Source organism: Pelagibaculum spongiae (assembly GCF_003097315.1).
GTDB classification, from domain to species: Bacteria; Pseudomonadota; Gammaproteobacteria; order Enterobacterales; family Pelagibaculaceae; genus Pelagibaculum; species Pelagibaculum spongiae.
Genome location: NZ_QDDL01000004.1, coordinates 57,672 through 288,357, shown reverse-complemented (window position 1 = coordinate 288,357; position 230,686 = coordinate 57,672). Strand labels below are relative to the sequence as shown.

The 230,686-nt window shown below is 43.6% G+C and carries 143 protein-coding genes and 2 pseudogenes (2 of these 145 only partly in view); 51 read left to right on the top strand and 94 right to left on the bottom strand.

Annotated elements, in window-relative coordinates; translation table 11 throughout:
* From DC094_RS11760 to DC094_RS11740, 5 genes are all read left to right on the top strand, one after another.
* Window positions 1-400: the end of a lysylphosphatidylglycerol synthase transmembrane domain-containing protein gene (locus DC094_RS11760; RefSeq protein WP_158527306.1), read on the top strand. The gene continues 560 nt to the left of window position 1, outside the view; only the last 400 of its 960 coding nucleotides appear in the window; the start codon falls outside the window, past its left edge; the stop codon is at window positions 398-400.
* Window positions 393-1,877, top strand: a complete 1,485-nt coding sequence (locus tag DC094_RS11755; RefSeq protein ID WP_116687309.1) for a UbiA family prenyltransferase — start codon at window positions 393-395, stop codon at window positions 1,875-1,877. The genes DC094_RS11760 and DC094_RS11755 overlap by 8 nt, the downstream gene beginning before the upstream one ends.
* A 225-nt stretch (window positions 1,878-2,102) precedes the next feature.
* On the top strand, window positions 2,103-3,389 hold the full coding sequence (locus tag DC094_RS11750; protein ID WP_116687308.1) for an FAD-binding oxidoreductase: 1,287 nt from the start codon (window positions 2,103-2,105) through the stop codon (window positions 3,387-3,389).
* A 134-nt stretch (window positions 3,390-3,523) separates the two neighbouring features.
* Window positions 3,524-4,270 carry an SDR family oxidoreductase gene (locus DC094_RS11745; RefSeq protein WP_116687432.1) on the top strand — a complete coding sequence of 249 codons (747 nt, stop codon included), beginning with the start codon at window positions 3,524-3,526 and terminating at the stop codon, window positions 4,268-4,270.
* A gap of 200 nt (window positions 4,271-4,470) precedes the next feature.
* Window positions 4,471-5,196 (top strand): DNA/RNA non-specific endonuclease, encoded by a 726-nt coding sequence (locus DC094_RS11740; RefSeq protein WP_116687307.1) that lies wholly within the window; start codon window positions 4,471-4,473, stop codon window positions 5,194-5,196.
* Window positions 5,197-5,303: 107 nt separating this feature from the next.
* On the opposite strand, the gene DC094_RS11735 is transcribed toward DC094_RS11740, so the two are convergent.
* The 34 genes and pseudogenes from DC094_RS11735 to DC094_RS11575 all read right to left on the bottom strand — a co-directional run bounded on the left by DC094_RS11735 (window position 5,304) and on the right by DC094_RS11575 (window position 103,419).
* Window positions 5,304-6,326, bottom strand: coding sequence for a hypothetical protein (locus tag DC094_RS11735; RefSeq protein ID WP_116687306.1), 1,023 nt, complete (start codon window positions 6,324-6,326; stop codon window positions 5,304-5,306).
* Window positions 6,327-6,473: 147 nt separating this feature from the next.
* On the bottom strand, window positions 6,474-8,111 hold the full coding sequence (locus tag DC094_RS11730; RefSeq protein WP_116687305.1) for an esterase/lipase family protein: 1,638 nt from the start codon (window positions 8,109-8,111) through the stop codon (window positions 6,474-6,476).
* A 198-nt stretch (window positions 8,112-8,309) separates the two neighbouring features.
* Window positions 8,310-10,016, bottom strand: coding sequence for an endonuclease/exonuclease/phosphatase family protein (locus tag DC094_RS11725; protein WP_158527305.1), 1,707 nt, complete (start codon window positions 10,014-10,016; stop codon window positions 8,310-8,312).
* 344 nt (window positions 10,017-10,360) lie between these two features.
* Complete coding sequence (locus tag DC094_RS11720; protein ID WP_133245530.1) at window positions 10,361-10,756, bottom strand: hypothetical protein; 396 nt, start codon at window positions 10,754-10,756, stop codon at window positions 10,361-10,363.
* Between the two features lie 36 nt (window positions 10,757-10,792).
* A pseudogene (locus DC094_RS23005) lies at window positions 10,793-10,870 on the bottom strand (SEC-C metal-binding domain-containing protein); the annotation flags it as partial.
* 138 nt (window positions 10,871-11,008) lie between these two features.
* A pseudogene (locus DC094_RS22615) lies at window positions 11,009-11,734 on the bottom strand (DUF1186 domain-containing protein); the annotation flags it as partial.
* Between the two features lie 296 nt (window positions 11,735-12,030).
* Complete coding sequence (locus DC094_RS11710; RefSeq protein WP_178030898.1) at window positions 12,031-12,402, bottom strand: nucleotidyltransferase domain-containing protein; 372 nt, start codon at window positions 12,400-12,402, stop codon at window positions 12,031-12,033.
* On the bottom strand, window positions 12,395-12,823 hold the full coding sequence (locus DC094_RS11705; protein ID WP_116687302.1) for a nucleotidyltransferase substrate binding protein: 429 nt from the start codon (window positions 12,821-12,823) through the stop codon (window positions 12,395-12,397). The genes DC094_RS11710 and DC094_RS11705 overlap by 8 nt, the downstream gene beginning before the upstream one ends.
* 800 nt (window positions 12,824-13,623) lie before the next feature.
* Complete coding sequence (locus tag DC094_RS11700) at window positions 13,624-14,202, bottom strand: 4Fe-4S single cluster domain-containing protein (protein WP_116687301.1); 579 nt, start codon at window positions 14,200-14,202, stop codon at window positions 13,624-13,626.
* Window positions 14,202-14,666: a hypothetical protein gene (locus DC094_RS11695; protein ID WP_116687300.1), complete on the bottom strand. Its 465-nt coding sequence runs from the start codon at window positions 14,664-14,666 to the stop codon at window positions 14,202-14,204. Before DC094_RS11695 ends, DC094_RS11700 begins: the two co-directional genes overlap by 1 nt.
* Window positions 14,667-14,670: 4 nt before the next feature.
* On the bottom strand, window positions 14,671-14,871 hold the full coding sequence (locus DC094_RS11690) for a DUF2997 domain-containing protein (RefSeq protein WP_116687299.1): 201 nt from the start codon (window positions 14,869-14,871) through the stop codon (window positions 14,671-14,673).
* On the bottom strand, window positions 14,871-17,360 hold the full coding sequence (locus DC094_RS11685; protein ID WP_116687298.1) for a hypothetical protein: 2,490 nt from the start codon (window positions 17,358-17,360) through the stop codon (window positions 14,871-14,873). Before DC094_RS11685 ends, DC094_RS11690 begins: the two co-directional genes overlap by 1 nt.
* Window positions 17,357-18,910 (bottom strand): hypothetical protein, encoded by a 1,554-nt coding sequence (locus DC094_RS11680; protein WP_116687297.1) that lies wholly within the window; start codon window positions 18,908-18,910, stop codon window positions 17,357-17,359. The genes DC094_RS11685 and DC094_RS11680 overlap by 4 nt, the downstream gene beginning before the upstream one ends.
* 2 nt (window positions 18,911-18,912) lie before the next feature.
* Complete coding sequence (locus DC094_RS11675) at window positions 18,913-22,284, bottom strand: AAA domain-containing protein (RefSeq protein WP_116687296.1); 3,372 nt, start codon at window positions 22,282-22,284, stop codon at window positions 18,913-18,915.
* A 10-nt stretch (window positions 22,285-22,294) separates the two neighbouring features.
* The gene (locus DC094_RS11670) at window positions 22,295-23,944 is read right to left on the bottom strand and encodes an AAA family ATPase (protein ID WP_116687295.1); all 1,650 of its coding nucleotides are present in this window, start codon (window positions 23,942-23,944) and stop codon (window positions 22,295-22,297) included.
* Between the two features lie 101 nt (window positions 23,945-24,045).
* Complete coding sequence (locus DC094_RS11665; RefSeq protein ID WP_116687294.1) at window positions 24,046-25,458, bottom strand: acyltransferase family protein; 1,413 nt, start codon at window positions 25,456-25,458, stop codon at window positions 24,046-24,048.
* Between the two features lies 1 nt (window position 25,459).
* Window positions 25,460-27,397 (bottom strand): hypothetical protein, encoded by a 1,938-nt coding sequence (locus DC094_RS11660; RefSeq protein WP_116687293.1) that lies wholly within the window; start codon window positions 27,395-27,397, stop codon window positions 25,460-25,462.
* Between the two features lie 166 nt (window positions 27,398-27,563).
* Window positions 27,564-30,914 (bottom strand): efflux RND transporter permease subunit, encoded by a 3,351-nt coding sequence (locus DC094_RS11655; RefSeq protein ID WP_116687292.1) that lies wholly within the window; start codon window positions 30,912-30,914, stop codon window positions 27,564-27,566.
* Window positions 30,911-32,311: an efflux RND transporter periplasmic adaptor subunit gene (locus DC094_RS11650; protein WP_116687291.1), complete on the bottom strand. Its 1,401-nt coding sequence runs from the start codon at window positions 32,309-32,311 to the stop codon at window positions 30,911-30,913. The genes DC094_RS11655 and DC094_RS11650 overlap by 4 nt, the downstream gene beginning before the upstream one ends.
* A gap of 36 nt (window positions 32,312-32,347) precedes the next feature.
* The gene (locus tag DC094_RS11645) at window positions 32,348-33,232 is read right to left on the bottom strand and encodes a thioesterase II family protein (protein ID WP_116687290.1); all 885 of its coding nucleotides are present in this window, start codon (window positions 33,230-33,232) and stop codon (window positions 32,348-32,350) included.
* A gap of 53 nt (window positions 33,233-33,285) precedes the next feature.
* A complete protein-coding gene (locus DC094_RS11640) occupies window positions 33,286-34,695 on the bottom strand; it encodes an MFS transporter (protein ID WP_158527303.1) in 1,410 nt (469 codons plus the stop codon).
* 123 nt (window positions 34,696-34,818) lie between these two features.
* A complete protein-coding gene (locus tag DC094_RS11635) occupies window positions 34,819-42,138 on the bottom strand; it encodes a non-ribosomal peptide synthetase (RefSeq protein WP_116687288.1) in 7,320 nt (2,439 codons plus the stop codon).
* Window positions 42,138-62,675: a non-ribosomal peptide synthetase gene (locus DC094_RS11630; RefSeq protein ID WP_116687287.1), complete on the bottom strand. Its 20,538-nt coding sequence runs from the start codon at window positions 62,673-62,675 to the stop codon at window positions 42,138-42,140. Before DC094_RS11630 ends, DC094_RS11635 begins: the two co-directional genes overlap by 1 nt.
* A 79-nt stretch (window positions 62,676-62,754) precedes the next feature.
* The gene (locus DC094_RS11625; RefSeq protein WP_116687286.1) at window positions 62,755-73,182 is read right to left on the bottom strand and encodes a non-ribosomal peptide synthetase; all 10,428 of its coding nucleotides are present in this window, start codon (window positions 73,180-73,182) and stop codon (window positions 62,755-62,757) included.
* Window positions 73,179-85,391 carry a non-ribosomal peptide synthetase gene (locus DC094_RS11620; RefSeq protein ID WP_116687285.1) on the bottom strand — a complete coding sequence of 4,071 codons (12,213 nt, stop codon included), beginning with the start codon at window positions 85,389-85,391 and terminating at the stop codon, window positions 73,179-73,181. Before DC094_RS11620 ends, DC094_RS11625 begins: the two co-directional genes overlap by 4 nt.
* A 22-nt stretch (window positions 85,392-85,413) precedes the next feature.
* Window positions 85,414-92,202, bottom strand: coding sequence for a non-ribosomal peptide synthetase (locus DC094_RS11615; protein ID WP_116687284.1), 6,789 nt, complete (start codon window positions 92,200-92,202; stop codon window positions 85,414-85,416).
* Complete coding sequence (locus DC094_RS11610) at window positions 92,199-95,699, bottom strand: non-ribosomal peptide synthetase (protein ID WP_116687283.1); 3,501 nt, start codon at window positions 95,697-95,699, stop codon at window positions 92,199-92,201. Before DC094_RS11610 ends, DC094_RS11615 begins: the two co-directional genes overlap by 4 nt.
* A gap of 1,121 nt (window positions 95,700-96,820) precedes the next feature.
* Window positions 96,821-97,849 carry a transposase gene (locus tag DC094_RS11605; protein ID WP_133245529.1) on the bottom strand — a complete coding sequence of 343 codons (1,029 nt, stop codon included), beginning with the start codon at window positions 97,847-97,849 and terminating at the stop codon, window positions 96,821-96,823.
* A gap of 211 nt (window positions 97,850-98,060) precedes the next feature.
* Entirely contained in the window at window positions 98,061-98,816 is a 756-nt protein-coding gene (gene kdsB / locus DC094_RS11600) for a 3-deoxy-manno-octulosonate cytidylyltransferase (protein WP_116687281.1), read from the bottom strand.
* Complete coding sequence (locus tag DC094_RS11595) at window positions 98,813-98,992, bottom strand: Trm112 family protein (RefSeq protein WP_116687280.1); 180 nt, start codon at window positions 98,990-98,992, stop codon at window positions 98,813-98,815. Before DC094_RS11595 ends, kdsB begins: the two co-directional genes overlap by 4 nt.
* Window positions 98,985-100,001: a tetraacyldisaccharide 4'-kinase gene (gene lpxK / locus DC094_RS11590; RefSeq protein ID WP_116687279.1), complete on the bottom strand. Its 1,017-nt coding sequence runs from the start codon at window positions 99,999-100,001 to the stop codon at window positions 98,985-98,987. Before lpxK ends, DC094_RS11595 begins: the two co-directional genes overlap by 8 nt.
* Window positions 99,994-100,419: an ExbD/TolR family protein gene (locus DC094_RS11585; RefSeq protein WP_116687278.1), complete on the bottom strand. Its 426-nt coding sequence runs from the start codon at window positions 100,417-100,419 to the stop codon at window positions 99,994-99,996. Before DC094_RS11585 ends, lpxK begins: the two co-directional genes overlap by 8 nt.
* Window positions 100,416-101,072 (bottom strand): MotA/TolQ/ExbB proton channel family protein, encoded by a 657-nt coding sequence (locus tag DC094_RS11580; protein WP_116687277.1) that lies wholly within the window; start codon window positions 101,070-101,072, stop codon window positions 100,416-100,418. Before DC094_RS11580 ends, DC094_RS11585 begins: the two co-directional genes overlap by 4 nt.
* Window positions 101,073-101,148: 76 nt before the next feature.
* Window positions 101,149-103,419 carry a DNA internalization-related competence protein ComEC/Rec2 gene (locus tag DC094_RS11575; protein ID WP_255420897.1) on the bottom strand — a complete coding sequence of 757 codons (2,271 nt, stop codon included), beginning with the start codon at window positions 103,417-103,419 and terminating at the stop codon, window positions 101,149-101,151.
* 32 nt (window positions 103,420-103,451) lie between these two features.
* Between DC094_RS11575 and DC094_RS11570 the strand changes: the two genes are divergently transcribed.
* Together DC094_RS11570 and DC094_RS11565 are read left to right on the top strand one after the other, a co-directional pair.
* A complete protein-coding gene (locus DC094_RS11570; protein ID WP_116687275.1) occupies window positions 103,452-103,964 on the top strand; it encodes a DUF2062 domain-containing protein in 513 nt (170 codons plus the stop codon).
* Between the two features lie 47 nt (window positions 103,965-104,011).
* Window positions 104,012-105,319 carry a hypothetical protein gene (locus DC094_RS11565; RefSeq protein ID WP_116687274.1) on the top strand — a complete coding sequence of 436 codons (1,308 nt, stop codon included), beginning with the start codon at window positions 104,012-104,014 and terminating at the stop codon, window positions 105,317-105,319.
* 28 nt (window positions 105,320-105,347) lie between these two features.
* Here DC094_RS11565 and lolD read toward each other — a convergent pair whose 3' ends face one another.
* Together lolD and DC094_RS11555 are read right to left on the bottom strand one after the other, a co-directional pair.
* Window positions 105,348-106,088: a lipoprotein-releasing ABC transporter ATP-binding protein LolD gene (gene lolD, locus DC094_RS11560; protein WP_241504037.1), complete on the bottom strand. Its 741-nt coding sequence runs from the start codon at window positions 106,086-106,088 to the stop codon at window positions 105,348-105,350.
* The gene (locus tag DC094_RS11555) at window positions 106,081-107,325 is read right to left on the bottom strand and encodes a lipoprotein-releasing ABC transporter permease subunit (RefSeq protein WP_116687273.1); all 1,245 of its coding nucleotides are present in this window, start codon (window positions 107,323-107,325) and stop codon (window positions 106,081-106,083) included. The genes lolD and DC094_RS11555 overlap by 8 nt, the downstream gene beginning before the upstream one ends.
* A 167-nt stretch (window positions 107,326-107,492) precedes the next feature.
* Here DC094_RS11555 and DC094_RS11550 point away from each other — a divergent pair, with 167 nt between their 5' ends.
* Both DC094_RS11550 and DC094_RS11545 read left to right on the top strand, forming a co-directional pair.
* On the top strand, window positions 107,493-108,182 hold the full coding sequence (locus DC094_RS11550; protein ID WP_116687272.1) for a PilZ domain-containing protein: 690 nt from the start codon (window positions 107,493-107,495) through the stop codon (window positions 108,180-108,182).
* Window positions 108,182-108,511 (top strand): hypothetical protein, encoded by a 330-nt coding sequence (locus DC094_RS11545; RefSeq protein WP_116687271.1) that lies wholly within the window; start codon window positions 108,182-108,184, stop codon window positions 108,509-108,511. The genes DC094_RS11550 and DC094_RS11545 overlap by 1 nt, the downstream gene beginning before the upstream one ends.
* Before the next feature lie 98 nt (window positions 108,512-108,609).
* Here the strand turns inward: DC094_RS11545 and DC094_RS11540 are convergent, their stop codons facing one another.
* Window positions 108,610-109,662: a hypothetical protein gene (locus DC094_RS11540; protein ID WP_116687270.1), complete on the bottom strand. Its 1,053-nt coding sequence runs from the start codon at window positions 109,660-109,662 to the stop codon at window positions 108,610-108,612.
* 139 nt (window positions 109,663-109,801) lie between these two features.
* Between DC094_RS11540 and DC094_RS11535 the strand changes: the two genes are divergently transcribed.
* The 4 genes from DC094_RS11535 (at window position 109,802) to DC094_RS11520 (ending at window position 117,265) form a co-directional block, all read left to right on the top strand.
* The gene (locus DC094_RS11535; protein WP_158527301.1) at window positions 109,802-110,863 is read left to right on the top strand and encodes an agmatine deiminase family protein; all 1,062 of its coding nucleotides are present in this window, start codon (window positions 109,802-109,804) and stop codon (window positions 110,861-110,863) included.
* Between the two features lie 132 nt (window positions 110,864-110,995).
* Window positions 110,996-111,889, top strand: a complete 894-nt coding sequence (locus DC094_RS11530; protein ID WP_116687268.1) for a carbon-nitrogen hydrolase — start codon at window positions 110,996-110,998, stop codon at window positions 111,887-111,889.
* 740 nt (window positions 111,890-112,629) lie between these two features.
* The gene (gene mfd, locus DC094_RS11525; protein ID WP_116687267.1) at window positions 112,630-116,091 is read left to right on the top strand and encodes a transcription-repair coupling factor; all 3,462 of its coding nucleotides are present in this window, start codon (window positions 112,630-112,632) and stop codon (window positions 116,089-116,091) included.
* A 7-nt stretch (window positions 116,092-116,098) separates the two neighbouring features.
* Window positions 116,099-117,265, top strand: coding sequence for a CsiV family protein (locus DC094_RS11520; RefSeq protein ID WP_116687266.1), 1,167 nt, complete (start codon window positions 116,099-116,101; stop codon window positions 117,263-117,265).
* Window positions 117,266-117,378: 113 nt separating this feature from the next.
* Here DC094_RS11520 and DC094_RS11515 read toward each other — a convergent pair whose 3' ends face one another.
* The 10 genes from DC094_RS11515 to leuC all read right to left on the bottom strand — a co-directional run bounded on the left by DC094_RS11515 (window position 117,379) and on the right by leuC (window position 129,924).
* Window positions 117,379-118,125, bottom strand: coding sequence for an S-methyl-5'-thioinosine phosphorylase (locus tag DC094_RS11515; protein WP_206605637.1), 747 nt, complete (start codon window positions 118,123-118,125; stop codon window positions 117,379-117,381).
* A 29-nt stretch (window positions 118,126-118,154) separates the two neighbouring features.
* Window positions 118,155-119,246 (bottom strand): mechanosensitive ion channel family protein, encoded by a 1,092-nt coding sequence (locus DC094_RS11510; RefSeq protein ID WP_116687264.1) that lies wholly within the window; start codon window positions 119,244-119,246, stop codon window positions 118,155-118,157.
* A gap of 12 nt (window positions 119,247-119,258) precedes the next feature.
* Window positions 119,259-120,266 carry a beta-N-acetylhexosaminidase gene (gene nagZ / locus DC094_RS11505; protein WP_116687263.1) on the bottom strand — a complete coding sequence of 336 codons (1,008 nt, stop codon included), beginning with the start codon at window positions 120,264-120,266 and terminating at the stop codon, window positions 119,259-119,261.
* Window positions 120,266-120,754 (bottom strand): L,D-transpeptidase, encoded by a 489-nt coding sequence (locus tag DC094_RS11500; protein ID WP_116687429.1) that lies wholly within the window; start codon window positions 120,752-120,754, stop codon window positions 120,266-120,268. The genes nagZ and DC094_RS11500 overlap by 1 nt, the downstream gene beginning before the upstream one ends.
* Window positions 120,755-120,840: 86 nt before the next feature.
* Window positions 120,841-122,262 carry an OmpP1/FadL family transporter gene (locus DC094_RS11495; protein ID WP_116687262.1) on the bottom strand — a complete coding sequence of 474 codons (1,422 nt, stop codon included), beginning with the start codon at window positions 122,260-122,262 and terminating at the stop codon, window positions 120,841-120,843.
* Window positions 122,263-122,536: 274 nt separating this feature from the next.
* On the bottom strand, window positions 122,537-125,131 hold the full coding sequence (locus tag DC094_RS11490) for a motility hub landmark protein FimV (protein ID WP_116687261.1): 2,595 nt from the start codon (window positions 125,129-125,131) through the stop codon (window positions 122,537-122,539).
* Between the two features lie 314 nt (window positions 125,132-125,445).
* Entirely contained in the window at window positions 125,446-126,558 is a 1,113-nt protein-coding gene (gene asd, locus DC094_RS11485) for an aspartate-semialdehyde dehydrogenase (protein ID WP_116687260.1), read from the bottom strand.
* Between the two features lie 57 nt (window positions 126,559-126,615).
* Window positions 126,616-127,689 (bottom strand): 3-isopropylmalate dehydrogenase, encoded by a 1,074-nt coding sequence (gene leuB, locus DC094_RS11480; RefSeq protein WP_422615584.1) that lies wholly within the window; start codon window positions 127,687-127,689, stop codon window positions 126,616-126,618.
* Between the two features lie 154 nt (window positions 127,690-127,843).
* The gene (leuD, locus tag DC094_RS11475; RefSeq protein ID WP_116687258.1) at window positions 127,844-128,482 is read right to left on the bottom strand and encodes a 3-isopropylmalate dehydratase small subunit; all 639 of its coding nucleotides are present in this window, start codon (window positions 128,480-128,482) and stop codon (window positions 127,844-127,846) included.
* Between the two features lie 23 nt (window positions 128,483-128,505).
* The gene (gene leuC / locus DC094_RS11470) at window positions 128,506-129,924 is read right to left on the bottom strand and encodes a 3-isopropylmalate dehydratase large subunit (RefSeq protein WP_116687257.1); all 1,419 of its coding nucleotides are present in this window, start codon (window positions 129,922-129,924) and stop codon (window positions 128,506-128,508) included.
* A gap of 118 nt (window positions 129,925-130,042) precedes the next feature.
* Between leuC and DC094_RS11465 the strand changes: the two genes are divergently transcribed.
* Entirely contained in the window at window positions 130,043-130,912 is an 870-nt protein-coding gene (locus DC094_RS11465; protein WP_116687256.1) for a LysR family transcriptional regulator, read from the top strand.
* 239 nt (window positions 130,913-131,151) lie between these two features.
* Here the strand turns inward: DC094_RS11465 and argR are convergent, their stop codons facing one another.
* On the bottom strand, window positions 131,152-131,613 hold the full coding sequence (gene argR, locus DC094_RS11460) for a transcriptional regulator ArgR (RefSeq protein WP_116687255.1): 462 nt from the start codon (window positions 131,611-131,613) through the stop codon (window positions 131,152-131,154).
* A gap of 107 nt (window positions 131,614-131,720) precedes the next feature.
* Here argR and DC094_RS11455 point away from each other — a divergent pair, with 107 nt between their 5' ends.
* The 4 genes from DC094_RS11455 (at window position 131,721) to artM (ending at window position 135,008) form a co-directional block, all read left to right on the top strand.
* On the top strand, window positions 131,721-132,455 hold the full coding sequence (locus tag DC094_RS11455) for an ATP-binding cassette domain-containing protein (RefSeq protein WP_116687254.1): 735 nt from the start codon (window positions 131,721-131,723) through the stop codon (window positions 132,453-132,455).
* 193 nt (window positions 132,456-132,648) lie between these two features.
* Window positions 132,649-133,455 (top strand): transporter substrate-binding domain-containing protein, encoded by an 807-nt coding sequence (locus DC094_RS11450; protein WP_116687253.1) that lies wholly within the window; start codon window positions 132,649-132,651, stop codon window positions 133,453-133,455.
* 216 nt (window positions 133,456-133,671) lie between these two features.
* The gene (locus tag DC094_RS11445) at window positions 133,672-134,340 is read left to right on the top strand and encodes an ABC transporter permease subunit (protein WP_116687252.1); all 669 of its coding nucleotides are present in this window, start codon (window positions 133,672-133,674) and stop codon (window positions 134,338-134,340) included.
* Window positions 134,337-135,008, top strand: coding sequence for an arginine ABC transporter permease ArtM (gene artM / locus DC094_RS11440; RefSeq protein ID WP_116687251.1), 672 nt, complete (start codon window positions 134,337-134,339; stop codon window positions 135,006-135,008). Before DC094_RS11445 ends, artM begins: the two co-directional genes overlap by 4 nt.
* Window positions 135,009-135,247: 239 nt before the next feature.
* Here the strand turns inward: artM and DC094_RS22865 are convergent, their stop codons facing one another.
* Window positions 135,248-135,355 (bottom strand): hypothetical protein, encoded by a 108-nt coding sequence (locus tag DC094_RS22865; RefSeq protein WP_369406201.1) that lies wholly within the window; start codon window positions 135,353-135,355, stop codon window positions 135,248-135,250.
* Window positions 135,356-135,358: 3 nt separating this feature from the next.
* Window positions 135,359-135,526 (bottom strand): hypothetical protein, encoded by a 168-nt coding sequence (locus DC094_RS22130; RefSeq protein WP_158527300.1) that lies wholly within the window; start codon window positions 135,524-135,526, stop codon window positions 135,359-135,361.
* 405 nt (window positions 135,527-135,931) lie between these two features.
* Between DC094_RS22130 and DC094_RS11435 the strand changes: the two genes are divergently transcribed.
* From DC094_RS11435 to DC094_RS11405, 6 genes are all read left to right on the top strand, one after another.
* The gene (locus DC094_RS11435) at window positions 135,932-136,291 is read left to right on the top strand and encodes a hypothetical protein (protein ID WP_116687250.1); all 360 of its coding nucleotides are present in this window, start codon (window positions 135,932-135,934) and stop codon (window positions 136,289-136,291) included.
* 638 nt (window positions 136,292-136,929) lie between these two features.
* Window positions 136,930-137,151 (top strand): hypothetical protein, encoded by a 222-nt coding sequence (locus DC094_RS21960; protein WP_145959852.1) that lies wholly within the window; start codon window positions 136,930-136,932, stop codon window positions 137,149-137,151.
* A gap of 102 nt (window positions 137,152-137,253) precedes the next feature.
* Window positions 137,254-138,843: a DUF4435 domain-containing protein gene (locus DC094_RS11420; RefSeq protein ID WP_116687247.1), complete on the top strand. Its 1,590-nt coding sequence runs from the start codon at window positions 137,254-137,256 to the stop codon at window positions 138,841-138,843.
* Window positions 138,844-138,961: 118 nt separating this feature from the next.
* Window positions 138,962-139,369: a DUF2513 domain-containing protein gene (locus DC094_RS11415; protein ID WP_116687246.1), complete on the top strand. Its 408-nt coding sequence runs from the start codon at window positions 138,962-138,964 to the stop codon at window positions 139,367-139,369.
* 75 nt (window positions 139,370-139,444) lie between these two features.
* Complete coding sequence (locus DC094_RS11410) at window positions 139,445-139,693, top strand: hypothetical protein (protein WP_116687245.1); 249 nt, start codon at window positions 139,445-139,447, stop codon at window positions 139,691-139,693.
* Window positions 139,694-139,813: 120 nt separating this feature from the next.
* Window positions 139,814-140,515 carry a C40 family peptidase gene (locus tag DC094_RS11405; RefSeq protein WP_116687244.1) on the top strand — a complete coding sequence of 234 codons (702 nt, stop codon included), beginning with the start codon at window positions 139,814-139,816 and terminating at the stop codon, window positions 140,513-140,515.
* A gap of 317 nt (window positions 140,516-140,832) precedes the next feature.
* Here DC094_RS11405 and ltrA read toward each other — a convergent pair whose 3' ends face one another.
* Entirely contained in the window at window positions 140,833-141,996 is a 1,164-nt protein-coding gene (gene ltrA / locus DC094_RS11400) for a group II intron reverse transcriptase/maturase (RefSeq protein ID WP_241504035.1), read from the bottom strand.
* Window positions 141,997-142,741: 745 nt separating this feature from the next.
* Here ltrA and DC094_RS11390 point away from each other — a divergent pair.
* The gene (locus tag DC094_RS11390; protein WP_116687242.1) at window positions 142,742-143,173 is read left to right on the top strand and encodes an SMI1/KNR4 family protein; all 432 of its coding nucleotides are present in this window, start codon (window positions 142,742-142,744) and stop codon (window positions 143,171-143,173) included.
* Window positions 143,174-143,241: 68 nt separating this feature from the next.
* On the opposite strand, the gene DC094_RS11385 is transcribed toward DC094_RS11390, so the two are convergent.
* Entirely contained in the window at window positions 143,242-143,814 is a 573-nt protein-coding gene (locus DC094_RS11385) for a group II intron maturase-specific domain-containing protein (RefSeq protein ID WP_241504033.1), read from the bottom strand.
* 154 nt (window positions 143,815-143,968) lie between these two features.
* Here DC094_RS11385 and DC094_RS11380 point away from each other — a divergent pair, with 154 nt between their 5' ends.
* The 4 genes from DC094_RS11380 to DC094_RS11365 all read left to right on the top strand — a co-directional run bounded on the left by DC094_RS11380 (window position 143,969) and on the right by DC094_RS11365 (window position 147,906).
* Window positions 143,969-144,526 carry a hypothetical protein gene (locus DC094_RS11380; RefSeq protein WP_133245528.1) on the top strand — a complete coding sequence of 186 codons (558 nt, stop codon included), beginning with the start codon at window positions 143,969-143,971 and terminating at the stop codon, window positions 144,524-144,526.
* A gap of 5 nt (window positions 144,527-144,531) precedes the next feature.
* The gene (locus DC094_RS11375; RefSeq protein ID WP_116687239.1) at window positions 144,532-145,071 is read left to right on the top strand and encodes a hypothetical protein; all 540 of its coding nucleotides are present in this window, start codon (window positions 144,532-144,534) and stop codon (window positions 145,069-145,071) included.
* Between the two features lie 351 nt (window positions 145,072-145,422).
* Window positions 145,423-146,862: a YopT-type cysteine protease domain-containing protein gene (locus DC094_RS11370; protein ID WP_158527299.1), complete on the top strand. Its 1,440-nt coding sequence runs from the start codon at window positions 145,423-145,425 to the stop codon at window positions 146,860-146,862.
* Between the two features lie 279 nt (window positions 146,863-147,141).
* A complete protein-coding gene (locus DC094_RS11365) occupies window positions 147,142-147,906 on the top strand; it encodes a DUF1223 domain-containing protein (protein WP_158527298.1) in 765 nt (254 codons plus the stop codon).
* Between the two features lie 174 nt (window positions 147,907-148,080).
* Here DC094_RS11365 and DC094_RS11360 read toward each other — a convergent pair whose 3' ends face one another.
* From DC094_RS11360 to DC094_RS11350, 3 genes are all read right to left on the bottom strand, one after another.
* On the bottom strand, window positions 148,081-148,533 hold the full coding sequence (locus DC094_RS11360; protein WP_116687236.1) for a hypothetical protein: 453 nt from the start codon (window positions 148,531-148,533) through the stop codon (window positions 148,081-148,083).
* Window positions 148,534-148,668: 135 nt separating this feature from the next.
* Entirely contained in the window at window positions 148,669-149,229 is a 561-nt protein-coding gene (locus DC094_RS11355) for an 8-oxo-dGTP diphosphatase (protein ID WP_241504032.1), read from the bottom strand.
* A gap of 201 nt (window positions 149,230-149,430) precedes the next feature.
* Window positions 149,431-150,366, bottom strand: coding sequence for a LysR family transcriptional regulator (locus tag DC094_RS11350; RefSeq protein WP_116687235.1), 936 nt, complete (start codon window positions 150,364-150,366; stop codon window positions 149,431-149,433).
* Between the two features lie 226 nt (window positions 150,367-150,592).
* Here DC094_RS11350 and DC094_RS11345 point away from each other — a divergent pair, with 226 nt between their 5' ends.
* Window positions 150,593-151,840, top strand: coding sequence for a multidrug effflux MFS transporter (locus DC094_RS11345; protein WP_116687234.1), 1,248 nt, complete (start codon window positions 150,593-150,595; stop codon window positions 151,838-151,840).
* Between the two features lie 244 nt (window positions 151,841-152,084).
* Here DC094_RS11345 and DC094_RS11340 read toward each other — a convergent pair whose 3' ends face one another.
* The 6 genes from DC094_RS11340 to purL all read right to left on the bottom strand — a co-directional run bounded on the left by DC094_RS11340 (window position 152,085) and on the right by purL (window position 160,986).
* Window positions 152,085-152,441 (bottom strand): YggL 50S ribosome-binding family protein, encoded by a 357-nt coding sequence (locus DC094_RS11340; protein ID WP_116687233.1) that lies wholly within the window; start codon window positions 152,439-152,441, stop codon window positions 152,085-152,087.
* A 463-nt stretch (window positions 152,442-152,904) separates the two neighbouring features.
* Window positions 152,905-153,483, bottom strand: coding sequence for a GNAT family N-acetyltransferase (locus DC094_RS11335; RefSeq protein WP_158527297.1), 579 nt, complete (start codon window positions 153,481-153,483; stop codon window positions 152,905-152,907).
* Between the two features lie 4 nt (window positions 153,484-153,487).
* Entirely contained in the window at window positions 153,488-153,994 is a 507-nt protein-coding gene (locus tag DC094_RS11330; RefSeq protein WP_116687231.1) for a GNAT family N-acetyltransferase, read from the bottom strand.
* 175 nt (window positions 153,995-154,169) lie between these two features.
* Window positions 154,170-154,742 carry an NUDIX hydrolase gene (locus DC094_RS11325; protein ID WP_116687230.1) on the bottom strand — a complete coding sequence of 191 codons (573 nt, stop codon included), beginning with the start codon at window positions 154,740-154,742 and terminating at the stop codon, window positions 154,170-154,172.
* Between the two features lie 244 nt (window positions 154,743-154,986).
* Window positions 154,987-156,591 carry a methyltransferase regulatory domain-containing protein gene (locus DC094_RS11320; RefSeq protein ID WP_116687229.1) on the bottom strand — a complete coding sequence of 535 codons (1,605 nt, stop codon included), beginning with the start codon at window positions 156,589-156,591 and terminating at the stop codon, window positions 154,987-154,989.
* Window positions 156,592-157,086: 495 nt separating this feature from the next.
* Window positions 157,087-160,986, bottom strand: coding sequence for a phosphoribosylformylglycinamidine synthase (purL, locus tag DC094_RS11315; protein WP_116687228.1), 3,900 nt, complete (start codon window positions 160,984-160,986; stop codon window positions 157,087-157,089).
* 122 nt (window positions 160,987-161,108) lie between these two features.
* Between purL and mltF the strand changes: the two genes are divergently transcribed.
* A complete protein-coding gene (mltF, locus tag DC094_RS11310; RefSeq protein ID WP_255420892.1) occupies window positions 161,109-162,569 on the top strand; it encodes a membrane-bound lytic murein transglycosylase MltF in 1,461 nt (486 codons plus the stop codon).
* Window positions 162,570-162,581: 12 nt separating this feature from the next.
* Here mltF and DC094_RS11305 read toward each other — a convergent pair whose 3' ends face one another.
* Both DC094_RS11305 and DC094_RS11300 read right to left on the bottom strand, forming a co-directional pair.
* Window positions 162,582-163,175: a YhgN family NAAT transporter gene (locus DC094_RS11305; protein ID WP_116687226.1), complete on the bottom strand. Its 594-nt coding sequence runs from the start codon at window positions 163,173-163,175 to the stop codon at window positions 162,582-162,584.
* Between the two features lie 177 nt (window positions 163,176-163,352).
* Window positions 163,353-163,604, bottom strand: coding sequence for a hypothetical protein (locus DC094_RS11300; protein WP_133245527.1), 252 nt, complete (start codon window positions 163,602-163,604; stop codon window positions 163,353-163,355).
* Between the two features lie 680 nt (window positions 163,605-164,284).
* On the opposite strand from DC094_RS11300, the gene DC094_RS11295 reads away from it, so the two are divergent.
* Entirely contained in the window at window positions 164,285-164,683 is a 399-nt protein-coding gene (locus DC094_RS11295) for a DUF302 domain-containing protein (RefSeq protein ID WP_158527296.1), read from the top strand.
* Between the two features lie 160 nt (window positions 164,684-164,843).
* On the opposite strand, the gene DC094_RS11290 is transcribed toward DC094_RS11295, so the two are convergent.
* Together DC094_RS11290 and tsaA are read right to left on the bottom strand one after the other, a co-directional pair.
* Window positions 164,844-167,090 (bottom strand): patatin-like phospholipase family protein, encoded by a 2,247-nt coding sequence (locus tag DC094_RS11290; RefSeq protein ID WP_116687223.1) that lies wholly within the window; start codon window positions 167,088-167,090, stop codon window positions 164,844-164,846.
* A 426-nt stretch (window positions 167,091-167,516) separates the two neighbouring features.
* Entirely contained in the window at window positions 167,517-167,993 is a 477-nt protein-coding gene (tsaA, locus tag DC094_RS11285; protein WP_116687222.1) for a tRNA (N6-threonylcarbamoyladenosine(37)-N6)-methyltransferase TrmO, read from the bottom strand.
* Window positions 167,994-168,220: 227 nt separating this feature from the next.
* Between tsaA and DC094_RS11280 the strand changes: the two genes are divergently transcribed.
* Window positions 168,221-169,825, top strand: coding sequence for an NAD(P)/FAD-dependent oxidoreductase (locus tag DC094_RS11280; RefSeq protein WP_116687221.1), 1,605 nt, complete (start codon window positions 168,221-168,223; stop codon window positions 169,823-169,825).
* Window positions 169,826-169,882: 57 nt separating this feature from the next.
* Here the strand turns inward: DC094_RS11280 and DC094_RS11275 are convergent, their stop codons facing one another.
* The 3 genes from DC094_RS11275 to DC094_RS11265 all read right to left on the bottom strand — a co-directional run bounded on the left by DC094_RS11275 (window position 169,883) and on the right by DC094_RS11265 (window position 174,042).
* Window positions 169,883-171,868 carry an MtrB/PioB family outer membrane beta-barrel protein gene (locus DC094_RS11275; RefSeq protein WP_116687220.1) on the bottom strand — a complete coding sequence of 662 codons (1,986 nt, stop codon included), beginning with the start codon at window positions 171,866-171,868 and terminating at the stop codon, window positions 169,883-169,885.
* Window positions 171,869-172,005: 137 nt separating this feature from the next.
* The gene (locus tag DC094_RS11270; protein ID WP_116687219.1) at window positions 172,006-172,983 is read right to left on the bottom strand and encodes a DmsE family decaheme c-type cytochrome; all 978 of its coding nucleotides are present in this window, start codon (window positions 172,981-172,983) and stop codon (window positions 172,006-172,008) included.
* A gap of 546 nt (window positions 172,984-173,529) precedes the next feature.
* A complete protein-coding gene (locus tag DC094_RS11265) occupies window positions 173,530-174,042 on the bottom strand; it encodes a DUF2301 domain-containing membrane protein (RefSeq protein WP_116687218.1) in 513 nt (170 codons plus the stop codon).
* Between the two features lie 267 nt (window positions 174,043-174,309).
* On the opposite strand from DC094_RS11265, the gene DC094_RS11260 reads away from it, so the two are divergent.
* Entirely contained in the window at window positions 174,310-176,559 is a 2,250-nt protein-coding gene (locus DC094_RS11260; protein WP_133245526.1) for a hypothetical protein, read from the top strand.
* A gap of 135 nt (window positions 176,560-176,694) precedes the next feature.
* Here the strand turns inward: DC094_RS11260 and DC094_RS11255 are convergent, their stop codons facing one another.
* The 7 genes from DC094_RS11255 to DC094_RS11225 all read right to left on the bottom strand — a co-directional run bounded on the left by DC094_RS11255 (window position 176,695) and on the right by DC094_RS11225 (window position 184,471).
* Window positions 176,695-177,699 (bottom strand): SLAC1 anion channel family protein, encoded by a 1,005-nt coding sequence (locus DC094_RS11255; RefSeq protein WP_116687216.1) that lies wholly within the window; start codon window positions 177,697-177,699, stop codon window positions 176,695-176,697.
* 135 nt (window positions 177,700-177,834) lie between these two features.
* The gene (locus DC094_RS11250; RefSeq protein WP_116687215.1) at window positions 177,835-178,347 is read right to left on the bottom strand and encodes a hypothetical protein; all 513 of its coding nucleotides are present in this window, start codon (window positions 178,345-178,347) and stop codon (window positions 177,835-177,837) included.
* Between the two features lie 330 nt (window positions 178,348-178,677).
* A complete protein-coding gene (locus DC094_RS11245) occupies window positions 178,678-179,688 on the bottom strand; it encodes an ABC transporter ATP-binding protein (RefSeq protein WP_116687214.1) in 1,011 nt (336 codons plus the stop codon).
* Window positions 179,688-180,740, bottom strand: coding sequence for an ABC transporter ATP-binding protein (locus DC094_RS11240; RefSeq protein WP_116687213.1), 1,053 nt, complete (start codon window positions 180,738-180,740; stop codon window positions 179,688-179,690). The genes DC094_RS11245 and DC094_RS11240 overlap by 1 nt, the downstream gene beginning before the upstream one ends.
* 54 nt (window positions 180,741-180,794) lie before the next feature.
* Window positions 180,795-181,727 (bottom strand): ABC transporter permease, encoded by a 933-nt coding sequence (locus tag DC094_RS11235; RefSeq protein WP_116687212.1) that lies wholly within the window; start codon window positions 181,725-181,727, stop codon window positions 180,795-180,797.
* Window positions 181,724-182,701, bottom strand: coding sequence for an ABC transporter permease (locus tag DC094_RS11230; protein ID WP_116687211.1), 978 nt, complete (start codon window positions 182,699-182,701; stop codon window positions 181,724-181,726). The genes DC094_RS11235 and DC094_RS11230 overlap by 4 nt, the downstream gene beginning before the upstream one ends.
* Window positions 182,702-182,899: 198 nt before the next feature.
* A complete protein-coding gene (locus DC094_RS11225) occupies window positions 182,900-184,471 on the bottom strand; it encodes an ABC transporter substrate-binding protein (RefSeq protein WP_116687210.1) in 1,572 nt (523 codons plus the stop codon).
* 342 nt (window positions 184,472-184,813) lie between these two features.
* On the opposite strand from DC094_RS11225, the gene ilvD reads away from it, so the two are divergent.
* On the top strand, window positions 184,814-186,658 hold the full coding sequence (ilvD, locus tag DC094_RS11220; RefSeq protein ID WP_116687209.1) for a dihydroxy-acid dehydratase: 1,845 nt from the start codon (window positions 184,814-184,816) through the stop codon (window positions 186,656-186,658).
* Window positions 186,659-186,837: 179 nt separating this feature from the next.
* Here the strand turns inward: ilvD and darG are convergent, their stop codons facing one another.
* Window positions 186,838-187,872, bottom strand: coding sequence for a type II toxin-antitoxin system antitoxin DNA ADP-ribosyl glycohydrolase DarG (darG, locus tag DC094_RS11215; protein ID WP_116687208.1), 1,035 nt, complete (start codon window positions 187,870-187,872; stop codon window positions 186,838-186,840).
* Here darG and DC094_RS11210 point away from each other — a divergent pair.
* Window positions 187,837-188,232: a hypothetical protein gene (locus DC094_RS11210; RefSeq protein WP_116687207.1), complete on the top strand. Its 396-nt coding sequence runs from the start codon at window positions 187,837-187,839 to the stop codon at window positions 188,230-188,232. The genes darG and DC094_RS11210 overlap by 36 nt on opposite strands.
* 57 nt (window positions 188,233-188,289) lie before the next feature.
* Here DC094_RS11210 and DC094_RS11205 read toward each other — a convergent pair whose 3' ends face one another.
* From DC094_RS11205 to DC094_RS11170, 8 genes are all read right to left on the bottom strand, one after another.
* A complete protein-coding gene (locus DC094_RS11205; RefSeq protein WP_206605636.1) occupies window positions 188,290-188,781 on the bottom strand; it encodes a hypothetical protein in 492 nt (163 codons plus the stop codon).
* The gene (locus DC094_RS11200; RefSeq protein WP_206605635.1) at window positions 188,781-189,476 is read right to left on the bottom strand and encodes a DUF3800 domain-containing protein; all 696 of its coding nucleotides are present in this window, start codon (window positions 189,474-189,476) and stop codon (window positions 188,781-188,783) included. The genes DC094_RS11205 and DC094_RS11200 overlap by 1 nt, the downstream gene beginning before the upstream one ends.
* Before the next feature lie 77 nt (window positions 189,477-189,553).
* Entirely contained in the window at window positions 189,554-191,170 is a 1,617-nt protein-coding gene (locus DC094_RS11195; RefSeq protein WP_206605634.1) for a restriction endonuclease subunit S, read from the bottom strand.
* Window positions 191,171-191,328: 158 nt separating this feature from the next.
* A complete protein-coding gene (locus tag DC094_RS11190) occupies window positions 191,329-192,903 on the bottom strand; it encodes an N-6 DNA methylase (RefSeq protein WP_241504030.1) in 1,575 nt (524 codons plus the stop codon).
* Window positions 192,904-193,070: 167 nt separating this feature from the next.
* Window positions 193,071-195,506: an EcoAI/FtnUII family type I restriction enzme subunit R gene (gene hsdR, locus DC094_RS11185; RefSeq protein WP_116687425.1), complete on the bottom strand. Its 2,436-nt coding sequence runs from the start codon at window positions 195,504-195,506 to the stop codon at window positions 193,071-193,073.
* A gap of 224 nt (window positions 195,507-195,730) precedes the next feature.
* Window positions 195,731-196,756: a hypothetical protein gene (locus DC094_RS11180; protein WP_116687204.1), complete on the bottom strand. Its 1,026-nt coding sequence runs from the start codon at window positions 196,754-196,756 to the stop codon at window positions 195,731-195,733.
* Window positions 196,753-198,531, bottom strand: coding sequence for an esterase/lipase family protein (locus DC094_RS11175; protein WP_158527295.1), 1,779 nt, complete (start codon window positions 198,529-198,531; stop codon window positions 196,753-196,755). Before DC094_RS11175 ends, DC094_RS11180 begins: the two co-directional genes overlap by 4 nt.
* A gap of 303 nt (window positions 198,532-198,834) precedes the next feature.
* Complete coding sequence (locus DC094_RS11170; RefSeq protein WP_116687202.1) at window positions 198,835-199,551, bottom strand: YebC/PmpR family DNA-binding transcriptional regulator; 717 nt, start codon at window positions 199,549-199,551, stop codon at window positions 198,835-198,837.
* Window positions 199,552-199,872: 321 nt separating this feature from the next.
* Between DC094_RS11170 and DC094_RS11165 the strand changes: the two genes are divergently transcribed.
* Window positions 199,873-200,352, top strand: a complete 480-nt coding sequence (locus DC094_RS11165; protein WP_116687201.1) for a universal stress protein — start codon at window positions 199,873-199,875, stop codon at window positions 200,350-200,352.
* 471 nt (window positions 200,353-200,823) lie between these two features.
* On the opposite strand, the gene DC094_RS11160 is transcribed toward DC094_RS11165, so the two are convergent.
* The 4 genes from DC094_RS11160 to DC094_RS11145 all read right to left on the bottom strand — a co-directional run bounded on the left by DC094_RS11160 (window position 200,824) and on the right by DC094_RS11145 (window position 205,636).
* Window positions 200,824-202,206, bottom strand: a complete 1,383-nt coding sequence (locus DC094_RS11160) for an alanine/glycine:cation symporter family protein (RefSeq protein WP_206605633.1) — start codon at window positions 202,204-202,206, stop codon at window positions 200,824-200,826.
* A gap of 1,093 nt (window positions 202,207-203,299) precedes the next feature.
* A complete protein-coding gene (gene ttcA / locus DC094_RS11155) occupies window positions 203,300-204,232 on the bottom strand; it encodes a tRNA 2-thiocytidine(32) synthetase TtcA (protein ID WP_116687199.1) in 933 nt (310 codons plus the stop codon).
* Window positions 204,233-204,322: 90 nt separating this feature from the next.
* Entirely contained in the window at window positions 204,323-204,811 is a 489-nt protein-coding gene (locus tag DC094_RS11150) for a YchJ family protein (RefSeq protein WP_116687198.1), read from the bottom strand.
* A 369-nt stretch (window positions 204,812-205,180) separates the two neighbouring features.
* Window positions 205,181-205,636: a prepilin-type N-terminal cleavage/methylation domain-containing protein gene (locus DC094_RS11145; RefSeq protein ID WP_116687197.1), complete on the bottom strand. Its 456-nt coding sequence runs from the start codon at window positions 205,634-205,636 to the stop codon at window positions 205,181-205,183.
* 508 nt (window positions 205,637-206,144) lie between these two features.
* Here DC094_RS11145 and DC094_RS21865 point away from each other — a divergent pair.
* Window positions 206,145-206,423 (top strand): hypothetical protein, encoded by a 279-nt coding sequence (locus tag DC094_RS21865; protein ID WP_133245525.1) that lies wholly within the window; start codon window positions 206,145-206,147, stop codon window positions 206,421-206,423.
* 104 nt (window positions 206,424-206,527) lie between these two features.
* Here the strand turns inward: DC094_RS21865 and DC094_RS11140 are convergent, their stop codons facing one another.
* The gene (locus DC094_RS11140; protein ID WP_116687196.1) at window positions 206,528-206,971 is read right to left on the bottom strand and encodes a nuclear transport factor 2 family protein; all 444 of its coding nucleotides are present in this window, start codon (window positions 206,969-206,971) and stop codon (window positions 206,528-206,530) included.
* Between the two features lie 198 nt (window positions 206,972-207,169).
* Between DC094_RS11140 and phaR the strand changes: the two genes are divergently transcribed.
* The 10 genes from phaR to DC094_RS11085 all read left to right on the top strand — a co-directional run bounded on the left by phaR (window position 207,170) and on the right by DC094_RS11085 (window position 219,572).
* Complete coding sequence (gene phaR, locus DC094_RS11135; RefSeq protein ID WP_116687195.1) at window positions 207,170-207,655, top strand: polyhydroxyalkanoate synthesis repressor PhaR; 486 nt, start codon at window positions 207,170-207,172, stop codon at window positions 207,653-207,655.
* Window positions 207,656-207,854: 199 nt separating this feature from the next.
* Complete coding sequence (locus tag DC094_RS11130; protein ID WP_116687194.1) at window positions 207,855-208,217, top strand: phasin family protein; 363 nt, start codon at window positions 207,855-207,857, stop codon at window positions 208,215-208,217.
* A gap of 211 nt (window positions 208,218-208,428) precedes the next feature.
* On the top strand, window positions 208,429-210,003 hold the full coding sequence (locus tag DC094_RS11125) for an OmpP1/FadL family transporter (protein WP_116687193.1): 1,575 nt from the start codon (window positions 208,429-208,431) through the stop codon (window positions 210,001-210,003).
* Window positions 210,004-210,798: 795 nt separating this feature from the next.
* Complete coding sequence (locus tag DC094_RS11115) at window positions 210,799-211,140, top strand: hydrogenase maturation nickel metallochaperone HypA/HybF (protein WP_116687191.1); 342 nt, start codon at window positions 210,799-210,801, stop codon at window positions 211,138-211,140.
* A gap of 50 nt (window positions 211,141-211,190) precedes the next feature.
* Window positions 211,191-212,057, top strand: coding sequence for a hydrogenase nickel incorporation protein HypB (gene hypB / locus DC094_RS11110; protein ID WP_116687190.1), 867 nt, complete (start codon window positions 211,191-211,193; stop codon window positions 212,055-212,057).
* 123 nt (window positions 212,058-212,180) lie between these two features.
* A complete protein-coding gene (hypF, locus tag DC094_RS11105; RefSeq protein WP_116687189.1) occupies window positions 212,181-214,691 on the top strand; it encodes a carbamoyltransferase HypF in 2,511 nt (836 codons plus the stop codon).
* A gap of 1 nt (window position 214,692) precedes the next feature.
* A complete protein-coding gene (locus DC094_RS11100; protein WP_116687188.1) occupies window positions 214,693-214,926 on the top strand; it encodes a HypC/HybG/HupF family hydrogenase formation chaperone in 234 nt (77 codons plus the stop codon).
* Window positions 214,927-215,078: 152 nt separating this feature from the next.
* Window positions 215,079-216,200 carry a hydrogenase formation protein HypD gene (gene hypD / locus DC094_RS11095; protein ID WP_116687187.1) on the top strand — a complete coding sequence of 374 codons (1,122 nt, stop codon included), beginning with the start codon at window positions 215,079-215,081 and terminating at the stop codon, window positions 216,198-216,200.
* 238 nt (window positions 216,201-216,438) lie between these two features.
* The gene (gene hypE / locus DC094_RS11090; RefSeq protein ID WP_116687186.1) at window positions 216,439-217,521 is read left to right on the top strand and encodes a hydrogenase expression/formation protein HypE; all 1,083 of its coding nucleotides are present in this window, start codon (window positions 216,439-216,441) and stop codon (window positions 217,519-217,521) included.
* Window positions 217,522-217,745: 224 nt separating this feature from the next.
* Window positions 217,746-219,572 (top strand): enoyl-CoA hydratase-related protein, encoded by a 1,827-nt coding sequence (locus DC094_RS11085; protein WP_116687185.1) that lies wholly within the window; start codon window positions 217,746-217,748, stop codon window positions 219,570-219,572.
* Between the two features lie 52 nt (window positions 219,573-219,624).
* On the opposite strand, the gene DC094_RS22610 is transcribed toward DC094_RS11085, so the two are convergent.
* Entirely contained in the window at window positions 219,625-220,593 is a 969-nt protein-coding gene (locus DC094_RS22610; RefSeq protein WP_116687184.1) for an HNH endonuclease, read from the bottom strand.
* 298 nt (window positions 220,594-220,891) lie between these two features.
* Here DC094_RS22610 and DC094_RS11075 point away from each other — a divergent pair, with 298 nt between their 5' ends.
* The 3 genes from DC094_RS11075 to DC094_RS11065 all read left to right on the top strand — a co-directional run bounded on the left by DC094_RS11075 (window position 220,892) and on the right by DC094_RS11065 (window position 225,252).
* Window positions 220,892-221,257, top strand: a complete 366-nt coding sequence (locus DC094_RS11075; RefSeq protein ID WP_116687183.1) for an Mpo1-like protein — start codon at window positions 220,892-220,894, stop codon at window positions 221,255-221,257.
* Between the two features lie 159 nt (window positions 221,258-221,416).
* Window positions 221,417-224,260, top strand: coding sequence for a hypothetical protein (locus DC094_RS11070; protein WP_116687182.1), 2,844 nt, complete (start codon window positions 221,417-221,419; stop codon window positions 224,258-224,260).
* A gap of 527 nt (window positions 224,261-224,787) precedes the next feature.
* Complete coding sequence (locus DC094_RS11065) at window positions 224,788-225,252, top strand: bacteriohemerythrin (protein ID WP_116687181.1); 465 nt, start codon at window positions 224,788-224,790, stop codon at window positions 225,250-225,252.
* 60 nt (window positions 225,253-225,312) lie between these two features.
* Here DC094_RS11065 and DC094_RS11060 read toward each other — a convergent pair whose 3' ends face one another.
* The 4 genes from DC094_RS11060 to DC094_RS11045 all read right to left on the bottom strand — a co-directional run.
* On the bottom strand, window positions 225,313-226,443 hold the full coding sequence (locus tag DC094_RS11060) for a CobW family GTP-binding protein (RefSeq protein ID WP_116687180.1): 1,131 nt from the start codon (window positions 226,441-226,443) through the stop codon (window positions 225,313-225,315).
* A 490-nt stretch (window positions 226,444-226,933) separates the two neighbouring features.
* On the bottom strand, window positions 226,934-227,488 hold the full coding sequence (locus DC094_RS11055) for an SPOR domain-containing protein (protein WP_116687179.1): 555 nt from the start codon (window positions 227,486-227,488) through the stop codon (window positions 226,934-226,936).
* Entirely contained in the window at window positions 227,469-228,788 is a 1,320-nt protein-coding gene (locus tag DC094_RS11050) for an HlyD family type I secretion periplasmic adaptor subunit (protein WP_116687178.1), read from the bottom strand. Before DC094_RS11050 ends, DC094_RS11055 begins: the two co-directional genes overlap by 20 nt.
* Window positions 228,785-230,686: the 3' portion of a type I secretion system permease/ATPase gene (locus tag DC094_RS11045; RefSeq protein WP_116687177.1), read on the bottom strand. It continues 357 nt past the right edge of the window; 1,902 of the gene's 2,259 nt are visible here — the last part of the coding sequence; its start codon lies off the right edge, out of view; it ends in the stop codon at window positions 228,785-228,787. Before DC094_RS11045 ends, DC094_RS11050 begins: the two co-directional genes overlap by 4 nt.

Genomic DNA, 230,686 nt, shown 5'->3' with positions numbered 1-230,686 from the left:
TGTGCTAGATATTTTAAAACAAAGCAATCAATTGCTTGGCCCCGTCCGGCTATTACAAGGACTATTAATTGGAATAATTGCCTGGGGACTAGAAGCTTTAGCACTCGGCATTATTGTTGAAGCAACCGGCAACACCATCGATTATTCCCTAGCAGCTGGCATTTATGCATTAGCCATGTTGGCAGGTGCCCTGTCCTTTCTGCCTGGCGGCTTAGGTAGCGCAGAGGCAGTTATGTATGGATTGCTACTGGCTAGCGGCGTTGATTCGGCCAATGCAACCGCCGCAACACTGATTTCTCGCTTGACCACTTTATGGCTAGCGGTTGTCATAGGATTAATCACCTTGCTGATTATTCATGGCAAACTGCCCCAAATAATAAGAAGAAAAAGCTATGAATAAGCAGTATCTCAGCTCAGCTTGTGCCCGTTCAGTTGATCACCCGGTGTGTGTCGACTTGGATGGCACACTCATTCATTCCGATATGCTGTTAGAAAGTCTGGTTCGGGCGTTAAAACAAAAGCCCTGGCTGGTTTTCTTTTTGCCGATGTGGCTAGCTCGCGGCAAGGCATATTTAAAGTCACAGCTTGCAAGCATCGGCAAACCCGATCCATCGGTGCTGCCCTATGACCAAAGAATAATTGGTTATCTCAAGCAGCAAAAAGCCCAAGGTAGAAAGCTGGTGTTGGCCAGTGGCAGTCACCATTCGTTGGTGCAACCAGTGGCGGATCATTTGCAGCTGTTTGATGAAGTGCTGGCCAGTGATGATAAAACCAATCTGACCGGCACCAATAAAGTCACTCTGTTAAAAGAGAAGTACGGCGACCAGCAGTTTGATTACATCGGCAATGACCGAGCTGACTTAAAAGTTTGGCCCCATGCGGCCGGTGCATTAATTGCCAACGCCAGCCAAAGTGTTAAATCTGCCGCGGCTGATCTGCAGTTTGTTGAAGAATTTCCGGCACCCGACAAACAAGCAGCCAAAACTTTTTTTAAAGGCATCCGAATTCATCAATGGGTAAAAAACCTGCTGGTGTTTGTTCCTTTAATGACTTCCCATCAACTCAACCTGCTGACATTTAGCCAATCTGTGTTGGCATTTATTGCTTTTGGATTTTGTGCTTCCGCAGTTTATCTCATTAATGATCTGATGGATCTAGACTCAGATCGCCATCACCACAGCAAATGTAATCGGCCACTCGCCTCGGGCAAAATGTCAATTATGCAGGGCGTATTACTCACCCCTGTGTTTATGCTGATCTCGGCATTAATCTGCATTTCTTTGCCAATGCAGTTTGCTTGGGTACTCGGTGCTTATTTCGTTGTCACCATGGCCTACTCATTACGGCTGAAAAAAACCGAGCTGATTGATGTGCTGCTATTAGCAGGCTTGTACACTGTGCGAGTAGTTGCTGGCGCTGCGGCTATATCAGTTGAGTTGTCTTTCTGGCTACTGGCATTTTCAATCTTTCTGTTTTTCTCTCTGGCGATGATCAAACGTTTATCTGAACTAGATAAATTGCAGCAAGATCAGGGCGAACAAACAGAAAGCCCAATCAAAGAAAAAGCCCGTGGCCGGGGTTATGTGATTGCAGATATTCAAATTTTACAGATTATGGCGGCCACTAGCGGTTATTCGGCGGTGGTGGTATTGGCGATGTATATCAACAACAAAGATATTATGTCGCTCTACCCTTCTCCGCAGCTGTTATGGGCGCTTTGCCCAATCGTTTTATTGTGGATCAGCCGAATGCTATTACTCACCAGTCGCGGTGAAATGAATGAAGATCCAGTGGTATTTGCCATCCGAGATCGAATTAGCTGGGTGCTAGGCGGCATTGCCGGCGTTGCCTTGATTGCTGCAACCTTAGGGCTGTAAATGAATTCCTGGTGAGAATGATAGCGCTTGCTTTGAAATCTCAGAGCGAGCAATTTGCTCCGGCTCTGTCATCCCGAGCAAAGATGCCGGAATCCATGCGCCATGGATGGTAACTACAGAATTAGAACAGAATCATGCGTATTTTCTGAACACGTTAGTAAAACTAAAAAAATGGCTGATAAAAAATTCAGCTAAATAAGAATAATTTAACAGGAGCTGTCCCTGATGCAGGATCTGAGTTGGGGTCGATTATTTGACCAACAAACGCAAGATTTTCAGGAATTGCCGTGGCGCTTTTCAAAAGTGCCACCAGATATCGACTGCTGGTTGCCTTGGGGGAATGGTCGTAGTTATGGCGATTTACCGTTAAATCCACAAGGCAGTCTGATCAGCACCCAACAGCTGAACCACTTAATCAGTTTTGACCCAATCTCCGGCCGATTAAAGTGTGAATCGGGCGTTACCCTAGAGCAAATTATTCAGCTGGTCTTGCCCTGGGGCTGGTTTTTACCGGTCACACCCGGCACAGCAAAAGTGACCCTTGGCGGTGCGATTGCTAATGATGTTCATGGCAAGAACCATCACCATCAAGGCTGTTTTGGTAACCACATTTTGCAATTTGAACTGGTTCGCAGCGATCGGCGCTTAGTTTGTTCCCCTGAAAAAAATAGCGATTTTTTTTCAGCGACTATTGCTGGCATGGGTTTAACTGGCTTAATTAGTTGGGCTGAAATTCAGCTCATGCGAGTGCCCGGCTCTTGGTTATCGACTGAAACCATTCGCTATCAATCACTTGATGACTTTTTAACCATTAATCAACAATCAAAAGATTGGCCCTATACCGTTGCTTGGGTTGATAGCATGGCAACAGGAAAACAGCTGGGCCGTGGCGTTTATATGCGTGGCCGCCATATTGCCCATCAGGCAGATGCTGCCAACAAAAAAGACAAATTAGATATTCCGTTAAATTTCCCTAACTTTGCTTTGAATAAATTTTCAGTCGCGGCATTCAACCAGCTTTATTACTACGGCCACCCGAGCAAATCTGAAATCAGCCATTACCGACCTTTTTTCTACCCGTTAGATGCGATTAATCGCTGGAACCGAATTTACGGCAAACGTGGTTTTTACCAATACCAATGCGTCGTTCCTAAGCAAAGCCCGCAGGCAGTGGTAGAGATTTTAAAAACCATCGCAAAATCTGGCCAAGGATCATTCCTGACCGTATTAAAAGAATTTGGCGATATTGCATCACCGGGCATGTTGTCCTTTCCCATGCCGGGCATTACCTACGCACTAGATTTTGCCAATCGCGGTAGCGAAACCAAGAAATTATTTAAACGATTAGATGCCATAGTCGCCGAAGCCGGTGGCCGGTTATATCCGGCAAAAGATGCAGCGATGAGTGCTGAGTTTTACCAGCAAAGCTATCCGAACTGGCAACAATTTGAAAAATTTATCGACCCTAAAATAAGCTCGGCCTTCTGGCAACGAGTCATGGGCAACAAATAATTCACGTAGGTTTGATAAGCCGCAGGCGCAATCAGACAACAATTAACTTTGAGTTTTAAATGTCTGATCGTCAAACCTACTATCGAATTTGAATATAAAAACAAAAGAGCGCAGCTCTTTCGATGGATATAACAATGAAAACCAATTTAATATTTGGTGCTACTTCGGCGATTGCACAAAAGGTCGCACAAAAACTAGCACAAAGAAATGAAAGGCTATTACTGATCGGTCGCAATGAAGAAAAACTACAAGTGATTGCCGATGATTTAACCGCGCGTGGCGCTAACCAAGTTGATTTCGCTTTAATCGATTTAGCAGAAGTAGATCAAATTCCTCAGCAAATAGAAGCATTTTTGCAATTCAAAAAAATCGAGCATATTGACCGAGTGTTAATTGCCCATGGCACCCTTCCGGATCAAGCCGACATTGCAGATAGTTGGCAGAAAACCGATCAAGCGCTGCGGGAAAATGGCACCAGTGTCATTGCCATATTAGCAACCTTGGCGGAAAAATTAGAACAACAAAAGAGTGGCCAAATTGCGGTTATCTCCTCAGTTGCGGGTGACCGAGGTCGTCAAAGTAATTACGTTTACGGTAGCGCAAAGGCGCTGGTCACGGCTTATTGCCAAGGCTTGCGCAACCGGTTGGCAAAATCCAATGTTCAGCTGTTAACCATCAAACCCGGTTTTGTTGATACGCCAATGACTGCAGCTATAGCTAAAGGCGGGCCGCTTTGGGCAAAGCCTGAGCAAGTTGCCGATGACATTTTAAATGGTCTAGATAAAGGCAAAAATGAAATCTACACCCTGTGGTTTTGGCGCTTCATTATGATGATTATTAAATATATTCCCGAGCCAATTTTCAAACGATTGAGTTTGTAGCTGGTAAATTTTCATTATTGCCTCCCAAGGTTGCACGGAGCGCTATGCGCGACCTGCAACTTTCGGGGGTGGCCGTGAATACCAGACGGAAATTTAATAGTTAAATATCGGCCAATAAAAAAACCAAATATTCACAAAAGGTTAACCGGCATCCCTAGTCAAAGCGGTACTATTAAATAGTCACTTTTAAGGGAGCAACGATGATGGATATTTTCACTACCCGACCAGAAACCCGCTATGGCTGTCCGGCTGCTGACCAGATTCTGATCAATCGTTGCTACACCGTCGGCTATTCGTATTATTTCCGGCAAGCCAAATGGGCAATTGAAATTGTTGATCCGGATAAAAAAGATCTCGAAGAAGTAGACCGTACCGATAATTTCCGTCCGGATTTTCGAGTACCTAAAAACTTCCGCGCCGATTTATCTGATTATCGGCGTAGTGGCTTTGATCGTGGCCATTTGGTAGCCAGTGCCAACCAAAACGACGAACAATTACAAAATAGCGAAACCTTCCTGCTCTCGAATATGTCGCCCCAAGCACCTGGCTTTAACCGACGAATTTGGCGTGAACTAGAATCTGCGGTTCGCCAGCTAGATTCACAGCCAGATGTGCTGGAAACCTATGTCATTTCAGGGCCCATTTTTGATTTTGAAACGCCTATTCAAATGATTGGCCGAGCAGATGACGCTGGCTATAGCGTTCCGGTACCTAGTCATTTCTTTAAATGTGTTTTGGCAGAACGCACTAGCGGCAAGTTACATATGTGGGCATTTGAGATGGAAAATGACCAGCTGCAAGGCAGTCTGGCTGACTATAGAAAACCTACTAGCTACATTGAAATGCGAGCCGGTATTTTGCTTTGGGATCGGTTGACCGGGCCTGAAGTTGATCGAGAAAAGCATAAGGTTCGGGGAGTATGGTAGGTGTGATTAGTCTCTTTTCTTGCCCTTGACTCCTGTTTCGATTGTCATTGATTCAATTAAGAAAGGTAATGCTATGCTCAGCATTACCTTTCTTAAACTAACGATTTTTACTGGGTTCCCAGCATGCCATTTTCTCGCACTCGCATACTCCTCAGTAAAATAACCAGTAAATCCTCATTGGTTATACCGACCGCTACCAATTCTGGGAAATCCGCCACATTAACGCTGCCGCTTATTCGCATGTAAGGTAATCGCGTTGAACCGGCTTTAGCATCGCTAGCCACCCATTTGTATTCTAGAATTGAATCGTCGTAGCGACCGGGGCTAACAAATAATCGCCCTGCTCTGCCGCCAACCGTCAAGTGTTCACTAGCAAACAAGCTGACCAGACCGGCGCTGTAGCCCATTTTTTTATCCAAACTTTGCCAATGCTGCTTGGGGAAAGCAATAAACTCAAAAGTAAATTTGGTTTCTTTACCATTGGTATAGGTAATTTGAAAATATTCATCGTCTAATGCTTTTTCGGTATTTAACAACAACTGGTTGTTCAGGCAAATCCCTAGTTGATTGTGGGGCCAGGGTTGATATGCCATTTGATTGGCGCGTTGTTTGTAACGTTCAAGATGCTCTGCATATTTTTCTCGATAGCGTTGGTCTGAGTAATCAAACTCTACTGTTTTAGCATCAATCTCTACCGCCATATTTAAGAAATTTTTAAGACCAAAAGTTTTGAAAATGTACCCATCGCCCGGCTTTCCTGGATGAAAGCGTATGAAATAAGAAAGTATGCTCAAATCATCAGAAAAAAGTTTATTAAAATACTTAGGCTCATTAAATCTTTCAGATCGTTTCTTTTCAATGCGATTAGCCCAATCTTTTTTTCGCTCAATTCCATCATAGAAACCTATCTTTTTGGCTTTCTTTAATGATGGGTCACTAATGACAACCTTTACCAAGCTATCTTTATATCTTGCAACGGTATAATAACTATCTGATGGTAAGTCCATTTGATACCGGCTAATACAAGTAGATTGAAAAAGGTGTTTGAATTCCATTTTGTTGATTCCCTTGGCCGTACATCCTATTGAAATAAAAAATATTGTAATTAAACCTAAAAATGTTTTTTTCATAGGCCTTTGCTCTGCTGATCAAATAAATGTACTTGCTTCCATAGCAACTCAGTTAGTTTAACCATCACATTTTCGCTATCAAAAAATAGCTGGTGCTCTTGGTCAAGATCCAACGGGAACTTGCGACTGCTTAATACATCAGGGTATTTACCGGCACCTACATGTACCGTGCCGTCGCCCGGGGCATTGGCAGGTTGTAGTTGAAAATGAATATTGGGAGGTGGGAGGTGGGAGAACACGATTTAGCAGAACATTTTCATGACCATCACTAAAACGTGACTGTCGCCATGCTTGGCGATAACGAACCACATAATCAGTCATTGATTGCCGATCGGTCAGCTGTAAGTTGCCTTCACCTAAAGAGTAACGATCATTTTGCTGCTCAAAAATTTGCCAATTATGCGGCAAACCTTCAGGGGCTTGTGCTGCGTACCAAATACATTGGTCATATGAAGGAAATTCTTCATTATTTCCATACAGAAGTTTTGTATTAAAATGAAATTTATTAGATAGCCGACTATGAAACTGATATACCTTGAATATTCTTTGCTCATAATCATCAGATGTTTCTTTATTAAAAACGAAACCACTTGCTGGCATCAGTAATTTTGGCTGAATCAAGCTATACCAAGTTGAAGTATCCTTATAAAAATCAAATATCTTCTCACCTGGATACTGCTGACTGATTGATATAGCGTCCTGCTCTTCAATTTGAATTTTAAACCAGTCATGGTTGCCGTTTTTATCTTTGTAATACTGATTAGGCAATAACTCTAAGGCGCCCTGACAATAACCAACCACTGCGGTTACTTCTGCTGCATTTATTCCCAGCGCCAGCCCCGAAGGAAAACCATAACCGCAACGAGTATTTATATAAGTTGCCGGGCTGCCATGGGTTGGCATTGCACCGTGAATCACCGCATCAAAATCAGCACCTTCAAGAATGGCCGCAGCACGGCTCGCATACCCCCCCATAGAATGACTGACCACAATAATTTTTACATTATCTTGTTCAACTGAATATTCTTCGACGAGCTCTTTTTTGATTGCTTCTATTCGGCTTTTAAGTCGCTCTCCCGACTTTTGGTTGCTCAACATCCAGTTGTAGCCCACAGCGTAAGTTTCAAAATTCCAATTATGAAATTGAGAGCCTAGCTCGGACGAAACCCAACTATTTAACCAGCTAAGAAAGCGTCCATAACTTCCCCAAAGCACTTCACCCCATCCTTGTTGGCGCCGCCGTTCAATGTCTCGAGGTTGTATCGATGTGAATGTTGTAAAGTAACTCTCGGTTCCTCGATCCACTTGTAACAGCGCATTATTTCGATCGGTTGCACCAGGTTCGGCATTCACTAACATCTGTTTTCGATCATCAGGACCTGACAATAACAAGCTGCCTAAATGCCAAATAGCACGGACTTTTCGCCAATTTTGTTTACCACCCTCCAGCTTTCTAATTTCTTCATTATCTTCATATTGCAATTGAGGCTGAAGCTTCAAATGATGGCTCGCCCGTTTTGCAATATTTCCCGCTGAATCTGCTGATTGAACGCCTGAACTTTTGCCTATCGCATTACGCAACTTAAGTTGCATATAGCGATTTTGCTGCTCTCGCTGTGCCATTAGCCAACCGGTTGGGTTGCTGCCCGTTCCCACTGCTGGGTCCCAAACAACGGTTTCTTTTTCGGTATTAAATAGCCGTGACCCCATAATGCCCGGCACAAAAACCAGTCCGACCACGCTCTTTCGCTTGCAGCTACAAGGTATTCCGTAATGTTGATGCATATAACCGTCCTTGGTTCCAATGCATAATCAATGAATTTAATACTTTAGCGAATTCGAAAATGGTTTGTCTGTAGGAGATTTACCTGAAGTGACGTGAGACATTGGCTATTGATGGACTTTCAATATGTGCCGATTATTTTCACTGGGAGCGCGGGCCGGCCGCCTAAGCTCCCAGTAGAGCTGCTAGTTGAACTATACCTAACGGCGAATCAACTTGAAGGTCTGATTCTTGCCAATGCTATTTGAACCCGCACTTAGCCCAGCACTGCCACCAAAATCAGCACGCAAATACTTACCATTATCGGCTTTCAATGCCAGCGAGTTATTTCCAAGATCAACCAATGTGAATGACCCAGCAGAGCTAATGTTGTCGCTTGATGCTTTTAATGTACCGAGTAAATATGAATCAAGCGCTACATAGTGGCCGTCGAATGCTTGAATTGCATACTGACCATTTTCAAGTGCTTTAAGGGTGTAGCTTTCCCAAGTACCCATTTGATCAGAACCGGCAGAAATAAAGCTATTGCCGCCACTCATGCTGCGCATGTAATAACCATTGGCGGTTTTAAAATGTACAATATCGCCCACAAAAGGAAATGCAGCGCGTAGTGGCTGACTTTCAGTTGGGTAACTAAAAACGCCTCGTGCTGCGTAATGGTCAGATAAATCCCATTCGCCCCAAAGTGCGTCGGTCATTGTACGTGGCGCAAAAATCTCTTGGTAAGCACTGTTTGGCTGCAAGTGATTATTCGAAGTTAATGTGTAATCAAGGAATTGCACATAAGGCTGTTTGGCCCAAAAGTTAGTATCTGCATCATAAGAGAAACCATGGCCGCGGTTTGCGGGTTCAGTTGCACCAAGAACCGCTTCTAAATAATCTCGGTCTTCAGCCAGGTCAATTTTATTTACATTAAAGTCACCCGCCATAATCACAGGCTCATCGGCAGGAATGTTCAAACTGCGAATGTACTCGCCCATTTGTTGTAATTGAGCTAAGCGCATATTGCGATTGGCATCATCGTCTTCTGACTGGGTATGCGTTGCAAAAACGTGGTACGGATTACCTTGCTTGTTGATTTTTAAATAAATCACACCGCGGGTTGCTGCACATTGAATGCCGTTACAAACGGTGTATTTAAAGCTGTCTTCAACAGAAATAGGCCAGCGCGATAAAATCCGAGTACCCGAGCCCATCAGTTTTCCAACGGTAAATACATCAGAAGATTGGTAAGGATATTCCGTGCGCAGCTCATTCAACAGTTGCGTGGTTTGAATATGATCAAAAACCTCGGTCAATACCAGCGCATCATAACCTGCCATTACGGCAGGCATTTGGTTTAAACGGCTATCGACTTTTTTAGAGCCAAAGATAGTAGTAGCCCAAATATTGTAACTTAAAACATTAAACTGATTGGCCTTGCCAAGCGCCGGTTTTTTATCCTGTTCATGCAGCACATACGTCAGCTTGCCGCCTTTACCGAGGTTCTCTGCATTAAACGCCAAGGTGTTTTTATCGCCGGCCAATATCGTGTTAAAACGTTGAATATTAGCGTTGGTTTGTGGCGCTACCAATAAGTCAGATGTATTGGCACCAAAACTTAAATTGGTTCCTTGAGTTTGCTGAGTCAGATTAATCTGATAATTGTTGCTGGATAGCTGAATATTCAAGCGGCTATCGGCACTCGCGTTGCGAGTAACTTTAGCCAGGGTAGCGCTGGCCAGCGGGCCTAGTTCAGTGATCTTTTGCTGAACTTGAGCGTTGCCAGAAACAACTACCTGCAAGGTATCTGGCGTGCTATTAGTGAAAACAATCTCGGTATCAAGGGTTTTGGGTGTTGCGGACATCGCCAGAACTGAACTGCTAACCAACGCTAGTGCGATGGAACTAAATGCTTTCCTAATCATTATTAGATCTCTTTGCTACAGAGCGAAACTGCGTTCTCGCTCTTTTATGCGCCTTATTCTATTTAACATTTAACTTTTGTGACAGTTTATTCTGAATGGTGTTCTGGTTGATTTGATAAGAAGCTGTAGGCACGAACTGAAGCCATAAAAATCTGGCGAACAGAAAAAGCGGCTAGGATGCAGTGCTCTTATGAGTAAACCAATTGGTTTTCATTAATAAAACTCTGATATTTCTATTGATACCGAATTAAAGCAGGCTGATTAAGCCTTAAGGCGCACCCAACAACCACCCGAAAATACAGCTGTCTCGGGGGCATCATCTTATGCAAACATTTACGCAGTGATTAATATTTACACTGACTCGTCAGTTCAATACCTTGCTGGCAAGCGATATTGAAAACATGCTCAACATAGCGCTCACGATTGTCGCAATTATTTTCAAGCTGTTGCGATATTAGCCATTGTTGCAAAGGGATTGGGCGAATTATCACCTTGATGAATTGATGCTTTTCATTGCTGTACTCTGCTTCGGCAGCCTTGGCTCGGTGCTGCCACTCTTCCCAACTTTTCAGATTTTTTAGTTCTTCAGTGGTTGAATTTGCGATGATCGCGTCATACTCTTTTTTGTTTCGATAACAGGTATACAATATGTTGATAGGTGCCTGTATTTTGTTGGCATAAAGAAATCGCAAAGGAATATAAAGCGGCAGCATTATTAGCTGTAAAAGTGCTCGGATCATTACGGTGCTTTTCTCATGTTTATTTGTTGTGTTTATTTAACCACAGCACTTTTTGTATTTCTTTCCACTGCCACAAGTACAGGGGTCATTGCGCCCTACTTTTGGCATTTCACGAACAAAAGTGCGCTCTAATGGATCCTGTAAGGCTTGAAGCTGAGGAAGTAATGACTCAAGATCATAATCTTCATCCTCAAAGCCGTATTCACTCAAATTACCATCGTCATATTTTGCTGCTGGCTTAAAACAGTGCCATGTTTCGAGGCTGGCAATCGTATCGGTGATCAGGTCTTTATGAAAAGTAACTTCAAGTGTATCCGGCTCACTAGATTTCAGCTTATTTTCAACGTGTTTCAGCTGGCTATAGCGCTTCATTTCTGGCCAGCGCTGATAGGCTTTTCGGATATCCGGCAGCAAATCGGCAAACCCATGCATTTCACAAAGACTCACCAGCGCAATGGGAAGATAACCCTCTTTGGGATCATACTGGAGTTTCCCTGCCAGCATTGAGTGACAATAATCTTTCAATGTATCCACTGAAAGCACATTTTGAAAAGTGAGTGTACCCAGGGCATAGAAAGCCGCAGAGCGAACATACGGATCAACCTCAGGGTTTTCTGCCAAAGCTCTAATCGGATTAATGTCGCCATCGCACACTGAAGCAATAATACGCGGCAGGCTCTCGGTTACTAAATCTCCCAGCAAGTCCTCACTGTCTTCTAGCCGCCCTAGCATTCTTATCAATGGTTGGTAAGCAGCGGTTTCTCTAAATTGCCCGAGCAAAAATAAGGCAAACAGCATCAACTCGGCCTGCTCATTCTCCAATGCTTTTTCAACATCTTCTGCAACTGTTTCCAGATATTGCAGCAGCAGAGGTGCAGATATTTCCTGCTGATCAATCAGTGTCTGCAAAGCATCACGAGGAAAAACACCCGGCTGAAAAACAGACAATTGTTTGATCGCTTTTTGTACGTCATTCATGAAACGGGTTTCCTATCGGCATAACATTTGTTTTTAAGTCAGTGTCGAAAAAGCAGACGGTAGACCAGTATCGATGATGACTGGTCTACTCATAAGGAAAGTTTTAGTAGGTATTGTTATTGCTTTGGGTGGCAATGGTTTTCTATGGATAAAACATCGCATTCGTTGGGAGTTGGCAAGGTCTGGCGTGACTTGGAACACACTGAAAATAAGATAGCAACCAGTGTTGAACCATCCAGCGATGTAGTGAAGGTAGAAATATCTAGCTTCGGTATATGGCCGCCTAAAGCTAGCGGCTATGATATTTCAACCGAGTTTTTAGAGATTTTCTGATAGAAAACAACCCCTACTCGCTGGATATGTTGTACAAGATTTGAGTTATCAATTTCGGATAGAATCGACAAATCAAAACTGTAAGGCAGAAACAGTGCATCCAGCTGTTCATCAAGCTGATAAATTGAATCAAGAATAAGCGATGCTTCATTATCAGCAATCAGGGTCAGGTCGATATCCGAGCCATTGCGATAATTACCTTTGGCACGAGAGCCATACAAGATCGCCTTTCCAATCTCAGGATTTTCCGCCATAACCTGCTGTATTTGCCTGATCACCCTCTCATTCAAGCCACAATCGATATCTTGCAATGTGCGAGTAAAACACTCAGTCATCTGCTTGATCTACCCATTGCTGCAAAGTAGTTTTCAGTGCAATAAATGCTGGATGGTAGCGATGGAGGATTTTGCCAGCAATATCTCGAACAACCTCCTCACGGTAGGTATGGGTAGTCAAATTACGACTTTTAATCATCTCCATCCAATCTTCACCACTTTCTAACAAATCAGCTTTGAAAGCAGCCCGCGTCGCATCACGTGAGCCGATAATCTGGCCAACACCCCGATAGGTTAGAAAATCTTTCAGAGTATTCCAGGCCAGTTCATGAGTAAATTCAAAGGCCTGAATCAGTCCTTGCTGCTCCAGTTCACTTAACGGACGAGTCGCGGCCAACTCAGCGGCATCAGTTAACCGTCCCAATGCCCGCTGATAGTTATCAAACCGCTGAATCCAACGGATATCCGCAGGTTGTGTCATGGAAACATTCTCCTCTAACAAGCAACAGCATGCTCATTAATAATTTAAATTCATTGGTTTTTTTGGATTCAATGCGAGTGAAACATACGCTAAAAGTAGCAAAGGGGTTCCATCTTAGACCTTCATTAATAGCGCATACCTACTTAACACCGACCAAGCCCCCCTTGCTTCTCGACCATTATAACGGCATTTGCCACATATCAATAGTTGCAGGCATATGATGAAACCAGCTTCCGTAGGTCATCCCTGAGCCAAAGTGACAAGGCATGGAGCCTGCATTAGAGCGACGCAGGATGCCAAAGCCGGAGCGTAAAACTACAAAAAGAAAAATCGGAAAAACCCGGTTGATTCGTTTATAAATCAACCGGAATATGCGTTTACCCATAAATTATTTGGTGGTGGGAATAAATAAAGCTATGGGTGGCATCGTTTTTTGCATCGTTTTTTCCTGTCTCTTTTGAACTGCTCGAACAGGGTTGCCTGCTCGTTTCGCGCCCTATTCTATTTAATATTTCATTTCTATGACAGTCTATTTGGAATAGCGTTCTGATTGATTTGGTGGGCGCGATAGCGTGGTTAATTGGGCGCTTACAGTGCATCAATCAGAATTACCGTTTAAAAGCCAATCCATTTTGTGCAAGCTAGCCTTCTTTGAAGGCTAGCCCATAGCACCCTTCTAGGGAGCGTCAGGCAATCCCGCATTCTACGAATGAGGATTTTTATTTGGCAGTGCCTGGATGAATAGTTCAGAATAATTTAAAGGTTCTTCGGCGCTTACATTTGAAATGGAGAATGACCGATTAAATAATTTGATCTAACAATAACTGATCTGGATAACCATATATTTTCAAAGCACCATCTTCTTCAATGGTAATCTCAACCTGATTTACCTCTTTAAGCTTTAGGCTGCTGTATTTATTAGATATAAAGTTAACAATCTGATTGTCCGAACCTCTCCACAGAAGATTGGTATTTCTTTCATTTTGTAAAAACCTACCTGTGATTAATATATCTGTCGAATTACATACATCTAAATGATTTTGGTTTGCCTTAATTTCTGACCACTCGTAGCCCGTATAAAGCATTGCAGAGAGGTTATGCATTTTTATTTTTGATATGAGCCACCTTACGTTTTCGCATTGCTGTAAAGGCTCTCCCCCCAGAAAAGTAATACCCTCAATGTTTTTCTCTTTAATTATTTGTTTTAATAAAAAAGATCTTTCTATTAACCTATTTTCTTTATGTGGCCACATGGCAGTATTCCAACAGCCCTTGCAAGCCAGCGTGCAACCCTGAAGCCATATCACAAACCGGTTGCCCGGGCCGTAGATATGGCTTGAAGACTCTACATGAGCAATGTTAAAATGAGTGTCAAACATTAATAAACAGTTCTCGTTAAAACCAACTGGATTTTTCCATTATTGCGCTGTTCTTTAACTCGATAGCCTTGTGACTTGGCTTTTTCTATCGCTTTATTTCGTGCCGCTTCTACACGAGTCAATCGTTCTCGCTCCAAGCGCTGACGATCTTCTTCAGCTATATGTGCCAGCTTGCGCTGAAATGCATTCCTGTACTCTGTTTCTGTAGCAGTTAAGAACTGACTAACTCTAACATATCCTTTGGTCATTGAGTTTCTTATGATTTGGCCACCTAGTTCATCAGAGTCATAGCTAAACTGGTATACATTACCATTCCAGATAAACTTCTGCGCTCCTTGATAATCGTTTCTATCGGTGACAATTGTTGTTCCCATAATGGTGGTCGATACGCCCAGATTCCTCAGCGCATCTAGTAATACATCTTGCTCTGTGAAAGGTGTCAATGTTTTTATGACAGCACTCATAACATCACCTTCCCTGCTTAACTGTCGTACAATTATTGATGGAGACTTTTTGAGAATACTCACTCGTCGTCCGAACATTTACCACTGCTTGGTTCTCGAGAATTTTATCCAGAGCCTCAAGGCAAGCTTCACCATTAAACCCTTCAGCTTTAGCACTGATACAGCCTTCCTCATCAATGATAAGAGTTATTTTTTGCTCAGCCATTATTCACTACCTCGAAATACCACTAGATCAGCCTTTAAACGTTCAGCGCACTCTTTTCCTTGATCAATATTTTCATCTGGTTTTATTGCAAGATAACGTCGCTTATTGAGCTGATACAATTGGCCAACCTTCGGAAGGTCTTCATTAGGGAAGTTGATATGAACATAACTATTATTCACTTCTGCCCTTTTACCAAAAAGCTTGGACAAAATGCTTGCAGAATTTTTAGGACTAATACCGGATTTGGCTAATTCGTGCTCATCTAATTTTTCTTTCGAGATTTTATAGCTACGCTCTGCGGTGCCATATTGTTGCTCAAGCTGGCTTTCTTCTCTGCTTAAGCCTTTATTTTTTTGCAGAAAATCTTCACAGCTCTTTCGTAACGCAGCTTTAAATTTATCGATATGCTGTGAATGTTGATTCTCTATATCTTTAATATGCTTTTCATCATTGGTTTTTAACTTCTGAACGCTTTTCTTGAGGGTATTCTTAAGACTAATTGATGGCTTATCAAGCCAAGTTCTAACTGCTTCAGCCGTTAATTCCTTGTCTGTTATAGCTTCAATAAAAGCTGCATGATCCTTATGTTGTTCAAGAAGATTCCTCCACTGAATCAGTAGATTTTGATCAGACGGAGAGAAGTCTGGAGCAGAGAAAAACTGATCGATTGATGATTTATTTAGCTCATGCCAATCTGTAACATTCGAGCTGTTGAAATCAACTAATTTATCTCTATTTTCCAACCCATTCGCTGCAGCGACTAAGCCTTCCCACTGACTCACGAGCTCCTGCTGGCAGGTTCGTATTTTCAGTTGTTTTGAGGAGTTAAAGCTATTTCTTTTATTGTCTGTAGTTTCTAGTTGTTGATATTTATTTCCACACTCTTTCTCTAATTTCGTCTTAATTTCTTCCCACTTTTTTAATTGCTCGGCTTTATCTGTCTCTTCAGCTAATTTCTCTTCAGTACCAGATAGTTTCTCTACAAACTCATTAATGACATGAACTTGCTCCTGCCTATGTGAAGGCGATAAGTCTGAAAGTGATATAGATTCAAGATCCTGAAGCTGCTTTATTAGCTTTCTATGGTTGGTTAATTGCCCTGTTAAAAAGCCTCCCATGTAACGCTTAATGTTTTCAGCAAGACCTGCTTTACTCTCTTCAATCCTCCCCAGCCTGGCTCTTAACCTTTCAAGCTCAATGGACCATTTAGCTTGAGTATCTTGCCAGTGTTTGTGCAAACTATCGTCTTTAGATCGGCTATCTAGATATGGAGGATGTATCGTAATTTCGTACTCTATAGTTTTGGCAAGATTGGTGCGCTTAAATTCAGTCAAACCCTTTGCTTCAGCGAGTGACTCTGCTGTCATATTTTCGAACTGGTAGAAATTTTTGCAAACAAGGTCATCCAGATTAATTTTGAGTTCCTGAGCACACTCAATTTCTGTTTCAATAGCATCAGAGAATCTCAGTGGAGCTCCCAACTCATCCACTGTTAAGTCTCGGTTCAGTTGCCAACTGGGGGAATTGTGTAAATCAAATAAATAATTTTCAACAGACTGTTTTTGATCTTCAGTCAGCTTCAAGGACCAGGAAACACTATCAATTTTATTGTTCAGTGGTAAAAACCAGCTATCATTTTCTGAGTTCAATATTTGAGGAAGCTCTGCCTGCTCAAGTAATCGAATACTGTCAATTTTGGAAATAAATTGTTTCAACTTAGTGGAGTCGATTTGCTCCAGACTCAGCAACAACTGATGCTGTGACAGGTCGAGATGAGCAATATCAAGAAGTTGCCATAAAGCATTTTCTGCCAAGCGATTTATGTTACTCAGATAGAAACCTTTGCTTTCCATTGATCTTGCCAGATGCCCTGGAAGGGATTCAGCCATAACATGCTGATGCCCCATATCAACCATATCTATGGGAGCATTTTTACAAGGAAACGGTTTCCCGGAAGCCAAATATTCATATTGGGCTTTATGCCAGAAGAGATGACAAAACAGACGATAGTAATCATCAACCTGTTTTGCCTCTAACTCCACGTCATAACCGAAAGTATGCTCACTATTAAATTCTGATGAGTATATTTTTCCCCACTCTCGTTGATCCATTTGATGATCAGCGATGACTAACATCCCGCTTTGATTGACGCCTGTTCGGATACAGCAACGACCGGCCAGTGCTTCTAGGCAAGGCTGATTTTCATCCGAATCACCCAGCAATATAAACACTCGAATATCTCTAGCAGCAAGATCTTGTATTGTAGAAATAGCTTGCTCATCAGTGAGAGTATTCGTAGCTATCAGTAGGCTATCTTCAACCTCTATAGCTTCCAGTGCACTAACCCAGTGTTCTGTATTTCCTATCTGTAAGGCATCATCACTGAAAATATAACGTTCATCTTCACCACTGTTTTCCAGAGTAAATACATTGGATAAAGGCTGATCAAGATAACTGATTGAAAAGTCCGTGCTATAAGGCTTAATCATGCGATAGCTCCCCTGAATTCATGATTAGGCAAGGCTTCCTGCAAATATTCCGGAAGATCATTCTGCTTAATTTGTGTGAAGGTCACTGGCGACAGCACTTTTGATTCATCCACTGAAAAATCAATAAAATCCAAGCTTGTCGTCGTAGTCCAAATGAAGTGTCTGCTTGTCGTCGTTAAAATCCAATACCGGTCGTGATTATCTTTACCACTTTTTATAACCGTACGCTGCCAGTCAGAGGGCAGTTTCACCGACGTATCAGTTGTAAATATCCTTCCAAAACTAGCTCCACTCAATCGAGCTAGTTCAGACATATTTCTTCTATGCTTTGATGATTTATAATGACGGTCAGAATAGATGATACTTTCTACTGGTTCGCTTAGAGTGAGATAACGCAGCAAGTCGCTCACTTCCAAAATATCGTCTTTATTAAGTCTGATACTCGGAAGTGCTGATTTAGCGCCTTGTGGAATCAAATAGTTCGCTGCTGACGCATGCCAGAAACTAACAGGGTTTAACTGTCTATCCAGACAATCAAGCAGTTCTTTTCCACTCTTTACTAATAATTCATAGTGTTTAACCGCAGGGTGACTAAGCCAGATTTGTTGACGATACTGGGCTTGTACTGATGAGAAGTAGTCTTCTCTATAAAGCTCATTCAACCACTTTTTCTGCCACTCTTCTGCCTCGTGTCTGTCCTCTGGCATCAGCGGCAGCTGCCATACCTCACCACTGTCAAAGCCTCCGTACGGAGTGTCGATCTCTTCCAACTTCAACTTGGGATGAGTAAAAGAACTCAGTGATCTTTTATTATCAGGGGCACCTGATAACATTCTCTGATGTTGCTCATCCCACTCAGTTTCAAGATAACTTGATACTTCATTCATAAAGTCACAGTGGAGATCTACCGCATACTCTTCACTAATGGCTACAGATCTCTGCTTGTTATTTATAAATAGAGGTAGATCTCCTCCAAGTTTGAAACCCGCGGTGTATGTACGATCTTTACGAAGGGATACTTCAAACTCCAAATCAAGAGTTACTTTTTTTGTTCTTTCTCCAGAATTTATAACTTCAATATTTAAATTCTTAATGTTTTTTTTATATTCTTTATCTCCAGCAATCACAAAGATCTCATCACTCTCTGTATGCCGTGAGTCATCACTACTTACTCTTTCCGTTTCAGGCCAATGATAGAAGTTACTTCTCTGTTGATATGATCCCTTAACTGGCTCTGCTTCTCTTTGAAGCATGAGAGGGCGCGTGCCTAAAGCTTCGTCATTATCCAGGTACCATATACGATAAATGCCACGTTCTCTTGAAGCTAATCTCCCTGTTTGGTAAGTTTCTTCTCCTTCGGCGGTTAATTGCTGATTTTCAATTAAATGCTCTTTTTCTAAATAACTTACTAACCTAAGTGGCAAGCGTTTAAAGTCGGACTTAACCTGTTCAAGCGCTTTCTGAACATCAAGCCTTTCTTGTTCGACATCTACACTAGCTACAGCCTGATAACATATGGCGGTTACTTGTCGTTTTAATTTAATGCGCATGGTCACTCCTTGATCACAGGTAATGCCTGTGCCAATGCGTTTAATTCGTTTGAACGGGATTCTCGAGCAAAGTATTGCTTCTTACCAACAACCACTAGTTGGAATCGTGCCCGTGTAACTGAAACATTTAACCGGTTGGGGCTATCAAGAAAACCATCACGACTGGTATTCACCATGGATAGAAAGACGAGGTCAGCTTCTTGCCCTTGAAAGTAATCTACAGTGTTCAGTTTGATGTTAACCCCTTGATACTCAAAGCGTGCAAATGATCTTTTCTGTTTAGTAAGACTCTGCAGCTTATCCCTTAACAGCTTTTCCTGTTTTACGTAAAAGGTCAGGATTGCGATATCAAATTTCTTGTCTTGAGCTGCAGCCCAATCACAGAATATTTTGAGTTCATCAAGAATGCTTTTTGCTTCGTTTTCATTCGAGTTACCAAAATTTTTCCCGTTCACATCCAGCCATACTGCATGTTCCTTATAACGTCTATATTCCCACTCTCTGGCAACTGGAGCCTGCTTTCCATCAAGCAAAGAGTGGGAATTCTGGCCCACGCTGTAAAACTGCTCTCTTGGATATTTTGAGATGTCAGGGTGCATCCGATGTTGGAAGGTCAACGTTGTGTGGCGAGACTGTTTTTCAGATTCAGTGAACCCTTGGTTCAATGTATTGGGTGTATCGTTACGCTGCTTAAGCGTACCAGACCCTGATAGTGCCTCCAGAATCGAAGGGAAGGCCATATTTCGAATCCCATATACCTTCCCATCAGCTTTAACTGATTTTGGAAGTAACTGACTCAATTGCCTCTCAATACCTTTTGATTTCGAATTTCCACGTCCCGAACTGTCAGTCAGAAATCTCAGCCAGTATTCGCGTTCCAACCTCCAAACAACTTCATCAGCCCAACATGTTTTTTTATCGTGGTTCAACCATTGCTCATGAATATCGTATGATTTTGAAAAGTGATTACGACCTTTCAAACTAAAATTATGGATGCCATCAAAACGTGCCATATGCCGGAAATTATGAGCCGATACTCGCCAGTCATCTGAGAGTACAGCAGCGTCTGCAGGCATCCATTCCTTATATCGATCGAACAAGTTTTTATCACAAAATACGAGATTGTAGTCGTATAGCCTCCATGGACTTTCTTGTAATTCTGCCGCAGTCAGGCTGTTTGTGTACTTTTTAATGCCTTGTATACCCACAAGACAAACATCTTCAGATAGGTTGCTTTTATCGTCCAATCTAGCCATGACTTCATTCTGAAGAGCAGAAAGAACACCACTAGAAACAGGCATTACCAATTTGTCGTGGTACCCCCATGTTCCTTCTTTATTAGAACGTAGTTCATTCAAAAGAAAACATGCTCTTTGGATGTCAGGTGATAACTGCTCTTCAGCCCGGCTCTTACCTTTATGTTGTAAAATAAGCTGTTTTAGATTTGCCGTAATTTGTTCACGGTCAGTGAAAGGAGATAACTGCTTTACATCACCTACCAGAATCCACTTTTCTGTATACCTAGCTGGTACTAGGAATTCGGCAAACGTTGTTTTACTGCACTCATCAATAATCATGACATCAAATGGAGCTAAGTCAGCATCAAGATTAAGATCTCGATTATTGAGCAGCCGAAGAATTCCCATGGTTGTTCCGCACACAAGATTAGAGGCATCGACCATCAACTGCTCAAAGTCCGTTATATCAACAGCTCTTCCAAAACCTTCTTTAAAGTTATCGTATTGATGTTGTTCGACACCCACTGCACGATTCTCATCACCAATTCTTAAAGGAAAAACCTCATTGATCAGATTATTCTCATCGACCCTCTCCAACACATTATTTATTGCTGCATGGGTCGAAGCGGTCAGAAGAATCCGCTTTCCTTGCCTGACCAGCTGAATAATCAGCTCAAGAATAGTGGTGGTTTTCCCAGTACCTGGCGGACCATCCAAAATTGCAAAGTCAGGTGTATTCAGCGCCTTAGCTACAAACTCTCTTTGTTTATCACATCCATCAAAGTTGGTATCTTTGAGAATACACCATTCAAGCTCATGTTCATTGGCTGGCTGGAAGTCTGGCCATACTTGCTGAGAGCGATTTTTTAACAAGTCCAGTAGTGGTTTCTGTGAAAGTGCGGGTGCTAATTTGAGATTGGTTATTGCTTCTTTTTGGCGCCAAAGAGTCTGAGTATTAACTTTAACTTTTATCTGATTACCATTGGGATAAACCGGCTTTCTCTCCTTATCTTTTTTACGACAAAGTAGCAATTGACGCTCTTCAGGTTTAGATCTCAAAATTCGATAGCCGGCATTACTTCCTGGTCTTTCATTCTGATCCAGAATATCCACTTGATCCTCAAAGAAATACTCGAGAGGATCCTGTCCAGTACCACTGTCATCGACTTGATCAAGATTGACTAACTGAATCCATTGAGAATCGTGATCATTTTTCTTACAGAGTATTTCTAGACTTTCAAATTCACGATGGCGTAACGACTTAGGACATTTGTCTCCTTGAGTATCTAAAGATATTTTGCTACTTCCGCGGCTCAAAGACCACTGATTTGGGAGAGATTGACTTTTTATATCTTGCAGATCTGTAATCGACAATTCATTCAAAAAACTCTTACTGATGTCTTGCACATCTGCATGGTCAATTTTTGGTTTCTTCTGGCTTACAACTAAATAACTGCCACTAGATCTATCACTACTATCGTTGGGCGAATTATCAGGAACTATTCGAAATGAAAATTTTTGATCGTCAAATAAGAGAGGGCGATTTTCATCTGGCATGTCATTCAGTTTATACATGTGCTCTTTATGCTTTGTAGCTTTGAACTTGCGCCCCTGTTGGATAAGTTCGAAGCTATTTGGCAGCCTTGATACGGTTGCTTTTACTGCCAAAAGGTACCCGTCCCAAGATATCTTTTCTACGTCATCGTCAACCTCATGATCCCCGAGGTTGATGAAAAATCGAGAATTTTCGTTTTTGAACTGTTCAGGACTGAGTGTTATTTTTCTACCTTGCTTACCGCGCCCAATTTTGATGGATTCATTAAGATCTGGCTCAAAGTCATCGCCAACAGGAACTTCGTCTTCTAAGTCTTCTGTAATCTCAAACCACCCTGAATCCAAAACTTCGAACTCAATTATCGTATGAGGTTTGATCTCAAAAATACGCTGCTTTATTTCCAGAACCGCATCAGGTTCCGGCAGCTCTTTCCACTCACAGCTAACTTCTTTTTTTTCTAATGCTTTTTGCGCATTATCTAGATAACGTCTGAATGGTTCAAACGATTCATCAACAACACGTGCGCCAGCATGACCTGTATAAGCAGGATCATCCAGAGCAGTTAAGTACGGATTAGGCACTGCAATATCCTTATCGTTTTACAAATGGATTTCTGCTTTCCTGCTGAAGCCTCGGGCTTTGTGAAATTTTGTCACCTATCAATGGTTCCGGCTTTGCATCACTAGCAGAAACTGCTCTGCCATCAATCCACTTACGAGTATCACTGATGGTTTCATGCATAGTGACAGACAATGGAGAAGTTGATTTTATAGCTTCAGAAATTTGCAAATATGTCACTTCAGAATGTTCACTGAATGCCATAAAAAGAGCTTCCTTTACTGCTTCTTCAAGCTCAGCACCAGTGAACCCTCGACTTAGCGCTCCTAATTTTTGTAGTTCGCTATCAGTGAATAACTCATGGCGATCATCGCGTTTTTTTAAGTGAATGGTCAGTATTTCTATACGTTCTTCTAAAACAGGGAGGTCGACAAAAAATATTTCGTCGACACGGCCTTTTCTGAGTAATTCAGGAGGAAGCATTTCTATATTATTGGCAGTAGCAAGTACAAAAACAGGACTGGTTTTTTCTTGCATCCAAGTAAGGAAAGTTCCAAGTACCCGCGCCGTGGTTCCGCCATCACTACTGCCTGAACTTTGCATTCCGGATAGTCCTTTTTCAATTTCGTCTATCCATAAAATACATGGAGCTATGGTTTCTGCCATCTGCAGTGCATTTCGTATATTCTCTTCTGACTGTCCAACAACACCCCCAAATACCTTCCCCATATCAAGGCGTAAAAGCGGTAACTGCCAATTACTTGATACCGCTTTTGCTGCAAGACTTTTTCCTGTTCCAGGAAGTCCTAACATCAGAACCCCTTTGGGGTACTCGAGACCAAACTCACGAGCATCTTCTGTGTAAGCATTTTTTCGGCGTTCCAACCAATTCTTTAGGTTTTTTAATCCGCCAACATCGTCCAATCCGACTTGAGGATGAAAATACTCAAGTAAACCGGATTTTTTGATTACTTGCTCTTTCTCTGCAACAACCAAATCGATCTCAGACTCAGTTAATCTTCTTTTCATCACAGCTGCTTTAGCAAAAGCCAACTGAGCTTCAGATGTAGATAAGCCTAATGCAGCATCTATAAGTCTGGAGCTAGCCTGAAAGTCACGTTCATCTATATGATATTGATCTTTGGTTGCATTCAGTAAGACCATTAAGGCGTTTCTATCCGGCAGCGATAAATGAAAAACTTGCGTATCTTTTTCAAGCTCTACTGGAAGCTGAGGTATCGGCTGGGAAAATATCAGAGATCTATCAGAATACAGGCCTTGTCCTTTCCTTAAAGCATAAAGCCTTAATTTACTGAAAAGATTAGGATTTTGCCCCTCTAGTTCATAATGAGGATCTTCTAACAGTAATATACTATCGGTTGGAGTGTTGCTACTCGCGTTATCATCTTCAATTGAAAAACCATCATCTTGAATACCTAAAAACCAGTCTAAAACTTCATCAAGAGAGTTCATATTAGATTTTACGACTTTTTCTAAGCTACCTGAGTAATACCTTAAGCCTTCAACTCGGTTCCAAAGATATAGTGTTCGGTTGATCTCATTATTTTGAGATAATTCAATGCATTCAGCATGAATGCGTAATGAATCATGGCTGATTATTTGAATGATTGGAGCGCCTGCTTTAACATTACAAGCTAGAATTTCTGATAGATTGATATTCATGTCGTTACGCAACGGCCGGATTTTCGAGATACTTTACCACATGAGAGTGAAATCACCGTTACAGCCGTCAATATGACTTGATAAAGTGCAAAACCAGCAGCCTAAGCTGCTGGTTTATGCGTCTTTTTCCATTCTTTCTCTGCACCGACTTCCAAGGTGTGCTGTGGTTTCTTCTTCTCCTGCGGGCGCAAATTCATTAATGGTTTTTCAATCAGCAGATAACAGACCATGCCCAGTGCAAATGAAACCAACACCGTTACGGCAAATACCCAACCGATATCCGCCATGGTCAATCGATTTAAAATGCCAGCGGACATAATTCCTGGCATTCCAGATTCTTTGAATATTGCCAGTAGTTCTGGGTGGCGGTTGATGGCAACCAGTTGATAGGCACCAATAATAATGGGCACATGCAATAGGTAGGTGGAGTATGACAATTGCGCTACCGGGTACCAGATCTTCCAAGAAAGGAACCAGTTAAAGATTCTTGCCAAGCCGACCGGAAACATAAACGCTAGCATTGAATAACCAATCGCCATTGCCCATAAATTGTGGTGGCTGGTTTCATAAGCAATTTTCAGCCAACCGGTTAATTCAAAATCACTTTTGAATAATGGGAACCAGCAGATAGCGACTAAAAATGCCGTACTGAGCAGAAATAGCGACGATGAAAGCACCCAGCGTTGTTTGAAGAAATGTTCTAGCTGTTGCGGTTTTTGAATATACAACCAAGCAGCAAGTACCCCGACGCAGAATGGTCCATAGCGACTGTAAATATTGTCGTAGATGACTTCAAAGTAGCGAGGGCTGTAGCCAGGCTGACCGTGAAATAGCTGGTTGGTAAAGCTGATCGATGCAACATCTGGGTTGGCCAGTAAAATGCCTAACCGGATGATAAAAGACAGCACAAACATGCCAACGATTAAAGAAATCTTGTGTTTGCTCTTAAAGAAAAATCCAATCAACAGCAAAGGCAACAACAGGTAGAACTGTTCTTCTACTGCTAGTGACCAGGTCCAGTTCATAAACATCTGTTTGTATTCAAGGAAGTTGTTTACATAAAAGATGTTGGCCCAAATATAAGGTTGCGTCGGTTCTTCAATACCCAGCCAAACGAATAGCAAAATTACAAAGCCGTAAACCGGCATCAGCCGTAGATATCGCCGCCAGTAGAAGCGTTTGAGGTTAATTGAACCTTTCTTTTTCTCTTCAAAAAACAGCAAAGAACCAATTAGAAAGCCGCTGAGTACGAAAAAGGTATCGAGCACTTTAAAACCGTGCCAAACAAACCACAGCGATACCGGCATATTATCAATCCAACTCATTGCATCGCTGGCTTGGCAAAAACCGTTTTTACATAGAATGTCCACGCCCATCAAAACATGGGCGAACACCACCCAGAACATTGAAATGGCGCGAATGCCATCTAACGACTGATAAGTCGCATGGGGTCGAACAAAAATGCTTTTCAGATTTCGCCTGAGTGACCAGGCGCTCAAAATTCTCCTGAACATTTTAAACGCCCTCTTCTATTGTATTGGCTGCATCTGCTGCACCGGGTTTAGTTGGTGGTTTAACGGGGCTTTCCACTTTAGTTTTGCTAGAAAAAGGCCCGTTAATTAAAAGGGTTTGTCCGATTTCAGGCAGCTTCAATGTAAGGTATTTCTTGCTTTGCCAATCCCAATAAACCCAGCTGAACTCAGACTGGTCTCGCAGTAGCTTAACTTCGATACCATCAAGCTGCTGGCCGTTTAATCCACTGGATAATGCTTTTTGATAGGTGATTTTCAAATCACTTAACTCGCGGGTAAAACCATCGGGTATTGGTGAATCGCGGAAAGTGTCGGTAAACATTTTCTTTCCGTGCAAAGGGTGCAAATTACTGTTGGTAGGTAATTTATCGCCGTGATACATCACCAAAGGCTGGTTATCGCCAGTAATGGTTAGCTGATTTTCCGCCTTGCGCTGCAGCTTGAGGTTTTGGTGACCTGGCAGCAAACTGCGCAAACTCAAAGGCGCATAGCTTTTGAAATATTCTGAATGCAGTGGAACAAACAAAAATTGATACGGCGAGCTGGGGTTTAGCAGTATGACTCTTTGGTTATTTTTCAGTTGATTGCCAACTTCGCTACCCAGTTGCGGCTCAGATTGTGATTCAGATGGCCCAGCGGCTTGGCTGGCTAATTGGCGAACTAGTTTGACCTGATGTTCAACATTTACCGTGACGTAGAAATTGAGCAATATCAAAGTGGCCAATGCCATTGGCAAGTTACAAATTAACAGCGGCCAGGCAACCAGTTTTTTGCCCCAACCTTTTTCAGTTAACGCCCAATGTAAAAACAGCGCTAAAAGCCCCATGGCAGCCGGTGTTACAAAGGCTAACAATCGGCCACTTACAAGGCCGTTGGCGGTCACCGGAACGGTTGCACCCATGGTCGCTAGCAAAAAGAACTGCGCTTTTGGCGAATGTTTAAATAAACGAAATGCCAGCAATAACAAACCCACTAAAGGCACTAGCAGAATAATGCTGCCGAGTTGTTTCCATTCTGGCGATAACAACTTGTAATACAGCGGATCGATACCGGTTAATTGCCCAAACAATAAATAAGGCGCTCGTTCTACTAACAACCAAACAAAGGCGATTAGATCTGCGCCGGGATCGGTATAAAGCGGCGTTTCAGCAACACCATAACCCAGCTGGGTGTACAGCAGTCGCCAGCCAATGATGATCGCTGTGGCTGGTATTAAAGCGGCAAAGGCACGTAAACGTCGGTATTGAGGGTCGAGCGATAAGGCGTAGGCGAATAGATAGATCCAAACCGTAATGCCTGACTCGCCACCGAGCAATGACAAGGTCAGCAGAATCAGTGAACCGATTAGCCAGCGGTTGCCTTGTTTTCTGCGCCACTGAATATGGCTGTAAACAGCAAACAAACCGAAGGCGGCAGAAATAAGAGCATTTCGGTTAGCAATCCAGCTAACGGGAATTCGCAAGCTGACATCCAGCGCCAATAAAATTAGTGCTAATGCTGCCAGTTTTCTAGGTAGTAATTCTTTGTAGAGCATCCAACCCGCCAGCAGCATAAGCAAAAACCATAGCGTGCTGTGTATATGCGTTAATACCGGTTGGTTGGGCCAAAAGGTGTAATCCACCCATAAAGTGGCGGCAGATAAAGGTCGCCAGAAATTAATTTTTAGCTGGTCATCGCTCCACCAAGGCAAGTTGCCATACTCCATCCAGACCGTTTTATCGGCGGTGAAGTTGTACATATTATTTATTTTGTCGCTGAAGCTAGCGTCTGATTGCTGGACTAAGTGAACCATCGCCAAGTCATCGGCAGCTAGATTGCCATTGAGCGTTGGCAAATAAATACCGAGCATGATTAACAATAATAAAAGTGGAAAACCACTCCATGCGGCCAGTTTTTGGCCGATGACAACCAGAGACTTCATCTGAATTCCTATTTTTTTTATTATGTATTCCACGGCACTTGCTTGTCCCCGCGTCATCCTCGCCAAGGAAGGCGGGGACCCATGGACAGGGAAGTTAAATCCGCAACTTCATACCAAACTCAACTTTCGCCATCCATGGCTTATTGATTCCGAGCTTTAATTTTACCTAAACCGTTACCGGAGGATTTCCCTCTTCCAGGCCATCAGCAAAACCTGCCTCCCAACCTGCTTGTAATTCTTCCGATGCAAACTGACTTGGGCAAGCTGCGGTATGCGCTGCCGCACGATCAACAGCACCACCAGGAAAACCATCAACCGCCGCCTGAAAACCCGCTTCATAGGCTGATTCCAAAGTCATGTTGAGTGGCATTTGATCCATTGACATTTGCGCTGATAAATCGAAATCAGCGGATGATTTCCAAAAGCTAAACCAAGATTTCCCCGGATTACTCAGCCAGTGCTCCCAGTCATGCAGCAAGTGATACAAACTAGGCACCAATACCAAGCTGATTAAAGTGGCGAATAAAACACCAAAAGCTAATGACACTGCCATCGGAATTAAAAACTGTGCCGAAGAGCTGGTCTCAAACATTAGAGACAGCAAACCGGCAAAGGTAGTTAATGAAGTAAGCACAATTGGCCGAAAACGCGCCATACCTGCGGCTTTCAGTGCGCTAATTAATGACGCGCCTTTTTCTCTGGCACGGTTGACGTAATCGACCAGCACTAGGTTGTCATTTACAACCACCCCGCTGACCGCAATCATGCCGACAAAAGACCACAGCGTGACATCGACCCCCATCACCAAATGACCCAATAAAGCGCCGACCATGCCAAATGGCACGGCAGTCATTACCAAAATTGGCTGGGCGTAAGAGCGGAATAAAATAGCCATCAGCACATACATTGCCAACATTGCCATGGTGAAGCCTTGCTTTAAATAGCCAGTGAATTCATCGCGATAACGTTGTTGGCCAGATAACGACCAACTGACACCAGGCCATTTCTGCGATACGTTGGCTAGATAACCATCCTTTTTCAGGCTATTCATAATGCGTTTTGGCTTGTTAATTCCCGGGTCAACATAGGCAGACACATTTAATACTCTGCGTTGTTCGTAATGCTTGATACGGCTAGAGCTTAATCCGTAACTAATTTCAGCTAGATTTTGTAGCGGAATAGCATTGCCACCGGGGGAGTTAATCAGCAGATTTTCCAAGTGCCATAAAGAACGGCGCTCGGCTTCTGGTAAGCGCAGTTGCACTTTAATTTCATCGCTGCCACGTTGGATTTGTTGAAGCTCCATGCCATGGAAAGCTTGCCTGACTTGCGCTGCGATCTCGTTGAAGGTCACGCCCAAATCACGCGCTTCATCTTTCAGGCTAATCCGAACTTCCTGCTTACCTTGTTGGAAGCTATCTCGAATTTCATAAACACCGGGGAATGCCACCAGTGCTTCTTTCAAACCTTCTGCCGCACGCTTTAATTGTTCAACCGATAATCCGGATAATTCGATGTTTATATCGGGACCGGGTTTGGTGGTTGAAGCAGTGAAATCGAGCCGAGCACCTTCAGCAACCGTGCCGGTTAATTTACGCCAACGATCAATGATTTGTTGTCCGGAGAACGAGCGCTGTGCCGGGTCAACCAGTTCGATTAACACCATGCCAGAGCTGTCACCGCTCCACTGGGTAACTACATCGTTAATTTGCTGTTGACCAGTTTCTTGCGCCAAACGGTTTTTCAATTCAAAAGCGCTTTGTTCCAATTTATATAAACCGATTTCTAGATCTTTTGAATCGCTGCCGACTGCTAATTTTAATTGGGCGCTTGGTGTGTCTACATCAACCGATGGGAAGAACACCGTATTTAGCCAGCCACTGCTGAGTAGAACCGCGGAAATAACAAACATACCGACAAACGCCGACAAGGTTGCGTATCTCCAGAACAATGCTTTTTCTAAAAATGGTTGGTACCAGTTTTTCAAAAATCGGTTCAACCAACCGTCAAAGCTATCTTGAACCTTAACCATGCGACTGCGTTTGTAATTGTTTGGTTTTTTTCCATCAGATAAGTGCGCCGGTAAAATTAACAGCGACTCGGCCCAAGAAAACAACAAGGTAGCAATGACCACTAAAGGAATTGCCAAAATTAATTTGCCCGATGGACCGGGTAAAAACAGCAAGGGTAAGAAAGAGATAATGGTGGTGGCAATCGCAAAACTAACCGGCTTTGCCACTTCGATTGCGCCATTAATTGCGGCATCTAGCCCCTCTTCACCCGCTTGGTTTTTACTGTAGATATTCTCGCCGACAATAATCGCATCATCGACCACTATCCCCAGCACCAGAATAAAGGCAAACAGCGATACCATATTGATTGAGCCGCCAAATAAAGGCAGCACAGCAAAAGCACCTAAAAATGAAACCGCGATACCGCAGCTAACCCAAAAAGCTAGCTGCAGTCGCATGAACAAAAGCAGTAATGCAAACACCAGAAATAGACCGATAGCAGCATTTTCGGTCAACAATTCAACCCGGTTACGGAAATATTTCGAGGTGTCTTGCCACATCGATAGCTCAACGCCCTGGGGAATATTCATGCCATGATTGTCTTTTAAATCATGCATTGCTTCTGAAATTTCTAGAATATTTTCTTGGCCGACCCGGTTAACTTTTAACGCAACTGCGGGCTGACCATTGTGTTTAATCCGCTGGCCATCTTCGACAAACTTCAGAGATACTTTGGCAATATCAGCCAACGTAATTCGGCTACCATCGGGAAAAGCTCTGAGTACCAAATCTTGATAATCATCGACCGACTCACGCAATCCAGCACCACGAAGCAGCACTTCACCGCCAGAGGTTTGTATTGAACCACCGGGTAAATCCAGTGAGCTAGCTCTAACCACCGCTGCAACTTCAGAAAAGGTAATTTGGTAGCGCTGCATGGTTTGCCGGGAAAGTTCGATTAACATTTCCTGATCCGGCAAGCCTGTTACTTCTACATCACTAACCGAAGGATATTCGAGTAGTTTTTCGCGCAACCGAGTTGCCAGAGCACCGAGTGAACGTAAATCGATATCGCCAGAAACAACCAATCGGGCAACTTCAAATTTGGCACTGATTTCTTTGACTCGAGAAGCTTCAACATCATCAGGCAAACCTGATACGCCGTCGAGGCGGGTTTTTACCTGATCAATTAATACCCGAACTGAAAAACCATAATCGACTTCTAATAAAATGCTGCTGCCATGCTCGCCACTAAAAGAAGTCATCGAGCGAATGCCTTCTAAATCGGCAATTGCGGCTTCTAGTCGGTCGGTCACTTGGCCTTCAACTGATTCAGGCGAAGCACCAGGATAGGCAGTTGAAATGCTGATCGCATCCAGACTTAAGTTGGGAAATAATTCTTTTCGGGTATCAGGCAGGGCCATAATACCGCCGACCAGAATCATTAACATCAGCAGGTTGGCGGCGACCCGGTTACCTGCAAACCAGGCAATAACTTGGTTCATGGTTGCTCCGGTAAAATCTCAATCCGGGAATTTTTTATGGATTTTTTAACTGTAGAAATATGAGTATCTGATAAGCCTTGATTATCCAACGATTGCGCTAAATCCAACGAAGGTTTAGGGCTTGATAGTTTGGGGTTTACTGGTTTTGAATTTTTCTCTTGTTCAGATTCACTATTGCTGACTGGGATGACTTGCATACCATCAACCACAGAATCTAATTGGGTCATCACAATTTTATCGTTAGGGCTTAGGCCGCTATCGATATAAACATTTTGCTTGCCTCGATAAAGCACACTGACCGGGCGCACTCTTAGCTTGTCATCATCCAGCAACCAAACTTCATGACCATTTCTTAATGCTTGGCGAGGAATTTCATAAACCCCTTCATACCAGCGGCCTGCAATTTGCGCTTCCAAATACATGCCGTCATTTAATGGTGGGCGGTTTGGCTGTGATTTATCTTGAGTAAACGGATGACTGATTTGTGCGACCACATGAATTAAGCGCGTTTGCGGATCAATACTGGCTTCAGTTCTAACCAGTTTTCCCTGCCAAAAATAATCTTCACGACCATTGCCTGATTTTAGGATTACTAACGCAGCGTCTTCGCTTAATGTTTGATCGTTAGGTAAATTGATTACCGAGAACATGTTATCGGTTAACGGCAAACGAACTTCTGCAAAGTCAGTAGCATAAATAATGCCCATGGTCAGTCCGGTAGTAACGAACTGTCCTTGGCTGACCACCGCTTGCCTAACTCGACCATCAAATGGCGCTCGCACTGATGTTTTTTGTAACTGACGAGTTGCCAAATCTAGCGCAGCTTTTGAGGCTTTAACGCTAGAACGGCTTTCATTTAATTGAGGAATCATGCAACCGAGACGATCTTTGGTGCAATCTCTGCCGCGACTACTGATTCGAGCGCGCGCTTCAATTTGCGCCAGCCTCACTTCAGAAGCAGACAGCGATGCTCTGGTTTTTGCTTGATCCGCCAGATAATTTGCCCGGTCGACCTTTAGCAGTAACTCGCCTTTTTTAACGAAGCCACCCGCAGCAAATTTACGATTCACTTCTAATACTTCACCGGTCACTTGGCTAACCAGCTGAACTTCTTGTCTAGGTTTGATAATGCCGCGGCTATAAACCGGAATTTGCATTTTCTTAGGCTGAACTTGCAGCGTACTCACGCTGGGCAGTTTTTCACTGAACTGCTTTGGTTCCGCCACTGGCTTGAACATTATCAATACGGCACTTGCGCCAATTGAAGCTGCAATAATTCCGATTGCAAGAAGCTTTCCTCTACTTTTACCGCCTTGCTGCAAAGGTTGAGAAGGCTGATCAGAGGTTTGAGCTGTTGCGTTTGCTGCGACCTGATCTGGTTGCTGATTACTGCTCATCAAGCACTCCGTTTATTCTATCAGTGAGCGGTGGCGCTACATGCCGGCCGCTGAGCTAAAGCTGGTGTTATCAAAATTCGATTGTGAGCAATCGCCAGAGACTGTGTTCTGGGGGATTTGCTCAAGAATATGGGTTAGATCTTTCAATACCGCGTCTTGCTGGGATTGAATAAAAAAGTGGCCGCCGGAATAGGTTTTTAATGAAATCTTTTGCTGATTAATTTCTTGCCAAGCGGCTAGCTGCGACAGACTTACCCGATGATCTTCAGTGCCACCCATTGCGGTAATCGGCAAATTAAAAGGTAAATGCTGTTTTGGCCGCCAATTTTCGATCGCTGCAAAATCTGCCCGTAAGATTGGCTCCAACAACTCCATTAGTTCCTGGTGTTCGAGCAATTCTTTTGGGGTGCCTTCAAGGTTTTTCAGCGCTTCAATAAATTGTGCTTTTGGCAGGCTACTTAGATTTCTGGCTTGGCCATGTTCACTCGGGGCTCTACGTCCTGAAACAATTAAATGCGCAGGAAGTGGCAAACCTTGTCGCTTTAATTCCAACATGGTTTCGTAAGCAAGGGTTGCCCCCATGCTATGGCCGAAGAAAACATAAGGCGTTTGGGTTTTGCCTTTCGATACAGGTACTAACGCAGGTGCTAATGCAGGCACTAGGCCTTGCACCATTTGCTCAATTGAGTTCAAAGGTTGCTCGGCCATGCGTTGCGCACGCCCCGGCAAACAAATTGCAGAAACTTCAACCGATGCAGGCAAAAACTGATGCCAATTAAAATAGGCTTGCGGACTGCCACCGGCAAAAGGAAAACAGAACAGTCGCAATTTGGGTTGCGCTATTGGTTTGGCAGTTAAAAACCAGTCAGCCAACTTATGGCTAGATTGGTTTTGCGCACTTGGCGAAAATGAAAAGCCCATGGTCTACCCCGGGTCTTGTTATTTTTATAATAGTTATGCCGCTGAAGCTAACATCAGGCTGCACGTTTGTCATGCGCTGGAGTGTCATAATCAGGGATTTCCTGCTCCAATTTGCGTATTCTTGGGTTTAGACTAGCAACCAGCAGTGTTACCAGACTAATCAGGCCAAGCATGCTGGCCAAAAGTGCCAGCCCGCGGCCTTCTCCAACACCAAATAGCCCTGACAACCAACCATTCCAAACATTGACCCATGCGCCGTTTTCTAACAAAGCTGGATAGAAAACTTTATCGGCTAACCAACTGTAAACAATCACCGACAGCGGCATCATACTGCCAACTAAACTTTGTCTAAATGCAAACACTCGCCCCTGATATTCCGGGTCGATTTTTGTTTGCCATAGCACTTGGCTCGACGTATTAATCATTGGAAAACAGATCATCACACCAATTGTGCCCAAGGCAAATAACCAACTGTTGGTTACCATGGGTATCAGGCAAAGTAATGCTGAGATTGAAATTGATGCAATTAAGAACATTGGCATTTTTTTAGTCGGTCCTTTCCAGATCGACATTAAACCGCCGCCAATAATCAAACCAATACCACTAGCAGACATAATAGTGCCCAGCTCGGCTTCGTTGGCAAAACTCAACACCATCGGCACAAACAACAGGCTGACGGCTGCCAAATTAAAGTTAACAAACGCCACAACCAGCAATACATGTAGCAAGCCAGGCCGCTGCTTTAGATAGCGCCACGCCTGTGTAATATCCTGCCAGCTGCGGCTTTTACTTTTCGGCTGCGCTGATTTTTTCGGATCGGGAATCTGACAAGCCAATAGCGTAAACAAGCCAACCAACATTGTGGCTAGGGTAATCGGGAAAATGCCTTTTAGCTCAACCTGCAATAACAACCAACCGGCAATCATTGGCGCAAAAAGTCGAATAACACCAATACCTAATTGACGTAAACCGCTGGCTTTTCCTAGTTTGTCTTTGGGAACCATTAAGGTGACCGATGCACTCAGTGCCGGGCCGGAAAAGCTTTGGCTGATCGAAACCATTGCAACCAAAGGCAGAATAAATTCCAGCTTTAATTGTTCAGCTAAAAACAGTTGGTACAAAACTACTGCGGCAGAAAACAACAGCAGCTGGCTAATAATCAAAATTCGCTTACGGGGAAATCGATCAACCCAAGCACCGGCCCACGGGCCAATTAATAAACCGGGCAAAATAGCCGCCAGAGCGATCATCGCAAACTGACTCACCTGGTTGTTTTGCTGGTAGTACCAAACCGCCAAACCAAAACTGGCTAAGCGACTACCGAGGAAAGAAACCAAAAAACCCACTAGCAAAATTCGGTAGGTTAACCAACCTTTTGCGCTGCCATAGGTTTTTGTATCGTCGATAATCGGCCCAGCGTCATTCAATGTGACGTTCTCTATTTGCTCAGAAACCTTGGTCATTATTTTTATTCTCATTACACCATGAGCTGAAGACAATTCTACGCTGGTTTGATGAGCCATAGGCGCAATCAGACACTTTTGAATTTACTGCTAGATGTCTGATTTCGTTAACACTCATCAAACCTACAGTTCCGTCCCTTCAATAAATTGCAGCAAGTAGTTGACTGACTGCTTCAGGTTTTGTGGTTGAGTAATAATCGACTCATGTCCACCGGCGACCTTCTCAATTTGCAGATTATCTTTGCCTAGCAACTTGTCCCAACCAAGGCTCATTTGCATGCGGGCTTTTTTACTCACTGACTTCAACAACCAACCGGCTTCTTTACCAACCACATCTTCAGGTCGAATAAGCAGCGTGGGAATCGCTAAAGGCAGTGATTGGTAATCGAGCAACATGCGGTTAAAGCCTTTTAATACCCGCAAATAACCAGAAATTTGCGACTTAGTTAATTGGCCGCGTACCGCTCGACGGATCAAATCTAATTTATCTTCATCAGATAACTGAGCCAGCGTTTCTGGGTCTGGTGCCTGCTCACCCAACAGCCAACCAAGTGCTTGCTGATCATCAATTTCTTTTAGCCCGTGCTGTCGTAATAGCTCTGCAGGATAAGAATCCATTAACAACAAACCAGAAACCTGATCACCCTGGGCGATTAATTGCTGCGCCATTTCATAGGCGACTACACCGCCCATTGATTGCCCGCCTAACCAATAAGGCCCTTCTGGCTGGTGCTTTTTAATCGATTCAATATAAAAGGCTGCCATTTTTTCAACATTATCAAATGGCACTTGGTCGGCTTCCAAGCCTTTGGCAGTTAAGCCAAATACCGGGCGTTGCTGCTGTGTTTGCTTAGAAATTTCAGCGGCCATCTGCTGATAAATTAATACTTGAGCACCGATTGGATGCACCAGATAAATCGGCGTTAAATCGCCCAGTGGCTGAATTGGAGTTAACGGACTCCATTCAATGTCACCTTGCTGCTGCTGAATTAATTCAGCCATCGCAGCAATGGTTGGTGAACTAAACAAACGCATAAGCGGCAAATCAACCGCGAATAAATCTCTTACTCGCGCCATCATCCGTGCCGCCATTAACGATTGACCGCCCAAATCAAAGAAGCTGGCATTTCGACTGACTTGCTTTTGCCCCAGCAGCTCGCCCCACAATTGTTCAAGTCGCTTTTCTACCGAATTTTGTGGTGGCTGATAACTGTGTTGCTGCTGAGAATTCATCTGCAACAATGATTTACGATCGACCTTGCCGTTATTATTTAATGGCCATTGCTCAAGGCAAAATATTTCTGAAGGAATCATATGACTTGGCAAAAATTCAGCAAGTAGTGCCTTCCAAGCTTGGTCAACAAACCAACTTTGCTGGGTTAATTGCTCGCCGATTAGCCAAGCTGCCAACTGAGGATTGGTTTTTGATTCGGTCACCATTACTCGAACATCGCTCACCGCTGCGAGTTGTAAAATAGCTTGTTCGATTTCGACCGGTTCAATCCGCATGCCGCGTAATTTAATCTGAAAATCTGCACGGTTAAGATATTGCAGGCGGCCATCATTCCATTGCCTAACTAAATCACCGCTGCGATACCAGGTTTTATTATCAAGCTGAATAAAAGTTTCAGCGGTTTTTTGTGGATCTTGCGGATAGCCCTGACCAAGGCTGGCACCAGCAATTAAAAGCTCTCCAGCAATGCCACTTGCAACATCTCTTAACTGTTGATCGACCACTTTTAATTGCAGATTATCAATTGGCCGTCCGAGTGAAATTGCCGGTTGATTTTCAATCGCAGCAAAATCAATCGATTCAAAGCAGGTAATGTCGCTGCATTCGGTGGGACCGTAAGTGTTATCTATTTGGCAATGGCAATGCGGATTGGCCTGCCATGCTAACAACCGGTTTGCCGTGATTGATTCACCGCCCAGCCATAATTGACGCAAGCTGGATAATTTCGGCCAGTTTTCTTCTGCCTCAATTAATGGATAAAAAGCACTTGGCGCAGCATTAATTAAGGTGATTTGATGTTGCTGTGAGGTATCGGCAATCACTTGCGGGTCATAGGCCGATGTTTCGGGCATTACTAGACAACCACCGCTTAGCAATACAGAAAGCAAATTCTTCTGGGTTAAATCAAAAGCAAAAGCACTGATTAGCAATGATTTATCTTGCTGGGTAATTTGGTATTGGCGCGAAAACCACTGATGTAAATTGGCAATATTACCTCGGCTAACGGCAGCACCTTTCGGTTGGCCAGTCGATCCAGAGGTATAAACCTGATAGAAACAGTCATCGGCTGCGGCAGAAAACTGAAGGTTCTCAGAAGGCTGCTTTTGTAATTCAGCTTGGTTTTGCTCTAGCCATTGGTCATCAATCAATAGTTTTGCGTTACTGTTTTGTAACAAATATTGTTTTCTTTGCTGTGGAATATCAGCATCCATCGGCAAATAGGCAGCACCGGCTTTAATAATGCCCAAAATCGCTAAAGGCCATTCAACGCAACGCGGTAAACAAATCCCAACAATATCACCAGCAACAATTTGCTGTTGTTTTAGCCAATATGCCAGCTGATTCGATTGCTGGTTTAACTGCGGATAACTGAGTTTTTTCTCGCCACAAACCACTGCCATATTGTTGGAATATTTTGCTGCAGCCGCTTCAAATCGCAACTGAACATCCGCCAATGGTTGCTTCGCTACCTCCGGACCTTGAATAGCTCGCTTTTCACCGCCCAAAATCAGCCTGAGATTGGCTAAAGTTACAGACTGCTGACCTGACTGTTGCAATATCTGCGTAGAGACGCCGATAAACCGTTGCAAAAACAGTAAATCATCAAATAAATTGCCATCAAAATCTAGCTTGAGGCTCATTACATCATCATCCAGTTGCGCCATAAACTGAACAAAACCTGGCGCTAGCGGCGTAATGCCCGTGCCACGCAATTGCTGGCCTTCAAATTCGCCGGTAGGAATAAACTGCTGGAAGTTGTACATAAACTGTAGCTTTCCAGCGGGCAACAATGAAAATTGTTGCTGTAAGGAAATTTGCAGATGATTTTTGCTTAGCTTCTGGAATTGACGCAATCCAGCAAGCAGCTCACTAAATGTGCCCTGCAGCCATTGGTTTTTAACTAGCGAAGGCGCTTGATGATAAAAACAACCCAGCGCCAAGCCAATGGCTCGAGTTCGCCCAGGATGGTTTTCCAGCAGCACAAAATCTTTTTCACTACGGCAGTAATGGGATAGCACTATTGCGTAAATGCCCTTCATATAAAGTGCAGGGGTAATTCGCTGCTTACGGCAAAAATCTTTAATAGCCTGCCAATGCGCTAAATCTAATTCAATCCGCTTGGATATATGATTTGCCGCTGGCGTTTTGTTTGGTAGTAATTGCTGTGGATCGAGAGACTCCACATCAGACAACTGCTGCTGCCAAAATTGCAGCGTCTCAGTTTGATCGAACTGATCTCTGGCTTGCTGGCTCCATTCAAAGAACGGATCTTGTAATAATTCCAGCGGTTGGTCCGACTTTGCTTCTTTTTGATAAACTTTAAGTGTTTCTAAAAAATGGCTGATAATTGCGATGCCATCTAACACGGCATGGTGGGCCGCTAATAAAGCCACATGATGCTGGCGATCAACACGCAATAAATAGCATTTACATAAAGTGCCATTTTCAATATCAAAGGTTTGTTGCTGGACCAATTGTTGAATCATTTGCTCGACTGATTGCGAAGCAGTGAGCTTGATCAATTGAAAATCGAGTTCTTTTTGTAATGGCAGCCACTGATAAACCGGCTCATGCCATGCTTGCTTGCCTTGACTGAAACGAGTGGAAAGTAGCGGAAATTGCTGTTGAATTTGCTCTAGCGATTTTTGCCATTTCTTTGGATCTAACTTGCCATGAATATGAATTGCATAGCCAAGTGAATTTTGCAGAGTCGTCGGTTCAGCTAAACTGGCCATTGCCAAATCTCGCTGCATCGGTGTTACCGGCAATACCTTGGCAACTGGCTGATTAATCTGTAAACCAATCGCTAACTCGGTGGTTGATTCCAGCGGAATTTGTAAAACTGATTGCTGGGAATTTTCGAGTATTTGATGAAGCACTGCTTGAAAATGGCTCAGCAATACTTCCATGCGTTCGGCATTATAAATGTCGGTGCTATATTCCAGCGATAATTCCAGACCCGACTTACCTTCGTTGGCAAATAAAGTCATTTCTTGTCGTGCGGTGGTTTGCTGGGATTTTAACGGGCTAATTGAAAGCGCCGATTCATTTGTTTGCTCTGCTGAAGATTGTTGATCTTCATTAGATGGCAGTTCTGAAAATTCACCATCATCGATATTTTGTAAGCTGAATGAAACCTGCGCCAGCGGCATATGACGAGTTGAGCGTGGCAAGCTGAGTTTTTCTAAAACCATTTCAACTGGTACTTGCTGATGCTCAAAAGCATCTAGCACATCGGCGCGATTTTTTTCTAAGAACTGATCAATCGACTGGTTGCCATTAACAGTGGCGCGCATCACCACCGCATTAACAAAAAATCCAACCAAATCTTCTAATTCACTTTGGCTTCGACCAGCAACCGGTACACCCACCGATAAATCATCTTGACCGCTGTGCCGCATTAGCAGCATTTGCCAGGCAGACAGCAACAACATAAATAGTGTCATTTGTTTTTGCCGGGCAAACTGATTCAACTGCTGTAGTAACTTAGCGTCTAATTTTCGATTAACCAAAGCACCAGCGCCACTGGAAACTTCCGGCCGCGGCCGATCGGTTGCTAGCTGTAACAATGATGGTGCGTCGGATAATCGTTGCTGCCAATATTGAAGGCTTTTTTCTAACTGCTGCGGCCCAAAGTTTTCTCTCTGCCATTGTGCATAGTCGGCATAACAAAGTTGAGAATCGCTATTTTCTATCAGCAAGCTATTTGTTGAGTTTTTCTGCAGTAAATCCAGCGAGGCCTTTTGATAAAAAGCGATAAGCTGCTGTAACAATATTCGATTCGACCAACCATCCGATGCAATGTGATGCAAACTGATCAGCAGTAAATTTTGATGGTCAGAAACTTCAATTAATCTGGCGCGAATTGGATGCTGGCTTTCTAAATCAAAGCTACGCAGCGCTTCCAAATCAGCTAAGCGAACTTGTTCTTGTGGTTTATCGGCTAAATCAAACCGTTGTTCAAAATGGAGTATTTGTGCCGGAACGGCATCAATCTGCTGTCCGCCCTCTCCATTGTTGGCGACAAAGCGACTTCGTAAAATTGAATGTCGATTGACCAGCATTTGTAATGCGCGATTCAAAGCGACCGAATTTACCTTGCCCCTGATTAACATAGCCAGCGGCATATTAAACGCAGCGCTTTCAGGATTTAAACGGGACAAAAACCACAATCGCTCCTGCTGAAAAGATAATGGTATAATATCGGTTTCAATAAAAACTTTCTTTATTATTTTAGGCAGCTTAGGCTGGCTTGCCTGAATTGAAATCTGTTGAGTGAACGCCTCTAACTGTGGACTTTCGAAGATAACTCTCAATGGCAGGTTAATTTGGTGCTGTCTGTTAATTCGTGCGATGAGCTGAGCGGCTAACAAGGAATGGCCGCCCAAAGCAAAGAAGTCATCTTGTAGGAAAATCGGCTCATCGCTGGTTAAATTAAGTAGTTCCTTCCATGTACCAGCAATCGCTATTTGCAATTCACTTTGTGGGAAGTCGCCTTTTCTCTCCAGCTGTTCAGGTTCAGGCAATGATTTGCGATCAACTTTTCCATTGACCGTTAGTGGCATTACCTCCAATTCAATCAACTGTTGCGGCAACATGTAGGCTGGCAGCGCTATGGTTAATTGTTTGCGGCACTGTTCTTTATCTAATATCTGGCCAGCATTTAGAGAGTAATAACCCACTAAATAATCGTGTTTTTCATCTGAGGTTTGGCTGGCTTTACGCTGTTTTAAAAGTACTGCCGCGTGTTGGATTTGTGGGTTCGATAGTAGTGCGGCTTCAATTTCACCTAGCTCTATTCGATAGCCACGTAACTTAATCTGATCGTCAAATCGGCCCAGGTATTCTAACAAATCAAGGTGATTGAAGCGGGCTTTATCGCCGGTTAAATACCAGCGAGTGCTACCATCAGTTGGGTGATTTAAATGAATAAATTTTTCTGCAGTTAATTGCGGCTGATTAATATAACCATCGGCCAAACCAACCCCTGAAATCGCCAATTCCCCTGCTGCACCGCTCATTACAGGGCGTTGCAGGTCGTCGAGTATTTGCACCTGATAACCAGGCAGTGGCGAGCCTAAACAAGGTTGGTTGTTCTCGGTTATTTCTACTGAAGTGGTATCGACTGTGGCTTCTGTAGGGCCATAAACATTGAATGAGGTTACCGCTTCTAGCCTTGCTAATTGCTGCCATAGCTGCAGATCAATCGCCTCACCGCCAATTAACATGATATTTGGGCGTGAGTCAGCGGGCAGTTGTTTTAATTCCGGTAATAATTGACGGGCAAGCGACGGCGTAAGATCCAACCCATAAACACCATTGATATTTAACCAGCCAGCCAAGGCTTCGGGGTTTAGCCGCGTCAGTTCATCTATCGGTGCAATTGTCGCCCCTGCAGCCAACTGAATCAGCTGCTTCATCGAGGCATCAAAAGCGACCGAAGCATTGACCGCAATTTTTTTTGCAGTTAAATCCCGTCCTGAATAAACCGTGCCGTGTAAAGCTTTAAATAGATGGGTGATCGCGCCATGGTTTATCTGAACCCCTTTCGGAGCACCGGTAGAACCAGAGGTGTAAATCAAATACGCCGCCATCGTCGAATTGAGAAGCACCGGCTGAAATGGGTGGTTCTGTTGTGGCAACTGGTCGATTAAACACAGCTGAAAATCAGAATATTCTGGGCTTTTGCTTGTATCAAGATTATTTGCTAACTCAGAATGACTGATTAAAAAAGCAGGCTTAGCATCTTGCAACACGGCTTTTTGTCGCGCCAATGGCCATTGGCTATCCAACGGCAACCAAACAGCTCCAGCACGCCAAATACTATATAACACTAGCGGTAAATCGATGTTTCGATCCAGCAAAACAGCAACCCGATCGCCAGCTTTAAGCCCTCGCTGCTGCAAGTAACCTGCGAGATTTGCAGATTTATCGATCAACTGCCGATAGCTGTAACTCGCCCCGCTGGAATATATCGCTGAATTGTCAGGATTCCAGCTAGCTTGCAGTTCAATTAATTGCGGTAAATACCCGGTTTGCCAAGTAGAAAGCCAGTCAATTAACGGCTGCTTTGCTGATTTAATTTGTTCAGCTATTTGCGGCGTTACAACACCTTTAGGTGCCTGTAATTTTAATTTGCCATCGGCAAGTTTTAACTCAGCACCAAGCGCTTGCAGCTGCTTGATTAGCCCGAAAGGTGTCGGATGCATCAAAACTCCAGTTCTTCTAATTCTTCTGTTTCTTGTTGTTTTTGGTTGTTTTCTGACTGCTGATGCACCGATGTGCCCTCAGCAGCCCCAAGTTCCAATTGATTCACTGGTAACTCAGGATGCTCCAATACTGCATCAGTCAGTAGAGAAAAACTATCTGCAATTGCTTGCATTGATGTTTCGGCAAATAAATCTTTTCGATAATCCAAACTTAAATTCAATTTATCTTGCGACAAATTAAAACTAAATGTCAGATCAAATTTAATAGTTGCCCGACCTTTACCATCTTCTGCTGCACTGAGTGCTTCAACCGCAATTGAATCTGAGTCAGGCGATTGTGCCAGACCTTTAGTCGAAGTTTTATCAGCTGGCGCTGGCATTTGATTGAGTAAAATCATCGCTTGGAATAGTGGGCTGCGATCTTGTCGGTTACTTTGCCCTGTTAATTCAGTTACTTGGTCGAACGGTAAATCCTGGTAACTCCAAGCATCAAGGCAAGTGTTACGGCTACGCTGAACCAACTGGTTAAAGTTAGGCGCTCCGCTTAAATCAGCTCGCAGTACCAATGTATTGACGAAGAAACCAATCAATCCTTCTACTTCTAGCCGATTCCGCCCCGAAACCGGCGTACCCAATGCAAAATCTTGCTGTCCGGTATAGCGCGACAGCAGCAATTGAACCGATGCATTTAAAACTGCAAATAAAGTGGTGTCAGCCGATGCGGCTAGCTGCTGCAACCCCGCTAGTTGTTGCGCTGTCAGAGAGAGTGGGATTGACGCAGCGACATCGGTAACCGATTGACTGCGAGGGAAATCAGTCGCTAATTGGAGGTCTTCAACAGAATTTAACTGCTGCTTCCAATAATCTTGCTGCTGATTCAAGCGCTCTCCGGTTAACCATTGCTTTTGCCATGATGCAAAGTCGGCATATTGAATTGGCAATGTCGGTAGCACCGACAAATCTGCCTGACTTTGATAAAGCGCCATTAATTCTCTGGCTAAAATCTCGGTCGACATGCCATCGGAAACAATATGATGTAAACAAATGACAAGAACATGACTGGGCTGTTTGGCCAATTGCTGTTGGCTGTTTTCTTCAATCAAAGCGGCTCGTAATAATCCAGCCTGTTGCAAATCAAACGGCTGGCTCAGCAAAGCTTGAATCGTCGGCCGTAATTCAGTTCCGGTTGAGTCTAAGTCAACCTGCTGTAGCGACCAGTTGATTTCTTTTTGAACCATTTGTTGCGGTAAATCGTTTTCAGTGACAAAACCACTACGCAAAATTTCATGGCGTTCAATTAACGCCTTGAAAGCATTTTCTAACCGCTGCGCATCTAACTTTCCAGTCAGCCTCAATACAAATGGCATGTGGTAAGCCAACGACTGCGGATTCAATTGATGCACCAGCCATAAGCGTTGCTGGGCCAATGAAAGTGGCATTAACTGCGAAGGTTGATCATTTCTAGTTTGCGCAACCAGCGGCAATAGCGGTTGGTTGGCTTGCTGTAATTGAAGCTCAACCATTTTCGATGCTAATTGCTGAAGCTGCGGCTGAAGGAAAATCTCCCTCACCGACAATTCAATTGAAAATGCATTAGCCGCTTGCGCTGCCATTCGCGTTGCCAGCAGCGAATGACCACCTATTTCAAAGAAATGACTGTTTCTGCCAATCTCTCGGCCTATTTCTAAACCGGGCAATAATTGCTGCCAAATAGTAGCGAGCTTTTGTTCAACTTCACCCTGCGGCAATTCAATTTTTTGTGATTTTTGCTCGATCGTCGTCGCTAGCAATGCTTTGCGATCAACCTTGCCATTGGCAGTTAACGGCCATTGCGCCAAATATTCAAAACTGGCCGGAATCATATGCAATGGCAAACTTTCGGCCAGATTTGTGCGCCAACTGCCCTGCTCGATTAATTCGGCAATCACAGTTTGATCACCAACCACCCAGCTGCGCAGCTGTTCGGTTTGATTGTTTTTATCGACCAGAACACGACTGTCGCTAACGCCAGGCAAGCTTGAAATTGCCGCTTCAATTTCCGCCGGTTCAATTCGCATGCCGCGTAATTTAATTTGGAAATCGATTCGGTTGAGATATTCCAAGCGACCCTCAGTTTCACCGTTTTCGATTAACCACTGACGGACTAAATCTCCGGTTCGATACACTGTTTGGTTGTTTGTATCGCTGACAAATACCTGATCGGTTTTTGCTGCATCTGCCGGATAACCTAATCCAAGGCTGGCACCGGCAATCACTAATTCACCGGCTAAACCGGGTATTACCGGTCGTAATTGGCTATCGACGACTTGTAATTGCAAACCATCAATTGGCCGACCTAGCGCCATGGCGCCTTGGTCAGCGACTTCGGCAAAATCGATACGCTCAAATGTGGTGATATCGGCACATTCGGTGGGGCCGTAAGTATTATCAATTTGGGTGTTGCAATTGTCACTGGCCAACCAAGCCTGTAAACGATTGGCGGCAATTGGTTCTCCGCCTAACCACAGCTGGCGCAAGCTGGCTAGTTGCGGCCAGTGATTTTGGTCTTCAACTAACGGATAAAAAGCGCTCGGTGCCGCGTTAATTAATGTGATTTGCTGCTGTTGTGCGGTATCCAATATGACTTTTGGTTCAAACACCGTCATATCTGGAATCACCAAGGTGCCGCCCTGTAATAGCACCGCCAGTAAATTCTTCTGGGTTAAATCAAAACCGAAAGCGCTGACTAATAGCGATTTGTCAGTGCTCGCAATCTGATACTGGCGGGTGAACCAACTATGCAGGTTCTGAATATTACCCCGGCTAACTGCGGCACCTTTTGGTTGGCCGGTCGAGCCAGAGGTATACACCTGGTAAAAGGCATCAGATGCCTGCGCGGCAGATGGTAAACTGCTGGTTGGTAAGGTCGTTAATTCTGCTGAATTTGCCGCTAACCAGTCGCAATCAATCAATAATTTGGCCGATGAATCTTCAACCATATATTGCTTTCGCTTAACTGGAATATCAGCATCCATCGGCAAGTAAGCAGCACCGGATTTGATAATGGCCAATATCGCCATTGGCCATTCAATGCAGCGCGGCAAACAAATCGCCACCGTATCACCGGCTTTGACTCCGCGTTGATTTAAGTAATGCGCAAGCTGGTTGGCTTGCTGATTGAGTTGCAAATAACTCAGTTGTTGTTCGCCACAGATGACCGCAATTGATTTAGCAGACTGTTCAGCTTGGGCTTCAAAACGCAGCTGAACATCGTCATTTAACGGCTGGCTCTGCTCGCCCAACAGCTTGTTTTTATTTGATTGGATTTCATCTGGCAGCAAGAAACTTAACTGGTTAAGTGATTCGATTGCTCTGTTTTGCTGATGATCATTTTCAGAAATTCCGAGCAATTGCGCCGAGATATGTGCCAAACGATCGAGCAAGTTTAAGTCGCTAAAATCATTTGATGAATAATCGAGATAAAGCGCCAGATGATCTTTAACCAGTTCGACCAATAGCTGAACCTGACCATTAGCTAGCGGCGTTCTACGAACAATATCAATCGCTTGCCCAGCAAAGCTCAACTGGGGCATGAAGTTTAAGAAGTTGTAACTAAAGCCAATTTCAGATTGCGGCAGCAATTGCTGTTGCTTGAGAATCGACAAGCTACCGGCTTGCTTGAGCGACTTGCGCTCGCTAGATAACCACTGCCATAAATCGTCGACTGAATTTGAATTCAACGCTTGATGGTTGAATATAAACGGTGCCAGTTGGTAATAACAACCAGGCTGATCTGCATTGCTACGGTTACGGCCTGAGTGGAATTCACTGATCGCAAAGTCAGCGTCTGCCCGGCAATAATGGGCAATCAATAATCCGTACAAGCCCTGGAAATAAATTGCCGGTGTAATTAGATTTTGTCGGCAATATTTACGCAGCGCTTGAATATGCACCGCATCCAACTTCAGTGTTTTTTCAACACGATCTAAATTGTTTTGTGGATCGTTATTTACTTCAGAACCATTTGGCAGGAAATCTTCAGCACTCCCTCCAGCGCCCTTATCAAATAGCAACGGCTTGCGGAAACTCAAACCTTGCGCATTGGCTAACTTAGCTTGCCAGAATTCAATCGCGTCCGCTCTATCAGTTGCTGCTCGTTGCTCCAGCACCATTTGTGAATGCAAATCTGCTGGCAGTCCAATCTCAAAATCGGCAATAGAGCCGTCAATTAATGATTGGTAACGTTCGATGATCCGCTGCAAGTGCGCCATACCGGCAGCACCATCCATCAAGGCATGGTGCGAGGTGAAAACGGTCACGAAATGATTGGGGCTAATTTGCCACAATTGATTGGCCATTAAAGCTTGCGGGGTGCCTGCCTCAATATCAAAGGGCCGTTCAATAAACTGATTGATCCGCGATTTAAGCGCAGTTTCGGTTAATTGCAGCGATTGATAATCATGGAATGCAAAAGCAAACGGGCTATCCGATGTTTTTGCAAAAGCTAATTCTTGACCCGTTCCAGCAACAAAACCACTACGCAACACCGAGAAATGATCGGCATCCATTTGTAGGCTTTGCTGCCAAAGCTCGATATTTACATCGGCATGTAAATGCGCCGCATAACCCAAGGTATTTTGCAGCGAATCTGGCTGTTGTTGGCTGGACAACCAAATATCGCGCTGCATTGGCGAAACTAACTGCTGATCGGTTTCAGTACTCAGATTGACTAGGCTTTGCTGTGACTCGGCCAGTAATTTATCTAACAATTGACAGAACTGGCTGGAGATTTTTTCAGCCGTTGCATGCAAAAACAAATCTGAACGATATTCCAATACCGCAGCTATCTGCGACTGACCGCCCTTTTGTTGCGGCGATAAGATCAGATTCAATTCATACTTTGCGCTATTACGCTGCGGCGGCAAACTCGAAACTTGCAGGCCATTCAATGGTTGATTGGGTCTAGAACCCGACGCATCTTCTGATGCTAAATCATTTGATTGATTGCTCAGATTCTGCCAAGCAAAACCTGCCTGAACCAATGGCTGACGGCGACTATCACGCGGCAAATCCAACTGATCTAAAATCATTTCTACTGGTAGATGCTGGTAATCAAATACATCGAGAATAGTTTGCCGATTGCGCTGCAAATATTCATCGAAAGTTAAATTACCCGTCAAATCCACCGGTAGAATTAATCCATTAATGAAGAAACCCACTAGGTTTTCTAGCGCCTGATGATTTCGCCCAGCAACTGGAGCGCCAATACAGAATTGCTGCTGGCCACCCGCTAGCTGTGATAACTGGATTTGCCACACACTGGCCAACAACATAAATGGGGTGATTTGCTGCTGCTGGCAGATGGCTTCAATTTTTGCCGTTTGCTGGGCAGATAAACTAAAGCGTAATTGCTGCCCTTGGCTTGAAACCTGTTCTGGCCATGGCTGGTCTGGCTTTAACTCCAGCTGCGAAGGTGTTTTGTACAACCGGTCTCTCCACCATTGCAGCTGCTGATCCAACACCTCAGGTTGCAGCCAATCTCTTTGCCAGATCGCATAATCCGCATATTGAATTGGCAATTCTGGCAACCGAGCATCATTAATTAGATCGGCGATATTGGCCTGCTGTAATTCATCCGCCAGTTGATAACCTAGAACCAGCTCTTGGATCATTCGATCAACCGACCAACCATCAGAAATAATATGATGCATATTCAGCAATAGGCCATAGCAACCATTCGAATAATCGATTAGTTGGAATCGATAAAGTGGCCCATTTTGTAAATCAAAACAAAAGCCCGCTTCATCATCAGTTCTTTGCTGCAAGTCTTGCTGCCAGCTTTCTGATTGATGTTGGCTGACCGTTAATTGACCATCAAGCACTGAATTAATTTGTTGCCACGGCTGACCTTCATTTGCCGGGAAAACGGTTCGCAAAGCTTCATGCCTTGCAATCAGTAAATCAACAGATTGACCCAGCGCATTAACATTTAACTGGCCTTTTAAAATCAGCGCAGTCGACATATTATAGGCCGCATTACTTGCCATCTGGTCGATAAACCAAAGTCGCTGCTGGCCAAAGGATAAAGGAATCTGCTCAGGTCGAGTTTGCACAACTAAAGCCGGCATTTTTTGCTGCTGAAGTTGCTGTTGATTTAATTGCTGAATCGCAGTCGCTAAATCACCGATTACTGGCGTTTCAAAAATCTGCCTGACCGGAATTTCACAATCCAGCTGATCACGAACTCTAGCGACTAACTGAGTTGCTAATAATGAATGACCGCCGCTATTGAAGAATTGGCTGGCGGTATCAAGGTCATCTCGCTGCAACAAATCACTACAAATTGCAATTAACTGCTGCTGCAATAATTGATCGGCTGGCACTGCATTTAACTGCAGCAGCTGTGAAATATTTTGATCTTGTTGATGAGTACGGCCTTCCTGCCATGAATTGGCTTCTGGCCATAATTCGGACACCGCCAGTTCAGGTTGCAACAACAAACGCTCGATCAGCATTAAATAACCATCGGCCAATGCACTAATCGTTTCTGTTTTATACAAAGCACTGCGATAACTCAGGTTGAGAGAGATTGCCCCGGATTCCAGCTCGCTAGCGTTTAATTGCAAATCAAACTTAGCTTGCTCTACCGCACCGGCGAAATAGGGGCGAATTTGCAATGCTTCAGCAGAAATCGGCTGATTTTGTTCTTCGGCAGCAGCTTCCAATGTTTGGTTATTTTGCAGCACCAGTAAGTTCTGGAAAATCGGTGTTTGATTCAAATGGCGCTCAGCAACCAATTCATCAACCAGCTTTTCAAAGGGCAAATGCTGGTGCTGCTGGGCAATCAGCATATTGGTTTGGGTTTGTTCGAGTAGCTGGTTGAAATTGAGATCTTTTGTAAAATCCGCTTTCAACGCCAAGGTGTTAACGAAGAAACCAATTAAGGGCTCCAGTGCCTGCTGGTCACGCCCGGCAACCGGCACACCGGTTGCAAACTGACTTTGCCCTGAAATGCGCGAAAGCAACAACTGCCAACCTGCGAGCAAACCACTAAACAATGTGATGTTTCGATCTGAGAGATGTTTTTTAAGCTGTTTACCGAGCACCGCATCAACTTCAAAACTATGACCGGCACCAGCGGGATCTAACTTTGCTGGCCGTACATAATCTGTCGCCAGTTGCAGGTCTTCAACTTGCGATAAATTGTCTAGCCAAAAATCTAACTGTTGCTGCAACGGTTGGCCAACCAGCCATTGTCGCTGCCACAGTGCAAAATCAGCATAGTGACATTCCAATGCTGGCAATCGACTGGCCGCCTGCTGCGCTGACATTCCAGAGCTGATCGCCTGATAAAGAACTGCCATTTCTTGAGTTAATCGGTTGATAGACCAACCATCAGAAATAATGTGATGCATACACAGCAATAACAAATGCTGATTATCGGAAACTTCGATTAACTCGACTCGCCATAGCGGGCCATTCTGCAAATCAAATGGAGCGGTTAACTTTTGCCGCGCCAGTTGTTTAATTTCTGCTTCATTATTTTCAGCATGCTGTGGTTTATCTAATTGCAACTGCCACAACTCAGCCACGGATTGAGGATCAATCTGTTGCTGCGGTTTACCGTCGTGTTCTATAAAGCGAGTGCGTAAACTTTCATGGCGCTGAATCAACTGAATAAATGTTTGTTCAAGCGCTGCTAAATTTAACGCCCCTTCAATCATCAAAGCAGAAGGCATGTGATAGGCCAGCGAACCTGGATCCATCTGGTCAATAAACCACAATCTTTGCTGGGCAAACGACAACGGAATGTTCTCTGGCCGTGGATTGACAGCGGCCAGCACAGGAATATTTTGCTGGTTTTCAGTTTTTAATAATTGTTGGTCAATTTGCTTAGCCAACGCTTGTAGCTGGGGCGTTTCAAACACTGCGCGCAGCGGCAACTCCAATTCAAACTGCTCACGAATACGCGACATTAAACGTGTTGCTAGCAGCGAATGACCACCCAATTCAAAGAAACCACTTTCACGGCCTATCTCAGATTGGTTAAGCAACTCAGCATAAATTTCTGCCAGCTGGTGTTCTGTTTCACTCTGCAATGGCGATAACTGCTGAGCTTTTTGCTGGTCGGAAACTTGCAATAACAATTGCTTGCGATCGACTTTTCCATTGGGTGTTAATGGCCATTCTGCAAGCAGGTCAATGCTGGCTGGCACCATATAAGTTGGAATTTGTTGGCTCAATAATTGCCGCCAATCTTCTGGCAATAGCGGTTGTTGGCCGGTGACAGCAAAGCCACGTAACTGCTCAGTACCGGATGATTTGTCGACGAGTACTCGCGCATCTTCGACCGCATCAAGGCTACAGATTGCTGCTTCAATTTCACCGGGTTCAATTCGCAGGCCACGTAATTTCAACTGGAAATCAATTCGATTTAAGTATTCCAACCGACCATCAGGATTTTCTTCATTGCCAGCCCATAATCGAACCAAGTCGCCGGTGCGATAAAGTTTTTGTCCTTTATCTAATAGCGGGTGCTGAATAAATACCTGTTGGGTTTTCTCATCATCTTGAAAATAACCCGCGCCCACTCCGGCACCGGCAATACACAACTCACCCGGCAAACCAGGTGCCACTGGGCGTAGCTGGGAATCCAGCACCAATAATTGAACGTTGTCGACCGGCCGACCTAAAGCAATAGGGTTAGACGGCTTGGTTGAATCGGTATTAACCAACTCACTCCAATCCAACTGCTCGGCAACCGCAATATCGGTACATTCTGTTGGGCCGTAAGTGTTGGCAATTTGCGCCCGACAACTATTGGATGCGACCCAATTAGCCAAGCGTGCCGCAACTATCGGCTCGCCACCTAACCAAATTTGTCGAAGCGAACTAAATAATGGCCAGTCCTTTTCAGTATCCAGCAATGGATAAAATGCGCTGGGCGCAGCATTTAATAAGGTGATTTGTTGCTGATAAATCTGGTCGCGAACCAGCATCGGATCAAACTGATCCATTTCCGGCAATACCACAGTGCCGCCAACCAACAAGCAGGCGAACAGATTTTTCTGGGTTAAATCAAAACCGAAGGCACTGATAATCAGCGATTTGTCTTGGTCAGAAATTTGGTACTGATTAATAAACCATTGCTGCAAATTCGCCACATTGGCTCTGCTAACTGCAGCACCTTTCGGGTTGCCAGTGGAGCCTGAAGTGTAAATCAGATAAAACAAATCATCTGCGCTAGCCAGCTGCTGAACATTACTCGCAGAGAAGTTTTCTAATTGATTTTGTTGTTGTAAAACATCCAACGCTAGCGCAATCGACTGCTGAGGAATCCATTGTTCAATACGCTGTTGAATAGATTGATGGGTCAACAAAATTTTTGATTGACTATTTTCGAGCAAATATTGCAAACGTGCTGGCGGGTAATCTGCATCCATCGGCACATAAGCCGCACCTATTTTTACTGCAGCCCAAATCGCAATAAACCAATCGGTATGCCGTGGCAAACAAATTGCCAATCGGTCACCAGCAGAAACGCCCTGCTGCCGGAGCAATTCTGCCAACTGATTAGCTCGCTGATTTAACTGACGGTAGCTTAATTGGCTATCGCCACAAATGACCGCGATTTGCTGCGGTGATCTGGCAGCTTGATACTCAAACTTTTGCTGAATATCCCACCCAGGTAATCCAACTTCATGCCCAACCAGCCATGGTTTTTCTTCTGGTAGCAATAAGCTTAATTGCCCTAAAGTCACGGATTCAGTTTGATTGCCGAAGGCCAAAAACTCATGACTTAAACAAGCGATTCGCTGCAAGAATTGTAAATCTGAAAAAATATTTTGCTGATAATCGAGGAACAATGTCAGCTGATCTGAAGTCATTTCAACTAGCAACTGCACTTGGCCTTCAGCCAAAGGTGTCGCCCGATCTATTTCAACATTATTTCCCGAAAACTCAACCTGCTGCAGGAAGTTTATAAAGTTGTAGCTAAAGCCGATTCTGCTATTGGGTAGCAGCTGTGAAAGCTGCATTACTGACAAGTCACAATGCTGTTTTATTGCTTTGCGCTCTTGCTTAATTGCAGCCCAAAATGCTTCGACTGGCTGATCTGCCACCAACGATTGCTGCTGAATTAAAAACGGCTGCAACTGATAACAACAAGCAATTTGCTGCATCATTTGTTTATTACGGCCTGAATTAAATTCACTGATGATGAAATCACCATCCGCACGACAATAGTGTTGAATCAATAAGGCATACAAGCCTTCAAAATAAAGCGCAGGGGTTATTTTCATCTTTCGGCAATAGCTGCGAATTGCTTTGCTATGTTGAGGGTCAAACGACAGTTGGCGGCTGATCACCTGATTGGTAACCGGTGACTGGTGCGGCAAACGGAAGTCTAACGATTGTAAATTACTCGCTTGGCCAGCAAGGCGATCTTTCCAGAATGCCAAGGTGCTAGAACGATCCATTTGCTGCAGGTTTTGTGAAATAAACACTGCGTATTGATCATCATTAAAACTGGCGTTTAGCTGCTCAATCGCTGTTGCTTGTTGCTCGCCTTGGCTCTGTGCGTGCCACATTTCAGTGGTTGCAAATCGGCTGAAATTACCCTTAATCAGTGCTTGATAGGCATCGCATACCTGCTGCAAATGCACCATTCCAGCAGCACCATCCATTACCAAATGGTGCCCCACCAACATCGCAATATAATGCTGGTCGGTTATTTTCCATAAATGATTAGCAAACAGCGGCTTTGTATTGTCCGATAAATCAAAGGGCTGAATCAGTTGCTGGCGCATCGTGGCAACCGCCTGCTGACGATTAAAATCATCGGCTAGGCAATCTTTAAAACTAAAGCCGGCATCTTGATAATTTTGAATCACCTGCCATACCAGCGCATGCCCGCGCTGCTTCGATGCAACAAGCTTCAAACGCATTGCCGATGAAAAGTCGCTGGTCATCTGCACTGCTTGCTGCCAAATATCTAGGTCTAGCACTTGGCCACTTTCCAGGTGGAAATGCGCTAAATAGCCAACGGTATTTTCCAGCGTTTGCGGATGTTGCAAACTAGATAAATACATATCTCGCTGCATTGGCGTTAAAGGTAAAACGGCTTCAGTTTCTTTAGCGTCCAACTGCAATTGCTCGATTAATTGCGGTTGAGTAATTGATGGTAAATTAACTATCGCGGCATCTGGCTGGTTGGCCATCTGCTGCAATAAGGTTTGCAGCTGTTGCAAGATTAGCTGTGCTGTTTCAGCATCAAACAGATCACTGTTATATTCCAAAGAGCCTGTTAGCGACTGATTCGTGTTGTAACGGCTAAACAAGGTTAATTCATATTTTGCGGTGGTTTTTGCCACATTAAGAGGGCTAAAACTCAATTGACCTGAACTGTTTTTGGCTTGGTTATAAACGTCTTGCGAAGTTTCGCCGACCGCCTGCTGCTGGAAGGCGAAAGCCGTTTGAACTAAAGGCGCACGGCGCGTATTACGTTGAACGTCCAGAGCTTCTACCAGCATTTCTACCGGCAGATCTTGATGTTCGTAAACATTTAATAGCCGCTGCTTAACTCGAGCGAATAACTCTACAAGACTTGGGTTTCCGGTAAGGTCGGTGCGCAGCACTAACCCGTTAACAAAAAATCCCACCAGATTTTCTAATTCAGTTTGATCTCTTCCGGCAACTGGAATACCAATACAGAAATCTTGCTGGCCATTGGCATGACGTGACAGCAACAGCTGCCAGGCAGAAATTAACAACATGAATAGCGTTATATTCTGCTGCTCTGCCAACTGCTCTAGCTTTGACAGCAAGCCAGCTTCAATCTGGAATGGCACGCTGGCACCATTGCTAGACATTTGTGCTAAATGAGGCCGATCAGGGCGTAAATCTAAATGCTGATCGACACCATCCAGTTCTGACTTCCACCAATCAACCAATTCAGCTAACGGCTGATCTTGCAGCCAATTTCTTTGCCACAATGCGTAATCGGCATAATCAATTGGCAGTCTCGCTAAAGGTTTTACGCTTGTAGGCGCAGATAATTGCTGCTGATATAAAACCGATAAATCATGCAATAACACATCATTTGACCAACCATCACCAATGATATGATGCATACATAGCAGCAACAACTTCGGCGCTGCATGGGTATTTTCACCGGTAAAACAAACCAACCTAGCTCGGAACAACCATTGCTGGTCTAGTTCAAAACTATGCGCAGCATCTTCCGAAGCCAACTGTTTCGCTAGATCTTGCCAATTGTCCGTTTTAAATGATTCAACCGATAACTGCAGGCCATCGCCATCAAGAATTTCTTGCCAGGGTTGCCCGCCGTTTTGATTGGCATCGCTGGGGAAAATGGTTCGTAAGGCACTATGACGCTTAATCAATAACTTAAATGCTTCACTTAAAGCATCAACATTCAGATCACCATCAATTTTCAAGGCAATCGACATATTGTAAGGAACTGAACCGCCAGCTAAATGATCAATAAACCACAAACGCTGCTGGGCAAAAGACAGGGGTAACTTTTGATTATATTCAGCAGATCGAGCCAACAATGCTGGCCGAGCAACCACCTGAGGTAAACCATTAATAGCAGTGGCAAGTTCTGATAATTGCTGGGTTTCAAAAATCTGCCTGACCGGCAAATCTCGACCTAAAATCGTGCGTACTTTCGCCGCCATTCTGGTCGCCAATAACGAATGGCCGCCAATCCGGAAAAAATTAGCATTACGACTAATGTTTTGCTGTTCGAGCAGCTCAGCCCAAATACTAGCCAGTGCAATTTCAGTATCGCCCTGGGGCGCTTCAAATTGCAGCTGATCTTGCAAAAAATCAACTACTGGCAATGCTTTCTCGTCTAATTTACCGCTGCGATTTAACGGTAAATTTTCCAGCAATTGCCAGCTAGTTGGCAGCATATATTCCGGAAGCTGCCGCCTTAATTGAGATGTTAGCTCGCTGGTGATTCGTGTTTTATCTGCATTCGGATCACATACTAGCCATGCCACTAGTTGCTGCTGGCGAGTTCTAACCACCGCAGATTTCACCTGATGATGCTGTTGCAGTAACGATTCAATTTCACCGGCTTCAATGCGATAGCCGCGCAATTTTAACTGCTGATCACAGCGCCCGGCATAACAAAGCTCACCATTAGCATTCAAATAACCCAAGTCGCCGGTTAGATAAATTCGTGGTTGTTGCAAATGCTGACCACTAACAAACTTCTGCTGAGTTAACCCTGAATCATTTAAATAGCCACGAGCCAATTGCGGCCCGGCTAAAGCGATTTGGCCTACTGCACCAACAGCGACTGGATTTAGCTGATCATCCAGCAAAAATATTTGTTGATTAGCAAGCGGTTTACCTAAGCAAGAATTCTCGCCAGAAATTAATTTTACCGTGGCATCAACTGTGTTTTCACTCGGCCCATAAACATTGAATGCTGACAGCTCTTTTTCAGCTAGCGCCTGCCATAGCGATACTGAAATCGCCTCACCGCCAATTAATAATTGCTTTGGCAAAGGCAAGTTTTCTGACACTAAAACCTGCAATAGGCTCGGTGTAATATCTAGGCTATCCACTTGTTTTTCTAGCAGGTAGTTACTCAGCTGCCTGACCTCTAAGCGCAATGCATCAGGAATTAACACCAAGGTCGCGCCAAGGGAAGTTTGCATTAATTGCTTGATCGCACCGTCAAATGCAACCGAGGCATTCACTGCCACTCGTTTGCCCAACAAGTTTTCGCTTTGGTTATTAATTGCCTGATTTAAAGTAATTAATAAATGGTGCAGTGCACCCTGCTCAATTTGCACCCCTTTCGGCTTTCCGGTCGAACCAGAGGTAAAGATCAAATACGCCAGATTTTCTGCCGAATAATTTACTGGAGTAAATTCACAGGATTGATCCCAAGGCTGATCCAATAAAATAATCGGCAAATTCAAGGCTTGCTCAGCCGATACTTGCTCAACTAAATGCTGCTGACTAATCAAGGCAACCGCATTGGCATCTTCAATGATTTGTTGAATTCGCGCTGGAGGAAAAGCTGGGTCTAACGGCAGCCATGCTGCGCCCGATTTCCAAATCGCCCACAGTGCAATAATTTGTTCGAGCGATCGTGGCAAAAAACTGGCAACCACGGTTTCTGGCTGAGCATTATGCTGCTGCAGCAGTCCTGCTAACTGAGTTGATTTGCAATCTAACTCGGAAAAACTGAGGCTTTGCTGGTCGATTAATACCGCTGCAGAATCCGGGTATTGCTTGGCTAACGCCACCAAACGATCTGGCAAGGCTTTAAATGAAACCAACTGCTCAGGCTGCTGATTGAATTCAGCCAATTGCAGTCTATCTGCCTCGGGCAACCAATCTAGCTGATCAACTCGAACCTGCGGTTGTTCCAACAAGCTTTCTAGCAGAGCACAGAATTGCGCTGCGATTCTTTGGATCGTTTGCGGCTTAAACAATGCGGTTTGATAAACCAGTCGAGCATTCAATTCAGCATTCTCGGTTTCAGAAACCGTTAACTGAATATCAAATTTACTTTGCTCTAAGCCACCCTTCAAAAATGGCTTAATCAGCAATGCTGAAGCATCGGAATCGGTCGAGCTGATTTCTGTTTTTGGCGTATTTTGCAGCACCAGTAGGTTCTGAAAAATTGGCGTTTGTTGCAAATTACGCTCAATCGATAACTCATCGACTAGCTTTTCAAACGATAAGTGCTGATGCTGTTGCGCATCCAACATGGTGTTTTTACAGCGCTGGATTAAATCAACAAAGCTAGGTTGCTCGGAAAAATCACTACGCAATGCCAACGTATTAACGAAGAATCCAATTAACGGTTCTAGCTGACTATGCTCGCGCCCGGCAACCGGCGTTCCGGTGGCAAAATCACTTTGCCCAGTCAACTTGCTCAATAGCAGCTGCCAGCTAGCCAGCAAGCCGTGGAATAAGGTGGCGTTTTGCTGCTGCAACAGGCGAGTTAAACGGTTCGACAACCGCTTTGAAATAATGAATTCATGGCTAGCGCCGGTAGAATTTATCTGTTTTGGTCGATTAAAATCAGTATTCAGGTGGAGATTTTCAATACCCGATAGTTGCTGTGACCAATAGGCTGTTTGCAGCTCCAGCTGTTGTTTGTCTAGCCAAGTTCTTTGCCAGATTGAAAAATCTGCGTATTGAACTGTCAGCGCAGGCAATTGAACCGACTGCTGCTGGAGATATTCTTGATAGCTGTAGGCAAGGCTTTCCGTCAGACGACTAATCGACCAACCATCTGAAATAATATGATGCATACACAACAATAAAATATGTCGTGGCTTGCTTGTATTGCCGTGACCCTTATTACTGTGCCTTGCATTGTCAGCAATTTTAATTAATTCAGCACGCCACAAGGGGCCATTAACAAAATCAAAAGGCTGCGCCAGTTTTTGCTTCACCTGCTGTTGTAATTGCGCCTCGGAAACATCTGCATTGAACTGACTGATTGGCAGCGTCCAATTATCCGGCGCTTCAGCAATTTCTTGCCACGCTTGGCCATTGGCCTGCGGCAGACGAGTTCGCAAAATTTCCTGCTGCTGGATTAATGCCAAAAAAGCTTGTTCCAACGCAGTAACATTCACTTCACCATCAAGTTCAAGCGCCGCTGGCATATGGTAGGCCGCCGAAGCTGGATTTAATTGTTCAATAAACCACAGGCGCTGTTGGGCAAATGACAGAGGGATTTGTGCTGGACGAACTTGAGCGACTAATGCAGGTAAACCCGCATTCGAATTAGCACTGATCTTTTGAATTAATTGCGCCTGCTGCTGCAAAGTTGGCGCTTCAAACAATTGCCGTAGCGGCAGCTCTTGCTGGAATTGATCACGAATCCGTGACGCTAACTGAACTGCCAGCAGCGAATGACCACCTATTTCAAAGAAATGACTGTTTCTGCCAATCTCTCGGCCTATTTCTAAACCGGGCAATAATTGCTGCCAAATAGTAGCGAGCTTTTGTTCAACTTCACCCTGCGGCAATTCAATTTTTTGTGATTTTTGCTCGATCGTCGTCGCTAGCAATGCTTTGCGATCAACCTTGCCATTGGCAGTTAACGGCCATTGCGCCAAATATTCAAAACTGGCCGGAATCATATGCAATGGCAAACTTTCGGCCAGATTTGTGCGCCAACTGCCCTGCTCGATTAATTCGGCAATCACAGTTTGATCACCAACCACCCAGCTGCGCAGCTGTTCGGTTTGATTGTTTTTATCGACCAGAACACGACTGTCGCTAACGCCAGGCAAGCTTGAAATTGCCGCTTCAATTTCCGCCGGTTCAATTCGCATGCCGCGTAATTTAATTTGGAAATCGATTCGGTTGAGATATTCCAAGCGACCCTCAGTTTCACCGTTTTCGATTAACCACTGACGGACTAAATCTCCGGTTCGATACACTGTTTGGTTGTTTGTATCGCTGACAAATACCTGATCGGTTTTTGCTGCATCTGCCGGATAACCTAATCCAAGGCTGGCACCGGCAATCACTAATTCACCGGCTAAACCGGGTATTACCGGTCGTAATTGGCTATCGACGACTTGTAATTGCAAACCATCAATTGGCCGACCTAGCGCCATGGCGCCTTGGTCAGCGACTTCGGCAAAATCGATACGCTCAAATGTGGTGATATCGGCACATTCGGTGGGGCCGTAAGTATTATCAATTTGGGTGTTGCAATTGTCACTGGCCAACCAAGCCTGTAAACGATTGGCGGCAATTGGTTCTCCGCCTAACCACAGCTGGCGCAAGCTGGCTAGTTGCGGCCAGTGATTTTGGTCTTCAACTAACGGATAAAAAGCGCTCGGTGCCGCGTTAATTAATGTGATTTGCTGCTGTTGTGCGGTATCCAATATGACTTTTGGTTCAAACACCGTCATATCTGGAATCACCAAGGTGCCGCCCTGTAATAGCACCGCCAGTAAATTCTTCTGGGTTAAATCAAAACCGAAAGCGCTGACTAATAGCGATTTGTCAGTGCTCGCAATCTGATACTGGCGGGTGAACCAACTATGCAGGTTCTGAATATTACCCCGGCTAACTGCGGCACCTTTTGGTTGGCCGGTCGAGCCAGAGGTATACACCTGGTAAAAGGCATCAGATGCCTGCGCGGCAGATGGTAAACTGCTGGTTGGTAAGGTCGTTAATTCTGCTGAATTTGCCGCTAACCAGTCGCAATCAATCAATAATTTGGCCGATGAATCTTCAACCATATATTGCTTTCGCTTAACTGGAATATCAGCATCCATCGGCAAGTAAGCAGCACCGGATTTGATAATGGCCAATATCGCCATTGGCCATTCAATGCAGCGCGGCAAACAAATCGCCACCGTATCACCGGCTTTGACTCCGCGTTGATTTAAGTAATGCGCAAGCTGGTTGGCTTGCTGATTGAGTTGCAAATAACTCAGTTGTTGTTCGCCACAGATGACCGCAATTGATTTAGCAGACTGTTCAGCTTGGGCTTCAAAACGCAGCTGAACATCGTCATTTAACGGCTGGCTCTGCTCGCCCAACAGCTTGTTTTTATTTGATTGGATTTCATCTGGCAGCAAGAAACTTAACTGGTTAAGTGATTCGATTGCTCTGTTTTGCTGATGATCATTTTCAGAAATTCCGAGCAATTGCGCCGAGATATGTGCCAAACGATCGAGCAAGTTTAAGTCGCTAAAATCATTTGATGAATAATCGAGATAAAGCGCCAGATGATCTTTAACCAGTTCGACCAATAGCTGAACCTGACCATTAGCTAGCGGCGTTCTACGAACAATATCAATCGCTTGCCCAGCAAAGCTCAACTGGGGCATGAAGTTTAAGAAGTTGTAACTAAAGCCAATTTCAGATTGCGGCAGCAATTGCTGTTGCTTGAGAATCGACAAGCTACCGGCTTGCTTGAGCGACTTGCGCTCGCTAGATAACCACTGCCATAAATCGTCGACTGAATTTGAATTCAACGCTTGATGGTTGAATATAAACGGTGCCAGTTGGTAATAACAACCAGGCTGATCTGCATTGCTACGGTTACGGCCTGAGTGGAATTCACTGATCGCAAAGTCAGCGTCTGCCCGGCAATAATGGGCAATCAATAATCCGTACAAGCCCTGGAAATAAATTGCCGGTGTAATTAGATTTTGTCGGCAATATTTACGCAGCGCTTGAATATGCACCGCATCCAACTTCAGTGTTTTTTCAACACGATCTAAATTGTTTTGTGGATCGTTATTTACTTCAGAACCATTTGGCAGGAAATCTTCAGCACTCCCTCCAGCGCCCTTATCAAATAGCAACGGCTTGCGGAAACTCAAACCTTGCGCATTGGCTAACTTAGCTTGCCAGAATTCAATCGCGTCCGCTCTATCAGTTGCTGCTCGTTGCTCCAGCACCATTTGTGAATGCAAATCTGCTGGCAATCCAATCTCAAAATCGGCAATAGAGCCGTCAATTAATGATTGGTAACGTTCGATGATCCGCTGCAAGTGCGCCATACCGGCAGCACCATCCATCAAGGCATGGTGCGAGGTGAAAACGGTCACGAAATGATTGGGGCTAATTTGCCACAATTGATTGGCCATTAAAGCTTGCGGGGTGCCTGCCTCAATATCAAAGGGCCGTTCAATAAACTGATTGATCCGCGATTTAAGCGCAGTTTCGGTTAATTGCAGCGATTGGAAATCATGGAATGCAAAAGCAAACGGGCTACCCGATGTTTTTGCAAAAGCTAATTCTTGACCCGCTCCAGCAACAAAACCGCTGCGCAGCACCGAGAAATGATCGGCATCCATTTGCAGGCTTTGCTGCCAAAGCTCGATATTTACATCGGCATGTAAATGCGCCGCATAACCCAAGGTATTTTGCAGCGAATCTGGTTGCTGTTGGCTGGACAACCAAATATCGCGCTGCATTGGCGAAACTAACTGCTGATCGGTTTCAGTACTCAGATTGACTAGGCTTTGCTGTGGTTGATCGATCATCCGCAGCAATAACGGCTGATAGGCATTTAATAACTGCTGGGCAAGCACTTGACTGATTTTTGCCTTACGCCACAACAAATCAATTTTATATGCATCGGAGTCGGCAATATGAAATATCAAATCAAAGTTTGAAGTATCGCGCCGTGCCGGCAATGGTTCTATCTGCAGCTGATCAGAAGCTCCATTCTGAGAAGCTTGAGCCGTTGAAGCATCGGCTTGCTGCAAACTGGCGTTTCGAGTTTGCAGAATAAACATATTCTGGAAAAACGGGCTTTCACCGATTTGCCGCTCAGGCAACAAATGATCGACCATTTTTTCAAATGGAACATCCTGATGCTCTTGGGCATCCAACATGGTTTTTTTTACTTGCTGCAGCAATTCAACCACGGTTAAATTGCCTGAAAAATCAGCACGTAAAACCAATGTGTTAACGAAGAACCCGATCAAACCTTCTAATTCTTTATGGTTTCTTCCGGCCACTGGAGTGCCGCTGGCAAAATCTGATTGCCCTGAGACTCGATGCAATAATAATTGCCAGCACGCCAGCAATAACATGAAGGGTGTTATTTGCTGTTCACGACAAAAAGCCTTAATCCGACTAGTTTGCTGCAAGCTCAATTGACTAGAGAGATGACCACCCGCTATATCGAGCGAATCTGCTTGCGCATTAGATTCTGGTAATTTAAGCGCAGGTAAATGATTAAGTTTATTTTTCCAGTAGCCCAACTGCTTATCTAATCGATCGCCACTCAACCAGTTTTTTTGCCATACAGAAAAGTCGGGATATTGAATCGACAATTCAGACAAATTGGCTGGAGCGCCTGAAAGCTGACTCTGATATAACGCCGCCAATTCATTCATCAGCACACGCGTCGACCAACCATCACCGATAATATGGTGCAAGGTCAGCAATAGCAGATGCTTCTTATCGGCAACTTTAATTAATCTGGCGCGGAAAGGCGCAGCTTGTAGCAAATCAAATTGATGGTGCATCTCAGCCAAAGCTTGCTGATCAGCGGCTTTAACCGGATCAATATGATTGGATAGATCTTCTAACGCTAAAGCGTTACTTGGATGCCCGACCGTCAACCATGGCTGGCCATCAGCTTCTTGGAATCTTGCGCTGAGCAAACTGTGCCGCTGAGTTAAGGCTTCGACTGAAGCGGTCAATGCAGCAAGGTTTAAATCACCGGTGAGCTTAATGCCAAATGGCATGTTGTATGAGTAAGACTCTGGCTGCAATCGATACAGAAACCACATTCTTTGCTGGGCAAAAGATAATGGCAGTAAACCATTTTCAGCCACTTCAGCTTTAACAATACTATTTTGAATGGGGTTTTGCTGAGAAGTCAGCTGATCCGCTAAAAAATCAATTAATAATTGTTTGTTTGCTTTGAGCTGCTGTTTTAATTCAGCAGTCATGGCGCCTTTAGGCGCACGAAACTTAAGTTGCCATGGAGAACTGCTATCTAGCTGCTCAACCCACAAACGAATTCCTGCACGCCCTGCCTGAGCGATCAACTCCAGCACACTGCCCATACTGATTCCCTACAAGCGTCTTGCAGCGACCCGGTAGTCCGAGTCGCTATATTGTTATTATTTTTTCAAAACGCTGTGGCTATAGGAATTCTTCTTCCTCATCCTCCAGATCACCGGAATCAAATTGATCCGTTACATCCAGTGCAGCGTTTTGCTGATTATTATTTATATTGACCATCGCACTGGCAAGCTCAGCTAAACCGGCAATGGTAGGCATTTCAAATACTGCACGAAGCGGCAAATCGACACCATTATGCTGCTTCAAGCGCAGTAACATCTGCGTCACTAACAAAGAGTGTCCGCCAAGATCGAAGAAATTATCATAGATACCAACTTTCTCAATACCTAGCAGCCCTTGCCAAATCTCAGCCAACGCAATTTCCAGCGCACTTTGCGGTGCTTGATACTCTGTGGTTTGAATAAATTTCTTTTCCGGTCTGGTAAGTTGCGCCAGATCGACCTTGCCATTGGCATTTAGCGGTATTGTCTCCAACAAGACAAATGCGTTGGGCACCATGTATTGCGGTAACACTTTTGCCAGCGCTGCTTTTGCTGCTGAAAACGCGGCACTTTCATCGGCTGGTTTTTGCTCGGTGACAACATAAGCCGCCAACAGCGGATCATCATCTTTATTTGGCCAGGCGATGACATAAGCATCCAAAACACCTTCAAGCTGTTTAACTGCCAGTGCAATCTCAACCGGTTCAACCCGATATCCTCGAATAGAAACCTGCTGATCTTTGCGGCGAAGATAATGCAATTGCCCTTGCGAATCCTGCCAACCAATATCACCAGTTTTATAAGCAGCAAGTTGCTGTTTTTGATAAAAACCGCCAGTTTCGCTGCCTAGGTAACCTTTTGCCAAACGATTAGAAATCAGATGAATCTCACCAGTTTCAAATGGTTCAGCCGGTTGACCATCGCTACGTTCTAACTGAACCAAAACATCAGATAGCGGTATACCAATCGGCAATTGCTGTGTTTTTAAATCGGTAACATTCGCAACCACCATTAGCTGCGGCGTTTCACTCGCACCATAACCATTGAAGATTGCTGCTGCTGGCGCAAGTTGTTTTATCGTCTGAATATGATGCTGGCGTAGTTTATCACCACCGAAACAAATGCACCGCAAAGTAGGCAAAATTGCGTCGCAATTGGCCAAAATTTGCGACATTGCCGGTGTAATGTGTGCAACAGTAACGCCAGTTTGTGACAACCAGTTTTCAAGTTGCTTCTGATCGCGGATATCAACTTTATTCGGAATCATTAAAGTGGCGCCACAAGTCAGTGGCAACCAGATATCTCGCAGCAATGGATCATGACCTAAGCCAGAAAGCATAGAGACTCGATCGATTTGTTCGATTTTAATCTGCTGTTGCCACAACAATAGAAAGTCAGCCAGCGGTTGCATGCTGGAACAAATACCTTGCGGTTTACCGGTGGTGCCGGAAGTGAAGGTAATCCAGCCGCCCTGCTGTAATAACTGCTGATCGATCACCGGCAGTGGCTTCTTTTCAATTTGAGCTGATTGCAATGCATCTGAAAGCTGCTTTGCCGTGAGCGTTTGATAGCTTTGATGGTTTTGATGAGTGCGCGGCAAAGCGAAATCTTTCTCGCTCAGATCAACCAGCAAAACTGGCTTAGCCTGCTGCAACACCTGCTCAATTCGAGCGACGGGCCATTGACTATCTAACAGCAAATGCACTGCACCAACACGAGCCAATGCCAGCAAATTAACCACTAACGAAACATTTCTTTCTACCAGCAAGGCAACACAATCACCAGCAGAGATACCTTGCTGCAAGTAGGCTTGCGCTTGATTTTCAATTTGATTAATCAATTGCTGGTAGCTGATTTCGCTAGGTTGACTGGCTGACTGTTCGATAATCGCGATAGCTTGCGGCCAATGTGCTGCGTGACGGTAGATTTTTAATAATGGATGCGCCGCTTGCGGGCTATTTAACTTCAGCAATTGCGCAGGCGTAAATTCAGCAGCCTGTTCAATCGCGCAGATTTGTTTAACCGGTTGCTGGGCAGAATTAACCACCGACTGAGCAAAACCTTCCAGCTGTTGCAGCATCCATTGCATTCTCTGGCGGCTGAATTTATCACCTCGATATACCAAGCGAAGCAAATAACTCTGGTCTTGTTGCGGCTGAATATATAGCTCGATATCAAACTTAGGCTGCGGTGGTAACTGCTCTGCAGCAGCCCAAGGTTTTATTTGTAATGCCTGCTGATTTTCAGTGGTCGAGAAATCAGGCAAGTTGAGCATATTAATAAAGCATTGGAAAATCGGTGATTGATCCGGATCCCTTGGTAAATCCAATGCCTCAATAATCTGCTCAAAAGGCAAATCTTGATGGGTGTATGCATCGAGTGTTTGGCTGCGCACAGCAGATAATAAATCAGCAAAACTCGCTTCAGGATCGATATGACTTCGCAGCACCAAGTTATTCAAAAACAAGCCGATCAATGATTCCAACTGTGGTTGGTTTCTGCCAGCTACTGGCGTGCCCAGGCAAATATCTTGCTGGCCACTCCAGCGAGATAACTGCAGCTGCCAAAGCGAAACAAACACCATGAAAGGTGACGCGTTAAATTTCGCCGATAAGCCATTGATTGACTGTGATAAATCCTGGTTTAAAGCGAATTCAACTTGCTGACCTACCGCATTGAGTTGCTCCAAAGCCATCTGAGAAAACTGAGGCTCAGGATCATGATACAAATTGATTGGCGTGAGATCTTGCAGCTGTCTTTTCCACCAATCTAATTGCTGCTTCGCCTGAGTACTTTGTAGCCATTGTTGCTGCCACAACGCATAGTCTGCGTATTGAATTGGTAACGACTCCAACGGCAAATTCAGATACAAACGAGCCAATTCGTTCATTACCAATCTAACCGACCAGCCATCTGCCGCAATATGGTGAATTTTTACTGCCAGCAACCAACTGGTCGCATCAATTTTAAATAGCTTGGCTGCCAGCAATGGGCCATTCGCCAAATCAAAGCCTTCGGTTAAAAATTGCTGAATTCGGGTTTCAGCGATCGCGCCAGCCTGCTCGGCATATCCAGTGAAGTCTTGCTGGTGCAGCACAAAATCTGAAGGATCTTTAGCTTGAAATGCCAGCTGGTTTTGCTGCTCGCTACCATCATTAGCAGGACTGTTTTGTTGCGACTGGTCTGATGGCGAACTTTGCTGCAAGTTATGAATAAACGAGCCGGAAAGCACCTGATGGCGGGTCAACAAACTAACAAATGCCTGTTGTAGTCGAGCGATATCTAAAGTTTCCAACCCCGATTCAAGCTGCAAAACACCCGATAAGTTCAAGCCTCCTGAAAACTTTTTACCCATGCCGCCAGGCAATTCTTGCCCGGATTTTTTCTGCCGTTGTTCAATTGAGTGCTGTCCAGCTAATTGTTGCTCGATTGAATTCGAGCCTATTGGCTGCAACGAACGCTGATCAAGCGGTAAATTCTGCGTGGCTGTCAGGTCTTGGTCTATTATTGAAGTTGGATCAGCTGGCGAACCCTGCCCAAGCAAGTAATCTTGCTGCAGCATCTGATCAACGAACCAAATACGCTGCTGCGAAAAAGATAATGGTATAACATGCATATCTTTAGATTTAGCTTCTATCGGAAGCTCTAAAAAATGCGCATTAGCAGTACTGTCTGTTGGCCGATTAATCTGCGTATCTAGTGCCCGGCAAAAATCAGTCAGCAGCGGTGTTTCGAAAATCTGCTTAATTGGCAGTGTTCGATTAAATTGATCTTTAACCGCCGATACCAAGCGAGTCGCCAATAAAGAATGGCCGCCCAATGAAAAGAAGTTTTGCTGGTTGGCTGGCAAATAATCCAGTTTCAATAGTTGCTGCCAAATTTCAGCGACTTGTTTTTCAAGCTGCGTTTGCACAACTGCTGCTTGCTCGGCCTGATCTTTTGGATCAAATTCTGGCGTTTTTAGCTGGGAAATATCGATTTTTCCGCTGCGGTTGGTTGGCCATTGCGCCACCACCGACCATAAACGCGGAATCATATATTCAGGTAGTTGCTGGGCTAACTGCTGCTCCAACGCCATGAAATCAAATGGCTTATCTAACGCTAGAGAGTCAGCATCTAAATCAGCAACAATCCAAGCAATAAGTTGTGGCTGCTGTGTTTTTGGATCGATTCTAACCACCACCACCGCATCGGAAACTCCAGCTTGCGCTCGTATCGATTGTTGGATTTCACCCGGCTCAATTCGAAAGCCTCGGATTTTAATTTGCCGATCGAGTCGCTCAATATATTGCAAGCTCGCTGAACCATCAGCGCTCAATAATTGCCGCACACCGTCACCGGTTAAATAAGTTTTCTGCTGATCAGTTTCATCGCCTTGGGGAAAGTTAATAAATTTTTCAGCAGTCAACTGGGGCTGATTTAAATAGTCAATCGCTAACTGTGGGCCCGCAATTAACAGCTGGCCTTTGGCTCCGGCAGGGGCTGGTCTTTTGAACTGATCAACAATTGATAATTGCAGATTGGCCAGCGGCTGACCCAGTGAAGGTGTCGTACCAACAATTGGTTGGCAAGTAGCATCTACCGTTGCTTCTGTTGGCCCATAAACATTAAAAGCGGTCACATCTTTCAGTGAAACAATCGTTTGCCAAAGCATGTTATTAATCGTCTCACCACCGACTAATAAAGTCTTTGGTAAGTGATTAACACTTTCTGCTCGGGCGTCGAGCAAGGCAGTTAACTGTGAAGGTGTGACATCCAAACGGCTGACATGATGACGATTGAGATAAGCTAACATCACTGGTGGATCTAGTCGCATTTGCTGATCCAATAAAACCAGCGTGGCACCTCGATAAAGTTGAATTAACTGTTTAATCGCGCCATCAAAAGCGACCGAGGCATTTACCGCCACTCGGTGACCGAGCATTCCCTGTTCAATAGGTAATTGGTCAATTTGATCGGCTAGCGCATATTGCAAATGATTAACCGCAGCATGACTAATTCTGACGCCTTTCGGTTCGCCACTAGAACCTGAGGTGAAAATTAAGTATGCCGGACTTTGCGCATTAAAGGCCTCAAGCTTCAGATTTTCTGGCACAGGCTCGGTCAGTTGTAGTCGATCTAAATTGATAGCTTTAAGTGTTAAGTTAAGATCACTTGAATAAGGCGTCTGATTACAATCGAGCAGTACTTTAGCCTGACTAATTTTCAAAATTTGATTAGAACGCTGCGACGGATAATCTGGATCCATCGGCAGCCAGCCAGCGCCCAGCTGCCAAATTGCCGCCATCGCAACGATTTGATTAATCGATCTCGGCAGATAAAACGCCACCAGATCTTTATTTGTTACACCGGCATTCTGCAGATGTAACGCTAGGTTTAACGACTGCTGATGTAATTGCTCAAAGCTGATTTGTTGATCGGCACAAATCACCGCAATCTGTTGACCATGTTGTTGCGCTAATTGCTGCAGCAGTTGTACTGGTGATTGCTGGGTTGGAATATTTAGTGACTTACCTTTCAGCGGTAATCGTTCTTCAAGCATTGGCCATGAGAGCTTTGACATAACGCTATTTGGCGACAGCAGTACTTGATCGATTAGCAATTGCAGGTTTTTTGCCATTCGATGAATTAGCGGTTCATCGAACAAGTTTTTCTGCCAAACCAGATCAAATTCCAACTGGTCATGTTCAATTACATTGAGCTGTAATTCGCTAGCACTTCTTTCCAAATCCAACTGACAAGGTTCAATTTGTAATCCGCTATCAGCTAGCTCAGACAATCCCGACAATTGATTAGCACTTTGACGATTTTGTAGCACCAACATGGTTTGGAATAACGGCTGTTTTTTCAAATCTCTCGGCAGATCTAATTGCTCAATCACTTGATCTAGCGGTGCTTGGGCGTGCTCCCAGGCATCGAGACACAACTGCTGACTTTGTTGCAGCAACTGATTAAATGACAAATCTTTCGAAAGATCGGCGCGTAGCACCAAGGTATTAACGAAAAAACCAATTTGCTGATGTAACTGCAAATGATCTCGCCCGGCTACCGGAGTACCGATGGCGAAGTCATTTTGATAGCTATAGCGAGATAGCAGCCAACTCCACAAACTAAACAGACCGGTAAATAATGTCGTTTTTTGCTGCGTCAGTAGGCTTTTTAGCTTCTGAGATTGAACTGCATCGATTGAGAATCGGTAGTGACCAATCCCCTTCTCCGTTTGAGGCTGCCTTGTATCGGCGTTTGTATCGGCATTAGCACGATATGGCAGTTGAAGGTTTTCAACTCCAGATAATTGCTCAACCCACCAATTCACTTGATGATTCGCGAGTTCTCCGTGCTGCTGTTGCCACAAGGAAAAATCAACAAAATCGATTTCTAGTTCTGGCAACGACTGATTTTGGTAAAGACTAAATAACTCACTAAATAGAACGCGAGTACTCCACGCGTCACCAACAATATGATGCATACCAAGCAATAGCAGATAATCATTTTGCTGCTGATTCAATGAAACCAATTGACTGCGAATCGATGAGTCACTTAACAAATTATATGGCTTGGCGGCCATTTGATAGGCCATCGCCATTGCTTGATCTAATGAATGCCCTTCAGTGGTAAGGCTTTGATCGATCATTTGCAGCTGCGGCAGGTGCTCTCTGGCCAACAACTGAATATAAGGTTCGCCTTTTTTCTGGGGAAAACAGCTATGCAATAAAACATGCCGTTGCACTAACTGATCAAAACAATTTGCCAGCTTTTTGGTATCTAGCGAGCCTTTAATTCGAATCGCAAATTGCAGGTTATAACGAGTGTCTGTAGGTTCCAGCTGCTGGATAAACCACAGCCGTTTTTGCGATGAAGTCAGTGGTAAAAGTTCAGGTCGTTGCTCAATTTTAAGCAGTGGCGGCAAGCTGATCTGACCACTCTCGGAATCGCCCCCAGCGCCACCCTCCTGTAATTGCTCTATTCGTGCGGCCATCGCCTGCAAGTCAGGGCTGGTGAATATCTGTTTTAACGGCAATTCGATGGAAAATTGATGGCGGATTTGCGCAATTAATCGCATCGCCATCAATGAATGTCCGCCCAAAGAAAAAAAGTCATCTTCTCTAGCAATCGTTTTCACCGACAACAGCTCAGACCAAATTTCAGCTAGGCCAACTTCAAAATCGCCTTGTGGTAATTGTTGCTCCGTAAGGTTTTCCGATTTGATTTGATCAGGCCGAGGTAGTGCATGGCGATCTATTTTGCCGTTTGCATTTAATGGAATGTTTTCCAATGCAATCCAAAAAGTCGGCAACATAAATGCGGGTAATTTTTCTGCTAATTGTTGCTTAATCGCTTTGGCTGCATCCGAGGCAATTAACGAAGGCAATTGACTGCTTTGATCTTGTTGTCCGATCAATTCAATATCAGAAGCTTTAATCCATGCTACTAGCGCTTGATTATCTTCTGAATCAGTACCACTCGCACTCGCACTAAGACTACAAACATCTACCCAACTATTGGCAAAACCCGCTTCACGTAGAGCAAAACGTACATCTTCTAATTCGATGCGATAACCGCGTAATTTTACTTGCTGATCTTTACGCTGCTGATAACACACCTCACCTTGAGATGTGACTACCGCCAGATCGCCGGTTTTTAAAATGGTTGTTTCAGACAGCTGAGGTTGATCCTTATCCAAACCTTTAGATAACCCGCTTGATAACCAGTGAGAGCGAACCACTAACTCACCCAACTGATTAGAGCCGACCAAACTATTACCAGCCAAATGCGTTGGATTGATTGGATGATTCGAAGTTAAATCAAACAGCTCAAACTGATAGCAAGGATTGAATTGAGATAACTTGCCAATTGGCAGCGAACTATTGCTGGTTGCATCTGCTTCTAAATCAATCGGGTAAAGCGTCACTAACTGAGGTGTTTCAGATAAACCATAACCATTAAAGCAACTAGCGCTTGGCAACAACTGTTTTAACTGCGGTAACAGACTTGGCGATAATTTATCACCACCAAATACCGCCATTTTAACCGAGGCTAAAGCAGCTATATTAGGCAGATTGGAAAACAGCATCAGTTGTGCCAAAGCAGGTGTTAGGTGCAACAAACTAATCTGCTTTTCATCAATCCATTGCGCCAGGGCCACGCCGTCTTTTCTGAGCTGATCGCTAGGGATATGTAAACAACCACCGCTAATCAGTGGCATAAATAAATCACGCAGCAGCGGGTCATGCGATAAACCGGCTAATAATGGTGAATTTATGGATTGCGCCGAATTGCTGCTGGATAAATTGCCATTAGATTGACTGATATTAAATTGAAGCGATGAATTAACCTGTGGCAAATACCAATCAGCAAAAGCAGAAAATGCCTGTAATTGGCTAACCATACCTTTTGGTTGGCCAGTGGTGCCTGAGCTAAAAGTAATCCAACGCGCTGTTTCAAATTGCTTGTAAGAAGACAGATCGCTCCAAAAATCATTGGCGTCAGCAAAATCAATTGGATTCGCAGCGCATTTTAATAAATAACAAGTGTTATTTAAATCCAGCTCAGTCGGCAAAGCAGTCGATGACATTTCAGCCGCCAGCACAACATCGACATTGGCCAAACTTAACTGTTTCTTTAATCGTTCTGCTGGCCAAGCAGAATCCAGCACCATTACCGAACCACCGCAGGCAAAAGCTGCCAGTAGATTGACCACCAGATCGGTATTTCGCTCTGCCAACACTGCGACCGTCAAACCAGAAATATTAGCCGAGTCATGGCCAACAATACTTAGCGTGCTCGCTGTCGTTTGAATTTGGCGATAAACAGAGAAAACCCGCTCAGATAATTGCTGATAATTCATCTGAAGATCTGGTGAGCTAACGGCGATTGCTAAAGGGTTTTGCTGTATTTGCTCTGAAAGCAATTGCAAAGGCGCTTTAAATTGCTTCGGTTCAGCCGGCGCTAAGAAAGCTTGCTCTCGTGCTGACTTTGCAAGATTTCCGGTAGCTGGAATCGGCAAGGCAATTTCGGATAATGGCGTATCGGGTGCCGCAATTAATAACTGGCTGTATTCAACCAGCTGGTTGAGCCAATATTCAGCGGTTTGTTGCTTGAAAAGATCTTTGCGATATAACAGATCTAGTTTAATCCCCTGCTCGGTTTCACTGGCATATAGAGTTAAATCAAACTTGGCCTGCTCAGCACTATCACCTAAAGATAATTGCTCGATTTGCAAGCCGGCCAACCCCCCTTCGGATTTTGGCAAATTCAGCATGTTGAGGAAAACCTGAAACACCGGCGTTCTTGTGATATCTCGTTCTGGTTGCAGGGTTTCAACAATTTTTTCAAACGGAATATCTTGATGCTGCCAGGCATCGAGAATTGTCGCGCGTGTTTGACCGAGCCAAGATCGGAAGGATTGCGTCCAATCAATCTCGCTGGCAAATGCCAGTGTATTCAAAAACAGACCAATTAACGGTTGCAGTTCATTGCGGTCACGACCGGCAACTGGCGCGCCGATGACTATTTTTTGTTGATTGGCTAAACGACTGAGCTGCAGTGACCAAATCGCCATCAAATTCATAAACTGAGTGGTTTGCTGGGAGTTACCAATGGCCGAAAGCCGTCCTACTGTGTTTTTACACAGTAGTTTTGAAGTGATGCCAGCAGAAGGCTTTCCGGGGCTGCGTTTAAAGTCACTGGCTAATGCCAAAGGTTCGCTACCAGCAAGCTTATCTAGCCAAAAAGCGGTTTGTTTTTCTAGTTGCACGCCGGTTAGCTTATTGCGCTGCCAAGCTGCAAAATCTGCATATTGCAAAGCTAATGGTGGTAATTTCGGCTGTCGCTTTTCTACTGCCGCCGCATAAAATTCGCTTAATTCATTTATCAGGCACGACACCGACCAACCATCAGAAATAATATGGTGCATGCAGATCAAAAGCTGATGATCATCTGCTGCCAACCGATAAGGCTGGGCAATAACTAAAGGACCATCAGTTAATTGAAATGGCTGGTTAGCCAATACTTTAGCGCTAGCTGTTACCTGAGTAATTTCAGTAATTTCAATTAACCGATTAAGATGCAAACCGTCTAAATCGGCGCAAATATACGGCTGACCATCGCCACCATTAAAACGACTTCTTAATACTTCATGGCGCTGGCTAATTTGAAAAAAGGCTTGATCTAATGCCGCTAAATTTAAACTGCCGGTTAAGCGATACAAGGCCGCCATGTTGTAACTGGCCGTTCCGCCTTCCAACTGGTCGATAAACCATAAGCGCTCTTGGGCAAAAGATAAGGGTAATTGCGCCCTAGAACCGGGAATAGTGGCAATGGTTTGTGTTTTAAGCCGGGCAGCTTGTTCTAAAAAAGCCACCACCTTGGCTTTATTGGCCGAAACCTGTTGCTTTAATTCAGCAGTAAAAGCACCTTCAGGTGCACTAAATGCCAAACGGCCCTGCTCCAGCCGAAGCTGAATATCTCGCTTGGCCAGCTCAGTAATCAAATTTTTAATGGTCACAGAAAACCCTCGTCCCTAACTGCTTCGGACTCTTCTTGTTCTGACTGATTATTTTGTTTTTGTACTGTGTGTTCTGACTCTAATTCAGCATCTGGTAGATCATCAAAATCAGTAAATTCAGAAAACTCATTTTGAGGTGCTGCAGCATTGACCGCCCAACGCACGCTTTCGATATAGTCAGAAATATCAGCAATGGTACGCATTTCAAACAATTCACGCAGCGGAATTTCAATCTCAAACCTTTGACTAATCCGTGCCACCATTTGCGCCACTAGCAGCGAATGACCACCTAACTGGAAAAAGTCCTGATTAATAGAAACTTCGGTGACCCCTAACAGTTCACACCAGATCGCCGCCAAATCTACTTGTAATTCAGTTGTTGGCGGAATGTTTTCCACTTCAGCCTGTTGCGGTGCCGGTAACGACTTTCGATCAACCTTGCCACTGGCATTTAATGGCCAATGATCAAGCGCAACAAAAAACGCAGGGACCATATAATCCGGTAAATACTGGCGTAAATGCGTCATTATCTGACTGGTTTCAGGGGTGGCTGTTTTGGTATCTAGCAATACCCAACAACCCAGCAAATTATCTTGCGGCTGTACGATGGCTTCAATAATGCCATCCAGCTGCTGCACCCTTTGCTCAATCTCTCCTGGTTCCATCCGTAAACCATTAAGCTTTAACTGGAAATCACGACGACGCAGATAATGGAATCGATTATTTTCCATCCAACCTAAATCACCGGTGAGATAACACTTTTCACCATTAATTAACGGAAAACTCTGCTCGGTTAATTGATTCTGACCGATATAGCCGTCACCGACCGCAATACCAGAAATAACCAATTCACCAATCATACCTTGCGCCAAAACACGTTGCTGACCATCGCAAACTTGCAATTTCACTCCAGAGATTGGCTGACCTAGCGTTATATATTGTTGGTCAACTAACTGTTGCCCAGATAATTCGCTGTAACAAACCACATCAGTAGCTTCAGTCGGGCCATAGCTATTAATCAATCGAGTCTGATTGCTAACCAGCCAATCTTTTAATCGAGAAAGCTGCACCGCTTCGCCACCCAGCACCAGTGTTTTAATCGAAGCAATCGTTTGCAGACCACCTTCTAAGTCACTTTCAAGCAACGGATAAAAAGCACTCGGCGCACAGTTCAGCCAACTGACTTTATGCTGTTCGATCAACTGTCGGATTTGCAGCAGGTCATAGCTAGCAGTCGTCGGTAGAACTAGTTTGGCACCAGCCAAAAGCGGAGCAATCAGGTTTTTCTGGGTCAGATCAAAGCCAATACTGGAGATAGGTAACAATGTTTGTTGCTGGTCTAACCCAGCATCATTGAGATACCAATTAAGAAGGTTTATAAAACTATCACGGCGAACCTGAGCACCCTTAGGCCGACCGGTTGAACCAGAAGTGAAAATCGCATAAAGCGGTGTCAGTGAATTGGTATCTGGTGCATTCCAATTATCTAATTGTGACTGACTACTCGTTAATGCCGCCGCCTGGGCAGACAACTGATCAAAACTAAGCAGTTGAACAGGTGAAATTAATTGCTCTGGGGCTAACTCCGTCACTAGCCTCGTCAGCTCAGGTAATTTATCTGGCTGACAAATAATTAATGTCGGTTGTGCATCTTCAATTATTTGTTGAATACGACCGACCGGAATCGATGCATCAATCGGCAAGTAACTGGCACCACAACCAATCACCGCCATAATACTAGCCAGTAATTCACTGGTTAAATCACCACAAATTGCTATTCGATCACCACTAGTAACGCCCTGTTGCTGCAATAGCACAGCAAAGCGAGCCACTTGCTGTGCAAATTGCTGATATGTTAATGAGCCTTGTGACGATTCAATTACAATGTTATTGGAATGTTTTGCTGCGCTTTCAGTAAATTGCTGAGAAATACTTGCAACTAAATTGACTGACTGAGCCATTTCTCTTGCATCATAAATTGCAGCATTGTTCTGTGTCTTACTGAGCAGGCTATTGGGCAGGCACATCTGCAAATCAGACAACGTCAAAGTTTGTTGCTCGGCATGTGCTGCAACAAACTGTCCCAGTAAAGATTCCATTTGCTGCAACCATTGCTCGGCGGCAAAATCTGCATCGCAATACAACTGCATTTCCAGCGAATTTTCTTGCGCCTTTAATACCAGCTGAGTTTGTCCATCCACTGAAGGTGAAAAATCAACAAACGGCAAGCTATTTCTCTCAAATTCAATACCTTGCAAGAAGTTAATAAAGTTAAACATAAAGCCAGCTTGGCCAGCATTCACAAGTTGTTTTTGTGCCATTGGGCTAATCGGTAAATGCTTTTGCCCTTGGCGACGAGACAAGCGAATTTGATTCGCCAACTCAGTAATTGTGTTATCGCCAGCCAACCAATCATGTTCAATCAAACAAGGCACTGGCTGATAATAACAACCGGCAGCGGTTAATTGTTCGATTGTTCTGCCCGAAGCAAATTCGGTCAAACAGAAATCATGTTGCGCATGGGTTACCGATTGAATTTGCAAGGCATAAATGGCCCGACATAAATTTGGAAGCGATACATTTTGCTGCTCAGCCGCTTGCTGAACATCCAACCAAAGCTGCTTGTTCAAATCGACTCGAATTAATTTTCGCTGTGGCTTTAATCCAGATTCAACTTCAGCTGTTATTGCGGCTGGCAGCGGCTTTTTAAGCAAAGTTGCCGCTTCACTGTTAGCAAGCGCTTGTTGCCAAAACTCAAGATGCTCGCTCTGATCGGTGATCTGCCGTAGCAAACGCATGTCATCGGCAATCATCGGTTGCGGCAGTTCAATCGGATTATTGTTTTCCAGCGCCTGATAACAATCGATTAATTGCTGGGCAATCTGCACACAGCCAATACCATCAACCAATAAATGATGATTTCGCAGTAACAGATAACTGCATTGATCAGTCAATATATGGCCAATCTGAAATAGCGGCTGATCAATTACCTGCCATGGCTGGCGAATTAACTGCTCTGCATGGTCGATTAAGGTCGACTGATCATAATAAAAATGACGCCAATCCAACGATTGCACGGTCAAGCTTTGCTGCGAAGGCGATAACCATAACGGCCCATTCCATAGCTCTTTTCGATTGTATAATCGATGGTTTAAATAAGGCTGATGTTGAATTAATTGATCCAATGCCTGTTGCAAGGTTTGTGGATCTAATAAACGTGGCAACGGCAAAACTAAACCAAAACTATTTGATTGGCTTTGCGGATCTCGCAGACTTTGTAGCGCTAAATCTCGTTGCACGGGGCTTAGCGGCATGCCTGAAGTATCGGCTGAATCCAACGCCAATCGCTGCAAAGTAATTTCTGGCATTTCAACCAATTGCGCCAACAATAATTGCCAGGCATCTAACAAGCGCTGCATGCTAGAGCGATTAAACAAACCGGTGCAATATTCCAAGGCACCTTGCAACTGCCCTTGCTGATCAAGGCCGAGCGCCATAATCAAATCGTATTTGGCCCGACCGGTAAACACTTGCAGTGACTCAACCTGCAATTGATCCATCTGCAATTGCAACGGCCCTTGGCTTAACCAAGAAAAACCACTTTGTGCCAGCGGCTCGTAATGCTTGCTGCGTTCCACCGCCAAAGCATCAATCACCATATCGATGGGCGCTTCGCTGTTAGACAAGGCACCCATTACCGCTAGCCGGGTCTGTTGCAGGCTTTGGATAAAGGAAGGGTTTCCCTTAAATTGCTGGCGAATAATCTGCGCATTAACAAAGCAGCCAATCAACGGCTCAAGCTCCGGTAAATTACGCCCGGCTTCCGGCACACCAATACAAATATCAGACTGATCTGTCCAACGCGCTAGCAGCATTTGCCAACTGGACAACATCAACATATAAGGCGTGACATTTTGCTGCTTGGCCAGTGAAACCAATTGCTGGGATAGGTTAGGCGATACCGAAAACTCAACCGTATCAGCGGTGCGGTCAGTAACATCCGATCGAGGTCGATCCAGCGGCATACTCAATAATGCTGGTGCATCTTGTAACTGGTTTTTCCAATAATCGAGCTGTTGTTGTAACTGCTGCTGATCAAGCCAACTTCTTTGCCACAGCGAGAAATCAAGGTACTGAACCGGCAACGCTGGCAATTCAGGCGATCTGTTTTCACAAGCCGCCAGATAACCTTCGCTGATCTCTTTTAACAACAGATCAATTGACCAGCCATCGGCAGCAATGTGATGAACCGTTAACTGCAAAATATGTTGTTTTGCAGTTAACTTAACCAACTGCACTCGAATTAACGGCCCACGTTGTAAATCAAATGGTTTTTCTGCTTCTCGCTGCAGGATTCTCTGTTGTTCCTGCTCAATGCTCGCTTGGCTAAGCGTGGTTAAATCTAATAGCGGAATTTCAGAAAATTCATTAGGCAGAATTTTTTGCAGCGGCTGATTATTGTGAACTGAAAAATAACTTCTGAGCACTTGGTGTCTTTCAAGCAGCTTAAATACCGCCTGATTTAACGCTGCAATATTTAATCGACCGGTTAGCTTCACTGCGGCAGGCATGTTATATGCCGGATCATCAAGATCCATCTGCTGCACAAACCATAATCGTTGCTGGGCCCAAGACAACGGTCCTTGCGTTTCACCGGTTGGCAACAAAGCCGGTCGATCAGTGAAACCTGTTTCTTGCAATATTGTTGATTGTTGTAATGCCGAAATCTGCTCTGCAAAATCTGCCAATACCGGATGATCAAATAGCATTTTCAAAGAAATCGCGAGTGACAGCTGCTTTTTAAGCCGCGCCACTACCTGACTGGCCAGCAATGAATGACCACCAATTAAAAAGAAATTAGCCCGTCGATCTGGCAAGTTTTCTAGCTGCAACAAAGGCTGCCAAATACTGGCAATTTGCTGCTCTAGCGGCCCTTCTAACCAGATTTGTTCTGCTGAAGTGGCTTGCTGCTGATGCTGATCCGATAAAGATGATTCGGATTCACTAACACTGACAACATCGGCCAACAACAGAAGTTTATCTTGATGCTGTCGAACCAGAATTGGTAAAACTTCACTCTGATTCGGCTGCAAATCTAGCTGTTGGTTTAAATAGCCAATCGCGAATGCAGGTATCGGCTGTCCAGCAGAATCACTTACCTGCAATGTTTGACCAACCGCCGCTTGCAACTCAAAACATCTGTCTTGCGGTTGATATTCAGCAAAGCCAAGCAACTGACCGTTCTTTTTAACTAATGATAAATGGCAGGATTGCTTTATCGCCAGTGGTAATTCAAGCAAAGCCGGATTGATCGACTGATTCAGGTTTAACCAAATAGATAAATTGGATTGTTGTTTAAGTTGTTGTTGAATTTGTGGTGAAAATTCGAATAACTGCTGTTGATCAAGCGGCAAAACATCGACCTTGGCAATTTTTCCGAGCTGCAGCTGATCACTTTCAAACATGTCTAATTGCAAGCAATCACCGAATAACAGCATTGAAAATTGCAATATAAAATCAATTGATTGCTGATCATGTGTTAACGCCAAGGTATCTGGATGGTCTTGACCACATTGCAGCGTTTGTCGAATTTGCTCTAATGCCGGTATCAGTTCGACGGTATCAATTTGCTGGATCGCTCCATCGCTCAACAATGACCATAAGCGATGCTCAATAACTTGAAGCGGCTGCTCATTCCCCGCCAAAGGCAAATGGTGCAAGTCGATCGCAACCGACGAACAACTGAGGGCAAACCTATCTCGGCGCTGCCAGTCAGTTAACAGCAAATTGGCAACGGCAAGTGCTGCCTGATTGTTCGGATCAGGGGTTAATCCATCTAATGGCAACGGAATAGCACCAATTTTCCACATGGCGATAACCGATACCACAAAACATTCATCTAGCGGCATATCAATTGCCACGGTACTTCCTGGGTAAATCCCCTGCTCCAATAACCAATCGGCCAAAGCTTGTGCTCGCTGGTTTAATTCATGGAATTGCAATTCAACGCCATCAAAGCGAATTGCACTTCTGCCAGGGTAACTTTCACACTGCATGGCGAGTAATTGCGCGGCAGTCCAATTCAAGCTGCTTTTAGCAGTTTGAGGATTAATGATTTGGCGTTTATTTAACCGATCATGGTCCGATAGATAATTTAACTGCCGCAAAGGCTGCTGTGGTTGCAAACAAATGCTTTGCAAAAGCTTTTTAAAGTTTTCAACCATGGAATGCATCAGTGTTTGTTCAAACATGGCATCTCGCCAGTTTAATCCACCCTGCAATCGGCCTTGCTTAATATACATACCCAGCGCTAAATCGAACTTGGCTGAAGTAACTGGCGCATGTGCCTGGTGGATTTCCAACCCCGGCAGCAATAAATCCTGTTGGGGCGATTCACTATTAAGGGTGAAAACACTTCTAAAGAACGGAGCCTGTTTACGCTGATGATTTAATGATTCCACCAACAAATCATAGGGTAACTGCTGATATTGCTGAGCTAACCGATGAACTTGTGCCGCATGAGCAATTGCTTGTTGGGCCGTTTGCTGGCCAGAAAATTTAAGGCGCAAACACAGCATATTAACGAAGCAACCGAGCATCGGTTCCAATTGGCTGGTTTGGCGACCAGCAATTGGCGTTCCAATACATAAATCTGAACTATTACTGTATTGCGATATCAACCAACCCCAGCTGGAAAGCAATAATTCAAATAGGGTAACCCCTGATTGACTAGCCAATTTTTGCAAGCTTTCAGTTAGCTGCTGGTCCAGAGCAAATAGGTACTCCCTGCCAGATTGCATTAATTCTTGATTGGCACTCAAATTTGAAGTTAGCTTTTCAGGTAACTGTAATTCAGGCAAACCTTGTAGATTACTTTGCCACCACTGCAGCATTTGTTGAGCTTCAGGCTGCTGTCGCCACTTTTCTTGCCATGCGGCATAGTCTCGATAATCAACTGTCAAATCAGGCAAGCCTAAAAATTCATCATTTGAATTATTTTCTATTCTCTGGCTGTATAAAATTGACAGTTCACGCATCAAAACACCCATCGACCAACCATCTGCAATCGTATGATGCAATGTGATAAGTAATAGGTGCTGCTCAGCTTCTAGCTTGAGCAATTTGAATCGATATAACGGACCATATTCCAAATCCATTGGCGTCATAGCTTCAGCCAGCAGCAATGCCTGGTGCTCTTGCTGCGCCAGGGTTTGCGGCAATTGCGTTAAATCCACCACCGGCAATGAGAAATCACTAAGGTAATTAACCGCTAACAATGGCAAACCGTTATCTGCAGGAAAGTAACTACGCAGTGAACTATGTCGCTGGATAATTTGGTTAATTGCATTTTCTAGCGCTGCAATATTCAACTGACCATTTAATTCAAAAGCGGCTGGAATTAAATAAGCTGCACCTGGCTCTAATTGCTCAGCAAACCAGATTCGTCTCTGTTCAGCAGAAGCAAAAACCGTCTGCTGCGGATCAACCGGCAGTATTTCAACCTGAGCACCTGAATGCTGACGTGACGTTTCAATTAACGATTCCAGCCGTTCAATTTCTGGCGCTTCAAAAAGCTGTTTCAGAGAGATTTCGGTATCTAACCGGTCGCGGATTCTTGCCATCATCCGCGTCGCCAGCAGTGAATGGCCACCTAGCTCGAAGAAATTATCGCGAATACCAACTTGATCTAAACCGAGTAATTCACACCAAATTTCAACTAACTGTTGCTGAATTTCAGTTTTCGGAGCGACATATCGATTTTGCTGCTGCAATTCCGGATCAGCCAACAACTTATCGTTAACCTTACCATTGGCCGTTAGCGGTAAACTATCAATCCAGATATAAGCATTTGGCACCATGTAACTCGGCAGGCTTTGCTCCAGATGCGCTCGCAGCTGATCGAAATCTAATCTGCCAGCAGTTTGCTGATCCGCAGCAACCAACCAAGCAACCAGCTGTGGATTGCCTGCGGTAATTTCTCTGACGCGAACCACTGCTTCATGAATATTCGGATGCTGACTAATCGCTGAAATAATTTCGCCTAGTTCAATCCGGTAGCCGCGAATTTTCACTTGATGATCAATTCGGCCTAAATATTCCAACTGCCCAGTGATGTTTTTTTCTATACCCGAAATTTCATCAATATCATATCGGCATAAATCACCGCTGCGATAAAGCTTGCCTTGGCTATTTTGCAACTGTCCTAAAGCGTGGCTAATAAATTTTTCAGCAGTTAATTCTGAACGGTTTTGATAGCCCGGACTAACACCAGCACCGGCAACATGCAGCTCTCCGGCAACACCCACTGGCAACATCCGCTGCTGTGGGTCTAAAACAAAACCCTGCAAATCCGCCAAAGGCTTGCCAATAATGCTGATTCCGCGGCGAACATCTTGCAGACTAATTGGGTGCCAAGTCACATGAACTGTGGTTTCGGTAATGCCGTACATATTGACCAGTAAAGGTTGGTCTGGTTGATGCTGCTGGTACCACTGATCTAATGCAGGGAAATCCAACGCTTCGCCACCAAACACGACACAGCGCAAACTAAGCGGCAGGCGTTTTTGGCCGTCAATTCGAATAATCTGACTAAAAGCAGACGGCGTTTGATTAAGGAAAGTAACTTTCTGATCAACCAACAGCTGATAAAACGCATCACTGTCTTTTGCTGTTTCACTAGGAACAATGACGAGCTCAGCGCCATATAACAGCGCACCCCAAATTTCCCAAACCGAGAAATCGAAGGCATAGGAATGGAATAGACTCCAGACATCTTGATGGGAAAACTTAAAAATCGGTTGGCTAATATCAAAAAGCCGCAACATATTGTGCCGCGTAATCGCTACACCCTTAGGGTTTCCGGTGGTACCTGAGGTGTAAATGCTATAGGCCAAATCATCGGGTTTAACGGCAAGCGGGGTAAATTGCGCAGGCAGGTTCAACCAGTGCAAGCCGGCATTTGTATGATCAATATCTGACTGATCAATTAACAGGCTTTGCCCGTTAAATTGAGTCAATCGATCCAACAAATGACTATCACTAATTAATAATTCAGTCTCGCTATCACCAAGAATGTATTCGATTCTTTGATCTGGAAATATCGGATCAATCGGTAAATAGCTGGCACCGGCCCGTAAAACACCAAGGATCATTACCGGTAGCCATTGGCTACGCTCCAGACAAATTGCTACTGGCTGGCCGGGCTGGGTGATTCGTTGACTGACCCAATGGGCTACCTTGGCGCTATATTGCTCTAGCTCGGCATAACTTAATTTTTGATCGACAAAACTAACCGCGGTTCGAGCGCCATGCTCGATAGCAACCCGATTAAATCTCTGCCCGATATCTTCTTGCCACGGAGATTCTACTTGCTGGTTCCAAGATTCAATCTGCTGCTTTTGTTCTTCTGCACTGATCCATTGCAATTGAGAAAGCTGCTCAGTACCAGCAAGAATTTGTCGACTGATACCATCGATCCGTTGTAATAAATTACGATCGGCAAATTCAGATTCGACGAATTTAAGGCTTAATCGAAGGTTTTGCAGCTCAGCGGCCACATCAGATTCAGGCTCGACAATCAGCTCAACCAGCTCAGGCACATCAGGATTGATAAATTTTGCATCAAGATTTTCTCCTGAAATATCAAGCTGATTTTTAAAACTATAGAAGTTGAACATGAAGTTCAAACGACCACTGTCAGATAATTGATGCTGGCGTAAAACAGAAATTTTTCGATAAGGCGCTACTTGGCGAATCGCTTGCGCCAGTTGCAACATGCCTTGGCTAACGGTTTTGTTTTCTGGCTCTAGCCAACTATTTTCAATAACTAAAGGCACTTGCTGAAAGTAACAGCCTAAATGCTGCATTTGCTCTTTTAGCCTGCCATGGTGAACATCCAGCAGTTGGAAATTTTCTTCACTGCGGCAAAGCATTTTCAACAATAAGGCATAGATGTAGCGGAAATAAACTGAAGGATGTATTGAAAGCTGCTGGCAATAGTTTTGAATTTGCCGCCAGTGCTGATTATCCAGCTTATATTCGAGGTCAACCCGCTCTGGCTTACCAGCAGAATTTTCATCTGGCTGCAAGGGCTCACAGCTTTCCAATAATGGCTTCCAATAGTCGAGTATTTCAGCGGTATCCATTTGCTGATTAAGCTGCGCGACGTCTTGTTGGAAATAATCATCAACCTGCAAGGTTTCGCCGCGATAGCATTTAATCTGTTGTTTCAACATCGCCATCATAGAGAAACCATCAGAAAACATATGATGGATCGCTAACCAGCAAACACTTTTACCATTATCTAGGTGAATCAGGCCGAAACGAACTGGTGGACGATTATTGTGTAAATCCCATGGCTGCTTAACTTGTTGATTAAGCCAAATCTGAAGCTGATCGGCTGCGAGTTGGTCAAATCGAAACTCTATCGGCCAGGAGTTATTTTCTTGTTGGTAAGCAACATCAGCGCCGGGTAGATCACATTTAAATACCGAACTACGCATTGATGGGTGTGCATCAGAAACCTGCTGAACCGCCTGCTGCCAAAGCGTCGGATCAATCTGATAGTCAGTTTCAGCATAGACACCGACTGAATTAACGAGACCATCGCGATTAAGAGAGCTTTCTAGATATAAATCACGCTGCATTTGTGTCAAAGGCAGCATCGGATTAATTGATTGATCAGAGCTAATCGCAGTCGGGTTTAATCTTTTAGCCAGATCGATACCATCCCAAAGCGGCACGGAAGCAAGTAACGCTTTGGGTATTTCAACCATCGCCTGCAACAGGTTTTGGTACTGCTGCGCCATTAGTTCAATCGACGACTGCTGATAAAGATCAGTTGAATATTCAACCGACAATTCAACGCCGGTCGACTTTTGCCGCGCCATCAGCAATAAATCGTACTTTGCGGTGGCGCGTTCTGGTTCTTTAATTTGTAATTCAAGGCCTGGTAACTGCGGCATTTGCGGATCACGACTCATACCAAAGCCAACCTGAACTAACGGGGCATGGGAGGATTTGCGTGTGATACCTAGCTGGTCAATCAGCAAATCAAACGGAAGTTGTTGATGATTGAATACTTGCTTTACCCGCTCGCTAGTTTGTTGATTTAACTGCTCTAGCGTTGGATTTTCTGCCACCGAGGCGTGGGCAACCAATGAATTAACAAAGCAGCCTACCAGCGGCTCTAACTGGGTATGACTTCTGCCACTACCTGGAATAGCCACTGCAATTTCAGATTGATCACTCCAGCGGGATAATATCCCCTGAAAACCACTCAGCAGCAGCATAAATAGCGTTGAATTTTGATCCAAAGCCAGCTGCTGTAGAGAGTCTAACAATCGATTGTTTAGCGGAAAATGAAAAATAGCGCCCTTACCGGATGGCTGAACAGGACGAGAATGATCGGTACGCAGCCGCAGCAACTCGGGTAAATCCTTAAGCTGACTTCTCCACCATTCTAGTTCTTTAGCAAACTCACCTTTTTCGGCAAGCGACCGCTGCCAAACGCTGTAGTCGGTATATTGCAATGGTAATGAAGCAAGTTCAGTCGGTTTTTTCGCAACTAATTGCTGATAAAGCTGAGACAATTCACTCACTAATACTTCCATAGAAGCACCATCAGCAACGATATGATGTACCGTGAGTAATAACCAATACTGCTGCTGATTTTTATCTAGCGAGAGCTGCAGCAAACGTGCCCGAAACGGCAATTGATGAATTAAGTCAAAAGGCGTTGCTGCTTCTAAGCGTGCGTGTTCTTTGGCCAGTATTTCTGGCGTTGCATGGTGCGATAAATCTTCTTGATGTAATTCGAATTTTCCCGCAGTTTGCAGCTTAAGCCGTGCTTCACCGTGATGATGAATAAAATTGGCCCGCAGCATCGAATGCCGCCCAACTAAAATCTTTAACGATTGTTCAAGCGCAGCAACATTCAACTGGCCGGTTAAATGCAAAATCAACGGGATATTTAATGCTTCCCGATGATCGCTCATTTGGTCAATAAACCACATTCGTTGCTGGGCAAACGACAAGGGGTAATCTTCAGCCTCAATTTGGGCTGGAATAACATTAGATTGGGTAACTGCAGCATTTTTTTGCTGGCGACTAGCAGTCTGACTTTGCTGCTGTCGCAGCTTTTGCAGCAGGTGACGGCGCTGTGCTTCAGACAGCCCCGCCAGCCGCTGTTTCAACTGGTCATTGCTCATGCGTCTGCTCTTATTATTGTTATTATTCCTGCTGTTCGACTTCGCCTAGCAATGCCTCTAAGGCTTGCTGGTCTAGTTCTCCTGACTCACCAAGTTCCCCTAGTTCGCCCAGCAGGGCATCCACATCATTTAATTCTTGCTCAGCTAATTCAAATTTGGTGATCGAATCGGCTTGGGCGGTGTTCTGAATGTTAGATGCAGCAATTAATTGGTCTAGCTTATGCGCCTGTTGTTGCAGTACAGGTACATCAAAGAAGTCTGCCAACGATAACTCTATTGCCAAACGATCGCGAATTCTGCTGACCGCTTTAGTGGCCAAAAGAGAATGCCCGCCCAATCTAAAGAAATGACCATCACGGGCAATTGCTTTTTGATCAAGCAGTTCTGACCATATTTCAGCCAGACGAATTTCTGTTTCAGTTAACGGCAACTGATGATCGGTAGTAGAAACTTCCATGCTATCGGGATCAGGCAAGGCCTTGCTATCAACTTTTCCATTAGCGGTTAATGGCAATTGATCCATTAAAACAAATAGTGATGGCACCATATATTCAGGCAAGTTTTTAAGTAGGTAATCACAAATAGCTTGTTGAGTAATATCCTGATTCATCAGCATTACCCAGCAAGCCAAACGCTGCTGATCACCTTCACCGATAACTTTAACGACTGCCTGATGTATGCCGACAATCGATTCTATCTGGCTACGAATTTCACCCAGTTCAATGCGAAAGCCTCGTAACTTAATTTGTTCATCAATTCGACCTAGATATTCAAGCTGGCCTAGCCCGTTACGCTTAACCAAATCCCCGCTGCGATACAAACATCCATCGGCAAATTCTTTGGTGATAAATCGCTGCTGATTCAAGCTATCTCGCTGATGATAACCTTGGGTAACGCCACTACCAGAAACATACAGCTCACCCGGCAAGCCCTGATCGACTGGCTGACCATCACAATCTAGCAACCAACAACCTAAGTCAGACAATGGCCGGCCAATTGGGCTGGCCAGCTGATTAAGATTGCTTTGTTCAATCGGATAATAAGTGACATGCACCGTGGTTTCAGTAATGCCATACATATTGACCAGTTGCGGCGTTTGCAGCGAATACTTGTCTGTCCACGGTTTTAGTGAGCGGCAGTCTAATGCTTCGCCACCAAACACTACATAGCGCAAGGCTTCAAGCTTGTCGCCAGCAATTTGATCTTCCTGAATCAACCGGACAAATGCTGAAGGTGTTTGATTTAATACGCTGACGTTGTGTTGCTGCAACAGCGTTCTAAAGGTTTGGGTATCACGGGAAATAATCCACGGCACCACTAACAACTCACCGCCATGGAACCAGGCACCCCAGATTTCCCAAACCGAGAAATCAAAAGCACAAGAATGAAATAGGCTCCAAACGTCTTTATCAGAAAATTCAAAATCTTCAGCTGCCGACATAAACAAGCGAATCACATTTCTATGACTGACCTTAACCCCTTTTGGCTTTCCGGTCGTGCCAGAGGTGTAAATCATATATGCCGTATCATCAGCAGACATCGACAGCCTTAATTGTTGCTGGGGCAGCTCCAACTGGTCTAGTGCGATGACCTGTTTCTGATCGGGCCATTGCGCGGTTAAATCGCTATGACTGATTAACAAGTCACAACCACTATCTTCAACAATAAAATCAACTCGATCTTTTGGACTAGATGGGTCTAGCGGCACATACCAGCAACCCGCTTTTAAAACTGACAAAATCGCCAAAGGTAAATCAAGGCCACGATCTAGCAATATGGCGACTGGCTGACCCGGTTGAACGCCCAGCGCTTGTATTGCTGACGCCAACTGACCACTTTTCTGATCTAACTGACAATAACTCCAGCTAACCATTGAATCTTGCGGTGATTTGAAACCTGGCAAGGTAAGCGCGGTATGCTCTGGAAATTTTGCTGCACTGGCTGTGAAAATATCAGCCAGACATAAAGAATCATCAATCTGATAGCGTTTTACCGGATTAGAGTGCTCAGCAACTTGGCTTAATCGCGACGAATTAAGCAATTGCAGCTGATTTAAAGATATTTCAGGTTGTGCAATTACCTGCGCAATTAAATGACTGAAATGATCCGAAAACTGAGCCATTCGTTCGGCTTTGAATAAATCAGTGGCATATTCAAATCGGCCATCCATACCACCATCGGCATTTTTTTGCAGGTGCAGACTCAGCTCAAATTTTGCAACCGGATTGGGCACTTTTAATACTTGGCAATCAAGCCCCGCAAAATCTGCAACAAAATCATCGGTGGAATTTTGCAGTGCAAACATCACCTGGAAGATCGGCGATTGGCTGGCATTTCGATCCAACTGCAATTGGTCAACCATCGTTTGTAAAGGTAACTGCTGGTGCTGCCAAGCGTCGATGGTGATTTGGTGCTGCTGTTGCGCCATTTTCTGGAACGATTGCTGTGCATCGACAGTCATTCGCATCGGCAGGCTATTAACAAACATGCCGACCAATTTTTCTAGCTCTGGTCGCAAACGCCCAGCAACAGGTGTTCCGATTGCAAAGTCTGTTTGACGGCTATAGCGATATAACTGCACCCGGTAAATCGTTAACAACAAACTATACAAACTTACCTGCAATTGATTGGCTAATTGCTGCAGTGCTGTAGTTTGTTGCGCCGGAATTGTGAACCAGAAGTCAGCACCAGCCGATGATAAGCGCGCAGGACGGGCTTTATCGTATGGCAGCTGTAACACCGGTGCCTCTTGTAATTGAGACAGCCAATAATCTCTCGCGGGCTGGCTTTTCGGTGAATCCAACCATTGCTGCTGCCAAATTGAAAAATCGGCAAACTCTAGTGCCGGTGTATTTAATTCGGATTGAACAAGGCTTAGGTTGTTTCGAGGCAATTGCAGCAATTGAGTGTAAGTTTGACTCAATTCTTCAACCAACAACCCCATACTCCAACCATCCGCCAGAATATGATGAGTCAGTAAAACCAATACCTGTTTCTGATCTGACAATTTAACCAGCCAACTATTAAATAAACGCTTTTCCGGATTATTTAAATCGATAGCCTGTTGGCTTAGCCGCTGTAAAAACTGTTGCAAGCTAGCTTGAGCATCGGCTTGCTGCGACAAATCTAGCAATTGGAAATCTGCCGACACTTGCTGGCCAATTTTCTGACAAGGCTCTTGGTCTACTTCAGTAAAAGTTGCCCGCAATATGGAATGGCGGTTAATCAACCAATCAAGTGATGCCTGCAATGCAGCTTGATCAACTGTTCCGGTTAATTCTAATGCCGCTAAAACATTATAATTATTCGAAGCTTGGCCATGACTTTCAACAGATTGCAGCTTTTGTAAAAACCACAATTGCTTTTGTGCCATCGATAATGGCTGAAGCTTTGTATCTGCTTGCTTTTCAATCAAATCAACTGCTTTGCCTTGGTGCAGCTGATCACACAACTGGGCAACCGTTGGATATCGATAAATCAGATTAATTGGCAATTCAATCGAGAACACCCGAGCAATTTCAGAGACCAACCGAGTGACCAATAAAGAATGGCCGCCCAACAAAAAGAAATCATCATCGATGCCTAGCTGATTATTAGTCAACAGCGGTTGCCAAATCCGCAACATTTTCTGTTGCTGATCGTTTTCCGCTACCCGAATCGCTGCCGGTGCAACCGTCGATGAAAGTTGTGGCTCAGGCAATGCTTTTCGATCTAACTTGCCATTGGCATTGATCGGTAAACATTCAACATGATTCCAGCTTTGCGGCACCATATGAATAGAAAGGCTTTGCTTTAATTGCTCACGCCACTGCTCAGGCTGAAAATCGTCAAAAGATTCCGTTTCCAACCAGCAAGCCAGCATTCGTTCATCGGAGGTAGTTCTTGGATCTTTTACCGGTAAAACGCAGCAGTTTTTAACCCCGGGCAAGCGATTAATTTGCTGTTCAATTTCGGCGGGCTCAATTCGAAAACCACGAATTTTAACTTGCTGGTCAATTCGGCCATGATAATTAAGTACGCCGTCTTCCCGCCAGCTAACCAAATCACCCGTGCGATACCAAATCTGTGCCTGAGATGACGTGGTTTGTGAAACAAAAGCCTTAGCGGTTAAATCTGCAGCATTAATATAACCTTTAGCAACACCACCACCTCCGGCCCATAATTCTCCAGCAATACCTATCGCGACTGGCATTCCACGTGGGTCTAATACCCGAACCGATGTATTAGCAATCGGCTTGCCGATCGGTAATGGCGTATCGACTTGTTCAGCCGATTTTAAATGATGAACCGTGGTAAAAGTGGTGTTTTCTGTTGGGCCGTAGCCATTAGAAATAATCAGCTTTGGGAATTTTTTCAGTAACGATTTTACCCGTGAAGCCGACACCACATCACCGCCGGTTAACAGCTGGGTAACGCCAGAGAAAATCTCAGAATTTTGATCCACCAGCTGATGAAATAATGCCGCCGTCAGCCACAACACATCTATTTTTTGCTCGGAAATTAACTGGCCTAACTCTGATGCTGACAATGTTTTTGCTGGTGCGATAACCAATCGCGCACCATTGAGTAAGCTATTCCAGATTTCAAAAGTCGATGCGTCAAATGCCACCGGTGCATATTGCAACACCGAGACACCTGAACCAGTGTTGGCAAAGGTATTATTACACGCCAGTCGCATCACATTTTGATGACTGACTTCGATACCCTTGGGCACGCCAGTCGAACCAGAAGTGAACATGATATACAGCGAATCATCGGCAGCAGGAAATGGGGTTTTTGACTGTTCGCGAGCCAGTATGGTTTGCACAAAATCATGGTGCGGTAATTCAATGCGACGTAATTCTGGCGCAAACTCGAGATCTTGGTCACCAATCAGCAATGCCGTTACTTCAGCTTGGTTGGCCATTTGCTGTAGTCGCGCAACTGGATAAGTCGGATCCAAAGGCACTGCAACCAAACCAGCCCGAGCCAATCCCAAAGTGGTCATTACTAATTCAATGCTTCTTGGCAGATAAAGCGCCACCCGATCGCCTGGAATTAATTTTTGCTCAAGCAACCAATCCGCCAAGCCATTTACCTGCAGTAAAAGGTCTTGGTAATTTAATGACTGGTTTTCAAAAGTGAGCGCTGTATTTTGTGGGTATTTTTTGGCTGCCCGCTCAAAGCGCTCAACCAAACTGCAATCTGGATACGGATTCTTTGGCCCATCTTGCGCCAATAGCCACTTTTGCTCAGCTTGATTTAAATAGTTAATTTTGCCGAGTGGTTTATCCGGGTCAGCGACCATCACAGTGATTAACTGGCTGAAATGCTGGACCAGCCGCTGGGCCATCATTTCTGAAAGCATCTGTGGATGGTATTCCAGCTCAAGATAAGGCGCTTGTGGATCAACAAACAGTTGCAGGGTTAAACCAAACTTAGCCGCCTGATTGGCAATATCGATTGCGGTCAGTTTTAGTGCTGCACCATTTTGATTGTTAAGCGTTAGCTGACTGCTCGGCGCATTCTGTACCACAAAACAAATCGCTTTTTCAGCACTTTCTAAGCTAGAGCCTTGTTGATTCAAGGCTTGCTGAAGTTGATCAAACGGTAAATGCTGATGCTGTAATATATTTTCAAAGTAGCTCAGATTACGCTGCAACAACTGCTTAAATGTTAGGTCTGCTGTTACATTAGATCTAAACGGTAAGGTATTGATAAAACAGCCAATCAAATTGGTCAACGCCGGATCTGGTCGATCGGTTATCGGGCTGATCAGCGTAATATCTGAGTGCTCGCTATAGCGATACAATAGGGTTTGAAATACCGAAACCGCCGCCAAATAAAGTGTTGTACCTTGTTCACTAGCAAACTGCTGGAGCTGCTGCAATTGAATGGGATCTAGCTTGAGCTTTAACTGACCTGCTTTTGCAGATTGCCTAGACTGCTGGGCCGCATTGAGGCCAGAGGGCAATTCAAGTGGCTCGATATTTTGCAGGTAGTTTGACCAGAATGCTTTGTCATCTGCTGAATTGTTCGCCGCAGCGTCAGCTAACTGGGCATTCTGCCAGCGAGCATAATCTGAATATTGGTACTGCAATTCAGGTAGCGTTTGCTGACTGTAAAGCTGAGATAACTGGTCAATTAAGCAGGCAATGGACCAACCATCAGCCACTACATGATGCAAGCACACCGATAAACTCCAGCGATTATTGGCAAATTTTGCCAATACCGCACGAATCGGTAATTGTTGTTCCAACACAAAAGGCGTATTAGATTGCTGCTGTAGCGCCGTTTGCCATTTCAACTGTTGCTTTGATTCTGAAAGCGCAGAAAAATCAATTTGCTGTAGTTTAAAAAGTTGCCGCGATTTTTCAGCAAAGCCATGGCTAGCTTGAGCGCGAATACAACTAGAGAGAATGTGTTGCCGCTCAATTAATTGCTCAAAAGCCTGCAGCATTAATTGAGGCTGTAAATCCCCGGCAATATCCCAGGCACCCAGCATGTTGTAACTGGTATCGGAAGGATTAATTTGCTGATGCAGCCACAATCGATGTTGTAGCGGAGACAACTGCCAACCTTGCTGATAATCGCCAACCTGAATCGTCATCGCAGATCGATTGGAGGCTTTTCTGCTAACCGCAGGCTTTGTAACTTCAGCGGCCGAATCGGCACGTAACAAATCAGTCAGCTGTGCTTTATTGGCTTTTAGCTGCTCAAATAAAGCAGCGTCAATCGCTCCTTGCGGTGCATCCAATTTAATTTTGTCAGCTTCCAGCCAGACCTTGACCCCTTTCTGACGCAAGCTTTCTAGTAATTGTTGTGCGCTCACAGTTCAAATACCTCTCGCTGCTGGTCAGACTGAACCGCTGCAGGTGCTTTCGGTTCAGCTGTTAGCTCAGGTTTTGGTCTTAGCGATGATTTAACCCGCCTACCCTTTTTTTCCAGCGCTTGTAATTTTTCTTTTTCAATTCGCCGGGCTTTTCTGGCAATCGCTGCTTGTAAAATAAACGGCTTGGGATCATCACGATAAAAAGCTTCGGTTAATTCCCTTTCAACTTCCCATGCTAGGTCTTGCAATAAAGGGAACTTGAATATCAGCGTCATCGGCATCGTCAGCTCAAACTTTGCATTCAACTCGCTAATCGATTGCGCGGCCTGCAATGAATGTCCACCGAGACGGAAAAAATGATCTTGCAGATTAATATTTTTCCGCTGTAGTACTTTTTGCCAAATCCGAGCAATTGATTTTTCAATACTGCTTTGAGGTAACTCGGCATTTGGCTGAAAATCGCTTTTGGCAGATTTCGATGAATCAACGGCTGAAGGTAGTGCTGATTTATCCAGCTTGCCATTAATGGTTAGCGGCAACTGATCTAACCAGATAATCTGGGCAGGCAACATGTACAGCGGCAGCGACGCTTGCAGTGAGGTTAAAACTTGCTGTGATAGTTGAGAATTAGATAGTTTCGGATTAGATAGTTTCGGATTATCTATGGCTTCAGATACTTCACCATCAGCCACGGCATAGGCAATTAACTGCGCGGCATCGGCCTTGCCGGTTAATACCACTGCGGCATCAGCAACTAAATTAGAGTTTCTTAACTGAGCAACTATCTCGCCAATTTCAATTCGATACCCACGCAGCTTAATCTGCTGATCTGAGCGTCCAAGATAGGTTAATTGATAATCAGCTTGCTCACTTTTCAATGCATCCATTCGAGCCAAATCACCACTACGGTACCAACGGGCTACGCCTGTACCACCATTCACTAAATCTTCGATAAATTTTTGCTGATTCAATTCTGGCCGATTGAGGTAGCCGCCAGACAAGCTGGCTCCCGACACTTGGATTTCTCCAACAATACCAGGCGCCACCTTACGGTTAAGTGCATCACGCAGCCTAACCGATAGATGCGGCAACGGTTGCCCGATTCGACTTTGATTGCTCGCCAAATCTTCTTCTGAAATTGATTTATAAGTCACATGAACTGTGGTTTCGGTAATGCCATATAAATTAGTCAGACATGGCGTAGCTAAACCAAACTCATTATTCCATGCGATTAAACTATCCAGCTCCAGCGCTTCACCACCAAAATGAATATGGCGTAAATCGCCTGATTTCTGCCCTTCAACAAGACAATTAGCAACCCTTTTAAATGCACCTGGCGTTTGACTAAGACAAGTCACCTGACTTTCAATCAACCAGTCAGCAAACAGCTGCGGATTTTGCCTCGCGTCTTCAGGGACTAAGGCTAATTTTCCGCCATATAAAAAAGCGCCCCAAATTTCCCAAATAGAAAAATCAAACGCTATCGAGTGAAACTGGCTCCAGCAATCTTTATCGCTAAAACTAAATAAGCCTTCACTGGCATCAAATAACGACATCACAGCGGAATGCGAGATCGGCACACCTTTAGGCTTACCGGTGGTACCTGAGGTGTAGATCACATAAGCAATTGATTGCGGATTGGGTTTCAGCTGAGGGCTTGGCTGTTTTTTTTCTATTTCAGAAACAGGTTGTTGTAAGCACTGATCTAATGTCAGCTGGCGGCAAGCAGTTTTCAATGTTAATGGTTGGTCGGTAAGCAACAACTGTAGATCTGCATCTTCAGCAATCAATTCAATTCGCTGCAATGGAGATTGCGGATCAAGCGGCACATAACCATAACCTGCTTTTAATATGGCTAGCATAGCAATTATTTGTTGCGAGCCACGATTGACACATAAGCCAATTAATTGATCGCTAGATGAAGCGCGATTATCAAGCTGATTGTGATCAAAATGGCCGCAATCAAGGTTGAACCGCAATGCCTGCGCCAACTGATTAACCTGTATTATCAATTGAGAATAGGTCAGCTCAGAACAAGTGGAACCACTGCTATCGGTTAGCGCGATATGGTTGGGGAATTTTTCTGCTGTTTGATAGAAACGCTCAATCAGGCAATCATCAGCCGAAAAGTTTGCTTGCCAGCTGGCATCTAACGAATCAACTTCATCTGCTAACAACCAATTCAGCTTATCTAATCGCTCAACACCAGAGACAATCTGCTGGTGAATCAAGGCCATTCGCTCGACAAAATGGTTGGAACTAAATTGTTGTGAATTGTAAATTAATTCAAAGCGGCCGGTTGTTTCTGCAGTGTGTACATATCCCTGCACCAGATTTGGCATTTGCGGCGTAAAAATAGTGACTGCAACAGATTGCCCCTGATGACTCATTACCGGCACAAAATTATTAAAATTAAATGCAAACAAAGTGTCGCTAGCCATCGGTAAATGCGTAATGGCCGACGGTGATAATTTTAAAAAAGGCTTAGCTCGCTTTTGATGGATTCTGGCAGCTAGCAACCAATCAGAAAAACTCGATTCTGCAGTGATTTGCGATGCCTGAAACAAAAACGGCTGTTGGCGAGTAAAACACCCCAGATCATTGCGATTATGCTGATCACGCCCATCATGGATTTCGGTGATCGCAAAGTCTTGCTCTGCTTGCTGGTGATATTGAATCAACAGCCCAAATAGACATTTAAAATAAAATGCTGGGGTTATTTTTTTGCTGCGACAATAATCTTTAACTTGCTGCCAAGCTACAGCATCAAAAGGTAATTGCTCACAAATTCTCTGGCCCGCCTTCAAATGCAACGGTTCAGATGCATTAGTGGCAACCGCGCTAACTTGGGTGTTTGCAGGGTTATTCAATAAAGTAGCCGTCTGACTGAACGCTGGATTGGAAATGTGCAGCGGCTCAACTTGAGCAAGCTCAGATTTCCAGAACGCCAGCGTCTCATGGGAATTAAAGTTCCCTTGCGGCATAGCTAGCGTAGAGATTTTCGGTAAATCATCCGGCTGATTAGCTGCTTGAATTAATAGCCGCGCATGAATTCCTAAAGAAGGCCCATCGAGCAATAAATGATGTGCAGTAATCACCAAATGATAACAGTCAGGTGCTTGCACTAACCAATGGCCGAGCATCGGCTCACAATGCAAATCATAATTGCGATAAATAAGGGAATTTAGCAATTCCTGAGGCTGATTAGTCTCAGCCGTTATCAACACTAGCGAATGGTGGGTATCAGTAACTGAGAGAAATGGCTGCTCAGATTGAGTATCCAGCCTGACACCTAATATCGCCTGACTTGAAACCAGCCTATCAAGCGCCGCCTGCCAGTAGGCAAGGTCAGCCTGACCGTCAAATCGCAACGCATAGCCAGAGCTATTTTTCAGTGATGTTGGGTTTAAAGTTGCATCGAGGAAGGTATCTGTTTGCACCAGAGACAGCGCGATAGATTCATCGATTGAAAACTCAGCATTGTTATTATTATTCAACAGCTTGCTCCCGAGCCTATGTTATCCAGGCATGCTTCGGCCAGAAATTCCTTGGCCATCCGTATTTTTATTATTTTGCTACGGGAGTTTGATAGTAACATTTCACTGACAGCCTGTTTACTCAACTGGCAGCGATATTTTGCTCTTTTTGAAAAAAAACTGGTTACTTAAAGTAACTCGCCTTAGATATTCTTTTGCAATATATTATTTGGAGGAGATATTTGGGTGTGCCAATTTAGGCTCTTGAATCACATCAGGATCACTTCAATGAAAAAATTTTCTTGGATCATTAAGTTAATTATCGCAGTTAACTATTGCCAGCCAAAGTTTTTTCTCTGAACCACAAAAAACATTTTATAGCGATTATGCATCAAAATAATGTCCACTAAAACGTCTGCATAGACAAAACAAGTGTTCATTCGACGGTTTTTCAGCAAACATTATTGGATAGCTGGCGTAGTAATGCCTACCAGCTGGCGCTCGCATCAAAATATCTTCAATGGGTCGTTAGGAAATTAACAGGATGGCTTTAGGTGGGATCTAACCTTTTCTTTTGTTCTTTGTATTGCGCTCTGGCACGCCGCTTAAACTTCAATATATCGCAGTTAACTATTGCCAGCCAAAGTTTTTTCTCTGAACCTCAAAAAACATTTTATAGCGATTATGCATCAAAATAATGTCCACTAAAACGTCTGCATAGACAAAACAATCGTCTACTCGACGGTTTTTAAGCAAAAACCATTGAATAGCTGGCACAGCAATGCCTACCAGCTGGCGCTCGCATCAAAATATCTTCAGTGGGTCGTTAGGAAATTAACAGGGTGGGCTTAGGTGGGGTCTAACCCTTTCTTTTGTTCTTTATATTTATATTGCTCTCGGGCACGTCGCTTGAACTTTAATAAAACCCTGCCAGCCAAACTTTTTTCTTTGCACCCCAAAAAATGCCTTATGGCGATTATGCATCAAAATAATGTCCACCAAAATGTCTGCAAAGACAAAACCAGTGTTCATTCGACGGTTTTTCAGCAAACATTATTGGATAGCTGGCGTAGTAATGCCTACCAGCTAGCGCTCGCATCAAAATATCTTCAATGGGTCGTTAGGAAATTAACAGGGTGGGCTTAGGTGGGGTCTAACCCTTTCTTTTGTTCTTTATATTTATATTGCTCTCGGGCACGTCGCTTGAACTTTAATATGTCGGCATAGTTACCAATCGCTGAAGTAAATTGTTTCATTAGCGACAACCCGCGACCGCTCATGGTGCTGGCCCATTCGGTGGCATCGACTCGCAATTTCAGTCGATTAAAAATTGGCGGTAAATCTTGCGACATGCGGTGTTTTTTATCATGGCGGGCCATCCGTGCGCTAGTATCAACAAGTTCTAAGTAATCTGAATATTTAAAAGGTAAGCACTTTGCTTGTTGTGCTTTTGTCATTTTTGGTTCAAGCAACGATTTTAATCTGGGGTAGCTCGATTTCAGGTTTCGTTTTTCTTTAATATTGATTCTGGCTTGTAGCGAAGTGTAATCGGAATCTTCTGGGGTTGTGGCGATACCTGCTCGCAGTGAATTAAGATCGACATAAGCCATGCAGGTTAGCAGCGCTTGTTCATCCAGCAAGGCTTGTGCTTTAAAGCGACCTTCCCAAAATCGGCCGGTGCATTTATCTTCAGCGTTGGCTTTGCGGGCTAGCGGCTCGTTAATTGCTCGCATAAACCAGCTAATACTCATTAGTCGTTCTCGGTAAATATCAGCGAAACTGACTGCCATATTTTTTTCTGCAGAGGTCATTGCTTTTCTTTTACGAGAATCGAGGTAATTCTGCACCAAGCGTTCGCCCTTAAAGACTTTGCAATATTGAGTCAGCACCTGATCATCGGTCCATTCTTGAGCTTTTGAAACATCGACAAACAGCACCAGATGATAGTGATTGCTCATGATGGCATAGGCTGCTACTTCTATCGCAAAGGCTTTCACCAGTAAGGCTAGCCGATCGACAATCCACTGGCGGCGGTGATCGTAGTTTTGTCGAAGCTCGGGAACGATGGTCGGATCTTCACCGCACAACCACCCTCGCCTAACGCATCTTGAACAGGCATGGATGAACGGATTAGCTTTTGGATCGAACAGAATGGCACGTGGTGCAGGCATAATGAATTTGGATCGATTTATTAAGCAAACACTTAATAATTTGATTCCACTCCAGCTAATTTCAGTGGTTGACTGATATTAGCTGGCGCTTTGCAATTGGGGAAATTGAATATTTTTAACTGGTCATAGAAAAAGCTTTGGCTGGCAAATACCTATTGTGGATCAAGCAAACACCTTGATCCATCGGAAATTCAGGTATTAAATAAGATGTTTAGCTCAACAAACTCCGCACATATTCTAAATCTTCTGGGCTATCAATTCCGGGAGGAATCTCGGCACAAGCAGTTTCAACATGAATGCTCTTGCCGTGATAAATCGCCCGCAATTGCTCGAGAGATTCCAGCATCTCCAGCTGACATGCACCCCATTGAATAAACTGGCGTACAAAACCGGCGCGATAACCATAAATACCAATATGCCGCGCTGCCAGCGAATCTTGTGCCATCGACTTTTCAGTCGATGAAAAACCATCGCGATTCCATGGAATCGATGCGCGGCTAAAATAAATCGCTTTACCCGATTTATCAGCTATCACTTTGACAGCATTGGCATTAAACATCGATTCAATATCTGTAATAGGCTCACATAATGTCGACATCGAATAATCTGGACGCTGTTTTAAATTCCCAGCAACCTGATTAATGACCTGCGGCGGAATTAAAGGCTCATCACCTTGAACATTAACCACTACCGCATCATCAGCCAGCCCCAGTTTGCCAATCGCTTCTGCTAAACGATCAGTGCCAGACGGATGACCAGCTGCGGTCATCACAACATCTGCACCGAGCGATTTAACCAGATCGAAAATACGTTGATCATCGGTGGCAACGGTAACGGTTGCTGCAGCTGATAATTTCGCTTGGCGCCAGACTCTTTCGATCATGGTCTGGCCGCAAATATCGGCTAATGGCTTACCTGGCAATCGAGAAGAAGCATATCTTGCAGGAATGATGACGTGAAAACTCACTGCACTTCTTCCCCAGTTAGCTGACGTGCTTGTTCTTCTAGCATCACCGGAATATCTTCATTAATTGGATAGGCTAAGCGATCAGCCTTGCACCATAATTCATTTTGCTGCTCTTTAAAGATCAGCTTGCCTTTACAAAGTGGACATACCAAAACATCCAATACTCGCTTATCCATGTGTAACCTCGGCTAATTTTGTTTTCAAATGGCTGGAGAACTCATTTGATAATTTGGCAGTCACCGGCAAATACCAGCTGTTCGGCCGTTCCAGATGGCGACATTTTACGGCATCTTTCTCGGTCATCAGTAGTGGTAAAGCATCATTCGGTGATAAATCTTCTAATTGATAATGGTGATGGTCTGGCAAAGCTTTTAATTCTGGAGAAAAGCCTAACTGTGTCAGCGTATTATGAAAACGCTGCGGATTGCCGATGCCAGCAACCGCTAAAACTTTTCCTAATTGCGGCGCCAGCGCCGTTTCATCTGAATGTAACGGCTGGAGTTTGCCAGGCTGCAGCTGCATTTCAAACTCACCCGAACGGCCAGCGCTACCATTGCAAACCACAAAATCAACGCTGTCCAAACGACTTACTGGCTCTCGAAGCGGCCCCGCAGGTAGCATTTTTTGGTTACCGAAACGGCGTTGGCCATCAATAACCGCAATTTCAATATCTCTAGCTAATCGATAATGCTGCAAGCCGTCATCACAAATCAGTAAATCACAGCCCTGGGCAACCAGCAGTTTGGCAACCGCGACACGATCACGGCCTACCGCTACTTTTGTTTGGCCACGTAAAAACATCATTAAAGGTTCATCACCGACATCCGCAGCAGTTGATTGCTCATCAACCAACCGCAGCTGATCTGAACTACTACCATAACCTCGACTAACCACACCCGGGTTAAAGCCATTGTCTTTAGCCCAATCAATCAACCATAGGGTAAGGGGTGTTTTACCCGCGCCACCCGCCGTCAAATTTCCAACAACAATAGTAGGAACGCCCGCAGCAAAGGAAGTTTTTTTACCGAGTAGATATTGGTGTCGCTTGCGGCAAACAATAAAATCAAACAAATGGCTGAGCGGTTTAAGCAACCATCCCAGCCATTTGTTTTGATCTTGATACCACAAAGAGAGAAAGACAGGTTCTAGCCAGCGGCGTAGAACATCACCTGCCGATTTACTCATCCGGTTTTCTCGTTGCAATTCTTAATTTAGTGAAGCCTTGCTGGCCTAATACATCCATTGCGGTCACTACCGACTGATGCGGTGCTTGGCCATCGGCGCTAATAATTACCGGCAAGGTTAAATCACCACCAGATTGTTGCTCGATAGCCCTTTGTAGGGTTTGCTGCTTATTATTCACCAGCTTTTGTGAGTTCACAAAATAGTAACCTTGTGCATCCACACTAACTTCAAGCACTTTCGGTGCATCAATCACTTCGCTTGGTTGGCCATTAGCTTGTGGCAAACTCAAGGTAATTTGGGTTTCTCTGGTAAAAGAAGTTGAAACCATAAAAAAGATCAGCAGTAAAAAAACTACATCAATTAACGGCATCATATCGGGAGTCAGTTCATCCCTTCTAGTTTTGGCCCGCCAGCTCATGCGACGCTCTCCGCGCTACCCCCGGCATGATCCATTGGCTCATCCTTTCGGCGGTCACCATGTATCACATCGACCAGTTTTACCGCTTCTTGCTCCATGGTAATTGCCAGCTCATCGATTCGACGCTGGTAATAACGGTGAGCAATCAAAGCAGGAATCGCCACACTCATACCAGCAGCCGTAGTAATCAAAGCCTGGGAGATACCATCGGCTAGAACAGCTGGGTTACCGACACCAACAGTGGTGATTGCAGTAAATACCTTGATCATACCGATCACGGTACCTAGCAAACCCAGCAACGGTGACACTGAGGCAATAATTCCTAATGTGTTTAGAAAACGCTCAAGTTGAATGACCGCATGGCGGCCAGCTTCATCGATCGCATCTTTCATTACTTCGCGGCTGGTATTCAAATTAGAGATACCTGCAGCAAGCACTCGACCCATCGGAGAACCGTGGCGTAAATCGGCCAGTTTCTCTTCGTTCATTTCTTTGTTTTGCACATTTAACCAGACTTTAGCTACCAGATTATCAGGAATAACCTGGCCATCACGCAAAGCGAAAAAACGCTCAACAATAATGGTCAGTGCAACAACGGAACAAATAACAATTGGCAGCATTAAGAGGCCGCCAGCCTTAATAATCTCAAACACCAGAACAGTCCTTTTGCTTCGGTTCTTCTCTTGGCGACAACTCTACCACAGCAGATAGATAAGTCAGCCCCGCAGTTTAACCTGAGCTCAATCTTCGACAACTTGCGCGTCTTGGTAGCCTCCAATACTGATTTTCAAGCCGGGAAGTTGCGATCTGTTTGACCGAGCCTCCCGCATCAACCACCAGCTGAATCATCCCATCACATGCAGTACTGAATAATTGGGCGTCATTTAAATGATAGCGTTGTAATACATTTCGATCGGGCAATTCATTAGTAATCTTAAAACCTGTGCTAATTAGCACAATTTGAGGGTTGATCTGTTTCACAAACCGCTCAGAACTGGCATTCTTAGCCCCTTGCTTACCGGGTAACAGAATCAATTGCTGGTCATTGGTAGTCAGCTGAAAATTATCCAATAACCGCTTTTCTTCAACCCTATCTAAATCCCCCATCACTAATATGCGGCTTTTTCCGTAATTAATCGCTATCGCACAACTCTGTTTGTCTTCGCTGCCCGTCGTTTTTGCTAACACAACAGACACTCGAATATCTCCTAGCTGATAACTATCACCTGTCTTACACGGCAAAGCATTCAATGACCATTTTTGATTAATCTGCTTGGCGTTACCAGCCAAGGTTAATTTGGCAGGCATTGCTGTAGCAAGAACCCCGGCTCCTCCGACATGGCGCATATCGAGATGACTCAAAACTAATAAGTCGATTTGCGAATACCCCCTAGCCTGCAAGTAAGGCAGCAACACCCGCTCTGCTGAGCTGAAATTCCCCAATGCTGGCCCAGTATCAAGTAAGATTAAATGCTTATCATCTCGAACAATTAATGCCTGACCGTGACCAACATCCATCAATTCAACAATTAACTGCTGCGGCTTTATAACTTGCTGGTTGAATGCCAGCAATAAACCACTAATTAGAAGTGCACCTCGCCACTGCCACGCTAGAGGAATTAAAGCGATAAATACCAAGATTAAACCGATTAACTTTAATAAAAAGCTTCCCGAAGCAAACAACAAACCTTTGCCTTGCAACAACTCCAACCACCACCAGAAAAAATCTGCCAAATGATTCAACAGCCAAGTTAAAGGTGTGATTTCAAATAGTAATCCGCAAACCAACGACAGCGGCAAAATTAGCAAGCTCACTAAGGGTACTAAAAGCAGATTGGCTAAAATTGCCATTACCGGTCCAACACCAATCACTAAAAGCTGCATGGGCAGTAAAGCAACCCCTAGCATTAATTGAAATCTGACAAACCCTCTCCAACCAGATAAATGCCGCCCACCGCCGCTAATAATCCAATAAATTATTCCCACGGCAGAAAATGACAGCCAGAAACCAGCCAAACCCGCTGCTAACGGATTCACCAACAACAAAATTGCTGCGGCAGCAAATAGCCGATCAAACCCAGCAATTCGCTTACCAAAAACGATACAAAGCGTTAGTAAAAACAGCATTAACAAAGAACGGAAAACCGACAAACCCAGCCCGCTGGCTAGACCATAACCAACTGCGGCCAACATGCCGCCCCACAGGCATATTCTCCAACCACCGGGTGACTTGCGTAGCAGGCCCATCGCCATTAATAGCAGCACCAACATCAATCCATAAAAAATACCGCTGTGCAGGCCGGACACCACCATTAAATGAACCGTTCCGGTTTCGCGCAATAGCTTCCATTGATATTCTGTTAAATCACTACTGCTACCTAACGACATGGCTGCCACCAAAGGCCGGGCATTAGCAGACAAATCAGACAAAGAAAGCCGCTCTAGCCTTTTAAACCGCCATCGATCGATCGTCGCTCGGCACCATAAACAACTTTCAATACGCTGATTGGCCCAAGCAGCAGTAATGTATCCAGTTGCTGCGATTTTTTGGTGAAATAACCAATGTTCATAATCAAAAAGCCCCGGGTTAACCTGCCCCACCACTGGTTTCATTTTAATTCTGATATTCCAATAACTTCCGGGTAATGGCAGCGGTTTATATCGCGGCCAATAAGCACGAATTTTTGCTTGGTGTAACTTGGGCTGATCTGGAAGGTAGACTTTAAGTCGAACTCTTGTGTATCTTTCTCGGCGCTCAGGTAATCCATCGATTAAAACCGTTAGCCGTTGTTCACCCGCTAACTGGCTATAGAGAAATTGCTGTTGTTGTGTTTCAACTATGGTATGACTGGCAACTAACCAGCCAAAAATCACCACAATTGGCCAGACACGCCGCAAAGCTATTGATGTAAAAATCAATATGAAAACTGTCACAGAGATTATTTGCAGCGGCCCAAACCACTGCGCAATTAGCAATCCGATCAAGCATGCCAATGGCATCCGGATCATCATGCATCAACCCTGGAAGTAAGATGCCTAAAAAGCGTTTTAAGAAAATTTTGCCAGACGCTAGCTCGATTCGTGGCAACAAGTATCTGCAGTTTCTTAACAAACATTTGGACAATGATAATATTTGGCATCTCAATCGCCGTTCATTGGCTGGTGGGTGTGCGCTAGGACTATTTGTAGCCTTTGTTCCGGTTCCTTTCCAGATGGTGATGGCCGCAATGCTTGCGCTGGTGTTTGGAGTAAACCTTCCAATGTCAGTGCTCATGGTCTGGGTCAGCAACCCGATCACCATGCCGCCGATGTTTTATGGCGCATACAAAGTAGGTGCTTGGACGCTCGGAAAATCTGAAATACCGTTTCAGTTTGAACTCAGTTTTGAATGGTTATCACACGGATTGCAGCATATTTGGCAACCCTTCTTACTCGGTTGCTTAATGCTGGGAATTATTAATCTCGCTATTCGAGTGACTTGGCGAATATTAGTAGTGAAAAATATGCAGAAAAGAATTTTGGCTCGCAAAACAACTCGCCGTTAAATAATGCTCTAAGCTAATTGACAACCAAATCATTAGCTGGAAGTAAAATGCGTTTAGCAACTTTTGTCTCGGCAACAATTAAATTTAGCCGAACCGTCGTTAAACTACCTGGCCGAACCTTACATACCATTACTACTCGCGTATCTACCGTCACTCGCGATCTTTCTCTCTCACCACCAGCGACTTCGACACGGCCTTTTTCTACCACTAGCTATCTGAAAAAACATCTGCAAATCAGTGAATCTTCAACTGTTCAACTTTGTTCTCCTCAGGAAATTTCAGGAGAAGCACAAGCAGCTAGAATTAACAAAACGTTACTTGAACCAAATGAAGCAGTAAGTTCTGAAAGCCACCCTTTCAATACCAAACCCTTCAATAATGAATATGAAGTTTGCTACAACTTCGGAATGCTTGAGCCAGCAATATTTCATCGTAAGCAATTTAGCATGGAAGCATTCAGATACTATTTTTTAAGTACGGGGGCACTAGAAAACTATTATTTAAAACATGACAGGCTTGCACCGCCACGGCCACTCTCACCCTTCGATCGTAATTGGAAAAGTATGTTTTTTCAAAGAGGTGACCACTTAAATGACATTGCATTAGGATTAAATTTTCCGAGCGGCATTTTCTCTGCCATAGGGAGCGACGCAAATGCAACTTTGAAAGAATTTTCCAAAACTCACGATACAAAAATCTATTCTGAGTTTCACAAGGATTTAGGATATTTCTTAGGCTATCCCGGGTTCGTTAATCCTAACGGCGTAGTCTATAAGACAGCAGATCTTCAACCTAGCTTTGTGATTTCAGCCATGATGAAAGCTGTTTTAGATCATCGGAAAATAAAGTTTTCACTGGAAGGCATAAACCCTGAACATTTAGATCAAAAGCCAAGCTACCATCCAGAATTTCACGGCAGTCAACCAATAAATATTATGACTCATCTACAACAGAATTACGCAGACATCCCAAGGGTGACATTTACACTATTTGAGCTCGCCAATGTATTGAGTTTTATACCTTTCTACATGCACTGTGAGTTTTACCAAAATGCAACTGACCAGCAACCTTTATCTATGCAACAGCTTATGAACGCAGGGCTTCATTTACGCCACCCTCATTTATATCAGCTACCCGCAATGATGCTCAGACAGACACTTGGGCACCACGATTCACATCGATTGATTCACGACTACAAATCACAATACGTTAAAGCGCTGGAATGCTTAAAAAACAACAATTCTTTTGATTTATTCAGTTTTGTTCCAGATACAGAACATCATTTGTCTGCCGCGGATAAAAAATTCATTCCTCTACCGCTTAGTTTTACATCAACCAAGCTGGCAAGTAATTAATATTGATTGCCAACCTGGTTAATGAAATTTATAGCGCCAACAACTTTCCATCTTTAATCGTCAAACATCGATCCATGCGCCCAGCTAATTCCAAGTCATGGGTTACCACAATAAAGCTAGTGCCTAGACCCTGCTGTAATTCCAGCATTAGGTTATACACTTCATCTGCAGTTTGCCGATCAAGGTTTCCAGTCGGCTCATCGGCCAACAAGCAACCTGGGTCATTAGCGAGCGCTCGAACAATCGCGGTTCTTTGACGCTCACCACCCGACATTTCTGCCGGCTTGTGCTCCAATCGTTCACCCAATCCAACTCGTTCAAGTAATACCTTGGCTTTTTGCTGGGCTTCTTCTGGTGTCGCACCGCCAATCAGTATCGGCATAGCGACATTTTCTAGCGCAGTAAATTCTGGCAGCAGATGATGAAACTGATAAACAAAACCCAAGTTACGGTTACGCAATTTGCCTAATGCCGTCTCGCTCAAGCTAGACAGATCAATTCCATCAACCAGTACTTTTCCTGATGTTGGGTGATCCAGTCCACAAAGCATGTTCAATAAGGTGGTTTTGCCGGAGCCCGAACTGCCGACAATCGCCACGCTTTCACCACGATAAATTTTAAAATTAATATCGCTGATCACTTCAATTTCACGCCCAGCATCTTTGTAACAGCGGGCAATCCCTTGACATTCAATCACTGGCGTTGCTTGATTATCAGCCGCTGTCTCGCTGGCTGAATTATTAATATCGCTATTCATTTGACTACTCATAACGGAGCGCCTCCGCTGGCTTCACTCGAGATGCTCTCCAGGCTGGATACAAGGTAGCAATAAAACTCATCACCAATGATGCACAGCCAATCGTGATCACATCCATCCAACGTAATTCTGAAGGCAAGAAGCTAATGTAATAAACATCAGATGCCAAGATCTGACTGCCACTGACTTGCTCAATCCACGCCACCAAATCGGTAACATTCAACGCCAGCGCAACACCACCAATCGTGCCGAGTAAGGTACCGAAAATACCAATCCAGACGCCCTGCACTATAAATATCTGCATGATTTCAGCGGGCGACGTGCCCAGTGTTCGTAAAATCGCTATATCCGCTTGCTTGTCGGTCACTAGCATCACCAGTGTCGAGACAATATTGAATGAAGCCACTGCAACAATTAACAGCAGAATCAAAAACATTACCTTTTTTTCCATTTGCACCGCGGCAAAAAAATTGCCATGTTCACGGGTCCAATCACTGATGCCGTGCGGGCCGTCTAGTTCTCTGGCGACTTCACGAGCGATTTCACGCGACTGGTAAATATCTTTAAGGCGTAATCGAACCCCCGAAACCGAATCTTTTAAACGAAACAGTTTTTGCGCATCGGATAGGTTAATTAATGCTAGGCTGCTATCGAACTGGTAACCCACTTCAAAAATGCCCGAAAGCGTAAAACGCCGGAAGCGTGGCATAGCACCAGCAAGAGTAACGTTGGCCGTAGGGATAATCATCGTCACCTTGTCACCCAACTGCAGCCCTAAAGACGCAGCCAGCTGAGAACCCATCACCACCTTAAAATCACCCGGCAGCAAACCTTGTAAATCACCCTCCACCATATTGCTGGCAAGATCAGATACCTCTGATTCAACTTCAGGCAAAATTCCTTGAATTAATGCGCCCTGCACCCGGCCGGAAAATGTGAACATTCCTTGACCATTGATAAAAGGTGCAGCACCCGTGACCTGCGGATTGGTTTTGGCAGTATCGGCTGCGGTTTGCCAGTCTTTCATCGGCCCAGGATATTCGGTAATGGTCGCATGGGGCGCCATTCCGAGAATCCGACTTTGTAGCTCTTTTTGAAAGCCGTTCATAACAGACAACACAGTGATCAACGCCAGAATACCCAGCGCCATACCGGCTATCGAGATCATAGATATGAAAGAGATGAAATGAGTTCGGCGTTTGGCCCGGGTATAACGTAACCCGATATAAAGTGATAGCGGTCTAAACATGCGCTGACATCAATCGAATAGTGGCCGCTATTAGACCATATACCCAAGCCATTTCAAGCTGTCTATTGCCCATTTTGAATTGGTTTGGTTATATGCACTGTTATTGAATCCAGTGATAGATTAATCTGTGAGTTAGACATAGCCACGATTACGGCCAAACAGCGGCTATGCCAAGCAGTAGTGCTTTATTAGCAAAACTTTCATCAAAACAATGCCCAATAATCAGCCAGCCAACCAGCGAAAGAGTCAAAATGCAGGAACGGCGCGAATTTTACCGAATCAGAGATCAGATCTATCTCGATTGCCAGTCGATCAGTGCCGAGCAGCAGTCCAGCACTGAAGCCAAGACACTCGACCATTTACTTGATGGTTTATCTGATCTGGATAATGAACTTCTACCGCTACTTCGGCGAATGGAACAACGTGACCCGGAGCTCGGCAACTGCCTGCGTACATTAAATTGTAAAATGATGCTGCTGGCACACCACTCGCTGTTAAAAAGCGAGCAACCGCTAGAAGATTTATCACAAATTTCAGTCAACCTGAGTGCCGGTGGTTTAGCATTTATTTCAGACAAACCTTTCACTAACAGAAGCTTCGTGCGGTTAAAAATGTTCCTGCCCGCCTCTGCCATTTTGATTGATTGCAGAGCCAAGGTTGTCGATTGCAGCAAAATGGATATTGAACGCCAATGGCGCGTTTCATTACGCTATGAAAAAATGGAAGAACGTGACCGCGAACAACTAGCACGTCACGTGGCTTTAAAGCAGTCGTCACGTTTTCGCAAAAAAACTCTGTCTCGACCCAGTTCGAGCAGCATAAAAAAAACAACTCGCACTTTTGCAAGGAACTTGTGATGAAATTTCAACTGAAATCCCTTTGCCTACCATTAATCAGCTTGATGTTAACCGCGGGTGTTTTGCCATCCGTTCAGGCTGAAGTCATCACCATCGCCATCAACAAACAAAGCGTCGACAAAGAAATGGAGATGCCAAAACGTGGCGTCGAGATGGAAAATGTTCGCAAAATATTTGGTGAACCTGTCGGTATTTCCGCAACCGTTGGTCAACCGCCCATCACACGTTGGGAATACTCCGAGTTTGTGGTGCATTTTGAATCAGACAGAGTAATCCATAGCGTTGTAAAATTTGTATCAAAACAAGATCAGGCAGCTACTCAAGAGTAGTGCAACTAAAAGTTTGAAGTGACAGCTGTCTGCGATGCTAAGTTTTAGCTTTCAGCTGGTCTACTGAGCTATTTCGCGCATCATCAAAATAATACAAATTATTGGGAGTAGCACGGAAAACAATTTCGCTTGGCCAGTTGCTTTGAATAATATTTTAAATAATGCGCATACAAGTTTTCAGCTTTCCCTATTCCCAATAATTTTATCAGTAACGCATCAAAGCCTTCGAATCTTCTAGGGTGATATAACCCCAACCCCAAAGAAGATATATCTACTGGTTTAAGTGGTTCTTCAGAATCACTGTTAGCGTAAAACTCTGTATGGCAATAGACTAAAATATTGCCAAGCGCCATCGCTAACTCTTGATTTGTAAACGTCAATTCTCTATTGGCCCCACCTAAACGAGTAAAAGCAGAAGACATGTTTGAGTAAGTCTTATCCATTCGAAATAAATCCAACGTCATTGTATCTAAATTAAATAACAACTTTCTTTTGTCACAAATCACCCTGACGACTGACGACAAAAAACGCCGCCAATATAAATCAGGGTCAGCTTCAAAATAGACTGTTGAAATAGGAACTACACCACCATCAAACTCGAGAGAATGCGGCATTAAATATTGGCTATTTAGATGATAATCAGAATATGAGATAGCATTTTTTTTGTGGGCAAACTCTTCATACCTGAGCAACTGCTCTTTTAATGGGTACGATACACCTAAGGCTAAGTGCTTATCACCCTTGCTTTTCATTAGGTGATCACTATTAAATTCATGTAAGCCTCCATATGTAAACATTTTCTTAGCCGGCTCCAGAATTTCGCTTGCTGAATCATTGTATTCGGGAAAATTAGTAAAACTAAATCCATCAATAAAACTTCTTTCAAAAGCACTCATCCCTTGCACTAATTTAGCAGTTGGCTCTAAGCTCATAATCCATGATGGCAACACCACTTTGGGTTCAAAACTAGCTTCACAAACAAATGGTGAGTAGCTCGACCACACCTTTCTGCCATTTGAATCGGTTTTATCTGCTTGACCTGAGTAAGAGTGGATTTGAATGCTGCATCGGTTAACGATTTCTATTTTCGGCAATCCTTTCAACCCAAAATGACTGTGATAGTTTAAAGCTACCTTCAGAATTGGTCGCACTATTAAATTCCTCTCCATGGAAAGCAAAGCATTAACGCCTAATCAGACCGATCACCCTTAAATATTAAATTCAAGGCGCACTATTACCCTTCTCATAGTAGAATGCCCGCTATGTAACAACACACTTTGAAGCCGCATTTTGCAACATCAATCTAGTAAACGACTCCACAATGAGTGGCACGATCAAATTGCCACTTTGCTTTGCTGGCCCCACCAACAATCAGACTGGTTTGAGCAAATTGATCGAGTCGCTCCTGAATTTGCTGCATTCGCAGCAACCATTACTCGTTTTCAAAAGCTATTGTTGATTTGCCATGATGAGGCAACTTGGCAACAGGCTCAGCCGTGGCTGAAAAAAGCCGGTGCCGATTTCAGTCAAATCCAACCACTTTTGATTGCAACTAACGATACCTGGTGTCGAGACTTTGCCCCGCTCACCCTACAGGTCGATGGCAAGCCGCAACTACTTAACTTGGTGTTTAATGGCTGGGGTCAAAAATATGACCATGCGCTAGATGCTGCCGCAGCTGCAGACCCTGTGATGGTTGAGGCGCTGACTGAACTTTATTCCAATCACCCGCAGCCACAATGGAACCATCAAGCTTTAGTGTTTGAAGGTGGCGGTCTGGAAAGTAATGGTGCTGGCGTGCTGCTAACCACCGATGCTTGTGTGATGCATCCAAAGCGCAACCCAGATTTATCACGCCAACAGATTTTAAAAAAACTGTCCGAATTGACCGGTGCCAGCGAAGTCTATTCGTTATCTGAAGGTGGCTTATCTGGTGATGACACCGACAGCCATATCGATAATCTGGCGCGATTTGTCTCAAAAAACTGCATTGTTTATTTGCAGTGCGATCAAACAGATGATGAAAATTATTCGGCGCTGAATAAAATGCAGCGTGAACTACTGACATTGCAGCGACCCAACAATCAACCTGATTTCGATCTGATTGCGATGCCTCAGCCAGACCCTATTTTTGACTGCGACAACCGCCGAGTGCCTGCCAGCTATATTAATTTCGTATTGGTGAATGGTGCAGTGTTGGTGCCACAATATGGCGTAGCACAAGATGCTACTGCTTTGCAGATTCTCGGTGATTGCTTTCCAGATCGCCAAGCAATCGGCCTCAGTTGCAGGGCATTAATTGAACAAAATGGCAGCTTGCATTGTTTAAGTATGCAGCTTCCAAAAATTTAATGGCGTGAATGTTAGTTACCGACCACCATCTCATCCTCGCCATGGATGGCAGTGATCCATGGACAATGACGTGAACAGGCCAAGTAATTAATCATTCATTTTGCTCACATTGCCTATCAAAAGATTCTGATTATGAACAAAAAACTTAAAGTCGCACTGGTTCAGGCTCAAATTCCTGACAATACCGAGCAATCAAAGCATTTGCTGGAACAAACTATCCGCCAAGCTGCAGCGCAAAATGTTAAATTAATTTTGCTACCAGAACTGCATAACGGCGCTTATTTTTGCCAACAGCAGGCATTAAATGAATTTGATCGCGCCGAATCTATTCCCGGCCCAACCACCGATTGGCTCAGTGCTTTAGCTAAACAATTAAACATCGTGATTGTTGGTTCAGTATTTGAACGACGCACTGCCGGCATTTATCACAACACAGGCGTGGTATTAGACAGCGACGGTTCATTAGCCGGCATTTACCGCAAAATGCACATTCCCGATGACCCAGGATTTAATGAGAAGTTTTATTTCACACCGGGCGATATCGGTTTTAAACCGATTAATACTTCAGTCGGCCGATTAGGCTTATTAGTCTGCTGGGATCAATGGTACCCGGAAGCCGCACGTTTAATGGCACTCGCCGGTGCAGAAATCTTGCTTTACCCCACCGCAATTGGCTGGGACCCTGCTGATGATCAAGCCGAAAAAGACCGTCAACTCGACGCATGGCAAACGGTGCAACGTGGCCATGCGGTAGCTAACGGCCTACCGGTACTCAGCTGCAACCGCACTGGCTTTGAAGCATCACCCGAAGGCGCACTCAATCACACTGGTGGTATCGATTTCTGGGGCGGCAGTTTTATCACCGGGCCACAAGGTGAATTCCTCGCCAAAGCTGAGGTTCAACCGGAATTGTTAATCGCCGAACTGGACTTGGCACACAGTGAAAATGTCCGCCGCATTTGGCCATTTTTCCGTGACCGGAGAATTGATGAATATGGGGATTTAACCAAAAGGTTTATTGATTAAACTGAAAAGCGCTGTAGTCCAACAGCGCTTAATTTAGAAACTACTAGCTAGTATCTTAGATTTTATTTCTTGATATTCGGAATCACTTATCATTTCAGCATCAAATAACTTTTTAGCTTTCCCTAGCTCAACTACAACATCGTTTTTATTAGCCGCTATTTCTATTCCGATGCTACATTAACCAATTAACAACACAAGACTTTTAGCTCTATTTTTGTATTCTCAGCAAGCTACAATAAAAACCATGATATTCACAGCATAATCAAATACTCATCCAATTTTTTATATTACAACTGAAACACCGTATAACTCTGATAGCACGACGGCTAGCAAAGATAGGAAAATTTGCAGCAAAACTTATTCAAAACATTAAATGTAGGTGCTGTGATAATTACACTTCTCTGGTTTCGCTATGAAATATTGAGATTCTCTAGCACCCAACACCACCTAAGGGCCGCAGAAAATATAAATTGTTCTGTACAACCTCGAGTCGCACTACGTGCTTACCTAAGTCAGATACAAGGTCGGGTAAGCCACGGCGCATCCGACGTTTCAGGTTTGGGGGATTTATTAAATTCTGTAGTCCTAAGGTTCATTTTGCTTGAATTACGACAAGCCAATCACCACCACCATGTACTGTATAAAAAACCACCACCGACTATCAATTCCCGTGACAACTGCTATAGTTGCCCGCCATAGACATTTGCCTTTAACAGCTTGTAGCAGGCCTTTTAACCACTGTGACTTCGCAAAATCCTCTGAATCAAATTGACCTACCGGTTGCGGCGGGTGATCGAAAGCAACTCGGTAATCTGGCAACCCCAGCCCTTGGCTGGAGCTTGGCGCAAATTGCCCAATCAGAAAATCGACCGATTCTGCTGATTGCACCGGACCAAACCCACCTGGAAAAGCTCCGTGCAGAGATCCGTTTCTTTGTCGGCGACAAAATACCAGTGCATTTGTTTCCAGATTGGGAAACCTTGCCCTACGATACTTTTTCGCCGCATCAAGAAATCATCTCTCGCCGTGCCCGACTGCTGTTTCAGTTGCCACAGCAGACTCAAGGTGTATTGCTGATATCGGCCAATACCTTGATGATGCCGATGCCACCGGCCAGCCATTTGCATGCCCACACCTTGGTCATCCAATCGGGCGATTTCATTGATATCAACCAGTGGCGCAGTCGACTGGAACAAGCCGGTTACCTATGCGTATCGCAAGTGACTGAACCGGGTGAATTTGCGGTTCGTGGCTCATTATTTGATTTATGGCCATCTGGCAGCCCATCACCCTACCGGGTAGATTTGCTCGATGATGAAGTTGAAAGCATTCGTCAGTTTGATCCTGAAAATCAGCGCTCTACTGAGGTGCTACAAAAAATCGAGCTGTTACCGGCACGAGAATTCGCCTTAGATGAAAAGTGCATTCAGTTCTTCCGTAAGAACTGGCGTAGTCGTTTTCCTGATCACACCAAAAGTTTTATCTACCAAGATGTAAGCAAAGGTATTGCGCCCTCGGGCATTGAATATTATTTGCCGTTGTTTCATGAAAATATTGCCAATATTTTTGATTATTTACCAAAAAATACGCTGGCAATTAATCTACCGCAGATTGACCAAGCGTTAGATCATTTCCAAAGCGAAATTGTTAGTCGTTACGAAAACTACAATGTTGATTACGACCGGCCTTTGTTACGCCCAGATGAATTATTTCTCAGTTCAGATAAATGTTTTTCTGAGTTAAATTTATATCCAAGACTGGAATTGTTTACTGAATCGATTGGTAATCGCGGTCGCAAAAAAGACATTCAACTGGATGGATTGCCTGAGCTACAAATTGATGCTAAAGCCGACAACCCGTTTGTCTTACTGCAATCACTGATTGATCGTAGCAAACTGCCGATTATTTTTACCGCTGAATCTGCCGGTCGCCGGGAAGCCCTGCTCGATTTATTGCATAGCCATAAAATTCACCCCCATGGCTGCAATAGCTGGCAAGAAGCAATTGAATCCGATCAGCCACTGAATATTGTGGTTGCACCCTGCGAGTATGGTTTTTCCATTCCATCCGCCACAAAGCAGCCAGCTTTTATTTTAGTCAGTGAGTCTGACTTACTCGGTGAAAGGGTCAGTCAGCAGCGGAAAAAAGCCGCTAAGCAAGATCCAGATCTAGCCATTCGAAATTTGGCCGAACTGCGCGAAGGCGCCGCCGTGGTGCATATTGACCATGGTATTGGCCGTTATGTCGGCTTACAAATTTTACAAAGCGGCGGACTGGAAGCTGAATATTTGGTGTTGGAATACGCCAAGGGCGATAAAATCTATGTGCCGGTTGCGGCAATGGAAAAAATAAGCCGCTACAGCGGTCACGACCAAGATACGGTTTCGCTGAATAAATTAGGCAGCGATAAATGGAACAAAGCCAAACGCAAAGCCGCTGAGAAAATTCGCGATGTTGCCGCTGAACTATTAGATGTTTATGCGCAAAGAGCCGCTAAACCTGGTTTTGCTTTTGATCTGCCCGATGAACATTATCAAACCTTTGCTGCCAGCTTCCCCTTTGAAGAAACCGATGACCAGAAATTAGCGATTGGTGCAGTAATAGGTGATATGACCGAGAACACCGCGATGGATCGCCTGATCTGTGGCGATGTGGGTTTCGGTAAAACCGAAGTGGCAATTCGCGCTGCTTTTCTGGCGATTCAAGGTGGTAAGCAAGTCGCAATCTTAGTGCCGACCACCCTGCTGGCCCAGCAACATTATGAAAATATTCGAGATAGATTTGCCGATTGGCCAATTCGGGTTGAAGTCGTGTCTCGTTTTACTACCGGCGCTAAACAAAAAAGCCTTCTCGGTGATTTAAGCGAGGGTAAAGTCGATTTAATCATTGGCACCCATCGACTGTTAAGCAACGAAGTAAAGTTCCGAGAGCTTGGGTTAGTCGTGATTGATGAAGAACACAGGTTTGGTGTCCGTCAAAAAGAAAAGCTACGTTCATTGCGCGCCGAAATTGATATTTTAACCATGACCGCGACACCAATTCCACGCACCTTAAACATGTCGATGGCTGGCATGAGAGATTTGTCGATCATCACTACACCACCGGCGCGTCGATTAGCGATTAAAACCTTTGTTCGTGAAAAAAACATGGGGCTGATTCGCGAGGCGGTACTTCGTGAAATCCTTCGTGGCGGCCAGGTTTATTATGTGTACAACCAAGTTGACTCGATCGAACGCTGCACCGAAGAATTAGCCGAACTCATTCCAGAGGCACGTGTAGCATTTGCCCATGGCCAAATGAGCGAGCAGCAAATGGAAAAAGTGATGACTGATTTCCACCACCAACGCTGCAACGTACTGGTATGTACCACCATTATTGAAACAGGCATCGATATTCCCAACGCCAACACCATGGTGATTGATCGGGCCGATAAATTTGGCCTAGCCCAGTTGCACCAGCTTCGCGGTCGCGTCGGACGCTCTTATCATCAAGCCTACGCTTATTTGCTAACACCGCATCAATCTGCCATCAGTGCTGACGCTCAAAAACGGCTGTTGGCAATTGAGAGCTTCCAAGATTTGGGCGCTGGTTTTGCACTGGCTAGTCAGGATTTGGAAATTCGCGGCGCGGGTGAATTGCTTGGCGAAGGTCAAAGCGGACAAATCGCCAGTATCGGCTTTACTTTATATATGGAAATGCTCGATCAGGCAGTCTCTCAATTAAAAGCTGGCAAACAACCAGAATTAAATACGCCGTTGAATGCAGGTAGCGAAGTAGATCTGCGCATTCCGGCATTGATTCCAGATGATTATTTGCCAGACGTACAAGCCAGACTGGTGCTCTACAAACGAATTGCTAGCTGTAAAAATGCTGAAAGTTTGCGAGCACTTCAAGTAGAAATGATCGACCGTTTTGGCTTATTACCGGCGCAGGCGAAAAATCTATTTAGGGTTACCAGTCTAAAACAGCGAGCAGAATTGGCTGGAATTGCTCGAATAGATGTTCCCAAGGATTCAATCCGGGTAGAATTCACAGATCAACCGAATGCTGAGCCCGGCCGACTGTTTGAAATGTTGCAGAAAAAGCCGAGAGAATATCAGCTAGATGGACCTAATCGCATCAGAATGCCTTCAGCCGATGAAAATGCCGATCAGCGATTAGAACGCGTGTTCCGTTTTTTCGATTTGCTGGAAAGGAAATAAAACGTCAATGAGCAAATTTGTCGCCACTATTTTTGGAATTGCCTTATCTGTTTCGGCAATTCCTAGTGCTTTCGCCCAAACTTCACAAAGCAGTAACGACATTAGACCGACCAAATGGTACCAGGTCGAACTGTATATTTTTGATCGGCGCACTGGCCCGGTTGATAGTTCAGCAAGCGCTGAAAAGTGGCAACAAGATGTGCCATTAATTCCTACAGAGCAAGCGACTAAACTGATCAATCTGCAACAACTTAAGCAACAACGCACAACCAAGCTGGAACAGCAAAATCAACAACTGCCTAACAGCTTTTCTGATCAATCTGCTGTCAGCGCGCCAGCGCAAACGCTTGAATTACAAACTGCTGCTGAAACTGTATCAGCAGACTTAGATCTGCCTGACCCTGCAACTGTCCCTTGGGTTGAGCTTGAGAAGGAAAACTTTGAGATTAAAGAAGTTAAACAATTTAAAACGTTAACCCACCTTGCCTGGCGACAACCTGCCCAAACTAAACAACAAGCTAATTGGATTCGAATTAATGCAGTTGAACTGGAAACTCCGGTTAGCGCGTTAATTGAGACTGCTCAAAATCCTTTCGATTTACCACAAAACGATAGTTTCGAGCAATCCAAGTTATTTGCTGTGCCAGAGCGACAAACCTCGTTGCAACAAACCGATTCGACCAACTATATGTTAGATGGCCGAGTTCGGCTGAGTCTAAACAGTTATTTGCATTTCGATAGCGAGTTAGTGATTCAACAATGGCTTAAAAAAGAACAACAACCAGTGATTGTTGAAACGATCTCACAACTACCCAGCGAACTAGCCGGTATTGAATTGCCTAATACTGTTGGCCAACCAGTGATTGGGAATGATAACAACGAGTTAACTTTGGAAGAAGTGGTTGGCAGCCAACAACCACAAATGGTTGATTATTTGCAGAACTATCCGCTGCTGCAGCATCGTCGAATTAAAAAGAATCGCTTACAGTATTTTGATCATCCATTGTTTGGTGTGCTAGTGATCATCCGCGATTATAAATTACCAGAGCCTAAGCCAGAGCCCGAAATTATCGCTCCTGCGGCAGCTGAAGTAGAAAATGACGGTAATCCGGTTATTAAAGCGCCAGTGACGATTGAGCAATTGTCAGAGAAACCGGCCACTGCTACTGAATAGGTAGTATTTAAACTGTTTTTCAGAAATAAAAAAGCCGGTACATAATTAAAAGTATGTACCGGCTTTTTTGATCAACAATTATTAATGATTTTACAAATCAATACTATTTTGTATTAAGCACTATTTTTCATTAAATAAAGCTTTAATAATTTAGTGACCTTGGCCATACCATCATTCAATGTCAGGCGAATATCATCCATGGTAATCGGCCCTGGCGAACGCCCTGCCGCCATATTAACCACCACCGAAAGATTGGCGTAATTCATTCCTAGCTCACGCGCTAAAACCGCCTCAGGCATCCCAGTCATACCAACTAGATCACAACCATCACGTTCCATGCGGTCAATCTCAGCGCGGGTTTCCAGTCGCGGTCCTTGAGTGGCGCCATAGGTCATTTGCATCGGAACCTGAATGCCCATCTTGCAAGCCGCTTGGCCCAATCCATCTCTTAAATTCGGGCAATAAGGTTCGCCAAAATCAACATGCACCACATCTTCGAGATTTTTTTCAAAGAAGGTCGACGAGCGCCCCCAAGTGTAATCAATCAATTGATCAGGAATCGCCAAGTCAGCATTTTTCAAACCGCGGTTAATGCCACCGACTGCGGTGATCGCTATGACATCTTCACAGCCTAAATCATGTAGCGCCTGAATATTTGCTCGGTAATTAATCTCATGTGGCGGGATTTTATGATTACGACCATGGCGAGTCATAAAACATACCTGACGCCCTTCAACTGTACCGCGACGAATCGCTGACGATACTTCGCCCCAGCGATTACACATATTCAAATCTTCTGCATTTTCTAAACCGGGGAAATCATACAGCCCAGTTCCGGCAATAATTGCTAATGGCTTCACACTACAACTCCGTATTTATTAATTATTTTTTACTGATTCATTTGATTGGCTTGTGCTGCAGACAAGTTCTCAGGCAAAGATTCGATATAGACACTTTGCGATGGGAATGCCATTTCAGCCCCGTGTTGGTCGATTATTTGCATAATATCCAGCAACACTTTTTGCTTGATTTGGTGAAATAAAACCCAGTCAGTGGTTTTGGTAAAGGTGTAAATAAAGAAATCCAGGCTGGATGGTGCAAACTGATTGAAGTTAACAATCAAAGTCTGTGTCGCATCAATATCCGGATTATTCTTCAGATAATCGGTCACTGCTTCGATTATTTGTGGGATTTTTTGCCAATCCTGATAACGCAGCCCAATGGTTTCGTTGATTCGCCGATTATGCATTCTCGACGGATTTTCAATTGAGATATTTGAAAAAACACCGTTTGGTATATAAAGCGGACGCTTATCAAATGTACGAATTCTGGTTTGCCGCCAACCGATATATTCAACGGTACCTTCAATATTGCGGTCTGGTGAGCGGATCCAGTCGCCAATTTTGAAAGGACGATCCAGATAGATCATCAAACCACCAAAAAAGTTGGATAATAAATCCTTGGCAGCAAAACCAATCGCGATACCGCCCACACCACCAAATGCCAATAGCCCTGAAACACTAAAACCGAGGTTTTGCATCAGCATTAGCAATAAAACAACAATGACCACTGCTCGCAATAATTTACCTACCGCTTGCGCACCGGTTTGGTCAAACTTGGAGCGCTTGGCCATTGTGTTTTCAAGTGGTTTGATCAGTTTTAATAAAAACCAGCCAAACATAGCGACTGAACCGACAATTCTAAATCGAGCAACCAGGCTTTGTAGGTCTGGTGCATACTGCTTGCTCAGCAACATAAACATCATCGAAAAACCAATGATCCACACCAGCCACTTAAGCGGCAGAATCATCGCTTCAATCAAAGTTTCATCCCAACTGTTTTTGGTTTTCTTTAATTGAGTCGCAAACCGGTCAAGTAAGGCCGGAATTACTTTGGCCGTCAGAAAGGTGACAAACAAAATCACCAAAACCTGCCAACCCCAACCGGGAATTAGCGTAAGAACTGATTGAAGCTGTTCCATTTTCTAGTACCTTTATGCCGCAGACAGTGCATTCAACTTACACGCAGTTTCTTTATATCTTTTACTTGTTGCAAAATCAGGATCAGATAATTTACCCGCCAGCTTTTCTGCAGGCACCTGATCAAAACCATTATTCTGCAGATGATCCGCCACTTCCAGTGCTTCATCACGGTTATTGCAAACCAGCAATAAGTCACAGCCGGCAATTAATGCAGCGTCAGCACGTTGGCAAATATTTCCCGCGGCATGTGCGCCCGCCATGGTTAAGTCATCACTAAATACCAAGCCATTAAAACCAAACTGCTGCTTTAAGGTTTGTTGTACCCAGAACTTTGAAAAACCTGCTGGCTGGTCATCACAATCAGAATAAACCACATGCGCAGGCATGATAGAATCGAGTTTTTGCTGTGAGATTAATTGTTGAAAGGGAAGCAGGTCGTGCTGAAAAATTTGATCTTTATTACGAGAATCAACCGGAAGTTCATGGTGAGAATCTTCTGTGACACTCCCGTGACCGGGAAAATGCTTGCCACATGACTTCATTCCCGCCTCTGCCATTCCTTCGATAAAAGCACCGGCAATTTCAGCAATTCTTTCAGGTTGAATTGCAAAGCCGCGATCTCCAATCACCTTGCTCTGTGGATTGGCAACATCCAGTACCGGGGCAAAGCTGACATCAACGCCAAAGCTAAGTAATTCACTGGCCATTAACCAGCCTGCATCTTTAGCCAGTGACAAGCCCTCTTCTGGTGCAAAATCACAAATGTTGCCGTAACTTTGAGCAGGCGGCAGCCGGGTAAAGCCATCTTTAAATCTTTGGACTCGCCCACCTTCCTGGTCGACATAGACAACCAGTTCAGAACGAAGCTGGCGTACTTGGTCCATTAATGATTTTAGCTGGGCAGGACTTTCAAAATTACGGCTAAATAAAATCAAACCGGAAACACAAGGTTTGAGCAATAAGGTTTTATCTGAATCATTCAGTGAAATACCCGCAATATCTACAATTAACGGCCCCATTAAAATCTATCCTCTTGAATTAAAACCTGACAACCTGAATCTACCAAATCAAATAAGGCAACCATGTCGATATTTCTCATTCGCACACACCCATGAGACTTGGCAATCCCCATCGGCTGATCATCTGGTGTTCCATGAATATAAATGTAGCGACGCATACTATCGAAACGACCACCACGATTAAAACCTACTTCACAACCACTGAGCCACAGAATTCTGCTGAGGATCCAATCACGCTCAGGGTACTTTCGATTGAGTGCTTCTGACCAAATTTCACCGGTAGGACGACGCCCGACAAATACACTACCTAGCGGCTGATCTGCCCCGATTTTTGCTCGAATAATGTGCTCACCGCGAGGAGTCTTGCCACTATTCATAGCTTCACCCGGGCCAGCCAAAGCAGTTGAGACTGAACATTCAAAAACAAGCGACTGATCCTGAAACAGTTTCATACGCTGCTCAGCAATACTGACGATAATCCTTTTCATCACATAGCTTCTGCCAAATAAAAACATCATATACCAAAAAGGCCGCCTAAAAAGGCGGCCTTTGCTATTTCAGATGGTGAAATAGTTTAGAAGCGTAAATTCATCTGAGCAGTAATCAGATGCGCTTCGCCATCGGTGTAGCGACCTGAAACTTCCGCTCTATTCAAAGGCGAACCTGAAATTGCTGGATGCGCGCCGTTTACTAAATGATCCGTTTCATTTAATTCTGAATCTTTAATGTCGACATAGGCATAGCCAATATCAAAGGTCATCATTTCGCTATAGGCATAGCTAGCACCAAAAGAGTACCAAACTCGATCATTGTCTGGCGCTCGAGAGGTTCGATCTTCTGCATTTACCGGTGCTTCATCTAGCGCTAAACCAGCGCGATACTCCCACTTACCTTCTGGCGAGAACTCAGCACCTATTGCATAGCGCCAAGTATCATTCCAGTTTTCTGGCGTAGTATTCGTATCTAAGGTGTCAAAGTTTAAAACAAGTTGCTTGAACTTTGACCAGTTGGTCCATTGGGCATCTGCCAGTACTTTCCACTCAGCATTGTATTCATGAGCAACACCGATCGAAAACGTATCAGGCGTAGTTAAACTTGCTGTTACACCTTGTGTCTGGAACCTTGGATCTTGAGACAATACTGTTAAAGATTTAACCCCTTGAGTGTTTGAAGACTCGACCGTGAAATCTGTTTCACCTTTAATCGCGTAATGAACCTGTGAACGGTATGCCACCCCGACTTCAGTTTGCTGGTTTGCTTTCCAGTGCGCCGCAAGATTCCAGCCATAACCCCAGTCATCACCTGAGTTGTTAATTTCAAAATCGTTTTCACCAGACTGATTGCAAAGACTAAATGCTGGATTAGCATTAGGCTTTAGGCTTTCTCCCTGACACAAACTACCACCGTCAACCATGCGATTAAGGATCGCCCGTCCCCAACTAACATTGACACCAGCAGCAACACTCAATTGATCATTAACTTTAAATGCCAAATTTGGATTAAAGTTTAATGTGATTAATGAAGTATCAGTGGCGAAATATCGTTGAATGGAGTCTTCTTCAACTTCGGTAGTTAAACCGAAAGGTGCTGTCATGCTAAAACCAGCCCAAACTTTGTCTGATAGCTGATGCGAAACATGGAACGATGGAATCCATTCAAAAGTTTTTAATTCACTTTGCTGATAATCATCAACGCCTTGAGTTGTACCAAAACTATTTTTAGCACCTTCTGCATGAAATACTGCATCGCCGGTAATCGCAACGCCCGATAATGTGATATTGGTTCCTGGCATGCGAGTAATTGCAGCCGGGTTATTAAAGTTACTGCTGGCATCTCTAGCTAGCGTCGCATTACCTGCGAAAGCACTACCCAAACCGCGTGCATTATTTTCAGGAACAATAAATCCAGCTGCACTTGCCAGGGTAGAAAAGGTCATTCCTGATGCAACGATCATTGCAGTCAGAATTGAATGAAATTGTTTAGTTTGTTGGCCCATCTGGAGAGTCCCCTCTACTACTTAATCGAGGACAGATTGATGTTCTGCCCGCCCCATCGAACTTAATCTGATAGATATAAATCTTTTTCAGACCTTATATTTTGTGTTTGCAATCTGCCTCATACCAATCGGTCAGTAAAGATTTTTTTAAGAAACATTGCCACATTTTGTCACGTTTAGAAGATTGAAATACAAGACTCTAAAATTAACCTTTTGAAAATAAAAAAAAACCCAGCAAAAGCCGGGTTTTAGTATTTTACGGATAAACGGGGAATTAATTCTCGCCGGAAGCTTTGGTTAGTAATTCGCGAGCCTCAGATTTTTGCTCATCATCACCTTCACTAAGCACTTCTTTTAAGATTTCGCTTGCTCCGCTAGCATCACCCATTTCTAAATAGGCTCTGGCTAAATCTAGCTTGGTAGAAGCTTCATCGACTTCATCAAGGAAAGACAAGTCATCTAACTCTTCATCTACATCAGCAACCGGCACTTCCATCAAAGTAGGCGATGCTTGCAATGAGATATCGTCTAAATCGGCCTCAAGGCTATTTAAATCTAGCGCTTCATCTAAAGAAAAGCTGCTATCTTCAGCATCGCTATTAATATCAACAGAATTATCTAACCCGGAGATGGATAAATCATCTAGGCCGCTTAATGCATCAATATCAAACTCGATTGACTGTGAATCGTTTTCTGAAGAGATTTGTTGTTCTGGTTCTGGCTCAGCCATATCGAAACCATCAAGGCTGAATTCCAAATCTTCTAGTTCTTCAGTTGCCGCTGGGTTTGTTTGCAAATCAACTGCAGACTCAGAGAACTCTAACCCTGCAAAATCTTGTTCAACATCGCTAGCAACTTCTTCTGAGAACATTTCAGGAATAGTATTCTCATCATTTGCATCTGACAAAGAGGCATCTAAGTCAGAGCCGTCAATGGCTACTTGGTCTGGATCTCTAGAAGTAAACATCGCTGGCACGCTAGCTTCTGAAACCGGCAAACTAGAGAAGTCTCCAATGTCTGCATTATTTGCTGAAGTGTCGCCGCGCAAAGATTCGATTTCAGCTGATAAATCTGGCGCAATCGCCAATAACTTATCTGCTTGAAAATCAAAGGCAGCACTATCTTCTTGTAAGGAGAACATCTCTAAAAGTTTAAGAGAAAGTGTTCTATTTTCGCTATCGTGAGATAACGCCTGCTGCAGCACATTAATTGCTTCATCGTAACGACCATAAGCAGCGTAAATATCAGCTTCTACTGTCGGATCACTATCATCAGCAACCGTCGAATCAACACTGTTGTTTTCAACGAAGTTATTCGGACGAAGATCTGGAACTACCGACGATGCAATATCTAAATCAGGTAAGTTATCAAAATCATCCTGCTTAGCAGCTACTGACGGCGCAATATCCTTAGCATATTTCATTGCCGGTAACGGTTCATATTCTTCGTCACGACGACGACTGCGCAACATTTGTAGCAGCAGAATCAATAATAGAGGTAACGCTAATACCAACAAGTGCAAAGGATTCTTCAGCAATAAATCAAACAACTCACCAAACCGAAGTTCCATAGCCAAATCAATATAAGTAACCAGATTCCCTTCTAGCTGCTTAGGCTGTTCGACTACCGGTACTTCAACAACTGGCGGTGTAACCGCTGTTTCTTGTGCAGCTTCTTCTGAACCTTCTACTGCCACAGTCTCGTTAGCATTAGTTTCATTTTCAGCAGCTAACTGCTGTTCGAGTACTGCCAATTCAGAATCTTTAAGTTCTGCCAAAGATTCTAATGATTCGGCCTGATCTTCCAAAACCGACAATCTATCAGATAGCGCTTCGCCTTCGCGCTGTGCCGCAACAATTGCTTCAGAAGTAACCGCGATATTGGTTTCTAATTCACCAATTCTCGCGTCGCCTGTTGCTGCACCTTGCTCGGCAGTAGCAGCAGAATTATCAGTTTGTTTTGGCGTTACCAGCGACAAACGACCTTCATTTGTTTGTTGTGGCTGACTAACTGGAGTTGATCGATCAATCGATGCTGGTGCTTCGGATTGAGAAGCCGCCACTGTGGTGCGATCTTGCCACGATTTATTCTGACCAATAATTTGTTTAACCGCTGAGCGATGTGAGCTCTGGTTAATTTCACTCTTATCTGGGACTCGTAATACCGCGCCTTTTTTCAAGCCGTTGATATTGCCACGAGAAAAAGCGTCGGGATTATTATCTAACAATGCCAGCATGGTTTGCTGAACACTGACATCACTGTCTGGACGTAATTGTCTTGCCACACCCCAAAGCGTATCGCCAGCACTGACTTTATAAGTCTCTGGTCGAACTGATGCTACTGAAGTTGGCTTAGACTGAACTTGCTCGCTTCTTTGGATCGGCTTCGCTGCAACGGTAGCTGGCTTACTAACTGCCCGACTAACAGGTGCCGCTACTACTTGCTGCTGGCGCAAGGCTCTTTGTTCAGCAAAAACAGGCGGATCCATTAACAGCGTATAAGGGCGAGATAATTTACCGCCTGGCCAATCAATGGTGACGACAAAATCAAGAAATGGTTCTTTAATGTCTTGGGTGCTACTCACCACGACCACCATCGAGTTACCTCGAGGCACTAATCTGAAGTTCAGGTCAGTTAAAAAGAAAGGACGCTCAATTCCGAAGCGAGAAAAATCTTTCTGGGTACCAAGAGCAACCAGTATATTTTCCTTGTCCTCTTCGAGGACTGAATACAATGGAATTTCAGCAGTTAATGGCTGATTCAGTGTGGTCGTTGACTCGATGTCACCTAATATCAATGCTGATGCACCAGGTGACATAACAGCTAAAGACCAGCCAAATGCCAGAGTTAACTTGCGTACGATTGTCACTCCTAACTTCTCCTTATCCCCGGACTTGTCTTATCACGTCAAACCTTGACGTACATGCTCTCCTTGACCAATCGCGCCCAAACCAAGCGGCTGCAAATCGGATGCAAGCGGTAGATTACTGCTAACCTTAATGAGCAGCAAGCAGTTTACCAACTAGTATCACTATCATTGTGACTAAATTGATACCAAAGGTTGTATACCACCTCACACTCTGGACTTCCCAATATCATATCAGGCTTTTTTGAACCACACAGCTGCCTTTTATACACATAAGATAAAGGCTGGCAAATGCCAGCCTTTATCTTTATACGCCGTTAGTCTTCTAATGCAATACGCAACATTCGTCGCAAAGGTTCAGCAGCGCCCCAAAGCAACTGATCTCCAACAGAAAACACATTCAAATACTTCGATCCCATATTCATCTTTCGAACACGGCCAACACCAATATTTAATGTGCCTGTAATATTTGCAGGAGAAAGGCGATTCATCGTCACGTCACGATCGTTGGGTACTAGATCAACCCATTGATTATGCGAAGCCAACATTTGTTCGATTTCTGAGACATCAACATCTTTTTTCAGCTTGATAGTGAAAGCCTGACTGTGACATCGCATCGCACCAATACGCACACAAGTACCATCAACTGGAATAGTGCCTGCTGATAATCCAAGAATCTTGTTGGTTTCAGCCTGGCCTTTCCATTCTTCACGGCTTTGGCCATTTTCCAGCTGAGTATCAATCCACGGAATCAAGCTACCGGCTAATGGAACACCCCATTGATCGGTCGGCAACTGATCACTGCGCATGAATTCAGAAACTTTACGATCAATATCTAAAATTGCCGATGCAGGATCATTTAATTCCGGCGCAACATGATCACGAATTGCACCCATCTGGCTAATCAGTTCACGCATATGACGTGCACCAGAACCAGAAGCTGCTTGGTAAGTCATCGAGCTCAGCCATTCCACTAGATTATTTTCAAATAATCCGCCAAGACCCAGCATCATTAAACTGACCGTGCAGTTGCCGCCAGCAAAGGTACGAATACCTTTATCAATCGATTGATCGATCACATTACGGTTAACCGGATCTAGAATAATCACGGCATCATCGTTCATGCGTAATGCTGAAGCAGCATCAATCCAATAACCATTCCAGCCAGACTCACGCAAACCAGGATAAACCTGCTTGGTGTAGTCACCGCCCTGACAGGAAACAATAATATCCATTTCCCGTAGAGCTTCCAGACTGAAGGCATCCTGCAGAACACCTGCATTAGCAGCGTATTCTGGAGCAGACTGACCCGCTTGGGATGTGGTGAAAAACGTAGGATCAATCAGATCGAAATCACGCTCTTCTTTCATCCGCTGCATTAATACGGAGCCAACCATGCCCCGCCATCCTACTAGGCCAACCTTCTTCATTTTCTAACCCCTTCTCAGTCTGCATTTTTTAACGCAGCCAGCAAAATGTAGCAACGTTTAATCTAATGCTTGAAGCACCGCATCACCCATTTGTTGGGTTGATACCTGTTGAGCGCCTTCGCTCATGATATCTGCTGTTCTCAAACCTTGATCAAGCACTCGCCCGACTGCTTGATCGATTAATTGTGCAGCTTCTGGCTGGTTGAGCGAATATCTCAACATCATGGAAACTGACAAGATCGTTGCCAACGGATTGGCAATACCTTTACCGGCAATATCCGGTGCCGAACCATGAATCGGCTCATACATACCCTGACCTTTTGCATTCAGAGATGCTGATGGCAACATACCAATTGAGCCGGTCAGCATTGCTGCACAGTCAGAAAGGATATCACCAAACATATTGCCGGTAACCATTACATCGAACTGACGCGGGTTTCTTACCAGCTGCATTGCCGCATTATCGACATACATATGGCTCAATTCGACTTCTGGATAATCCGCAGAAACGCGCTCTACGACTTCGCGCCAAAGCTCAGTAACTTCCAGTACGTTGGCTTTATCTACTGAACACAATCGCTTATCGCGGCGCATTGCAGTATCAAAAGCGCTACGGGCAATCCGTTCGATTTCAGATTCAGAATAAACATAGGTGTTGTAGCCCTGACGTTGACCATCTTCGAGCTGACGAACGCCACGTGGCTGGCCAAAATAAATCCCGCCGGTCAATTCACGAATAATCATTAAGTCCAAACCAGCAACAATTTCTGGCTTAAGACTCGAAGCATCCGCCAATTGCGGATACAAAATTGCCGGACGTAAATTGGAGAACAATTCCAATTGTGAACGTAGCCCCAACAAACCTTTTTCAGGGCGCTGAACCATGGGTAGTGATTCCCACTTAGGACCACCCACCGCACCCAGTAAAATCGCATCTGCGCGACGAGCTTTTTCCATTGTTGATTCTGGAAGTGGTGAACCTTCGGCATCAATAGCGATTCCACCCACTAATCCCTGCTCGGTTTCAATGCCTAGATCCAGTTTTTGATTAACCGCATCTAAAACACGCACTGCCTCAGCAACAATCTCAGGGCCAATACCGTCACCAGGTAAAATCAGAACCTTGCTCATCAAACCACTCCTTTATGCGAATAACTACGCAAACACTATCCAATTAACTACACACTTAATTACACAACAACTATCTAAGCAACAACTATCTAAGTAGCTACGCGACAATATTCGATAACTATTTAATGACTATTACTTAACAACCATTAAATGACTATGCGAACAACCAAGGCGCGTTTTGCTTACGTTGAGCTTCATACTTCTGAATGCTATCGGCATGCTGCAATGTCAGGCCAATATCATCTAATCCATTTAACATACAATGGCGGCGGAATTCATCCACTTCAAAAGTAATACTGGTTTGATCTGGCATGTTGATCTGGCGATTTTCCAGATCCACCACCAACCGAAAACCTTGCTGACTATTAACCTGTTCAAATAACTGATCAACTTGCGCCGGATCTAGCACAATTGGCAATACGCCGTTCTTGAAGCAATTATTAAAAAATATGTCGGCAAAGCTAGTCGCGATAACAACCCTAAAGCCGTAATCTTCTAACGCCCAAGGCGCATGTTCACGCGAAGAACCACAACCAAAGTTTTCACGGGCAATTAATACACTTGCACCGGCGTAGCGCGGCTGATTTAAAACAAAGTCAGGATTTAACGGCCGACTGGAATTATCCCGCCCTGGCTCGCCTTTATCTAAATAGCGCCACTCATCGAACAAGTTAGGGCCAAAGCCACTACGCTTGATCGATTTTAAAAATTGCTTGGGAATAATCGCATCGGTATCGACGTTAGCGCGGTCCAAAGGAACTACCAAACCATCGTGACAAGTAAATTTATCCATTGTTGTACTCCTTATCCCAACCGTTAGGCCAGCCAATCACGAACGTCGACAAAATGACCTGCAACTGCTGCCGCCGCTGCCATCGCCGGACTAACCAAATGCGTTCGTCCGCCATAGCCCTGACGGCCTTCGAAGTTTCGGTTAGAAGTGGAAGCACAATGCTCACCGGGTTCAATTCGATCGGCATTCATCGCCAAACACATTGAACAGCCTGGTTCGCGCCATTCAAAACCCGCTTCAACGAAAATTTTATCTAGACCTTCAGCCACCGCTTGATCTCGAATCAATCCGGAACCTGGAACCACCAACGCTTGCTTGACTGAATCAGCAACCTTACGGCCCTTGGCTACTTCAGCCGCTGCTCGCAAATCTTCAATACGAGAATTGGTGCAAGAGCCAATAAACACTCGATCTGGTTTGATTTCGCTAATTGGCGTACCCGCCGTCAAACCCATATATTCCAGCGCGCGCTTACAGCTATCTTTCTTAACTGGATCGGCAAAATCTTCTGGTGCAGGAACCTGTTGATCAACTGCAGCGACCATTTCTGGCGAAGTACCCCAGCTTACTTGCGGCTTAATTTGAGCGCCATCGAGTACCACAGTTTTATCAAACTCAGCGTCGGCATCGGTTACCAGCTCACGCCAGCTTTTAACCGCTTGAGCCCACTGCTCGGCGCTAGGCGCCATTGGACGGCCTTTTACATAATCTTCAGTGGTTTGGTCATAGGCCACTAAACCCGCACGAGCGCCCGCTTCGATCGCCATATTACAAACTGTCATCCGGCCTTCCATCGACAACGATTGCACTGCACTACCGGCAAATTCAATGGCATAACCATTGCCGCCCGCAGTACCGATTTCACCGATAACTGCCAATACCAGATCTTTAGCCGTGACACCTTTGCCCAGCTGACCATCTACTCGCACCAGCATGTTGTTCATTTTGCGCTGGATTAAGCACTGGGTCGCCAGTACATGTTCTACTTCACTGGTGCCAACGCCATGCGCCAATGCTGCAAATGCACCGTGAGTTGACGTGTGTGAATCACCACAAACCATGGTAGTACCCGGCAAAGTAAAGCCTTGCTCTGGGCCGATCACATGAACAATTCCCTGGCGAGGATCATTCATGGTAAATTCTGTAATACCGAAGTCTTCACAGTTGCTATCAAGGGTTTCAACCTGAATACGGGAAACCGGATCAACAATTTCAGACACGCCACCGGAGCGTTCTGTGGTCGGCACATTGTGGTCTGGGGTGGCCAAATTGGCATCCAGACGCCAAGGTTTACGATTCGCCAGCCGTAGACCTTCAAACGCTTGCGGTGAAGTGACTTCATGTAGCAATTGTCGGTCGATATAAATTAGCGCTGTTCCATCATCATTTATTCTGACTAAATGATCGTCCCAGAGCTTGTCGTACAGCGTTCTACCCGCCATTTTTTCTACTCCACACAAGTTGACAGCACCATGCTAACTGCGCTAGATCAATAAAACAAATTCATCTTTTTCATAAACTGGATTCCATTCCAGAATAAGTGATATGTAATATATAACGATGGAAACACAAAACCTACAGGCCTTTGTCTGCACAGCAGAAGAATCTTCCTTCTCGCAGGCCGCCGAAATATTGAAACTGACTCAACCAGCCATCAGCAAGCGTATTGCCAACCTGGAATCCCAGCTTGGCAGTAAATTGTTTGATCGAATTGGTCGTCAAATTACTCTCACTGAAGCGGGCCGGGTTTTGCTACCTCGCGCCAAGCGCATTCTACAGGAAGTTGAATCTAGCAGAATCGCTTTGAACAACCTGCAGGGAAGAATCTGCGGCGAACTGTCATTAGGCACCAGCCACCACATTGGCTTGCACCGACTGCCTCAGTTATTGCGCAGCTATAGCCAGAGTTATCCTGAAGTCGATATTGACCTGCACTTTATGGGCTCAGAAGAAGCTTGGAACGCAGTTCATAACGGCAAGTTGGAAATCGCCCTCGTCACCACTCCGGATGACAAAAGTAGCGGATTGTCCCATGAAGCCTTATGGGTTGATGATATGAAGTTTGTCTGCAGCGCCGAAGAAGATCCAGAGCAAATAGCATCCCTCAGCGTGTTGGCTGGCAAGCCGGCCATTTTAACCGGTGCAGATACTGTAACGCGCCAACTGGTCGATCAGGTTTTTGCCCGCCGCGGCTTAAAAGCTCGCGTGCGCCAAGAAACCAACTATTTAGAAACCATCAAAATGATGGTCAGTGTTGGCTTGGGCTGGAGTGTTTTACCAGAAAACATGCTTGATGAAACCGTGCGTGAAATTCCGCTAAAAAATGCACTAATTCAAAGACATCTCGGCGCAATATATCGGCCAGATCGCACGCTTTCTAATGCAGCTAGAGCATTACTTCGGCATTTGAATAATGAAGTGAAGCGCTAAGCGCAGTGGAAAGAAATAATCTTTTTGTACCTTCTCGTAGGTCATCCCTGAGCCTTGGCGAAGCGTGACATTTCGTTAAGCAAGTTGCTATTCGCTTCGCTCATGACGACCTACATTAAGAGTATTTATTTCTATGCTCCTAAGGCAATCACTTTACACATAGCAAACATAAAGAAACGCCCATTAAATTCACGTTAATGGGCGTTTTGCATAACTAGCTTAAATCAAAGCATCTTCATTCACGAAAACAAGTCTTTAATCCGTAGCATTGTCTGCTCGATCTGACCGATATCAGTCGGTGCAATAAAGATCGTATCGTCCCCAGCAACACAACCTAAAATGCCTTCTTTACGGCCTATTGAATCCAGCAAGCGGGCAATCATTTGCGCAGCTGCAGGACTAGTCTTCAATACGATTAATGAACCGTTATGCTCGACCTCTTCAACCAAGTCTTTAACCGCTACTCCGGTATCCATTCGACCTAATTCTGGAGGCATGCAATAAACCAGATCCCCCCTGGCATTGCGCACTCGAACCGCGCCATGGCGGCTTAGCATTCTTGAAACAGTAGACTGGCTGATATTTTCAAAGCCTTGGCCTTGTAATACATCAACGATCTGGCTCTGGGAGCCACAAGTCTCTTCCTTCAATACCTGACGAAATGCTAATGTAAGTGCTTCTTGTCGACTTATACCACTCATAAATGACTCTCTGTCGAATTATTTGAATATTTATTCATAAAAGAATTGATTTTACCCATAACCTTCAGTACAAATTCACTCGGTCAGGATTAATAAAAAAGTTACCCATGGGAATCGAAGTAAAGCGCCTCTCCAAATCGTTCAACGGCAATACCGTTTTGAAGGACATTTCCTTTAAAATTTCTGCCGGCGAAACAACCGTACTCCTTGGCTCTAGTGGCGCAGGTAAAAGTACTTTGTTACGCATGCTTAATTTACTGGAAACACCCGATGCTGGTGAAATGAAAATTGCCGGCATGCAATTTTCTTTTCTGGATTCCAACAAGGCCGAGTTAAATAAACAGGCCAACCAACTTAGGCGCAAGGTCGGTATGGTATTCCAACAGTACAACCTGTGGCCACACATGAGCGTACTAGAAAACTTGATCGAAGCGCCTGTTTGCCAAGGTATTGACAAAAAGCAAGCAATTGCCAAAGCAAATGAGCTTTTAATGCGCGTTGGTCTGGCAGAAAAAGCTGACAGCTGGCCATCATCTTTATCGGGTGGCCAACAACAGCGCGTTGCGATTGCCAGAGCCCTAATGCTCTCGCCTGATGTTTTATTGTTTGATGAACCTACCGCAGCACTCGATCCGGCAATTACCAACCAGGTGGTTGACGTAATCAAAGAGCTGGCCGCTAGTGGCATCACCCAAGTTGTGGTCACCCACGAAGTGGATTTTGCCAAAAAGATTGCTGATCGTGTGGTCTATCTGGAAAATGGCTTAATTGTTGAAGAAGGCTCTGCCGCCCACTTTAGCCAGCCAAAAACCAAAGAATTTAGCGCCTATTTGCAACATTAGATTTTGGCTTTCTGGCCTTTTATTGTCAGCCAACCAAATATCTGTGTAAATACAAGCGGCAAATAAAGCTACATATAAAATACATCAAAATGATGAAGCCAATACTCACTTAAATATCTGGTGAAGTGAAGCTAATTCAATTTTGAACAACCAATCGAAATAATTGCATGAAGTACACCATAGGGGGTTTGCAATGAAGTTTTCTACCAATAAAAATCTGTCTACCAACACCATTTCTACTAAAAAAATTATCTCTAGCGTCGCATTGGCGATAGGCCTATCGCTGACTGTTTCACAGTCAGTCGGTGCTGCAGACAATATTCGCTTCGGTACCGAGCCTACCTATCCGCCATTTGAATTTCTCGATGACAACAACCAGATGACCGGTTTTGACATCGAACTGGCAAAAGCGATTTGTGCCGACATTCAAGCCAATTGTGAATTTAAAAACCAAGCATTCGATAGCTTAATTCCCGGTTTAAAGTTCAAGCGTTTTGATGCGGTTATCTCCGGCATGGACATTACCCCTGCTCGGTTAGAACACGTAGACTTCAGCGCTCCTTATTATGAAAACTCAGCGGTATTTATTACCGCCAAAGCAAAAAACCTGAAAAATATCGCCGATTTATCAGGAAAAGTGATTGGCACTCAAAACGGTTCTACCCACCAAGCCTACATGATTAACAAGCTAGAAAGTAATGGCGTAAAAATACGCACCTATGACAGCTATTTAAATGCGCTACTAGATTTGAAAAATGGCCGGACTGCCGCCGTATTTGCTGACACCGCCGTCGCTAGAGAATGGTTAGCCAAGCCTAGCAACGTTGATTTTGTGATCACCGGTGCAGAAATCAAAGACCCAGATTATTTCGGAATCGGCATGGGCATCGCAGTGCGTAAAAATGACGGTCTAAAAGCTAAATTCGATGCCTCGTTAGCCAAACTGAAAACCAACGGCGTTTATCAAAAGCTGTTCACTAAATACTTCCAAGCAAAATAGTTTGTCGATTTAATCAACCTGCGGTGCATTGACTTTGGCATGCATGCTCAAAGTGAATTTACCCCGCCGCGGTGAGAAACAGATTCCGTCATTCCCGCTAGGGATTGGCGGGAATCCATGCACAGGGAAGTGAAAATATCCATCGACTACTGCGATGCGCAAATTTTACTGATCATTCAAATGCCTGCACCTGATACCAACTAAAGAGAGGATAACGTGAGCCTTACCGCTCTATTTTTTCAAGCCACACTTAATACACTCGGCCTTGCCTTAAGCGCCCTCGTGCTTGGTTTGATTTTGGCCGCTGTTGTTGCGCTGGCCGAGTTAAGTAAATATAAAATTTTAGCCATGGCGACCAGTTCGCTAGTCACCTTATTGCGTGGATTACCTGAAATTTTAGTGGTGTTCTTCATCTATTTTGGTGTCACCCACGGAATATTCCTGCTGACCGACCAATATATTGAAATTGATCCATTTTTAGCGGGCACCATTGCACTGTCATTAATTTTTGCCGCCTATGCATCGCAAACATTACGCGGCGCATTAATCGCCATTCCTAAAGGCCAGTTAGAAGCAGCCAAAGCCATGGGCATTGGCCCGGCACGGGCTTTTTACCGAATCACTCTACCGCAATTATGGCAGCATGCATTGCCAGGGCTCGGCAACCAATGGCTAGTGTTATTAAAAGATACCGCGCTAGTTGCACTGGTCGGTGTCAATGATTTACTGCGAGTGTCACAGTTGCAAGCCGCCAAAACCTTTGAACCCTTTACTTGGTATGCCATGGCCGGTTTGATTTATTTAGTCATCACCCTTATCAGCCAGCAAGCAATGAACTATTTGAAAAATCGCACCAGCCGTCATTTACCAAAGGTGCAAGCATGAATTATTTTCAATACTTACCCGAATTATTAAAAGGCTTAGCTACAACATTAGAACTGACCTTTGCCAGTTTATTGACTGGTTTAATTTTGGCGATTTTATTCACCGTGATTTTGACTTTAAAAATCAAAGTGCTCGACCAGCTCGTTAAATTACAAATACTGCTATTTACCGGCACGCCATTACTGGTTCAGATCTTCTTAATTTATTACGGCCCGGCTCAGTTTGATGCAATCAAAGACAGCTTTCTCTGGCCTTGGCTCAGCCAACCATGGTTCTGCGCCGTATTAGCACTGGCTTTAAACAGCGCCGCCTACTCAACTCAATTGTTTAAAGGCACCATCGATGCGGTACCGGCAGCCCATTGGGAAGCCTGTATGGCACTGGGTATGACCAAGAAAGAATCGTTAACTCGGGTGATTTTACCCTATGCCGCCAGACGGGCATTACCGGCCTACGGTAATGAAATGATTCTGGTAATGAAAGGTTCATCGCTGGCCAGCACGATTACCTTGATGGATTTAATGGGCTACGCCAACCGGCTAAATGCCCAGACTTACGACACCTTAACCGTGTTCACCATGGCCGGAGCCATCTACCTGGTAATGGCCGGTATTATGACGATTTTTGTCAAGCAGATTGAAAAGAGAGCTTTAGCATTTTCTCAGTGATTTAGACTATAGCGTTTGCTAGCAAAGCCTCGCTATTAAATTAGCGGGGCTTTTTTGTGCCCGGAATGTTTTCACCTAACCTTCAATAATTTACGATTTATTTACACTAAAAAAAACCAAAGGTTTGGCAGCGATTCAAAACAACTCCGCTGCACCGAAAAATCAGCAGCGTTAGTAACTGCTTATTCTGACCTCTTAAACACATAGCAGCATAAGAAAACAATGGAATGTAAAGCAATTTATTGAATTACCGCAGATAGCTTATTTCTTACCGCAAGATAACTGAGAAAGTGGGTAATTTCAGCTTCAACCATTGGCTCAGGGTGGCGCATTTTATGAAACAGCAAGAATTAGCGAACCCACTGCCAGTAGGTTTTCTCAGTCGTATTTACCCAAATTAATTGGCGTTGCAGGTAGGCGGCAAACGAGCGAAACCCCATGAGCTTACGGGTGTAAGTGATTGGGTGAGCGAGCGCAGCCAACACCGCTGCACCGCCAAGTACGACAGGTATAGGCATTGTTCATTTGGCGAACAATTTCACTATAACGCTGCTGTAATCGCATACTGCACCTGACAAAACGAAAACAAGATAACTATATAGATACAGCGCCCAAACATGTCAGATTCAACAAAAGTTAACCGTGTATGTCGATTGAGTAAACTGTAAAATAACCATTTCATTTCAATTGGTTGAGATGCTTTTTTCAAAACCCCTCTGTTCAGCGGCATTTTGTCGATAGTTCAATCAATTGACATACACGGAATCAAAATATATCGTCGCCAGCAAGACGTGAAAAGGCAAGCAAGCCACCAGAGTAAAGGCCTAGCGGCGAGTTAAAGCGGAATTTGTCTTTCATATTTATATAAGACTATGCGGCAAAAATGCGGCATAGGTCGCTGTTATGTGTCTAATGGAGTTTCAATGTACAAAGTTTTATTCTTAGCCTTTTTCATTATTTCTTGTAGTGAAGCTGTAAAACAGCCTTTATCAATTGTTAAAGCTCACCAAGAGTCATTGAATAAGAAAGATCTTTTAACCGCTCTGGAATACTGGCAACCATCTAAACGTGAAAAGCTTGCAGGACAAAGTTTTAATGTGATTGCATCAATGTTTAGTGGTTTAAAACTCGACCCGTCAAGCATCAAACAAAATTGTACTGAAACTGAATGTACGGTTACAGGCGTTGCTGAAAAAGCAGGAAAACTTTTAAATATAAATTACACATTTGTTAAGATTGAAGGTGAGTTATATATTTCTAATATTCAGTCAAAAGACACATAACAAGCCATTCAAGCAGGACTTTTAACAGTTGGTTAGGTTCCGCTTCGCTACACATTTTAACCAACAATTAAAAGCCTCTTAATGGGGCGTTATGTGAAAGGTAGTTATTTGTTTAGTATCGGTCTATTTGTATTTTTGCTAATGTCAGCTGGTATTTTCTACTTTGCTGACGACGGAGGCGCTTTTGAGCACTACGCTGTAGCGTTCTTGTGGGCTGTGTTGGCAAAATTTTTTGTTGAAAAATTGCTAGGGCGCCCAATGAAGTATCTTCATTTCATGGATATCCCTGCGAGGCCCGATTCAGAAAAACATCGAAATACTATTCTAATAATTTGGTTTTCTATAGCCTGCTTTTTTAGCTACTTAATTGCATTTAAATGAGTAATTCACATAACAATCGCAGGCACCGGATCACAAATTTCGCCGCAGGCTCATTTGCTCACCGGTGTTGCTACCACGTTAACTGGAATAGCCACATGAAGTGCATCGAACATAATAATGAAGCTGTCGCGGTTTGCTCAAATTGCGGCGTTGCTCTTTGCAGCGAGTGTTCAAGCAGGTCACCATCTAGCAAATACTGCTGTAGTGAGAACTGCCTTCAACAAATTTCATTCTCGGAAGGCGTCGCCGAGCTAACCTTGGAGCGAGCAACTAAAGCGTCAATGGCCGGAGCCTATGGCTCATACTTACTTGGCTTGGTCTTTTTGGGTTTTGCAGTTTGGGGGCTATTTAATGATTTTATTGGCGCTGTCATTTACATGGGCTTATTTGGCTGCGGTATGATTGTCATGGGGTATTTTTATCAGAGGTCTGCCAAGTCCAAAATTCCAGTTAACAAGTCAAAGCACGCGGAATTGTAAATGCCGTCACTTTTTTTGGAAAAACATTCAAAAAAACCGCCAACATTCACAATCCGGTGTTTGAGGCGTTATGTCATTCAAATGGAGTAGCCGATTTTGACAATGAAAGAACTTACACTTCCCCAAGGTAACTCAACTGAATCAATCGAAACAAACCAAAGTATTTTACTCATCGGCGCCAACGGCGCTGGAAAAACTAGGTTGGGATCGTGGATAGAAATAAATTCACAACAAAAAGAATTAGTGCATAGAATATCAGCTCAGAAATCTTTAGCTTTCCCAGATTCAAGCACACCTCAATCGATTGAATTAGCTGAAAAGGATTTGTTGTATGGTAACCCTCAATGGGGGCATCAACACAAGCAGAGCAAGTGGGGTAGCAAACCTGCGACTACATTTTTAAATGATTTCCAGAAGCTTATGGTTTATTTGTATTCTGATGAAACTGAAGAGAATGCGAAGTTTAAAAGAGCTTGCAAAGCAACAGAGGCTCGTGTCTTACCTCCCAAAACTAAAATTGACCTTGTAAAAGAACTATGGGAAGAGATCCTTCCTCATCGGGAATTGATTATTGGAGGTCTGAGGATTCAAACTCAGATTAAGGGGCAAGAGGATAAAAGATATAATTCGTCTGAAATGAGCGATGGCGAACGAGTTATATTTTACTTAATTGGACAGTGTTTAGCTGCACAAAAAGATGGGATTATTGTAATTGATGAGCCCGAATTACACTTACACAAATCCGTTCAAGTTCCCCTTTGGGATGCAATTGAAAAATTACGTCAAGATTGCCTATTTGTATACTTAACTCACGATGTAGATTTCGCTGCTGCAAAAGAAGCATCGAAAAGTATATGGTTGAAATCATTTGATGGTCAAAACTGGGATTGGTCGGTTATAAATGAAGATGAGAATTTACCTAATGAATTAATTATTGAAGTGTTAGGGAGCCGAAAACCTGTTGTCTTTGTCGAAGGTGAAAGTGGTAGTTTTGATAGTTGCCTCTATCGAGAATTATTATCTAACTTTCTTGTAATTCCTCGCGGAAGTTGCTCAGAAGTAATCCAGTCTGTAAAGGCGCTAAAAGCAAATCCTCAAATTCATCATTTAGATGTATTTGGAGTAATAGATAGAGATAGACGCCTCCAAGCTGAAATAACGAAGCTAGAGCAAGGCTCTATTTATGTCTTAGAAGTTGCTGAAGTCGAAAATTTGTTTTGTACTGAGGAAGTATTGAAAATAGTGAGTGAAAGGCTTGCTCGTGATTCATCTGAAGATTTTTTAACAGTGTCTAATACAATATTTGGTCGACTCCAATCAGAACTTGATACACAAGTATCACTGCATGTATCAAGTGAAGTGAAATTTAAGCTAAATGTATTTGATGTTAAGCAAAAAGGCTCTGTTAATATTAATGCAGCGCTACAAAATTTAGTAACAAGTATAGACGTCAACCAAATATATTCAGATACTAATCAACGATTTATCGATGTACTGGAAAGTAAAGACTATAAACAGTTACTTGCCTTATATAATCGTAAATCACTTTGCACTCAAGCTAGCACATCATTAGGTTTATCTAACGGTAGTTTGCCTGAGACAGTAGTAAGACTGATAAAGGGGGAGTGTAAAGAATCTATCGTAACTGCATTAAAACCATATTTTGGAAATTTTCAGCAACACATGACATAACAAGTTGCTGCAACGGATTCCTTAAACTGTCACTTTTTTTGCAAAGGGCCGCAAAAAACAGCGCCAGTTTAACTCACCGCTGAGCAAAGCGTTATGAGAAAAGGAGTTTGAAAGCACGATGAGAATTGATTACGAATATATTGCAAAGATGTTGGATGTTTTTTTAGAAAGCGAGCTTCCGAATATAGATTTCAACTCCTTCAAAAATGAATTAGATGAAGACAGCAATAAATTTTTCTTTCATCTGATTTTATTGGAAGAGCAAGGGCTAGTTGCAGGATCATCGTCTGATCCTTCAAATATTGGTGTTCGCTTTAATGGAAATACTGGAGACTATATGACCTGGATAGCTCCTTTAAGGTTAACTTCGTATGGCCACGAATTTGCCGACGCATTGGCAAAGCCGAGTGTTACAGAAGTGATTATGGATAAATTCCAAAAAGAAGGTCTATCCGCTGTAGTTGATGTTGCTAAAAAATTAGCCATTAAACAAACAGAGAAATTGCTTCAAGATGCCATCTCATAACAAGGCAATGTTGCATCGCCACTTCGTGGCTGGACTCGCTAACGCTCGCCGAAAATTGCGGCGTTAGGGTGCTAAATGAATATTCGACTTGTTGCAGCATCAATGGCTTTATTACTGTTATGCGGTTACGGAATTATTCTTTTTAAATCTCCAATTCCTTATGATGTAGTAGATCGCGACAACTCAGGTATTGTTTCAATTCTTGAAGCGCTTGATTCACTAGATATAGGTGAACGTGAAATTATTCTAAATAGTCGCAATTGTATCGAGTATTATTGGTTAAAGGATGGATTGCCAGCCCATACAAATTGCACTCAGAGTTAACGCAGCCCTAACAAGCTGTTAAATAAGGACAAAATACAGTTGGCTGTGTTTCGTCCCTCAACATTTTAGCCAACAATATTTTGCCCATTAACAGGGCGTTAGCTTTTTAAGGAGTGTACTTTGTTACCAGGGGATATATTGTTAGTTACAGGTGAAGGGAAACTTTCTAAATCTCTTGTTGCTGGACAAAAAGTTATCTATTCAAAGGCAGTTTCAAGCCATGTTGAACTTAGTTTAGGAGACGGTGTATTTATACACTCTACAGGTGATAGTGGTGTCCATTTAACTTTACTCCTCGACGAGGATAAGAGTTGTAATGATAATTGGAGAGTCATTAGGCATAAATCGATCACAGGTTTAGGTCCTGAAATAGAGAAACTGCAAAAAGCAGCAATGTATTACTACGCCCAAGATTATAATAAAGTCTTTTTAGGTGCTGGGACTGATTATTCATCGTTTTGTTCGGAATTGGTTGCAAAAGCATATTCGAGAGCAGAAATAGAAATAATTGGATGTAAAGCTCCAAGCAAAGTTACCCCAGCTCATTTTGATAAAGAGGCTGACGCACTAGTTGATTGGATTGATGTTACAGAAGAATATAAGCAACTATTGCTTGATATGAATAAAAATGAATTCCCATATCGGTTAGCGTTGGAAACCTTAAGTGCGGTTATGGATCGTAGAAAGGTGAATGAACAATTTAGAGAAAAAATGATTAGTAAACTTGAAAGTGGATCTTCTGAAAATAAGGTAACAGCAGAAAAATTTAAAGAGTTGCTTGCGGGTAGAGAGTTGAAGTTTTGGCATGAGAAAAAAAGCTAATCGGGTAGCCGAGGGTCTCTAACCCTCAGCCCCCACAACACCCTGCATGCGGGTCCGCACAGGGCGTTTCACTTGGGATAGTGAAGCGTGATCCATCTTTCCCTTAACGAGAATAAGCCTTCAGCCTTACACTTAAATTCAAACCATGCATTGGTTAAACCTTGCTGTATACCCGGTCTGGTTTGAAGGCAATTGGCGAGCTGCGACAAGGCCCTTTGCTACTGATGCCACACGCCACCGCCGTGAGGATCGGAACGCCTAATTTAAGCAGACTTCTTACTTTGGTTCGTGGTTTACGCCACTGTCGCCGCCCTCCCCTACAAGTGCGCCATTCGTACACGTCGACGAATCCAGTGATCCAACTCCACACACTTTTGATAGCCACTGGCAATTCCATAGTAATTAATCCAGCCTCGTAAATACTGACTGATTTTAAACAGCTGGTATTTCATTGAGACACCCCAGTTTCGGTTAGTTAATTTTCTGACTTGTCGCTTGAATTTAATCAAAGATTTATCATGCCAATTAATTCGGCCAGCTTTAAAGGTAAATCCTAGAAACTGGCTATCTTTAACCTTAACCACCTGACTTTTCTCACGGTTGATTTGCAATTTCAAACGCTGCTCAATAAATCGGTTAATGCTGCTAAGCACTCGCTCACCCGCTCTGCGACTTTTCACTAATATAATGAAATCATCGGCATAGCGTGCAAATAAGTGCTTTCGACTTTCCAGCTCTTTATCCAGTTGATCCAACATGATATTCGACAGTAGCGGCGATAATGGCCCGCCCTGTGGTACACCTTGCTGACTGGTTATGAATTGCTGGCCGTCGATAATTCCTGCTCTGAGGTATTTTGCAATTAATTTTAATAAGCTTTTATCTCGGACTTTTCGTCCAAGTAAGGTCATTAATAAATCGTGATTAACCCGATCAAAGAATTTCGACAGATCCACATCAACCGCAAATTGGCGCTTCTGTTTGATGCATTGCTGTGCGTATCGCACCGCTTGATGCGCACTTCTGTTCGGTCTGAACCCATAGCTATAGTTGGAGAAGCCTGGATCGAAGATCGGCATTAATACTTGGGTAATCGCTTGCTGGATCACACGGTCAATAACCGTTGGAATGCCTAATGGTCTTTTACCGCCATCGGCTTTATCAATTTCAACCCGTCTTACCGGGCTGGGTTGATAGGTTCCATCTTGTAGTGACTGCGCAACGTTTTGCCAGTGATCTTTCCCCCAAATCGGGAATTGTTCGATGGACATGCCATCAATTCCCGGCGCACCTTTGTTGGCTTTGACTCGCTTCCATGCTTGCTGCAAATTTTCCTTTTGCAGCATTCTCTTTAAAAGATCGTTGCTAAAGGCTGGCTTCAAATCAAGACGCTGTTGTCCGCTATCGCGGGACTGCGTTCGAACATTCAGATCTGACAAGGCTCCTCGGCTTTGACTCCTGTGTCGCTCTACCTCTTCCATCCCTGGAATCGTCCTTTTCTCAAGTGTTCAGGCCTTCACCGTGTCCCAGCCATTACGCTGGGCATTTGGCTACTCGGCTTGGTCTCCTGAGTCGCTCTACTTCCTGCATCCCTGCAGTCATATGCCGTCAATTACTTATGCTGATAGGGCCATGGATGGCCTGTATGTCGATCATGCAGGAGCAATTATCGATCTTCTGTTCAATCACCTTATCAATTGCTTGGTAAGGCGCGATGAGTGTGCATCAATTCGCTTCTTTTGGTTGATGCATTCCAAAAGACCAAGGCATTTATAAACCAGAGCCTTACTGGTGATTTACCCATTGCAGGCTAAACAGATCTCCCCGGATAAGAACATGCACTTTCACTGCACAACCGCCACATTTACTCTACTCCTGAACCACAGGGTTTCGTCTTCTTGTGCAAACTCACCCCAGAGCTAAGCCTCGTATGTGGTTTCTGTTCGTCGGCTCGCAGCTTTGCCATCCGGATTCCTTCAGACCCATCCTCACAGATAAGCCCTTGCCATTGGCTAGCAGTTGTCGTTCAATGGTTTTATTCGGTTCGGTATGCCGCGCATGAAGCACAAGCAAGTGATCCAACACCATTGACGTACGTTCTCCTGCAGGGGACTTTCACCACATTAGTTCATGCCCATGCCGGGCGTACACAAGCACAGGCAAATTCATTCCGCTACGCTCCATTGGACGCGCTTCGCGCGCCTTTGCTGTGGGCGTTAGGCACAGATGATGTATCGAGAATTATTCGAATATCCAGATAATCCTGCAAGCGAAGAGGAAATAGATCACATTAAAAGATGGTGTGGTTCTTTTTTACCTCAGGATTACTTAAGATTCTTACGTGAATGCAATGGAGCCGAAACACCTAAAGGCTCTGCAAGTCCAGATGATAGTGTTGTACTATGGGGAGCAATGGAGTCTTGTGAACTGACAGAAGCATACTGTTATATGGATTACATACCAAGAACTTTGGCAATCGGCTCAGATGGTGGAGGAGAATCTATTATTTTCGACAGAAGCCAAGGTGAAACTCCTGATAATTGGCCTATTTATAGAGTTCCAATGGGAGATTTGTGTTTAGAATCCATGGTCCTTCTAGCAGCTTCATTCAAGGAGTGGAGGGAAGCTGGTTTTCCTCTAAAATTCGAGAATGCCTAATCGGGTAGCCGAGGGTCTCTAACCCTCAGCCCCCACAACACCCTGCATGCGGGTCCGCACAGGGCGTTTCACTTGGGATAGTGAAGCGTGATCCATCTTTCCCTTAACGAGAATAAGCCTTCAGCCTCCAAATATGCATTGGTTAAACCTTGCTGAATGCCCGGTGTTTTCGAGCTGCGACAAGGCCCTTTGCTACTGGTGCCACACGCCACCGCCGAGAGGATCAGAACGCCTAATTTCAGCAGACTTCTTACTTTGGTTCGTGGTTTACGCCACTGTCGCCAATAGGCCATTCGTACACGTCGACGAATCCAGTGATCCAACTCCACACACTTTTGATAGCCGCTGGCAATTCCATAGTAATTAATCCAGCCTCGTAAATACTGACTGATTTTAAACAGCTGGTATTTCATTGAGACACCCCAGTTTCGGTTGGTTAATTTTCTGACTCGTCGCTTGAATTTATTCAGCGATTTATCATGCCAATTAATTCGGCCAGCTTTAAAGGTAAATCCTAGAAACTGGCTATCTTTAACCTTAACCACCTGACTTTTCTCACGGTTGATTTGCAATTTCAAACGCTGCTCAATAAATCGGTTAATGCTGCTAAGCACTCGCTCACCCGCTCTGCGACTTTTCACTAATATAATGAAATGACAAAAATAACGCCACCCAAGATATTATTTATATCTGCCAAAAAACATTTGATTTCTCATCTGGTTGCCATTAATTTAACCTGTGAAAACCGTTGATTTTTGCAGGAGCGGCACTTGAAAAAGTTGTCATTTTCACATCATGCCATCACCTAGAGCTATTCTATACGATCCGAAAGAAAATCCATTTCTGCATGTAATTTCACGTTGTGTTAGGCGAGGATGGTTGTGTGGTGAAGATCCGACGCTACTTAAAAAACACCGTAAAAATTACGATCACCGCCGCCAATGGATTGTCGACCGAATTGATCGACTGAGCCAAGCGTTTGCGGTTGATATCGCAGCTTACGCCGTCATGAGCAACCACTACCACCTGGTGGTTTTTGTGGATGTGGAGCGCGCGAAAAATTGGAATATCAAGCAGGTGTTGTTGCACTATTGCAAGGTGTTCGAGGTGCATCCATGGGTTAAGAGTTATCTCGATCCTGACAATTTTCACACGCTGACTCAAATGCAAATTCAATGGGTTGAAGAAACCGCCAACACGATTTACCGAGAGCGGCTTTATTCTATTAGCTGGTTTATGCGCTCAATTAATGAGCCGTTAGCACGACTCGCCAATGCAGAAGATCAGTGCAAAGGACGTTTCTGGGAGGGGCGTTTTAAGGCGCAAGCATTGCTGGATCAACAAGCCTGCTAACTTGCATGGCTTATGTCGACCTAAATCCGTTGCGTGCCGGTATTGCACAAACGCCAGAAAGTTCGAATTACACTTCGGTTCAAGCTCGGGTCGAAACGGAATTACCCGTCAATAATCATCGTAGAAAGAAAAGCCGAAAAACAAATAATCAGCGTCGCTACGATTACAACTTCGCCCGATTAAAACCTTTTATTGATAGCGAAGCCAAGTCCAGCATTAATATCAAAGATAAAATTCATTCGCTGCCATTTAAATTAAAAGATTATATGGAATTGGTTGATGCCAGTGCTCGCATGGCGCGCACTGATAAGAAACACATGGACAGCAGTTTGCCGCCCATTTTTGAACGATTAGAAATCAAAACAGATGCACGCTGGTGGGCTTCTGCCATGAGCGGTCGCAGCACTGCAATGGCCAGTGCGCGACAGTTTGCCCATGCGATGGGGAGTGCGCTGAACCTCACACAGTTCAAAGAGCGGGTCAAGCAACAAACCGAGACTTGGCGACAGCAAGCACTGTCACCAGGAAAACAACCACCCTCTTGATGCTCATTTTTATTGAGTGATTTTAAATTCAGAATCTTTAAAATAAGATGCAATTTAAATATCCGGGGCTGATCCGGTTTTCGTCGTGGCATTAATTTAATATAATTGCATTCAAAACGAAGCAATCGACCGACGCAATCATATTTAATGTTAGTGTTTTAGGGTTATTCCGGTCATTAGGTTTTTGGATTTAGGTATAGTTGAAATTATGAGTGGCGTGCTGTTTTGGCGTGCTGTTTGTTGTGGGTGGCGTGCTGTTTGCGAATCGAATCACAGTACCTTGACTATTGATAAATAAAATATATGCAGCTACTTTTTCTGTATTCATACCGGCAAAATTGGCTACGCACTATGTTATGGGAAGAAAAACTTAAAAGAATAACAGCCGCAGCCAAAGCATACGGCGGCTTCATTAACGATGAGTTTAACCAAACCAACTACTTTGGAAATTTCAAAACCAAAGCTCAAGTAGATCCTAGCGATCAATTTGCTAAGTATAGATACAAGTTAAATCAAGTTAACCCAGACGGGTTTTGCTGGGCACTATCTCTTATTTTTTTACAAGAAAAAGGAGACTCTAATCTTTTTTTTCAAAGGATTACGAAGGATGCTGAAAGCTACCAAGTTAAAGACTATCAAAGCGCTCTTGCATTAGCATGCAATCAACTTATTCCACTTAACTCAATTCAAACATTACAAAGAATTATGGCGCCAAACTTCAGCGTCGGCAGCATTGGTCCTCAATCTACTGATCTAGAGGAAATAGGCAATATAATTGAGAGAAACCCCAGAGGTTATTTCGCGGTAATGTTCGACTCACTTAACAAAACCGAGGAAGGCCATGCTATTGCTGCAATCGAGCTTGAAGATATAGTTCAAATATTCGAACCAAACTTCGGCATGTTTGTTTTTCCGAAAGAATCGAATCGACCATCTGTTATTCAACAATGTACTCAGTTTATCGGAGAGGTTAATAGAATTGCTTATGAAAATCGCTTACCTCAATTTCAAATACATGCTTTCCATCCTATAGACCTGCCTCTCAGAACAACCTCTTCATTAAGCATATTAAACCCAGCCTCTAGAATTGAACAAATGCAACGTGTAAGCATTATTTCTACAGAACACAATGTCGAATACTACCCACGCCCTATTAACGAAGTAGGTATGGAATTTAGACAGTACAGCATTCATCGCAGCGATATAGTCATCCCTTCAGATTTTAGACATCTGCATTTTCACCTCTCTCTTTGCTACTTTTTTTTGGCGCTGCCTGATAATCACCGTAATTACTCCAGAAAATTACACTTCGGCGAATTCCCAAGAGAGACTATGCATGAGCTACATGCACAGTTTGGGCGAATAACAAACTGTGCTAATATCAACACCGCACTAAGCAATGCATCAAGAGGACAGTATGCAACTAAGTTTCTTAGCCCAACACATTTGGAGAGCGAAGTCATTCCAGATCTAAGATTCCTGACACCTGACCTTTTAAAATCAAACAGTAATAAATTTATTATCTCACTAAAACACGGCCATTTAATTCACATAATAGCCATATTAAAGAAACAATATGGACTTTACATTTACCAAGCAAACACTGGCATAATTTTTATTCCAACCAACCACGTTGCCGGACTCCTTAATACAATCAACGCTATTATGTTTAAATTATGCAAAGAACTTCTCCCAAGCCTATATAAAACAATGGAATATAGGTGCCACGAACTTGCTCTACCTACGTACCAGAATTGCCAACCAATCATGGGCGCATCAACTCAAACCTAGCCAAGCCAAGCCAAGCCCTAATAACTTAACAAAACAATCAAACTCTTCACTAGCCAAAATAAGCGTACCAAACAGCCACAAAAATACTTATCCCTTGCACCTGCTGTTAAAACCATCATTTATCAAATTGGCATCATATAGGTTCAACCTGCTGGCTATAGCAACACTGAAGTAATCTAACTTAGAATTAATTTTGGTAACTACATTAAATCCATCTAGGGAACCTCTCCACCGATAGGACAGTCCAAGTAACAGATATCAACCACGACGATGTTGACCATGAAACTGATTATGATGACTAAAAACCTACCGCTAAAAACCTTCACTCTGTTGGGGCTGACCTTCGCACTCGCTTTCTCCGCAGTCACCCAAGCTCAAACGCTTGAGTCAGGTAACGATAAAAACCACCTGCTGGAACTTTATACTTCTGAAGGTTGTTCTAGTTGCCCACCGGCTGACCGACTGGTGTCATCTCTAAAAGATAGCGATGAGTTATGGAAAAAATATGTGCCAGTCGCCTTCCACGTTGATTATTGGGACTACCTAGGCTGGAAAGACCCTTTTGCTAGCGCAGAAAATAGCAAGCAACAGCGAAAAAAAGTAAAAGATGGTCATGCTCGATCGGTATATACACCGGCGTTTTTTATTGGCGGCAAAGAATGGCGTGGTTTTTTCAGAAAGCGTAAATTATCTGGCGATAATATTAAAACTGGAAATTTAAAAATCTCAGTTGAAGGTAATTCCTTTCAAGCAAGTTATAACCCTACACAACAAAGCTACGCAGCCAGCAAGCTACACATTGCTATTTTAGGAATGGATCGTACGACAAAAGTACCAAAAGGCGAAAATGCTGGCCGAACATTACCGCATGATTTTGTATCATTACAACATTTACAATTAACTGCTAATAAAGCCAGTCAGTGGCAACAAGATATTGATTTATGCCGCTTCGAGCCGCCTATTGCTATTGCCGCATGGGTCGATGGGAAAAAAGCACCAGCAATTCAGGCTTTAGGTGGTAAGCTAAGCCTTGATCACTGCTAGGTTAAACCCAACTTTCAGGCATGCCATCGCCAGCATAAAACATTTTGAAGCGCTGCAAAGCAATGATCCCCATCAAACCAATTTTTAGTTTGATGGGGTAATCATCAGCTTTAGGGTTCACAGACACCATACCACTCGCTCTCATTTCATACCGCAAAAAGTCGTTATCATCGACTAATAAATAACTTTCAGGTATTGCTGAATATTTTTCAAATAAATCAACTGCTCTATTCTGGCTATTTTATTTCTTATTCGTTTCACTTTATATTTACCATCGGAATTTTGCACTGCTATTTTAAATGTATTAATGTTAGCAAAATTAATTCTGTATTGAATCGTTGAAAAAACCGAATACATTTGGCTTAGCATATATTTAATAAATACTTCTTGGTACGTCCCATCAGTAAATATCCAAACAACTAAGTTATCAGTAGGTGTCTGTGCTAAATAGCTAAAGAGCCAATTGTGCGTATCAACATGAATTCGATAAAATATATCGTTTTCTTGCCCGTACTTAAACTCCTCAGTAAGATCCAATGCTTGACTGGCTGCTTCAGACAGTTTATTTAAGCGAGCTTTTGCAACAATCAAAGTCTCATCAAGATCTAAAAATAGGTAAGCAGGCATTATAGGCAGACGGCTTTATAGTCAGAATGCTTCAGAGCATGGCAAACATCATCAGATAGTAATGTGATCAACTCCAAACAAAAAAATGCCGTACTATTTCTAGTACGGCATTTTTTAAATAGCCGGTTGGTTTAATTAGGCAGTCTCATCAACTCGGCGCAAAGTAAAATCAATCAGCGATTCATGGTCAAACAGCCAATCCCCTTCGAAATAACGGTTCTGCAGCATTAATGGAATCCAGATTTCATCATCTGGCCACATTTTGTCATAAGGCAATTGGCCAAGTGGGTACCAGACTGGCGATGCTTCTGCCGTTTCAGTGGGCATGCCTTCAAATGACTCACCGAAGTAAATATGTACTTCCAGCGATAGGCCATCGGCAAACTGAAAACGATTCACCCCGGCTAGCCGTAGCGGCCCTGAATCAATACATAGCTCTTCTTTTAGCTCACGCTTAGCACATTGCTCCATAGATTCACCCGGCTCTTGCCGGCCACCTGGCCCAAGAATCTTGCCGATTCCTAGCCCTCGTTTCTTATGAATCAATAGCATGTTGTCATTGCGAACCATCATTACTAACGATGCTCGCTGTTCAGGCGCCCAATTATCTTCAAAGGGAACACTAAACTTACCTGGAGTATTGGAAGTCGAACTCATGAATCTGGAATCTAGCTTTTGCTCAGACAATTCAATCAAACTATTCCTAGTTAGCCAGCGCGTCAATGATCTGAAATAGCTAAAGGCTGTAATTTCTGTTTTACATCGATAATCACAAGCTAGAGCTACTTGAGGACTAAAGGAGTTTAATAATCATCAAACCGTCACTAATATGTCGCCTGTTCTGTATCGACAATCACAAGACAACACTGCTCACAAATTAAAGTATTTCAATAATGATTAAATCGGTGTTGGTTGTAATTTTTTTGCAGCATTGATAATAGCCTGCCTAAACCACTGATGACCGGGGTCCATCTGATTTCGATGATTCCAATATAAGTGATATACCAAATCTTCCATTTCGATCGGTGCTGGCAAACAAGTGACCTTTCTCATTCGAGTCGCATAGGTAGACCACACCTTTGAAGTAGTGAATACCAAATCGGTGTTTTCACACAGCCCAGTTGCGCTATGAAAATCATCAACCGAGACCACCACTTTTCGCTCTACTTTGCGCTCGGCCAACGCTTGTTCCAGCAAAACGGGCCCTACACTGATACTGCCAACGTTTAAGTGTCGCTGCTTTAGATAAGTATCCAAATTCCATGGTTGATCCAAACAAGCATGTTGCTGATTCATTAGGCACACCAGCTGATCACGGTAAAGTTCAACCCGGTGCAATTCTCTATCATCATATTGCCCGGTGTCTAAATCATGCGGCATCACCAGCAGATCGGTTTTGCCCTTATTGAGGGCCTCCATTGAATCCATGGTCAGGTTGTGAATACTCAACTGAATATTCGGCGCCTGACGCAAAATCTCAGGCAGCAAATCATGAAACCGTAACTGGCGTGAGGTTTCAGTCAAGGTAATATGAAAATGCCGCTCACTGGATTGAGGATCAAACATTGCCGGTTGCATTAATTGCCATAGCTGGTTGAGCAGTGGCCTCAATTGCGGCTGCAATTGCAGAGCAAAACCAGTAGGTTCCAGCCCATGCGAACGGCGGATAAACAGCTGATCTTCAGTAATATTTCGTAACTGCGCTAAATTTTTACTGACTGCCGATTGGCTAAGACACAATCGTTCAGCTGCCCTTGAAACACTTCTTTCTTCCAGCAATGCCTGCAAGCAAACTAACAAATTAAGATTCACTCGGGATAGTTCTAATAACATAGTGGTGGTTTACTCCTCAGCTCATGCTTCACCTGTCACACCCAACATTCGCCAACAACAATCTGCCAATAACATTACCGCTTTCTAGCAAAGCGATTAACATGACTCTAGTGATATTCCAAATAAGAAAATCACAATTGAAATGATACCACTTTCAGAGAAATCACTCTAGCACTAGAATAGCGCTATCAAATGATTAAGATCGCTTTCACGGACAGAGAAATAAATGAGCCAAACCGCTAGAAATACGCTGCCACTGATTTTCCTTTTGGCAATTTTAAGCCCCATGTCGATCGATATTTATTTACCATCGATTCCTGAAATGGCTTTGTGGTTTAACGCAGCGGAATCAGATTTACACAGCACCTTAACTCTGTTTATGTTTTGTCTCGGTTTTGGTCAATTAGCTGCCGGTCCGATTGCCGACCGCTTAGGCAGAAAGAAGGTTGCCTTAGGTGGTGTGGTTTTATTCATTATTGGCGCAATCATCGCTATTTTTGCCAAGCAGCTAGAAGTCTTAAATTTCGCTCGCAGCTTGCAAGGCCTTGGCGCTGCTTGCGGCAGCGTTTCAGCCTTTGCTTGGATTCGCGATAACTTTGCCGCAGAAGAAGCTGGCCGCTGGATTAGTTACATTGGCGGTGCCATTGGCTTAATGCCGACCTTTGCACCCATTCTTGGTAGCTTGTTGGCGCTGAATTGGGGATGGCAAGCTAACTTTGGATTTATGGTGATTGCTGGATTGTTTTTAATGGCCGGCATCATGATGCGCTTTGCCAATGATGCACCGATTAAAATGGCAGCAGAAGAAAGTCAGAAAAATGATGCAATGATTAAATCTGGTTTAAAGTCCGACTTACTAGAAATCATTACCAACCGACAATTTTTGATTAGCAGCATTAGCGGTATGTTCGCGATGGGGGCCATCATTAGTTACGCCACCCACGCACCCACCGTTGCAATTACCATGGCGGGCATGAGCAGCATTGGCTTTTCAATTTTATTCGGCATTAATGGCTTGGTTCAATTAGTCAGCTCATTATTTGCACCTACTGTCAGCAAGCGAATCGGCCCGCATCTGACCATCGCATTAGGCCTAGTGATTGCCGGCTTGGCTGCCGTTGGATTATGGACACTGGATAGTACGATTGGACAACAATACCCATTAATATTCTTTGCCTTAACCGCAGTATTTGGCGTCGCCTTTAACTTGATCTTTGGTACCGCAGCAGGATTGGCACTCGCACCATTTGGTCACTGCGCAGGCACCGCCGCTGCTCTGGACGGATTTGCAAGAATGGCCGGTGGCGCATTAATTGCCACACTGGTTACCTTACCTGGTCTAAGTGCATTTAACACAGTTGCTCTAGCCTTTGGATTATTATTATTGCCGCTACCTTGGTTTATTAAAGACGGTATGTTCAACAACCAAGAAGAAATAAATTGTGACCAACAATATCAGCCGCAAGCCGCTTAAAGAATTTGATCATTTATCGACTCCATTGATTTGATCATCAAGGTCTGTTAGGTCAACGGACCTTGGGTAATTGTTAGGGGCGCTTTCAATTACCCACTCTCCACCCAAGCAGAAGTCTTCCTCCCCCGGGCTTCTGTTTTTTTTTACCTGAAATACTTCCCTTAATTTTCGAGCATTCATTTTTAATACCCACAAAAAAGCCGTGTAGAGAAAATCTCTACACGGCTTTTAATATCAATTGAACTTAGATTTTTGTGTCAAAATCATAGTTCGCATCAACCAACTCGCCAACACTAATATCATCAATAGATGATTGCTTGGCCAGCCATTGATTAAACTCAGACAGATCTTCTTCAGTAGCAGATTCATAACGGTCAGCAGACGTTATTAAACCATGGAAACTCTTTAAGGTTGCGCCACCAGCAATCACAAGATTACGAGTATCAGCAAAATCGATCATTCGATCTACTAGGTCATAAAAAGCATCTTCATCTAATGCTTCAAAAGTGAACTGCAGCTCAAAGCCCTTTATTGCAAACTCATGCAGATACAGCTTCTTGCGTAAGCGGCGGTTTCTATTAACATTCAGGCTCATTTTCATTGTTCAAACTCCAGTTCAAAATTGCTACAGGCCAGGCTAAGCGCCTGATTTCGCCCAAGCGAAGGGCGAAGCATAGGCAATAGTACAGGCAAGAACAACTATCCGCATCATTAACTTGATACCAATTAGCGGTAGGTTTTGGGCACTTCGGCGCATTTCAGTTCAGTAATAATATCGCGCGGCATGTTTTAGACACTTCGGTCAGTTTCAGCTCAGTAATAATATCGCGCGGCATGTTTTAGACACTTCGGTCAGTTTCAGCTCAGTAATAATATCGAGCGGGATGTTTTAGACACTTCGGTCAGTTTCAGCTCAGTAATAATATCGAGCGGGATGTTTTAGACGCTTCAGTCAGTTTCAGCTCAGTAATAATATTGAGCGGTATGTTTTAGACGCTTCAGTCAGTTTCAGCTCGGTAATAATATTGAGCCTAAGTTCTGGGCATCAAAATGGATGCAAAGCATTACTTCAGATGGCAACAATATCCATAGCAATCAATGTAAGCTTGCTGGTTGGGATTAAAATAATGTGCAGGTAACAATTCAGTCTGTTTAAAACCACAGTTCAATAATACTTTTTGACTGACTAAATGCTGCCGATCGCAATAGCTTACCAGTGACTGATAACCGGTGGCTTGCACTAATTTTTTAATCAATGCGATTAATAACTCGCTAACCAGACCTTGATTTGAAAAGTCCTGACTAATACCAAAGTGACATTCAACTTTGCTTGGTTGATCTAGCAAACTTTTATCAAACAGAACTAACAAACCAATCGGCTGCTGGGTCAAAGCATGTTCAATAATCAATGCCAGCCGTTGATTTTCTTGCCAGCTTTCGGCAACCGCCCATGACTGAACAAAAGCATAGGTTCGTGCTTTATCTGAATGTGGCAGCCTAGCTAAAAATTTCGATTCTTCTTCACGGCTACAATAGTTATCAAACAGCGCTAGCGAATCTTGCACTAGTAATGTTTCATTGGTACAGCGAGCAATTAAATTGTGACTTTGAATCGGCCAAAATGGATTCAACATTGATGACATTATCTTAATCCATATTTTCTGGACGAAAGCGCGCCATATGATAAGCCGATACATATTGGCCATTTCTAAAGGCATATTTTTTTGACTCACCTTCAATTTCAAAACCGAATTTCTTATACAATCCAATAGCTGTTTGATTATCGGTATAAGCTGTGATTTCAATTCGTTGAATATTCAACCAATTATCGGCATGGTCAATCGCAGCTGCTAGCAATGCACTACCAACGCCCTTACCTTGAAACTGTTCTAACACCCCCATACCAAAACTCGCGACATGCCTTCTTCGTGGTTTGCTATCAACGAAAAAAGCCAGATGACCGCATAATTGCTGGTCCATTTCAGCAACAAAGCTATAAGCATGCTGATCAAGGTTTTCCAGTCGCTTTTGCCACATCGCTTCACTAGGTATTGGTAGCTGTAAGGTTCCGGCAATAACCTTCTCATCTTGATATATTTTTGTCACAGCAGATACATCTGCCGGCTCACTTTTTCGAATCACTACCGGTGCCATGCTACTTACTCTCTATATAAAGTGTTGGCGGTAAAACTAGCCAAACAAACACCATAAATACTTTGCAATAAAAAATAAACAACCAAGCATAAAAAAACCGCTCTTGATTAACCAGAGCGGTTTAGTTGTCTAACTTTCTGCTTCATGGCATAGCCAGAGGATTCGCACTAAGCCTTTAATCTAACAACATTCTACCCGCAGTTTTTAATACCATACGGTTAATAGAATCTTCTGCTAGCCTTGGATCATTAGCATCTAGCTCAACCCACTCTAGGTTTAACGATTCTTCAGAAACAGCAAACACTGTCGTTGCAGCTTTCATTAAATAACGCACATCAAAGTGGTAATGAGCAGGTTCATGAACACCATTTTTATTCCGCTCTGGAATTAAATGAACATCGATATCAAAAATTTGATCGTTCAACAATTTAATCTGCTCGATACCACTTTCTTCAACTGCTTCACGCAATGCTGCGATCGACAATTCATTGTCATCATCAACATGACCACCCAATTGCAACCACATTTCTAGCTTACGATGGTGAGTCAGCAAAGCCTTGTCGCCGCTTGGATCTAAAACCCAAGCGGACGCAGTTAAATGACCAATCGGGTTTTCTCTTGAGGTAAGCTGCAAATCATTGGACGCATTAGCCACAAAATCTGACAGCTTGGCATGGTGCGCAGCTTCAACATCGTCAAACGGTTGATATTCAGACAGTTGGCGTAAAATCGCTTGTTGGTTCAGCATAAGCACTCTGACAGAAGAGAAGATTTTCGCCATTCTGCCAGAGTCGTCCAGCCTCAGACAAGTGTTACACCCAAGCTACATCAAGATATGAGCGCAGAATAAAGCTAGATCATTTGCCCATAGGCTGCATTTTAAAGAAAGCCGACGATAAGAATTTTTCACGAAGACATTCAAAAAGTCGACTTAATAACATTTCATGCTAAACCATTAACTTTAATAAGAACAATATCTTTTTTATTAAGCATCATACCAGCAAAACATTTTTATCTAACTTTTCTATAAATAAATCAAGCTGCCTTGTGACTTCAATACAAATTTCTTCTTCTTTTTCTAATGCAACATCTGCTTTACTAAAGTGAAGCTCTTTATTTATTGCTCTTTCAACAAGATTTTCGACTATCTGCTCTTTTGTATTTTCACCGTCCATATAACCCATACAGTATTTTTCAAATACTTCAATAGCAATAGCTTCATGATTCAAATTTGTAGCCCATAAACTTTCTGTATCTTTCGCTTGATAGCGAGCCAACTTACTTAGCTTTGGCTTGTCTATATCTTTTCTTCTATTTCTCTCTACTAAAGAAATATTCATCAATCCCTTTACCGCCAAATTAATTCCATTCTCGACCAAATCAGATTCAATTTTTTCTTTTCGATCATCTTTAAATATTTCATTCGCTTTTTTAACTATTGAATCAAAGGATTGCGGGAAACCAACATTATCATAGAACACATACAATATTGCTTTAAATTCTGGAGAACTTGTCTCAACGAACCTTTCTTGATCATCACTACCAATAAAAAATTTAAGCACGCCGTCAGATTCAATATTTATTTCTGAGATCGGCTTTTCTGGCACAAGATTGAAGGTCATTGCAAACTTCTTAATCAGATCATTAGTTAAATGCCTACTTAATTGCACGCTTGAATGACATAACAGGCTAGACCTAAATCTTCTATTATTAATAAAATCCATATACTGCTCGGAACGAACTAGATCATTAACCCCATCAAGTTTTTGGGCAACTGCCTCACTCATATTTCCAACATACATAGTTGATAAAGATGAGTCTGCTAAATATTGCAATTTATTATTGGAAGCTATCTCCATAAATTCATTGAAATAATACTGCTTATTATTATCTTCTAAATGCTCATGCACTAGATAATGATCACTATGCCTCGCCAGCAGGTCTGCTTCTTGAGCGAGAACAACTGAGTGCGGAGTATTTGAATCTTTTAAACTATCTTTTACAAAATTAATCATCGCGCGCGCTTGAACTAACTTATCTTCAGGCGTCTTAATATTTTTTACGTGATATAACATCATATCTCTTATTGTCCGAATCATATTCCATCCGGGCAATGTGTTATAGCTGATATACGCAATTCCATTTTCGCTTAGGTTTTCATTACAAACCTCAAGTATTTTATCGGCAACAAAATCAGGCACCCATGAAAGTACACCGTGGCAGATAATATAATCAAACTCACCAAACTCTTTATCAATGTCTGTAATAGACATGTGGTGCAATTCAATATTGTCTAATTTTAAATTTTCAATATGCTTCTTACCGCTGGCAATTTGAATTTCTGACAAATCAACACCAACGAACTTTGCTTTTGGATATTGTTCTGCAAACGGAATGATATTTCCTCCTTCCGCAGAACCTAACTCTAAAACCCTCGCAGTATCCAGCGCTGGAGGGTTCATTCCAAATAGCTGACCCATGGTAGCCAAATGCTCCATTGAGGATTGTTTGTATGGAAAACTTTCATAAGGCATTCTATCGTATGAATTATCATTCCTATCTATAACATCTTGGTCTGAAGCTACTTCTTGATTCATGCTTTTCTCCTGAAATTTAAATTTGTGACACTTTTGCCATTAATTAGATCATGCCACATTTTATGTTTTTTACTACTTGTAACACTATGTCCGCTTCTCACTCAAACCACGTCTAATAGTTGTAGTCAGTTGCAGAAAATCACCATGAAGACTCGAAGCACCTGAGAATGTTCATCTGAGAATTATAAACGCTTCTTGCTAAAATAACATGAAGCATTTTTATTTCAAAAAGCTTCTTATTAAACCATTAAAGTAAGAAATGAACATTTACTACTTGGGTCGCTAGCAAGCTTTTTTCGAGATAATTTCTTCATTAAAAATTTTCTATAACCATATCGCCACCTCTATTAACACAACAAGCAACGCGCATTCAGATTCGGATTCTTATAAATCTCAATCAATGGATTACAAGCAAAGCGTTAAGCGTCAACCAATAAAATTTTCAGATAAAAAAACGGAGCCTCTCAGCTCCGTTTTTTTATTGCATCTGATTAATTAACCAATATGCTTTCTGGCATTTCTAAACATTTGAATCCATGGGCCATCTTCGGCCCACTCTTCTGGTGCCCAAGAATGCTGAACACTTCTGAACACTCGCTCTGGATGCGGCATCAAAATAGTGCTGCGACCATCCGCTGAAGTAAAGCCTGTAACCCCTTCTGGCGAGCCATTCGGGTTCGCCGGGTAGCTGTCTGTCGCCTGACCATGATTATCTAAATATCTCAAACTCACCAAACCAGCCTGCTGAATTTGTGCCAATGAGTTGCCATGACGGAACTCAGCTTGACCTTCACCATGAGCCACCGCAATCGGCATTTTTGAGCCAGCCATTCCTTGCATAAACAAAGAAGGGCTATCTAACACTTCAACCATGGTTAAACGTGCTTCAAATTGCTCGGAACGATTACGCACCAAATGCGGCCAGAGATCGGCACCAGGAATTAATTCCTTTAGGTTAGACAGCATCTGACAACCATTACAAACCCCAAGCGATAAACTATCACTGCGTTGGAAGAACTCAGCAAACATCTCTCTTAATTGAGGATTAAACAGCACATTTTTAGCCCACCCTTCACCAGCACCTAAAACGTCACCGTAAGAAAAACCACCACAAGCCGCCAAACCTTGGAAATCTTTCAAGTGAATTCTGCCAGCATGTAGATCAGACATATGTACGTCTACCGCGTCAAAACCGGCTCGATCAAATGCGGCAGCCATTTCAGTTTGGCCATTAACACCCTGCTCTCGCAGAATCGCCATTTGCGGTTTTTTACCCAAATTAATGAACGGCGCAGCAATATTTTCAGAAACATCAAATGACAAATCGGCAAACAGCCCCGGATCTGTAGCATCAATATTTCTTTGGTATTCCTGTTCTGTACATTCAGGGTTGTCACGCAACGCCTGCATTTTACGCGTCACTTGCGACCAACGCTGGCGAAGTGAACTGTAATTTGCAGCAAAAATTTGCCCTTGTGCATTATGAATTTGCAGTTCCATCTGCTCGTTCAAGCCACCAAGATCCAGTACTTGATCATTGGCTAATCCTTGGGCTAACAACGTTTCACGAACAAACTCTAGCTGATCAACTGCCACTTGAATCACTGCACCCGGCCCTTCAGAGAACAGCGCCTGCACAGGGTCTGCAGCCAGTTCATCTAACCAGACACTGACACCACAATGACCTGCAAACATCATTTCAGCCAAGGTAGCCAATAAACCGCCATCGGAGCGATCATGGTAAGCCTGAATATGGCCCAGCTGATTTAATTGCTGAATCGAAGCAAAGAAACCCGCCAATTGCGCGGGTGCGCAAATGTCAGGTGATTCACCACCCAGTTCGCCATAAACCTGCGCCAAACAAGAACCACCCAATGCGTTGCTTTGATCGCTTAAATCAATAAATAACAAACGGGTTGCGCCGCTATTGCGCTTTAATTGCGGGGTTAATGATTGGCGAATATCCGTTACGGGTGCAAAGCCGGTAATCACCAAAGACATTGGTGATACAACTTCTTTTTCCTGCCCTTGCTCTTGCCAGGCAGTTTTCATCGACATTGAATCTTTACCAACCGGAATAGCAATATCCAGTTCTGGACACAACTCCATTCCAACCGCTTTTACTGCCTGATAAAGCGCAGCATCTTCACCAGCATGGCCAGCGGCGGCCATCCAGTTAGCTGACAACTTAACATCACTCAATTTTTCGATGCGTGCTGCAGCAAGATTGGTAATGGTTTCGGCAACGGCCAACCTAGCTGAAGCAGCCGGATTAATAATGGCCGTCGGCGCACGCTCTCCCATTGCCATGGCTTCGCCGGTGTAGCCATTAAAACCAGAAGCAGTCACCGCGCAATCCGCGACCGGCACCTGCCATGGTCCGACCATTTGATCACGATTGATCAGACCGGTAATGGTTCGGTCACCAATAGAAATCAAGAAGGTTTTATCGCCCACCGTAGGTAACGACAACACTCTTGCAATGGCTTCAGACAAGTCAATTTGTTCGGTTTCTAATGCTGGGCATTCAATTTGACGCGAGGTCACATTGCGCAGCATTTTGGGTGCCTTACCGAATAACACGCTCATCGGCAAATCAATTGGTTGATTGTCAAAATGATCATCAGCCAATTTGATGTACTGTGCTTCGGTCGCTTCACCGACAATGGCAATCGGGCAACGCTCCCGCTCGGCAATAGCAGTAAAAAGATCGATATTTTGCTTGCTAATGGTCATAACATAACGCTCTTGCGCCTCGTTACACCATATTTCCATCGGGCTCATACCTGGCTCGTCATTCGGCACTTTACGCAACGAAAAACTGCCACCAAGATCTTGGTCACTTACCAGTTCAGGCAAAGCATTAGATAAACCACCCGCGCCAACATCGTGAATGAAGTCAATAGGGTTTTGGTCTCCCAGTGCCCAACAGCGATCAATCACTTCTTGGCAGCGGCGCTCCATTTCTGGGTTTTCGCGCTGCACTGATGCAAAATCTAAATCTGCTGAGCTAGCGCCAGAATCCATCGAAGATGCCGCGCTACCACCTAAGCCAATTAGCATTGCCGGGCCACCCATCACAATGATATAGGCACCTGGCGCAGAAATGACTTTCTCAACATGATCAGCACGAATATTACCCATGCCACCAGCTAGCATGATCGGCTTATGGTAACCACGAATTTCTGAACCTTGATCGGTTGCGACTTCCAGCTCGAAGCTACGGAAATAGCCACAAATATTCGGACGCCCAAACTCATTGTTAAATGCTGCACCACCAATCGGCCCTTCCAGCATAATATCCAGCGCCGAAACAATTCGCTCCGGCTTGCCATAGTCAATTTCCCATGGCTGTTGGTATTCTGGAATGCGTAAGTTGGAAACACTAAAACCGGTTAAACCTGCCTTAGGTTTACCGCCTCGGCCGGTAGCACCTTCATCACGAATTTCACCACCCGAACCAGTTGATGCGCCTGGATATGGCGAAATAGCAGTCGGGTGATTGTGCGTTTCAACCTTCATTAAGATATGAATCGGCTCGCGATGAAAGCTGTAGCCATGATCAATAGTTGAAGGGAAGAAGCGCTCAGCAATCGAACCTTCGATAACTGACGCATTGTCTTTATATGCAGATAATACGCCGGTTGAATAATGCTCGTGGGTATTTCGAATCATCGAGAACAACGACTTGGGCTGTTTCTCGCCATCGATAATCCAATCGGCATTAAAAATTTTGTGTCGGCAGTGTTCTGAGTTTGCCTGAGCAAACATCATTAGTTCGATATCGGTTGGATTGCGCCCCAATTCTTTGAAACTATCCACCAAATAATCGATTTCATCATCGGCCAATGCCAAACCCCATTGCTGGTTTGCATCGGCTAATGCACTTCGACCACCAACGAGCACATCGACATGGCGTAACTCGCCAGGCTGATGATGTTGAAACAGAATGTCTGCTTGATCGGTTTGCTCAAGTACGCATTGAGTCATCCGATCATGAATTTCTGTTTCTATTGAAGAGCGATCCTGCTCAGTAATTCCCCATACACGATATACAATCCCTCGCTCCAGTCTTATTACGGCGTCAAGGCCGCAATTATGGGCAATTTCCGTTGCCTTGGATGACCATGGCGAAATAGTGCCTGGTCTGGGAACCACAACAAATTGTTGATAGCCCTGTTCGACTGATGCTGAACTATCCAAATCAGCTGGTCCATACTGCAATAGCTTCTTCAGCGTCTGCAGTTGTTGCTCGGTAAGATCGTTATCTAACTGGGCGAAATGGACAAACTCTGCCGAGATACGGCTTGCACAAGCAACAGACGCAACAATAGATGCCAGAAGTTTTTCGGCGCGAAAGGCTGAGAGTGCGGAACTACCACGGAGCTGCAACATGGTTTTTTCTTATACCGTTGAGCGACTTCAGGGACACAAATCATACTTGATTCACAAATTTGACACCAGATTTGATCTGAATCTTCGCAAATGATTCAGCTAACGCCTCGATCCTTGGCTTTGTGTTATCTTTTGTCTGGCTGCAGTTACAAATATCAATAGAAGTATCAATGAAAAAAATTCTTGCCTTACTCACAGCTTGTCTTTTGGTCAGCTGCTATACACACAATGAAAATCCGCTGGAACAAATTAGAGCCCGCGGCATTATACGTGTAGCTACAGTAGTTGATATAGCGACTTATCAGACCGATCAAAGCCAACCTTCTGGCGCAGAATACGACTTAATTACCCAGCTCGCAGCTAAACAAGGTCTTGGCATTGAAGTCATTCGCTACCCTAATATTAATTCACTGTATGAAGGCTTAGCACGTGGCCAAGCTGATATAGCTGCAGCGAACCTTTCTCCAAGTAAGCAACGAAAAAAACGTTTTTTGTTTAGCGATCCATTTATGCAAGTAAAACGCCAACTGGTATTTCGTCGTGGAGAAAACCGACCAAGGCGTGCTGAAGAACTGTCGGGGAGTTTAGTCGTTTCTGCTGGCACCGCTCACCATCATCGATTACAAAAAATACAGGCCGATTGGCCACAGCTGAAGTGGCGAGAATCTAAATCTCTTAATGCTATTGATTTGCTTGAATTAATCAATGACAACGCCATTGACTATGCACTGGTCTACTCCAACCAACTAGATTTAATGCGTTTAACTACACCAGAGCTAATGGTTGGCTTTAGCATGGACAAACAAGTCAATTTGAGTTGGGCTGTTTTGAAAACCGAAACTTCATCGGATCAAAACCCCGACAGTAATGATCTATTAAAACTAATTAACGCATCGTTAGTCAGTATGCGGCAAAGCGGCGAACTGGAAGTACTTCTAGAACGCCATTACGGTCATGCCCGCAACTTTGATTATGTCGACAACCGAACCTTTATCCGTCATACCGCAAATCGCCTACCCAAGTTTCGCCAATGGTTTATTGAAGCAGCTGCTGATCAAGTCGACTGGCGCTTAACTGCTGCACAGGGCTATCAAGAATCTCACTGGCGGCCCAGAGCGAAATCACCGACCGGAGTGCGCGGCCTGATGATGCTGACATTACCCACTGCCAAACAGCTCGGCGTAAAAAGTCGCTTAGATCCCAAGCAGAGTATTTTTGGTGGCACTCGATATTTGCTGCAATTAAAAGATCGAATCCCCGATCGAATTAGTGAACCTGATAGAACTTGGATGGCTCTTGCAGCATATAACATTGGTTTTGGCCACCTGGAAGATGTTCGAATATTAACTCAGCGGCAAGGTGGCAACCCAGATTCATGGGCAGAAATTAGCCAGCGTCTACCATTACTTAGAGAAAAACGCTACTACCGAAAATTAAAATATGGATTTGCCCGTGGCGACGAAGCCGCTACTTATGTCAAGCGGATTCGCCGTTATTTTGAAATACTTAAACAACTGGAAGATCGCGAGTTTGAGGTCGTCAAAACCGATACTGAAATCGACTTCGAAACACCTAAATTCTAAAGCTCAATTTAATTACACCAAATGCAAATAGACAGCTAATCCATCTAAGAACATCTGCACGCCCAGCATGACCAAAATCATTCCCATTAAACGTTCTAGCGCAATCAAACCTCTTTCACCGAGAAAACGGTTTAACATCGCAGAGCTAAGCAAGATTATCGTTGTCGCGCCCCAAGCCATCAATAACGCTATTGTCAGTTCCATGTGCTTGCCTGGATACTGATTGGCCATCAAGATCAAGGTCGCCAGAATAGATGGGCCAGAGATCATCGGCACTGCCAAAGGCACAATAAAGGGCTCACCTTCTGGTGTATCACCCATTATGCCACCCTCAACTGGCGGAAAAACCATTCGAATTGCAATCATCAGCAGAATAATGCCACCGGCAATTGACACCGTCTCTTGGCGTAACCCCAGAAATTCTAATACCCATTGACCAGAGAATAAAAACAACAACAAAATCGCTAACGAAATGAATAATTCTCTCAGCAGGACTTTGCAGCGTCGTTCCTCAGGAAGATCCTTTAGAATCGATAAAAAAACTGGAATATTACCCAGTGGATCGAGGATCAAAAACAAGGTAACGGCAGCAGCAAAAATGTCCATGGGCAACCTGACAGAGAATCAATATTGCGCTTATAACATGGTAAAAATTTGCTGCATCTGCTTTCAGATTATCCGTTGCAAATTAGGAATAGCAGGTGGTAAAAAATAATCTTGGCAAAAAAAACAATCCGCACCTGTAAAAGCACGGACTGCCTTATTACTTGATAGTGCTAGCGCTTAAGCTTTTTGCAAATCAGTCAAAAGGCCCAGCGCTTGATCTATTGCACTCTCTAGATGATCGACCTGGGCTTCTGCATATTTTTGCACTGCAACAGGTAAAGCATGCAACTCCCGATTGAGTGCTTTATAGAGCTGCTCGTAGAGTCCATTCAAAAGGTTCTCAACTCGCTCATCCTGCGCTGCATTTTGCTGAGCATGAGCTTGAAGAGTGCCGATGATATTGCGAATTGCTGCAGTAAGTATTGCCATACTAATACCTTTTGTTTTTATTATATGCTGATTGAATTGAAGCATTTTCTTTTGATCTAAGCATCCACATAATAACCCGTCGAATCAGCAACACTCAATAGATGTCTCAATTGAATATTGGATATAACTGCTTATGTTCTTAAACCATTAATAACGACAATCTTTCTACAACATTAGCGAAAAAAAGAACTTACCGCTTCAATCTTTAGCAGTAGATATTATCTTTATTTTATCCTGAGGCTTTCGATTGGAAGCTTTGTTATTCGCAAACTCGATCCAATCGATGCTACAAAAGGAAACGTCGCGGTTAAACCCTTATAAAAAACCTATGAATTAAATTTTAAGCATTGAACTGCAGCAACAAACAATACAGAATAAGCTACAAAATCTGATAGCGGTAAAGGATTTACCCAATAGATTTTACTGCTCTGTTGATTTTAATTACCTCGTTCTAACAAGGTATTTGTTGTAAGAAATCATCTAGCTCAAAAAACGCACCACTATAGTTCACGGATGAATCTATGCTAAGCCCACAGCTTTCACTAAACCACGCTGTATCAGCTAATTTTTCAAATGGTCAACCCTGTAACATTCAATTTTTAATCGCTAGATTTTTTATAGTCGCTATCCTTGCTTTTTTTATCTCGGCTCTTTTCACATCAGCAAGCGCCAGCGATTTCATGTTACACAAAGCCAGCCCATGGACTGTCGATCAAACATCAACCAAACTAGAAAAAGCAATCAAAAAACAGGGTTTGAGACTCTTTGCATCGATTGACCAACAAAAAAGTGCTCAGCGTATTGGCCGCCACCTACCGCCTACTCGATTAGTTTTGTTTGATAGCCTAGTCGACAATGCTGCAGTGATTCGCTGCCACCAAAGTCTGGCATTAGAATTGCCTCAAAAAACGCTGGTTTGGCAAGATGATAAAGGTCAAGTCTGGATCAGCTGGAAAGACCCCGCGCTTTGGATTGATCCGCTATCACAAGAGCAGCTTTCAAAGAATTGTTTGGAAATCAACGGGCGTTTAACACGGCTTTTTAACAAATTAACCCGCCAAGTAATTGAAATGCCGTAAAATCTGCATGAAAACCAAAGAATATTAGACGCTATCAGCAAGTTGGCAGATTTACGGTAAACTTTGGTTAGATGAGAAAATCGTGGGAAGTAGTAGGTTTTTCGAACACGATTGATTTTAAAACATATCACCCTCCATTATTACAGAAAAAACCATAATGCTAAAAAGTTTTACCCAGTTTAAAAAACACTTCTAAAAAATCTTGGTCACCATAGCTAGCGCCTATAAAGAATGGGCCAATAGCTGTATCCAAACCAAAATAGAGCGTCCCTGTAATGGTGTTGTCTTTTTCTTGTCCTATATTAAAAAAATCGCTTGGTGCTATCCGAGCAACTTCACCAATTACACCAACATAAGCAGGTATTGAAAAAATCTTCCCATCTTCACTTAATCTTTTAAATGTTTCAATTGAAGCATAACCAAATTTAGTTACTGGTATAGAACCGTTTCTAAACTGACCCAGCTGCCTAAAACCACCAAGCTGATAAAAATCAACACCCACTATAACAGCATTACTTTCATGCTCGATCTCTCCATATTGAGCATGAAACAATACGCCATAATTGTTTGCTATATTAAAGGCAGAAATAAATGACGCATCATAACGGTCAGTATTTATTGATGTTGCATCTAAATCAAATGAACGTGCTATTTTTAAACTCAACAAATTACCACTTGTTGGCCAGTCTGTTCTGTTTAGCGTATCACTTTCAAATACTAAGCCAACGCCGATTCTGGATGACGATGATGACGTGAAATTTTCTATAGTAGTCACAATGTCATCCGCTTTGATTCTATTGATTTCGGTTTCAACTGCAACCAACCCCCAAGTACCAAGCTCTCGACCCAGTCCAAGCTGCACACCGAGTTTTCTTACTAAAAAATCACCGATACGCTCATCACCAATAGTTAAACTTTCACGATCCCAACGAGCATATAACTCTGGTTGAAAGAAAAATCGGCCATCGTTGCCAATTGGCTGATAAATGCTAGCATTTAAAGCGATATTAGTTCCAAATTCGCCAGATAATGAAAAATCACCTCCATACTCAGACAGCGGTTTGCGAGTTATGCGAGCTAAAAACGAAAAATCTGAATCGCCTTTAAAATCACTACTCGTATTAAATCCCAGCTGCAGTAAGTTTCTTCCTAGCCGATCTTTTTTTAAATTAAGCTCGATGTCTCCATTACTTTTTTTACCAATATCGACTTCTTCAAACCCGCCAAAGGCCATTAACTCATTTCGAAATTTCTTAGATTTCTCGACATCAAGCCAGTCAACATTATCAATATTGCCGCGACTTTTAATAATGTTTTCTTTGATAATGCCTTCATTGCGAATTAAGATTTTATTTGATGCAGGTTTTTGATCAACTTTAATCGTTTTCAGGGGGCGTGCATTTCGAGGTGCTGCTCTATTTATAATCGATTGCAAAACTTGATGCGGCTGCGTTAATGCATATTGCCTACCGGCTTCAATACCCTTTGCAGAACGCTCATAAGATGCTGTCTTTATGCCGACCGTATTGGGTTTCCAATGAACGTCACCTTGTTGCAGAAAACTCAAATCTTGCTGTAAATTCTGCCAAATTATAACATTAACGAGTTGATCAAATGTTTGAGTAACAGAAATATTAGCATTGGGTTTGGGTGGCTCTTCACTGACATCAAGAGCAATAATAATATCAGCACCCATCGCTTTGGCAGTTCTAATCGGTAACGTGGATGAAACTCCGCCATCAATATAAAGGCGATCATTAATTTTTCTAGGCGCAAAAATACCCGGCACCGCCATGCTAGCCAAAATACTTTCTACTAAATCGCCGCGTTCGAATACTTTGGCTTCGCCACTTTGCAAATCTGTTGCTACCGCCCGAAAAGGTATGTTTAACTGATCGAAATGAGCATCTATTGGCACATCACGTAGCAAATGGCGATACAGCCCTTTGAGCCGCTGCATTGAATTTATTCCACCCAGCAATTGTGCGCCTTGTTCGCTGATACCCGCAATATTTCCTGATAAATAATCTGCTTCCCGATTTTTCTCAACATAGGATTTTTCGTTGCGCTGAACGATACCTGCAAATAATCGACCCCAGTTATTCTCAGTAAAAATATCGCCAATTTCGTCAGCAGAATAACCGGCGGAATAAAAAGCGCCAACCACCGCACCCATGCTGGTGCCGATAATGCAGTGAATGGGGACTTCCATCTCTTCTAAAACCTGTAATGCGCCGATTTGCGTGCTGGCTTTAGCACCACCACCGCTTAATACTAACGCCACATCAAGGCCGTCTTCATCATTAAAATCACAGGCATAACCTACCGAAGGAACAACCATCGCACATACGAACAAGGTTATTACTTTGGCAAATATGATGGAATTAAAATAATTTAATTTTTTCATTTTGTTTTTTAATAAATTTGAAAAACAATTGGTAATCTAGGGCTTGTTAACCTTATGTTTCTCATACTTCACTAGCCTGTTGCGCCATTGAAAACTCACACAAGAAATCGTTTAAATACCCTACGCATAGCCATAGCGTAGACATCTATAATATTCTTTGCGACCTAGCTGAAGATGATCATCTCACATATCACCAAAGCTATTACAGATACTGCTATAGCAAGCTACAAAATTGCTCATAGAAACAGTAGATTGAACTGCAACAAAGAAGGTTTGTAGAACCATTACCCTACTGGCTGCCCGCATAAAAAACAGACAGCACTAGAAACGACGAACCTCTCGACATAAATAGTTTAAGACTGCTTTTCCAACCCTACTGCCCAGAAGATTCTGAGCAGCTTTAAAATACCTTGATAAATACCCCAGTTAAAATCGACCATCCGAGCGGGTTCTCTGGCGCTCAACACCTTGCTCTAACCAGCCACAAACCGCATCGGTGCGTTCATCAATATCTCGGTAATAGGGCTTTATATCCAACAAAGGTGAGCCATCAAGCATGTCGACACCGGCAAACCGAATTCGATTTCCTTCTACCGATAACAAGCGAACCAATGACATACCAATACCTGATGGCCGGGTCGGTGCCCGCGTGGCAAAAACACCCCTTGGCTGATCATCCATATAAGGCACCACCTGCAATTGGTAATCTGAATGCTGGTTAAAGTGATAGATCAAATGAATATGACTGAAACCGTCAAGATCTTTTAATCCTTCGACATATTGAGTTTCTAGCAGAATTTCCCCGACAAATTCATCACCATATTTAGCTTGAATTGGCACGCCTGATTTTTCGGTAAAAGAAGTATTGATAACACCTATTGGCTGAATACTGACTTGCTGCATAAAATCCACCTGCAATTCATATTTATAGCATTACATAGCTAGTAACTTGTCATTATAAGGCTGCGCTAAAACAAAATTCCGACAAAGATCAAATCAACCAAGGCTAAAACATGAACAGATGCAGAGCGGCATTTGGCTGATATTTAATCAGCAACAGGATAAAAAATATCGTACTATGCCGCCTTTACTCTAATTAAGTAACAGCTAAGCAATCTGGTGCCTCTTCAATGATACGTCTGTCCAATATCAAATTACCGCTCAGCCATGATGAAACTGCGCTGACCGATGCCATTTTATCTCGTTTAGATATAACAAAAGAACAACTTGTTCGCTTTGACGTATTTCGACGCGGCTATGATGCACGCAAGAAAGCCAATATATTCTTAATCTATACCCTTGATGTTGAAACCAATATTAATGAACAATTGCTGGCCAATTTCGCTGATCATCAATTAGTGAAGCAAACGCCAGACTTAAACTACCACTATGTTGCCAAGGCACCGGAAGGTCTAACCGAACGCCCGGTAGTGATTGGCTTTGGACCCTGCGGACTGTTAAGCGGGCTTGTTCTTGCTCAGATGGGATACAAACCCATCATTCTTGAGCGAGGAAAAGAAGTACGAGAGCGAACCAAAGACACTTTTGGCTTTTGGCGCAAGAAGCAACTGAATACAGAATCCAATGTTCAGTTTGGGGAAGGCGGCGCAGGCACCTTCTCAGATGGCAAACTTTACAGTCAGGTGAAAGATCCTAAGTTGCATGGCAGAAAGGTCTTAGAAGAGTTTGTAGCGTCTGGCGCACCAGAAGAAATTATGTACGTCAGCAAACCGCACATTGGTACTTTTAAGCTGGTATCGATGGTGGAAAAAATGCGGGCAAAAATTATCGAGCTCGGTGGCGAAATTCGCTTCAGTGCTCGGGTGGATGATATCGACCGCGAAGATGGCCAAATTACTGGGTTAACGCTGTCTAATGGCGAAAAAATAAATTCTCGTCATATCGTACTAGCTATTGGCCACAGTGCGCGCGATACCTTTGAAATGCTTCATGACAAGGGCGTTTACATTGAAGCCAAGCCGTTCTCGATTGGTTTTCGTATCGAGCATGAGCAGTCGATGATTGACGACGCACGCTTTGGCCCCAATGCAGGCAATGAAATTTTAGGCGCGGCAGACTACAAGCTGGTTCACCACTGTAAAAACGGCCGTTCGGTTTACAGCTTCTGCATGTGCCCTGGTGGAACCGTTGTCGCCGCTACTTCAGAAGAAAAATGCGTTGTGACCAATGGCATGAGCCAATACTCGCGAAATGAGCGCAACGCCAACAGTGCTGTAGTGGTTGGCATTGACCCTTCTGATTACCCTGGCCATCCATTGGCTGGCATCGCACTGCAACGTCAATTAGAAGGTAATGCTTATCTTTTAGGTGGCGAAAATTACGATGCACCCGCACAGAAGGTTGGAGATTTCCTCAGAGGTAATCAATCGAACGAGCTAGGTAAAATTAAACCTTCCTTCAAGCCAGGTATCAAGCTGACTGATTTGTCTAAAGCTTTACCGGATTTTTGTGTAGAAGCGATTCGAGAAGCCATTCCAGAATTTAATAAAAAAATTAAGGGTTTTTCTACCGACGATGCTTTATTAACCGGAGTTGAAACTAGAACTTCTTCACCAATCAATATTAAGCGTGGCGCAGATTTCCAGAGCATTAATACCAAGGGATTATATCCTGCAGGCGAAGGTGCGGGTTATGCAGGGGGCATTATGTCTTCAGCTATTGACGGTATCAAAATTGCCGAAGCGATTGCTTTAAGTATTAATAGTAAAGTTTAATCGGTTATTTCCGGGCTCTTTAAATGGAGCCCGGATTATCAAAATCAACTACCTCACTTAAAACTGATATTTCATTCCCAGCAAATATTGGTAACCACTTTCATTTAATTGCTTGCTGCCTAGCCAATAAATGCTATCTTGCTGCCAATCGTCTTCATTGGTTCTCTGATAGGCCATTTCAGCTTGCAAGCTCAGCTTAGGGGTCAGTCGGTAATCGCCCGAAATTTCTACTAATGTTGAACGAAAATCAGCGTTTTCCGCATTCACTTGCTGATAATCACCGATACTTTGCAGCCAGTTAATATCAATCGATAAATCAAGATGGTTTTCCTGCAACCCTTGCCAGCTAGAGCCTATGTTGATTCCTGAAAAGTCTAGCTGTTGATCCACTTCTCCAAAATAACCACCTTGACCATTACTCACTGGCTGAGTGTAATCCCGTAGATAATCAGTTCGCTCCAGCGATAGCGAGCCATAAAACGAGTGATTTTGACCGGTATGATAACTGGCACCCAAAATTGCACCTAAGCGGTTTTCTTCAACCAAACTACTCTGGCTTTTATCATATTGATCTTTCAACAGATATAATCGAGTGTTAATTCCTAACCGCTGAACAGCCGTATTCATTTTCAATTCAATTTTTTGCTGCTGTAAATCGGCAAGGTAATAATCCATCGATTGACTGGTATTTTTAAACTCTGAACCGTCTCGATCTGACCATGCAATCTCACCGGTCAAGCTAGTTCTATATGATAAAGACTTACGTGCCTTTAGCCACAAACGAGTTTGATCTGTATGCTCTCTATTTTGATCTGGCCGCCAGTTCGAGCGATTTTCTGCGCCCAACTTGAGATTTAAGCCTGCCAATGGCCCCGACAGCTCTGAACTATAGCGTTGACTACGAAGATTATTCTTAGACCAATTGGCGATACCATTAACAAAAAGCGGCACGTCCAATTTGTTTTTTCTTTGGTCAAATGCATAGTCAAGATTCAGATTCCATCGAGAGAAAAACTGATGAATCCATCGAACGTTTGCATTAATACTATCGATTGACCCATTCAATTCTCTATTTTGGCCAACAGCTAGCTGATCAACGTTCAAGTATTTGTTTTGCTCCAGAGTGCCATAACTTAATTGCGAGAATAGATGATCTTTTTCGCTAACCCGATAATTAACCGACAAAGCCACTGTTTGAAATAAACTATTCGGCGCAGTACTTCGCGCTATCCGATCATTATTCAAAATAGTTTGCCCATAGACTTTACCATCATTGGTTAGCCTTGATGCTTGGTAACTTAACTGGAACTGGCCATTTTCAAGTTGATGTTGTATCCCGGTATTTACTTTAATTTCTTTGTTATCAACCTCAGAGAAAACGACTTGAGGATTTTGATTAAAAAATAAGTAATTTAACCGAGTACCGCTGGCAGTATTTTTCTTATGTTCTAGCTCAACAAAAACACTGGTGTTTTGAGATAAATATTTTTCAGCTTTAATTTGTGTTTGTTGTTTTTTACGGTCAAATTGGCTGTTGTTAGCGCCAATAGTACCGCCATAGATCAAACCGCCACGCGGGGTAATATTCAAGTCATCTTGATAAACAATCTGGTTAGCATTCAGCGCAAGCGAATATGAATTATGTCGCTGCATTTCAATCTGAATATTATTTTGACCAGTGCTTAATTTCGCATCTGCAGTGAGCTGATATTGCTTCTGGCGCGAAAGGTAACTCGCTTCTGTTTCTGCTAAAACACCGTTGCTATCACTCTGCCTTAGTCTTTCTTGAGCAAGTTTACTGTCAGTTGAATAACCCGCGTTAACAGATACATCTGTTTTACGATTACTTTTATTCAAACAGGTTTCGCATTGCCATTGACTGGTATCGATTTCTCCAGAGTTGATTCGGCTAAAATCAAATCCTTGCGCGGATACTTCAGCAGATGTCATCGCGGCTAAAGATACCATTGCCATAGATGTAGCAATCTTAGATATGACAGCAACCAACTTTAAAGCATCATTTTTATCAATTCTGCTTTTCATACTCGCCTCTCTGCTTGTCAGGCAACACAAGCTTTTGGTTTACAACGCGCCTGGCAAGTAAGATGTTATTTTATGAATGAATTACCCAACACATTCGATGTAGCCGACAGAGCACACCACCGTGTCGGCATAAATCGTTATAATTGATTGCCGCCATGAATATCGCTATGGCAATTTAAGCAAGACTTACCATTGATTGCGCTACCCACATTGCCCGCCACATTTTGATGTTGCCCAACATGGCAGTTCTTACATAAGAAAGGCATCCGTTGCTTCAGCAAATAGCGCTCATTAGAACTATGTGGGCTGTGGCAAAGTGCACAGTCTTCTGCAACCGGCGCATGCTCATTTAGGAACGGACCTCTTTTTTCGGTATGACACTCAGTACATGTCTGATTAATAGTCGGCTGAATCAGCATATTCTGGTTAAGTGTTCCGTGAGGATTATGACAGCTACTACAGGCATACAATCCTTCACCTAACATATGATTAGAACGCTTATGCTTATCCATTTTTCGTTCTTGGTGACAGGAAGTACACACTTGATATTGATCAGTTTTATCTCGAACCTTGTCATCACCTTGATGCAGCGTATGGCAAGAAGTACAGCCAACATCATTCGATTGGTGAGCACTACCTAACCAAGTAGTTTTATTATGATCATCTTGATGGCAATTGAGGCAAACACTATTTTGGTTATGCTTGGACACAGGTGAATTTTCACCAAAAGTCACCATCGGCTCTCTAACTTGCCCCTCTTCTGGCCAGGTTGCATGCTCACCAATTGGACCATGACAGGTTTCACACTCTTGCCGCTGGAAAGGTCCATCTTTTATATCTACTCGGCCATGACCGCTACTAAAAATACCAGTAGCGTCTTTGTCAGAATATTGGTTATGACACGCCAGACACGTATCGGCTCCCCGCTGAGAATAATTAGCTGTCTTGAACTTCTCCTCCAGTAAAACATTGATATCTTGTTGTAAATCCTGAACCGATAGTTCTATTAGCTCAGCACTAACAGCTGCAGAGAAAACACAAAGCGCAACACTAACCCATACTGAAAAAAACAAAGTTTTATGTTGTTGAAATATGTTTCTGAGTATTTTTTTCATTTTATTTTTTACCCAAAAAAATCAGCTTAGTAAAACCCGCGACCAACATGTTGCTGCCTGACGAGATATCAATTAAAACCGATATCAAAACAGAGGAACATCATATAAAACAACATATCGAATCAAAAAGCGCATTAAAAACAAACAACTAACCATTATCACTATCATTTCAGCTATCGAGCCTTATCGCCAAAAATGTTTACGATTCGTTACAACTATTAGTACAGTAAAAATGAACCTACACGGCAGTGTTCTGAATGTTCAAAAAATCATTCCTCACCAACAATGATGCTTTAAATAGGTTCGCTTATCGAGTTTTTTTCTAATTTTCTTAAACAAAAATTTCGTCAGCAACACTAAAAAAAATGCAAGTGATTTCATATGTTTATTAACACTTCTTATACAATGATTACAACCAGGGTAAGGCACTGAATTATCGAACAATTAAAAAATATAGATAAAAAAAGCCTGTAATATTACAGGCTTTTAAAAGATCGATTGCGAAGTGTTATAACAATGATAATTAAACAGAAAATGAACAACTCATCAGATCTGATAGTTGCTCTTATCTCCGATATCAAAGTGCAACGGCATCTGCCATTTCTTCCATGCCAACAGCAGCAATAAGCCACCACAGGCGCTACCACCAATATTTGCCAACAACGTTAAATCAAATAGCTGAAGCAACCACAATACAGCAACCCAAATGGGCATCGCCTGCAGCCCTGGCACTTTAAAGCAGAAGTATTCTTTGTATGATAAGCCGCCCATCACCAGCAAACCGGCACCAAAAGCCAGCATCGGTAAAATTTGCCAGCTCGCTAACAGCAAGCCTACCCAAGCAGCAAACTGTAGAATGCTGCGAATTTTTTTATCGTAAATATGAAGCGACGACGCGCACATTGCTGCTGCAGTGAGAAATGGCAACATGCTTGCCTCTACGCCCCACAATAAGCTTCCTAACAAAGCGATGCCACCAACTACAAAGCCCGATCGATAGATCACGACAGTGATGTAATCCAAGGCGTCCATTACCGGTTTAATATGAGGGTCTGCCATAAATTCCTTCCATTAGATTATTTGCTCGCTAAATCAAGACTAAAAAACTGCCTAGCTCACAATTTTAACCATTAGTAGCAAGCTAGTCTGGCAGGGCTTGACCAATCAATCCATACCTACAAAGGGAAGATGTTTTAGGTAACAATTATGTTTGGGTATCATGCTTGGTATCAAGCCGGTAAATCCTTCGTCACAGCCAGTCTCAGCAAACCCTTGATATTTCTATCGGGTTTACTGTTATCAGCCGCTGCATTTGAAAGTAACGCTATGAGCAAAATTTCCTTGCCCATAACCGACTATTTTCAATCGCAAAAGAGTCAGCTTAATTGGTGGCCATCGCCAGCAACTAGCCTGCCAATTAACACATTTATAAAAAAGATACCCTTGCAGCATCGCCGCGTTGCCAAAATGGCCGGCCTTGATCTGAGCAACCTAGTTCGACTCCCACAAGATACCGCCACAGAAATCCCTGACCTGAATTTAATCTCATATTTACACACCCAAGCAATTCGACTGAGGTTTGAACCTGCTAGCAAAGCCTTTGAAAATGCCTTGCCTCGAGTTTCGAGCCTTGAAGCATTCAACAAACGACGGGACTGGCTGCGAAAAAACCCGGCAAAATTATTTGAAGAAGCAAAGCTGGAAGATGTATTCAAAACTGGGCAGAGCAATCGACTATTGAACCGGTTAAAACAAAATGGCGTGGCGTCTTTCTTGGTAGCCAACGATCGCCTGGGACAATGGGGCTATTTCTCCACAGTCAACGATTCCAGCAAAAGCTGGAACCGGCGCTGGAAAATATGGAGCTACTACTACCTGATAAGCTGGTGGCTAACCAACGAACATGGCATTAACCATTTAGAGCTGGACTCGGCACCCGTCGAAAAAAAACTGAAAGTGCATTTTTGGTCAAATGCTTTTTCTGTTGCTGCAGATGCCATTCACACTGCAACCGATGATAATAACCAACTTTTTGAAACAGAATATCAAGCACAAATTGCCGCACCGGGTAGTGAGAAAAACTACTTTACCGACGTTCGCTTATCAGGTAATCGAGGTGAATCTCGCTGGGGTGAGAAGCTTTTCTTACGCAACCAAAAATCTAGTTGGAAACACAGCTCCAGCGAAGACAAAACCGATCTGTTTCAAGTCTTTGCTTACCAGCATTTCCGTTGGGATCAAAAATTAAGCAAAAACCTCAATAAACTAGATTTAGCAATGAAGAAACATGGTCAGCCAATGCCGGTAATGTTATCTAAAGTCAATGCGATTTCTGCTAACTACGCCGCTTATTATGAAACAGACACCCATGACCCTAAAGTTGCTGGCTGGTTTAGTGAAGCTTTAATTCGGTTAATGAAATTTAATTTTCACCAAGGCGGCTATTTTATATCTGAGCTTTCGGGAGATAGGCAAATTAAACAATCACCCGGCTACGATGATAGAGTAAAGAGTAATTTAAATTATCTGCTTTGGAGTGAAAAAAACAAATCTAAAGCCAGAAAAACCAATAATAAACAAGTTATTTCTCGATCTTTTGGCGGCATTACTCGTTCTGGAGAAGCCTTTCGAATGATTAATAAAGCCTGCCCTGCCGGTAGTATATTATTTGAAAGCAGTAGCAATCTGAACGGCGTTAGCTCATTAGCTTGCAGAAACCCTAAAACCAATGATTATCATTTATTGCTGGTCAACAACAGCAATCAAATGCATAGCTTAAGACTACGTGTACCATGGGATACCATTAAGGCAGGTAATATTATCACCAGCAGCGACATTAGCCAGACCTACGCTGGGCAACCCACTGCTATCGCCTTGATGCCTTGGAACAAAAAAATCACCACGCCACTTCTATCTCAAACGATTAAACTGCTAAGTTTTCATAATGCTAACCACAGCAATCAGTTAAGAGAATATAAACCTGCCCAGAAAATTTTGATTAGCCATAAAGATGCCAGCAAGCAGCCCAATAGCATTTTGTTGCGCCAACAAGAACAAAGACAAATGCTTTATATGGATTTTTTACTACCGAAGAGAAAACAGCTTAATAAACTGTGGTTAAAAATTAAGGGGAATGAACAAGCACTGACTGAAGATCATGTATTGCATGTTTTCAAGGCACCTAAGGTTCAAATATCTACAAATAGTGATTTATTTAAAGCCAACCAATCTGCAGGCACCATTCCGCTAGACTGGTCTGATCTAGCCTTAAAAGGGCTAGTTAACCAACAGCTTACTTCCCAACACCCTATCCAAACCTTGCATGATATTAAGAGCGCCAATGGCTTAGGACTTGACCTTTCTTTGATCGCTACCTTTCAAGTTTCTGGGGATCAAATGCAACCGTATTATGCCGACATCTCTGATGCTATCGAGCCCGACATGGCAAATTACCAAATACTGATTGCACGAGTACCACGCAAGCGCTATCAAGAAGCTGCAGAACCTGCTTGGCAACAACAGCGGTTTCGCTTTATACCAGATAGTATTCGGTTGATTGGGTTTTATGATGATTGAAATTCAATAACGAGAGAGACTCTGTTATCGAATGTTATTGCATGAATCACGCTGCACATTCAAAAATTTCTATAGCAAAAAAACCGTGTAAAATGTATTTTTACACGGTTTTTTATATTAAGACTATTTGGCTGACTAATGACCTGGCTTAAACAACCCGCCCGATAGAATCGCTTGTATCGTTCTTAAGGTTAACACCGGCACAACAAAGCTTACTAAAAGCAATGAACCCCATGCCAAAGCTTGCAACGGTCGCCCACCGACTTGTTCAAAGTAAATCTGACAGGCAACAGAAAGCGCTGCCAATGGGAATGAATAAGCCCACCAAGACATAAAAAATCGAATGCGGGAAAAGCGGCGATACTGACTGAGCAATAGCAAGGCTAGAAATAATGCTAGAGAAAATAGTGCGCGGCCGATTCCATTCAATTGACCATGGCTTAATGCCATCCAAGCGACAAAACCTGCCGCAGGCGGTGCAATCAAAATAAATAGTGTTGGCAATAATTGATCTGGCAGTGGTTCGTGAAAAATCAAACGGTTAAATACCAATACTTTCAACACGAGCCAGAAAATCATGCCAACTGAAAAGAACATCCAGCTGATTTCTTCAAAACCTAACGCCACACCAGCGATCGGAACCAAGGCATTACCGACTACAGGAATAAACCACGCCGGAGTTATATGCTGCAGATTAAATTGCGGATGATATATCCAGCGGTTAATCACGGTAATCGACAAAATCAGATGCGCCAAACTACCAACCACCCACAGTGCCGTCGCCAGCTCTTTGCTAAACGGCATTAAACAGCCAGCTAGCAATAACAAGCCAATCGACCAAGCCGGAAAAAAGCTCAACTTAACCGGGTGAGCAAACTCATCAGCAACTTGCTTGCCAAACTTGAAACATTTAATTAGGTAACAACTGCTAATCAGCAGCATGACGAAGGCTGCAATCAAAGCTAATCCATTACCAATAATCACTGGTAATGACAGAACCACTGCTGCCTTTTGCCAAGCAAGCGCCAGTCCACTCAAACCCATAACCACCGGAAAGAATGCCACCGGAAACCAGGCAAGCCAACTTTCTGGTTCAGATTGATCTAGTCCATGATGACCATGAAGATCAGAATTTTTCATTTGAAAACCACTATATTTACCGGTATCCGTTGGCCTACATCAGATGAGACATAAGAAATTATTATTTTTAGTCAGATACAAATCACCCCCCAAGGCTTCAATTATCGAAACTTTGGAGGGTAATTGTAATAACTGCTATCGGTAATGCTTAAATTCGTCGGTCACCTGATGTTTTTGCAATATTTGTTTTTCAATATCAGGGGATGAATCAATTCCACCATGCCAGCAGTCTTGATACATAATAATTCTGTTTACTCGCGTTCGACGAATATACACTTTATAAAACTGTTTAAGGAACCCATCGGCACCACATTGATTTTGGATTTCCTTAGTACAGGTGCGCAAATTCAGTTGAGCATCTTCAATGCAATTGAATTGCTGCCCATGCGCTTGCTCAAGGAACTTTCTCAACGGCATATCCAGAATAACCCAATCAATTGATTGGCCAGCACCTCGATTAGGGCGCCTTTTCAAGCTTTCTGAATACAAAACCTCATTACCGTCTTCTTCTATATAATATTTTTTCTTTCTGATCGTACCATCCTGACGAACTTGGCAAGATTTGTAACCGAAGGTAGTTATACATTCAGCTTCCACTTGTTGCGCATACGTCGGAGACAGCCAAAGCATCAGAATACTAACCAGCATCAGTTTTCTCATACCGCAAGAGACCCTTGTATCGACTCAAATTGAATGCTTAATTCGATGCAAGAGGCATCAAACAGCAGCTAATAAGCATTTCATTATTGCTGTTAAGATGTCATGGAAAATTGATCTAGGTTGGTAAATCACTAGACAAGTGCCCTTCCAATCTTAAAAAGTGTGATGAAAAGAGCACTAAATTCATATATGCAGTCAAAATAATCGGAATTGCAGGTAGGCGATAAATGAGCGAAGCCCCGATCACTTACAGTGGTAAGTGATCGGGGTGAGCGAAAGAAGCTAACACCCCTGCAATTTCAAGTACAACAAGTATAATTAAGCCCGGTTTTCTTCTACCGCATGACAGGCAATCATTCGTCCATCAGCCAAAGGTAACAAGCTAGGAATTTCGCTGCTACAACGGCTATTGGCGTAAGGACAACGACCATGAAACACGCAGCCTGGCGGCAAATCAACCGGAGTAGGCACCTCACCCTGCATTTTTACTTGCGGTGGGCGATTATGCTCCAGTTTTGGAATAGCACTCAATAACGCACGAGTATAAGGGTGGCGCGGGTTTTCAAACAGAACTGATGTTTCAGACAGCTCACATAATGTACCAAGATACATCACTGCAACTCGAGTACCAAAATGCTCCACTACTGCCAAATCATGGGTAATAAATAGATAAGTCAGATCACGCTTTTCTTGCGCCTCTGTCATTAAATTTAAAACTTGCGCTTGAATAGACACATCCAGCGCTGAAATAGGCTCGTCAGCAACAATAAATTCTGGATCTACCGCCAATGCTCGCGCAATACTGATTCGCTGCTTCTGACCACCTGAAAACTCATGGGGATGGCGCTCACCCCACGCCGGGTCAATACCGACCGACGCCATCACCTCTGCAACCTTATCTTTAATGCCCGAGGGTGATAACTCAGGGAAATGGAATCTGACCGGTTCTTCTAATGCATCTTGCACCCGAATTCGAGGATTAAGCGATGCATAGGGATTTTGAAACACCATTTGCATCTTTTTGCGATATGGCATTAATTGATTGGCAGATAAGTTATCAATCCGCTGACCTTTATATTCAATGGTGCCACTAGTCGGCCGGTTCAAACCCATCACAGTACGAGCAACAGTCGATTTACCGCAGCCGCTTTCACCCACCACACAAAGCGTCTCACCTTTTTGTACTTCTAAATTAACGCCATTAATTGCATGAACAAACTGCTGGCGTCTTATCAACTTGCCACCATCAAAACCTAATTGATCTAGCAAGCCACCTGAGATATCGAATTTTTTATACAGGTCGTTAATTTTTAGAATCGTTTGACTCACTATTTCGACCCTCCCTGCTTATTTTTTAATTCAATGGCTTGCTTTGCTTGTTCCGTATATTGCGGGTTAAACAAATGACAAGCGACTCGATGATGTTGGCCATCCGCCACTTCTGCGGCTAAATATTCTTCCGGAACTTGCTGCTGACAAGGTGCAAAGCAAAAATCACAACGCGGATGAAAAGCACAGCCATCAGGGGTATTTTGTAAGCCTGGCATGCTGCCACGAATCTGATTTAACCGACCACCGGGTTGAGCTTGCTGAGGCAATGCGGCAATTAAACCTTTGGTATATGGGTGGTAAGCATTATCGATAACATCCCGAGTTGGACCTTCTTCAATAACCCGCCCGGCATACATCACCACCGCCCGCTGAGTCACTTCAGCCACCACCGCCAAATCATGGGTAATTAGGATCAGTGCAACCTTATGTTCTTCACATAAGCTCACCAGTAAATCCATAATCTCTGCCTGAATCGTTACATCCAGCGCCGTGGTTGGCTCATCGGCAATTAACAATTCTGGTTCGGTCAGCAAGGCAATCGCAATCACCACTCGCTGGCGCATACCGCCGGATAATTCATGGGGATATTGGTCAATTCGTTTATCTGGCGAAGGAATTTTTACCTGAGCTAAACGATCAATTGCTATCGACTTAGCTTCTTTTTTACTGATTTTCCGATGGGCCCTTAAACATTCAATCATCTGAGTGCCAATCGTCAGTACTGGATTTAATGTCATCATCGGATCTTGGAAGATCATGCAAATTCGGTTGCCACGCACGTTCCGAATTTGTTTTTCGGTCATCTCTGCCAGATTTTTGCCATCAAATAAAATCTCACCACTACTAATGTAACCCGGCTTACTGATTAAATTGAGAATCGAAAATGCTGCAACTGATTTACCCGCGCCCGACTCACCGACAATACCGAGTCGCTCACCGGCTCCAACTTGAAAAGATACATCTCGTAAAGCTTTCACTGCGCCCTGACTGTTTAAATTAGTCCTGACTGCAAATTCTACGCAAAGGTTTTTTACTTCAAGCAGTGCCATGACTTAATCCTTATCCAGCTTGGGAGTTAGAATAACTTTAAATAATGACATGAATTAATCCTTATATAACTTTGGATTTAAAACATCACGCATAAAGTCACCCAGCAAATTAATGACCAGCACCAATATAATCAAAACCAACCCCGGGATAGCAGTAATCCACCAGCTACCAGAAAAGAAATACTCAAAACCCGCACTAATCAAAGCACCCAGCGACGGTTGAGTCACCGGCATTCCAAGGCCAAGGAACGACAAAGCAGCTTCAGAGATAATCGCATTGGCTACCTGAACAGTAGAAATAACCAAAATCGGCGATAAGGTATTTGGCAGAATATGCCGTAGCATAATTCTGACATGGCCAAAGCCCATCACTCGAGCTGCATCGACATATTCTTTTTGTTTTTCAGCCAATACCGATGCTCTAACGGTTCGCGCATATTGTGGCCATTCTGCAACGCCAATTACTACAATCAGCATAAACAATGCTAATTGCTGGTAGAGCTCCGTTCCAAAGGCGGCCTGGAATATTGCCAGGAAAATAATCGCTACCATCATGGTAGAAAAACTGAGCTGAATATCGGCCACTCGCATTAAAAAGCTATCTAACCTACCTCCGAAATACCCTGCAGCCAAACCAATTGTGATGCCTAAAAAGGCTTGCAACAGCACCGCACAAACACCAATCAACAAAGAAATTCGCGTGCCATATAAAATGGTACTGAATAGATCTCGCCCTTGGTCATCGGTGCCCAAAACAAAGCGTTCATCACCTTCTTCCTGCCAAACCGGCGGAATCTCAGAATCCATGATATCTAAAACAGTTTGGTCATAAGGATTCTGTGAAGCGAAGATAGGGGCGCAAATTGCCAAGGTGACCATCAGTAGCAAAATAACCGATGAAAAAACTGCGACCTTATCTTTTTTGAACTGCCAGTAAAATTCTGAACCTGCCCAGCGTTTTATTAATGATTTAGCTTGGCTCATCATTTTGCTCCCGCCAGCTTAACCGTTGGGTTCACTAGTGTATAAAGCAAATCAACCAATGTATTAACCACCACAAAAACCAAACCAACCACAATCAAATAAGCAACAATCAATGGCGTATCCACTCGATTGACTGCTTCTAAAAACATAAAGCCCATACCCGGCCACTGGAAAACTGTTTCGGTTAAAATGGTGTAAGCGACCATGGTGCCAATTTGCACACCGCCCACGGTAATTACCGGCAGCATGGTGTTTTTTAGCGCATGTAAAAACCAAATTCTTTTGCGCATTAAGCCTTTGGCCCAAGCGAATTTAATATAATCCATCTGCAGAACTTCCATCATTTCTGAGCGAATTAATCGAATAAACAATGGCAGCATAATCGACGCCAAAGAAACCGCCGGCAATATAATATGCAACCAGCCATCTTTGGTGGTTAAACCACTGTCCCACAATCCTAAAAACGGACTAGTTTCACCTCGACCGAATGATGGCAGCCAACCTAATTCAACTGAAAAAAGATAAATACACATAATCGCGGTTAAAAAAACCGGTATAGAGATGCCGATCGTACTCCAGCCCATAATCGCTTTTGAGCCCCAACTTTTGGGCTTGATCGCAGAATAAACGCCCATCGGCACCGATAAAAACAAAATCATTAAACTGGATACAAATACTAGCTCTAGCGTTGCCGGCATTTTTTGCAAAATGACATCAACCGCTGGCTCTTTAAAAAAATATGAAGTGCCTAGATCACCGGTGACTGCTTTTTTAGCAAACCGAACATATTGAACTAGGAAGGGATCGTTGAGGCCGAGTTGATCGCGAAGCGTTTGTCGTTGTGCTTCAGAAACTGACTGACCGACCATTTCACGTAACGGGTCACCCAGATTGTCCTGTATCGAAAAGCTGATAATGCTGATGACGAACATCACCACCATCGCCTGAATCACTCGTCTGATCAGGAAAGCAAACATAAGACCGCCTGTTTTTGAGTCGCTTGAGTCTAAAATCACCGCAACCTGAGTGAAGACTCAGGTTGCGGTTCTATCAATCTATCTGTCTCGCCAGATAATTAGCCCTTGCTCTATACCAACCAATAACAGCGGTAACATAGAGGTCAGGGCCAATTATCCATTGAGATATGGGTTACTAATAAGCAGTTAATACATTAACTACTTTTTAATCACCAAGTCGCCTAGGTAGGGGAAGTTCATGACGTTAACAATCGGTGAAATATTGACACCTTTACGCGCTGCCCATGCTAGATTTTGCCAATGTAATGGTGCAAAAGCGGCTTCATCGTAAGCAGTTTGTTCCATTTGCTTGAGCATTTCTGCTCGCTTGGCTGTGTCAGTTTCCTGCTGCACTGCAAGGGTCAACTTATCTACATTCTTGTTGCAGTAGTTACCGCTGTTGTATTGGCCAAAACCAGTTTCTGCATCTGGACACATCAACAAAAATTCAAAGAAGTTACCGGTATCTTCGGTATCTGAATGCCAACCAATCATCATCAAATCAGCAGAGCGTTTATCAAACTCTGGCCAGTACTGAGCTTTCGGCATGGTTTTCAAATCGATTTTGATGTTGATTTTAGAAAGCATTGAAGCCACTGCCTGTGCGATTTTCTCATCATTCACATAGCGGTTGTTTGGCGCCATCATAGTTAATGTAAAGCCCTTCGCGTAACCGGCTTCTTTCATTAACTTTTTAGCTTTTCTCAAATCATAGCGCGGCTTAAGTTCAGCGTTGTAACCGGTGTAACCTTCCGGGCTATTTTGACCAGCAGCGGTAGCAAAGCCCCGCATAATTTTCTTAACAATACCCTTATTGTTGATTGCATGAACAATCGCTTGACGTACTTTAGAATTTTGTAACTCTTTACGTCGCTCTTGGTTCATCTGGAAGGTAATGATACGCGTACCAGGCAGCGTCACTAAATTGGTTTTGGAATTCTTTTTAATTCGCTTTAAATCAGTCGGTGGTACCGGTGCAATAAAATCGACATCACCCGACAATAAAGCAGCCACTCTAGTAGGCGCTTCTTTGATTGGGGTTAATACGATTTTATCGACATTACCTGGCGATTTTTTATCCCAGTAATTGGTAAAGCGTTCAAATTCAACTTTTACCCCCTGTTGACGTGAAGTCACAATAAATGGACCGGTACCAGAAGCTGTTCGAGAAGCAAAAGAATTACCATGTTTTACCAAGGCATCTTTTGCAGTACCATTTTCAGCAAAACCGGTATAAAACTTGCTATCCATTGGGAAGATATAAGTCGCGGCATTTAATACCAGTGGGAATGGCTTATCGGTTTTTAAATCAATGGTGTACTTATTCACCACTGAAACACCAGAGAAAGGTGCAAAAACCGCTTTAAAATCGGGGCTGTTTTTCAGACGATTAAAAGTCCACTTAACATCTAGTGCAGTCATTTCATTACCTGAATGAAATTTTACACCTTCGCGTAAATGAAAACGTACCGTTGTATCGTCAATCCGTTCCCACTTATCAGCCAGTCTTGGCTTGATCTGCAGATCACGTCCCCAACGAACCAATGGGTCGAATACCATATGGGAGAATTGCAGCATACCGCCAGATAACTGCTCATGAATATCCATAGTGACTGGATCTGAATCATAAGCGACTCTTAGGGTTTCAGCTTGAACTGAAGCAACACCACCTATCGCCAGTCCTACAGTTAAAGCTGCCGCAGTCAGCAGTGATTTTCCTGTTTTAATCATTCTAAGCCCCTGTTTGTTTATTAATAATGTTATGTGCCGAAAGCAGGCCACAGCCTATCTACGTCTCGGCAAGAGCCATCCCAGCATAAGCAATTTTGACTGAGATCACATCGTTTTCATTCTTCACGCCTTAGCTTGTCACTTTTTCATCATATCAATCAAGAATATTTATCTGATCATAATCAATAGTTATTCACTTAATAGTTAATTAAGGCATCACTAATGATCGGTTCTCCCTGCTGGCAGTAGGCCTTTGGCCATCGACTCACCGCCCTACTCGCTGCAATAACAGACATCTGTTAAGCTGCGGAAAAACTCAGGATAATAAACAAGAGGTTCACCATGCCTGAATACCGCTCCCGGACATCAACCGCCGGAAGAAATATGGCTGGCGCACGCGCACTTTGGCGTGCTACTGGCATGAAAGATGATGATTTTCATAAGCCTATTATTGCGGTAGTCAATTCCTTTACCCAGTTCGTACCCGGCCATGTGCATTTAAAAGACATGGGCCAACTGGTAGCAAGAGAAATTGAAGCTGCAGGTGGAGTAGCAAAAGAATTTAATACCATCGCAGTTGATGATGGTATCGCAATGGGTCACGACGGCATGCTTTATTCACTGCCGAGCCGTGAGATCATCGCCGACTCTGTTGAATATATGGTCAATGCCCATTGTGCCGATGCAATGGTCTGCATCTCCAACTGCGACAAAATTACCCCCGGCATGTTAATGGCAGCACTGCGATTAAACATTCCGGTCACTTTTGTTTCTGGCGGCCCAATGGAAGCCGGTAAAACATCGCTATCTCCGCATAAGCTGGATTTAGTCGATGCGATGGTAATGGCCGCCACCGACGATGCCACCGATGAAGAAGTCGACGCCGTCGAGCGTAGCGCCTGCCCTACTTGTGGTTCTTGTTCTGGCATGTTCACCGCTAACTCAATGAACTGCTTGACCGAAGTACTTGGCCTGTCATTGCCTGGCAATGGCACCATGCTGGCAACCCATGCAGACCGTAAAGAATTATTTCTCGAAGCAGGAAGACTGACGGTTAAAAATGCTCGACTTTATTACGAGCAAGATGACGAATCCGTATTGCCTCGCTCAATCGCTAACTTTAAAGCCTTTGAAAATGCCATGACCATGGATATCGCCATGGGCGGTTCTACTAATACCATCTTGCATTTATTGGCAATGGCGCAAGAAGGCGAAGTTGATTTCGACATGGACGATATTGACCGCTTAAGTCGCACCGTGCCTCAATTATGTAAAGTGGCACCTAACACGCCAGAATATCATGTTGAAGATGTTCACCGCGCTGGCGGTATTATGGCGATTTTGGGCGAACTCGACCGCGCCGGTTTAATACACAACCAATTGCCTACCGTTCATAGCAGCACCATGGCCGAAGCTTTGGCTAAGTGGGATGTCAAACAAACCACTGACAAAGCAGTGCATCATTTCTTTGCAGCTGGCCCGGCAGGCATTCCAACTCAAACCGCATTTAGTCAAGATTGCCGCTGGCCATCACTCGATCTAGACCGCGCAGCCGGTTGTATTCGTGATTACCAGCATGCCTTTTCTAAAGAAGGTGGCTTAGCAGTTCTAGTTGGTAATATCGCCGAAAAAGGCTGCGTAGTTAAAACCGCCGGTGTTGATGAATCAATTCTGGTATTTGAAGGCCCTGCGCGCATTTTCGAAAGCCAAGACGGCGCAGTCGCCGGTATTCTGGCAGACCAGGTTTCTGAAGGCGAAGTGGTGATTATTCGCTACGAAGGCCCGAAAGGCGGCCCGGGCATGCAAGAAATGCTCTACCCCACCAGCTACATTAAATCCAAAGGCCTTGGCAAGGCTTGCGCATTATTAACTGATGGTCGTTTCTCTGGCGGCACTTCCGGATTATCTATCGGCCACGTTTCACCTGAAGCAGCCGCTGGCGGTGCAATTGGTTTAATCAAAAATGGCGATATCATTAAAATAGATATTCCAAACCGCAGCATCGACGTTAAATTAACTGCTGAAGAATTAGCAGAACGTCGAGCCGCAGAAGACGCCAAAGGAAAAGACGGCTGGAAACCAGCAGAAGTTCGCCCACGTAAAGTATCTGCTGCATTAAAAGCCTATGCATTACTGGCAACCAGTGCTGATAAAGGCGCAGTGAGAAACCTGGATATGCTGGATTGATTATCCCGATATAAAAGGTTTAATAAATTAAACGCTGTAGGTTTGATTAGCCGAAGGCGTAATCAGACACTTGTTAATTGATTGCCAGATGTCTGATTTCGTTGGAACTCATCAAACCTACATAAAAGCCGCATTAATTTAAATTAATGCGGCTTTTTTATTAAATTCATTCCTAAACATCAAATCCAGTTAAGCTGTTTTAATTGCATCCAGGCAGATTCAACATGCTGGCAAGTCATTAATTGCTTTTTACGCGCATTCCACTGCTGGATCAAAGCGAAGGCCTGCTCTGGTGATGTTGCACCTTCATAAGCTGCGACCCAATGCACCGTTGCCAACAACTCAACACCATAAGGTGATTGATAACCTTCTATTAAATCAGCAACCCGTTGAACATGGCTTGTTATGGCTGAGTCGGCTTGTTTCAAAAATTGTTTCGCGTCATTTAATGCGCTTTCGGTTGGCGTAATTTCTGCCGCAACCACCCCATCGCCAACACCTTGAATGTAATGCCCATCCATTCGTTCCAAAGCGTGTCGCAGCGCATCTGCATAAGGGCCATACTGGTGTTTAACAAAATTTAATTTTAAATTCTGTCCAGAAACCTGAAGAAAATAAGCCAGTTTCTGTACTTCAATTTTCGACAAACCGTAATTCTGGCTTTTATATATTTCCAATAATGACAAAATCGCAGCACGGCCCGGTGTCATTTTAGGCTTGCGGCTACCCACTTCCATGTCACTGGCTTTAATCGAATCATTTGGTTCAAACACGCGAACTTCAACGGCATCAATCGCAGAGAAATATTTGATGATTAATGGCTTGACCACCTGCCAATCCAGTCCGCCATTACCACATCCAAGCGGTGGAATAGCAATTGAGCGAATGCCAATTTTTTGAATTTGTTCAACCAGATCTGCCAGGCCGCTTTCTATATCAGCCAGTTGCGATGCACTGCGCCAATGGCCTTTAGTTGGAAAATTAATAATATAGCGCGGCGTTGCCAGCCCACCCAGATCAAAAACAAACATTTTCCCCAAGTGAACCTGCTCATCCTTGCACGCTCTGGCATAAGCTTTAAAATTATCAGGCCATTTTTTCTTAAACTGCAGCGCAATGCCTTTACCCATCACACCGACACAATTCACAGTATTGACGATTGCATCAGCATCGTGCTGTTGCAGCAAATTACCCATTACAGAGTTAATCGTCATCACTATATCCTGTTAGATACTGAACAGCAGTTTTCTGCCAAAACCATATTTAAAAATACCAATCCTTCATCACAACTACTGACAAGCTCATTGCGTACTACTGCAAAATTGCACCTACCTGCTGAGCTCTCGTATTACTTGCCACCCCTATTCGATCAAATCCACGCCAAAGGCACCAATTATGTTGATACCGAATGCCATCGCATTCAAGCAGGCGGGCGGGCGACCCGCATTCCCAGTGAAATTGGTAAGCCACAAACAGACTACTGGATGTTTTATCAGGTATATTTGGGATTGCAATCTAAAAGACTGAGCACTATGATTCAGGCATCTCATCTACCAGCGCAAGCGTCAGTGTAGAAAGAGTTACGGCTCCGTCTTCATCAGAGGGCGCGGCCAGCTTTATCCCTCTGCAGATCAAACCCCATTGTTTTTATATCGATTCCATCTTTTTGTGTACTTCGTACGCTGGTGCTCACGCTCAATGTAGAATGCTGTCCAGGGCAAGATATACTCCCCACGGTCATCCAACACCACCAGATAACCTTCTGACTCGAGCCATAGATGTATCCTCTGGTTTTTGCCTCGAGGTTCCGCCCAAACTTTTAACACTGCATCTTCGCTGTTTTCAATAATCGGTCTAGGCCAACCAATTCTTTCACAGCGTCGAATATCCGGCACGCGGTCATCTTCAACCGTTCCTTCAGAGATCATATGCCAAAAAGTGGCAGATTTTCCGTCATATTCCGGGTGCCGCTTAAGCCCCAAACGCTTACCTCTGAAAACTGGCTTGTCTTGCTCAAAATCCTGACGAAAAACTTCATAAACCGCAGCAAAGAAACTACCCCAATCCCCGGCAAAGTCCTCCATAAGAATTAACTCAGGTAACCATTGTGGATTCAAATGCATTACCCCTGAGAATTCCAGATAAACAGATTAAATTTATTTTCTCTCTGCAAGGTATTCTGAGTGAGCCGGTAACCACTCCTTGCTTTAATTCGTTCAATTAATGCTATTTTTGCCGAGTTTGATGAATAACCACGGTGGAGGTAAGAAAGCGCACCAATAAGTAAGTCAGCCAACTGCAATTGCTCCGCTTCATGAGAGTGAATCCGCTTTACATCACGTATAATTTTTTTTGAGTAGTCATACGCATTATTGCAAAGCACATCATGCAGCTTGGTAATTTTTTCATGCCCCAGGGTATCTTTTATGTCGATATACACAAAATAACGACTGTCTGGTTCAAAGATCACTTTCAGCATTACAAAAAACATTTTGTAATACCAGTCATCATGACTTTGCGCAAAACGTTGATGATTCAGCAGTTGTTTATCTGGAACGACAACTGCCCGGAAGTGCAGATCATCATCGTCGAAGAAATAATCAAGCAATTCCATATAAAACCCAAGCTTGGATGGGCTCACCTTGGTCCACTTCACTTCAAAATTGCTGGTTAACTTATGCTTTATTTTGATCTCTCGAATACGTTTGGCAATTTCCAATCTCTTGGAAACCGGACACCAAATAGCCCCCAACACCATCGACTTTTGTTGATCATTTTCAAGATGGCATGACTCATCGCAGTAAACATTATATTCCACAGCTATACCAGTTGTTTAAAGCCAGACTGCTAGCAAAAGCAACAGTCTAGCTGAAAAGGTTTTGTAGTCAAAATTAGTTACCCCAACGCTTTTTCCACCATCGCATCGGCCAGATGCAGGCGGGTTTGTTGGGCTTGTTGGAGGTGGGTTTTTAGGTGGTTGCAGAGAGTCGATAATTGGAGTGCTTGACTAATTATTCTGGCTTGTTCCCCTGAAGGAGGAATCGAAATTATATGTCGAGAGAGCTTATCACCTGTCAAATGTTTTATTGTGGCTCCAGTAAATAGTTGAGCAAGAGAATCATTGGCAGCATCTACCATCAAGCATATTTCTAGATACTCAGGAATCACACCAGTGTATGTCCTTGCGCGGTGAAGTGCTTTTTGAAAGTAAATATCAATGTTGTCATGTTGCCAAATGGCACAACGCCCTGGCTCGCCACCTTCGCAAATCAATAAATCTCCTTTATGTAACTCAAACTCTTGCAGCTCAGCATGTTCAAATTTCATTTCTTTAATATCTAACAGGTCAATTTTTTGCCATTGGACATTCGTATTTCGTAAATACTTTTTCGATTCACCTTGGTCCTTTGCTTTGTCGAGCATTTTACCTAACCGCGAATACGCAACTTCAGAAAAACGACTCCACTCCCACCCATCAGGCAACCCAAACGGCTTTTCATCCTCCCCAATCGGCGGCAACGCTTTCTGCTTCTTAATCTTCTTCTCTTTGATCAATTGCTCCTTTTCAGCAGCAATTTTTTCCAGCAGTACAGACGCAGGTTGATCGTTCGGGTCTTGAGGTACCAGCTTGCCCATTACCGCCAGTTGCAGCACGGTTTGTTTGAGCTGGTCGATGCTGGATTCTGTGGTGAACAGAGTGGTGAAGTGTTCGGCAATGCGGTGCCAGTTCTGTTCCAGTTCGGCGGCATCGGTGCTGCTGGTGAGTGTGGCGAGCAGGTTTTCTACCAGTGATGTGTGGGCGGTGAGGCTGGTTTCGGTTTGCTGTTCCAGCTGGTCGCACAGGGACATGAGTTCGTTGACTTTGGTGACTATGCGGTGTTGTTCTGCGAGTGGAGGAAGAGCAACAATAAGGTTCCGCACTTGACCTTGAGAAACGTTTTTCATGGAGCTACTTGTGCCACCTGCAACCTGCGCATAATAGCTACGAGAAAACATGCTGTTATTTACTAAATTTATGTAATGACTTGATACTGTTTTTGAAAATTGGAATCGAATAATTTTGTCACTCATCATCAAGTACTTTGGAGCATTTTCTGGCACTACAACAGCCTTAGCCACAAGCTCTGCGGTATTCGCCCTTGAGATAAGAAAGTCACCACTTTTCACCTCGTATTTGGGGCGAGGTTCTAGCGCTTGAGGTAATTCTTTATTTTCTTTTGGCTTATATACTCCCCACGTAACCGCACTTACCTTCAAAACACCCCAGTTATTACCTTCCCTTGGGTGTAATTCACATTGAGGACTCCAACCTGCTTCAGCAGCAATGGTTAAATCGTTTAATCGACAAAACTTCCAGTTTTGCGGTAACTCAAATGGCTTGTCACTCTCAGAAATTGTTGATAATTCTTTTTGCTTTTTGATCTTTTTCTCTTTAACCAGCAGTTTCTTCTCAGCAGCAATCCGTTCCAACAAAACAGAAGCCGGTTCATCCTCAGAATCTTGAGGTACCAACTTACCTCGAACCGCCAGCTCCAGAATCAGAGCACGCAGTTTTTTGATGCCATACAGCTCAATCTTCTTGCTGGAACCTCGGCCAGTGGCGTTACGCTTCTGCACCGCCTGCGCCCAAGTAGCAATATTGTCAGTAATCAGTTGCTCTACAGCAGCCATTAGTTTGCACCTTTGGCAGAATCGTTAGTTAGTGCAGCACCCAGAATCCCCTTCAACTGATCCAGCAAACCGTGAATCTGTTCCTGTTGCTGGGCGTATTCTGCGAGCAATTCATCGGGGTCGTGACTGATGATTTCGCCAACGTGAGGGTTCTTGATATCGAGGTTGAAGTTGCGTTTGATGATCTCATCAATGCTGACTTTCCATGCCTGTTCGTTCTCAACCCGTGCGGCAAAACCGTCAGCTTCATCGCCCCACCATTGTTGTTCGGCTTTGAACTCTTCAAACTTCATCGGTTTGGTTTTGCTGTAGTTCTTTACGCCTTCCGGATACGGGTGCTCGTAGAACCAGGTCTCTTTAGTGGCTTTCTCTTTAGAACCATCGCCTTTGGTAAAGAATAAAATATTGGTTTTAATGCCAGTGTAGGGATTAAATACGCCGTTGGGCAGGCGCACGATGGTGTGCAGGTTGCACTCTTCGGTGAGTAGCTTTTTGATTTTGGTTTTTACGCCCTCGCCAAACAAGGTGCCATCGGGCAGTACTACCGCGGCAGAGCCACCATCGGCCAATACTTCGACAATTAATTGCAAGAATAAATCGGCGGTTTCCCTAGTGCGCATTTCCGCTGGGAAATTCTTTTCAATTCCGTCTTCTTCTGTGCCACCAAACGGCGGGTTGGTGACGATAATATCGATATGGTCATCCCAGCTAGACAAGGATTTACTCAAGGTATTACCGTGGCGAATATTCACCGGCACTTCAATACCATGCAACAGCATATTGGTGGTACATAACAAATGCGGCAATTGTTTTTTCTCAACACCGTAAATCTGTTTTTGCAGGGTTTTATGGTCTTCGGTGGTTTTTACCTGGCTTTTTAAATGGTCCATGGCGCAGGCCAGAAAACCGCCGGTGCCACAGGCCGGGTCAAGAATGGTTTCACCCAGTTGCGGGTTAATTCGGTCAATCATAAAGCGGGTGACGGCACGCGGAGTATAAAACTCACCGGCATTACCGGCACTTTGCAGATCTCTTAATATCTGCTCGTAAATATCACCGAATAAATGGCGTTCTTTGGAGTCGGTGAAATCAATATCATTTAATTTATTAATTACCTGACGCAGCAAGGTACCGTTTTTCATGTAATTAAATGCGTCAGAAAAAGCGGCTTTTACCACATGGCCACGCGGATTGGTGTCGATGGGCGCAATTAGGTTTTTTAATTCCGGAAATAACTTGTCATTAATAAACTGCAATAAATCATCGCCGGTAATGCCTTGGCTGTCTGCCGCCCAGTTGCGCCATAGGTATTGTTCAGGAATTGGCATTCGATAATGATTATCTTGCTCAAATTCCAGCTCTTGTTCTTGGGCGTCAAACACTTTAAGAAATAACAGCCATGACATTTGACCTAAGCGCTGCGCATCACCGTCAACACCGGCATCTTTACGCATAATATCTTGAATGGATTTAATGGTTGCACTGATCGACATGATGTTCTCTTGGTAAATATTTAAAAATGGGTGATTATTTCGTAGGTTAGATAAGCGCAGCGCCATCTGACATTTTTTCATTGCCAGAGAACCTAAGGGCTTTGGAACATATAAAACACCCTGAAAACCCCGGGTGCGCCTGAAGCTTACCCAGGCTACGAAAACCAGACTGAATCAATATAACGCCATCCGATCTATTTGAATTGTCAGAAGGCGGAGTGCTTTTCTAATCTACTTTTCAGCTCATACTAACCGATACGATAGATTTCAGCTTCTAGCTCGGTGAGGGCTTGCTCATAATCGGCCGGTTTGCCAAAACCTTTTTTAACGATTTCAATCGGTCGACCAATCTCGCTAAAAGGCTCTAGCTTGAGAATGTTTTTATTCTCAATTTCTTGCACTCCGACATCGGCATATTTCTCTAACAAATTACTCAGTACCATTTGAGCGGTTTCTGAATAACGTGTGAAATAATTGCGCTTTTTCACATTATCCGCCCGCTCGCGGCGGGTTAGCGGCGGCTGATCATACACTACATGGCAGATCAAATCGAAAGGATCTAGCGCCTTGCCAACTTCTTGTTCAAGCGCATCCCACAGCACTCCGGCAGTTTCTAACTCATCTATAATGGCTTGCTTACGTTCGCTATCATTCCATTTTTTGGTGAATTCATCTAACGAAGCAAACTGTTTTTTCAGTGCCTTTTTGGTGTAATCCTTAAAGGACTCGGTGACCAGTTTGCCATCGGTGTCATAGTACTGCACTCGCTCAGCCATTACTTTTACCGTCACGCCGTTAACATGGAATTTAGTGATTTTTACTTCTTGATCGTCTGTCGGCTCAAAATCTGTCCATGGCTGATCATTTGAATTGTTAAAACCACCATCAGCTTCAGGCGGAATTTCATGAATCAATTCCGAACCATCTATCTCAGTTGGCGTGTAATCGTCACCTTCAATATTAACGTCTGGGTCTTCAACTTCCGCTGGCGTGGTATTGATAATTTTTACCGGTTCACCATCAAAGCGTTCATCGGCAAACAGTTCTGTGGCTTTTTTGAAATCGAGAATGGTGAACCAAAGCTTGTTGTACTTATCATCAATTCGAGTGCCACGACCAATGATTTGTTTGAACTTGGTCATTGACTGAATGTTCTGGTCTAACACCACTAGCTTACAGGTTTTTGCATCAATACCGGTGGTCATTAATTCCGATGTAGTAGTAATTACCGGATAGGCTTTTTTCGGATTGGTGAAATTTTCTAACTGCGCTTTACCCAGTTCATCATCACCGGTAATTTTCATTACATATTTTTCATTTTTCTGATATTGCTCAGGGTTTAAATTAATTAAAGCCCGGCGCATTCTATCGGCGTGGTCAATGTCGTTGCAGAAAACGATGGTTTTCGCCATCGGGTCAGTACGTTTTAAATAGTTGGTAATGGTTTGCGCAACTAAATGGGTGCGCTCATCAATTACCATGCTGCGGTCGAAATCTTTTTGATTATAAATTCGGTCGTCAATAATTTCGTTATTTTTATCCACCTGACCTTTAGTGGGTCGCCAGCCTTGCAGGTCAATATCGATATCCACCCGCACCACTTTGTAAGGCGCGAGGAAACCGTCTTCAATACCTTCTTTCAGTGAGTAGGTATAAACCGGATCACCGAAGTAATCGATATTAGACACTTCATTGGTTTCTTTCGGTGTGGCGGTTAAACCGATTTGAGTCGCACTAGAAAAGTAATCGAGAATTTCCCGCCAAGCACTGTCTTCTGCGGCACTGCCACGGTGGCACTCGTCGATAACAATCAAATCAAAAAAATCTGGCGAAACCTGTTTGTAGGCTTTTTGATGTTCTTCTGGCCCGGTCAGCGCTTGATATAACCCAAGGTGAATTTCAAATGCCGGGTCAACTGTTCTATTTTTTGACCAGGTCATCGCGGTGCCAAAAGGTTGAAAGTCACCCTTTTTGGTTTGTTCGATTAGTGCGGTTCGGTCGGCTAAAAACAAAATCCGTCTTTTATTTTTAGCTTTCCATAATCGCCAAATAATTTGAAATGCGGTGTAGGTTTTACCGGTGCCGGTCGCCATGACTAATAGCGCTCGATCTTGCCCCGATGAAACCGCTTCTATGGTTTTATTGATGGCTTGCAGCTGGTAATAACGCGGGGTTTTTCCGCTATCATCGTCGTAATAATCTTGGGTGATAATTGGCAGTTGCTGTTCGGTATAGCCCTTCCAAATACAAAACTTTTGCCACAGTTGCTCAGGCGTTGGAAAGTCTTCCAATGCAATTTGGGTTTCTAGCGTTGCGTTACAAAGGCCAGTTTTGTCGTGAAAGATAAAACCATCGCCATTGGTTGCAAACACAAACGGCACATCAAGCAGCCGGGCATAATCTAACCCTTGCTGCATGCCTTTGCCCATTTCATGTTTGTTGGCTTTGGCTTCTATTACCGCTAGCGGCATGCTGGGTTTATGGTAGAGCACGATATCTGCAGACTTCACTTTCAACCGCGATGCGACTGTACCTCGCACCACCACCTTGCCATCACGCAGTTTTACTTCTTGGCGAATCTGGGTTAGATCGTCCCAGCCGACATCTTTGATCGCAGGCAGCACAAACTTGCTGATGATATCGGTTTCAGAAAGCTTCGATTTATCAATACCGTGGTGACTCATAGACTCGCTGCCCTGCGCAATCGCCAAAACTGACGCCTCTAAATTAGCGGTCATTGTGGCACGAGTTTACGGGTTAAGCGACTGGACTAAAGTAGAAATCAGGCGAAGGTTGATATGAGTAGTACGCGGCAATAGTCAACCGACAAAGGCTGCGTGAAACTGATCATCACGCAGCTTTGTGGTGGCTTAAACCGGCCATTTTGACAGCATCTGGCAATGCATTATCAGCGGGTGCCGACCAAGCCATTGTCACGAACTTTCATGCCATCTAGCAGTAACACTAAAAACGCTTCATTGGTCATCCCAGCAGCGTGTAATTCCGGATACTCATCAATTCGAACTTTGCCACGAATTTCCATATAAGGAAATCGAGTTGAACCTGCCTCAGGGCTACTGGCCACCCATTTAAATTGCAACTCTTTTTCGCTGTAGCGACCCGGGCTTATCAGCAAACGACCGCTGCGACCTGCTACTGAAAAGCGCTCACTGGCAAAATAGCGAATAATACCCGTTTCATGATCCATTGTTTGCTGCAGATACTCTCGCCTATCAGCAGAGTAAGCTTCAAATACAAAACGAAAACTGGTTCGCTTTCCATTGGAATGCATCACGCTTAAATACTCATCTGGCAAAGCATTTGCAGTATTCATTAATATATCGTTATTAATACAAACACCGAGCTGATTATGTGGCCAAGCCTGGTGTTTGAAAAGCAGTGCCCTATCAGAAAAAGTTTTTACAATTTCGGCATATTTGTTTTTATATTGACGATCATGGCTTTCATATTCTTCGGTTGGTGCGGAAACTTCAATAGCATATTTATGATCTGAAAATTTTCTTAGACCATAGGCATCCAATATATAACCCTCATATGGCCCACCTTGATCAAAAAAATCATAACTGGTTATCAGGTCCAGTCCGCTTTTATAATCCTCATAATACGTTAAAGCTTCTCCAATTCGCTCTGAACTCTTGAGCTCCGTATTTTCTATCCATAATTGCGCGGCGTTATCATAGCTGTAAAGTCCACTTTTTCCCGACCGATTCCTACCATCCCGAATATCAAAAGTCAGACTACCGTCTTTATACAATGAATTGTAGTATTCTAAATCTATAGGCAATTCAATTTGATAACGACCTACACAGACTTCTTTAAATAAATGAGAAAATGGCATATCCACAGTCCTTTTCGATACACAACCGGCCATCAAACTGGCAGCCAACAAAACAAGCATTATTTTTTTTATCATAATCCTTTACTCTCCTTGTCAAAGCGGTCGGCTTGTTGCCACAACAATTCTGAGACTTTGACCATGACATCATCGCTATCAAAAAACAGCTGATGTTCCTGATCTAATTTCATTGGAAATTTATGACTATTTAGTAAATTAGGGTGCGTGCCTGCGCCACTATGAACCGTTGCATCACCCGGGGCACTGGCTGGCTTAATTTGAAAGATATGGCTATTTAGCGGGCCAACCGCTCTCATAATTTGTAGCCGTTTACCCTCATCGAATATCGCCGAGCGGTCTGCATTTTTTAATCGCTGTTGATAATCTTTAATAGACTGAGAATCTGCCAGAGAGATTTCACCTTCACCAAAGGAAAAGCCATAATTCTGATCCGCAACAATTTTCCATTCATAAGGCTTTCCTTTAGGGCTTTGCTGCGCAGACCAGACGCATTGATCATAGGAAGGCATATTCTCATTCACCCCATAGAGCAACCGAGTATTAAAATGATAATAATCTGAGAGATCTAAATGAAATTTCTCTGTAGAATCTATTCTTTTTCGATGATGCTTTACCAGATTTTTAATTGACACTCTGCTTCTTGGAACAAGCAACTCAGGCTGAATCAAGCTATACCATTGCGATAAGTCTTTATAAAAATCATAGATTTTCTCACCTGGAAAATCTTTGTTGATAGACAGTGTTTCCTGCCCCTCAACTTCTATTTTTAGCCAGTCAGAATTACCTTTGGCATCTCGATAATGCTGATTAGGCAGCAATTCCAGCCCACCTTGGCAAAAACCTAATATCGCTGTTACTTCAGCTGCATTCATCCCCAAAGCAACACCGGCTGGCATTCCATAACCACTGCGCGCATTAACATAAGTGGCCGGACTGCCATCGGTAGGCATGGCACCATGAATAACTGTATCAATATCAGCATTCTCCAGAACTGCTGCAGAACGGGCGACAAAGCCACCCATCGAGTGACTTATCACAATGATTTTTACATTGGCTGGCTCGACCTGATGTTCAACGGCCAGCTCTTGTCTGATTTCATCAATTCGTGTTTTTAGCCGCTGCCCAGATTTTCGATTACTTTGCATCCAGTTATAACCAACGGCATAGGTTGCAAAACTCCAATTATAAAACTGATAACCTAACTCTGAAGATATCCAGCTATCTAACCAGCTTAGAAACTTGCCATAACTGCCCCAAGATACTTCGCCCCAGCCTTGCTGCCTGCGCTGGACAATTCGAGAAGGCTTAACTGAAGTATGGATTTTAAAATACTCATCAGTTCCTTGGTCAACACTGAGCAATTCATCATCCCGAACCAATGAAGATGCATTCTTGTGCACCAGCATTTCTTTACGCCCTTTGGCATCTTTAAATGCTAGGCTCAAAATATTCCATAAGAACTCACCCTTACGGCTCTTTTGCCACTGAGCTTCCTGCTCTCGGGCTACAGCAGATACGTGATATTTTTGTTTGTCGGCGACTTCTAGATATTCTTTTGTTCTCTCGCCAATCGTTTTCGAGCTATTTGCACTCCGAGACTTACTTTTGTAGTCAACTAGATACTTCAAACGCAGCTTTCGGTTTTGATTTTGCTGCTCCAATTTTTCCAACAACCAGCCAGTTGGATGATCACCCATCCCAACGGCGGGATCCCAGACAACCTCACTTTCTTGGCGATTAAACAACCTGCTGCCCATAATTCCGGGGACAAAAACAATCCCGACCACACTTTTTCGCTTACAACTGCATGGCACACCATAATGAGAATGCATATGCATCATCCTTGATACAGATATTTTCAGGAACAATTACTTTAGAGCTACCAGCAAAAAAAGTCGTTAGGAAATTGCCTACACATTTTGTGCGACATTAACCCTATATTTCTGAAAGATCGGCTCTTCTTTATTTTTCTGTGTGTTGAAGTGACGATTTTGAATATAGAGATATGATTTTTTAAAACAAAAAAAACCGCAGCCAATTTCTCAGGTGCGGTTTTATTTACAGGGACATATGTATGTCACAAGGAGGCAGGATGCCGGTGTGACTACATTAATCATCAGCCATCAATTACTGAATTAATACTCAGCGTTATGATAAACCCGCTGTACATCGTCACAGTCGTTTAACATATCGAGGAATTTATCCATCACTTCAATATCTTCACCCGAAATAGGTGCGGTGGTTTGAGGGATAAATTGGATTTCTTCAATATCGAAATCAATTTCACCAATCACGTCAATTAATGCTTGCTTGGCTTTGAAAAATTCTGTGTGCGGTACAAATGCGGTGATTTTACCATCTTCACATTCAACGTCGGTAACATCGACATCTTGTTCCATTAAAGCTTCCAGCGCTTGGTCTTCATCTTCGCCGCTGTAGCTCAAAATAGCGCTGTGATCGAACAGGTGGCTGACGCAACCTTGGGTGCCGATCTTGCAGTTATTTTTAGTGAAGCATAAACGCACATCACCAAAAGTACGGTTAGTGTTGTCGGTCAGGCACTCAACAATCACCATGCTACCGCCAGGTCCGTAACCTTCATAACGTGCTGGCTGGAAATCTTCGCCCTTGCCGCCTTCCGCTTTTTTGATTGCTTTGTCGATAACGTGCGTTGGCACTTGGTCTTTCTTGGCACGTTCAATCAGGCTTCGCAATGCCAGGTTGCCATTAGGATCCAAACCACCAGATTTAGCGCAGACGTATATTTCACGTCCATATCGGCTGTAAACCTTTGCCTTGGCGTCAGACGTTTTGGCCATTGATTCTTTGCGGTTTTGGTAGGCGCGACCCATTGCGATCTCTCATTAGAAAAACTATGGCGCCGATTCTACCGTCACCACCCGGTCAAATAAACCTCTTGTGCCATTGAAGCTGATCTCTGCCAGCAACTCTGTGGTCTACAGCTGCTGTCAGATGGCGCTTAACGCTTGCTTTAGCGATCTCTAGTGCAGCCGATCTCTTTCATTCGTAGTAAGAATTATTCAAAAACTGCGTTTTTGCGCTAGTCACTTCTACCTAGCCGCTGATTTAGGTCAAACCAATTCGGCAATTTTCAGAAATATAAAGCGACACCTGCTAGGGTGAAAGCAGGTTTTTGTCACAGGATTGCCAGAATGAAGATCAAGCGGATTTTGCTCCCTTTAACGCTGGATGCCAGTAGCGTCAGCATTGCTAAAGCTGCTGCAGAAATGGCCAGCACACATCAAGCTGAATTGATTCTGGTGTATGCCTGCGAGCCAGTCGGTTCTTTTGGCAATGCCATTATCGAAAATTATCTGCCTTTAGATGCCCGTAGTAATTTCAAGCAAAACCGCCAAAAACTGCTGCAAGACCTCCGGCAACAAATGAAGCAGTTTTATAGTGAGCACATGGCCAAAATTACTGGCGTAGCAGCGCCAGCTGAAGTGATTTGCGAGGAAGAACGCGCCACCACCTTAATTCTTAATTCTGCTAAGCAGCTATCCGCCGACATGATTATTATGGGCAGTCACGCTCGGTCGGGTTTAAGCGCCATGCTGATTGGCAACACCGCTCGGGAAATCACCCAGCTTTCTGAAATTCCCGTTTTGCTGGTGCCATTAAAAAACAGCTAAGCATTCTGATAGAATGCCGATTACCGCTACGCTCAATTTGCTTAGCGGTAATTCAAATTGTATTTCAAGCAGCCTCTTTCGATACCATCGGTTTTAATTCGATATTTCTATTTCTTTCAAAAAGCTGCTCGCCTGCCACCACACAGCACACTACCCACATCAATCAATTCGCTGGTTAAATGCATGCTCCACCTCACGATAAATTCTACGCCAGATAGCCAGAAAAAAAATCCAAAACATTCAGGCGCTATTTTCATATAGGATTTATAACCGTCAATGCGCCTCTACTATATCGCATTTTATTATTCTTTCTGTTATTGATTATTTTTAATGGCTTGCGGGCATTCAGCAACGAAATAAAACAACCGAAAAACGCAACTTGACGGTATGGTTTATCATTAAAAAGAACAAAAAAAACCGGACCAGCAATTCATTTGCTGGCCCGGTTAATTTATCTAAGCGTCAGATAAATTAGCTCTCTTTTACTTCAGCTGGCACTGGTTGCTGAGCCAATTTAGACTCACCTTTTTCCAGGAAATCAACTTCAAAATCTTTCAGGTATTTGCTAACCACCTTGGCCAGAATCAGCAGACCAATTAGGTTAGGCAGAACCATTAAACCGTTAAACATGTCGGCCAACTGCCATACTAGCTCCACTTTCAAAGTACAGCCCAGTACGATGAAGACCATAACGATCAAGCTGTAAACCTTAACTGCCTTGTCGCTGCGGAACAAAAAGCGAACGTTTGCTTCACCAAAGAAGTACCAACCCACGATGGTTGAGAAAGCGAAGAAGAACAGAGCGACTGCGATAAAGACTTCACCAAATGGACCCATGCTGGCAGAGAAAGCAGTTTGAGTCAGTGCGATACCTGTCAAAGTACCATCAATTGGCACAGTCAAGATAACCAATGCGGTCAAAGTCAGAATAATAAAGGTGTCAAAGAACACACCGAACATTGCTACCGCACCCTGTTGGCCTGGGTGGGTAACTTTAGCCACTGCGTGAGCGTGTGGAGTAGAACCCATACCTGCTTCGTTTGAGAACAAGCCACGTGCTACACCGTAACGAACCGCTTCTTTAACTGTTGCACCTAACACACCACCAGTTGCAGCGGCTGGATCAAATGCGCCAATAAAGATCATTTTCAGACCTTCGAGGATCGCGCCCGCATTGGTTGCCATAATATATACGCTACCAATGATGTATAAGACTGCCATTACTGGAACAACCTTAGAGGTAAATGCAGCAATCGCTTTCACACCACCACTAAAGATCATACCGGCGATAATTGCTGTCACAATACCAACCGCCAGAGGAGGAATGCCAAACGCAGTATCAAAAGCAGCACCGATAGAGTTGGCTTGTACCATATTACCGATAAAGCCCAACGCTAGAATAATGGTTACAGCAAAGAATCCACCCAGCGCCTTACTACCAACACCTTTACTCAGATAATAAGCTGGGCCACCACGTACCTGGCCATTCACTTCTTCTTTATATACCTGCGCCAGAACTGCCTCGGCAAACACAGTACCCATACCAAAGAATGCTGTAATCCACATCCAGAAAATTGCACCCGGACCACCCGCAGCAATCGCGGTAGCAGCACCTGCAAGGTTACCCGTACCGACCTGAGCAGCAACTGCAGTCGTTAACGACTGAAACGAGCTCATACCGTCGGAACCCGCTGGGCCACTTTTTTTACCGCCTAGGGCGTATTTAATTGATTTAGTAAACAGACGAACCTGAACAAAACGCAATTTAAACGTAAAGAAGATACCAGTACCACACAGCAGGAATATTAATAAATATCCCCATAGCTGATCGTTAATCCACGTTACTACACTCATTAATGCATCCATAATCATTCGCCTCTCATTGAATGGGGTTGGATTTTAAAAAATAACACTCGAAATTTTGACAAAACTATCCTGCTGTTTTCCAACAGTACAAAAAACACCAGTATGAATTTAACCCAATGATTTAACCGATTTTATATCTCGAAGGATATAAGCCTGATCGATAAATACGGGTAGCAACCAATCTATAAAAACAACAAACAAAATTAATTATTTGACGTGATATCAATTGGTTAAGGAAATCGCCTCGATAGGCACCGCCATCACCCGACCCGGGCGATAGAAGCATGACTCAGAGTTGTTGCAGAACTTTAATAAACATGAGCTAGTCTCTTTCCGAGAAAATTGTCGTACAAAATAAGCCATAGCTACAGCTATCACATTCCTTGGAAAAACTACTTTTAATACCGACAAACTTACAATTTTTGATGGGGCGATTAAGGCATAGCCCTGAAAACTAGCCAACCCAATTATTTGCCCCGGCGCAGCATCTGCTTCAAAGTTTGTTACGGGTAGAAGTCGATTCACCTTGAGCACACAGGCTACAGGTCTGACCAAACTTATATTTGATTACGATCAATAAAATGTTTGTCAAGTTGTTAAGTGTTTTTGCTGACTGAATAGGCTATCAGAGCAGAAATATAGTTTTAATATCTAATTTTTTATTTAAATTAAAAAACTTACCATAAAATCAATACATAATTGGCTGTCGCTTTATTGCAACCTCAGTAAATTTTTAAATTGATCCGATTAAAAGATTCACCTCAAATACTTGACAAATAAATTGCAAATACTTCTGGCAATGGCAGCGCTTTTGGTTTGACCAATTTCTTCAATACACTCAAAGCACCTGCCGATATGCGCTAAAACTTTTTGAGCAAATAGCAATCAACAATCAACAATCAACTTTCTATTGATTGCTACTTCCGAGAGAAAGGATGCATACCTTGAAAAACACCGAGAACACCGAACAACACGCAAGCGTTTGTTGTTAGCACAATAAAAAAAACGAATGACAAAAATCAGGCAAAAAAAAGCAGCGTAGTCGCTGCTATTTTTTTAATACTGATTATTTTCAATCTGGTTAATGACTTGCTGCCGGATCAAATACAATCGGTTGTTCTAAAACTTGCTGACCTGTTTGGTCAACCGGCAAGTTGTCAAAAATTTCCGGTTGGAATGGGTCTGTATCGCCTGCGCTATCATCAGGTCGATTCAACTTTAAATCGGTGAAGTTATACAGATTGCGGTCAGCTAACTGGCTAGGCGCCACATTAGTGATCGCCTTGAAGATATTGGCCATTCTACCCGGGTGTTGTTCATCCCAGTCATGGAGCATTTGCTTAATCACTTGTCGCTGTAATTTCGGCTGGGAGCCACACAGGTTGCAAGGGATAATCGGGAATTGCTTGTAATCAGCAAAGCGAATCAAATCTTCTTCTTTACAATATGCCAGTGGTCGAATCACCACATTCTTTTGATCGTCACTGAGTAGCTTTGGCGGCATCGACTTTAACTTGCCACCGTAAAATAGGTTCAAAAACAGCGTTTCAATCATATCGTCGCGATGGTGACCTAAAGCGATCTTATCGATTTTGTGTGCTTCAGCAAAACCATACAAGGTGCCGCGGCGTAACCGCGAGCATAAGCTACAGGTGGTTTTGCCTTCGGCAACCACTCGCTGCACCACGCTGTAGGTATCACGCTCAATAATATGAAACGGCACGCCCCGATTTTTCAGATAAGTTGGCAAAATATCTTCAGGGAAATCCGGCTGCTTTTGATCCAAATTGACAGCAATCAGCTCAAAGTCGATCGGTGCGCTATCGCGCAGTTGCATCAGAATATCCAGCATGGCATAGGAATCCTTGCCGCCAGATAAACACACCATCACCCGATCGCCCGCTTCGATCATGGCAAAATCTTCAATGGCCTTGCCAACATTTCGCCGCAAGCGTTTTTGCAGCTTAGTAAAAGCGGTTTTATCTTCTTTTGCCTTGATAAGATCGTCTGTCATTTCTTTACTGCTACTCACTTAGGGCCGGTAACACCAGTCAATTGCTACTAGAGAAACTCGGCCTGTTAGGTGATGTTCTGGAGGCTTTAACTAGCGACCACAACACTTCTTGAATTTTTTGCCACTACCGCAAGAACAAGGATCGTTACGGCCAACTTTTGGCTCATCACGTTTGATCTGGCGAGGTTTGGCTGGCAAACCGTCGAAGAATTTCCATTGACCATCATCTTTACGGAATTGCGCTAATTCATGGTGATGGCGTGGTGTGCCGTCTTCTTTATAGGTTGCCATGAACTCAACGGTACCTTCGCTATCGTCAGCGCCACCGCCCTGGCATTCAATAATCTCTAGCGCTAACCACTCAGAAGCTTCTGCCCATTGCTTAATGGCTTCCGCTGTGTGCTCATGCTTTTTGTCGGCGCAAACCGTATCGATCAAGTAATCCACTTCAACCAGAGTGTAAGCACTATAGCGTGAACGCATCAGCTGCTCAGCGGTTTGTGGCTGTTGCTCGCCTTTGATGAATGGCAAACAGCACTGTTCCAACTGGCGAGAAGATCCGCAAGGACACTGGCTCATAGGTGTTTCTCCTTAAATCCGACCGCTTGGGTCGGTTGTTCCTAAAAAAATGGCGCTGAATTTTTGCCTGTAATGGCTTTAGATGCAAGCTTCAAGGAAAAAGCGGTTGATCTGATGCATGTTAGCGTCTGCTGAAACATTTAAAAACCGTAACAACCCCCTGTCGTTCACTCTAAGCAAACAACAGCAAACTGCGATTGATTTCTCATCAATTCGATTTTCTAATGACAATGCTCGAGTGAGCTTACGATGGATGTCAATTGATTGTGTATTTTGAAGTGATGTAGCAACTACCTCCAAAGGCTGAATAAATAACCGTACAGATTTTTAAAGCTAACTTAGTATTCTAAATCATCCAAAACTATTCGTTTAATAACATTCCACTGGAGCATAGATTGGTTTTTTTTGTGCGCTCACGCTAGCCAATCGACACTCCCAGACTACATGGCCTGGATTCGATTTGAGAAGAGTTGGCACATAAATAAAAAGTTCATTATACCTATTTTGATTTTCGACAGAAAAGAAAATCACAGTTTTAGCCACGCCCTGGCTATCAATAGTCAGCCTTGCAGATGACTCTATCACTAAATCATTTTTTTCTATAATCCTGCCTATGCCAGAATTATGCGGCAGAGGGAATCTCAGCGTAACCGCTGCAAACTCTTCAATAATCGCTTTATTATTAGAAACAAAAACAGCAACTTCTGCCGCTTTTGCCCGTGAAATATAATATTGGTAAGATGGGACTGCTATAACCGTCAAAATGCCTAAGACAGCCAATGTAATCATTATTTCAATTAACGTGAAACCCTTGAATAACTTCATAATAAGCAATTCTTTTATTTATACAGATTTACACAATAGCAACCAGCTGAAGTTTCATTTATATCAACTACTTATTATGAGAAATCTTTTTTTTCAAACTATTAACCAGCCCTCAAAAAAATCTTAAAAAGTGAACGACATCTCATCAATACTTTTTAATAATTAGCGTCGCTTCGCTTCTTTCTTCGCTTGAATTCCTTATTTACAAGCAATCGTCAATCAAAAATAACTGGCTTTTCATTTAATACAGTTTCTCGCCTCAATCCTTGCCATCAGCCAACATTTATCGTTCAATAGCATACTTCTGCTTGGCCTGCTGCCAAGGTAAATAAGTAAGCGAACCCAATGCTGACATTATCTCATTTAAAGAGTGCACTTGCTCCATTGGTCATGTTGATGCAACACGACCAAAAAATGAAACCATAGCTAATCTGCCAGCCTTCGACTCTACTGTTGCATTGTTTACTACTAAACATTTCCGTTTAACTTTAACTTCGAGCTATAAAATTTGAGCTTTATTACATTAATATTTATTGTTTTAGGCATTATTGTTGGTATTTCTAAGAGCGCAGGAATACTAACGCTGATTAGCATTCTTGGTTTTATGTGGGTAGGGAATTGCATTTCAGGAATATTGACCGGTCAAATTCAAACCCTTGCCGGAAGAAGTGCGGATATCAGGCGAATTGTCCATCGAAACGAGGAGCCGTCCTATTATTACTTTGAGCTTTTATTTGAAGCGTGCCTTGGTGGCATGGCATTGGTCTATTTCTTTAGACATTTTTAAATATTAATCACCTCTAGATGCGTTCTTCTTGCACCTTGAGGTGATTTAATCAGTTAAAACTATCTATCAGCTATTATCGACTTCAGCTTAAAATAAAAGCGACGTTAATTATTCCAGTAATCCGAGACTCTAGTCATTTTTCCATTACTATGTTCAATCACTGACACCCCGCGTACATTCCATGCATTTTTACCCTTACCGGCGCTCATCAGCCATTCTACGGTTGCAAAGTTTGCCGCCACCACCACCTTTTGCGTTTCAACTTTCACTCCAGGCGTTGCCTCAAGGAATTTTTTGACGAATGCGATGGCCGCTGCATTGCCTTTAGTCGATTCTCCTGTTGCAACATCTTCATAGGTAATGTTTTGATCATAAAAACTACCGACTAAATCAATTTGATGCGTACTAAGGGCTTGATAATAACGACTAACATCTGCAGAAGTTAAAGAGCCTTCCGCCATTGCAGTATTCGAAGCCATCACCCCAAACACCAATATCGTGGTTAAAAAGCTCAATGAAACCCTTCGAAATAAAATACCCGCCAACATGATAATTATTATCCATTCATTTTTATATTCGAATTCAGACTAGATAAATAACAGTATGTTCAACATTTTTTAGCGGTAACTTTAAATAGAAAATCGCTACATTAGCATTCATAAAAACTGATGGTCACTTGAGAAAACTTGGCCAAGCCTTGCCCCTTCCTTTATCCTTGAGCTATTACAGCCAGCGGATGTACACGGATGACTGAGCAACCTTCTCATCGCATTATCAAGAAGTATCCCAATCGTCGCCTCTACGACACAACTGAGAGTCGCTACATCACCATTGAAGCGGTGCGACAGCTGGTACTGGATCGAGTACCTTTTAAAATCATCGGCACCAAAAACGGTGAAGACCTAACTCACACTGTGTTGTTACAAATTATCAGTGAGCAGGAAGATTCGGGACATCCGGTATTTTCAACCGAAGTACTGGAAAATGTGATTCGTTCTTATGGCAACTCAATGCAAGACGGCATGCGAGACTTTCTCGATCAGAGCATGAATTTCTTCGTTGGCCAGCAGCAACAGTTCCAGCAAGATCTAAATCGACAGGTAAACCAAGCAATCGATACGCCATTAAAAGTGGCCCAAGAGATCACCGAACGTAACTTTGAGATGTGGACACAGTTCCAAAACAGCCTGTTCTCAACTAACAAGAAAGACGATACAAAAGACGGCAAATAAGACGCTACCTGCAATAAAAAACTTCTATGGTTTTTCACTTTGCCAACCTGTGATACCTGTTCTAGCTTTGGTAGTTGCCGATGTAAAAAACCAGCGACTACCATTCGTTCTATACACCCCCTATGATCGCCAACTAACTGTATCACGGGGATAAACATAGCAACGTCCAAAGTTAAGCATTACAAGGAGACGTAATCACATGGCAAGAAAAACACCACAAACCCAGCCCAATCCATGGGATTTTTTTGGACAATCTGAATTAAGCAAAACCGTATTTAATCAATTCTTCGAACTAGGCAGCCTGAACGCTAAAATGGCCGAGTCATTAACCACTCGCCATATTGAAGCCGCCAATCAGATGATGGAAACCACGCTCAAGCAGATGGAAAAATTAAATGCTGCCAAGCAGCCAGCTGACTTTTTCCAACTACAGGGTGAATTAGGTAAAACTCAATCCGATATCAGTGCAGAAATGGCACAGCAAATGTTTGAGCAAATGCTTGAGTATTCTTCTGAAGTCAATCATTGGGCGGAAGATCAGATTGAGAAGATACATAAATAACCACTCCCACCATTGTCTAGTGCAGGTTAGTCCCCACTAACCTGCACTTTCTGTAACACCACCTATCTACTTGGCCAATAAAAACAGCAACCTTCGATTGTTTGCGGCTACATCCCCATTTAGTCTGGATCCATACAAACCAACGCATCAACCCACGCACCAGATCAAAAGACTGATCTTTACCATAAAAAAATAACTATAAGGTAATCACGTGTATTTAAATGCCCGACAATCAGCAATAGCGCTTTTAATTAGCGCACTTGTCGTGCCCGCAGGGGCAACTTACGCCGCAGCACTGGCAGCACCCAGCATCAGTATTAGCGCCTTAGGAAATGCTAATGCCGGTGCCGCTGCAATCGATGATGCTTCGGCGCAATTTTACAACCCTGCGGCACTTTCTTGGCTCAATCGACAGCAATTTACTTTTTCATTGATGGTGGCGGATGCCAATGTCAATTTTACTAATGGCACGTCTCAAGGCACATCAGAAACAATCGCAGGCGCACCAATTTCAGGTGGTGATGAAGGCGATCCGGTAAAAGCGACGCCGGTTCCGATGGCTTATTATGCTTACCCCATCAATGATCAACTCACTGCCGGATTAGGTATTAGCGCACCCTATACGATAGCGGGACATTTCAGTGAAGACTGGATTGGCCGCTATGACGGTATAGAATCACAAACCATTGCCCTTAACATCAACCCAGCTATTTCATGGAAGCCGACCAACCAGATGTCATTTGGCTTTGGTGTTAGTGGTCAGTATTTCTCACTACAAAGAAGAAAAGCAGCCGATCAAATTGCCGGTGTACATTTTATTGCCAATACCCTTGCAGACGATCAGCTCAAAGCAGCACCAATACAGAATGGCTGCAAAAGCATGACCGATTGTTCGGATGCAAAAAATCCTGAAGAAGCAAAAAGAAAGTTAGATCTTGCGGTAAAAAATATCGAAAGCATTCGTAACGGCGTTAATAAATCCCTCGACGATCTAGTTGGCGCCAACGATGCAAACAATGATGGTGAAGTTGCTTTTGAAGGAGATGATTTCTCCTTTGGTTATAACCTTGGCATGATGTATCAGCCGAATCGCAGTCATCGATTTGGTTTTGCCTATCGCTCACAAATCAAACACCAAATCAAAGGAAAGCTGGACTGGACCGTTTCTGAAAATGCAACAAAAATAAAAGACATCGGCGACTTGGTACATTTAGTATTAGATGAAGTTTTATTCGTTGATAGTAAAGCCGAAGCTCAAATGACGACACCGGCGACTGCCAGCCTTCATAGCTATCATCAAATCAGCCCCAACCTGTCACTATTATCTGATCTTACCTGGACTGAATGGTCTGTAATTCAAGAAATCCGGGTTAACATTCTCAGCCTACTAAACGACAGTTTAACTCCAGCTAATTTAAAAAATACACTACGCCTGTCACTAGCGAGTAATTACCAATATTCACCCTCACTGTTATTGCGTGCCGGTTATGCATTTGACCAGTCGCCGGTGCAAGATGAGTATCGCTCGCCTTCCCTGCCAGATTCTGATCGACAGATGCTCTCTGTGGGTGCGGCTTGGCAGCTATCAAAAACTCAAACAATAGACTTCGCTGGCAGCATGATTTTATTCAAAACTGCCGAAGTGAATTATAACGATTGGGCCGGCCAAGATACGCCACCACCCGCATTAGGTGAAGGTGGCTTCACAGGCAGCAAACATACCACCCGAGGCACGTTTGAATCTCAGGCATGGTTGCTTGGCGTTCAATACAACCACAAGTTCTAATCATAATTTGTGATTGTTTTTTAACAGGGCGTATTACGCCCTGTTAATGCTAGCAAGCAAAAACCTATAAAACCTCCGCATTAAATACACATCTGAAAAGTATCTATATCTAGAGCACTTACAGCCAAAATGCCTCGACCCAAAACATCCCAAAGCGAAGCTGATATTCCAAGACAGTAGTATTGTCGCTCAATAGCAAATGTAACGATTAATACCGAAACAAAACATGCCCAAAGATCCTCAGCGAATAGTTGGAATAACTCGAGCAGAGTCGGCAAGACTGCTTGAAATTAATCCGCATCAAGACAATAAAAGTCGTTAGTCATCTCACAAAAGCATCAGGTATTGAGCCGCGACAGGGTTCGCGGTTGCTTGCCAAGATACATTGTCGCTAGCTATTCAGCGAAAAAGCAGATGTTTGAATGTTCACACTTCGCTTGTCAGACCAAAACTTTGAAGTTATTCCACGCGGAATACTTATTTTTTCAGTTTTGGTAAAAAATCTGAAGCACCAAACTGTTCAATATAAAATTGATCAGCGGTTCAGCTTGCGCATTAATACACAGCGATTGGTTCAACAGATTCAATTGACGAGAGAAAACATAGCGTCATCATTCCATCTCTCAAAAAGCATCGAATCTATGAAACATTCAAATACTGCCCCGTCACCCATGCAATCAAATTTTGGCTCTTTTGAATTTTACTATGTTGACCATTCAATATTTGGCTCAACCTATATTCCAATTTATAAATGCCCGCCCTCAAGTGCCAATAAATGAATGAAGGAAAACAATCATGCATGAAATGTCATTAGCCGAAGGCGTATTACAAATTATTGAAGATCATCGGGCACAAAACAGCTTTAACCAAGTCACTGAGCTTTGGCTGGAGATTGGCCAAATGTCGGGTGTTGAAGCCGGTGCCATGGAGTTTTGCTTACAAAGCGTTTTACGTGGCACGGTTGCCGAGCATGCCAAAGTGGTGATCACTCGTCCCGAAGGAAAAGGTTTGTGTATCAGTTGTAATAAAGAAGTGCCTATGCTGCAGCGTTACGACCCTTGTTGTGAATGCGGTAATTTTGGTCTTCAGCCAATTGCCGGCACTGAAATGCAATTGAAAGAATTATTGGTAGATTAATTTTTATTAATCATTTTAAAAATCCTACCTAAAAAATTTGAGGTTTTATTATGTGCACTACTTGCGGTTGCGGCGGCGACGCTGCGATTATCGAAGGTCACACTCACAGCCATGTTCATTCACATTCTGAACAACCTACTAGTAAGGCTGAACCAGTGGCAGCGCAACATAGCCATGCACCGGGCATGGAAGGTCAGCGCGCCTTAAAAATTGAACAAGATTTATTGGCCAGAAATAATCGCTACGCCCATATTAATCGACATAAATTTGCCGACAGAGGTTTATTAGCACTCAATTTAGTTTCTAGCCCAGGCTCAGGGAAAACCAGCCTACTGACAGAAACCATTGAATTATTGAAGGAAAGCATTCCTTGCGCAGTAATCGAAGGTGACCAACAAACCACCAATGATGCCGAGCGTATTCGTGCCACCGGCGCACCAGCAATTCAAATCAATACCGGAAAAGGCTGCCATTTAGACGCCCATATGGTCGGCCACGCATTGGAAGATCTTGCAGTAAAGAACGGCGGCTTTCTATTTATTGAAAACGTTGGCAATCTGGTTTGCCCTGCCGAATTTGATTTAGGCGAGAATGCTCGAGTGGTTATTTTATCGGTCACTGAAGGTGAAGATAAACCGATTAAATACCCAGATATTTTTGCTAATGCCGATTTAATGATTTTAACCAAAACCGATTTATTACCGCATCTGGATTTTGATGTTGAACAGTGCATCGATTATGCCCGCCGCATTCGACCAGAACTAAAAGTTTTGCAGTTATCATCAAAAACTGGCGAAGGCATGCAACAGTGGACTGATTGGTTGAAGCATCAACTGTCGCACCAGCTTGAGCACAAACGTCAGCATCTGGCTGAAGAACTGGCAGAAGTCGAAAACCAGTTAAAGGCGATCGGTTAATCCTATGAAATTAATTGCCAATCCTAAAGTAGGTTGTGTCGAGCGGTACGCGAGTCACAACGTGACCCATAAAATATTGTGGTTCGCCATAGGCTCAGCGCAGCCTACATTGGATTGTTTGCTATGAAATGGCAAATACAAGGATTTGCAATTAAAGGCATCGTACAAGGGGTCGGCTTTCGTCCCTTTGTATTTAATTTAGCCAAACAATGTGATTGTTCGGGTGATGTCTGCAACAACGGGCTCGGAGTAGAGATTCGTCTTTGTGGTCAGCAGAAAAATATTGACCTGTTTATTCAACGTTTACAAAGTGAACTACCTCGTTTGGCTCGAATTAACCAAATTCAATCACTACCAGAAAACCAGCTAGATATTGAGTCATTTTCTGAAGTCATTGAATCGGTAAAAAACAATCAGCCAGCGATTTTCGCAATTCGAGCAACACCGCAAAAAATAGCGAATTCAGCAGAAAACAATCAGAAAATCAGCACATTAATTAGCCCGGACGCTTCATTGTGCGATGACTGCCGTAGCGAATTACTCGACCCGAAAAACCCACGCTACCGTTATCCTTTTATAAATTGCACCCATTGCGGCCCGCGTTACACCATTATTGCTGACTTACCTTACGACCGACCATTTACCACTATGGCCGGCTTTGAATTATGTAAAAGTTGCCAGCAAGAATATTCTGATCCGCAAGATCGGCGTTTCCATGCCCAGCCCAATGCTTGCAATACTTGCGGGCCACAGCTTAGCTTGCTGAATAATCAGGGTCAGCCAATCGATGGCGATCCAATCGAACAAACCCTTGAACGATTACGTCAGGGCGAGATTCTGGCAATAAAAGGTTTGGGTGGTTTCCACTTGGTTTGCGACGCAAATAATGCCGATGCAGTGGCTAAATTGCGCGCTCGTAAACATCGCCCAGCTAAACCTTTTGCGGTAATGGCTGCGAACACCGCGTCCCTTGAGCGTTGGGTTACAATAAATCCATCGACTGCAGATTTATTAAAATCAGCACAAGCGCCGATTGTTTTATGTCAAAAACAGTCACAAATAGAACTACAAATTAACGGCGTTGCCGATGGTTTAAACCAACTCGGCGTAATGCTGCCATATACCCCGATTCATTGGTTGTTATTTCACCAAGCAGCCGGTCAACCGGCGACTGAAGCATGGCTAAACCAGCCGCAGGATTTGTTATTGGTTATGACCAGCGCCAATCCTTCAGGTGAACCACTGGTGATCGACAATCGAGAAGCAATCAATCGGTTATCTAATATTGCTGATTACTTTTTATTGCATGACCGGGATATTTTAATTCGTAACGATGACCCGCTATTAATCGCCGGCACTGAGCAACAGCCATCAATCATGATTCGTCGCGGCAGGGGTTATGCACCGGCACCGGTATTTTTGCCAAAATTATTAAATAAAAATAACGATTTAAATATTCTAGCCACCGGCAGTTATCTAAAAAACAGCATCTGTTATAGCCAAGGCGAAATGGCTCATTTCAGCCAACACATTGGCGATTTGAATTGTGTCGGCAATATTGAATTTCAAAAAGAAATCTATCGTCATTTAAGTCAGGCTTATCAAATGCAGCCCGACATTGTTATCGCTGACAGTCATCCAGAAAGCCCTGCAGTTCGCTTTGCCCAACAAATAAGCCAACAGCTGAATATTCCGTTGTTACAAGTTCAGCATCACCATGCACATATTGCCGCGGTGATGGCTGAATATCAGTTAGCGCAACCGGTGATTGGCCTTGCGCTTGATGGCTTAGGCTTTGGCGGCCAGTCGTTAGATATCAGTCAAGTTGCTGATAACAAAAGTTTGCTTGGCGGAGAATTGCTATTAGTAAATGCCGATGGCTGCCAACATTTGGGCGGCCTACAACCTTTAGCATTACCCGGCGGTGATGCCGCAGCCAAAGCGCCATGGCGAATGGCGGCATCGGTTTTATTTTCCACCGGCAATTCACAACAAATTAAATCTCGCTTTAAAGATTTTGCCGCTGCAGCCTTTACCGAAACCATGCTACAGAAACAGCTAAACTGCCCAAAAACCAGTTCAATGGGTCGCTTATTTGACGCTTGCGCTTCATTGTTAAATATTTGCCAGGTTAATAGTTTTGAAGCCGAAGCAGCCAGCAAACTAGAAGCCGCTGCAGCCAAAGATGCCAGCCAGTCAAATTCTGCCGCAGCTTCAGAACAACCGACTAGTTTAGCCAGAATTACCTCTAGCAGTTCACAGCCTTTTGTACTGGATTTGCTGCCAATATTTAATGTTCTGATTCAGTCAAGTATTCCTCCGATAAGCATTAGCCGACAAAATCAATTGGCCTACTGGTTCCACCAGCAACTGATTGAAGCACTGGCTCGCTGGGTGATCTCTGCTAGCAAAAAAACCGGCATTAAAGATATTTGTTTATCTGGCGGCTGTTTTTTAAATCAAATACTCGCCCAGGGACTGCAACAAAAACTGCAGCAACTTGGGTTTAATGTTTACTTGCCGATTTGCCATCCGGTGAATGACGGCTCAATTAGTTTAGGTCAGCTTTATGCTGCTCGAATGCACTTAAATAAAGTGCAACCTCAGCAACATAAAGTATCAGGAGATAAATAATATGTGCCTAGCAATTCCAGTTAAAATAGAATCGCTCGTCGATGGAAGCGATGAAATGGCAGTAGTTTCTATAGATGGTATTCGCAGAGAAATCTCTGTTGCCTTAATCGATGATGTCCAAGTGGGTGATTACGTTATTTTGCACACTGGTTACGCGCTAAGCAAACTTGATGAAGCAGAAGCACAAGCGACCATCGAATTAATGCAGCAAGAACATTCACCGTTAATACGGTAAAACGTAGGTTTGATGAGTGTTAACGAAATCAGACACTTTAAATCGGTAGATTACTTTTTGCACATCATTTTGATTGCGCCGGTGGCTTATCAAACCTACTTCAGCTGAGTCAAAAAACTTAGCTCATTTAAAAAATATGTTGTGGCAACACTATGAAATATATTGATGAATACCGCGACCCAGATTTAGCAAAAAAAATAGTTGCCGATATTAAGAATGAAGTCGATCCCAATCGACAATATCGGTTTATGGAATTTTGTGGTGGCCATACCCATGCATTTTTTCGTTTTGGTGTGCCTGATTTATTGCCAGACAATTTAAAGTTGGTTCACGGCCCTGGCTGCCCGGTTTGCGTATTACCGATGAGTCGACTCGATTTAGCTATCGAGCTTGCTGAAAAACCAAACGTTATCTTGTGCTCCTACGGCGACATGATGCGAGTACCCGGCTCTGGCCGTAAAAGCTTGCTAACTGCACGCTCTAATGGCGCCGATGTTCGAATGGTTTATTCAGCACTCGATGCCATTCGCTTAGCCCAAGAAAACCCGCAACGCGAAGTAGTATTTTTCGGTATTGGCTTTGAAACCACCACACCACCTTCGGCATTATTACTGAAGCAAGCTGAAAAACTAGGCATCGAAAACTTATCATTATTTTGCAACCATCTGCTGACACCTTCAGCGATCGCCAGCATTCTTGATTCACCAGAAATTCGTGATCTTGATCGACTGAAACTGGATGGTTTCTTAGGCCCTGCCCATGTATCTACGGTTATTGGCTGTCAGCCTTTTGAGTATTTTGCCAGCGAATATCAAAAACCTGTGGTGATTGCAGGCTTTGAACCGGTTGATTTATTACAAGCTGTTTTAATGCTAGTTCGGCAAGTTAATGATGGCCGACACGAAATAGAAAATGAATATGCCCGAGCAGTTACTCACCACGGCAATCAAAAAGCAAAAGCAATAGTCGCCGAATGCTTTGAGCTTAAGAAAACCTTTGAATGGCGTGGACTAGGATACGTACCCTACTCTGGCTTAAAGATTAAAAAACAATTTTCAAAGTTTGATGCTGAAGTTAAATTTTCATTGCAAGCCAAAGAAGCCAAAGAGAATCGCGCCTGTGAATGCCCCGGTATTTTACGTGGAGTGAAAGAACCTCAAGATTGTAAGTTATTTGGCAAGGTCTGTACGCCAGATCACCCCATTGGGGCTTGCATGGTGTCATCCGAAGGCGCTTGTGCCGCTTGGTATCGATACCGCCGTAATAATATGTAAACAGAACAATACTACAGGGGTGTACCTATCCCTAGTGCTTGGATTCCGGCATCCATGCTCGGAATGACGATGCGGAGTTAATTTTACCTACAAGGTAAAAATTTCTCTCCGTCATCCTCGCCAAGGACGACTGCAAGGATGCAGAAGATAGAGCGATGCAGGAAGCAAAAGCCGAAGGCGGGGATCCATAAACAGGGACGTTGAATAAACAAGCGGCATTTAAAAACAGGATTAAACCATGCCTAGAGATGCATACAGTGCGCCATTAAATATCGAAAATGGCAAAATCGAACTGATTCATGGCGGCGGTGGCCGAGCTATGGAACAATTAATTGATCAGCTATTTAAAGCCGAATTTATTAAAGCTGGAGTTGCAGGCAATGATGGTACTGGCGAAGGCCCAAGCCACGATGCAACTCTAGTCACACCACCACCGGGACAGCTCGCGGTATCTACCGATAGCCATGTAATTACGCCTTTATTTTTTCCCGGCGGCAATATTGGCTCATTAGCGGTACATGGCACAGTCAATGATTTAGCAATGGGCGGCGCTAAGCCACTTTGGTTATCGGCTGGATTTATTCTTGAAGAAGGTTTTCCATTAAAAGAATTACAAACCATCGTTCGATCCATGGCTGCGGCGGCAAAAGAAGCTGAAGTTAAAATTATTACTGGCGATACCAAAGTGGTTGAAAAAGGTAAAGGCGACGGAGTTTACATTAACACTTGTGGCATTGGCCATGTAATTAATCAATCAAAAATTGGCCCACAATATATTCAACCTGGCGATAAAATTTTAATTAGCGGTTTTTTAGGCGACCACGGCGTTGCCGTTATGTCGCAACGTGAAAACCTCGGCTTTGAGTCTGAAATTTTGTCTGACAGCCAATCACTGAATGGGCTAGTCGCTGAAATGCTGGAGGCCGTGCCACAGGTTCATTGCTTACGCGACCCTACTCGCGGTGGGTTAGCAAATACCTTAAATGAACTAGTACAAAGCGCTCGTTGCGATGTTTTATTGCAGGAAGCAACTATTCCACTGCGCCCTGCGGTTAATGGTGCCTGCGAATTTTTAGGGCTGGATCCATTATATGTCGCCAATGAAGGCAAGTTAATCGCCATCTGCTCAGCCGAAGATGCCGATAAATTATTGCAGGTGATGCACAATCATCCCAAGGGAGAATCTGCAGCAATTATTGGTGAGTTTGTTGCTGAAAAATCTGGCGATAATTTTCAGGGTTATCTGGAAATGGAAACGCCTTATGGTGGAAAACGATTACTCGATTGGCTAAACGGCGAGCAATTACCAAGAATTTGTTGATTATATTAAATTCTCCCTGAGTGGGTTGCACTGAGTAGCCGTAAGCACGAACTGCAACTTTCGGGGAGGTCAACGAACTCCAGGCTCCAAATGAAACGAGCAGATCAATTTACCCGAAGTATTAATTGCACCATGGTCAAGTTGCAGCTCGCCTTTGGCTCGGTGACACCCTACAGGAATCATTCCTCGTAAATATCGGGGGATCGGACTCAAAGAGATTAGTCATGCGTATTTTATTGCTTTGCCATGCTTTTAATAGCTTAACCCAACGATTATTTGTTGAATTAAAAGCACGCGATCATCAGCTATCTATTTGTATTGATGTCAATGATCAAAATACTCAAGCTGCAATTGATCAATTTAAACCAGATTTGATTCTGGCCCCCTTTCTAAAGCGGGCGATGGGTGAATCGATCTGGAAAAATAATGTGTGCCTGATTGTCCACCCCGGCCCAATTGGTGAACGTGGTCCATCTAGCTTAGATCGAGCGCTATTGTCATTGGCTGAAAACCCAAATTCTAGCCGAAACTGGGGCGTCACCGTATTACAAGCGGTTGCTGAAATGGACGCTGGCCCGGTGTGGGGACATAGTGAGTTAACACTAACCCACCATGATAAAAGCGCTTGCTATCGCAATGAAATTACCGAAGCTGCGCTATCGGCCACTTTGCAATCAATTGACAATATTCAAGCTGCGCAACAACCATTAACTATTGATCACAGCAGTGCCGAATATTTAGGCTTTCGCCCACTGCTATTACAAAAGCAGCGAGCAATCGATTGGCAAAAAGATCCCAGCCAATTAATTCTTGGTAAAATTCGCAGTGCGCATAGTTTTCCCGGTTTGTTAGATCAAATCGACGGCATTAATTGCTACATTTGCGACGCTTGGCCTGAAGGCAAATTAAATCAAGATTTACAACACGCCGCGGGTAATATTATCGCCCGACGTGAATACGCACTTTGCCGAGCAACTATCGATGGTGCGATCTGGATTGGCCATGGTCGATTAGCTAATAGTGCGATAGCTAGCAAAGGCGATTCAAAACCAAGCGATTGTGGACTGAACCCGATTGATTATAAATTGCCTTTATTCGATTTATTGCAACCGCTGCTACCGCATTTAGCTGAAATTCCACAATCGCCACTAGCGATTGATGTCAGCGTCGATTATCTGACTTTCCGCGATATTAAGCTTGACTATTTAAAACAAGAGCAAGAGCAAGAACAATTAGCAGTTTTGCACTTCTCGCCGCATAACGGTGCATTCTCCACTGAGTTCTGTCGGCGGCTACTGGCTGCCTGGCAACAAGCGGCCGGCAACGATAATTGCAAAGCAATCATACTTGCCGGTAGTAGCGATTTCTGGAGCAATGGTATTAACCTAAATACCATCGAAGCGGCAGAATCTCCAGCCGATGAATCATGGGCTAACATTCAGGCGATGGACGACCTGTGCCAAGCAATTATTCAAACGACCGATAAGTTAGTCGTTGCCGCCATGCAAGGTAATGCCGGTGCTGGCGGCGTGTTTATGGCTTTGGCAGCCGACCAAATATATGCCCGAAATGGCATTATTTTTAATCCGCATTATCGCGGAATGGGAAATTTGTTTGGTTCAGAATATTGGACTTATCTACTACCCAAACGCTGTAGTAACTCAAAAGAAAGTCAAAGAGCCGGTGATTTCGGCCAATCACTCGCCGAGAAAATTACTAAAAACTGTTTGCCGCTTTCCACCGAACAAGCTTTGCAATGGCAGCTGGTTGATCAAATTCTTGATCGAGAAAACTTCCTCGAACAAGTGATTGAAAAAACACAAAGCCAAATTGCCGATACTGATCAGTTAGCGGTTACTTTGCAGCAAAAGCAGCAAACCCGGCAGCAAGATGAAGCAGAAAAACCTTTGCAAGCTTATCGCGATCAAGAATTAGCGCATATGCAGCAGAATTTTTACGGCTTTGACCTGAGCTACCATGTTGCTCGCTTCAACTTTGTTAGCAAACGACCTAAGTCGCGGACACCGTCTTGGTTGCAGTTTATTGGTTAATCCTAGGAGCCTGTTGTTATTATACAAACAGGCGGCCTTTTTCCTTTAAAAACTATGGTTTAATCCAATTTTTCAGCTCATTAACTGTAAGTGATGGTGTTTTTCTATGTAGCATTGAGTGGCAATTTGGGCAAACAGGCACTAAATCATTTACAGGATCAATTTTATATTCTTTCTTTTGACTACTGATCTCTTTGAGGTGATGAACATGGATAAACCCTTTTCCAAGATCTCCATATATTTTTTCAAAATCTATGGAGCAAACCTTGCAAGAGAACCCATGATGCTCTAAACATTTTCTTCTAGCTTTAATATTTCTCTCATAAGCATTAACTTGAACAGTCTTTATCCCCCCTTCAAGTAAAGATTCTGAATCTGCTTCTAGTGTATCTATACATTTTCGGGCTTTCTTGGTAAAAACTTCTCGCCCCATATATTCACTGTATAAATAAGCCATATATTTTGGATTACTCCAACTATTTGTTTCATTGGAAGCAGCTTTTTTTTGATGCAATAGATGCTGAGCTCGACTTAAACTGTACTCATATTCTATTTTTAGCGCATCAGAAAACAATTCAATATGTTCTCGACTACAAATGGCAAGATATTTCTCTGGAAAATATAAACTCAATATTTTTGCTTTAACTGTTTGACAGAGTGAGTTACGATCAATGCTGTTAAAATCCAAACTCGCCCCACTTGCTATTAAATCAATTAGTAACGAATGAATTTTTTTGAAAGCTTTCTTATCTGTTTCACCAAATTTTTTCGAAAAAACTAAGGTTTGATCTTTTTTTTGACGATAAATACCGAACTTCAGAGCTGTTGATCCCTGAATTCCTCCCCAAGTCTTAGTTTTTGCTTCAATCAGATTGCAGAATGTATCTTCGCCAGTGCCTACTATGTATTCTTTCAGTGTCAAACCTTCTAACCTTGACACTGGAAATACTTCTAAGAAGCGTTCTCTTTCGATATTAGCAATCTCTTCATGTGCGGAATCATATGCCTCAGAAAACCCCATAACTACATACCCCAATTTTTTTTAAATACTTCGAGATATTAAACATGCAAACTCCAAGTGTAAATAAAATCTATAAAAAATCTAATAACCTGTCATTTGAAAATACACCTGACCAGCTAATTAAAAAAACATATCCTTAGCAATGACGACTGAGAACTTGCTAGCCACCACAAAAGCCCACTGTCACACCTCACCTCATCATAAGAGAATGCTCTCTTTAAAAACCATTGATTCTACTTTCTATATGAGGTTTAAGCTGACATTGTACATATCAAATAAAACAGCCGGTCGAAACACTATGAACCAAAAATTCACCCGCTTTAAAGAGTTCTATCCTTTCTACCTTTCCCAGCACAGCAATCTAACTTGTCGCCTGTTGCACTATATCGGCAGTACATTAGTGCTAGTAATTTTGGTGACTATGCTGGTGACACAAAACTGGTGGTTGTTGCTTGGACTACCGCTAGTGGGTTACGGCTTTGCTTGGTTGGGGCATTTTGTTTTTGAAAAAAACAAGCCCGCTACTTTTCAATACCCGTTATATAGCTTTCTTGGCGATTGGGTAATGTTGAAAGATTTTCTACTTATGAAAAATCATCAGGACCATTGGAAAAAACCTGCCGCTAACTCGAAAGATTCCTCAGCGCCCAATCAGTCATCTTAAATGCTCTATTACTGCTCGACAGAACAATACATTGCGAGACATAACTTTGGTTGACTGATCAGACGATTCATACTGAAATGAAGCCAGTTTGATATCTCCGCAGCTATCTTCAGCTACTATTCAGCCAGTCATAGCTTGCAGTACTTAGGGAATTTTATCGTGCAAAATCGCCGCAACGCCTTGTCTCGCTTTAGCTCACAGCTATGCGCTACTGCAGGTGCTCTTTTAATTAGTTTCAGCGCGCCTGTCGCCTATGCTGCGCCAGATTTTACCAGCATGTTGAGTGTTGGCTGGCAGCAAGAGCAACAACAATGGCAAACGCTCAATAGTGAGCATTTCAGAATTCATTTCAGCCAAGGTCAAAAAGCACTGGCCCAAACCAGTGCCAACATTGCCGAAGCTAGCTTTGAAAAACTGAGTCAAGAATTAAAATGGCAGCCTAAAGGTAAGATCGAAGTCGTGCTAACCGATGACTACGATATTTCCAACGGTTGGGCAACACCTCTGCCATTTAACCAAATGCGACTGTTTATTGCTGCGCCCGATGCGATTAATAGCTTGGAAGATAATCGTAGTTGGCTAGAAACGCTGATTGTCCATGAACTAACGCATGTGATCCATTTAGATAAAGCTACCGCTGCACCTAAAAACATTCGTCAATATTTCGGTCGGTTACCTTTATTATTTCCCAATGCCTATCAACCGAGCTGGTTCACCGAAGGCTTGGCGGTACATAAAGAAACCGACTTCGAAAATGGTTTTGGTCGCGGTCAAAGCAGTTATTACCACATGCTGATGCGCAGCGAAGTTGCACGCGGTAGTCAGTCACTAGAACAAGTAAACGTTGGCGGCAAACAATGGCCACTCGGTGAAAACTATCTTTATGGTAGTTTCTTCATGCAATACTTTGCTGACACTTATAGCGAAGCGCAATTACAGCAATTAATTGACAGTTACAGCCGCAATATTATTCCTTTCTGGCTAAACCCAACTGCACGCAAAGTCACAGGCAAAGACTATCCAGAGTTATGGTCAGAATTCCAGCAATGGTTAGATAACAAATTTGCCCCACAAATTGCAGCACTCAATGCTAAAGCACATAAAAATCAGCAACTGACTTTTGATGGCTTGAGCAATCAACCGATTCAAAGCGACGGCAACAAACTCTATTTCATTGAAAACGATGGCAATAGCCCATTACAACTGGTTGAGTGGCAGCAAGGCAAGCAGCGTTCATTAGTGAAATTGCGTAGCCAAGGATATTTTGATGTAGATAATCGCTTTGGTGTGATTATCGCCCAAACGCTACCTTCAGCAGATAATCGTTTTTATAGCGATTTGTACTTATTCCGTGATGGTCGTTTGCAGGCCATTACCGATAAAGCACGCTACCGTGAAGCTCGCTGGACCGCCAACGGCCGATTGATTGCACGAAGTAATATTAGCGGTGAAAGCCAGCTAGATTGGCTAGATGCTGACGGTCAAAAACTCGCTACACTATGGCGCGGTACTACCGATGAAGTGCTGGGTGAGTTTGATGTTCACCCAACTGAAAAACGCTTGGTGGCCGCCATTAAGCGCAAAGGCCACAGCTGGGGATTGGAGCAGTTTAATATTGATACCAAACAATGGCAGCCATTGGTTAATAGCGCGGCCATTGAATCGCAACCTAAATATAGCGCCGATGGAGAAAGCGTATTTTTTAGTGCCGATTATCAAGGCATTTATAATTTGCAAAAAATCTCGCTAAAAGATCAGAAAATCACTCAGATCAGCCAAGTGGCTAGCGGTGCATTTTACCCGGTTCAAACTGAAGATCAGCAGCTTTATTACTCGCAATATACTGCCAACGGTTTTGATTTTTTCAAACTAGATGAAGACGTTGATATTATTCAACAACCAGCAGCAGAAGCATCGTTTGCGATTAATTTCCCAGTAGCGGCCACCGAGCAAACCGACTATTCACCATGGCCAAGCTTGTCACCTCGCTGGTGGTTACCGTTGATTATTAGCGATGAAGTCTCTTCCTCTTATGGCGTGACAACTTCCGGGCAAGACGCACTAGGCCAGCATAGCTATGCCATTGCTGCTTCGGTAGATGTTAAAAACGAACAGTTTTCAGGTAATTTGATATACGGATATTCCAATAAATATTTAGCCAGCTATTCGCGTTCATTAGATTATTACGACATTAATGATGTTGTCGAAGCAATTCAGGCCGAAGACACATTACAATTAATTCGATTAAATTTGATTAATGCTTTCAATGATGATTTTGGCGTGCACTTGGGTGCCAGCTACCAGAAAGAGAAAGACAGCTACCATCGAAATGATGCTTCCAGACGAAGCGCAGAAACGAAAACTGGCCTGCTTGGTGTGGCATTTACTTACAATAACAGTGAGCAATACCTAAATTCGATTAGCACTAGCTGGGGTCGAAAAGTTAATTTAGTTATTGAAACCAACGAAGCGATTGAAAGTGATTTTAGTGGCGAAGTGATCAGCTATGATTGGCAGGAGTTTTTCAACCTACCTTATAATCAAGTGCTCGCTTTGCGATCATTTGGTAGCTGGGGAAGTGATCGCCCTGACCCGCTAACATTGGGCGGCACAACATCTGACGCAAGCTCACTATTATTCGGCCGTAACGAATATGCATTACGCGGTTATGATGACAACCAATTTGTTGGTGATCGGTTACAGGTCAACACCATTGAATGGCGCTTCCCAATCACTACGATTGAACGCAGCTGGAACATCTATCCAATTGGCTTACAAGAAATCAATGGCAGCTTGTTTGTCGATAGTGGCGCAGTTTGGAACCGAACCAATTATTCACGCAATTATGATGGCGATTATTTCACCGGTGCAGGCGCAGAGCTTGAAACGGTTATTTCAATCGGCTTTGGTTTGGCACTGCCTTTCAAACTGGGTTACGCCCATGGTTTTGACAGTCAATATGGAGAAGATAAAATCTATTTGACTATCGGCCAGCAGTTTTAACAACAACTGACAAATGCTCATGTAAAAAATTAATCTGAAAAACTAAAAGCTGCGCAATACACTTTGCGCAGCTTTTTTGCTAGGCGCACTCCAGGCACACGGCCCACCAACTTACCTTAAAAATATCAGAGTATTATTAATCAAAAACAACTGATTTTCGTAGCCTGAGTAAGCCTGTGGGCGCACCAGAGAACCGAAAATTCGACATAGGCAATCTAAATTCACTGAGTTTATATCTTTTATTTCAGTTCATTAATACAGCAATAAACACAACATTTAATAACGAACAGTTACCTTACGATTAAATTGCCGCGCAAGCATCAAACAAACACTATTTTCTACCTTCTGTCTCCCCTCTATCGACTTATCTAATAAAGCGACTACTATCTCCGTCGACTAATAAGCTTATTGTTTATAGTTATATAAAAAAAAGGTATTTACACTGAATAGCAGCCGCCATACATAAAACTACAACATCGTGATCTGCATCTCATTTGCTGCAATCACCTCATAATTGAGGAAGACCTATGCCTATTAAGTGGACCGAAGATTGGGAAATTGGTATTCAAGTAATCGACAACCAACACAAAAGAATTGTTGATTATATTAATGAGTTAGAAGTCTGTCAAACAGCTGATGACAAGGCTGGCGTTAGTAAGATTTTGACTGAATTGACCGATTACACCAGCTCTCATTTCGCTTTTGAAGAGAATTTGATGGAAGAAGCTGGCTATGGCTTTGTCACTGCACACCAGAAAGTACATCATCTTTTTATTCGTCGGGTCGAAGAATATAAAACGCGATATTTGACCGGTGAAGATATAGCATCTGAATTGACTAAAACTTTAGAAACCTGGCTGTTTAATCATATTAAACATGATGACAAAGACTATTCGGGTATTGTTAAACAAAATCTCGAGTTGGCCACTGCCAAGGTAAAAAAACAAAAAAGCAAAAGTTGGTTTGGTCGCTTATTCGGTAAGGCCGCTTAATTCTATTTAAAATCCCAAGCACTTATATTGAAACCAATAGAAATGCTTGGGCTTATTTCGCTATTTATCTAAACTGACAATCGCTTGTAAAAAACTTTGCTCAGCTATTTCAATATCAAAAACATCGCTGTGTATCATTTCTAAACGACTATCTGCCGCTTCATCAATCGAGGTCATGCTGGCAATACCATCACGAACATTAATAATTCGCCAACCCTGATTGGTTCTAACAACACCTTTAATTCGTTCAACCTGCTGACCACTCACCCAGCCAAGCAGTTGAATTTCGTCAAAAATCGCCGCATCAACAACAATCCATCCGCAACTAACATAGCCCTGGCCTTTGCTTTCAAAGCGACGCCAATCTTCATCACCTTGCAGGCTTGCACCCGACAATGCAGGTGTTTGATGGTCAGCATGTTGATGACCGTGAGCAGGAGTCAGGTGGGCTTTATGTGGCAAATTGAGCCATTCAGCCTCAATCTTTCCTTGCTCAACCTTGGCGGAAATTGCAGGCTGTAGCCTTTCAATTAATTGTTCAAATATTTCAATGTCTTTAGCTGAAGATTGATCAATTTTATTAGCCAAAACAACATCAGCTTGCTGCAGTTGATCTTGAAAAACTTCATGCTCGATATAGCGTGCGTCGGATAAAGCAACCGGGTCAACTAAGCAAATAACTGATTGTAATTGCAATACATCTTGATAATGCTCTGCCTGCAATGTTTTTATTATTTCGCTTAAATGACCCAGCCCGGTAGGTTCGATAATTAATCGATCTGGCCTTTGTTTACTAATCAGCTGATTCAAACCAATTTGAAACGGCAAACCTGCAGTGCAGCACAAACATCCACCAGGAACTTCTTTAATTGCTAGCTGCTGATCAGGCACCTGCGATTGCAGTATTGCCGCATCAATTCCTACCGTACCAAATTCATTGATTAAAACTGCCCAGCGCTCTGCAGTCTGATTTTTTTGACTCTTTTGTTTCACCAAATTAATGATTGATGTCGTTTTACCAACACCCAAAAAACCCGTCACAATATTTACAGGAATTGCCATAGTTATCTCTAAATTACCGCCATCGGCATAATGTAATAATATAACAATAGCATTGCTGCGCCTAGCCCGACTGTTCTGGTGGGTTAATCGACGACTCTTTATCTTCAACAAAACGGCCAAGTTAATCATTGAGGATTAGCCGTCAGCTAAGTGATAGTTTGTCATCAGAAGCAGATCACTTGAAAATTGATCATTTTTTGATCAATTTTCGAGCAAGATACCAAACCTATATATGTTAATGACTTAGCAGCGCATAAATCGTAAAAACAGCACTTATCCACAGGATTAACCACAGATTCGTTTGATAAATCCTCAAAAACAAAAATCTAATAACGATCAAAAAAAACAAACCAAACAATAGCGATGATTGATAAAAAACTATTTAGCCGTGCTCATCGTCAATCCTCGAAAAAGCCTCTAGTGAAGCAGTTTGATCGAAGTCATGTTCATTTTCTAAACAGTAACAGCTAACACTGCAAAATGATCGGCCAGTAATTGCAAATGAAATGCTGCGAATCAAAAAAATCTATCGGTAGCTGATAAACAACAGGTTATCCACTGTTAATGTTTCTTGAGTCAATAATAGAAATCAATCAGTCCAGAGCAAGCAAATATCAGCTTAGTGAATATAGTTTACTGGATGAGCTAGTTGGCTTCGTTTAATCGGCTTCACCCAGCAATTTTCTGAATGCTTTCGTAACTGCTTTTGTATTTGAACTGCTTCTGCTTTGCTAGTAAAAAATCCACTTGTCACTGACAGCCAACCGTCATTACGCTGCTGGATAAATAATTCGCTTTCACCAGAATCAATAATGCTATCTGCTTCAGCTGCTAGCTCTTCGAAAAAACGCACGACTCGCCAGTTCATTTTAAAAGAAGCGAGTTGAACGGTATAGCCAGATACATCATCAACTGACCGATCGTCTGAGTGTTGATCTGTTAAATAAAGTTCTGAAATATCTTCCAACACTTGATCCATCTGCTGGGGATTGGTCCAATTAACTACCGGAGCATATTGATTTTGTTGTACCGCTTGATCAGCAAATTCCTGTGGATCTATCACTTTTTCTTGTGTTTCAGCCACAACTGAAAAAGCGGACACTGATAAACAAAAAGCCATCAACAACCGAAATAATGATGTGATCGATAAATAATTATTTTTCAGATAAAGCACGACTCATTCCTCGTATAATCGGTTTTAGTAAGTAATCCAAAACGGTTCGCTTACCCGTTAAAATATCTACATCTGCCTCCATTCCAGGCACAATTTGATGCACTCGAGTTGGCCCTTGAACCGTTGCAGATAAAGTTCTGACATAGACTCGATAAAAAGTTCTGCCTGTTTTTTCATCCGACTGACTGTCTGGGCTGATTCTTTCTAGTTGACCTTTAATACCACCAGAAATCATTGAATCAAACGCCGATAAACGTACGTTTGCCGATAAACCTTTATCGAGATTGGCAATATCCGCCGGTGAAACCCGAGCTTCAACCAATAGCGTTTGATCCAGAGGCACCAATTCAATAATGGTATCGCCCGCCCGAACGACACCACCGATAGTTGTCGCCAGCAGAGTTTTAATAATGCCACGAACGGGGGCAACTACTTCGGTTCGAACCACGGCATCTTCGCCTGCATCTACATCTCCTTTTAACGATGCAAGCCTTACCATGCGGTCATTTAGCTGACCTCGAGCATCTGAACGAAAGGTGGTAATCAGCTCTTGTTTACGCGCATCTAGCTCAGCTAACATTTGCTGACTTACCGCTGCTTGTTGTGCCGCTTCCAGCATTTTTTCCTGCATGCCGGTGTGTTCGCGCTCCAAAGATAACAATTCAGCGGGTGCAGCAACCTTATCTCGAATTAATTGTCGCTTTATTCGAATTTCTTTTTGCAAAATTGATAACGATTTCTTTAAAAAAGGCAATCGTTTTTCATAACCATTTATTTCTGTAAGACGCTGGTTTTTTTGTTGATCAACAATATTTAACTGCGCTTGTAACATGGCAGCTCGTTCTGACCTTAATTGCTCTTCCGCGCGAATTATCGATGGCGGCGTATTGGCTTTAATTGCTTGGCTATAATCTGGCGCTGTACCTAACAATTCTGCTTGCAAACGAGCAATTGATGCGACTAATCCATCACTAGTCGCCCTAGCTTCAACAAATCTTTGCTCCGCTTTTTTCGGACTCAATTTCAACAAAATCTGGCCTGGCTGAACAATGTCGCCTTCCGCGATTAAAATATCGGTGACGACGCCGCCTTCCAAATGCTGAATTTGTTGTAATTTGCTCGTTGGGATTACCTTACCACTGCCTTTAACCCGAATATCAATTTCAAAAATAGCTGCCCATAAAACAAAGCAACTGACCATTGCCAGCATCGTGATTACTAATACACGAGCAATTAATGAGGGTGATGCCAAAGCGAGTTCTTCAATTCGTTGCTGGCTGTTAGAAACTTTTGCCATCATGGTGCAACGCCCGATTGAATTTTCGCCTGCGATTGGGCAACAATTTTGTCATCAACAATCGGTTGCTCTTGAATGCCGCCTTTAAGCCGTGCCAATACTTCTGATTTTTCACCATCAAGTAGAATCCGACCATGCTCCATTACCACTAAACGATCGACCAGTTCTAACAAAGCAGGGGTATGGGTTACCAATACAACAGTCAGGTTTTTCTGTTGAATTAAATCTCGCAAGCGGTGTAATAATTGCCGTTCTGTGGTTGGATCCATCGCACTGGTTGGTTCATCTAGCAACAAAATGTTTGGCTGATGTAGCAGCGCCTGGGCAATCGCCACTGCTTGTTTTTGACCATTAGATAAACCGGCACCTCTCTCACCCAGCACTCGCTGATAACCATCAGGATGCTGACTGACAAACTGCTCGACACCTGCCATGCGCGAGGCATGTAGGATTGCTTGATCTGATGCTTCTGGCTGGCCAATACAAATATTTTCTTTCAGACTGCCGCTGAACAGCATCGGATCTTGACCGACATAACCAACATGGGCGCGTAATTCTGCAGGGAGAATTTGTCGGCTATCTACGCCGCCTATTTGTACTGAACCATTTTGTGGCGAATAAATACCAGCCAATAATTTTAACAGTGTACTTTTACCTGAGCCAATTTTTCCGATAATTGCTACCCGTTCTCCTTCTTTTATGTCTAAAGATGAAGGCTGTAACGCTGGCACCGGCTGTTCTGCTGGATAATGAAAATCTGCTGCTTTAATTTGAAAGCTTTTTCCAAGATCTTTTCTGGATAAAAACGAGGCATCTTGCGATCTTAATTGTGGCCGATCCATAAATTCTGAAATTTGATCAAACGCCACCCGAGCATGATAACTTCGTGATAATAAACCTGCAGTTTGGGTAAATGGCTGCATGGCTCGGCCACCTAACATATTGACTGCAATGAGTGCACCCATCGTCATATCACCGGAGCTAATTAAATAAACGCCACCAATAATTAACGACACACTGGAAATTTGCTGCAATAGCGCTGCACTGTGGCTGGCAAGCTGACCATACATGCGGACTTTCATGCCAGAAATTGCTGATGCATGCACCTGATCTTGCCACCGGCCACGCATTACTCGCTCGGCACCAACTGCTCGAACCATTTCCAGGTTGGTAATGGTTTCTACCAGCGTACCCTGGCGGTCTTGTCCATTGACTGCTGCTTGCTTTGATGCCCGCGAGAGCGGACCTTGTAACAACAAACCCACCAACAATGCTAATGGCCCAGCAACCAGCGGAACTAGCCCCAAAGGACCACCAATCACAAACATTAAAGTGATGAATAACACCACAAACGGCAAATCAATCAGCACTATCAACGTGGCCGATGAAAAAAATTCTTGTACCGAAGAAAAACCGCGTAAAACATCCGCTATGCTGCCAGCAGCGCCCATACGATGTTCCATTTTAAGCCCTAACAAATGCTCATATATTTGCCGCGAAACTTTAACATCTACTCGACGCGCAGCGGTATCTACTAAATAGCTGCGTATCTCTTTCATAACAAAATCAAAAATGAGAATAATGAAAACGCCGATCGCTAATGTCCAAAGCGTATTAATTGCACCATTGGGCGCCACTCGGTCGTAAACCGCTAAATTAAATAACGGCAGCACGAGTGCAAAAATATTAATGACCAGCGCAGCCATCCATACATAGCCATAGCTCGGTAATTCTTTCCACAATACTTGGCGTAGCCATTTTTTTCCAACCGCTTCTTTTTCATTTTTAGCTAAAGATTTAACGCCAATTTGTAGCACTTGGCCTTGCCAGAATTTCTCAATGCTTTCCCAGGCAATAGAAGCCAACTTTCCATCTTTAACTAAAAATGCCTGAGTTAGTTG

What these genes read in the sequence shown, in the direction of transcription:
- DC094_RS11755 (WP_116687309.1), top strand. Translation starts at nt 393, where the DNA reads ATGAATAAGCAGTATCTCAGCTCAGCTTGTGCCCGTTCAGTTGATCAC.
- DC094_RS11750 (WP_116687308.1), top strand. Translation starts at nt 2,103, where the DNA reads ATGCAGGATCTGAGTTGGGGTCGATTATTTGACCAACAAACGCAAGAT.
- DC094_RS11745 (WP_116687432.1), top strand. Translation starts at nt 3,524, where the DNA reads ATGAAAACCAATTTAATATTTGGTGCTACTTCGGCGATTGCACAAAAG.
- DC094_RS11740 (WP_116687307.1), top strand. Translation starts at nt 4,471, where the DNA reads ATGATGGATATTTTCACTACCCGACCAGAAACCCGCTATGGCTGTCCG.
- DC094_RS11735 (WP_116687306.1), bottom strand. Translation starts at nt 6,326, where the DNA reads ATGAAAAAAACATTTTTAGGTTTAATTACAATATTTTTTATTTCAATA.
- DC094_RS11730 (WP_116687305.1), bottom strand. Translation starts at nt 8,111, where the DNA reads ATGCATCAACATTACGGAATACCTTGTAGCTGCAAGCGAAAGAGCGTG.
- DC094_RS11725 (WP_158527305.1), bottom strand. Translation starts at nt 10,016, where the DNA reads ATGATTAGGAAAGCATTTAGTTCCATCGCACTAGCGTTGGTTAGCAGT.
- DC094_RS11720 (WP_133245530.1), bottom strand. Translation starts at nt 10,756, where the DNA reads ATGATCCGAGCACTTTTACAGCTAATAATGCTGCCGCTTTATATTCCT.
- DC094_RS11710 (WP_178030898.1), bottom strand. Translation starts at nt 12,402, where the DNA reads ATGACTGAGTGTTTTACTCGCACATTGCAAGATATCGATTGTGGCTTG.
- DC094_RS11705 (WP_116687302.1), bottom strand. Translation starts at nt 12,823, where the DNA reads ATGACACAACCTGCGGATATCCGTTGGATTCAGCGGTTTGATAACTAT.
- DC094_RS11700 (WP_116687301.1), bottom strand. Translation starts at nt 14,202, where the DNA reads ATGTTTGACACTCATTTTAACATTGCTCATGTAGAGTCTTCAAGCCAT.
- DC094_RS11695 (WP_116687300.1), bottom strand. Translation starts at nt 14,666, where the DNA reads ATGAGTGCTGTCATAAAAACATTGACACCTTTCACAGAGCAAGATGTA.
- DC094_RS11690 (WP_116687299.1), bottom strand. Translation starts at nt 14,871, where the DNA reads ATGGCTGAGCAAAAAATAACTCTTATCATTGATGAGGAAGGCTGTATC.
- DC094_RS11685 (WP_116687298.1), bottom strand. Translation starts at nt 17,360, where the DNA reads ATGATTAAGCCTTATAGCACGGACTTTTCAATCAGTTATCTTGATCAG.
- DC094_RS11680 (WP_116687297.1), bottom strand. Translation starts at nt 18,910, where the DNA reads ATGCGCATTAAATTAAAACGACAAGTAACCGCCATATGTTATCAGGCT.
- DC094_RS11670 (WP_116687295.1), bottom strand. Translation starts at nt 23,944, where the DNA reads ATGAATATCAATCTATCAGAAATTCTAGCTTGTAATGTTAAAGCAGGC.
- DC094_RS11665 (WP_116687294.1), bottom strand. Translation starts at nt 25,458, where the DNA reads ATGTTCAGGAGAATTTTGAGCGCCTGGTCACTCAGGCGAAATCTGAAA.
- DC094_RS11660 (WP_116687293.1), bottom strand. Translation starts at nt 27,397, where the DNA reads ATGAAGTCTCTGGTTGTCATCGGCCAAAAACTGGCCGCATGGAGTGGT.
- DC094_RS11655 (WP_116687292.1), bottom strand. Translation starts at nt 30,914, where the DNA reads ATGAACCAAGTTATTGCCTGGTTTGCAGGTAACCGGGTCGCCGCCAAC.
- DC094_RS11650 (WP_116687291.1), bottom strand. Translation starts at nt 32,311, where the DNA reads ATGAGCAGTAATCAGCAACCAGATCAGGTCGCAGCAAACGCAACAGCT.
- DC094_RS11645 (WP_116687290.1), bottom strand. Translation starts at nt 33,232, where the DNA reads ATGGGCTTTTCATTTTCGCCAAGTGCGCAAAACCAATCTAGCCATAAG.
- DC094_RS11640 (WP_158527303.1), bottom strand. Translation starts at nt 34,695, where the DNA reads ATGACCAAGGTTTCTGAGCAAATAGAGAACGTCACATTGAATGACGCT.
- DC094_RS11635 (WP_116687288.1), bottom strand. Translation starts at nt 42,138, where the DNA reads ATGCATCCGACACCTTTCGGGCTAATCAAGCAGCTGCAAGCGCTTGGT.
- DC094_RS11630 (WP_116687287.1), bottom strand. Translation starts at nt 62,675, where the DNA reads ATGGGCAGTGTGCTGGAGTTGATCGCTCAGGCAGGGCGTGCAGGAATT.
- DC094_RS11620 (WP_116687285.1), bottom strand. Translation starts at nt 85,391, where the DNA reads ATGAGCAATGACCAGTTGAAACAGCGGCTGGCGGGGCTGTCTGAAGCA.
- DC094_RS11605 (WP_133245529.1), bottom strand. Translation starts at nt 97,849, where the DNA reads ATGCCTGCACCACGTGCCATTCTGTTCGATCCAAAAGCTAATCCGTTC.
- DC094_RS11595 (WP_116687280.1), bottom strand. Translation starts at nt 98,992, where the DNA reads ATGGATAAGCGAGTATTGGATGTTTTGGTATGTCCACTTTGTAAAGGC.
- lpxK (WP_116687279.1), bottom strand. Translation starts at nt 100,001, where the DNA reads ATGAGTAAATCGGCAGGTGATGTTCTACGCCGCTGGCTAGAACCTGTC.
- DC094_RS11585 (WP_116687278.1), bottom strand. Translation starts at nt 100,419, where the DNA reads ATGAGCTGGCGGGCCAAAACTAGAAGGGATGAACTGACTCCCGATATG.
- DC094_RS11575 (WP_255420897.1), bottom strand. Translation starts at nt 103,419, where the DNA reads ATGCCATTGGCATGCTTGATCGGATTGCTAATTGCGCAGTGGTTTGGG.
- DC094_RS11570 (WP_116687275.1), top strand. Translation starts at nt 103,452, where the DNA reads ATGCCTAAAAAGCGTTTTAAGAAAATTTTGCCAGACGCTAGCTCGATT.
- DC094_RS11565 (WP_116687274.1), top strand. Translation starts at nt 104,012, where the DNA reads ATGCGTTTAGCAACTTTTGTCTCGGCAACAATTAAATTTAGCCGAACC.
- lolD (WP_241504037.1), bottom strand. Translation starts at nt 106,088, where the DNA reads ATGAGTAGTCAAATGAATAGCGATATTAATAATTCAGCCAGCGAGACA.
- DC094_RS11555 (WP_116687273.1), bottom strand. Translation starts at nt 107,325, where the DNA reads ATGTTTAGACCGCTATCACTTTATATCGGGTTACGTTATACCCGGGCC.
- DC094_RS11550 (WP_116687272.1), top strand. Translation starts at nt 107,493, where the DNA reads ATGCCAAGCAGTAGTGCTTTATTAGCAAAACTTTCATCAAAACAATGC.
- DC094_RS11545 (WP_116687271.1), top strand. Translation starts at nt 108,182, where the DNA reads ATGAAATTTCAACTGAAATCCCTTTGCCTACCATTAATCAGCTTGATG.
- DC094_RS11530 (WP_116687268.1), top strand. Translation starts at nt 110,996, where the DNA reads ATGAACAAAAAACTTAAAGTCGCACTGGTTCAGGCTCAAATTCCTGAC.
- DC094_RS11520 (WP_116687266.1), top strand. Translation starts at nt 116,099, where the DNA reads ATGAGCAAATTTGTCGCCACTATTTTTGGAATTGCCTTATCTGTTTCG.
- DC094_RS11510 (WP_116687264.1), bottom strand. Translation starts at nt 119,246, where the DNA reads ATGGAACAGCTTCAATCAGTTCTTACGCTAATTCCCGGTTGGGGTTGG.
- nagZ (WP_116687263.1), bottom strand. Translation starts at nt 120,266, where the DNA reads ATGGGGCCGTTAATTGTAGATATTGCGGGTATTTCACTGAATGATTCA.
- DC094_RS11500 (WP_116687429.1), bottom strand. Translation starts at nt 120,754, where the DNA reads ATGAAAAGGATTATCGTCAGTATTGCTGAGCAGCGTATGAAACTGTTT.
- DC094_RS11495 (WP_116687262.1), bottom strand. Translation starts at nt 122,262, where the DNA reads ATGGGCCAACAAACTAAACAATTTCATTCAATTCTGACTGCAATGATC.
- asd (WP_116687260.1), bottom strand. Translation starts at nt 126,558, where the DNA reads ATGAAGAAGGTTGGCCTAGTAGGATGGCGGGGCATGGTTGGCTCCGTA.
- leuB (WP_422615584.1), bottom strand. Translation starts at nt 127,689, where the DNA reads ATGAGCAAGGTTCTGATTTTACCTGGTGACGGTATTGGCCCTGAGATT.
- leuD (WP_116687258.1), bottom strand. Translation starts at nt 128,482, where the DNA reads ATGGATAAATTTACTTGTCACGATGGTTTGGTAGTTCCTTTGGACCGC.
- leuC (WP_116687257.1), bottom strand. Translation starts at nt 129,924, where the DNA reads ATGGCGGGTAGAACGCTGTACGACAAGCTCTGGGACGATCATTTAGTC.
- DC094_RS11465 (WP_116687256.1), top strand. Translation starts at nt 130,043, where the DNA reads ATGGAAACACAAAACCTACAGGCCTTTGTCTGCACAGCAGAAGAATCT.
- argR (WP_116687255.1), bottom strand. Translation starts at nt 131,613, where the DNA reads ATGAGTGGTATAAGTCGACAAGAAGCACTTACATTAGCATTTCGTCAG.
- DC094_RS11455 (WP_116687254.1), top strand. Translation starts at nt 131,721, where the DNA reads ATGGGAATCGAAGTAAAGCGCCTCTCCAAATCGTTCAACGGCAATACC.
- DC094_RS11450 (WP_116687253.1), top strand. Translation starts at nt 132,649, where the DNA reads ATGAAGTTTTCTACCAATAAAAATCTGTCTACCAACACCATTTCTACT.
- artM (WP_116687251.1), top strand. Translation starts at nt 134,337, where the DNA reads ATGAATTATTTTCAATACTTACCCGAATTATTAAAAGGCTTAGCTACA.
- DC094_RS22130 (WP_158527300.1), bottom strand. Translation starts at nt 135,526, where the DNA reads ATGCCTATACCTGTCGTACTTGGCGGTGCAGCGGTGTTGGCTGCGCTC.
- DC094_RS11435 (WP_116687250.1), top strand. Translation starts at nt 135,932, where the DNA reads ATGTACAAAGTTTTATTCTTAGCCTTTTTCATTATTTCTTGTAGTGAA.
- DC094_RS11420 (WP_116687247.1), top strand. Translation starts at nt 137,254, where the DNA reads ATGAAAGAACTTACACTTCCCCAAGGTAACTCAACTGAATCAATCGAA.
- DC094_RS11415 (WP_116687246.1), top strand. Translation starts at nt 138,962, where the DNA reads ATGAGAATTGATTACGAATATATTGCAAAGATGTTGGATGTTTTTTTA.
- DC094_RS11410 (WP_116687245.1), top strand. Translation starts at nt 139,445, where the DNA reads ATGAATATTCGACTTGTTGCAGCATCAATGGCTTTATTACTGTTATGC.
- ltrA (WP_241504035.1), bottom strand. Translation starts at nt 141,996, where the DNA reads ATGGAAGAGGTAGAGCGACACAGGAGTCAAAGCCGAGGAGCCTTGTCA.
- DC094_RS11390 (WP_116687242.1), top strand. Translation starts at nt 142,742, where the DNA reads ATGATGTATCGAGAATTATTCGAATATCCAGATAATCCTGCAAGCGAA.
- DC094_RS11380 (WP_133245528.1), top strand. Translation starts at nt 143,969, where the DNA reads ATGCCATCACCTAGAGCTATTCTATACGATCCGAAAGAAAATCCATTT.
- DC094_RS11375 (WP_116687239.1), top strand. Translation starts at nt 144,532, where the DNA reads ATGGCTTATGTCGACCTAAATCCGTTGCGTGCCGGTATTGCACAAACG.
- DC094_RS11370 (WP_158527299.1), top strand. Translation starts at nt 145,423, where the DNA reads ATGTTATGGGAAGAAAAACTTAAAAGAATAACAGCCGCAGCCAAAGCA.
- DC094_RS11365 (WP_158527298.1), top strand. Translation starts at nt 147,142, where the DNA reads ATGAAACTGATTATGATGACTAAAAACCTACCGCTAAAAACCTTCACT.
- DC094_RS11360 (WP_116687236.1), bottom strand. Translation starts at nt 148,533, where the DNA reads ATGCCTGCTTACCTATTTTTAGATCTTGATGAGACTTTGATTGTTGCA.
- DC094_RS11350 (WP_116687235.1), bottom strand. Translation starts at nt 150,366, where the DNA reads ATGTTATTAGAACTATCCCGAGTGAATCTTAATTTGTTAGTTTGCTTG.
- DC094_RS11345 (WP_116687234.1), top strand. Translation starts at nt 150,593, where the DNA reads ATGAGCCAAACCGCTAGAAATACGCTGCCACTGATTTTCCTTTTGGCA.
- DC094_RS11340 (WP_116687233.1), bottom strand. Translation starts at nt 152,441, where the DNA reads ATGAAAATGAGCCTGAATGTTAATAGAAACCGCCGCTTACGCAAGAAG.
- DC094_RS11335 (WP_158527297.1), bottom strand. Translation starts at nt 153,483, where the DNA reads ATGTCATCAATGTTGAATCCATTTTGGCCGATTCAAAGTCACAATTTA.
- DC094_RS11330 (WP_116687231.1), bottom strand. Translation starts at nt 153,994, where the DNA reads ATGGCACCGGTAGTGATTCGAAAAAGTGAGCCGGCAGATGTATCTGCT.
- DC094_RS11325 (WP_116687230.1), bottom strand. Translation starts at nt 154,742, where the DNA reads ATGCTGAACCAACAAGCGATTTTACGCCAACTGTCTGAATATCAACCG.
- DC094_RS11320 (WP_116687229.1), bottom strand. Translation starts at nt 156,591, where the DNA reads ATGAATCAAGAAGTAGCTTCAGACCAAGATGTTATAGATAGGAATGAT.
- purL (WP_116687228.1), bottom strand. Translation starts at nt 160,986, where the DNA reads ATGTTGCAGCTCCGTGGTAGTTCCGCACTCTCAGCCTTTCGCGCCGAA.
- DC094_RS11305 (WP_116687226.1), bottom strand. Translation starts at nt 163,175, where the DNA reads ATGGACATTTTTGCTGCTGCCGTTACCTTGTTTTTGATCCTCGATCCA.
- DC094_RS11300 (WP_133245527.1), bottom strand. Translation starts at nt 163,604, where the DNA reads ATGGCAATACTTACTGCAGCAATTCGCAATATCATCGGCACTCTTCAA.
- DC094_RS11295 (WP_158527296.1), top strand. Translation starts at nt 164,285, where the DNA reads ATGTTACACAAAGCCAGCCCATGGACTGTCGATCAAACATCAACCAAA.
- DC094_RS11290 (WP_116687223.1), bottom strand. Translation starts at nt 167,090, where the DNA reads ATGAAAAAATTAAATTATTTTAATTCCATCATATTTGCCAAAGTAATA.
- tsaA (WP_116687222.1), bottom strand. Translation starts at nt 167,993, where the DNA reads ATGCAGCAAGTCAGTATTCAGCCAATAGGTGTTATCAATACTTCTTTT.
- DC094_RS11280 (WP_116687221.1), top strand. Translation starts at nt 168,221, where the DNA reads ATGATACGTCTGTCCAATATCAAATTACCGCTCAGCCATGATGAAACT.
- DC094_RS11275 (WP_116687220.1), bottom strand. Translation starts at nt 171,868, where the DNA reads ATGAAAAGCAGAATTGATAAAAATGATGCTTTAAAGTTGGTTGCTGTC.
- DC094_RS11270 (WP_116687219.1), bottom strand. Translation starts at nt 172,983, where the DNA reads ATGAAAAAAATACTCAGAAACATATTTCAACAACATAAAACTTTGTTT.
- DC094_RS11265 (WP_116687218.1), bottom strand. Translation starts at nt 174,042, where the DNA reads ATGGCAGACCCTCATATTAAACCGGTAATGGACGCCTTGGATTACATC.
- DC094_RS11260 (WP_133245526.1), top strand. Translation starts at nt 174,310, where the DNA reads ATGAGCAAAATTTCCTTGCCCATAACCGACTATTTTCAATCGCAAAAG.
- DC094_RS11255 (WP_116687216.1), bottom strand. Translation starts at nt 177,699, where the DNA reads ATGAAAAATTCTGATCTTCATGGTCATCATGGACTAGATCAATCTGAA.
- DC094_RS11250 (WP_116687215.1), bottom strand. Translation starts at nt 178,347, where the DNA reads ATGCTGGTTAGTATTCTGATGCTTTGGCTGTCTCCGACGTATGCGCAA.
- DC094_RS11240 (WP_116687213.1), bottom strand. Translation starts at nt 180,740, where the DNA reads ATGGCACTGCTTGAAGTAAAAAACCTTTGCGTAGAATTTGCAGTCAGG.
- DC094_RS11235 (WP_116687212.1), bottom strand. Translation starts at nt 181,727, where the DNA reads ATGATGAGCCAAGCTAAATCATTAATAAAACGCTGGGCAGGTTCAGAA.
- DC094_RS11230 (WP_116687211.1), bottom strand. Translation starts at nt 182,701, where the DNA reads ATGTTTGCTTTCCTGATCAGACGAGTGATTCAGGCGATGGTGGTGATG.
- DC094_RS11225 (WP_116687210.1), bottom strand. Translation starts at nt 184,471, where the DNA reads ATGATTAAAACAGGAAAATCACTGCTGACTGCGGCAGCTTTAACTGTA.
- ilvD (WP_116687209.1), top strand. Translation starts at nt 184,814, where the DNA reads ATGCCTGAATACCGCTCCCGGACATCAACCGCCGGAAGAAATATGGCT.
- darG (WP_116687208.1), bottom strand. Translation starts at nt 187,872, where the DNA reads ATGACGATTAACTCTGTAATGGGTAATTTGCTGCAACAGCACGATGCT.
- DC094_RS11205 (WP_206605636.1), bottom strand. Translation starts at nt 188,781, where the DNA reads ATGCATTTGAATCCACAATGGTTACCTGAGTTAATTCTTATGGAGGAC.
- DC094_RS11190 (WP_241504030.1), bottom strand. Translation starts at nt 192,903, where the DNA reads ATGAAAAAATGTCAGATGGCGCTGCGCTTATCTAACCTACGAAATAAT.
- hsdR (WP_116687425.1), bottom strand. Translation starts at nt 195,506, where the DNA reads ATGAGTCACCACGGTATTGATAAATCGAAGCTTTCTGAAACCGATATC.
- DC094_RS11180 (WP_116687204.1), bottom strand. Translation starts at nt 196,756, where the DNA reads ATGATAAAAAAAATAATGCTTGTTTTGTTGGCTGCCAGTTTGATGGCC.
- DC094_RS11175 (WP_158527295.1), bottom strand. Translation starts at nt 198,531, where the DNA reads ATGCATTCTCATTATGGTGTGCCATGCAGTTGTAAGCGAAAAAGTGTG.
- DC094_RS11170 (WP_116687202.1), bottom strand. Translation starts at nt 199,551, where the DNA reads ATGGGTCGCGCCTACCAAAACCGCAAAGAATCAATGGCCAAAACGTCT.
- DC094_RS11165 (WP_116687201.1), top strand. Translation starts at nt 199,873, where the DNA reads ATGAAGATCAAGCGGATTTTGCTCCCTTTAACGCTGGATGCCAGTAGC.
- DC094_RS11160 (WP_206605633.1), bottom strand. Translation starts at nt 202,206, where the DNA reads ATGAGTGTAGTAACGTGGATTAACGATCAGCTATGGGGATATTTATTA.
- ttcA (WP_116687199.1), bottom strand. Translation starts at nt 204,232, where the DNA reads ATGACAGACGATCTTATCAAGGCAAAAGAAGATAAAACCGCTTTTACT.
- DC094_RS11150 (WP_116687198.1), bottom strand. Translation starts at nt 204,811, where the DNA reads ATGAGCCAGTGTCCTTGCGGATCTTCTCGCCAGTTGGAACAGTGCTGT.
- DC094_RS11145 (WP_116687197.1), bottom strand. Translation starts at nt 205,636, where the DNA reads ATGAAGTTATTCAAGGGTTTCACGTTAATTGAAATAATGATTACATTG.
- DC094_RS11140 (WP_116687196.1), bottom strand. Translation starts at nt 206,971, where the DNA reads ATGTTGGCGGGTATTTTATTTCGAAGGGTTTCATTGAGCTTTTTAACC.
- phaR (WP_116687195.1), top strand. Translation starts at nt 207,170, where the DNA reads ATGACTGAGCAACCTTCTCATCGCATTATCAAGAAGTATCCCAATCGT.
- DC094_RS11130 (WP_116687194.1), top strand. Translation starts at nt 207,855, where the DNA reads ATGGCAAGAAAAACACCACAAACCCAGCCCAATCCATGGGATTTTTTT.
- DC094_RS11115 (WP_116687191.1), top strand. Translation starts at nt 210,799, where the DNA reads ATGCATGAAATGTCATTAGCCGAAGGCGTATTACAAATTATTGAAGAT.
- hypB (WP_116687190.1), top strand. Translation starts at nt 211,191, where the DNA reads ATGTGCACTACTTGCGGTTGCGGCGGCGACGCTGCGATTATCGAAGGT.
- hypF (WP_116687189.1), top strand. Translation starts at nt 212,181, where the DNA reads ATGAAATGGCAAATACAAGGATTTGCAATTAAAGGCATCGTACAAGGG.
- DC094_RS11100 (WP_116687188.1), top strand. Translation starts at nt 214,693, where the DNA reads ATGTGCCTAGCAATTCCAGTTAAAATAGAATCGCTCGTCGATGGAAGC.
- hypD (WP_116687187.1), top strand. Translation starts at nt 215,079, where the DNA reads ATGAAATATATTGATGAATACCGCGACCCAGATTTAGCAAAAAAAATA.
- hypE (WP_116687186.1), top strand. Translation starts at nt 216,439, where the DNA reads ATGCCTAGAGATGCATACAGTGCGCCATTAAATATCGAAAATGGCAAA.
- DC094_RS11085 (WP_116687185.1), top strand. Translation starts at nt 217,746, where the DNA reads ATGCGTATTTTATTGCTTTGCCATGCTTTTAATAGCTTAACCCAACGA.
- DC094_RS22610 (WP_116687184.1), bottom strand. Translation starts at nt 220,593, where the DNA reads ATGGGGTTTTCTGAGGCATATGATTCCGCACATGAAGAGATTGCTAAT.
- DC094_RS11075 (WP_116687183.1), top strand. Translation starts at nt 220,892, where the DNA reads ATGAACCAAAAATTCACCCGCTTTAAAGAGTTCTATCCTTTCTACCTT.
- DC094_RS11065 (WP_116687181.1), top strand. Translation starts at nt 224,788, where the DNA reads ATGCCTATTAAGTGGACCGAAGATTGGGAAATTGGTATTCAAGTAATC.
- DC094_RS11060 (WP_116687180.1), bottom strand. Translation starts at nt 226,443, where the DNA reads ATGATTAACTTGGCCGTTTTGTTGAAGATAAAGAGTCGTCGATTAACC.
- DC094_RS11050 (WP_116687178.1), bottom strand. Translation starts at nt 228,788, where the DNA reads ATGATGGCAAAAGTTTCTAACAGCCAGCAACGAATTGAAGAACTCGCT.